Source organism: Candidatus Macondimonas diazotrophica, assembly GCF_004684205.1.
Lineage (GTDB): Bacteria > Pseudomonadota > Gammaproteobacteria > UBA5335 > UBA5335 > Macondimonas > Macondimonas diazotrophica.
Genome location: NZ_SRIO01000002.1, coordinates 56,549 through 244,701 on the forward strand (window position 1 = coordinate 56,549; position 188,153 = coordinate 244,701).

A 188,153-nucleotide genomic window follows, 5' to 3' on the forward strand; every position below is an offset into this window, starting at 1 on the left:
CGGAATATCGAGTCCTGGATGGCATCCCGATCAACGGCCGCGTATGACATTCTTCCGAACGCACGTATGTGGATTCTCATTGCCGAGATGGATTTCATCCTCAGCCGACGTGACATGGCACGAAGTGCTCATCAGGCCGGAACACGCATCCAGGTACTGGAGATTCCCGCCACTTCACACATGCTGGCGCAAGACGCACCGGGTGAGATTCCGCTTGTTCAGTTCGACGCGATCAATTCGCAGAACATGAGTGCCTGATCTATCGTCATCTGAGTGAGTAAAACTTTTTCGATGCGGATTCTGACCTGATCGGGCAGAATCTGCTTTTTTTTGTCATTTTCGAGAGCGGGCGAAAATCATTTTCTTCTGTCCAAACTCTGGTTTTTCATGGCTTGTCACAATTGGCCCATGAATTGCTCTGTTGTTTCACGGTGACAGCAAACAAGCTTTTCAGAAAGCTGTCATGGCTTATGAGCATATCAAATCCTGGAGGACGGATTCATGAAAAAGGTTGTGTTGTTGGGTTCGCTCGCCGCACTGGCTATCACTTCTCTTCCCGTCAGTGCGCAAATGTCTAATCTGACGGATGTTCAGATGCGCGATGTGACCGGGCAGTCGATTCCAGGCTACACGGTAACGGTCGCCGGTTCAGTAACGGATACCTACACGGTGCCGTTTGCGTATCAAGTCTTCTCCAGCAAGGCACCTGTGACCGCGTCAAGTATTTCTGATCTGGTTGCAATTTGGGCGCCGAACTACCCTTCGAATGTGGCAGCAACCCGCAGTGGCTTTCTGACGGATGTGAACGGGGGGTTGGCGGCCGCTTCAGGCATTCTGCAGTCCAAGCCGTTGATTGGCCCGTTCGTACCGAATGTGAGCATCACCGCGCCTTGATTTCATCGGCCTGGAAGGCCGGATTTTCCGGCCTTTTTCGAGTCGTCTATCTTTTCGCAATTGTTCATGAAAATTCACTTTTTGATTTTGTTTTCATGTTGGGTATGTTTTCTTTCGATTGATTTCTGATCTGTTTGCCCGGTGGCATCCAATCGGATTCCGCCTTTCGATTAAAATGTTCATATTTTTCACTAGGGGACCATATAATGAAAAAGTACATCAAAATGGCGTTTGCCGGCGTTGCTCTTGCAGGTTTCTCGATGACCGTTTCTGCGGGCATGAGTGATCTTTCCGATCAAGATCTTCGTGACGTGTCGGGGCAAGCCTATTTTCTGAATGTTGGACTGAGTCAATATACAGCGCCATTTGCCTATGAAGTGTTTTCGAGCAAGGCTCCGAGTTTTGTGGTCGACTACGGTCGCGACTTGGTGAGCACCTACGCGTCGGGATATCCCGCAAAGGTGAGTTCGGCGCGCTCAGCCGGCTTGGATCGGGCCAATATGGGCTTGTCGGCTGCGACCATGGCACTGCAGGCCATTCCTTTTGTCGGTCCCTTGGTTCCGCCGGTTTCCATTTCCACAGCGCCCTGATCTGGGGCGACCCGACGCGAAGTGGCCGACCGTGGCCGCTTCGCGTTGATCTCGGCGTCTTCGACGTGAGCGCACGGCAGCCCATCTTGTGGATTGCCGTGCGCTCTCTATTGTCCTTGACCGGGCGCGTCAGCATGCCCACCCACCTAAGTAAGATGCTGATCCGCAACTCGACGTCCGCGGTTGTTCGAGGCGCCTCTGCCGATTCCGAAGCGGATCTGCCGCCTTCGTGTCATGAAAGATCAAAAGTTTGTGCCTTGTCGTGGGGCTGGCAACGTCGGCGAGACTGAATCGTAGCCGCGCACTGGCCGGATTTCGTTGTCCGCATTGGGGTGATGTGCTAGGCTAAAGCCCCATCTTTGGGGGGCCTGAACCATCATCCGCCTCCATCTCAATCTTATTAAAGCAATGGAAGCGGCATGACGCGATTCATCTTCGTGACCGGTGGGGTTGTTTCTTCTCTGGGTAAAGGCATTGCCTCGGCTTCCCTGGGAGCTATCCTGGAAGCCCGTGGGCTCAAAGTGGCCATGATCAAGCTCGATCCCTACATCAACGTGGATCCGGGCACCATGAGCCCATTCCAGCATGGAGAAGTTTTCGTCACCGAGGACGGTACCGAAACCGACCTTGACCTCGGCCATTACGAACGCTTCGTGCACACCACCACGGGCCGGCACAGCAACTACACGACCGGTCGCATCTACGAGACGGTGATCCAGAAGGAACGCCGCGGCGATTATCTGGGTGGCACGGTGCAGGTCATTCCGCATATCACCGACGAGATCAAGCGCTCCATCCATGCCGGCGCGGGCGATGCCGATATCTGTCTGGTGGAAATCGGGGGGACCGTCGGGGACATCGAGTCGCTGCCTTTCCTGGAAGCGATCCGGCAGATGGGAACGGAACTGGGGTCGGGCCACGCCTTGTTCATCCATCTCACGCTGGTGCCTTTCATTTCCGCATCCGGAGAGATCAAGACCAAGCCGACTCAGCATTCGGTCAAGGAATTGCGTTCCATCGGCATTCAGCCTGACATTCTCATCTGCCGTGGAGATCGGCCGCTCCCCCCGGAAGAGCGCCGCAAAATTGCCCTATTTACCAATGTATCCGAGCGTGCCGTGATATCGGCAGTGGATGTCGAGGATATCTACCAGATTCCGGAACTGCTTCATCGGCAGGCACTCGATCAAATCGTCAGTGAACGTTTCGGGTTGGAGCTGCCGCCTGCCGATCTGTCCGACTGGCGGGTTGTCGTCGAGGCTCGCCACCGGCAGGATGGCGAGGTGACCGTCGGGCTTGTGGGCAAGTATGTTGATCTGTCGGATGCGTATCTGTCGCTGAACGAGGCGCTCAAGCATGCCGGTATTCATACGCTGACCCGAGTCGTGGTGCGGTATATCGATTCAGAACGCTTGGAAACCGATGGGGTATCTCTGCTCGAAGGATTGGATGCCATTCTGGTTCCGGGCGGGTTCGGGCGGCGTGGTATCGAGGGCAAGATTGCTGCCGTTCAGTATGCACGCGAGCAGGGTGTTCCCTATCTGGGGATATGTCTGGGGATGCAGCTGGCCGTGGTGGAACTGGCTCGCCATCTGGCGAAGCTGGGCGAGGCGCACAGCACCGAGTTCGATCCGGCGACACCAGATCCCATCATTGCGCTGATCACCGAATGGCAGCAGGCTGACGGCAGCGTCCATCAGCGCAGCGGTCGGGAAGACCTTGGCGGAACCATGCGCCTCGGCGGGCAGCCTTGTCGGTTGATGTCCGATTCGCTCGCACATGCCCTGTACGGGCGCGAGCTGATCATCGAGCGTCATCGCCATCGATACGAGTTCAACAATCGCTATCGCGCTGCGCTGGAATCCCAGGGCATGCGGATCTCGGGTTGGTCAGCCGATGGGCGATTGGTCGAGATCATCGAGTTGCCGGACCACCCCTGGTTTCTCGGCTGCCAGTTCCATCCCGAATTCACTTCTACGCCGCGCGACGGCCACCCGCTCTTTTCCGGTTTTATCCGAGCTGCGCGCCTAGTTCGTGAACGACGTGACCAGCAGGCTGCTCCCGCATGAAGCTGTATGATTTCGAGGTCGGGATCGACCGACCTTTGTTTCTTATCGCCGGTCCGTGTGTGGTCGAATCCCTGCAACTGCAGCTCGATGTGGCCGGGCAGCTCAAGGAAATCACCACCCGGTTCGGCATCCCATTCCTGTTCAAGTCCAGTTTCGACAAAGCCAACCGATCCTCTGCAGGCAGTTTTCGCGGGCCGGGGATCGAGGAAGGGCTGCGGGTGCTGGAAGCCGTCAGGCGGCAAATTGGGGTGCCGGTGCTCACTGACGTGCACGAATACACACCCTTGGATGAAGTCGCGGCTGTTGTCGATGTGCTGCAGACGCCAGCTTTCCTGTGCCGCCAGACCGACTTCATTCAGAATGTGGCGCGCCAGGGCTTGCCGGTCAATCTCAAGAAAGGCCAGTTTCTGGCGCCTTGGGACATGCACCATGTGGTCGAGAAAGCGCGCGCGGTGGGCAATGATCGGATCATGGTCTGCGAACGCGGCGTGAGCTTCGGCTATAACAATCTCGTCTCGGATATGCGTGCGCTGGCGGTCATGCGCAGAACCGCCTGTCCGGTCGTCTTCGATGCCACCCACTCCGTTCAGTTGCCGGGCGGGCAAGGTGATCGGTCCGGTGGTCAGCGCGAGTTCGTGCCGGTTCTGGCCCGTGCAGCCGTTGCGGCAGGGGTGGCGGGTGTGTTCATGGAGACCCATCCGGATCCGGAACGGGCGTTGTCCGACGGCCCCAACGCCTGGCCGCTAGATCAGATGGCCGAGTTGCTTGAAACGCTGGTCGCGCTCGATGCAGTGGTGAAAGCTCGCCCGCTGCAGGAAGTTCGCGCATTCGAGGCGTAATCTTTTCATATTCCAGTCGGTCCTCATTTCATCGGAGTACGAAACATGGCAAAGATCACGGCGATTGAAGCTCTCGAAATCCTCGATTCGCGCGGAAATCCCACGGTCGAGGCCAGTGTCCATCTCGATGATGGCAGCGTTGGCCGGGCCGGCGTCCCATCGGGAGCATCCACCGGCTCGCGTGAGGCCGTGGAGCTGCGCGATGGCGATAAAGGCCGCTATCTGGGCAAAGGTGTCCGCAAGGCGGTGGCCAACGTCAACGGCGAGATCCGCAAGGCTCTGCTGGGCAAGGACGCGCAGGACCATGACGCCCTCGACCAGCTGATGATTGCGCTGGACGGCACCGAGAACAAATCCCGCCTCGGCGCCAATGCCATCCTCGCCGTATCGCTCGCCACCGCCAAGGCGGCTGCGATTCATGCCGGCAAGCCGTTGTATGCCTATCTCGGCGGTGCGCAGGCCACCGGTATGCCGGTTCCGATGATGAATATCATCAACGGCGGCGCGCATGCCGATAACAATGTCGATCTGCAGGAATTCATGATCCTGCCGGTGGGTGCGCCCAGCTTTGCCGAAGCTCTGCGCTACGGCACAGAAGTGTTCCACCACCTCAAGCAGGTTTTGCATGGCCGCGGGCTGGCCACAGCGGTGGGCGATGAGGGTGGTTTCGCCCCCAACCTCGGCTCCAATGAGGAGGCGCTTCAGACCATCCTGGAAGCCATTGAGCGCGCAGGTTACACGCCCGGCAAGGACATCTACCTCGGGCTTGACGTGGCCAGCAGCGAGTTCTTCCGGGACGGCCGCTATCAGCTGGAAGGCGAGGGAAAATCCTTTGACGCCGCCGGATTCTGCGACTATCTGGCCGGACTGGTCGAGCGTTACCCCATCCTGTCCATTGAGGACGGCATGGCCGAGGGCGACTGGGACGGCTGGGCACTGCTGACCCAGCGGCTGGGCGACAAGGTGCAGCTGGTCGGTGACGACCTGTTCGTCACCAACACGGCGATTCTGGCTGAAGGGATCGAGAAGAACATCGCCAACGCCATCCTGATCAAGCCGAACCAGATTGGGACGCTCGGTGAAACGCTCGCGGCCATCCGCATGGCGACCGACGCGGGCTACACAGCGGTGGTCTCTCACCGGTCCGGAGAGACCGAGGACGATACCATTGCTGATCTGGCGGTGGCGACCACGGCCACCCAGATCAAGACCGGCTCGCTGTGCCGCAGCGATCGGGTCGCCAAATACAACCGTTTGCTTCGTATCGAGGCCGAGCTTGGTGCCCGCGCCCAGTATCCCGGCATGGGTGCTTTCCCACGGCGTTTGAAACACTGAGGTCGTAGACGGCTGTTGCCCCGTTCGGAACGACACGGTCTTGGAAGGAGGGCGGGTGGCGCGTCGCCTGGGCTTGTTTTTGATCGGCCTGTTGGTGGTCCTCCACTACCAGATCTGGATCGCGCCCGACGGATTGCGCCAGTGGGTCAGGCTGGGGCGCATGGTGTCAAGCCAGGCGGCCGACAATGAGGCACTTGCCGAACGCAATGATGTCCTCGCCGCTGAGGTCCGTGATCTCAAGCAGGGACTGGAAGCCGTAGAGGAGCGCGCGCGGCGGGAATTGGGTATGGTCGGCGAAGGTGAAACGTTCTACCAATTCGTGCATAAACCCGATGATAAGCGCCCGTCCCGCCGTTGATCCCACCGACGTATGGGCCATCGTTCCGGCTGCGGGACTTGGCTCGCGCATGGGAATCGATCGCCCCAAACAATATATTCAGCTGCTGAACAAGCCGATACTCGGATGGGTATTGCAGGCACTGCTGGCCGAGCCGCGAATCCGCGGCATCGCGCTGGTGGTGAGCGCGCAGGATGAGCAGGTTGACAGCCTGCCGGAGTTGGCGCATCCGGCCATCGAGCGGGTCATCGGCGGTTCGGAGCGGCAGGATTCGGTGCTCTGTGGACTGGATGCGCTGGCCAAGCGGGCACAAAGCAATGATTGGGTACTGGTGCACGACGCTGCGCGTCCTTGCCTGCATCCCGAAGATTTGAGCCGGCTGATCGAATGCACGCACAATCCGGCCTTTTCAGGCGGCATCCTTGCAACGCCGGTGGCGGATACCCTCAAACGGGCGGACAGCCGGAGACAGGTGGTTCAAACCGTATCCCGCAGTGGCCTGTGGCGGGCATTGACGCCCCAGATCTTTCGTCTGGACCATTTGCGCGCAGCGCTGACCAGCGCTGCGCGTGAGCGGGTTCCGGTCACCGACGAAGCGCAGGCCATGGAGCGTGCCGGTCATGCCGTTCGGCTAGTGCCCGGCCGGGCCGACAACCTCAAGATCACCTATCCTGAGGACCTTGCTCTGGCCGAGGCCGTTCTGAGCGTTCGCCATGATCCACATGCCGGGGATCCGGCCGAGAGGAAATGATGCGAATCGGTCACGGTTTCGACGTTCATGCATTCGGCCCCGGCACGTTTGTCACATTGGGCGGTGTGCGCATTACCCACGAACGCGGTCTGATCGCCCATTCGGACGGCGATGTGGCCTTGCATGCCTTGTGCGATGCGCTCCTTGGCGCCGCTGGCCTGGGCGATATCGGCCAGCATTTTCCCGACACCGATCCACAGTGGCGCGATGCCGATAGCCGTGAGCTGCTGCGCAAGGTGCGCTTGTTGATCACAGCGCGCGCCTTGCGGCCCGCCAATGTTGACATCACCATCGTGGCCCAGGCACCGCGGATGGCGCCACACATTCCGGCGATGCGAGCATCGATTGCGGAAGATCTCGGTCTGCGCGAGGATCGGGTCAATATCAAGGCAACCACTACCGAGGGACTCGGCTTTATCGGGCGACGCGAAGGCATCGCCGTGCACGCTGTGGCCTTGCTCCAGGAGATCGTCAATGACTGAGCCTGCGTCGTGCGCTGAGGCCACGGAGATCGCCTGCGAGGCATGGACACCCATTGCATCGGCGCTTCTGGGCAACGTCGATTGGTTGCCCGGCGCATACGGTTTGCCGCCTTTGCGCGGACAACTGCGAGTGGCGCCCGAAGATTTCCTCGTCGAAGAGGTACTCGGTTTCGAACCCGATGGCGAGGGTCAGCACCGCCTCATTCACATTGAGAAACGCTTGCTCAACACCAGTGAGGTGGCTGACGCCTTGGCGCAGGTGGCGGGTGTCGCACGTCATGCGGTGGGATACGGCGGGCGAAAGGATCGTCGGGCCGTCGCCCGTCAATGGTTTTCGGTCGATCTGGCGGGACGGGAAGAGCCCAACTGGCATGCGGGGCTCGCTGCGCTGCTCGCGGATCGGCTCCGGATCCTGGCGGTGGTGCCGCATCGGCGCAAGCTGCGAATCGGAACGCTCGCCGGAAATCGATTTCAGTTGCATATCCGCAATGTGCAGGGAGATCGGGAGGCTGCAGAGGCGCGCTGGCAGCAAATCATGGCCGGTGGAGTACCGAATTATTTCGGCCCCCAGCGGTTTGGAGAAGGTGGCAGCAATGTGTCGCGAGCGCTGGCCTGGTTTGCCGGCGGGCGTCCGCCGCGCCGTTCGCAGCGCGATCTGCTGCTTTCAGCGGCGCGGAGCGCCTTGTTCAACCAGCTTCTCGCACATCGTGTGAAGGATCAGTCGTGGGATGTCGCCCGGATCGGCGATGTCCTGCAACTCGAGGGTCGTGGCAGTTGGTTCGTGTACGGGCCGGATGAATCGGCTGATGAGATCGCGGTGCGGATACGGGATGGAGAGCTGCACCCAACCGGCCCGCTGTGGGGCGCTGGGGAATCGGCAGCCGATGGCGCTGTTCGGGCGTTGGAGAATGGGTTGGTGGCGACCTATCCGGAGCTGGCTACCGGCTTGGCGCGTGTTGGGTTGCGCCAGGATCGTCGGGCTTTGCGCGTGTTCCCCCGTGAGGCCCGTTTCTGCTGGCAGGATTCCGGGCTCATGCTGTCGTTCACGCTGCCGCCGGGAGCGTTCGCCACAACGGTGGTCAAGGAGCTGTTGCACCCGGATGGTCCGGATGACGCCTCGCTCTCGAATCACGGCGTTGTGCTGGACTGACCGGGGTAAGATCTCGGTATTTCGTCATTGCGGGCAAGCATTCTGGGTCCTGCTCTGACAAGGGAGGATAGTCGCCATGCGTTCTCGTTCGTCGATGCATCGTGTCCGGTCTAACCATGGCGTCAAGGTGGCCGTGAGCGTCGGGCTGGTGGCGCTGCCGGTGCTGACCGCGGCGGCGCCCCACTGGGATTACGTTGAAAACGGACCCTACGGTCCATCGCAGTGGGGGGCGCTGTCGTCGGCGTATGAGACCTGTCGGAGCGGACACAGCCAGTCGCCGGTCGATGTGGAACGCCCTGTTTCGGCGGCATTGCATCCCCTCGATTGGCATTACGTACCCATGCCGGCACAAATCGTCAATACCGGACATGCGATGCAGATTTCGCCGGCGGGTGAGCAGGACGAAAGCTTCGTTCTGGACGGGCACCGGTATCACTTGCAGCAGATTCATTTCCATGCGCCGAGCGAGCACCACATCAAAGGCCATGCGTTTCCGTTGGAAGCCCATTTCGTTCACCAGGATGAGGCGGGTCATCTGGCAGTGGTCGCGGTCCTTTTCGATTCAGGTCCATCGCTCCCCATCCTCGAATCCCTGTGGCCGGCGATGCCTGAAGAGGCCGGCGCGACGCTGGATGCCGGTCGACTCATCGATCCCCGGGAACTGTTGCCGCAAAGCAGGGGCTATTTTCGCCTCAGTGGGTCGCTGACCACACCGCCCTGTTCGGAGGGCGTGCTGTGGCTCATTCTGAAGTCGCATCCCACCGTCGCGTCTACCCAGGTGGCGCGGTTGGCCCAGCTCGTTGGTGGACACAACAATCGTCCGATTCAGCCGCGCCATGGGCGCGATATCCTGGAATAACATCCGCTGGCGGGCGCTTGCCTGTGGGTGCCCGGGTCACTATCGTTAAGCGTCACCCCGGTGGCATTTCACCGAATGGTGGTCAATTTAAGAACTGACAAGGAGACAGGGAAATGTCCGATATGTTGCGTTATGACGGGCGGGTCGCAGTGGTGACCGGTGGGGGCAATGGTTTGGGACGCGCGCATGCCATGTTGCTGGCCTCGCGCGGCGCCAAGGTGGTGGTCAACGATCTCGGCGGTGCCGTCGACGGGTCAGGCTCGTCAGCCACGGCGGCCGAGCGGGTGGTAGCGGAGATCGTGGAAGCCGGCGGCGAGGCCGTGGCCGATCGCAACAGCGTCTCCACCGTTGAGGGCGGGCAGGCCATCATCAAGACCGCGCTGGACGCCTTCGGTCGCGTGGACATCGTGGTCAACAATGCGGGTATTCTTCGCGACAAGTCCTTCAAGAACATGTCGCCGGAATTCCTTGATCCGGTCCTGGACGTGCACCTGAAGGGCGCCTTTTGGGTGACACAAGCAGCCTGGGAGCTGATGCGCGAGCAGAAGTATGGTCGCATCGTCAACACCAGCTCGGCAGCCGGTATCTTCGGCAATTTCGGCCAGACCAATTATGGCGCGGCCAAGATGGGCATCGTCGGTTTCACCAATGTGCTCAAGCAGGAAGGCCAGAAATACAACATCAAGGCCAACGTCCTCGCGCCGGGCGCCAAGACTCGTATGACCGAGGAACTCATGGGGCCCATGGCCACCCAATTTCGTATGGAACCGGAGCTTGTTTCGCCGATCGTCGCCTATCTTTGCCATGAGTCGTGCAAGGTCAACGGCGAGATCTATTCGGCCGCTGCCGGGCGGGTGGGGCGTATCTTTATAGGCGCCACAAAAGGGGTTTTTAACCCGGATAGTATGACAATCGAGTATATTCGCGATCATTTTGATGAAATTCGTGATACCGAAGGTTACATTATCCCGGGCAGTGCCATGGAAGAGATGGGCCTGTTGATGAAGGCCAAGAAGTAAGCTGAATCGGTCCGCGCCGTCGCTCCGGAGGCGGCGCGGGAATCTCCCGGGGCTGCCTGTTTCTCTTTGGAGATAAAGTGATGTTCATCGCCATGAATCGCTTCAAGATCGCCCGCGGCGAAGAGGAAGCGTTCGAGACGCTGTGGCGCGAGCGTGACAGTCATTTGCAGGGCGTGCCCGGCTTTCAGGGATTCCATCTGCTGCGCGGCTCGTCCGAAGATGACCATACGCTGTTCGCGTCGCATTCAATCTGGGCGTCGCGCGCCGCATTCGAGGCATGGACCCATTCGGAGGCATTCCGAAAGGCTCATGCCAACGCCGGGGGATCGAACCGTTCGATGTACCTGGGGCCGCCGAAATTCGAGGGATTCGAGGTCGTCCTGTAGCGCTGTTACGGTGTCTTCTTCGAGCCCTGCCGGATTCAGGATGACTTGCTGATCAGCGGAACGAAGCGATACGGCAGGATTTTGGGCGAAAACCGGTAGAGACGATCGAAGTCGCGCTGATTCGCGTTATAAACGCCGAATCCGTGGTGTGACAGAATGATTTCGTTCTCTGGGGTGAGGACTTCGTAGTCCGCTTCGAGTGGCGCCAAGGTATCCTGAAACAAGGCAATCACGGCTCCCTGCCCCGGCTTGACCAGTGGGTTGAGTACCCCCAGGCGTTGTGCGTTCGGGTCTTTCAGATTCGCATAGTGCACGTAGCTGGGGCCGTCCGGGTAGAAAAAACCCACCCCCCCAAAAGTTTCTACCTTGAGCTGTCGTAGGGTGTCATCCAGCTTGCGGGGGCGGGGGTGACGAGCCGCCCAGCGCATCTTGGTCCGAACAAGCGCCACGGAAACGACACTAGCGCCACCGCTGCCTCCCCGCACCAGCAGGTCACTACCGGTTTCGAGCGCTTGCAGCATCAGCGATTCAAGGGTCTTGACTGCGGATACACCCTTGATGGTGGGTGGGGAGCTGAGGTTCTCGTCGGTCTGGGTATTCAGCACGCCAACGGTCGGGATGTCGCGTGCTTCGGCCAGCAGTTTCAGAAAGTAGGGCTCGCGGCCAGCCTTGGGATTCGCGCCATTGACGAAGATGAGCCGCTCGTCCCGCATGCCGGAAGCACCGACGGCGGGCGGAACCGTCATGACATCGATACTGTGCGGATCATAGAAACACCCGTCTCCCCCGACGTAGTAGCCCGAGTAGCTGGAAAGCTCGGCACTTTCAGGTAGGCTGATTCCACGCGCGTCCGAACAATCCGCAAGGGCTGCCGTGGCGGTCGTCAGTCCCAAGCCGGCCATGGCGGTTGCTCGCATGATCCGGCTCCGTCCAAGCCACCGAATCTTGTTTCTTCTCATCCCAAACTCCTCACGCGGGGTTCAATGCAAAGATGGAAAAGAGACTTGGGTTTGTCGGACAGGCTCCGATCGACACTCAGGGGGCAGGCGTCGTGCAAGCTTCGATGATGTCGCCATACCGTGTCCATGCGGGCTTCGGTGTCCGGTCGGGCTCCACCAATCCGAATACTTCTTCCCGCGGGATGAGTTCATCGGGATTATCCAGATACTGGTAGAAATAAACACCCTTGGCGCCGCCGTCGATGGCTGACCGAACCATGGTTTCGATATAGGTCGCCTGCTGCTCGCGCAGCTGCGTGCCTTCATCCTCCGGCGTCTGAGGATCGTCCGGCGGCGTTTGGTAGCCGGTCTCAAAGATCATGACGTCCTTTCCACCACTGGCTGCGTGCGCCTCCTTGATTTGGTTCGTGACCAGGTTTTCGAAACCGACCGGTGGGGCACCGGCATTGAACGATGGGTAAGAGTAGAGCCCAACGGCATCGAAGCGGAAACGCTCGGCCGATTCCCGGATATGTCTTTGCCAGCCCGGGAAGCCGGGGCTGATGGTCAGCACGATTTCCGAATCGGGGTCGTGGCGTTCCACAGCCTGGGAGAGCGTACGCAGGATTTCCCGGTTGATGATCGGCGGGAACAGACCCTCTCGCCATTGCAGCAGGACATGGATGAACGCGATGTGCAACTCGTTTTCCAGTCCCCAGACATCGACATCGTCTGCGTAGCGTTCCACGACTGCATCGGCATAGCGGGTCAAGGCTGCCACATAGTGGGGCCCAATCATTTTCCGGGTCCACAGCGGCGAGACTGGGCGAACACGGGTGTTGTAGCCGTTCCCGAGCGTCCCTGCGATGCGGATTCCGTTCGCATGGGCGGCTTCCACCAACATATCGAAGTAGCTGAAATCGAACAGCGCACCCTGCTCGGGTTCGATGCGGCCCCAGGCGAAATCGATGCGGATCCACTGGATGCCATTTTGTGCCATGCGCTCGAGATCCTCGGGTTGCAGTTCATAACCCGGGAAGTTGACGTGATAGGCGACCAGTCCCCATTGGAAGTCCGGCGGAACAGTTCCGGCCGCGGGGCAGGACGTTGCGGCGTAGCCCGGAGAGACGATGCACCAGCAAAGCAGACCGGCCATGAGCGATGACAGGGACAGGCGTTTCAGGCACGTCGTATGGCTGTTTCGATTCACTTGGAACCCCCTAATCGTAGATTCGCTATTGGCGTTATTCAGGTTTGTATTGTCGATGATAGCGTCATCGCACCGATGGGCTGTTGCGCTGATAAGACCATTCCCAACTGTGATTCCGGATTTTTGACCATATCGCGCGTCTTCCGGTTGGTTCAGGTGACTGGTAGATTTTTTCTAGCAAAATAGATGCCTCTGTCGCGTTCAAAGGCGCTCCGGCAACGTTTGCCATCGCACAGCCGCGCCGGTATGGTCAGCAATTCGTGGGTTTCGCGTGCGCAGACTGAACGGAAAGTTTCATGTATAAACAATTGATTGTAATCCTGATGGCGTCTCTTCTTGCCTGCATGTCCGGAGTCGGGAGCGCGTCCGACTCCTTCGCAGTTTGCTTGAGTGATCTGCGCAATCAGGCGCGTCAGGCGGGCGTTCGGTCGGAGACACTGGCAACCGCTTTTGCGACCATCAAAGAGCGCCCCGATGTTGTGCGCACTGATCGAGGGGGGCAAAGCGAGTTTGTCTCGACGTTCTGGAACTACCTCGAACGCAGCATCAGTCCGACGCGCCTGCAAAACGGGCAGGCACTTCTGGAGCAGCACCGTCCCCTGTTGATGCGCCTCCATGCAGAGTACGGGGTACCCCCGGAGTACCTGGTAGCGTTATGGGGCTTGGAAACCAATTTCGGGAATTACTTCGGCGACATTCCGACCTTGGACGCGCTCGCAACATTGGCTTGCGATGCCCGACGTAGCCGCATGTTCAGCCGGCAATTCGTCGATGCGGTGGCGATGGTCGACGAGGGTCGCCTGAATCTGGCCGATCTGCGAGGTTCCTGGGCCGGCGCCATGGGACATGCGCAGTTCATGCCGACCACCATGCGCCATTATGCGGTGGACTATGATCGCGATGGCCGCATCGACCTGTGGCGCAGCCTGCCCGATGCTCTGGGATCGGCAGCGAACTACCTGAGCCGCATGGGTTGGCGTCCAGGCGATCGCTGGGGCGAGGAGGTGATGGTGCGCGATCCTGCCGTCTTGGCTTATGGTGGCTATCGTCAACGCAAGCCGGTTGAGCAGTGGAACCAACTTGGTGTTCGCCGTCTGGATGGGTCCCGCCTGCCTGAACGTGCCGATTCGGTCTCGCTGCTGGCGCCCGCGGGCAAACGCGGGCCCATCTTCATCACGTATCCCAATTTCCGAGTCATCATGCGGTGGAATGCATCGACCAGCTATGTCTTGGCGGTCGGACTGTTGGCTGATCGGCTGGCGGGTGGGGAGCCCCTACATGCAAAGGCGCCGCGCGTTACCCGCTATCGCCGCGCCGATGGCCGGGAAATTCAGCGCCATCTCCAATTGCTCGGCTACAACATCACGAGCATCGACGGCGTGGTTGGCGGGGAAACCCGTGCGGCCATCCATGCCTTCTTGCGTGACGCGCAGCTGCCGTTGGATGGTGAACCGGATGACGAACTCCTGGGTGCCTTGAGGAGCGCGAGCAAGCGGGCAGGCTTTTCGGTCCCCTTGGATGAGACTGACATGACGGCATCGCCCTGAACCGGTCGGTTCCGTGATGAGCCATGTGTTGGGCATCCGTCGGGGCATTGGAATAAGCCGAGTAATCGACCTCTTGCGACGGAACGCTGTCACGCGCCGCATGCCGACGATCGCAAGCAAAAGAAAGCCCCCTTGGTTGTGGGGGCAAAGCATGTGGTTGGGAGAACAGGGATGCTTGTTGTTCTGTTGTCTCAAAGGCCGGTTGTGTGTTGTGCGTCCATGCGCTTTCTATCCAGCAATGCTTATGCCAATTATTAGGATTGCAGATCGGAAGCGCGGTGTGAGACGTTCCGCCCGCCGTTTCGCTTCCCCGAGGTGACCTAGAGCGACAGGGTTTGACGTTACTTCGGGCCTAATTCGACCTCTCTAGGGTCGAGGGTGGCCCGGCTGATCCACGCCCAGCGTGGCGCGGGTCGGCGTTTGGATGGTGGACAGGTCCACCAGACGCGCCAGTCTCGCTCAGGCAGACATTCGCTCCATCGAGCCACCGCATGGGCCTCAAGGTCCCCGCCGGGATGACCGGGGTAAGCCATGATGCTTATCGCGCCATTGTCGCTGAGCCATTGGGTGCATGCTTGCAACGCCATCAAGGTGGTGGTGGGTCGCGTGATGATGCAATGGTTCGATCCAGGCCGGTATCCCAAGTTGAATACGGCGATTTGCAGCTGACCACGTAATTCCGGGGGCAAAAGGTCAGGCAGACAGGCGTGGTTGCCCTGATGGAGTCGAACGCGGGCTGCGAGATTGCTGGATAAGAGGCGAGCCCGGGTTTCCGCAATGGCCTCCGGCTGGATGTCGATGGCATGAACTTGGCCATGCGCACTGACCAGTCGTGCCAAATGAACCGTGTCGTGACCGTTGCCGCAGGTCGCGTCAAGCGCCACATCGCCGGGTTGAACCCATGTAGCCAACCGGCGATGAACGGCACGAATCAACGCTTCAGGGCGCGGCGAGTCGGGTGGCATAACGGTGCACATCCACTGCAGCGGGAAGGGGGGCGCCGCCCGTCAGGTGTCGGGTCAGCTGCTGCGCGCTATCAGGCGCACGGAGGATGCCGCGGCTGCCCAGTCCGTTGAAGATGGCGAGCCAAGACCACCTCGGGTGGCGGCCCAGGACCGGCTCACGATCGGGTGTTGCCATGCGGGTTCCGGCGTGATGGGCGAGCACATCGATCGTTAGCGGAACAGTGACATGATCCTGTAGTCGCTGGAGCAGCTGATGCCGTCCAGCGTTCGTCGGCCCGGCGGCGGAATGTCCGGGTTGATGGGTTGCGCCGAGCCAATAGCGGCGCTCTCCAAGAGGAAGCAGCGTGATCCCGGCGCTGACGGCAGTGGACCACTCCGCCGAGAGCCGAACAATCAGGCTTTCGCCGCCATTAGGTTGAAGTGGCAATCCGTCCCAGTAGGGATTACGGGTGATGCCGGCGCCTTCGCACGACAGCACGCAGCCGACCGGACGGCCGCGCCACATGATGCAGCCATTTCGCGGATCGATGCGGCACCAATCGAATGGATCCGGAAGTTGATGGCCATAGGCGTCGACTCGTCCGGCTGCCGATGCCAACATGGTTGGAAGATCCAATCGCCAGGCGTTGTGGATTTCCAAGCCGCCGAATGGTGCCCTGAATTCGGCAATGGGCGGTGTTTCGAACCATGGCCCCAGCCACGGATGGCGAGTCGATTGCGCGCGAGCGCGTTCGGAAGCGCTTTGGCACAGACGGTGCACGCTCGTCGGCGTAATCAAGGAGTGGCCCAGTTCGTGGCCTAATCGTTCATAATACTGGCGGGCGGCCGTGGATCGTGCAATGAGATCGCGCATGGGCGCCAGGCGCGGTGCGGTGAACGGGTTCATGAGTCCCCCGGCCGCGTGCGAGGCACTGGGCCGGCCGGCTGCGGTAACCATGGTGATCCGGTGTCCAGCGCGGCTGAGTTCCAATGCCATCAGCGCGCCGGATAGTCCGCTCCCGACGATTAGGGTATCGATGGGCGCCGCAGTGGGTCGGACGTTTTTCTGCATGTACTGAGCCTGGCTCTGATGCGCGATGTGAGGCCGTGATTGGTTACCATGGGCCGTATACGAAGAACGGGCTCGATGGTGCCCCGATTCCCGCCAACCGCACGGATGCCGTCACGATAGGGCGGTCGTAGGCGATCGGCGGGCCAATTTTAACTGGACTGAGTGGGACGGACACACCGTATGACCGAATGGCTGATGTGGGTGAACAATCCGGAAGCCTGGGTGGCCTTGGTAACCCTGATTCTTCTGGAAATCGTGTTGGGAATCGACAACATCGTCTTCATTTCCATCCTGTCCGATCGGCTGCCTGCCAACCAGCGGCCCCGTGCGCGTCAGCTGGGTCTGTTGGTTGCACTGGTCACACGTATCCTGCTGCTGTTGTCGTTAGCGTGGATGGTGCGGCTGACCAAGCCACTTTTCTCGATCGCCGGTTTCGAGCTGGCTGGGCGTGATCTGATTCTATTGGGTGGTGGGTTGTTCTTGCTCGTCAAGGCGACTTTGGAGATCTACGACAAACTCGAAGGCGCTGAAGGCGACCGCGATGCCAAAGCCATGGGCGGGTTTGCTGCCGTGATTCTCCAGATCGGGATCATGGATATCGTGTTCTCGCTGGACTCCGTGATCACGGCGGTCGGCATGGTCAATGATATCCCCGTCATGGTGATCGCAGTCATGGTGGCTGTCTTGTTCATGCTGGTGGCGGTCAATCCGATAAGTAATTTCATTGACCAACATCCATCGGTAAAGATTCTGGCGCTGAGTTTCCTGATCATGATCGGCATGGTGCTCGTGGCTGAAGGACTCTCGTTCCATGTACCCAAGGGTTACATCTATTTCGCCATGGCGTTCTCGATATTCGTCGAGATGATCAACATTCGCATTAAAAGCGCGCGAGCCGTGGAGCCTGTGGAGTTGCGGCAACCCTACAGCGACCATCCACGGGATTCGTCCCGATAGGACTGGACTGGAACGGCCGTGGAACGGCATTTGCCTGCAGTTCGAGGATGTGTACTGGACCTGAGTGGTGTGCTGCACGTCGGCAGCACACCACTGCCCGGGGCCCGCGAAGCATTGGCACAACTGCGGCGTTTGCCATTGGCGTTGCGGTTTTTGACCAACACCAGTCGAACGCCCCATGCGGTTTTGCTGGATCACCTCGCGCGGATGGGTTTCGATATTCCGGCGGCCGAATTGCTCACCGCGCCATTGGCGACACGGGCCGTTCTGGAAAGACGGTGTCTGCGCCCCTATTTTCTGATTCATCCACACCTTCGGCCCGATTTCGTTGGCTTGAACACGCGGATGCCGAATGCCGTCGTTGTGGGTGATGCCGGCCGATATTTTACCTACCGCCGGCTGAACACGGCGCTGCGCTTGCTGGTGGATGGGGCGCCTCTGATTGCCATTGCGAACAACCGCTACTTCATGAGTGACGATGGATTGAACTTGGATGCCGGGGCTTTCGTCGCCGGCCTCGAGTATGCCGCGGGTTGTAGAGCCGAGACATTGGGCAAACCTGCCCCCGGTATTTTTCTCGAAGCGTGCGCTCAAATGGGTCTTCCGCCTGCATCGGTCATGATGGTCGGAGATGATGTCCAGGCCGATGTGCTGGGCGCACTCGATGCCGGCTTGCAAGCGGTCTTGGTGCGAACTGGCAAGTTTCGCGAGACGGATTTACAGCAACTGGGGGGACGTGCCCCGGTGCATGATGATCTGAAGCGCCTCGTCAACGCCCTATCGGCTGCGATGGGGTAAGTGATTCTCGGCCGCTTCTTTCCCAGTCCGACACGATACGCCCTGCAGGGTGGCGCTAGTGCTGACCCATGGCGGCTCCAAGTGTCTCCAAAAGCAGACGCGTGGCGTGCGAGTGGCGGTCCTTGCTAGGGTCCCCCTTCATGTCTAGCGACGACTGCCGATGCAGTGAAAAGGCGCGGTATGAATAACGGTGCCGCAGGCTCGATTCCTTCGGTCATGAAACCGTGTCCCAGAATCGAGAATTACGAGAAGTAGAGTAGATGCGATGAGCACAGCCGTTCTTTTCAATCTGCCCGGTGCGGCCGGACATATCAACCCCACCGTTGGGTTGGTGTCTGAACTGATCGCTCGCGGCGAGCGGGTCATCTATTACGCGGGAGAAGACAGTCGCCTGCAATTCGAGGCGCTGGGCGCGACGTTTCGCACCTATCATCCATTTTTCGAGTATCAGCATAGTGCAGAGGTGGCCACTTCCTTGGGCGCAGCGACCTTCATGATGCTGGATCATGCCGAACGTGCCCTGACCGGCCTGGTCGAAGTGATGGAGAAAGACAAGCCAGATTATATTCTCTACGACTCCTGCTGCATGTTTGGAAAATATTTGGCCAAGCGGCTGGGTGTCCCGGGAATTTGTCTGGTCACCACGATCGTCAGTTCACCACTGTTGCTCATGAGCGATCCAGCGCTGCTGATGAAGGTCGCCCGGGATATCACCATGATGACGCCGCAGGTTTTGCGCACTCGGCGCCGTGTGATAAATCTGTTGAAATCCGTCGGCGTGAAATATCGCAATTTGATTCATCATGGCTTCGATATCTTTATCAATGAAGGCGATCTGAATCTCGTTTTTCTGGGGCCGGCATCCCAGCCCATGCCGAAAATGCTGAAGAAGCACTATGTCCTAGTGGGTGCATCCATCCCGGAAGGGCGCGATCCAGCCATGGACCTGCCCGCCAACTGGGGGGGCAGGACACCCTTGGTGTATGTCTCCTTGGGAACGGTCCATAACGCCAAGCAGGATTTTTACCTCAAATGTTTCAAGGCGTTGGCCGATCTGCCGTGCAAAGTCGTCATGTCGGTCGGCAAAAACACGGATATCGCTGCGCTGGGTCCAATTCCCGCCAATTTCCTGGTTCGCAATCGCGTACCGCAACTGGACATCCTCAAGCGCGCGCAGGTGTTCGTGAGCCACGGTGGCATGAACAGCATCAATGAAAGCACCTATTTCGGCGTGCCGCTGGTCATGGTGCCGCAACAGTTCGAGCAGGCCTTCAATGCACGCCGTATTCGCAAGCAAGGTGCGGGGCTCATGATCAAGCCCGAGCATCTCACGGTGGAGAATCTTCGTGCTGCGGTGAATGACATCCTCACCCACGAGCATTACCAGCGTAACGCCTCCCGATTGAGCCGGCAGATTCGGGCGCTGGGCGGGCATGTCGGTGCAGCGGACGAAATTCTGCGGTTCACGCATGGTGATGCGCGGCCGAGCCTCCGCAAAACTGCCTGAGCAGGTCAAAGGCCAACGCGCTAGCGCTGTGGGCCGTGAGACCGTGCATTTCAGCGAACGCCTGTGGGCTTTCGCGGTCACGCTGGGATTGGTCGTGACCCTGCTGGCCGCGCAGCTTTTCACGACCATGATGCAGATTGGTCTGTTTCACGTATTCCGTCTGCGGATCGACGCCATCGTGTTCGGGGCGACAATTGCAGGACCTGAAATATCGCTTCTCCCCTGGCTGATTGGTGCCGGAGCCTACATGCTGGTGGCCTTCCGGCATTGGAAGCGCTTGCTGTGGTGCGCAGCGCCCGTCGCACTCATGCTGTTGGGTGACGGGTTGAGTGGCTTGCGGGGTCTACGGGCTGAATCAGCTGGCGCAGCAGCCGGCATCGGCTGGGTGCTGGAGTTCGCGGGCGGGATCCAGTTTGCAGTTGGCGGTAATCTCCCGGCAACAGCTGGATTCATCATCGGATTTATCGTGATGATGAAGAAGCTTCTCTTCGATCTGCTGGTTGCGCAGCCGATCCCGCATCCCGTTCAACTTCGCGAGCGATGAGGCTTCGATAGCGCTGCCATGCGGCTTTGGGCGTTCGATCGGATGTGACCAAGCCGAAATATCGTTCGCGTCCCGCCTCATTGCGGTTATCCAAATACTGGTAGAAGAAGATGCCGATCGCACCGGCTTGACGGCTGGCCTGACTCACGGCCTCGAGGTAGTCCGCCTGCAGGGTTTCGGTCCAGGGCGGCTTTTCGGTGTGCATGCCGGTTTCCAGAATGAGGATGGGCCGTCCGCCGCTGGCTTGACGCGCGCGTGCGATTTGGCCCTTGATGCTGTCGACCAGTGCCAGATCGGGAACAAAACCCGCCGGATAGGTGTGGATTCCGACCACATCGTAGTCGATCAGGCGGTTCATGCGTTCGATGCCGGATTCGAAAAAGGCCAACGGTGTGACGCTGATGATCAGCTCAGCCCCAGGGGCCTGGGTGTGTACGGCATGAGCGAGTGTCTGCATCACCCGATTCATGAAATCCGGCGTCCAAACGCCGACACGCCAGCCGATGAGACTGTGGACGTTGGGGATGTTGAACTCGTTTTCCACCGCGAAGCTGTGGATCCGATCCGCGAAGTGGCGGGTGGTTGCTTCGGCATAGTCTTCCAAGGCAGCAAGATAGTCCGCTTCGTCCAGATTCCGCGTCCAAGCTGGCGCGATCGGGCGGTTGCCATTGTAACCGGCGCCAATTTTCCCGACGACCGCGAGACCGCGTTGGCGCGCGGCATCCACGAGGAGGTCGAAGAAAGCGAAATCAAAGGGCGATTGCGGATCGGGCTGAATGCGGGACCACGCCAGATCGATGCTTAGCCACCGAATGCCCGCATCGGCCATTCGGTCAATGTCGGAAAGCGTCAGTTCGTAACCGGGCAGATCGACATGATAGGCCACCAATCCCCACCGAAAAGGCGGTTCCGCAGCATCGCCAGCAGGCGTGAGTCGCTGCGAGTCGACGCCCAGGCTTGCATGCGAGAATCCCAGCAGGATCGCGACCGCCAGGTGGCGGAGTCGTTGCTGGATTTGGAGCCCCCTTTCCTGCCGTAGCGGACGGAGCGAACGGAAGAGTCGCGGCAAGCCGGAAAGCGGGATGCGACCCGGGAGCCGCATCCCGCCAAGACTCACGCCGCAGCAGCCATCAAGTCGGCATACCGCTTGAGGTGGAAGTCAGTGGTTCCGAACTGCGAGCAGAACATGGTCAGCCGGCGGAAGTAATGACCGATATCCAGTTCTTCGGTCATGCCGATGCCGCCATGCATCTGAACTGCCTGCTGGGCGATAAGACGCGCTTTTTCGCCCACGAACTGCTTGGCAGCTGATACCGCCATGCGTCGCGCGACCGGATCGGAATCCGTCACTTTCAGGCTGGCCATCAGCACCATGGAGCGGCATGCTTCCACAGCGGTGAACAGATCCACCGCGCGATGCTGCAGCGCCTGGAAGGAGCCGATGGGGACGCCGAACTGCTTGCGGGTCTTGAGGTAGTCGACCGTTTTGCGCATTGCGGCGTGCATGGCACCCAGGGCATCGGCGCAGGCCGCCACAGTGGCATGATCGACTGCTTCGTCGAGCGCATCGAAGCCGGCACCTTCGCTGCCGACCAGTGCATCGGCGTTGACCTGAACGTTGTTCAGCCGCACGTTGCCAGCGTGGCTGCCGTCCATTGTGCGAAAGCCTTTGATCTCGACACCTGCCGCTTTGGTATCGACCAGGAACAGCGAGATCCCGTTCGTGTCCAGGCGCTCTCCACTGGTCCGGGCAGAGACGATCAGCACATCCGCGGAAGCGGCGCCCAGCACGACGGCCTTTTCACCGTTGAGTACATAGCCTGCGCCGTTCTTTTCGGCGCGGGTCTGGACATCGGCGGTGTTGAAACGGCTTTCCTGCTCGGTGTAGGCCACGGCGAGCAGCTTTTCCCCGCCAATCAACGCGGGAATCAGGCTTTCTTTCTGCGCATCACTGCCGTTGCGCGCAATCAGGCCGCCGGCGAGCACGATGGCGCTGAGGTAGGGTTCGAGCACCATGCCGGTGCCGAATGCTTCCATGACCTGAACGATGTCGACGATGCCGCCGCCCAAGCCGCCTTGCTCTTCGGCGAAGGGAATGCCCAGCCAGCCCATATCCGCGAACTGTTGCCAATGAGCTCGGCTGAATCCATTTTCTTCGGCCAGAACCTTCTTGCGTGCATCGAAGCTGTAATCATTGCGGATGAACTTGTCGACCGCGTTGCGAATGAGCTTTTGTTCTTCAGACAGATTGAAATCCATATCAGCGTATCCTTACTTGAAGTTCAGACCGAGAATCATCTTGGCGATGACATTTTTCTGTACCTCGTCGCTGCCGCCATAGATCGTGGCGGCGCGGGTGAAGGCGTAGCGCATCATGGTGCTGGCGTACTCGGCCGGTCCCACCTCGCCTTCTGCCTTCCAGGGCCAGGCGTACTGGCCGGCAAGTTCCACGCCGAGTTCGGACAGTTCCTGCTGGACAGCGGTGCCGTCAAGTTTCAGGAGGGAAGATTCCGGCCCCGGCGCCTTGCCCGCGGCGGTGGCCGCCAAGGTCCGCAGGTTGGTGTATTCGAGCGCAGTCAGGTTGATCTCGGCCTTGGCCAGTTTCTGGCGCAGATTGGGGTCGTTCATCAGCGGTTCGCCATTGGCGCCGTTTTCACGTGCCATGCGCTTCAAATTGGTCATGTGGACCTTGCTGTCCGCTACGCCTGCGATGGTGGTGCGCTCGTGGGTCAGCAGATACTTGGCCACGGTCCAGCCCTGGCCTTCCTTGCCGACCAGATTTTTCTTCGGCACCCGAACGTCGGTGAAGAAGGTTTCGTTGAGATGGTGTTCGCCATCGATGGAGATGATCGGACGGACCTCGATTCCAGGGGTGTCCATATCGATCAGCAGGAAGGAGATCCCTTCTTGCTTCTTGCCTTCGGTGCTGGTGCGCACCAGGCAGAAAATGCGATTGGCCCAGTGGCCGTAGGTGGTCCAGATCTTGGAGCCATTGACGATATAGTCGTCACCGTCGGAAACCGCCATGGTCTTGAGACTGGCAAGGTCCGAGCCGGCGCCGGGTTCGGAATAGCCTTGGCACCACCAGTCATCGCAGTTGCGGATGCGGGGGAGGTAGTAGTCCTTCTGCTCCTGCGTGCCGAAGGCCATGAGCACCGGCCCCAGCATGATGATGCCCATGGACAGGCCAATAGGGGCATTTGCGCGGGCGCGCTCCATGTCGAAGATATAGCGCTGGGTGGCTGTCCAATCGGGGCCGCCGTACTCCTTGGGCCAACCGGTGACCAACCATCCCCGGCCGTTCAGGATACGCTGCCACGCTACCAGCTCGTCCTTCGACAGCATGATCCCGAGCTCGGTCTTGCGCTTCAGGTCCGCCGGTAGATTCTGCGCGAACCATTCCCGCACTTCCTGCTGGAAGGCCAGCTCCTCGGGGGAAAAATCGATATTCATTCGTGCTCCTTGCTTGTGAAAGGATGAACTGCCCCGTGGATGTCGATTCGGGGTTCCATCGGCTTTTCCATGCGACCGCCGGACGGTCGCTGAAAGCGACCATTTTAGCGGAACGGCGAGTTCGAGCGAAGCATTCTGGTGCGGGCAGTCTGGCAGCCCGTCGTGCAGAAAGCGGCACGAATCGATTCTGGAGCGCGATTTCACGGCGTACGTCTTGACCTGAGTCAAGTGAGAGGACTCTAATTGAACGGGATCCGAGTCTGTTTTTCTGGGCGCCTGCCGCCGCACGCTGCCTCTTTGGCCCCCTCATCAGCATCGAACGTCGACTGGAAAACGCCAATGACCGAAATCGTGCAATTCCGGGAACTGAAACGTGCGTGCGGAAATTGCAGCTTGCGAGAGCTGTGCCTGCCGTATGGAATCGATCAGGCGGATCTGCGTCTGCTTGAGGATCTGGTACAGCGCCTTCCCCCCAAGACTCGCGGCAAAGCGCTGTTCGTCCAGGGCGATCCCTTGAAATCCATTTTCGCCATCCGCACGGGTTCGGTGAAAAGCGTCACGCTGGGGGCAGATGGCGCCGAGCAGATCACGGGTTTTCATTTTCCTGGGGAGCTGGTCGGTTTCGATGCCATCGCCGGGGAGTTTCACGACTGCTCTGCTGTCGCACTGGAAGATACCAGCTTGTGTGAGATTCCTTTCGAGCGGCTCGATGAACTCAGTGGGCAGGTGCCGGGCCTGCGGCGGCAGTTGATGCGATTGTTGTCCCGGGAGATTCAGCAGGAGCAGCATCTGCTGTTGCTCCTCGGCAAGAAGGGCGCCGAAGCGCGCCTGGCGGCGTTCCTGTTGAGCCTGTCCAGCCGCTTCGCCGGGCGGGGCCTGTCGCCGACTCGGCTTCACTTCAGCATGGCGCGGGGTGAAATCGCCAACTACCTCGGGTTGGCCGTGGAGACCGTAAGCCGCCTGTTCGCCCGATTCCAGCAAGACGATCTAATCGCTGCGGATGGTCGGGACGTGACACTCCTCGATCTGCCCCGACTCCACGCAGTGGCTGAGGTCGCTCCCGATGCCACCACCTCCATGTCCACCCGGAGCAAGTGCTGACGCCGTACTGTGCGGATGACCGTCCATGTGACGGGCCATCATCAGCGGCCCCGTTGCCGTCCACACGCCGAAGCCGATGACCGTGAGGCCGAACAGCCGGCGCACCTCCACGGCCGCCAGAGCGCGCTGCAATCGTTGCCCGAGCAGCCCCAGGCTCAGCATGGCGGGAAGGGTGCCGAAGCCGAACGCCAGCATGATGCTCGCGCCCGCCGTTGCGCTACCGCTGACCAGTGCAGTCAGCAAGGCGCTGTAGACGAGGCCGCAGGGGATCCAGCCCCACAGCGCGCCGAAAGCCAGAGCCTGCGCGGCGCTGCGGCGTGGATCGAAACGCCGGGCCAGCGGACCGATGCGGCGCCATAGCGGAATGCCGAGCCGTTCCAGACGCCGCAGTCCCGTCCAGCCGATGGCCACATGCAGACCGACGGCGATCATCATCAGCCCCATCATGAGACGGAGCGCTCCGCCCCAGGCCAGTGCCTCGCCGGTCAAGGCGCCAAGCTGCCAACCCAGGCTGCCGACTAGGGCGCCAGCCAGCGAGTAGCTGCCCAGGCGTCCTGCATTGAATGCCAGGATACGGCCAGGCCGCGCGCGCGCGGCGCTGCTTCCCGCCAACGAGGCGATGCCGCCGCACATGCCCAGGCAGTGCGCGCTGCCCAGTGTGCCGGCGACCCATGCGGACAGGAGACCGAGCTGGATGACGGTGCTCACGGCGCTTTCTCATCGGCATCGGTGTCGGGCGGGGGCGGATCATCCATCAGCATGCGCCAGGCCGGACTGTCGAGGTCATCGAACTGGCCTGTGTGAACGGCCCAGAAAAACGCAGCCACCGCCAGGCCGACCAGGACCAGACTCAACGGAATCAACAGGAACATCGCGTTCATGAGGGCTGCGTCGCCATGTCGGACGTTGCGGATACCGATCGCCGGGTCGGGCGATAGAGGCGCTGCGCATTCAGAACGACCAGCACCGAACTGATCGACATCCCGAGGGATGCCAGCCAAGGCGTCACCAGGCCGGCCGCCGCCAGCGGGACCGCCACGGCATTGTAGGCCAGTGCCCAGGCCAGATTCTGGCGGATGATCCGTTTGCTGCGCCGAGCGGTGCGAATCAGATCCGGCAGGACGCTCAAACGGTCCTGGAGGAGGATCAGGTCAGCGCTGGTTTGAGCCAGCGCTGTGCCGCTGGACATGGCGATGGAGACATCGGCCTGAGCCAGCAAGGGCGCATCATTTACGCCGTCGCCCACGGCGAGCACACGCGTCCCCCCGGTCTGCAGGGTTTCAAGCAGGGCGAGCTTTTCCTCGGGACGCAAGCGTGCATGCGCCCGATCGCATCCCACGGCATCGGCGATCGCGTCAACGGCGCGGATCGCATCGCCGCTGGCGATTTGACTTTCAACGCCCAACCGGCGCAGTTCGGCCAGTGTATCTCGCGCATCGTGGCGAACCGGATCGCTGACCGCGAACCACGCCAGAGGGCCCGCATCATCACCGAGCAGCAGCCAGCTCGATCCGGCGTCCTCGGGCGTCGCGGGCGGTGTGGATTGCCACAACGCGGCTGTGAAGTCGGCGCGTCCCAGCCGCACTCGCCGGTGACCCATGCGTCCTTGGACGCCCTCGCCGGCGATCAGGCGGACATCGTCGGCGGTCTCGGCCGCCGGCGCGGCAGCGGTGAATGCGAGGGCCAAAGGATGACGGATCGTGCGTTCCAGCGCGGCGGCTTCAGCCAAGGCCTGTTCGCGGGTGATGTGTTCGCGCAGGAGCCGGACATGCGTGATCTGAGGTTTCCCGCGAGTGAGTGTCCCCGTCTTGTCGAAGATGGCGTGTCGCGTATCGCTCAGGGTTTCGAGCGCTGCCGTGCGCAGCACGACAACCCCGCGGGTGAGCAGATGCGCGGTTGCGGCGACCAGGGCCGTCGGCGTGGCAATCGACAGCGCGCAAGGGCAGGTGACCACCAATACGGCCAGGGCGACGTTCATGGCCTGCTCGGGGTCGGCGCGCCACCACCAGGCGCAGAGGGCCGCCAGCAGCAGAACCGTCGGCGCGAAGAGAGCCGCCAGCCGATCCGCCTGGGCGGCATCCGGCGGCCGTTCGGCCTGGGCTTTGCGCAGCAGACGGCCGATGTGCGAAATCGTGGTGTCGGCGTTGCAGGCCGTCACGTCCATTCGCAAGGCTGCAGTACCGTTCATGCTGCCCGCGATGACCTGCTCGCCACATGCCCGATAAACCGGCTTGGATTCACCGGTCAGCAGGGATTCGTCGATCCAGGCGCCTTCATCCAGTACCCGCCCATCTGCCGGCAGTGCGCTGCCGGGCGCGACCCGGACCCGGTTGCCGGGCATGAGCTCTTGCAGGGTAATGGTTTCGACACCGTCGGCGGTTTCTCGCAGGCAAGTATCCGGCAACAGCCGCGCCAGCGCATCGCTGCTCTCGCCGGCTCGGGCACGCGCCGCCGCTTGCAGGAAGCGCGCGAGTGTCAGGAAGAAGATGAACATGCAGACCGTATCGAAGTAGACCGGCCCGGTCCCGATCAGCGTATTGCGAGCGCTGGCGATGAAGGCGATGCCGATGGCGATGGAAACCGGCATGTCCATGCCGATGCGATAGACGCGCAACCCGCGATAGGCCTTCTGAAAAAACGGCGCGCCGGCGTAGAACACCACCGGCGTCGTGATCAGCAGGCTGATCAGTTTCAGGAAATCGGCATAAGTCGGATCCATGCCATGAAAATCACCGCTGTAGAGTGACAGCGCGTAGGTCATCGCCTGCATCATGCCCAGCCCGGAGACCGCCAGCCGCTTGAGCGCCTGACGTCGTTCGCGCACATGCAGGGCGCTGGCCTGACCGGCTTTCTGGGGATGCGGCGGATAGCCCAGAGCTGCGAGCCGCTCCAACATACGGCTCAGGCGAGTTTGGGCGGGGTCTAAATGCAGCAGAACACGGGCATTGGCGGCATTGACCTGGACACCGCGCACGCCCGGCTCATTGCCGAGTGCGCCTTCGATCAGCCAGGCACATGCCGCACAATTGAGGTTTTCCACCAGCAGCTCTGCCTCCAGGCTGCCATCGGGTCGCGTGACGACGAAGCTGCGTTGGGCCTGCGGGCGATCGTAGGCGATAAAACGGGCCTGTTCGGTCGGTTCGACCGGCGCCACGGCGGGTGTGGTGCGCCAGCGGTAATATGCGCCAAGACCTGCCGAATCGATCCATTGCGCGGCCATTTCGCAGCCCACGCAACACACGGGTTGCACCTTGCCATGGATGACGACCTGATGTCTGGGGTCGCTGTCGGGGACCGGCTGGCCGCAGTGGAAGCAGTCGGATGCCGGCATGATCTAGCCTTCCCGCGACACCAGCGGAACCAATCGCGTGGCGTCGGTGCCCGGCCGCCAGCGTCCTTCCAGAACCCAGCCAGCCTGACTTTCCAGGCGCAGCACGCGCGGTTCGCGCAAGCCATTGGGCAGGCGCGCTTCATATTCGCCCGGTGCGAACGGTTGCAGAATGCTGATCTGATCCCGGTCCGGCAGGGTCGGATGTAACCAGCGCAGGGTCAGGGGTGTATTTGCCGTCTCGCCGCTCACGCGCAGGTAGAGACGCTCGCTGTCGAGCCGAAAGCTCAGCGTTGCGCTCGTGGGCCCTGGAATGGCGTCCGGTTGGAGCGCAATTCCGACGCGACTGAACCGGTCCGGAAGCAGGGTGTCCGCGTGCTCCACGGCAATCCACAGGGTGATGAATCCGCCGATCACAGCCGCTGCCGGGGGCAGCATCAGAAACCAGGGCCAGAATTGGCGGTACCAGGGCGGTGAGATATTCATGGTGTTTGCGTCGACCTCGGGCCCAGGAAACGGGCGGTTTCACGAATGACGGGGGCATCGGGATCATCCACGGTATGCAGAATGAGCTCGACATCCACCGAGCCGCTGACGGCGCTTGCGGGCACCTGAACCCGGGCCGGAATCGGTTGAATGGCGCCGGGTGGGAGGGTGATGGTGGCCGGATCGCTTTGCGCCTGGATTCCCGTGATGCCTCTGGCTTCGAGCCGATAGCTGTGCGGGGTTTCACTGCGGTTGTTGATCTTCAAGGTGTAGCTGTTCTCGATCCGACCGTCGTCCAGGGTCCGGTAGAGCGCATTGCGATCGCGCAGCACATCCATCGACAGCACCGGCCGGGTGAGAATTGCATACACCGTCAGACCGCCGGCGATGAGGAGAATGGTCGCGTAGATCACAATTCGCGGCCGAATGACGTGGGTGGCTTTGCCGTCCAGCGCATTCTGGGTCGTGTAGCGGACCAGGCCTCGCGGATAGCCCATGCGATCCATGACCTGGTCACACACGTCGATACACGCGGCGCAGCCGATGCATTCATATTGCAGCCCCCTGCGGATGTCGATCCCGGTCGGGCAGACCTGAACGCACATCGTGCAGTCGATGCAATCGCCCAGGCCAACCTGTTTGGGATCGCTGCCGCGGCGGCGGCTGCCGCGCGGCTCACCGCGCTGTTCATCATAGGAAATGATCAGGCTGTCGCGGTCGAACATGGCGCTCTGGAATCGCGCATAGGGACACATGTACATGCAGACCTGCTCCCGCAGGAAGCCTGCGTTGCCGTAGGTGGCAAAGCCGTAGAAGAACACCCAGAACGATTCCCATGGTCCCAGCTGGAATCGGACCAACTCTGCCAGCAGCTGACGAATCGGCGTGAAATAGCCGACGAAGGTCAGACCGGTCCAGAAACCGATTGCAATCCAGATGGCATGTTTTCCCCCGCGGCGCAGGAGTTTATCGCGCGTCCATGGGGATTGATCCATTTTGATGCGCTGCACGCGATCGCCTTCGATCTTGCGCTCGATCCAGAGGAACATTTCGGTCCACAAGGTCTGCGGGCAGGTGTAACCGCACCATAGCCGGCCGGCCAGGGCGGTGAAGAAGAGGAGGGTCACCGCGGCCAGGACCAGCAGGATGGCGGCATAGATGAAATCCTGCGGGTAGAACGTCATCCACAGGATATGGAACCGGCGTGCCGGCAAATCCCAGAGGATGATCTGGCGATCGCCCCACGGTACCCAGCACAGGGTGTAGAACGCGCCGAGGATCAGGACGAGGGCAATGCGTCGCAATCGCTGATAGGTGCCGGTCACCTCACGGGGATGGATCTTCCGGCGCGCAGCGTAAAGCGAGCCGTTGTCATCTGTCTCGGGCGGCGGTGCGGAATGTCGGGAGGAGGCGGTATTCATGGCATCTCGCGGTTCGAATCATCCGCTGCAGTTCCCTCTGCGCTTGGACCTGCCGGCGTCCTGAGCAGGATGTAGGTAAAGAGGCTGGACAAGGTCGTCACGCCCCAGAACATGAAAAAACCCAAGGTATAGCCGAGTTCCCGGCTGATCTCCCATTCCGGGCAAGTGGCCAGATGCAGCACGTGGGGATCAACCTGGGAGAAAAACGCGGCCGTGGCGACGACCGCGCTGACAAAGGAAGGCCAGAGCACCACCGCAATCGCCCGCGACAGGGCGCCAAGGCGGTATTCCATGTTCTCTGGTGCATCGATCATGGTCGTACCTCAGGGTTTGGGTGGACTGCCCCGATGCGACAGGTGGTACACATACGCGGCCAGCAGGTGGGCACGGTCGGGACCCAGGATCGGCTCATGGGCCGGCATATGACCTTGGCGGCCGCCTCGGATGGTCTGCGCGATGGTGTCCGCCGAGCCCCCGTAAAGCCAGATGCGGTCGGTCAGATCCGGCGCGCCCAGCGCTGTATTTCCCTTGCCGTCCGCACCATGGCAGGCGGCGCAGACTGTGGTGAACTTCTGCTGGCCGGCCGCCGCCAGAACGGGATCGCTCGGGCGTCCGCTCAGGCTGAGGACATGTTGGGTGACTGCGCGCACGCCTTCCTCACCCAGCATGGGTCCGAAGGGCGGCATGACCCCGTTGCGCCCTTTGAGGATGGTCTCCAGTACGGTCTCGGGCGCCGCGCCGTAGAGCCAATCGCCATCGGTCAGGTTGGGAAAACCTGGCCCGCCTTGGGCGTCGGAACCATGACAACCGGCACAGGTGTTAGCGAATAGCCGGGCGGCGGTTTCCATTGCTTCCGGGTTGCGACTCAGTTCCGCAAGCTCGGTGGCGGCGTAGGCCTGGAACAACGGACCGTAGCTTTTTTCGGCTTCGGCGATCTGCGTTTCATAGGCCCCCACCTGGCTCCAGCCCAGGAGTCCCCGGAAGTTGCCAAGGCCGGGGTAGAGAGCCAGATAGATCACCGAAAATATGATGCTCAGGTAGAACAGGTAGAGCCACCAGCGCGGCATCGGCTTGTTGTATTCGGTCAGATCGCCGTCCCAGACATGGCCGGTGGTATCGGTGCTGGCGGGTTCATCTTTGCGTGGCTTGGCTGTCCAGCGGATCAGCCAGACTGCAGCTGCAATGTTCACAACCGTGAGCAGGACGACATACAGGCTCCAGAAACTGCTCATGAACGGCTCCTTTGGTCGGCGCTTTCGAGCGGCTCGTCCTCTTGCAGCGGGAGGCGGGCAACACGGTCAAAGTCTGCAGGCTTGTGCCACAGGTAGGTCCAGGCCACGATGCCGATGAACACCAGCATCAGGATCAACGTGATGAGGCCCATCAGGGTTCCGCTTTGCATGGTTCACCTCTGTCCTGAAAGGGCGACGCCCAAGCCTTGCAGGTAGGCAATCAGAGCGTCTTGCTCGGTCTTGCCGGCCAGTGTTGCGCCAGCGCCGTCGATGTCGGCGTCGCTGTAGGGAACGCCCAGTGTCTTGAGCGTGCGCATGTGGGCAGCGATGGTTTGGCCGTCGACCAGCTTGTCTGCCAGCCAGGGATAGCCCGGCATGTTGGATTCCGGTACGACATCGCGTGGGTTGTTCAGATGCACACGATGCCAGTCGTCCGAATAGCGTCCCCCGACCCGTGCCAGATCAGGTCCGGTGCGCTTGGAACCCCATTGGAACGGGCGGTCATAGACGAATTCGCCGGCGACCGAGTAATGCCCGTAGCGCTCCGTCTCGGCACGGAACGGTCGCACCATCTGGGAATGGCAGTTGTAGCAGCCTTCCCGCACGTAGATGTCGCGTCCCGCCAAGGTCAGGGCGGAATAGGGGGTGACGCCGGGCGCAGGCGTCGTGGTCTGGGCGCTGAAGATCAGCGGGACGATCTGGACCAGCCCGCCGATGCTGATGACCACCGCAATCAGCACGGCCATCAGGGCAATGTTCTTTTCGACGAACTCATGTTGCTGAGACATCCGGGAAACTCCTGCAGCGACTTCAAAGATGGGCGGGGTCAGGCAACAGCACCGGAGCGGGTGTCGTCTTTTCGGCCATCTGGACGGTCTTGAACACATTCCACGCCATCATCACCATGCCGGTCAGGTAGAGGAGTCCGCCGCTCAGGCGGATGGCGTAGTAGGGATAGGTCGCCTTCAGGCTTTCGATGAAGGTGTAGGTCAGCGTGCCGTCCGTATTTACCGCGCGCCACATGAGTCCCTGCATCACCCCCGAGATCCACATCGATCCGGCGTAAGCCGCGATCCCGATGGTGGCGATCCAGAAATGCCATTCGACCAGTCGCATGCTCCACATCTCCCGGCGGCCATACAGCCGCGGGATGAGGGCATACAGCGAGCCCATGGTGATGAAGCCGACCCAGCCGAGTGCGCCGGAATGCACGTGACCGATCGTCCAGTCGGTGTAATGCGACAGGGCGTTGACGGTCTTGATCGACATCATCGGTCCCTCGAAGGTGCTCATGCCGTAGAACGATAGCGACACGATGAGGAACTTCAGAATGGGATCGGTGCGCAGTTTGTGCCAGGCACCCGAGAGGGTCATGATGCCGTTGATCATGCCGCCCCAGGACGGCGCCAGCAGCATCAGCGAGAACACCATGCCCAGCGACTGCGCCCAGTCGGGCAGCGCGGTGTAGTGCAGATGATGGGGGCCGGCCCACATGTAGATGGAAATCAGCGCCCAGAAGTGCACGATGGACAGGCGGTAGGAATAGATCGGTCGTTCCGCCTGCTTGGGCACGAAGTAGTACATCATGCCGAGAAAGCCGGCGGTGAGGAAAAAACCCACGGCATTATGCCCGTACCACCACTGCACCATGGCGTCAACGGCGCCGGCGTAGGCCGAGTAGGACTTCGTCGGTCCGGCGGGCAAGGCGGCGCTGTTGACGATGTGGAGCACCGCCACAGTGAGGATGAAGGCGCCATAGAACCAGTTGGCGACGAAGATGTGGGGAACTCGCCGCTTGATGATGGTGCCGAAGAACACGACGGCGTAGGCGACCCAGACCACGGCGATCAGCAGATCGATGGGCCATTCCAGTTCCGCGTACTCCTTCCCCTGGGTCCAGCCCATCGGCAACGAAATGGCCGCCAACAGGATGACCAACTGCCACCCCCAGAAAACAAAGGCGGCGAGCCCGTCGCTGAACAGGCGGGTATGGCAGGTTCGCTGGACCACATAGAACGAGGTGCCCATCAGCGCGCTGCCGCCGAAGGCGAAGATGACGGCATTGGTGTGCAGCGGGCGCAACCGGCCGTAGCTGAGCCACGGCAGATCGAAGTTGAGCGCGGGCCAGAGCAGTTGAGCGGCGATGAACACGCCCGCCACCATTCCCACCAAGCCCCAAATGACGGTTGCGATGGAGAACTGGCGAACGACGCGATCATTGTAGGTTTCGCTCGCATGAGTTGCCTGCATGGCGGGTTCCTTTTCTTGATGCGTTGAAAATCTGTAAATGGCGGAGAGGTCAGGACGAATTTTGCGCTGCTCGTGGTCGAGGGGCTTTGATCTATATCAAGGCGTGGTTCAATGGTTTTCTGCAGATATATTGAAGTTTCCAATAGTTAGTATGTGGCATTGGCGCCCTGCGCGCGTGACCGGTCTGGTTCTAATTGACATGTAATTGTGGTAAAGACAGAGATTGGATTCGTGCAAATTCCTTCAAAGAGACTTCATGGAAGAAGTTGCTGTCCGCCTCCCGCGGTTGATCCCCGGGACAGTCTGGTCTTATCCCATCAGTCGCGACATGGAACTCCGTGGCCGCGAGTTTCTGCGCGGACGATCCACCCTGCTCCATTTCGTTCATGGCAATGGCCTGTGTGGTTTGGCGTATTGGCCGATGCTCAAGCCGCTGACCGATCGATACGATCTATGCCTGCACGATGCCCAGGGACATGGCGACAGCGATGACGGGCATCGATTTCCGGGTTGGAACCTGAGCGCGGAACGCATGGCACAGGTGGTGTTTCACCGGCGGCGTATCTGGGGACAGCGCGAGGTGATCGGGTGCGGACATAGTTTTGGGGGCGTGTTGACGTTGCTTGCGGCGGCGCGATACCCGAGCCTGTTCGATGCGGTCATATTGCTCGATCCGATCATCTATCCGCGTTGGCTCGCCGGCGTGGCGGCTACGTCGTATTACACCGGCCTCAGTCGCTACAATCCCATGGCCTTGCGAGCTCGTCGTCGGCGGCGGGAATGGCCGAACCGTGCGGCGGCGCTCGAATATTTTCGCGATCGCGGCATGTTCGCCGGGTGGCGTGAGGATGCCTTGCATAGTTATGTCGACCATGCTTTGGCGAAACTGGCCTGTGGCAGCGTCGCGCTCAAGTGTCCGCCATGGGTTGAATCCCAAGTCTTTTCAGGTTTTCCCCGCGGCATATGGTTGGCGTTGCAGCGTATCTCCTGTCCGACATTGATTCTTTACGGACAGCATACCTATCGATTCATCCCACCGGCGGTGCGCCGTGCGCACGAGATCAACCCGCGTATCCAGACTCGGATGATGCCGGGCAATCATTTCTTCATGCAGCAGATGCCTGAGCGCACCAGCACCGCGATCGAGGCGTGGTTGGTTTCCCAGGGCTATTGAGAACGCATTCCGGCAGGCGGGCCGACGGCGCTGAGTGCGCAGGGAATGGCGAGCAGGACCAGACTGCCGGCGATCAGGAAAATCCCGGGCAGGCCCACCCGAACCACGGCCAGGCCCAGGCCAAACTGGGCCAGGATGGTACCGATGTTGAAGGCTGCGACGAACAGGGACATGCCGCGTCCATGTTCGTGAGACGGGAGATGATTGATCAGCATCACGTTCAAGGTCGGGTAGGCGAGGGAATGACCGATACCCACCAGAATCCCGCACAGGACATAGACTGACTGGCTGTCGATGCGCGCCAGCAAACTGGTTCCGGCGGCCATGGCGATGAGCGAGAGGGTGAGCACAAAGCGTTTGCTGTTCCCGTCGACCAGGTGGGAGAAGCCCAGGCGGATCATGATGGAGGTCAGGGCAAAGGCCAGTGTCAGCAGGGTGACCGGCTCAATCCCTCTCGCCAGCGCCTGGGGCTGGGAGAATACCAGCACGGTTCCGAACGCGAGGCCCATGAGGAGAGCGCTGGTGGCGATCTTGCCGATCACCGGCTCGAAGGCAAGTCTGCGCCATGAGCGGGACGTGGCAGGACGCCGGCTTTCGCGTTGCGAGGTCGGCTCGGGGAGCCGCGAACCCACCAGCAAGGCCAGCAGGCTCCAGCCCGAGGCCAGCACGAAGACCGGGATGAAGCCATGCATGTGGGCGACCCACTCCGCCAATGCGGGTGCCAAGCCGTAGGTGACGAGTGTCGAGACACCGAACAGGCCCAGCGCGCCACCGCGGCGCGCCGGATCGACCAGGTCCACGGCCAGCGTCGAGGAGTTGACGAACCAGCAGGCGAAAGCAAGGCCCTGTAGTCCCCGCAGGAGATAGGGGGTCGACCCCATATCGCCCACGCCGATGAATGCCAGCGCGGTCAGGCCGAGCAGCCCTGCCCCCGCAATCAGGAACGGACGCCGACCGTGCCGATCCGAGCCACTGCCGATGAAGGGAAGACACGCCACCATGCAAAGCCCATAGGCGGCCATGATGGTGCCGACCTGGCGATCGCTCGCCCCCAATTCCGTTATGAGATACTTCGGGAGCAGGAAAAACGTGGCGAAGCCCATGAAAAAACAAAAATTCGCAACCATCAGGCTCGCGAAGGGATGTTGATTCAGGCGGCGTTTCCAAGGGTGGCGGGTTGACTGATCCGGCATGAATATCCCCTGGGAGCGACAGCGCTGATTATAAACCGGCCATGACCGGGTCACAGGAGGACCGACATGCAATTCGACGAAGCGATCAGGCGGCGCTATAGCGCGCGCGCATTTCAGGATCGCGAAGTGCCTCGAGCGCACCTTGAGGCCATCCTGGAGTCGGCGCGTCACACGCCCTCGTGGTGCAATACGCAACCGTGGGAGCCGGTAGTCACCGTTTCGCGGACGGCAACGGATCGCTTCCGTGAAGCCCTGTGGGCACACGTGCAGTCGGGTCGTACGCCGCAACCCGATCATCCGTTTCCGGTTCGCTACGAAGAGCCCCATGCCACGCGGCGCAAGCGCTGCGGCGGCGCGCTCTATACGGCCTTGGGCATCGCGCGGGAGAACAAGCGGGGCGCATTCGAACAGACACTGAAGAATTTCCGCCTGTTCGAGGCGCCGCATGTCCTGCTCGTGTTCTGCCACGAAAGCCTGGGGTTTTACGGGGGCGTGGATTGCGGGTTGTATCTGCAATCCTTCCTGCTGGCCGCTCAGGCCCGGGACGTCCAGACCTGCGCCCAAGCAGCACTCGCGACCTATCCCGCCTTTGTCCGGGAATACTTTGACATGCCGGCGGATCGCAAGCTGCTGTTCGGCTGTTCCTTCGGCTATGCCGATCCCGATCATCCGGCCAATGGTTTTCGGACTGAGCGCGAAACCGTCGAGGCTCAGGTCCGTTTCGTGGATCGCTGAACAGGCCGCGCGCCATCGTCCCGTGCCGGCTCAGGGAGGGCGCCGCGCCGACCGGCGCGGATGTTTCGCGCAATGGCATCGTTTATGACGATGCCTTCCCGAAATAAATCGGGCGCCATCCCTGGGTTCAGAGGTGGCGCCCGGTGATGAGCGAATCGGCGATCAGGCCGTCGCCAATCGATCGGCAGGATGCGGCCTGGCAGATTCCGGCGCGGCTGGTCCGTTTTCCGCGAAATACCGCTTGGCGGCTTCCACCAGATCCGGGATTCCGCTCTGCAGATTTTCCGTCATGGCCAGACGGCGCTCTTCCGGCGTTGCCATGTTGAGGTCCCAATACAAGAGCTTCTGGGCCATCAGCTCGTTCCACAGCGGGGGGATCAGCGCAATGAGAAAGCTGATGCCGTAGCCGTAGATGGTCGTGGGCGCTTGATCACGAAAGGCTTTCAGGTCCCAGAACTCCACGCTGGCATCGGCGTGGTGGTGCGAGTGCCGCGAGATGGCCACGGTGACGTAATAGCTGGCCGTCACATTGCTGTTCCAGGCATGGCGCACCTGCATGGGCTCGGTGGGCACCCGGACCAGCCCGTAATGCTCGATGTAGTTGGCCAGCTCCAGCGCTAGGTGGGTGACAAAGGTCACGCCCAGGATGCCGAGCAATCCGTACAGACCCGCCGCCCAGATGAAGAACACCACCACCAGAAGCTCCATGCCCCAGCCGCGCAGCGCCTTGTTGCGCCAATTCCAGGGTGACTGCCCCATGCGCTGAAGGCGTTCGGCCTCCAGATCCCAGGTCATTTTCTTCTGACCGACGATGGAGCGAATCATGAAGTGATAGAAGTTCTCGCCCCGGCGTGCCGTGGCGGGGTCAGCCGGGGTGCAGACCAGGTTGTGATGACCATAGGGATGGCGGATCGAGAAGTGCGTGAACAGGCTGAACGCCTCGCCCAGCCGGCCGATGAACACGGCCAGTGGATTTTCGGTGCGATGCGTCAACTCATGGCCTACGGCGATGGAGGCGAGCGCCCCTGCCAGACCGCCCAGTCCGACGACACCCACTGTGGTCCAGACGGTGCTGAGTTCGGCTTGGCGGCTCAGGATATCGACGCCTGTGATGGAACCGACGGCGGCACCGAGACCGAACAGATCGTTGGGCAGCCCCATATACCAGGCCACCAGCACGATCATGGCGATGCTGGCCAGTTGGCTGAAATACTGAATGGGGTAGAAGATCCATGCCTGTTCATAGGCCGGCTCTTCCTCGTAGCGTCCGGACAGAAGCTCGCCGATCAGCAAGGCGCCAATGGCGCTGGCGAAAAACGTGAACGGCCAGACTCCGCCAGTCAAGGTGATCGGGATGCCCGCCAGGACGATCCAGGTGCCGATGAAAAATCGGCTGTACTTCCAGATTGCGCTCATTGGTGTCTCCTCCACGCGCGAAATCAAACAGGCCCCTCAGCCTGTGCGACCGCCTCGTGATACAGGTCATTGACCTAGGCGGCTTTTTTGTATGAGTTTATTGTCCCACAGACTGAACGGTCGTTCAATGACGGCGCCAAAAAACCGTAGGCTTCTAAGCTGGCGGTTACTTGACGGCGGTGACGATGCCGTAGATCCAGGCGCGGCCAATCAGGCAGGGATACTGGAGTTTGGCCGCGATGATGTTTCGAGTCTGGACCGGTGTGCGGATATGGAGCTTTTCCAGCAGCTTGCCACCCCACAGGGTGTATTTCGCGGCCAGATGCATGCGCCGTGACGACGGCAACACACGAGCACACGCATCGTCGAAGCGGATGTCGCGAAAGCCCAGATCGGTGAGATCGTGCTGGAATTGCTGGACGCCGGCGAGGTTGTCGACTGCCCAGCCATCGAGCCAGCGCTGGTAGTCTTCGCGTAGGTGCTCCGGAAAGGTGCTGTCGTTCATGAAGCCGTCGGTGATCACCAGGCGGCCGCCGGGTTTCAGTAGCCGGTAGGCTTCGCGGAGAAAGTCGCGCTTGTCGATGGCGTAGCTTACGCTTTCCATGCCGTAGATGCCGTCGAAAGATGCATCCGGCAACCCGGTATCGGTGTAGCTTCGGCGAACGAAATTCACTTGTCCTTGGAGGTTCCGCCGGCGGACCAGCTTCTCGGCCCGCGCCAGTTGGTCCGGCGAGATGTTCACCCCCGTAACCTGCGCACCGCGGTTCTCGGCCATCCAGATGCTGGTGCCGCCGATCCCGCAGCCGGCGTCCATCAGTCGATGTCCCGGCTCGAGCTTGAGGCGTTCGGCAACCTGCCGGTTCATGTTGACTACCGCGGCATGAAGGCCGCGATGCTCGGCATCATGGTAGCCGTAGTGCAGTCCGAGATGCCGGAAGGTCCCCCAGATCATGAGGTAGTCGATGTGGCTTTCCCGGTAGTAGTCCAGGATTGATTGCTGCTGGGTGTCCATACCATATCGCGGAGGTGGAAAAGGCCCGGCAAGTATAGCAGTCGATCCGCACGGCGCTTGCATTATGATAAATATGAGGAGGGGCATGTGCGGTGTGGCGAATGAGCCCGCCCCCATGGAGAACACAAGGATGTGGCACGCGGAGGGAAAGCGAGTGCGCCGCTGGTGGTCCGCAAAAAACCAAATACTGATCGAGCATCGGAGCCGGTTTCTGGTTCTGGGATTCGGCCTGTGCCTGATCGCAACCTACTATTCGGCCAGCGTTCCCCGGGGTGGGCGCATGCTCGCTTACTTCTGGAGCCCGCAGGCTGACGTGGAGTTGCGGTTGGCTTTTATCCTCGGCGGGCTGTTCCTGTTCCTGGGGTTATGGGGCTACAAGCTGCGTCACGACGAGCGCTGATTTGCCCGACTGCGCTCCGAAATATTCGCACAGCGGCTGTTCAGCCGACCCATGCGCGGGCGTTCTGGAACATCCGCAGCCAAGGACTGTCCTCGGGCCAGTCATCCGGGTGCCAGGACAGGTGGATGCTGCGAATCACGCGCTCCGGGTGTGGCATCAGGATGGTCGCGCGGCCATCCTCGGAGGTCAGGCCAGTGATACCGCCCGGTGACCCATTTGGGTTGGCGGGATAGCGTTCGGCCGGATCGCCTTGGGCGTCGATGTAGCGCAGTGCAACGCGCGCTTGCGCCGCATCCGCCGGATGGTCGAAAGCGACCCGGCCTTCGCCATGGGCCACCGCAATCGGCAGGCGTGCGCCGGAAAGCCCGTTCAGAAACAGCGACGGAGAATCCAGCACCTCGACCAGACTTAGCCGCGCCTCGAACTGTTCCGAGCGGTTGCGCAGGAAACGCGGCCAGTGTCCAGCGCCGGGGATCAGCGTCTTAAGCTGGGAGAGCATCTGACAGCCGTTGCAGACGCCCAGCGAAAAGCTGTCCGGGCGTTCGAAAAACGCCTGGAACATCTCCCGAAGTTGGGCATTGAAGAGGATCCGCTTGGCCCATCCGCCGCCGGCCCCGAGCACATCGCCGAACGAAAAGCCGCCGCAGGCGACCAGGCCCTGAAAATCGGCGAGTGAGGCGGCACCGGTCAGCAGGTCGCTCATGTGCACATCGACAGCCGCGAAGCCGGCGCGATCGAAGGCCGCCGCCATCTCGACATGGCCATTGACGCCCTGTTCGCGCAGGATGGCGACCCGAGGCCGTCGAGCCGGGGATGGCGCGGGCAGCGGCGTGAGTACGGGCAGACAGGCCGCGCCAAGCCCGGGATCATCGCCGGCCTCGAGCGCGGCGTAGGCTTCGTCGGCACAGTCCGGATCGTCGCGCAGTCGCTGCAGCGCATGGCTGGTTTCGGACCAAATGCGGTGCCAGGCGAGGCGATCACCGGTCAGTACGGACTCGTTGCCGGCGCGAAAGCGGAGTGTGGCGCCGGGCTCCGGTTGGCCGATGCTGTGCACACAGAACCCGAGTCCGGCCTGCTCGAATGCAGTCCGTACCGCGGCGTGGTCCGATTCGCGAATCTGAATCACCGCGCCGAGTTCTTCGGCGAACAGCGCGCCAGCCGGGCTGCCGCCGAGCACGCCCAGATCGACATCGAGACCGCAGCCGCCAGCAAAGGCCATTTCCGCCAGGGTGACGAACAGCCCGCCGTCGGATCGGTCGTGATAGGCCAGCAGCCGGCCTTGCCTGGACAGTTCATGGACGGTGCGGATGAAGGCGCGCAGTCGCGCCGGTTCATCGACATCGGGCACCTCGCCGCCCAGACGACCGAACACCTGGGCCAGGCAAGAGCCACCCAGACGCTGACGGCCCGCGCCCAGATCAATCAGCAGCAGGGTGCTGGGGCCGGCATTCAGGCGCAGCTGGGGCGTCAGGTGATGCCGCACATCCTCGACCGTGGCGAAGGCCGAAACGATGAGCGACACTGGCGCGGTCACGCTCGCGGTGCGCATCCCGTCCTGCCAGACGGTCTTCATCGACAGGGAATCCTTGCCGACCGGAATGGTGATGTCGAGTGCGGGGCACAGTTCCATGCCTACGGCGCGCACCGCGTCGAACAGCGCCGCATCCTCGCCGGGATGCCCTGCGGCCGCCATCCAGTTGGCGGAAAGAACCACATCTGCTGTATCGCGGATCGCCGCGGCGGCGAGATTCGTCAGGGCCTCGCCCACGGCCAGCCGAGCCGCCGCCGCGGCGTCCACGAGTGCGGCGGGGGTGCGTTCGCCCAGCGCCATGGCTTCTCCGGTCCAGCCGCTGTAGGTCGTGGCGGTCATGGCGCAATCGGCGACCGGCACCTGCCATGGGCCCACCATCTGGTCGCGCACGGTGAGTCCCCCGACGCTGCGATCGCCGATGGTGATGAGGAAGGTCTTGTCCGCGATGGTGGGCAGGCGGAGCAGGCGCTCCGCGGCCTCCTGCAGATCGACGGCGCGCAGCGCGTCATCCTCTCGTGCCCCGGCCGGGGCATTGTGGGCGAGCCGATGGGTCTCTCGATGCATGCGCGGCGGCTTGCCGAGCAGAACGGACAGCGGCAGATCGATGGGCTCATTCCCGAAGTGCGCATCGGTCAGGGCCAGATCGGCATTCTCGGTGGCCTCGCCGACGATGGCGTAGGGGCAGGATTCGCGTTCACACAAAGCGATGAACGCAGGCAGCCGCGCAGGGTCGATGGCGAGCACATAACGTTCCTGCGCCTCATTGCACCAGATTTCCATCGGCGACATGCCCGGGTCGTCACTCGGGATGGCGCGCAGGTCGAATCGGCCGCCGCGCGCGCTGTCGTGCACCAGCTCGGGCAGTGCATTGGACAGTCCGCCGGCGCCGACGTCGTGAATCGCCAGGATCGGGTTGTCCGCCCCGCGCTGCCAGCATTGGTCGATGACTTCCTGGCAACGTCGCTCCATTTCGGGATTCTCGCGTTGCACCGAGGCGAAATCGAGCTCGGCGTTGCTCTGGCCGCTGCTCATGCTGGATGCCGCGCTGCCCCCGAGGCCGAGCAGCAGTGCCGGCCCACCCAGCACCACCAGTGGGGCCTGCGGGGGGATGGGCTGTTTCTCGACATGGTCGCGACGGATGTTGCCCATGCCGCCGGCCAGCATGATGGGTTTGTGGTAGCCGCGCACCTCCACGGTCCCGGATCGCTCGATGGACTGTTCGTAGCTGCGGAAGAAGCCGGCGAGGTTGGGGCGCCCGAACTCGTTGTTGTAGCCGGCGCCACCCAAGGGACCGGCCAGCATGATGTCCAGTGCCGAGGCAATGGCGGGTGGACGGCCATGATCGATCTCCCACGGTCGTGCCTTGCCGGGCAGATTCAGGTTGGAGACCGCGAAGCCGGTCAGCCCCGCTTTCGGATGGGCGCCGCGGCCCGTTGCGCCTTCGTCGCGAATCTCACCGCCCGCGCCGGTTGCCGCGCCGGGAAAGGGCGCAATCGCCGTGGGGTGGTTGTGGGTTTCCACCTTCATCAGCAGATCGATGGCTTCGGTCGCGGCGCCATACTCACGGGTGGCGGGATCCGGGAAAAAACGCTCGCCCGAATGGCCTTCGATGACGGCCGAGTTGTCCTTGTAGGCCGAGAGGATGCCGCGGCTGCGATGCGCGTAAGTGTTGCGGATCATGCCGAACAGCGATTGATCCTGGGCCTGTCCGTCGATCACCCAGCTGGCGTTGAAGATCTTGTGCCGGCAGTGCTCGGAATTGGCCTGGGCGAACATCATCAGCTCGACGTCCGTGGGGTCCCGACCGAGCTGGCCGAAGCTGTCCAGCAGGTAGTCGATTTCATCGGGGGCGAGCGCCAGCCCCCAGTCCCGGTTGGCCGTTTCCAGCGCAGCGCGTCCGCCGGTAAGAACGGGGACGGTACGCAGCGGGGCGGGCTCCGGATGGCGAAACAGCAGCAGCTCGGCATCGGTGATGCGTTCGATCAGGGTCTGGGTCAGCCGGTCATGCAGCAGATCGCCCAGATCCGCTCCAGGCGAGCGTTCCGGTGGAAAGCCGGTCAGCTCCAGCCGCACGGCACGCTCGATGCGCCGAACCTCGGTGAGGCCACAGCCACGCGCGATGTCGGTGGCCTTGCTGCACCAGGGCGAAACCGTACCGGCGCGCGGGATGACCCACAGCTGCCGGCTCGCCGCCGCCGGCTCGGCTGCGGGCATCGCGTCGAGCAGTCGTTCGAGTCGGGCTTCGGCCGCCGGGTCCAGCGGCCCGGACAGGTCCACCAGGTAGTCGTGATGCGCCGTGACCGCCGAGACGGTGGGCATGCGCGTCTGGATCGTCTGGAGCAGCTGGGCCAGCCGAAAGGGCGACAAGGCGGGGGATCCGTGGATGAGACGCATGCATAGTCCTCAAAAAAACGGCGATTCGCTTAGCGGTGCCGGACCATCTCGTGCCAGTCCAGGCCCTGATCCTGCGGCGCCAGTGTCAGCTCTGCCGCCTCGGCCGGCAGGCGATCCGCCAAGGCCTGGCGGACATGATGGGGCGAGTTGTTCTTTTCGCTGATGTGCCCGGCGATCAGGTGCTGCAGGGCCTGCCGGTCGACGCCTGCCAGCAATTCTACCGCCTGATGGTTATTCAGGTGGCCGAGCTGTCCGCCGACGCGCGCCTGCAGTTCCGGTGGATAGGGCCCGGCGGCGAGCAGGCCGGGGTCATGGTTGAACTCCAGGATCAGCGCGTCGAGCCCATCGAGGCAGCGCCGCATATGCGGTGTGACATGGCCGGCGTCGCTGAGAACGCCCAGGCGCTGGTCGCCATCCGAGAACACGAACTGGCAGGGTTCGCGCGCATCGTGTGGGACCGGATAGGGCTGGATGGCCAGATCGCCGATGACAAAGGCTTCATGCGGGTTGAAGAGTCGCACCTCGGGCAGTTTGGGCGTGCCCGCACCGCGATAGGTGCCGGCGGTCAACCACACCGGCAGCTTGAAGCGCCGTGCCAGCCGCGCCACCCCGCCCATGTGGTCGCCATGTTCATGGGTCACCACGATGGCACACAGATCCTCGCCAGTCAGGCCCAGAACGGCCAGGCGGCGCAGGGTTTCATTGACGGCGAAACCGCAATCCATCAACACCGTTGTCCGGCCGCAGCGGACCACCGTGGCATTGCCACGGCTGCCGCTGCCAAGGGTGGCGAAACGCAGCCCGGCCATCGGCTGGATTGATCAGCGCGTGCCCGGGCCGTTGCCCGGATTGTTGTAGAACGGTCCGGGAAACGGGGTTACATTGCCGTCGAGCGGTGTGATGCGGGCTACGCCTTCGCGCTCGACCTCGTCGATGCGAATCAGGGCATGCAGAGGAACGTGACTGCGTTCGACGCCGGCAAACTCGCTTTTGAGGCGTTCTTCGGACGGATCCACCAGAACATCCGACCGGGTTCCGAAGATCAGGTTTTCCAGGGTCACAAAACCGTAGAGTGCGTCTTGGGTGACGGTGCGGGCATAGACTTCATAGACCTTGCCCTGGTTGAGGAAACTCACCCGAAAAAGCTTGTTTGCCATGTACACTCCATCACGAATCCGCAAAGGCACTGCTGGCCTTTTTCAATGGGACGGTAGTGTAACGTAAGCAGTCTCCGTCCGCCCCTGGATTTCTGGAGCGAACCGATGAACGAGGCCCTGCGCATCGAGTCCCTGACCGGCCCGGCGATTCGGCCGTATCTCGATGCCGTGGCGCGCTTGCGCATCGCGGTGTTTCGCGACTTCCCGTACTTGTATGATGGTTCGCTCGACTACGAGACGGACTATCTGGCGGCCTACAGCGCCTGCGCGGAGAGTTTGTTCGTCTTGGTCTACGCGGGGAGCGAGATCGTGGGCGCGTCGACGGGCATGCCGCTCGCCGCCGAAACCGCCGCGCTCCGGCAGCCGTTTCAGGCCCGTGGTCTGGCGGTTGAATCGGTATTCTACTTCGGAGAGTCGGTCCTGCTGCGATCCTATCGCGGGCGTGGCCTGGGCCGCCGCTTCTTCGATGCGCGCGAGGGCTATGCCCGGCAATTGGGTCGATTCACCCATACGGCATTTTGCGCGGTGGAACGCCCGATGGATCATCCGCTGCGTCCGGCGGATCATCGCCCGCTCGATGCGTTCTGGGCGCAGCGGGGTTATCACCGCGATCGGCAATTGCAGGCCCGGATGAGATGGAAGGACGTCGATCAGGCAGTCGCTACGGACAAGACGATGATTTTCTGGTTGCGAACGCTCGACGCCTAGGCCAAGGGGCCACGGGCAGATCAACCCTGGGTGCTGCGGTGTGATGTGAAAGGCGGATCGTTCAAAGGAGTTGGAAGAATGAGCAGCCGTTGGGCTCACAGAATCGGGATGGCCGTCCTGGGTGCGGGGTGGTGCACGCTGGTTGCGGCGCAAGAGGCCGAGGTATTTACCCTGCCCGAGGAGCCGCCGGTGGAATCGGAGCAGATCGACCTGGACCGTGATGCGGATGAGGTGAACATCCCCGCCCTGCCCGGGACCGGGGTTGCGACACCGTCCACGGTTTCGGCGCCTACCTCAGCGCGCCGGGCGATCGCCGCGCCGCTGCCCGGTCTTCCCAGCGGAAGCGGGCGCATGGGAAATCCCGGTACCAGGCAAATCGAGCAGTTCGCACGCATCTATCGTGAGCTGGAAGCCATACATGCCCGCTACCAGCGTCTGGTACCGGCGGCAGATGAACTGGAGCGACAGAGTCTGGCGCTGAGCGGAAATGCCGAAATGCGTGCGGCCATCGAGCAAGGCGGGATGAGCGTAGCGGACTACAATGCGATCTCACTTCGCCGCTGGGAAGATGCCGACGTTGCCCGTCGGGTGGACGAAGCGCTGGCGGCTACGGCGGGCAAGCCGGGCGGCCGTTGACTCAGCGCTGCTGGCGGCCGGCATTGTCGTAGGCGATGACGCGGCCTTCGCGGAACCTCACGATCCGGCGGCCGTCGCCCCGATCGGGGTAGTGCCAGCGCTCCTCCCTGCCCTGTGCACTGGCCGATTTGCCGATCCGATCCGGCGTGCCAAGCAGTTGCCGGATTTGCGCGGTGGTCATGCCGGCCATGATTTCCCGCCGCTGATAAGCATCCTCGATGCGTTTTTCGCGGGCATGGTTTTCCAGCCATTGCCGATCGGCCTGCCGCTGCGTGGCCTCGGCAATGGCCGATTCCCGTTCCCAGCGCCGAATGCGGTCGGCCTGTGCCTGCTGCGCGGCGGGATTCAACCGTCCGGAGGGGTGTGGATCGGGCCGTTCGATGCGGCCTCCGGTGCAGGATCGATCGGTATAGACGATTCGCCCGTGCTGTTCGCAGCGATACACCTCGGCCTCGGCCAGCCCGGTTGCACCGCACAGCACCAGCAAAGCTGCCCCACCCAATGGTATGCGAGCGTGCGTCATGGACCCTCCCCGGATCATCCGATGGCGAGGGTATCGGCGGCAGACGGCTGTGAAACTTGAGCGGCATCAGACACGGATTCCGGATGTGCCGATGATCCCGCACGACGCGCCGCAATTCTGATCCCGGACGAAGCCGTGCCGCGCGGTCCAGCGACCACGCGGCGCCCCAGCCGGTGGGGATACGCCGGCTTAAGCGACTCGGCGCAGCATCACCGGGCTGCGTTCGGTGCGCGCATCGGCCCAGCGGACCAGCGAAATCTGGCCCTGGCGGTCTTCTGCCAGCGCGGTACAGCTCTCCACCCAGTCGCCGCAGTTGCAGTACTGCAGGTTGTGAATGCGCGAGATTTCAGCATGGTGGATGTGGCCGCAGATGACGCCGTCGATACCATAACGCGCTGCTTCACGGGCCACGGCCTGCTCATAGTTGCCGATGTATTTCACGGCTTCCTTGACGCGGCCCTTGACGAAGGCGGACAGGGACCAGTAGGGCTGTCCCATGATCTGGCGGACCATGTTGACGGGCCGATTCAGTTGCAGCAGGGCATCGTAGACCTTGCTGCCGAACAGTGCAGCGAGTTGCGAGTACTGCACCACACTGTCGAATTCATCTCCGTGCAGCACCAGAAAGCGCTTGCCGTCCACCGTGGTGTGCATGGCATGACGATGAATGGCGATGCCCCCGAATGTGGTTCCGGCATGGTCGCGAAACAGGGCATCGTGATTGCCGGGAATGTAGATGACTTCGGTGCCCTGACGCGACACGCCGAGCAGATAGCGCAGCACGTTGTTGTGCGCCTGCGGCCAATAGATGCCGCGCCGCAGCGCCCATACGTCAATGATGTCGCCGACCAGGTAGAGCCGCTCGCAGGGGTGTTCATGGAGGAACTCGAGCAGCATGTCGGCCTGGCAGCCACGGCTGCCCAGATGAACATCGGAAATCCAGATCGTGCGGTATTTCGACTCGGCGGGACTGGATGTCGTGTTCATGGCGAAACCTCCAGGTGTTGGGAAATCGACTTCATGCCACGGCTGCGGTGGGCGTTTCCCCGTCGTCGCGGCGCCAGCGGGACGTGCATGGAATCTTGCGAAGATCGCAGCGATTGGCGTAGCGCCGTGCAATGTCGTGGACTTCCTGCATCAAGCCTTCACTCAGCGTGGTGGGCTTGAGACCGAGATCAAGCAGACAGCGGTGATCCACCTGAAGCTCGTTTTCCGGCGCCTCGCGACGGGGATTGGGCAGGAAGCGCATGGCAGCACCGGTTTGCTCGGCCACCAGGGCGGCCAGATCGCGTACCCGGTGCACCTCGGTGAGCTGATTCATGATGTGCACGCGCTCGCCGATGCGGGGCGGATGGCGCAGTGCCAGTTCGATGCAGCGCACCGTATCCTGGATGTGGATGAAAGCGCGGGTCTGGCCCCCGGTGCCATGGATGGTCAGCGGGTGACCGACGGCGGCCTGCATCAGGAAGCGGTTGAGGACGGTGCCATAATCGCCGTCATAATCGAAGCGATTGATCAGCCGTTCATCAAGCTGGGTTTCAGCGGTCTGGGTGCCCCAGACGATGCCCTGGTGCAGGTCGGTCACGCGGATCTGGTCGTTCTTGTTGTAGAACGCGAAGAGCAGTTGATCCTGGGTCTTGGTCATGTGGTAGACGCTGCCCGGATCGGTCGGGTGCAGGATTTCCCGGTCACGCCAACGCCCCTTCGCATCGCGGATGCGCACCGGCAGATAGCCCTCCGGAATCGGCGCATCGTTCCCGCCGTAGCCATACACACCCATGGTGCCCAGGTGGACCAGATGGGCATCCAGTCCAGTTTCGACCAGGGCGCACAACAGATTGTGCGTCGCCGCGAGGTTGTTCTGCACGGTGTAGCGCTTGGTGGCCGGTGAGCGCATCGAATAGGGCGCCGAGCGTTGCTCGGCGAAATGCACGATGGCATCCGGGCACGACCGGCGCAGCAGTTCGCACAGCGCGTCATAATCATGTGCCAGATCGAGCGCGCTGAATTCAATGACGCGCCCGGTCCGTTCGTGCCAGGTGCCCAGGCGCGTTTCCATCGACGCGATGGGCGTGAGCGAGGCGGTCCCCAGCTGGTGATCGATCCGGCGCCGCGAGAGGTTATCGACGATCGATACCTTCATGCCGCGCGCGCTCAGATGCAGCGCTGTCGGCCAGCCGCAGAATCCGTCTCCACCGAGCACCAGTACGTTCATGGGCGATCTCCCTTGAGGGGCAGGCTGTCGAACAGGGAAAAGGGCAGCGGAATCCGTGCCGGAACCAGATAGTTCAGGAATTCCTCTGTGCTGTTGCCGAGTGACCAGCCCATCGCCGCAGCGCGGCAGACGGCAGGATCCAGTTCGAGGCATTTCAACGCGGCCTGCCGCAGGTCCTCATCCAGGTAGCCGGTTTCACCTTTTTGAATCAGGCTTGAAGGCCCCGTGACGGGGTAGGCCGCGACGGGGACGCCGCAGGCCAGCGCTTCCATCATCACCAGACCGAGGGTGTCGGTGCGGCTGGGAAACACGAAGCAGTCGGCATTGGACAGGTGCCGAACCAGCGCCTCTCCGGTCTGCATGCCGGTGAAGCGAATCTCGGGATAACGCGCTTCGAGTTCCTGTCGCGCGGGTCCATCGCCGACGACGTATTTGGTTCCGGGTAGATCCAGGCGCAGGAAATCTTCAATGTTCTTTTCAGGCGCGACACGACCCATGTACATGAATATCGGCCGTGGGCCGTCCAGAAAATCCTTGGCCATGGGGCGGAACAGATCGGAATCCACGCCGCGTCGCCATAACACCAGATTACTGAAGCCCCGGTTGCGCAATTCCTCGATCAGATCCTGATTGCTCACCAAGGTGCGCGTCGCTGCGCCATGAAACCAGCGCATTAGGGCATAGCCGGGGCCAATCGGCAGGATGGGGACGCGGGTGTTGACGTATTCGGGAAAGCGGGTATGGAACGAGGTGGTGAACTGCAGGTTGTGCGCCGTGCAGTAGCGGCGTGCTGCGAGTCCAAGCGGCCCCTCGGTGGCGATGTGAATATGCTCGGGCTCGAAGGCATCGAGCAGCCGGCGCACCTTTCCATCCGGCCACACCGCTAGACGGATTTCCGCGTAGCCCGGCATGGGAACCGTGTTGAACAGGCCCGGTTGAATGACTTTGACCAGATGGCCGAGGGCGCGAAGGCGGTTATCGAGCGTGCTGAGGGTTCGGACCACCCCATTGATCTGAGGCTTCCAAGCGTCGGTTATCAAGGCAATTCGCATTCATCATCTCGCTGCAACTGGCAATTTTCCAGCCGGGAACGGCCCGGGATGCGCGTTGCAGCGGATTATGGAAAGTGCCCATGACGAAACGATAACGCTCGGGTAACACTTTAATGACGTTCATCCGCCGGAGTGCGAAAGCCGTGGAGGGCTTCCGGCGAAACCGAACGCAAATGCACATCCCGCTGGGGAAAGGGAATTTCGATGCCGGCTTCACGCAACCGGCGCTCCAGCTCCATATGCAGCTGGTGGCGCACCAGAATGGAGTCGGCCAGGGTCTTGACGAAGACGCGCAGCTCAAAGTTCAGCGAACTATCTCCAAAGCCCAGGAACAGCACGGCCGGAACCGGTTCCTTCAGGATCAGCGCATTGTCGTGAATGACGGTCTCCATCACGCTCAGCGCCTTCTGGGTATCCGAGCCGTAGGCGATTCCAACCGGAATGATCGTGCGGGTGACCAGATCGCTCAGCGTCCAGTTGATGATGGAATCGGTCACGAAGCTCTTGTTGGGAACGATGAGTTCCTTGCGGTCCCAATCCAGAATGGTGGTGGCCCGGATGCGAATGCGGGACACGGTTCCTGAAACGCCTCCGACGGTGACCGTATCGCCGATGCGGATGGGACGTTCAAACAGGATGATAATGCCGGCCACGAAATTGGCGACGATTTCCTGCAAACCGAAGCCCAGTCCCACTGAGAGCGCAGCCACCAGCCATTGCGCCTTGCTCCAGTCGATTCCCAACTGGTTGACCACCACAACCAGACCGACCAAAAAGATCGCGTACCGGCTGAGCAGGGTTGCTGCATAACGGGTGCCGGCATCGACACTTTGGCGCTGCAGCACCAGCACCTCGAGCAGGCCCGGGATATTGCGCGCTGCGCTAACGGTCAGCGCCAGCGCAACCAGTGCCAGTCCGATGCTGCCGAGGGTGATTGCCTGCACGGTCGGCGGGGCGTCTCCGCCGCTGGGCGCGGTGATTGACCAGAGCGTGATCCGGTCCAGTACCTTGAGCGCGCCGAAGATATCGCTCCAGATCACGTACAGACCACCCAGCACCATCACGCTCAGCGCCAGCTTGAGCAGCGCTCTGACCTGCTCGTTCATGGTCTCCAGGTCCATCATGGGTTCCCGTGATGGCAAGGTCGCACCTTCGCCGCCGGTGGCGTGCGCGGGCGGTTCCTCCGGAGCCGGGCGCAGATGGTCTATCAGCTCCTGACCCGCACGGGCCACTTCGATGTGACGCAGGCTGACCGACAGACCACGGATCAGCAGGCTGATCACCAAGGCGCTTGCCGCCAGCAGCCAGCCGGTAAAGAAGGCCCGGGACTGCAGATGCACAGCGGTGTAGGTGTAGCCGAAAATCGGCATTACAGCCAGCACTGAAGCGCTGGCGAGCAGCAGCACGTAGCTGAGGTTGCGTCCCCGCCACGCCCATCCCTCGTGATGACTTTGCAGCCAGGCTCCCAAGACCCCGCGCGCCGGATGAAAGATCCGCGCGATGAAAACCACCAGGGCCACCGAAAAAACGATGTAGACGGCTCGCCCGAGCACCGGCATGCTCAGGCCGCGTGGATCGGCGGCGGCCAGACGCATCAGAACGGTGGCCAATGCGGTCAGGATTACCAGCCAACGCAGATTGCGGTAGAGCAGTTCGCGCGTTTGGGGTTGCCAGCGGAAGTGGGCTTCCAGGACGCCGCCGCGGCTGGCCAGACGCCGGAAAGACTCGATGACCCAACTGATCCACGCGGCGTGAATCAGGCCATCGCTGAGTCCCCACACGAAGCGGTCATTGCTCCCCTGTTGCTGCAGCATCCATCCCAGCAATCCGGCCAGGATGGGTAGTGGCAAGGCCAAAACGAAACTCGCCAGTGCGGCCCCGACGGTCAGGCTGAAGCGATCGTGTGCCGGATTGCCGACTTCGGTGCCGGTCCATTGCAGATAGCGCCGCAGCTTGGGCCGACTCCATACCGTCGCCAGAAGCGTGAGCAACGCCAGGGCGACGATCAGGGGCCGACTCTGTGCTTCGATCAGCGTGGCGTGGCGAACCCGCTGCCAGCGGGCGGGATCAGTCAGGGCGGTCAGTTCATTGAACAGTTCGACAAACCAGGCGCTTCGGATCGGCAGATCGCTGGCAATCCACAACAGATTTTCATCGAGCAGCCGCGTGTAGTCCGCCCCGATCTGAGTGAGCCGTTTCTGGCTCAGGTCCAGTTGGCTCAAGCGATCGATGAGCGTCAGATAGCTCCGGCTCAGTTGCTCGAGCAGATCCTTCTGGCTGTCCAGCAGTAATTCGGCTTCTGCGAGCAGCCGATCGGTTTGGCGGGTATCCAGCTGGAGCTGCGGATCCTCGTCCTGCAGGCGTGCGCGGGCGGCCTGTGCCGTGTCGGCGAGTTGGCGCCGCTTCTCGTCGATTTGGAACTGCCGCAGGCGCGTTTGGGCGATCTGTTCGCTGCGGGTGCGGGCTTGCTGGCGATAGGCTTGTAGATCCGGTAGCCGTTTACGCTGCTCGTGCAGAACCCGGTTCAGCGTCTGGCCTACACCGGCGATTTCGATCTGGGTCTGGGCGCTGCGGTAGAGCGTTTCGACATCTTCCAACTGACGCAGGGTGTTTTCGTTGTCGCGGCTGACTTCGTCGAGCGCACGGGCCAGTGCGGTGAGTTCATCGGCCAGAGCGGCGTTCTCGGCCGCCAGATTGCGGATCATCGGGTGGCGGGAATCGGCTTGTTCAATCGCACGCAGGGTTTCCGCGGTGGCCTGGTCGGCGCTCAGCAGCCGACTGCGGCCCAGCCGCTGAATGAGGACATCCACTCGGGCCTGCAGGGTACGCTGCAGGCCGCGCAGCTGATCCCGTTCCGCCGCCAGCAGCGCCAAGCGCATCGGATGGGTCTGCAGTTTGGTCTGGCGCAGACTGATCTCGGTATCGAGCAGCCGGTAGCGGGCTGCCTGGGTGAGCAGCGACGGGCTGAGGGCTTGGTCGTTCGCCTGTGCGGGAAACGAGGCGACCAGATTATCCAGTTCACCCTCCAGGCGCGCGATATCGTCGCGCAACTGGGTGGGCTGCATCGTCAGCTTCGTCAGCTCGGTTTCCAACTGGCTCAGCCGCGATTGCGTTTCGCTCAGGCGCCGTTGCGCGCTGTCCAGGGCCTTTTCCATGGCCGGAATCCCTGCGTTGGGCAGGGGAAGCGGTTCGACCGCGGGCGCGGAGCGCCGGAGTTTGTTGATGCGACTGTCTGCCTGCCGGGCTGTTTCCCGCAGGGTGGAAATCTGCTGTTTCAGGTCGGCGATGCGTTCGAGGCTATCCCGAACCGGCTGGAGCGTTTCGTCCTCCGCGCGCTGGCCGACCGCTTGCATGATGGTCGCCATCGTCGGGATGCGCTGGTCGAACGTCGGGGGATCCTCGGCTCCGGCCACCGGCATGCCGGCAAGTGTGAGCATGAGGAGAGCGAGACAGAGAGCCAGGAGTGATCGCACAGGGCGGCGCATTGCATAGCCATCGGATTGAATTTGGCAACTTTTAACCCAGCTGTGCGACCCGCTGCAAGCAGGGCGGGCGAGAACCCGCCCTGGAGGGGAACTCAGGTGCTTTCAATGGTCAACTTTTGCTTGCGGGCCACTTCCCGCTTGGGCACGGTGATTTCCAGCAGGCCGTCCTTGCAGCTTGCCTTGGCCTTCTCGGCGTCTACGGCTGCGGGCAGTTCGATGGTCCGGATGAATTCCCGAGAGCTGATCTCGCGGCGATGGAATTCTCCGTTTTCCTCGGTTTCGCTTCGCTTGTGGCCTCGCACCGTCAGGCTTTGATCGGTGAGGGTCACGTCCAGATCCTCGGCCGTCATGCCGGGAACCTGGGCCCGAACCACGACTTCGGCATCCCGGTCGATGACGTCCATGGCCGGCAGTTCCAGCTCAGCGGTCCGGAACCATTCATCAAGGCGAGGCCATTCGCGCGGCGTCATGGAAAGCGGGCGGTTGAAGAACCGTTCGAATTCCCGTTCCATTTCCCGCCACGGATGCAGCCACCGTGTCGAAGGCGCCGGCGGGATGGCGGGCTGGGCTTGGGGTGTTGCGGGACTGCTGGATTCGGGGTTTTTTTCGACTTCGGTCATGTCATGCCTCCAATGGTGTCAAGGATGCAAGCGCTTGCCGGAAGCTCCGGCAGCTTTTCGAAGGGCCGGAAACGGGTTTGTTCAATCTGAAACGATCAGATTCAAGAGGCCTTGATCTGCATCAAGAATCCGCGTCCGCGCGTGGGGACCCCCGTCGACTTCACGGGCCGGGCTGATCGGCTATGCTTGGACCTTTCGAGCGTACATTTGCCAGGGAGGCAACACATGGGACCATTGGAAGGAATCAAGGTGCTGGAAATCGCGGGCATCGGACCCGGTCCGTTCTGCGGCATGATGCTGGCAGACATGGGCGCGGAGATCCTGCGTGTCGACAAGAAAAACATTCCGGGCCTTTCCGGCAAGTTCGACGTGCTCGGCCGCGGCCGGCGTTCGGTCACGGTGGACCTCAAGAAACCCGAAGGGGTCGAGGCGGTCCTGCGTCTGACCGAGCAAGCCGATGTGCTGATGGAAGGTTACCGTCCGGGTGTCATGGAGCGGCTGGGATTGGGCCCCGAGGTGTGTCTGGCGCGCAATCCGCGTCTGGTCTATGCGCGCATGACGGGCTGGGGGCAGTACGGACCCCTGGCCCATGCGGCCGGGCACGACATGAACTACATCGCCATTAGCGGCGCGCTGCACGCCATCGGCCGGGCGGGCGAACGCCCTGTGCCGCCGATCAACCTCGTCGGCGATTTCGGCGGCGGCGGCCTGTTGCAGGCCTACGGCATCGTCTGCGCCCTTCTGGAGCGCGGCCGCTCCGGCAAGGGCCAAGTGATCGACACCGCCATGACCGACGGCGCTGCGCTGCTGATGACCATGATGTACGGCTTCAAGGCCGCCGGCATGTGGAAGGACAGCCCCGAAAGCAACCTGCTCGACGGAGCCGCTCATTTCTATGATACCTACACCTGCAAGGACGGCCGTCACGTGGCCATCGGTTCCATCGAGCCGCAGTTCTATACCTTGCTGCTGGAAAAGACAGGGCTCAAGGACGATCCGGAGTTCCGCAACCAGATGAACCAGCGCCAGTGGCCGGCGCTCAAGGCCAAGTTGCAGGCGGTATTCCTGACCAAGACCCGCGATGAATGGACCGAGATCATGGAAGGCACTGATGTCTGTTTCGGGCCGGTGCTGAGCATGGAAGAGGCACCGAATCACCCGCACAACACCGCCCGCCAGACCTTCATCACCCGCGATGGGGTGGTGCAACCGGCGCCGGCGCCGCGTTTCAGCCGCACGGTGCCCGAGTTGCCGTCCGAGCCGCCCAAGGCTGGACAGCACAATGACGAGGCGCTGGTCGACTGGGGATTCTCGACGGCTGACGTGGCCCGCCTGAAGGAACTGAAAGTGATATAGCCGAGGGCAGATACGATAGGCGTGCTGCGTTGCAGCGCCACCTTGGCAGGTTTTAGAGATCGGGGACGGTAGGGGACGGATGCCGCCGATCGGCCACTACGCCGCTTCAGCGGGTAATGAGTGGAGGCGCGGTTTTTCCGTTGGCGTTGGCTGCATTGAGCCTGCCCAGTTGATGGACAGCGGCTCACCGACAGCCTGATTGGTATCGGCCCCGCAGAGATCCCAGCGGTCAAGTGTTGCGAAGTGAGTGGATAACACTCGCTGCCCTCACGAGGGCGTCAGGGGGACGCATTGGACCTACGGAGGCGAGGAAGCCGCAAGCACACTCGTTCGCCGGGCCTCGATGGCGACATGGTTCAGGACAAGACGCGACGCATCGGGTCCTGGTGTGGGGACGAGGAGAAGGAACGCGGTCGGCCCCGTGGGATACCCCCTGCGGTATGCAAGGATGTTCAATCGGCGCCAGCCGGGCAGCTCAAGACGTCCATCAGCGGGGCGCAGATCGCGAGGTCGCCTTGGCAGCAATCTGCCAGCAGATAAGTCAGCAGGGCCTGCATGGCGGCATGATCTGCCGTGTAGCGGATACTGCGGCCCATCCGCGTACCCTTGATCAGACGCGCTTGCTCGAGGATGCGCAGATGAGCCGAAAGCGTATTCTGCAATACGTTCAGGCGTTCTGCGATCATGCCGGCGGGCAACCCGTCCGGGCTTTCCTGAATCAGCAGGCGGAAAATACCAAGGCGTGTGCCATGAGCTAAGGCGCCAAGCGCGTGCAGGGCATCGGTCTCGTTCATATTTCTATAATTCCAGATCTTAGGATGTATTTTCAAGGCGCCTCTTGGAAGGGACCGCGAGGAACGCTGCGGACGGTGATATCGACGTCCGGTATCAGGGGACGATGCTGTGAAATGTGCTAGTGGGCTTTGATCGCAAGCGCTCGTTCCTCGGCGGTCCATCCAGACGAGCGATCTGACTCTCCGGAAGGAATTCGATGCACATTCGCTTTGGTTGTCTCTCATGTGCCTGAAGTGGAGACAGCCGGCAATGCAAGCGTTCATGGAAGCCGCCGACGCACGACAATGCGAACGCTGGCCGCTGTGAACCGGATGGGGGACGCTGACGTCTGTCCGCGGCCCCTTTCACGGTGTGAGCGCTCGGGCAGTGACATGTTCTCGACGATCGAATCCATTAACCGTGGATCATTGCTCGAACCGAGCCTGCGCAAACGAGAGTCGTGCATCCAGAACGGGCAAGCACGCTTCGCTGGTTGTGGTGAGCCCATCAATGCCTGGCCGAGGCCCGTTCTCATGTTCCCGAGATCACCTAAAAGGCCCTTCCGCCCGTGACGGGAATAACGGCGCCGGATATGTAGGAAGCCTCCGCCCCCGCGAGGAACACATAGGCGCTAGCCAGTTCGGCCGGCTGGCCTGCGCGGCCCATTGGCGTGCTCTGACCGAAGGTCTGCAGCTTTGTGTCCCACTCGGTCCCGGGAATGAGCGGCGTCCAGATCGGGCCGGGTGCAACGGCGTTGACCCGTATGCCACGCGGCGTCAACTCCTGAGCCAAGGCTTGGGTAAATGCGACCTGTGCGGCCTTGGTCATCGCGTAATCGAGCAGGTCTGGTGTGGGGGATGACGCTTGAATGGATGCGGTGGTGATGATGCTGGCGCCGGCTTTCAGATGAGGGAGGACAGTACGCGCTACCCACAGCATTCCATACAGATTGGTCTTGAATGTCCGGTCCATTTCTGATGTCTCGAGATTCTCCAGGCCGTCCCGATTTTTCTGGTAGCCGGCATTCAAGACCAGGATATCCAGGCCACCTAGAACATCGAGAGCTTTTTGTACGGCTTCTGTGCAATAGCGTTCTTCACGAACATCGCCGGGCAGGAGCAGGCAACGGCGGCTTTCTCGCGTTACCCAGTCTTGAGTATTCTCGGCATCTTTCTGTTCTTCGGGCATATAGGAAATCGCGATATCTGCTCCTTCACGCGCAAAAGCGATTGCAACCGCGCGTCCAATACCTGAATCACCACCCGTAATGAGGGCGCGTCGACCGGTCAGCTTTCCGGACCCGACATAACTTTCCTCGCCATGATCCGGTCTAGGTATGGTCTCGTCGGTCTTTGCCGGTTGCGCCTGGGCTTGCTCCGGAAATTCGCCTTGGTGTCCACGCTTGGTGGGATCCATGGAAGATGTCATGTCGGTTCTCCTTATACGGATAAGAAACTCGTGACTTGACCGCTTAAGTTTGCTCACCTGAACTCTCATCGTCCGTGGACCGTCGATCCACGTCCAGGCGGGCTGTTTCGAACAGACAACGGCATCCTGCCGATAGTTCCGAAACTTGAATCGAGACTCGCCGAAACGGTATGGACTCACCGAAGAATCGGGTACGGACGGCGAGGGGGGTGTAATAAAAGAATCATGTTCTCTGGCGTGCATCTCAGGTTCTATTTGAGAGTTAGTTTCCAAGCCAATGAAAAAAGATAAGAAATGTCCTTATTGGCTTTGCCAGGCGCGAGCCGGAGCGCCCGTTTGAATGCCTGATCCGCAGCGCCTCTGGGTAATCTCATGACGCCCTTCGTGCAAGGCAGAACGGAACTTCATCCTACAGGGGATGGTCCTTATGGAGCGTGAAGTGGAGAGCCGTTATCGACGCATAGCATGCATTAGTCGTCATCTCTTTGGAGGTTTTCATGACGAAATATATAAGCAAGTATCTTTTGCTACTGATCGTTGGATTTGGAATTGCCCTTACAGTGCAAGCGTCTGAAAATGGCGACGCCCAAGACGCCTCGGAACGCTTCATCAAGAATGTGTCCATGTCAAGTCTCTTTGAGATCGAGGCGGCTGAAGTTGTATTCGATAGATCGAAGAATCCGGAAGTAATACGTATCGCAGAACGAATGATTCGGGATCACAAAGCATCGTCGGAGGAGCTGAAGAACATTCTGATTAAAGAAAAGCTTCGATTTCGATTTAGCATGACCCTGGATGAGGAGCATGCGGATAAGATCCGGGAACTAAAGAAGGCTTCTGAGGATAAATTCGACAAGACATATTTGACGATGCAAGAAGACGCTCATGAGGACACCATAGACGAGTTCGAGCGCTTCCTGGACGCCAAGGACACCCATCCTGAACTCAGGAAGTTTGCAGAGCGGAATTTGCCGATCATCAAGCAGCATCATCAAAAAATCGATAATGCTGAAAGGATGAGAGCGAACTGATCGGATAATTTATTTGGGAGGCGCCGCAGGATCGCCTGTGAAACATCGGTGATTGGATCCGCGCTTAAAGAAGCGACTTCGGATGGCTGGAAGCGGAGGAATGCTATGGCTCGGAGCGCAACCAACACCGGAGTAGCTTTTGGCGCTGGAATCGATCCACGTTCAGGATTCACGGGTGTGGTGGCGGATTCCGTTGGCTGAATTCGCGTACACGGAAGCTGAGGCGTGCCGTTTTGGATTGATGCGTCTTGTCATCGGCTGCGCGACTGAGGCCAGCCTTAAGAACCAAGGAGGTACGGGCAATGACAATCGATCGCAAATGCTCTGACGAAGAAGCTCACAACTCGGTATGTGCCGGGATGGATATGGGCCGTCGATGCCAAATCGTGAGCAAGGGCGGGCAACGGCGCGCCGGCAATTCCTGAGCCCAGTGACGAAGCCGTACTCGCTCATGCGCGTGTCGTTATCGCTTTTTTAGATGGTCGAATCGACATCAGGAGAGGTCATTCTATGCAAGCTACCACTTTTGGCCTGAATCGTACCGGGGCTGACATGTCGCCCCGCGATACCCATACGATGGCATCAGCCGCAGACAAGGCGAGCCCGGAGCGTTTGATACTTACGCCTGAAATGGACATGCAACGGCTGGCCGATGCAAGGGACGCGGAGTCCATCGGCTCGGTTCCGCCACCGCTCTCGCTGAAGGGCGTGGTGAAGGCTGGCATGGCTGTACTGGAAGGCGGCGCTCCGGCCGTCTTCATCGATAAGCTGGGCGAGCGGTTAGCCTTCGAACGGTCCGGGACGCGGCTCTATGATGCGTTGATCATCAAGTACCAAGCGGCGCGGGAAACCGGAAATGAGGTGCTGCCGACGGCCGCAGAGGCGCTCAAAAGCTCGCCGGGTGCGGCCGTACTCGTCGATGTGCTCCAAGAGGATCCTCTGGAGAGTTTGGTGCGGATCCGGAACGAGGAACTCGCCCATTTCCAAATGCTCTGCGACTGCATGAAGCGCATGGGCGGTGATCCGACGGCCATGACACCCTGTGCCGACGTGGCAGGTACAGCGACCGGCGGCATCCTGCAGGTCGTTACCGATCCGCGGACGACACTCGCCCAGGCGTTGACGGCCATCCTGAGCGCTGAGCTTACCGATCAGGCCGGCTGGGACCTTCTTGAACTGTTGGCGCGGGACGTGGGTCAGCCGGATCTGGCGACCTTGTTTCATGGCGCGCTCGAAGAGGAGCAAGCGCATGTCGACATCATCCGTAGCTGGTTGGCCCATTTGCTTTCCGGCGAGGCCGGAACAGTCGCGGTCTGAGCATCGATCACGGAGGGTTAAATCGTATGACCATCAATCTGTTGCAAGATAAAGGCGCCACGCTTGATCGGCAGCGATTCACGTGGAGGGACATGGTCGGCAAACCGATCAGTAAACTCGATGACGACGCGTTCACCCGCGTTCGCGTCGTGCTGATGAACGGCATCGAATCAGATTCGATCCGCACCAAGCAGACCGCACTGCGGATGAATCTTCCCCTGCGCGAGAAACTGGCGCAGTTGATGCGCGCCGAGCAGCATCAGGAAACCTGCATCAACTGGTTGCTGGGCCCGGACCATTCGCCGCTCGAGACCACCATCGCCTACGAACAGGTCGCCATCGAGGTGACCGCCTCCATTGCCCAGCTCGAGCAGGACGATTATCAGTCGCAAAGCTATCGGTATGCACTGCTCGAGGATTTCGACCATCTGTATCGCTACGCCGCTTTGCTGGATCGGCTGGAGGGCAAGGACGCGAACAACATCACGCAGGGCTACACGGACATCATCCCGGGGCGGCCCACGCTGGTGCATCATCGCGCGCCCGAGCACGAGCTGACGGAGCCCTATGCCCGCGATGCGGCGCTCGCCACCAAGCTTCACGCCCTGACCTTGGTGTCCGGTGAATACCAGACGCACGACTACTACATGCACTTCGGCCCCACCTTCGCCGATCCGGTGGCGCGGCAGCTCTATGCGGAGATCGCCTCGGTCGAGTCCCAGCACATCACGCATTACGGCTGCATGCTCAATCCCGAGGAATCGCTGCTGGAAAAGCTGCTGATCTGCGAGGCCAATGAGGTGTGGAACTACGCGGCCTGCGCTCAGCAGGAGTCCAATCCCCGGCTGAAGGCACTGTGGGAGCGGTTCCTCGATTACGAACTGGGTCACCTGCAACTGGCGCGGCAGCTGTTCCAGGATGTCGAGCGGCGTGATCCGGCCGAGGTGCTGGGCGACGGCATCCTGCCGCCGGGGATCCGTTACGAAAGCCAGCGCGAGTATGTGCGCCGTGTCCTGGCCGATGAAGTGTCGCTGCGCAAGAACGGTACGCGCTTCGTGCCGGAATCTGAGGAAGGGGCTTCCTCGCTCGAGTACCGCGAAGCCATCAATGCCGAGGGCTCGCCGTCTGGGATGGTCTCGGCAACCTATCATTGGGAGGCGGGCACCGAGCTGGTTCGTCAGGACCCGCACCAACGGTTGGCCGGCTGATCGGCTCTGAGACGCGCCCATGGTACCAGCCATGGGCGCTGAGACGGAGATCTCTGGGGGTTGCGGTGTGTTAACAGCCCCGTCAGACGATGGGAAAGGATCGCGGGGGCATAGTTGGACACCCCTGGTCTGCTGTCAGCTTGATTTGTGCTCGGGCTTGTCTTGGCGCGGGGTGGACGCCAGCTCTTCAAGTTGGCGCTCGCTCATCGACTCGTACATCTGGCGCGCTGGCCCTTGGAGCTGCGTCTTGGATGTCTCGCCGCGCTTTGCGGCCAAAGCGGCGCCGGCTGCCTTTTGCTGTGCCTTTGATTTCGCGGGCATAGCGACACTCCTCTGGACAAAGTGACGCACTTTGTGACCGAGGGTTCGTGGCAAGGTTCCGTATTGCGGGGACGATCGGTCGGCTTCCGCCGGTTTGTTGGCACGGCGCGAGCGGGGCGTAGGTTACCAAGGCGGTCATATTGAGCGATGCCTCGATGACTCAATCGGGACCAGGCTTAAGTCAAGAACAGGCCGGCATTCTGACGAGCCAGATCACCATACAGGCATCCGGTGGGCTCCGAAGTGCTTCGGGCTTCATCGCGTGGGATAAAGATCACCAGCCTGAACGAGAGCAGACGGGGGGTATCTGTGTCGCGCGATGCGTTATGACGCGCGGTGCCAAGGAGCAGAGGCGAGACATGCAACGCCTTTTCAGGCGCAGGGGGCCGCGGGGAATAACGGCGGAGCGGTGCCGCCGCGATTCATTTGAAATTGGCTCCCCGGGACGGGCTCGAACCGCCGACCCGGTGATTAACAGTCACCTGCTCTACCGACTGAGCTACCGGGGAACAACAAGCCGTAAATCCTAGCCGACGCCCCGGTCCGCGTCAAGGCAGATCGGGGCCGGTTAGACTTAGCCGAGCGCTTGTGCGAGCCGGTCCAGCGCCTTGTCCAGCAACGTCTGGCTGGTCGCGTAGGACAGGCGCATATGACCGGGGCTGCCGAAGGCTGAGCCGGGGACCAGGGCGACCAGGGCTTCGTTGAGCAGGAATTCGCCGAGTGCGATGTCGTCGGCCAGATCGTCGCGCCGTTGCAACACCTCGGAGAAGTCCGGGAAGGCATAGAACGTTCCGTCGGACGGCAGACAGCGCACGCCGGGCAACGCATTGAGGCGAGCCACCACCGCGTCGTGACGCTGGCGGAAGGCCTTGACCATCTCGGTCACGCAGGACTGATCGCCCTGCAGCGCTGCTTCCGCCGCAACCTGCGAAATGGACGTGGGATTGGATGTGCTCTGGGATTGAACCTTGGTCATGGCCTGGATCAGCGCCTGCGGCCCGGCCGCGTAGCCGATGCGCCAACCCGTCATGGCATGGCTCTTGGACACCCCGTTGATGACCACGGTCCGCTCCACCAGATCCGGGCAAGCCATGGCGATGTTGACGAACGGCTCACCGGTCCACAGGATGACTTCATAGATGTCGTCGCTGGCGATGAGGACATCGGGGTGGCGACGCAGCACGTCCCCCAGGGCCTCGAGTTCAGCGCGGCTGTAGGCCTTGCCGGTCGGGTTGGACGGGCTGTTGAGGACCAGGAGCCGGGTACGCGGGGTGATCGCTGCTTCGAGTTGCGCCGCGGTGATCTTGAAGCCGGCATCCATCGTGGTTGGGACGATGACTGGCGTAGCATCGGCGATCAGCACCATGTCCGGATACGAGACCCAATAGGGTGCGGGGATGATGACTTCGTCGCCGGCATCGAGCAGGGCGAGGCACAGGTTGAAAAAGCTCTGCTTGGCGCCGCAGGAGACCAGAAGCTGCTTGGGCGTGTAGCGCAAGTGATTGTCGCGCTCGAATTTCTCGATGATTGCCTGCTTCAGCCCGGTCGTGCCGTCGACCGCCGTATACTTGGTAAAACCGCGCGCGATTGCCTCGGCCGCTGCGGTCTTGATGTGTTCGGGCGTATCAAAATCCGGCTCCCCGGCGCCGAGGCCGATCACGTCCTTGCCGCTGGCTTTGAGCGCCGCCGCGCGAGCGGTGACCGCAAGGGTGGGGGAGGGCTTGATGCGTTGAACGCGCTGAGACAAACGAATGCCCAAGATAATGTCCTCTCGATGCGGCTGCCAAATAACCGCTCATCATAACCACCGCTCTGGACCATCGCAATGACCAACCGATTCGAAGTACATGCCGATTACGCCCCCGCCGGCGACCAGCCGGACGCCATCGCGCGTCTGGTGGAAGGGCTCGAGGATGGCTTGGCCCGACAGATCCTGCTGGGGGTGACCGGTTCGGGCAAGACCTTCAGCATCGCGCATGTCATCGCCAAACTGCAGCGTCCCGCCCTGATCCTGGCGCCGAACAAGACGCTCGCCGCCCAGCTCTATGGCGAGATGAAAGGCTTTTTCCCGCGTAACGCGGTGGAGTACTTCGTTTCCTACTACGACTACTACCAGCCCGAGGCCTATGTCGCCTCGACCGACACCTATATCGAAAAGGATGCCTCGATCAACGAACACATCGAGCAGATGCGTCTGTCGGCCACCAAGGCCATGTTGGAGCGACGCGACGCCATCGTCGTCGCCAGTGTTTCGGCGATTTATGGCTTGGGTGATCCCGAAGCGTACTTCAGCATGGTGCTGCATCTGCTGCCGGGCGATCGCATCGATCAGCGCGTGTTGCTGCGCCGTCTCGCGGAACTGCAGTACACCCGCAACGAAATCGAACTGGGGCGGGGCACTTACCGCGTGCGCGGGGATGTCATCGACATCTTCCCCGCCGAATCGGAGCAGGAAGCGGTGCGCGTCGAGCTGTTCGACGATGAAATCGAATCGATCCGCAGCTTCGATCCGCTCACCGGCGAGCTGGGCCGTCCGTTGTCGCGCTATACCATCTATCCCAAGACCCACTACGTCACGCCACGCGAAACGCTGCTCGCCGCCGTCGAACAGATTCGCATCGATCTCAAGCAGCGGCTCGAAAGCCTGCGCGCGCAAAATCGCCTGCTCGAAGCCCAACGGCTGGAGCAGCGCACTCAGTTCGACCTGGAGATGATCGCCGAGCTCGGCTATTGCTCGGGGATCGAGAACTACTCGCGCTATCTGTCCGGCCGCCAGCCAGGCGAACCGCCACCGACCCTGTTCGATTACCTGCCGCCCGACGCATTGCTGGTGATCGATGAAAGTCATGTCACCATTCCCCAGCTGGGTGCCATGTACAAGGGTGACCGATCGCGCAAGGAAAACCTGGTCGAGTATGGCTTTCGGCTGCCTTCGGCGCTGGATAACCGGCCGCTCCGCTTCGAAGAGTTCGAACGCCTCGCGCCGCAGACGATCTTCGTCTCCGCCACGCCCGGACCCTATGAGCTCTCGCACAATGACGCCGTGATCGAACAGGTGGTCCGCCCGACCGGGCTCGTCGATCCGCAGGTGGAAGTGCGCCCCGCGCGCACCCAGGTCGACGATGTTCTGGGGGAAATCCGCATCCGCGCCGAGGCCGGTGAACGCGTGCTCATCACCACGCTCACCAAACGCATGGCCGAGGACCTCACCGACTTTCTGGCTGAGCACAACGTCCGCGTGCGCTACATGCATTCGGACATCGACGCTGTCGAGCGCGTCGAGCTGGTGCGTGGCCTGCGGCTGGGCGAGTTTGACGTGCTGGTCGGCATCAACCTGTTGCGCGAAGGCCTGGACATGCCCGAGGTGTCGCTGGTGGCCGTGCTCGACGCCGACAAGGAAGGCTTTCTGCGCTCCGAGCGCTCGCTGATCCAGACCATCGGTCGCGCCGCTCGCAATCTCAACGGCCGCGCGATTCTCTACGCCGACTATGTGACCGACTCCATGCGTCGGGCCATCGACGAGACCGATCGGCGCCGCCAAAAGCAGGAAACCTTCAACGCCGAACACGGCATCACCCCGCAGGGCATCCGCAAGCGCGTCGAGGACATTCTCGAGACCGGCCGCGCCATTCCCGGCCGCAAGCTGCAGGACAAGAGCCGGCGCCTGCGGCCCGAGGATCGACGCCTGCTCACCGATCCCGCGGCCATGGACAAGAAGGTCCGCGAACTCGAAGCCCGCATGCAGCGCCATGCGCGTGATCTGGAATTCGAGCAGGCCGCCAAGGTTCGCGACGAAATCCGTCGCCTGCGCGACGCCCAGATCGCGGAGTGAGTCGCAACCCGACGCGCTTTCATCACGCGGTTGCCCGAAAAAGCGGCGCGTCTTTATCCCCGCGGGTGCGGGGAATACGGTATGAGAATAGGCGAACCGCTGTGGCTTGAGCGGGCCCGTGCGCGCCCGCTCAGCGTGCCGGCAATCCGGCGGCGGCATGGGGCATCAGCGTCGATTGCAGCCCGAGGTGAATCATCAGGCCCAGACCCAGCAGCGCGACGGCCAGCGCGAGCAGAGAGCCGAAATGAACGGCGTAACCGGGTGGAATCTCGACCGGTCGCAGGGTTTTCAGCGCGCGATGGTATTGGAATACCGAGCCGAGGGCCGCGAAGACGCCCAGAGCGATGAAGGCGAGGCCGACCCAGAACGAACCGCCGCGAGGGATAGGTGCGCCGGGCGGGGAGAACAGCATGTGAGCGAACAGCCCGAAGCGCTCCACGGCGAAGCCGAAGGCCATGAGCGTCAGACTGGTTCGGTTCCAGGCCAGCAGCGTGCGCTCGGCGGCCATGAAAACCCGGGGGTCGTTCAGCTCGGACATGCGGTGCTCGGCGCGGCGGGCGCCTGCTGTTCGGGCGAGTGGGCGAGGGCCCGCTTCAGGGCGTCTTCGACGGTAAGGGTCACGCCGCGCTGGGCGCCTGTGAGGGCCAGCGCCTCGGCCATCGCGGCGCCGGTCAGATTTGCCGCCGCAGTCTGATCACGCCCTTCCAGCCAATCGGCGCACCAGGCGGCTGCGGCGAGTGTGGCGGGACAGCCCCAGGCGCTGAAGCGGGCCTGTTCGATGCGACGCCCATCGATGGCCAGATTCCAGCGCACCCAAGCACCGTGCTGTGGCGTGCCGGCTTCTCCTTGAACGACCCCTGGTGCCGGCCTCAGGTGGCCGGTTCGAGGCAATCGCGCGAACCAGTCACATACGGCTGGGCTGTAGGCGGGGGGCAGGGTGGTGGGGCCGGGCAACTGGTCGACCGGTTCTCCGGCGGCGACCCGTTGCAGGCGAATGATCGCCCGGCGCAGGGCCGCAGCGGCCCGATCGATATCGGCTTCGCGGGTCCAACGGCCAGGGGAGAGGCGCAGTGCACCCTGTGCGGTCACCGGGTCCAGTCCAAGGGACTGCAGCACGGCGGACGGTTCGCCCTCGGCGGCGCTGCAGGCCGAGCCGGCGGACGCTGAAACCGTGTCCCACAGGCTGGCAAGCAGGCTTGCGCGCGCCGCGCCCCGGATGACGACATTGCGAATGCCCGGTACGCGGGGCGTGTCCGAGCCGATCCAGACCAGATCCGGCACATCGGCGAGAGCTGTTTCGAGCCGGGCAACGAGATCGGTAAGACGGGCCTGTTCGGTCTCGCGCTCCTGCATGACGATGTCGGCGGCTGCGCCCATGCCGACGATCTGGTGGACCGCCAGCGTTCCGGCACGGCGTTCGCGCTCCTGACCACCGCCGTGCATCTGTGCGACAAGTCCGGCGCGCGGTCGATCGCGTACGAACAGCGCACCGATACCCTGTGGGCCGTAGAACTTGTGTGCAGACAGCGACAGATAATCCACCGCCAGCGTCTCCACGTCGATGGCCAGTCGGCCGGCGCTCTGCGCGGCATCGACATGGAACCGGACGTTGCGTTCACGGCACATGGCGCCCAGCGCCGCGATATCGTGGATGATGCCGGTTTCGTTGTTGACCTGCATGAGGGACACCAGCACGGTATCCGGCCGCAGCGCGGCGGCCAGCTGGTCCGGATGGATGCGCCCGTCAGCAGCAGGCTGCAAGCGGGTGACGTGCCAGCCCTGTGCTTCCAGCGACCCGACCGGCTCCAGTACCGCGGGGTGCTCGGTCAGGGCGGTGACGAGATGTCGGCCGCGGGCCGCATAGAACGCGCAGGCGCCTTTGATGGCGAGGTTGTTCGCCTCGGTGGCCCCGCTGGTGAACACGATCTCGCGCGGGGTGGCGCCGATCAGCCGGGCGACCTGGGCACGAGCCGCCTCCACAGCGGCGGCGGCGTGCTGGCCGTAGGGATGCTGGATGGCGGAAGGATTGCCATGACCGTGCGTGGGACCGAGTACGGCGGTCATCGCGGCGATCACCCGGGGATCGGTGGGCGTGGTTGCGGCGTGGTCCAGATAGACCGGTTCGCTCATGGTCCCGACCTGGAATGTGCTGCGTTCCCGGGAGGTTCAGGGCGCGCTTGGGCGGATTCTTCCATGGGAATGACGTCGCACGGTGGCGGCGCCGGGAGCGGTTCGCCGGTTTCACCTTCGAGGCGGTGCAGCCGCTCGCCCAGGGTCTGTAGGCATTCGTCCATGGCATGGATGTGATCGAGCATGCCGTTGATGGCATGAGCCACCGGGTCAGGCATCTCGCGGGTGAGCCCGTAGGCATCGAAGCCCATGCGCTCCGCAATGGCCTGGCGTTTGGCATCCGGGGCGGGACGGGTAGTCTCGCGCACGACCCGTGCCGGAATGCCGACTACGGTCGCATCCGGCGGCACGTCGCGAACGACCACGGCATTGGAGCCCACGCGGGCGTTCGCACCGATCCGGATCGGCCCCAGGATCTTGGCGCCGGCACCCACGACGACGCCCTGTTCCAGGCTGGGGTGTCGCTTCCCGCCCGCCCAGCTGGTGCCGCCCAGGGTCACCCCGTGATAGAGCGTGCAGTCATCGGCGACTTCGGCGGTTTCGCCGATCACGACGCCCATGCCGTGATCGATGAAAAAGCGTCGCCCCAATCGGGCGCCCGGATGGATCTCGATGCCGGTCAGCCAGCGCCCCACGTGCGACAACAGTCGTGCCGGCCAGAGCAGGCCGCGCCGCCACAGGGCATGGCTCGCTCGATGCAGCCAGATGGCGTGGAGTCCGGGGTAGGCGGTCAGCACCTCGCGGATACTGCGCGCTGCCGGATCGCGCTCGAAGACGCATTGAATGTCTTCCCGCAGGCGTTCCCACATGATTCGGTTCCGATTACTGGCGGAGGCGCAACGCCTCCTGTGCGGATCATTATACGTTGCGGTCCGATGCGCCACCGGGGCGGCGGGTGCGGCCGCCCTGGATAGCGCTCAGAATCCCGCGCAGGATATTGATTTCCTCGACTTCCGGTTGCGCCCGGTTGGACAGCCGCCGAAGTCGCCGCATCAACTGGCGGGGATTGCCCCGGTCGAGAAAACCGATCTCGGCCAGTACCTCTTCCAGATGCGCGTGGAAGTTTTCCAAGGCTGCGCTGCTGGCCGGTGTGCCTGGTGTATCGGGTGCTTCGACCGGGCTGGCCGGGCCGTCAAGCATCGCCATGCGCCATTCATAGGCCACGACCTGAACTGCTGCGGCAAGGTTGAGCGAGCCGTATTCCGGATTGGATGGGATGTTCACCCGCACATGGCACAGGTCCAATTCTTCATTGGTCAACCCGGTCCGTTCGCGTCCGAACACCAGTGCCGCGTTGGTCTGTTCGCCGAGATGCGTCAGATGCTGCGCCGCTTGGCGCGCTGTCAGAGACGGACCCGAGAGCGAGCGGGGTCGCGCACTGAGTCCGGCCACCCAGTGACAGCCGGCGAGCGCCGCTGGCAGTGTCGGGTGGATGCAGGCCTGTTCGAGCAGGTCTTCGGCCCCGGCGGCCATGGCGACCGCCTGGGGGTCGGGAAAACGCTCCGGAGCCACCAGATGCAGTTCGCTGAGCCCCATGGTTTTCATGGCTCGAGCCGTGGCGCCGATGTTGCCCGGATGGGAGGTGCCCACCAGCACGATGCGTGGTGCACGACTCATGGACTCAGTGCCGGATCGCCCGCCAGTGACAGCTCGGATTCCTGGGCCTGGGCCATGCTGGCGAAACGGGTATCCGGCATGCGCTCCAGGGCATATGCCCGCAGCCCGCTAAAAATCGCCGATGCGATGCGCCGCTGATGGGAAGGATCTTTCAGGCGGCGCTCTTCATGTGGATTGGTGATGAACGCGGTTTCCACGAGGATCGACGGAATGTCCGGCGACTTGAGTACCAGAAACCCCGCCTGCTGGACAGCTTCCTTGTGCAGTGGGCCGAGACGACCGAGTTCGCCCAGAACCCGGTCGGCGAGCAGGAAACTGGCGTCGATGGTGGCCGTCTGGGACAGATCCAAAAGCACTTGAGCGAGCACATCGTCCTTGTCATGCAGCTTGACCCCGCCGACCAGATCTGCAGCGTTTTCCCGTTCGGCCAGCCAGCGTGCGGCTTCGCTCGTGGCGCCGCGTTGGGACAGGACATACACCGACGAACCCCGGCTGGAGGTGTTCTTGAACGCGTCGGCATGCACCGAGACGAATAAATCAGCCTGGTGCTTGCGAGCTTTCTGAATGCGTTGTCGCAAGGTGAGAAAATAATCCCCATCCCGGATGAGCACCGCTTTCATGCCCGGTTCCCGATCGATGCGCCGCGCCAGCTCTCGGGCGATTCCAAGCGTGACGTCCTTTTCGCGTGTACCGCTGCCGCCTACCGCACCCGGATCCTTGCCCCCGTGTCCGGCATCGACGGCAATGATGATCGGTCCTGGCTTGACGGTGCGTTTCAGTACCGTCGCCGGGGCTGGGTTCGCTGGAACGGGGGGCTGGGTCGTGACCGGCTCGGCGCGCGCTGTGGGCGTGGCGGGCTTGACGGTCGGGGTTGCGCCTGGTGGGCGCTCGGCTTCTGCTTTCGCGACAGTGATGGGGGGATCGGTCTTGACCGTAACGGGCGGTTTGGATGGGACCGCGATCTTCTCGGGTGAACGGCTCTGGGTTTCCTGCGTCACGACGGGCGTTGGCGACGCAGCCGTGTTGACTGCGCGGACCGGTGCGGTGGCGATCATGCGCGGTGCATGACGCAGCTCCACGGCCAAGCGGTATTCGCCACGCTGGTTTTTCTCCAGTTGGGCACGCGAATCCCGTGGCTTTTCGGTCAGATCGAGCACGACCCGGAGCGCGCCGCGTTCGCGTGAACCACTGCGGACCAGCGTAACGATACTCCCCGGTGCCTGCAGACCGAGCATGCGCGAAGGGACGCCGGACCCATTCAGATCGATCACCAGGCGCGGGGGGTTGTCCAAGGTCAGCAGCGTGTGCTGAGCGGGGCCGCTCAAGGGCAGGAAAACACGTGTGACTGCGCGTTCGGTCTCGATCTGGGCGATCTGAGTCGTTCCGGAGGCGGCCCATAGCGGGAGGGCGGTGCAGCACAGCAGCATCAGCGCGATCCAGCGTTTCATGATGATCCCCCTAGCGAGTCGAAACAAAATGTTAGAGCCGACGCCTGGAAGAATCAAGAAGATTCATTTGGATAGGTCGCTTTCCTAAACCTCTTGCGAGATTCATGGTGCAGTATGTTGTTGAATAAAGGTGACCCACGCATCGAGTAGCGCCGCTCCGGCGCTGCTGAGGGCACTGATGCGAACCTGGCGACCGGGTGGGCAGTGTTTCCACTCCAGCCGAATATCGGCCGGTGGTAAGTGTCCTTTACCGTTGCTCGGCCATTCGATGAACCAGACGGCGGGGATGGACCAGAGGTCTGCCAGTCCGAGTTCGTCCAGTTCGTCTGGAGCCCCGAGCCGGTACAGGTCCAGATGGTGCACCGGCCAGCCGGTGGGAGTGTCGTAGGTCTCGTGCAGGGTATAGGTCGGGCTGCGTACGGTACCGCTCCATCCCCAGGAGCGCAGAACGGAACGAACCCAACTGGTCTTGCCCGCGCCAAGATCCCCATCGAGCAGCACGACGAGCGGTGGACTGGCACAGCGGGCAAAGGCGTGCGCCAGGGCATCGGTGGCCTCGGGCGTGGGGAGATTGGTCCGATAGTGGTCGGCCAGCTTCACGGCCGGATCTCCGGAAGCGCCAGAAGCGGCGCGATGCGATCCAGCACATCGCTGGCGAGCATGCCAGCATGACCCAGTGTCTGCGCCGCATGGGCGCCGGCGTGCAGCTGCAGGCGGACGGCGCCCCGCGCGGCTGCTACCGGCGCAAGGCCCTGGGCGAGCAGGCCGGCAGCGAGTCCGGTCAGCACATCGCCCATCCCGCCGCTGGCAAGTCCCGGATTCGCGCCGGCACACAGAGCGATTTGCTGCCCGTCGTCGATGAGCGTCCCGGCGCCCTTGAGCAGTGCGACGCCGCCATAGCGATCGGTCAGTGCCCGCACGGCGGCCAGGCGGTCGGCCTGGATTTCGGCCGTCGTTACGCCCAGCAGCCGCGCGGCCTCGGCCGGGTGCGGGGTGAGAATCCAGTTCTCGCGCCAGCAAGGGCACTCGGCCAGTAGGTTCAGCCCATCAGCATCCACCACCAGCGGGCCGGGCGCTGCGAGAGTGGCTGAAAACAGCTGCTCGGACCACGAACTTCGGCCCAGTCCGGGTCCCAGCGCACGCACCGTACTGCGCGCTAGCAGCGGCGCGAGGTCCTCGGCGGTCTGGATCCCGGCTACCATCAGCTCCGGCCGTCCGATGCCGGCCGCGGCTGCGTGCTCGGGGGCCGTTGCGACGCTGACCAGACCCGCACCCACCCGCAATGCCGCTTCGGCCGCCATTCTGGCCGCGCCGGCCATGCCCACGCCGCCTCCGACGACGAGCACGTGACCGAACTGGCCTTTGTGCGCGGTCGGTGAGCGGGGCGGTAGCAGCATCTCCGGTGGCGTGTCAGCGGGCCACAGCCGACAGGCGCCGGGTAGTCCGGCGCCGAGATCGTCTGGCGCACCGAGCCGGTCGAGAATGAGCGTGCCGCAGCAGTCCGGGCCGGCGCCGGTGTAAAGCCCTGGTTTGGGCGCAATGAAGCTCACGGTCATGGCTGCCTGCACGGCGATGCCCCGCATCACTCCGGTGTCGGTGCACAGCCCCGACGGTGTGTCGATGGCCAGTACCGGGGCCGGGTGCGCATTCAGGGTTGAGATCACGTCATGCGCCACGCCGCTTGCGGGGCGTGCCAACCCGGTTCCGAAAAGCGCATCCACCCAGGCGTCCACATCTGCCGTGCGCAGGCTGCCAGCGTCCAGCGGCTCGATCTGTCCGTCTGAGGCGAGAAAATCCTGCGCCGCGCGCCGCGCCGCGCCGCGCAGGGATTCCACCGGCGCCATGGCCCAGAGCCGAACGGAGAGACCCCATGCCCGGGCGAGGGCGGCGATCACATATCCGTCGCCGCCGTTGTTCCCCGGTCCGCAAATCACGCCCAGCCGCCGCCGTTGGGGCCAATGCCGGCGCAACCGGAAAAACGCGGCGCGGCCGGCCCGGCGCATCAAGGTGTAATCGTCGATATGCTCGCGGGCCATGAGGCGCGCATCCAGCTGACGCATTTCGCTGGCCCGGTAGGCCCACAGCGGAGCCGCGTCGCTTGGCTCGCCGACAGAAGGCATAAGGTGGTGTCCTCTTGGGAATGACCGCGGTGAGGAAGCTAGAATACGAGCCATGACCGTGCTCGCCAATGCGTCCAGCTCTTCATCCGGGATGCGCGATCCTGTTGCACTCGCGCGGGAGATCAAGCGCTGGGGGGTTGAGCTGGGCTTTCAGCAGGTCGGCATCAGCGCGTTCGATCTCGACGACGATGCCGATCGGCTCGACGCGTGGCTTGCCGATGGTTTTCATGGCGAAATGGGCTACATGGCGCGCAACACCGGGCTGCGGCGCCATCCCGAGGGTCTGGTGCCGGGCAGCGTGCGCGCCATTTGCGTGCGCATGGATTATCGCCCCGTGGCCGAATATCCCGATCACGTTCTGAACGTGCCAGCGCTCGGCTACGTGGCGCGCTACGCCTTGGGCCGGGATTATCACAAGGTGCTGCGCAAGCGCCTCGAACAGCTGGCCCGGCGCATCGCCGATGCAATCGGCCCGCATGGCTATCGCGTGTTTACCGACAGCGCGCCGATTCTGGAGAAGGCGCTGGCGCGCCAGGCGGGGCTTGGCTGGATCGGCAAGCACACCAATCTGCTCGACCGGCAGGCCGGCTCATGGTTTTTCCTGGGCGAGATCCTGACCGACTTGCCACTGCCGGTCGATCAGCCGCTTGACGCGCATTGCGGCAGTTGCCGGGCCTGCATCGATATCTGCCCGACCGGCGCCATCGTCGGTCCCTACCGGCTCGATGCGCGGCGTTGCATCAGCTATCTCACCATCGAGCATCACGGGCCGATTCCGGAGTCTTTGCGGCCGTTCATGGGCAACCGCATCTATGGCTGCGATGACTGCCAGCTGGTCTGCCCGTGGAACCGCTATGCCGCGCTCAGCGGCGAGGAAGCCTTCGCGCCGCGCCACGCACTGGACGCGCCGCGTCTGGTGGACCTGTTCGGCTGGGACGAGGCCACGTTCGAAAGCCGGCTGGCCGGTTCCCCCGTGCGCCGCATCGGCCATATCCGCTGGCTGCGCAACCTGGCTGTGGCGATGGGCAACGCGCCGCCGGATCCGGCTATCGCCGCGGCTTTGGCCGCGCGTCTGGACCATCCTGCCGAACTGGTGCGCGAGCATGTCCATTGGGCGTTGGCGCGACAGCAGACCACGCGACAAGGGGCGCAGTGAACGATGTGGGTCGTGCGGATCAGGTCTTGCGGGGCGTGAATTCCCCGGGCATCGCCAGTGTCGGCGGGTGGGGCAGAATCCGAGGGGGGAAGTGGTGGGCGGTACAAGATTCGAACTTGTGACCCCTGCCGTGTGAAGGCAGTGCTCTACCGCTGAGCTAACCGCCCACGCAAGCCGCTGACAGTAGCCGATAAGCTGTACTGTCGTCAATATTCGACGCGTCACGTCGGTGATCAAGACTTCACCATCAGCTCCCGCTAAACTCCGCGGTGGCTGTTGCTCGAGAGAAGCATGAATCATGCGTACGGCGATGTGGGTTTCAGGTCTCTGCGTGATGGGGCTCCATGTGGCATCGGCGGCCGATACGCCGGTGATTCCGGCGTCACTGGGCAGTTGCCGGGTATTGACCGACGATGCGGCGCGGCTCCAGTGCTATGACACGGTCACGGGCCGCACGCCAACCCAGCGCATCGAGGCTAATCCGGCACCCGCCGCGAAGACGAACGCGCCGCAGGCCGCCCCTGAATCGAGCTTGGATGCGGTGGTAAAAGCCGTGACGCCGCCCCCGGCCGAGGAGCCACCGTCTCCTCTGGCCAAACGCTGGCAGCTGGTGGCCCAAACCGATCGGGGGCCGTTCGTGATCACGCCCTATCGGCCCACCTACATCCTGCCGCTCTCCTACGCGGGCCGGCGCAACGTGGAGCCGTTTCAGGCAACCTTCGGCGAGGATGAACCGTACGATGCGATCGAAGCGAAGTTTCAGCTGAGCTTCATGAGCAAGCTGTGGCCGGAGTTTCTGCATCCGCGCGGTGATCTGTGGTTCGCCTATACCCAGCAGTCGTTCTGGCAGTCCTACAACGGTGAGGCTTCGGCGCCGTTTCGCGAAACCAACTATGAGCCGGAACTGATTTATTCATGGAAGACCAACTTCAAGACGCTGGGACTGAACAGCCGCCTGTTGAATGTCAGCCTGGATCATCAGTCCAATGGCCGCGATGATCCGGTCTCACGCAGCTGGAATCGCATCATTGCCAGTGCACTGTTCGATCACGGGGACGATTTCGCGCTGGGCCTGAAGGGCTGGTGGCGCCTGCCCGAGGATGAATCGGAGGACGACAATCCGGATATCGAGGATTACGTGGGCCGGGCGGAACTGTGGACGTTCTGGACCGCAGGGCGCAACCACTATGCCGTGATGCTGCGCAACAACCTCGATCTGGGCGATCCGCGCGGCGCGTTGCAGTTGGACTGGAGCATTCCGCTCGGCCACTCTCCGGTCCGGGGCTATGTGCAGTATTTCTACGGCTACGGCGACGGATTGATTGACTACGACTTCATCGCCAATCGGCTGAGTGTAGGGTTCCTGCTCACCGACTGGATGTGAGGCGCGACCGGGGAGTTTGGTAGAATCGCCGGCCTTGCGCCCGGCTTCTGCCCGCCCGTCCTGGAGTCAGCTCTAGTCATGACCGTCGTTACCCGTTTCGCTCCCAGTCCCACTGGCCATCTGCATATCGGCGGCGCCCGCACGGCGCTGTTTTCCTGGCTCTACGCGCGCCGCCAAGGCGGGCGATTCATCCTGCGGGTGGAGGATACCGACCGGGAGCGCTCGACCGACGAATACGTCCAGGCCATCCTCGAGGGCATGGCGTGGCTCGGCCTCGAGCACGATGACGGTCCTTATTATCAGACCCAGCGTTTTGATCGTTACAGGCAGATCATTGAACGTATGCTTGCGGAGGGGACGGCCTATCGGTGCTATTGCAGCCGGGAACGGCTCGATGCGCTGCGGGCCGAGCAGATGGTGGCCAAGGAAAAGCCGCGATATGACGGCTTGTGCCGCGACCGTCAGGATCCACCGCCCGAGGGCGTTAGCCCGGTGGTGCGCTTCCGCAACCCGACGGACGGGCAGGTGGTGTTCGAGGATCTGGTGCGCGGGCCCATCGCTTTCGACAACGCCGAGCTCGACGATCTCATCATCGCCCGTTCCGACGGAACGCCCACCTATAACTTCACGGTGGTGGTCGACGATGCGGACATGGGCGTCACCCATGTCATTCGCGGCGACGATCACATCAATAATACTCCCAGGCAGATCAATCTGTTGCGGGCGATCAGTGTAACCCCGCCAGCCTATGCCCATGTCCCGATGATCCTGGGCGCCGACGGTCAGCGCCTGTCCAAGCGCCATGGCGCCGTCAGCGTGCTGCAGTATCGCGATGACGGCTACCTGCCCGAGGCGCTGCTGAACTATCTGGTGCGCCTGGGCTGGTCGCATGGGGACCAGGAAATTTTCAGCCGCCAGGAAATGATCGACTTGTTCGATCTCGCGGCGGTGCACCGGGCGCCGTCCACTTTCAATCCCGACAAGCTGTTGTGGCTCAATCAGCACTATCTGAAAACCGAGGATCCCGGGTATGTGGCCGGACATCTGCAGCCTCATCTGGCGGCGCTGGGTGTGGATCCTGACGCGGGGCCGGATTTGGCCGAAGTCGTGCGGGCGCTGCGCGAGCGCAGCAAGACACTGGTCGAGATGGCCGAAGGCGCGCGATTTTTCTTTGCCGAGCATGTCGCCTACGATGAGAAGGCGGTGGCCAAGCATCTGGGCGAGGAGGGGCGTCGCGCGCTGGGTGCAGCGCAGGCGGCCCTTACCGATCTTACCGAATGGACGATCGAGGCGATTCACGGCGTGATCGAAACCGTTGCCGCCTCGGGAGGCTGGAAGATGGGTCAGGTGGCGCAGCCCTTGCGGGTCGCAGTGAGCGGCACGGCGGTGTCGCCACCCATCGACCAGACGCTTCAGTTGCTGGGGCGAACGGTGAGTCTGGCGCGGATCGAGGCCGCGCTGCGGCACGGCCAATCCTAGCGCGGCGGCTGGCCGCGTTTTCTGCGAGGGAGGACGTGTGCGGGCATCAATACGGCGGATATTGCTCCTCGGCTTGCTGGTTCTGTTGGCGACAACGGGCTGGGCGGCCGAGCAACCATCCCTGTCCGGTCGGGTAGTCGAGCTGGCCCTGACCGGTCCGGTCGGACCCGCGAGCAGCGATTACCTTCTGCGGGCGCTGGAGCAGGCCGACCACGGCGATGCGGCGCTGGTGGTGCTTCGCATCGATACGCCCGGCGGGCTCGACAGTTCGATGCGCGACATCGTCCAGGCGATCCTGGCCTCGCGCGTTCCCGTGGTCGGTTTCGTGTCCCCATCGGGCGCCCGTGCCGCCAGCGCCGGAACCTATATTCTCTATGCCTGTCATCTGGCTGCCATGGCGCCGGGGACGAATCTCGGCGCGGCGACGCCAGTCGCGATCGGGCCGGGCGGCACGCCACCTGGGGAACCGGCGAAGCCCGAGCCGTCCGACGGCGCGACGGCGGATGGCTCGCGGCCGCCGGCGCCGGCCGATACCCTGGCGCGCAAGTCGCAGAATGACGCCGTGGCCTACCTGCGCGCCTTGGCCGAACTGCGGGGGCGCAACGCCGACTGGGCAGAGCGGGCGGTGCGCGAAGCCGCCAGTCTGTCCGCCCAGGCGGCCATGACGGCCGGGGTCATCGAGGTGGTGGCTTCCGATCTGCCGGATCTATTGCGACAGATCGACGGACGGCGCGTGGCAGTGGGCGGTGGTCTCGCGACGGTGGACGTTCAGGGTCGCGAGGTGGTGCCGCTGCTGCCGGATTGGCGGACCCGTCTGCTGGCGGTGATCACCAATCCCAACGTGGCCTATCTGCTGATGCTCGTGGGCGTTTACGGTCTGATCCTGGAGTTCTACAACCCGGGCATCGGCGTGGCGGGTGTGGCCGGTGGCATTTGTCTGTTGCTGGCCTTGTTCGCGTTTCAGGCGCTGCCGGTGAACTACGCCGGCATGGCTTTGCTGGTGCTCGGCGTGGTGCTGCTGGTTGGCGAAGCGGTCATGCCCAGCTTCGGCGCGCTCGGCATCGGCGGGGTGATTGCCTTTGTGTTGGGTTCCATTTTGCTGCTCGATCGCGACATCCCGGAATTCCGGATTGCCTGGGGGTTGATCCTTGGGGTCGGGCTGGGCTCGGCCGTTGGCGTTGCGCTGTTGGCCGCGTTTGCCGTGCGCGCGACGCACCGTGCGGTGACGACGGGTGCCGAAGCGATTCTGACGGATTGCGGCGAGGCGATCGCGGATTTCGTCAACGGCCGAGGGCCGATCCGGCTGCAGGGCGAAATCTGGCAAGCGCAGTGCGACCGCCCGGTGAGTGCCGGGGATGCGGTGCGTGTAGTGGAGCGCCGGGGTTTGATCGTGAAGGTCGAGCCCATGGCAAAGGATCTTGGATGGAACCAGGGAGTAAAACCATGAATATCACGGCGTTGGGAGTAATGATCGGGATCCTGTTGGCGATCGTGCTGTCGGGATTGAAGGTACTGCGCGAGTATGAGCGTGCAGTGGTGTTCACGCTGGGCCGCTTCTGGCGAGTCAAGGGTCCGGGACTGGTCATCATCGTGCCGATCGTGCAGCAGATGGTGCGTGTTGATGTGCGTACGGTGGTGATGGACGTGCCATCCCAGGATGTGATCTCGCGGGACAATGTCTCCGTGAAGGTCAACGCCGTTCTGTACTTCCGGGTGGTGGATCCGGAGCGTGCCATCAACCAGGTCGAGAACTATCTGGAGGCCACCAGTCAACTGGCCCAGACCACGCTGCGCTCGGTTCTGGGGCAGCACGAGCTGGATGAGATGCTCGCTGAGCGCGACAAGATGAATGCCGATGTGCAGCGGATTCTCGACGTACAGACCGATACCTGGGGGGTGAAGGTGGCCAATGTCGAGATCAAGCATATCGATCTCGACGAGAGCATGATCCGCGCGATTGCGCAGCAGGCCGAGGCCGAACGCAGCCGACGTGCCAAGGTCATCCATGCTGCCGGCGAGCTGCAGGCCTCGCGCAAGCTGCAGGAAGCTGCCCAGGTGCTGGCCGAGTCCCCGATGGCCATGCAGCTGCGCTATCTGCAGACGCTCACCCAGATTGCCGGCGACAAGAGCTCAACCCTGGTGTTTCCCTTGCCGATAGACCTTCTGAAACCGCTGCTGGAATCCCGTCCCCTTGGAGACGGAGGTAGTCGCCGGCCATCCGGAGATGCCCCCGACTGAGGGACTGCTAGGCCCCGCCATGAAATGCGTGGGGCTGTGTGATTCCTGCAGCGATCTGGATGCGGGACATCAAGGCAGCTCGGAAACATCATGCATTCCTTCAGGGACTGGCTGGCGGGGCAATGGATATGGCAGATCGCTGCCGTGCTGGGCACCGTGGTCGCGGTATTGCTGCAGGTGCCTGCGCTGCAGCAGCTGGAGCGGACGCTCTATGACCACGGGCTGCGCTGGGCGCCCGCCACCGGCGATGAGATCAGTCTGGCGCTGGTCGAGATCGATGCCCGGAGTTTGGGCGGGCAGCGGGAAGATCTGCAGACCCAGCTGGCGCGACTGATTCACTTGCTCCATGCCGACGGCGCGCAAGGTGTCGCGGTGCTGCTTCCACTGGAGCATGATCCTGGCCTGCCGGCATGGTTCACGGCGCTGGGGAGCGTCATCGAGGACAGCGCGCTGAGCGCGGCCGATCGGGCCAGCGTCAATCGCATGCAACGTCTGCTGGCCGATGGCCAACGGGATCTGGATCGCGTCAGCCTGTTGGCCCAGGTGATGCGTGATAGCCGGATGACGTATTTGTCGTTCCAGTTCGGCAGCCAGTTGGTTGCCTTACCGAAATCACCGGCTCTGCCCGACCCGCTGTTGCGTCATGCCATTCCCACGCGACCCGGGACGTCCGTGCCGAACACGATGCTGTCGTCCTGGGCGGTCGATCCGGAATCGATCAGACGTCCGGTGTTCCCGGCAGCCCGGGTCGCGAGCGCTGCCATGGGCATCGGTTATCTGGACGCGCCCGCGGACGCCGACGGCGTGATTCGGGCGCTGCCGCTGGTGATCGGTTACCAGGGGCATTATCACGCTGCTTTGCCGCTTCTTTTGGCCAGCCGCTGGCTGGAAGGATCGGCGCGGACCTTGCGCGTCGAGCCCGGCAGAGGGATTTATCTGGGCTCACGTTTCATCGCGACCACCCCGGGGATGCGGATCTATCCCGGCCGGATGAAGCGATCCATGGCGAATTGGAAGCGGGTCCGCCTGGCCGACGTATCGCCGACGCCCGCCGGCATCTTTCGAGGGCGTCTGGTGCTGGTCGGGCTGGCGCCGGAACTGGAAGTGCGTCCGCGTCCGGCCATTGAAGGCAAGTTGACGGAGCCGGAATGGCTGGGCGGCCTGACGCAACGGCTGGTCAGTTTCGATTTCTATACCCGCCCCCCCTGGGCGAATCACGGGCGCTGGGCGGCATTGGTCGGCGCAGCGCTGCTGGTGCTGCTGCTACCGCTGTTCCCCGCCTGGCTGGGCCTGTTGCTGGCTGTGGGATCCGGCATCGGGCTGCTCGCAGCCTTCGAGTATCTGCTGGTCTTTCAGCGCTGGTGGGTGGCGCTGGGGACTCCTGCCGTGTTGCTCTTCCTGGGGGCGGGTGTGACCGGCGTGCACGGTCTTTTGCATCACCTTCGGGACCTGGCCTATCTGGCGGATGACGGTGGGGATCTTCCATGGTGGGCCGAACCGCGCCGTCGCATGGCGCGGTGGATGCGGCGAACCTACAGGCGCACGCGGCAACAGCCCGCGGGGTTCGATCCCGCGATGGTTCTGGCCGGCGGGGCCGAAGTGTCGATCCCCCCACCGATCGCACGTCCGGACGCGCGAGGTCGCACCCGGACCCCGCATCTGCCAGACAAGCCGCCCGATGGGATCGCGGCGCGGCAGTCGTCGCGGGCGGCGTCCAAGGTAATCGACGTGATGGCGCGCGGGCCCAAGACGGGCGCGCGGGCGGGTACGCTTGAATCGGTCAGGACCTTGGGGCGCTACACCGTTGAAAATCAGCTCGGCAAGGGCGCGATGGGGGCGGTTTACCGCGGTGTCGATCCGCGTATCAATCGGGTCGTGGCGATCAAAACCCTCAATCTGCAGCAGGAATTCGAGGCTGAAGAGCTCACCCAAGTCAAAGAGCGCTTCTTCCATGAAGCGGAAGTGGCTGGAAGACTCAATCATCCCCATATTGTGACCATCTACGATGTTGGGGAAGATCACGGCCTGGGCTTCATCGCCATGGAGCTCATCGATGGCCATGACATGCGTCGATACACCCGCAAGGGCCATCTACTGCCTATCAACCGGATCATGGAGATGGGCGCACAAGTGGCCGAGGCGTTGGACTTCGCGCATCGAAACGGGGTGGTGCATCGTGATATCAAGCCCAGCAACATCATGCTGGATAAGGCCGGCCGTCAGGTCAAAGTGGCGGATTTCGGGATCGCTCGCATCGGAACAAGCGGCAAGACGCGAACCGGGACCGTTCTGGGGACGCCGCCCTACATGTCGCCGGAGCAGCTTTCCGGGCGTCCCGTGGATGGTCGTTCGGATGTGTTTTCGCTGGGGGTGGTCCTGTTTGAACTGATCGGCGGACGGCGCCCATTCGACGGGGATACGGTGGCCGCACTGATGAGTCGAATCGCCAATGAGCCACATCCCGATCTGATGGCATTGCGTGGCGGTGTACCCGCATGCTTGCGCAATATCGTCGATAAGGCACTGGAAAAAGACCCCGATAAGCGTTACCCCAATGCAGGTGCCATGCGCCTGGCCTTGTTGCGCTGTATTGAGAACAATTACACCGGGACCGGATTTGGTGGTCGGGGGGCTTGACGGGTACCGCGCCGGACAGTAAAGTTTGCGGCTTCCCGAGTGCGGGGCCATAGCTCAGCTGGGAGAGCGCTTGCATGGCATGCAAGAGGTCGGCGGTTCGATCCCGCCTGGCTCCACCAAGTTTTATGCTTGCTCACGGGATCGTAGTTGATATGTGTCACGTCCCCATCGTCTAGAGGCCAAGGACACCGCCCTTTCACGGCGGCGACCGGGGTTCGAATCCCCGTGGGGACGCCACTCATCTGAAGCGCTCGACAGACGGGCAGCAGCACTGAAAAGCACGGGCTGCCATGCCGGTGGCTACAGCCCCTTCTTCCGCTGCAAACCAATCCGCATTCCGTTTCGGTTCGGCACGTCCGGCGAGCTTGGCCATTGCCCGCATCGCCCGGTACAGGGCTGCCAGGCAACGGCCGGATGGATGCCCCGCGAGCTTCCGCATTTTCGTTCGATCACGATCGTTTCGCGGTCGCGCCCCATGGCTTACAATCCACGCCATGACATACCCCACCATCGAAGCCTTCGTTGGCAACACACCGCTGGTGCGCCTGCAACGGCTGGGACAGGCGACCGATAACACTTTGCTGGTCAAGCTGGAAGGCAACAATCCAGCGGGATCGGTCAAGGATCGTCCGGCCCTGTCCATGATCCGTCACGCCGAGGAGCGCCAGCAGATCCGGCCGGGCGACACGCTGATCGAGGCCACCAGCGGAAATACCGGCATTGCCTTGGCCATGGCGGCTGCGATTCGCGGTTATCGTATGGTGCTCATCATGCCCGAAACCGCCAGCAGCGAACGGGTGGCGACGATGAAGGCGTTCGGGGCCGAGGTGGTTCTGGTGTCGGCCGAGGCAGGCATGGAGGGCGCGCGCGACCTGGCCGAGCGCATGGTTGCCGAGGGGCGCGGCAAGATCCTCGATCAGTTCGCCAATCCGGACAATCCCCTGGCGCACTATGAAACAACCGGTCCCGAGATCTGGCGTGACACCCAGGGGCGAGTAACCCATTTCGTCAGCTCCATGGGCACGACGGGGACCATCATGGGTGTGTCGCGCTATCTGAAAGAACAGAATCCGCGCATTCGTGTGGTCGGCGTCCAGCCCGCGGCGGGCGCCCAGATTCCTGGCATTCGGCGTTGGCCGACCGAGTATCTCCCGCGAATCTTCGATCCCGACGCGGTTGATCGCATCCTCGATGTGGACCAGCACAAGGCGGAAATCACCACCCGCGCGCTGGCCGCCCAGGAAGGCATATTCGCCGGCATTTCCTCCGGGGGATGCGTCGCCGCCATGCTGACCCTGGCGCAGGAGCTGCGCGGTTCGACGATCGTCGGCATCGTTTGCGACCGCGGCGACCGCTATCTATCCACCGGCGTATTTCCCGCCTGAGTTTCATTCGGCAAGGACTGGCTTTGAATCTGCTCGTTTTCGACATCGAGACCGTTCCGGATACCGACGGCGGACGGCGGCTGTATGACACCGAAGGCCTGTCCGACGAGGATGTGGCCCGGATCATGTTCCATCAGCGCCGCCAGAAGACCGGCGGCGATGAGTTCCTGCCGCATTATTTGCACCGCATCGTGGCCATCTCGGTGTGCCTGCGCCGGGGGGATCAGCTCAAATTGTGGTCGCTGGGGGATCCGGAATCCTCCGAGGCCGAGCTCATCGAGCGGTTCTTCGAAGGCCTGGAGCGCTTCGCGCCCACGCTGGTGAGCTGGAACGGCGGGGGCTTCGATCTGCCGGTGCTGCACTATCGCGCGCTGATCCACGGGATCGCCGCCCCGCGTTACTGGGATGTCGGCGAGCAGGACAACAGCTTTCGCTGGAACAACTACCTGTCCCGCTTTCACTGGCGTCACATCGACCTGATGGATGTCCTTTCGGGCTTTCAGGGCCGGGCCGTCGCACCGCTGCAGGATATTGCCCTGCTGCTCGGTCAGCCGGGCAAGATGGGCATGGCCGGCAGCCTGGTGTGGGACGCCTATCTTGCCGGCGAGCGGGGACGCATCCGCGACTATTGCGAGACCGACGTACTCAATACCTATCTCGTCTATCTGCGCTTCCAGCTCATGCGCGGCCAGCTCGATCGCGCGGACTACGACGCGGAGCAGGCGCGTGTCCGTACCCTGCTCGAAGACGACAGCCGCGCGCATCTGCAGTCCTTCCGCGCGGCCTGGGCGGGCTGATCGTCATGGGTGGACGTCGCGCCGTACGGCGGGTTGCGCCGGTCGTTTCCGATCCCATCGAGGTCACCGCCATGGCCCATGACGGCCGCGGGATCGCCAGCCTGGACGGCAAGCGGGTGTTCATCCAGGGCGCCTTGCCGGGCGAGACGGTGAGTTTCCAGGTCAACCGCCGCACCCGTGACTACGATGAGGCCGAAGTGGTCGACGTGTTGACGCCCGCACCGGAACGGGTGGTGCCACGCTGCGCCGCCTACGCCCGTTGTGGCGGCTGCAGTCTGCAACACATGGACCCGGCCGCACAGATCCTCGCCAAGCAACAGGTCCTGCTCGACAACCTGCGGCATATCGGTCAGGTCAGCCCGGAGCGGGTGCTGCCGCCACTGACCGGACCGGTGTGGGGCTATCGCCGCAAGGCCCGGCTGGGTGTGCGCTGGGTGCGCGCCAAGGACCGCGTGTTGGTCGGCTTTCGTGAGCGGCGCTCGTCCTTCATTGCCGAAGCCGCGCGCTGCGAAGTCCTGGACGAAACGGTGGGTGGGCAACTGGAACCGCTGGCGGCGCTCATCGGCGGACTCAGCATCGCCGACCGGTTGCCTCAGATCGAGGTCGCGGTCACCGATACCCTGACCGTGCTCGTGCTGCGCGTGCTGGATGCGCCCAACGCGGCGGATCTCGAGGCATTGCGTGCATTCGGTATCGCGCATCAAGTCCAGTTCTGGCTGCAGCCCAAAGGTCCGGACAGCGCGGCGCCCATTCCCGGCGCGTGGGCGCCGGAGCACGTGCTGGGCTACCGTTTGCCCCAGGACGTGCTGGAAATGCGCTTCCGGCCCCATGACTTCACGCAGGTCAACGAGGCCATGAACCGGGCCATGGTGGCGCAGGCCATGGCGTTGCTCGATCCGGCGCCAAATCACCGACTACTGGATCTGTTCTGCGGCTTGGGCAATTTCACGTTGCCGATGGCGCGCCGTACGCGTGAGGTCGTGGGGGTGGAAGGCGATGCCGACCTGGTGGCTCAGGCGCGGAGCAATGCCGAACGCCATGGGCTCACACATGCCCGCTTCCTGATGGCCAATCTGTACGATACCGCGGCGCTCGATCCGGCGCCCTGGGGCGCTGATGCCTTCGATGGCGTGCTGCTCGATCCGCCGCGCTCGGGCGCGCGCGAGGTGCTGGCCGCCGTGGCGGCCACCGGGGCGCGGCGGGTGGTCTATGTGTCCTGTCATCCGGCCACTCTGGCACGTGATGCCGGCGATCTGGTCCGTCTGCACGGGTTTCAGCTCGAGGCGGCGGGGGTGATGGACATGTTCCCGCACACTGGCCATGTCGAGTCGGTGGCGCTGTTCGTGCGGGAGGGCGGCCGTGGCACTTGAGATCGAACGCAAGTTCCGGGTGACCGGCGATGCCTGGCGTGCGGCGGCCGAGCACGTGGAAGAACTGATCCAGGGCTATCTCAACCTCGAAGGCGGCGCGATCACCCGGGTGCGCATCGCCGGCGATCGCGCCTGGCTCAACCTGAAGGGGGCAACGCTGGACATCGTGCGCCACGAGTTCGAGTATCCCATCCCGCTGACCGATGCCCGCGAGATGCTTGCACATCTGTGCGTTGGACCGCCGGTGGAGAAGCGCCGACATCATGTGCGTCATGCCGGCCGACTCTGGGAGGTGGATGAGTTTTCCGGCGCCAATGCGGGCCTGGTAGTGGCCGAAATCGAACTCGAGCATCCCGATGCCCCGATCGAGCTGCCGCCCTGGGTGGGGCGGGAAGTGAGCCATGAACCGCGCTTTCTGAACATTTCCCTGGTGCACCATCCCTATCGCGACTGGACCGTGGTGGAACGGCAATGAGTGAGCGGCCCACGTCGGCCTGGCTGCATATCGCGCTGGCGAACCAGAGCCTGACCCTCATGACCGGCGATGCGGCCGTGCGGCGGTGGTCGGTATCGACGGCGGCCCGAGGCGCTGGCGAGCAGATGGGCAGTTACCAGACGCCGCGCGGCTGGCACCGAATTCGCGCGCTGATCGGCGGGATGGCTCCGGTGGGGGCCGTCTTTGTCGGCCGGCGCTGGACCGGGGAGCGCTATACGGCCGCACTGGGCCAACGCCATCCGGAGCGGGACTGGATCCTGAGCCGCATCCTGTGGCTGTGCGGCAGCGAGGTCGGCACCAACCGACTGGGCGCAGTCGATACGCAGCGCCGCTACATCTACATCCACGGGACGCCCGATGAGGTGCCGCTGGGGATTCCCGGTTCCAAGGGTTGCGTGCGCATGCATAACGCGGATGTCATCGAATTGTTCGATCATTGCCATCCCGGCATGCCGGTATGGATTACAGAGGAAGCGGGATGAACACACCGCCCGGTCCGTTGGTGGTGGGCCTGTCAGGACCGGTACTCACCCCGGAAGAACGAGAGATGCTGATTCACCCGCTGATCGGCGGGGTGATTCTGTTCGATCGCAACCATGAGACGCCCGAGCAGCTTCGGATGTTGATCGCGGCCGTGCGCACCGTGCGCTCGCCGCTCGTGGTGAGCGTGGATCAGGAAGGCGGGCGGGTGCAGCGGCTGCGCGCGGGCTTTACCCGCCTGCCGCCCCTGGGTTGGCTGGGCGGTCTGTACGAACGCATGCCGGCCGAGGCGCTCGCGGCGGCGCGCGAACTGGGCTGGCTGATGGCGGCCGAACTGCGGGGTGTGGACATCGACGCCAGCTTCGCGCCGGTGCTGGATGTGGCGGGCAATACCGAAATCATCGGCTCGCGGGCATTTCATGAAGATCCGGGGGTGGTCGCTGCGCTGGCCAAGACCTATGTTGCGGGCATGCACGAGGCGGGCATGGGTGCCACCGGCAAGCATTTCCCGGGTCATGGTTCGGTGCGGGGGGATTCCCATCTGGAGCTGCCCTGCGACGCGCGTCCGCTCGAGGCGATCGTGGCCCATGATCTGCAGCCGTTCGTCGCGCTCGCGCCGGATCTGGCGGCGGTCATGACCGCCCATGTCGTCTATCCGGAGGCCTGCACCCTGCCGGCGAGTTTCTCCATTTACTGGATCGAGACCGTGCTGCGCCGTCAGCTGGGCTTTGACGGCGCGGTGGTAAGTGACGATCTGGAAATGGCCGGCGCGCTGGTCATGGGCGATGTGCTCGCGCGCGCGGAACAGGCGCTCGCCGCGGGCTGTGACCTGCTGCCGGTCTGCAACGACCCCGCGGCGGTCGTCCGGCTGCTGGACCAGCTGCGCTGGACCCGGTCCGCCGGATTTGACCAGCGGTATGCTCGGCTGCTGGGAGAGGCGAGCGTTCAGGCCGATCCGGAACGGCTGCGCCGGGCACGGGCCCTGGCCGGGCAGGCGATGGATCATGTGGAAGGAGCAAACGATGGGTGAGTCGCGACTCGAGGAAGTCCGGCAGGTCAGAACCGAGGCGGATTGCCTGTGCCCGGCGGAGGCTGTTTCGGCTGCAATTGCACAGATGGCCGAGGCGATTACCGATGATCTGGCCGACCGCAATCCCTTGGTACTGTGCGTGATGACCGGTGCAGTGGTTCCCACCGCGTGGTTGCTCGAGCTTCTCGCGTTTCCGCTGGAGCTCGATTACCTGCACGCCACGCGCTACGACGGCGCGATTCAGGGCGCCGAGTTGCGCTGGATCCATCAGCCGCGCATGGCGCTGGCCGATCGCACCGTCTTGCTCGTCGACGATATTCTCGATGAGGGGGTGACGCTCGATGCCCTGCAATCCTGGTGTCGTGCCCAAGGCGCTGCCGAGGTGCGTACTGCAGTCCTGGCCCGGAAGCTCCATGATCGCAACCATCTGGGCACGAGCGCCGATTACATCGGCCTGGACGTGCCGGACCGCTACGTCTTTGGCGCCGGGATGGACTACAAGGGCTATTGGCGCAACCTGCCTGCGATCTACGCAGTGCGCGGGACATGAGCGAGGCAACGATGCAGAACCAGACTGTCACCGCTGTCATCGGCGGCACCGGGCTCACCCGATTGGAAGGCCTGGTCCTCGATGAAGACCGGGTCATCGAGACACCCTATGGGGCGCCGTCCTCGCCGCTCCATCTGGGCCATTATGCCGGCCATCCGGTGGTCTTCCTGGCCCGCCATGGGCAGGATCATCGCTTCGCGCCGCATCAGGTGAACTATCGCGCCAACATCTGGGCACTGCATCACCTGGGCATCCGGCGGGTCGTCGCCGTTGCCGCGGTCGGCGGGATCCACCCCGCGTTGGGACCGGCGCAGTTGGCGGTTCCGGACCAGATCATCGACTACACCTGGGGGCGTGCGCACACCTTTTCCGAGGAAGGCCGCGTGCTGCATGCCGATTGCACGGAACCCTACGACGGCGCCCTGCGTGCAGCGCTCATCCGCGCCACAGCCGCAGCCGGGGTGGAGGCGTTGTCACAGGGGGTCTATGCAGTGACTCAGGGGCCGCGCCTGGAAACCGCTGCCGAGGTGCGCAAGCTGCGCGCGGAGGGTTGCGACATGGTCGGGATGACGGCCATGCCGGAGGCGGCGCTGGCCCGCGAACTGGATCTGGCCTATGCCACCTTGGCGGTTTCGGTCAATTGGGCGGCCGGGCTCGGACCCGAGGGCAGCGACATCCATGGCGATATCGTGGCCAGCCTGGAGCGCGGCATGGACAAGGTGCGCCGTGTGCTGCGGGTAGTGCTCGGCGAGGCCTGATCCGGTCGGCATCGGAACCGAAAGCAGCTTGATCAAAAAAGCCCCGGGGGTTGCCCGGGGCTCTGATCGAACGGATGAGGATCCGTCGCTGATTACATGATCATGTAGTTGGGACCGCCGCCGCCTTCGGGTGTGACCCAGTTGATGTTCTGGGCGGGATCCTTGATGTCGCAGGTCTTGCAATGAACGCAGTTCTGCGCGTTGATCTGGAAGCGCGGCTTGCCATCGTCGTCCTTGACCACCTCATAAACACCGGCCGGGCAATAGCGCTGCGCGGGTTCGTCGTAGACCGGCAGGTTCTGCCCAATGGGCACTTCCGGGTCCTTCAACGTCAGATGGACGGGCTGGTCTTCCTCGTGGTTGGTTCCGGAGAGGTAGACCGATGACGGCAGGTCGAAACTGATCACGCCGTCGGGCTTGGGATAGTCGATGGGTTTGCTGTCGCTCGCCATCTTGAGCTCGGCATAATCGGCGGTATTGGCGTGCAGGGTAAACGGCAGCTTGCCGCCGGCGATGTTCTGGTCGATGAACTGGAACGGTGCGCCCATGAGAACGCCGAACTTGTGCAGTGCCGGGGTCCAGTTGCGGGATTTGTACAGTTCCTCCCACACCCAGGAATTCTTGACCTTCTCTTCGTAGCTCACCAGATCCTGGCCGCCGGTGTCGCCGGCGGTGAGCGCTTCCACGATGGCTTCGCCGGCCAGCATGCCGGTCTTCATGGCGGTATGGTTGCCCTTGATCTTGGCAGGATTGAGGAAGCCGGCCTCGCATCCGACCATCATGCCGCCGGGGAAGGTCAGCTTGGGCAGGGAGTTCAGCCCCCCCTTGTTCACCGCCCGGGCGCCATAGGAAATGCGCTTGCCGCCTTCCAGGGTTTCGCGGATCGCGGGATGGGTCTTCCAGCGCTGGAATTCCTTGAACGGAAAGAGGTAGGGATTCTTGTAGTCGAGCGCAATGATGTAGCCGCACAGAACCTTGTTGTCTTCCCAGTGATAGAGAAAGCCGCCGCCTTCGGTCCGGGTGTCCATGGGCCAGCCCGCGGTATGAACCACCAGTCCGGGTTTGTGCTTGGCGGGATCGATTTCCCAGATTTCCTTGAGCCCGATGCCGTAATGCTGGACATCGCAGTCGCTGCGCAGGTCGAACTGTTGCATCAGGCGCTTGCCCAGATGCCCGCGGCAGCCTTCGGCGAACACCGTGTACTTGGCGCGCAGTTCCACGCCCGGGGTATAGCTGTCCTTGGGTTCGCCTTTCTTGGACACGCCCATGTCGCCCGTGACGACACCGCAGACCGTCCCCTTGTCGTCGTAGATCACATCGGCGGCGGCGTAGCCGGGGAAGATGTTGGCACCCATGGCTTCGGCCTGATCGCCCAGCCAGCGCACCAGCTGGCCCAGGCTGATGACGTAGTTGCCTTCGTTGTGCATGGGCTTGGGCAGGAGTGCATTGGGGGTCAGTACCGAGCGCTGTTCGCTCAGCAGGAAGTACATCTCGTCATGGCTGACCGGCACATTCAGGGGCGCGCCGCGCTCCTTCCAATCGGGGAACAGCTCGTTGAGTGCGGTCGGCTCGAAGATCGCTCCGGACAGGCTGTGCGCGCCGAGTTCCGAGCCTTTCTCGACCACGCAGACCTCGATCTCTTGGCCAGCTTGTTCAGCCATCTGGAGAATACGGCAGGCGCAGGACAATCCGGCCGGGCCCGCGCCGACGATGACGACATCGAACTCCATTACTTCCCGTTCCACCATTACACTCCTTACTTTGATCAACTTGGGGACGCTTGTCCTTGTCGAATCGGGCATATTACCCAATGGGATGGGTGAAAAAAAGTTTTGGCGCCACGGGCCGGGACCCCTGCGGAGCGTTCGGGTATGCGCGATTCCACCATCACACGGGCCGAACGTGACGGCCGCAGGCGATTGTTTTTCGGCTTGAGGCCGTCGGCCGACTGTGCCTCATCGTGGCTTCAAGGTGCACGTCTGGCATTGGGCGAGCCGGACTGGCTGCGCTGGCAGGCCCCTGCGGATGTGCATCTGACAATCCACTTTCTGGGCATGGTGGAAACGGCTGCGCAGGCGAGGCTGATTGGGACGGTCACTGCGGAAATCGCCGGGCAGCGGCCTTTCGCCATCCACGCTGAGCGGGGCCTGTGGTTCCCGGATGCGCTTCGGCCGGTCGTGCTGGCGATGTCGGTAACGCGGGGCGTGTCCTTGACCCATCTCGCTGCGCGGGTGGCGAATGCGGTCCGCGACGCGAGTCTGTCGAGCGATCCCCGTCCGTTCCAGCCCCACATCACGCTGGCGCGGTTGCGTCGGCGTCATCCTGCGCTGCCGGTCGCGCCGTCCTTATCGGCGGGGCGATTTTCCGCCTCCGAGTTGATTCTTTTCGAAAGTGCTGGGGCAGGCGGCCCGGTTCGCTATCATCCATGCCACGTCTTTCGATTCACAGGATCGGTCAGCGCCTAAAAACAATGGGCATGAGGAGGCGAGTGCCCTGTAGGCCGCGGACTTCTGTTGATGTGGGACAATTCCCGATTGCCGCCGGGGAGGCCGATCAGCGACAATGAAAGGCTTTTCAGCCAGGGTGAATGCCGCCGGGTGTCGTCGGCCGGTCCTTTTACTCGATGAAACACTGGAGCGAGGAACTGATGCCGTCACGTCGAAAGCTCGCCAACGCCATCCGGGCGCTGGCCATGGACGCAGTGCAGGAAGCCAAATCCGGGCATCCGGGCGCGCCGATGGGGATGGCGGACATCGCCGAAGTGCTGTGGAATGATTTCTTGCGCCATGATCCTGCCGATCCGCGCTGGCCGGACCGGGACCGCTTCGTGCTGTCGAATGGCCATGGCTCCATGCTGCTCTATGCCCTGCTGCATCTGTCCGGTTACGCGCTGAGCCGCGATGATCTGCAGCAGTTCCGGCAGTTGCACAGCAAGACGCCGGGACACCCCGAGTATGGCATGACGCCCGGCGTGGAAACCACGACCGGACCGCTTGGGCAGGGTCTGGCCAACGCGGTGGGCATGGCGCTGGCGGAGCGCCTCCTTGCAGCACGGTTCAATCGCCGCGAGTTTTCGATCGTCGATCACTTTACCTATGCTTTTGCCGGTGATGGCTGCCTGATGGAGGGGATTTCCCATGAGGTCTGTTCTCTGGCCGGTACTTGGCAGCTTGGCAAGCTGATCGTCTTTTACGATGACAACGGCATCTCGATTGACGGACCGGTACAGGGCTGGTTCACCGATGATACGCCGGCGCGCTTCGAGGCCTACGGCTGGCAGGTCATCCGCAATGTGGACGGGCACGATGCCGACGCGGTCCGCGAGGCGATCCAGCTGGCTCGAGGTGACGCCAACCGCCCGAGCCTGATTTGTTGCAAGACCGTGATCGGCTTCGGTGCCCCCAACAAGCAGGGCTCCGAGTCGACGCACGGGGCGCCACTGGGACCCGAGGAAATCGCGGCCGCGCGCGAGCGGCTCGGCTGGCCGTATGCTCCGTTTGAAATTCCCGAGGAGATCGCGGCAGCCTGGGATGGTCGCGAGCGGGGCGGCCGGTTGTCGGGCCGCTGGCGCGCCTTGTTCGCGCGCTACCGCGAGGCTCATCCTGAGTTGGCCGCCGAATTCGAGCGCCGCTTGGCCGGTGATTTGCCGGCGGATTGGTCACAGACCTGCGCAGGATGGGTCGCGGACGTGGCAGCCCAGGGCGCGAATCTGGCGACCCGTCAGGCTTCACAGAAAGCGCTGGAACGACTTGGGCCCGTCTTGCCCGAGCTGGTCGGGGGTTCTGCGGACCTCACACATTCCAATCTCACCCACTGGTCAGGTTCGGTGAGTTTCTCGACCGAACGGCCCGATGCCAACAGCATCGCCTATGGGGTGCGTGAATTCGGCATGGCGGCGATCAACAATGGCCTGGCACTGCACGGCGGCTTCGTTCCCTTCGGCGCCACCTTCCTCGTGTTCTCCGATTATGCGCGCAACGCCATCCGCATGGCGGCCCTGATGCGCCAGCGCAGCATCTTCGTGCTGACGCATGATTCCATTGGTCTGGGCGAGGATGGCCCTACGCATCAGCCGGTCGAGCATTTGGCCAGTCTGCGCCTGATTCCGAACCTGCACCTCTGGCGGCCGTGCGACGCGGTCGAGTCCCAGGTCGCCTGGCAGCAGGCGGTGGCCTATCGTGAGGGGCCTTCGGCGCTGGTGTTTTCGCGCCAGAGCTGTCCCCATCAGGGGCGCGATGCGGCGCAGCTCGAAGCGATTCACCGGGGTGGCTATATCCTGCGCGACACGCCGGGCACGCCGGATGCGCTGATCCTGGCGACCGGATCGGAAGTGGCGCTGGCCATGGCGGCTGCCGAGCGTTTGGCGGACGAGGGCGTGACGGCGCGCGTGATCTCGATGCCGTGCGCGGAGGCTTTTGCGGAGCAGGATGCAGATTATCGGGAACGGGTTCTGCCTTCTGCGGTGACACGCCGCGTCGCCGTGGAAGCGGCTCACCCCTTGTATTGGCGAGCCTTCGTGGGTCTCCAGGGGCGGGTGATCGGGCTTGATCGCTTCGGCGAGTCCGCTCCGGCGGCAGCATTGATGACTCATTTCGGGTTTACGGTGGACAACGTGGTTGCGACCGTTCGAGACCTACTCTGACCGGCAGTAGGCCGGCTTAACCATCATCAGGAGTGATGCGCATGGCAATCAAAGTGGCAATCAATGGATATGGCCGCATCGGCCGCAATGTCTTGCGGGCGCTGTATGAATCCGGGCGCACCGGGGAAATCCAGATCGTCGCGATCAACGATCTCGGCGATGCCAAGACCAACGCGCACCTGACGCGCCATGACACGACCCATGGCAAGTTTCCCGGCACGGTGGCCGTGGAAGGCGACTACATGATCGTCAACGGCGACAAGATCCGCGTGCTGGCCAACCGCAACCCAGCCGAGCTGCCCTGGGGCGAGCTGGGCGTCGATGTCGTCATGGAATGCACGGGCTTTTTCACCAGCAAGGAAAAGGCTTCCGCACATCTGAAGGGCGGTGCCAAGAAAGTCATCATCTCCGCACCCGGTGGCAAGGATGTGGATGCCACCATCGTCTACGGCGTCAACCACGGTGTCCTCAAGGCGACCGATACGGTCATCAGCAACGCCAGCTGCACCACCAACTGTCTGGCGCCGCTGGTCAAGCCGCTGCATGAGAAGCTGGGACTGGTTGAAGGCTTGATGAACACCATCCACGCCTACACCAACGATCAGGTGCTGACCGACGTCTATCATGAAGATCTGCGCCGGGCTCGCAGTGCCACCCATTCCATGATCCCGACCAAGACCGGGGCGGCGGCGGCGGTGGGCCTCGTGTTGCCCGAGCTGAACGGCAAGCTGGACGGCTTCGCCATTCGCGTGCCGACCATCAACGTGTCGATGGTCGACCTCACCTTCACCGCTGGGCGCGCAACGACGGTCGATGAAGTCAACCAGATTCTCAAGGACGCCGCGGCCGGCGAGCTCAAGGGTATCCTGAATGTGAATGAGGATCCGCTGGTGTCGGTGGACTTCAACCATAATCCGGCCTCTTCCACGGCCGATCTGACCCTCACCAAGGTGATCGACGGCCGTCTGGTGAAGGTCTGCTCGTGGTATGACAACGAATGGGGCTTCTCCAACCGTATGCTGGATACCGCTCTGGCGCTAACCAAGGCGCAGTGACGATCAGCCGTGCCGGGGTGTCTCGATAGCCCCGGCACGGGTGTTCTTTCCGAACTCGCACTGCGGAGGCTGTGATGGCAATCCTCAAGATGACCGATCTCGAACTGCGCGGAAAGCGCGTGCTGATCCGTGAAGACCTGAATGTGCCGGTCAAGGACGGGAAGGTCACCAGCGACGCTCGCATTCGAGCCAGCTTGCCGACCATCCAGGCCGCGCTGGATGCGGGCGCTGCGGTCATGGTGATGTCCCATCTCGGACGCCCCAAGGAGGGCGAATTCGATCCGGCCTTGTCGTTGGCGCCCGTCGCCGCCGCCCTGAGCGAAGCCCTGGAGCGGGACGTCCCGTTGCAGCGCGACTGGCTCGATGAGGTGGTAGTGGCGCCGGGTGAATTGGTGCTGCTCGAAAACGTGCGGTTCAACGTGGGCGAGAAGAAGGACGATGAGGCGCTGGCGCGTCGTATGGCGGCCTTGTGCGATGTGTATGTGATGGATGCCTTCGGGACGGCGCATCGCGCCGAAGCCTCGACTCACGGCGTCGCCCGTTTCGCAGCGGTGGCTTGCGCGGGGCCTTTGCTGACCGGGGAACTCGACGCGCTCGGACGGGCGCTGACCGAGCCGGCACGTCCGTTGGTTGCCGTAGTGGCCGGTTCCAAGGTATCGACCAAACTCACCATTCTCGAGGCCCTGATCGAAAAGGTCGACCGGCTGATCCCCGGGGGCGGCATTGCCAACACCTTCTTGGCCGCAGCCGGTCAGCCCATTGGCAAGTCGCTCCATGAGCCGGAGCTGATCGATGAAGCGCGTCGCCTGATGACTGCTGCCGAAGCGAAGGGGGTGGCGATCCCGTTGCCCGTCGACGTGGTGGTGGCGACCGAGTTTTCAGAGCAGGCTAAAGGTGCCGTCAAGGCGGTACAGGCAGTCGGAGCCGATGACATGATTCTGGATATCGGGCCGGAAACGGCGCGCCAGTACGCGGCGCTGGCCGAGCAGGCCGGCACGATCGTCTGGAACGGCCCGGTGGGGGTATTCGAGTTTCCTGAATTTCGAGACGGAACACGGGCCTTGGCCGAAGCCATCGCGGACAGCGGGGCATTCTCCATTGCCGGCGGCGGCGACACCCTTGCGGCCATCGATCTGTTCGGCGTCGCGGATCGCATTTCCTACGTATCGACCGGTGGCGGTGCATTCCTGGAATTCCTGGAAGGCAAGACCTTGCCGGCCGTGGCGGCGTTGCAGGCACGGGCCATTGCCTGATTTTGTCCCGCGCCGCCTCCGAGTGGCGCGCGTGACCTCACTGGAAGGATAGTATTCGCATGCGTTTTGAAGGTACCGATTCCTACGTTGCGACCCGCGAACTCACCTTGGCCGTAAACGCCGCGATCACGCTGGAGCGGCCGCTTCTGGTCAAGGGTGAGCCGGGTACCGGCAAGACTCTATTGGCCGAGGAAGTGGCCCGGGCACTGGGCCGGCCCTTGTTCCAGTGGCACGTCAAGTCCACCAGCAAGGCTCAACAGGGGCTGTATGAGTACGACGCGGTCTCCCGTTTGCGGGATTCACAGCTCGGCGACCCCCGCGTGCATGATATTGCGCACTACATCAAGAAGGGCCCGGTCTGGGAATCTTTTCAGAGCACCGAGCGGCCTGTGCTCCTGATCGATGAGATCGACAAGGCCGATATCGAATTTCCCAACGATCTGCTGCGTGAACTGGATCGCATGGAATTCTATGTCTACGAGACGCAGACGCTGGTTCGCGCGGCGCATCGCCCTGTCATCATCATCACCAGCAACAACGAGAAGGAATTGCCCGACGCCTTCCTGCGCCGCTGTTTCTTTCACTACATCCGTTTTCCGGACCGGGAGAACATGGGGCGGATCGTGGATGTCCATTTTCCGGGTATCAAGCAAGAGCTGGTTCGCGAGGCGATGGAGGTGTTCTTCGACCTGCGCGAGGTGCCCGGCTTGAAGAAAAAGCCGTCCACCTCCGAGCTGCTGGACTGGCTGAAGCTTCTACTGGCCGAGGACATCCCGGCCGAGTCGATCCGCAGCACCGATCCGAACAACCTCATTCCGCCGCTCTACGGCGCGTTGCTCAAGAACGAGCAGGATATCCATCTGTTCGAACGGCTCGCGTTCATTGCCCGTCGCCAGGGCAATCTCTGAGCGCATCGCCGGTTGGGGAGGAGCCCATCATGCTGGTCGATTTCTTCTTTGCACTGCGCCAGGGCGGGGTTCCGGTCACGATCACGGAATTTCTCAGTCTTCTGGCCGCGCTCGACAAGCGCGTAGTGGTGGCCAGTCTGGACGACTTCTACTTCCTGGCGCGTACCTGTCTGGTGAAGGATGAACGTCACTACGACCGCTTCGATCAGGTATTCGGCGCCTACTTCAAGGGTGCCGAGGACCGTATGGAACAGCTCGCTCAGGCGGTGGCGGACGGACGGATTCCACCCGAGTGGCTGGCGCGGCGCAACGAGCTCAATCTTTCGCCCGAGGAGCAGGCGCTGATCGAGTCGCTGGGCGGTTGGGAAAAGCTGATGGAGGCCTTGCGCGAGCGTCTGGAAAACCAGAAGGAGCGCCATGAGGGGGGCAATCGAAACATCGGCACAGCGGGGCGTTCCCCGTTCGGCGCTTACGGCTACAACCCTGAGGGCGTTCGCATCGGCCAGGGGGGTCCCCGCCATCGCAGCGCGGTAAAGGTCTGGGATCAGCGTGAGTTCCGCAATTACGACGATCAAGTCGAATTGGGCACCCGCAATATCAAGGTCGCGCTCAAGCGCCTGCGCCAATTCGTGCGCGAGGGCAACGAGCTCGAACTTGATCTCGACGACACCATCCGGGCAACCGCCCGCAATGCCGGCTACCTGGACCTCAAACTCGTGCCCGAGCGGCGCAATCAGGTCAAGGTGCTGCTGTTCATGGATGTAGGCGGTTCGATGGACGACCATGTTCGGATCGCTCAGGAGCTGTTTTCGGCAGCGCGCGCCGAGTTCAAGCACCTGGAATATTTCTATTTCCACAACTTCCTCTATGAATGGCTATGGAAAGACAACCGGCGCCGGCGCACTGAGCGCATGCCGACGGCGGACGTGCTCGCGACCTTCGGTCCGGACTACAAGGTGATCTTCGTCGGTGATGCCACCATGAGTCCTTATGAAATCCTGCATGAGGGCGGCAGCGTGGAGCACCACAATCCGGAAGCGGGCGCGGTCTGGATGCGCCGGATGCAGGCGCATTTCCGACGCATCATCTGGCTCAATCCCGAGCCCGAGAACCGCTGGGAAGGTACGCCCTCGATCAATATCATCCGCCAGCTCATGGACGGGCAGATGTATCCCCTGACCCTGGATGGCCTGACGCAGGGCTTGCGCGCGCTCAATACCGGTCGCTCGACGACTGCGAACGTGCGGCCCCACGAGCCGATTCTCTAGCATGAGCAAATGGAGCGGGATGGTGCCCCGATGGACGGCGCCTTTACGGAACTGGTTTGGTGTGCGGCGGGTTCATACCGCCCGATTCGGGAATGACGCACGCCAGTGTCTGGACGTTTACCGGCCGGCAGGCTCCTCACCGATGCCGGTCATCGTGTTTTTCTATGGCGGGCGCTGGAAGCAGGGTCACCGGCGTTTGTACAGTCTGCTGGCGCGCCGTCTGGCCGCCCTCGGCGCAGTGGTGATCGTTCCGGACTATCGGCTCTATCCGGCTGTACGTTTCCCGGTCTTCGTGGAAGACGGGGCGGCAGCGGTCGATTGGGTGTTGCGTCATGTCGCGCAGTGGGGCGGGGATCCGGAGCGCGTTCATCTCATGGGTCATTCGGCGGGCGCCCATATCGGTGCGCTGCTCAGCCTTGATCCGCGTTATCTCGGTGTGCATGGGCATTCGCCGGCGACATTGGCGGGATTCGTGGGCTTGGCCGGACCCTATGACTTCATGCCCTTTCAGACCGATGAGTTGGTCGACACATTCGGTCCAGCCGAACGGCATGAGGAATCCCAGCCGATCCGCTTCGTCGATGGCCGAAACCCGCCTTTTCTATTGTTGCACGGCTCCAAGGATCGGGTCGTCGGACCTGGGAACAGCAAGCGGTTGTGGCGCCGAATCGAAGGATGCGGCGGGCGTGCGCGTATGGTGTTTCTGGAACAGGCCAACCATGTCAACATCCTCTGGGGCTTGGTGGTGCCCTTTTCTGCGGCATTGACCGGCGTTCGACGCGAGGTCGCTGGATTCATCACGGGCGGTGCCGAAGAACTGCCAAATCCTCCCAGCGACGTTGTTTCATTGAAGTGATCCATCGGCCGGCGCCCGACGTGAAGGAGCAGCCTGATTTTGCGCATCATGACCCTCAACCTCAATGGCATTCGTTCGGCCGCCCGCAAGGGTTTTTTCGACTGGCTGCCGGCTCAGCAGGCCGATTTGGTGTGTCTCCAGGAGCTCAAGGCCCAGGATGGCGATCTCACGAGTGCGATGCGCGATCCGCCCGGCTATCAGGGTTATTTCCATTTTGCGGAAAAAAAAGGCTACAGCGGTGTTGGGTTGTATACCCGCACCCCGCCCGAGGATTGTATCGAAGGTCTGGGGATTGCCGAGATCGATGCAGAGGGCCGCTATCTGGAGCTGCGCTTTCCGGGCCTATCGGTGATTTCCGTGTATCTGCCCTCCGGATCGAGCGGCGAACATCGCCAAGCGGCCAAGTTCCACTTCATGGCCCGGTTTTTCGATCATCTCGCGGCGCTCGCCCAAGCCGGCACACAAGTCTTGTTATGCGGCGATTGGAACATCGCGCATCAGGCCATCGATCTCAAGAATTGGCGCGGCAACCAGAAGAATTCGGGCTTTCTTCCCGAAGAGCGCGCCTGGCTGAGTCGGGTCTTCGACGAACTGGGTTGGGTGGACGTCTACCGCCGGCTTCATCCCGAGACTACCGGCGAAGGATACACCTGGTGGAGCAACCGGGGTCAGGCCTGGGCGCGGAACGTCGGATGGCGGATCGACTATCAGATTGCCACCCCGGGGCTTGCGGCCAGTGCCCGGACCGCCGAGATCTACAAGGATCAGCGCTTCAGTGACCATGCCGCACTCACGATCGATTACGATTGGCCATTGCCATGGGATGTGGGCGTGCCGGATCGGCTGATCGAGGTGACATGAAACCGGGCGACGCGGATTCCATGCCCCAATCGGCGTGGCAGGCGCTGGGACGCTACCCCGAGTTATGGCGTGTGACGCTGCTGGCCTTCGCCTCCGGTCTGCCGCTGGCCCTCTCCGGCGGTACGCTCCAGGCCTGGCTGGCCGATGTGCGCATCGACATCCGCACCATCGGGATCTTCAGCCTAGTTGGCTTGCCTTACACGCTGAAGTTTCTTTGGGCGCCGCTGTTCGACCGCTACACACCCTTGGGGATGGGCCGCCGCCGCGGTGGCCTTGTGCTGACGCAGGTCAGTCTGGTGACGGCGCTCCTGGCGATGTCGTCGATCGACCCGCATTCGGATATCGCTCTGCTGGGCCTGCTGGCCCTGGGCATCGCATTCGCTTCGGCCTCCCAGGACATTGTGTTCGACGCCTACCGCACCGAGGTACTGCACCCGCCGATGCGGGGGCTCGGTGCCGGCCTGACCAACACGGGCTACCGTCTGGCCATGCTGACTTCCGGCGCACTGGCGCTGGTTCTGGCTGGGTCGGTGGGGTGGGTTGCCACCTATCGGGTTATGGCCGTGCTGATGGCGCTAGGCATTCTGGTCACGCTGCTGAGCCCGGAGCCTGAGGCACCGGCGGCGACTCCCCACCGCCTGGTGGAAGCCCTGCGCGAACCGATGCGTGCATTTCTGCAGCGCCCGGCAGCGCTGGTGTTTCTATTGTTGATCGTGCTCTACAAGTTCGGTGACGCGTTTGCCGCGACGCTCAGCACGGCATTCCTGGTCCAGGGGGTGGGCTTCAGCGTCGCCGAAGTCGGCGTCGTCAACAAGGGCGTCGGCATTGCAGCGGCCTTGGCCGGCGCTCTGGCTGGCGGCGCGTTGATGGTGCGTTGGGGCCTGCTGCGGGCACTGTTGGTCTTCGGCGTCCTGCAAGCAGTGACCAACCTGCTCTTCGCCGCGCTCGCGGTGGTCGGCAAGAGCCATGGCATGCTGGTCGTCGCCGTGGTGGGTGAGCAGCTGTTCGGCGGGATGGGGTCTGCCGCGTTCGTAGCCTTGCTGATGGCCTTGTGCGATACCCGCTACACGGCCACGCAGTACGCGCTTTTTTCGGCGCTGGCCGCGCTGGCGCGTGTGTTCATCGGCCCGCCGGCAGGGTATCTGGTGGCGGATCTGGGCTGGCCGGTCTTTTTCGTTCTGACGTTCTTGGCGTCGCTGCCGGCGCTGGCGTTGGTGCTGTGGCTGGGCGAGCCGATTCGGCGTCTCGATCAGTCGCCCGTTGTGTCCACGGGAGCGGGGTGAATGGCCGTTCGGGTCTGTCGGTGGGACGAATTGCCGGATCCGGGCAGCCGCGGGTTTGAACACGAGCGGAATGGGCAACGGCGCTCCTGTGTGGTGGTTCGGCGCGGCGCGCAGGTCTGGGCATATGAGAATCGCTGCCCGCACACCGGCGCACCGCTCGATTGGCGGCCGGGGCAGGTGCTCAATCCGGAAGGCACCCATATTCAATGCGCCCTCCATCTGGCGCAGTTTCAGATGGACGATGGCTTGTGTATCCACGGCCCATGCCTTGGGCAATCGCTGCAGGCCGTGCCGGTCGAGCGCCGGGGGGCATGGGTCGTACTGGTCGGTAGCGGGGCCGGCGGGGAAGAAGAGATGTCGGGAGCGAACAGATGACCACGAGTGTAATTGTGCTGGCCGCCGGAAAGGGCACCCGCATGAACAGCGCACTTCCCAAGGTGCTGCAGCCGCTCGGCGGCGAGCCCTTGCTGGCGCACGTGCTTTCGGCAGCACGGGCTTTGTCGCCGGCAGCGATCCATGTGGTCGTCGGCCATGGCATGGATGCGGTGCGACGCGCCTGTGACGGCGACGACCTGCGTTGGGTCGAGCAGGCCGAGCAGCTGGGGACGGGACATGCTGTCACCCAGGCGCTGCCTTATCTCGAGGCGGGCACGGCCTTGGTGCTTTACGGTGATGTGCCGCTGGTGCCGGCCGAGACCTTGGCTGCGCTGTGCACGGCCGCCTCCGGGGGGGTGGCGCTGTTGGTAATGACGGCGCCGGATCCGACCGGTTACGGCCGCATTCTGCGGCAGGACGGCGGTGCAGTTCTCGGCATCGTCGAGGAACGCGACGCGACGCCTGCGCAGCGACGCATTGGCGAGGTCAATACCGGGCTGATGGCTATCTCAGTCGCGATGTTGCGGCGCTATCTCCCGGCTATCCAGCCATCCAACGCCCAAGGGGAATACTATCTGACCGATGTGATAGGTCTGGCGGTTGCCGAGGGTGTGCCGGTTCAGACGGTGTCGGTACAACATGCTGAAGACGCTTTGGGGGTCAACGACAAGGCTCAGTTGGCCATTGTCGAACGAGTCCTGCAGCGCCGCCGTGCGGAGGCCTTGATGCGCGGCGGGGTGACGGTGGTGGATCCGGCACGGCTGGATGTGCGGGGCGAGCTGATTTGTGGACGCGATGTGTTCATCGATGTGAACTGCGTGTTCGAAGGGCGCGTCATCCTGGGCGACGGCGTTCGGATCGGCGCACAGTCGGTTGTGCGGGATTGTGAGCTGGCAGCGGGCGTGGACGTGCGACCATTCTCTCACCTGGAGGGCTCGCGGGTTGGTGCGGCTGCCCGCATCGGTCCTTACGCTCGCTTGCGTCCCGGTGCCGATCTCGCGCCGGACACGCATGTCGGCAATTTCGTGGAAATCAAGCAGGCAAGGGTCGGCAGGGGATCGAAGATCAATCACTTGAGCTACATCGGGGATGCCGAGGTGGGGTGCAACGTGAACGTGGGGGCGGGCACCATCACCTGCAATTACGATGGTGTGAACAAGCACCGGACCGTGATCGGCGATGGGGCTTTCATCGGCTCGGGCAGCCAACTGGTGGCACCGGTGACGGTGGGCGAGGGCGCGACGGTCGGGGCAGGGACGACCTTGCGCAAGGATGCCCCGCCCCGTCAACTGACGGTGGGAGGCGGACGCCAGGTGACGTTGTCCCATTGGCGTCGTCCGCAGTCCAAAGATCGTACTGACGGCTGACTCGAGCCGTTTACTCGTTGCGAGCGTGAATCATCGACCAATAACCAAAGAGGTTGACCGGTTCGAGATCGAAATGAGAGATCTTCGCATCGCTCAGAAAGCGATCGAGCGGAAAATCCGAGGTGAAGCCGATCAGGGGCGTGATGACCGCGACGACCTTTTCGAGCCAACGAATCATCGAATGGGAATGACTGAAATGGTTGACGATGAACAGGTCTCCACCGGGACGGCAAACGCGCTTCATTTCGGCCACCATCTGTCGCGGATCGGGAACCACCGAGGCGACATACATGGCGGTCACCTTGTCGAAGCTGGCGTCGGCGAATTCGAGCTGCTGGGCATCCATGATCCGCAGATCAACATGATTCAGCTGTTGCTTTCTGACTCTGCGTTGGGCGCGCTCGAGCATTTTCGGTGAGACGTCGATACCGGTGATACGGGTGGTTACGGGATAACAGCTCAGCGACACCCCGGTTCCCACACCCACTTCGAGAATGCGGTCGCCGGGTTTGCAATTCATCTTGTCGATGATGCGCTGGCGACCGGGCTGGAAAATGGGACTGAAGACCAGATCATAGGCAGCGGCCATGCGATCATAGGTCTTGATGACAGCGGTTTGTTCCACAACACGGTCCTTGGTTGGGGGTGGCGGGAGATTGCACCCAGTCGATGCTGGCCATTCTAGCCAAAAAAGTGGGCAAGCGGGGCACCGCGAATGGCGATCCGGTAGGATGTCCGCCGCATGCGTTTTCGATCAAAAATCAGAAGGATTCTTGAACAGTGCCTACGATCGATTCATTGAACAGTGCGCTGGTTGTCGACAAGCCTCAGGTGGTCGATGCGCTGATCGCGCCGGAGGGGAGTCTGGAAGTCCTGTCGCAACATGAAGTCGTGCGTCTGCGGGATACCAGCCTCGGCGGATTGCACGAACTGCTCAGGCGATGTGCCTTGGCGGTACTCAACAGCGGCAGTGTCGAAGACGACAGCCGCCAGGTCATGGAACGTTACCGCAACTTCGATATCCAGGTGGTGCAGCAGGAACGAGGGATCAAGCTGGAATTGCGCAATGCGCCGGCAGCCGCTTTCGTCGACGGACAGATGATTCGGGGAATTCGAGAACATTTGTTCGCCGTGTTGCGAGATCTCGTCTACGTTCACAACGAAATTCGCTTGCATCCGCGATTCGATTTGATGGCCCCTGGCGGGATTACCGATGCAGTATTTCATACTTTGCGCAACGCACGTGCATTGTTCCCGGGTCAACCACCCAACTTGGTCGTATGTTGGGGTGGGCATTCGATCAGCCGTCTGGAATACGAATACGCCAAGCGCGTCGGCTATGAACTCGGATTGCGCGGGATGGATATCTGCACTGGGTGTGGCCCTGGTGCCATGAAAGGGCCCATGAAAGGGGCCGCGGTCGGGCACGCCAAGCAGCATCGCAGCAGCGGGCGGTACGTCGGCATTTCCGAACCCGGCATCATTGCGGCCGAGCCACCCAACCCGATCGTCAACCATCTGGTCATCATGCCGGACATGGAAAAGCGGCTCGAAGCGTTTGTCCGCATCGGCCACGGGTTCGTGGTATTTCCGGGCGGTGTCGGGACCATGGAGGAACTGCTTTACCTGTTTGCGATCTTGCTTCATGAAGAAAATGCCGAGATTCCTTTTCCGCTGATTTTGACCGGCCCGGTGGAATCGGCGGATTATTTCCGCCGTCTGGAGGATTTTCTGACCAATACCCTGGGGTCCGCAGTGAGTAGACGTTACCAGGTGATTCTGGATGATCCCGTTGCCGTTGCGCGCGCCATGCGCCGAGGCATGGAGGAGGTTCGCCGATTCCGGATTGCACGCAGCGATGCGTTCTATTTCAACTGGGTGTTGCGCATTGCGCCAACGTTGCAAACGCCTTTCGTTCCCACCCACGCCAACATGGCCGGGTTGTCCTTGCATCGCGACCAACCCCTGCATGATCTGGCAGCCAATCTGCGTGCGGCTTTCTCCGGAATCGTTTCGGGAAATGTGAAGGAGTCCGGAATTCAGGCCATCGAAGCCCACGGCCCGTTTCAAATGCGGGGCGCTGCAGATGTCATGCGCAGTCTGGATAATTTGCTGGACAGCTTTGTGCGCGAGCAGCGGATGCGGTTGCCGGGACGCAGTTACACGCCGTGCTATGAAATCGTGGTGTGATTGGGCGTTGGTGTGCCCCGATTGCGGTGAGGCGGTCGAGGCAGGCGCAGGATGAACAGGGCGACGAGCAGGGCAGCATGGATGATCGGTTCGCGCAGGTCGGATTTGACCTGGAAGGCGAAATGCAGCACGGCAAGAATGGCTGCGGGATAGATCAGTCGATGCAGCCGTTTCCAATGGGCGCCAAGCCGGGTTATCCAGCCCTGGGTCGAGGTGATCGCCAAGGGCAGCATCAGCATCAGCGCCAACATGCCGAGCCATACCGCCGGATGTTCGATGACTTCACGCCAGGCGGCCTTCAACTCGAGATTCTGATCGAAGATGACAAAGACGAGCAGATGGGCGAGTCCATAAGCAAAGGCGCCCAGCCCCAGATCGCGGCGAATCACGATTGGCCAGCGCCAGTGGGTCCAGCGCTGCAAGGGGGTCATGGCCAGGGTGAGCAGCAGTAACCTCAAGGTCCAGATGCCGCTTGCCAGCATCAGCGCTTCGACGGGATCCGGGCCAACCGAGCCGCGAGTCAGACCGAAACCGATCTGCAGGGCCGGAAAAGTCATCAATCCGATGACGGCGAGGTGCAGCATCCATCGGGCAGGCATATCAGAAGTTCCGTTTCAGATCGAGGTCGCTATATAGATCCGCGACCCATTCGCCATAGCCGTTGAAAAGCAGCGTCTCGCGGCGAAACAGGTCACCGATGCGCCGCTCCCGGCGCTGACTCCAGCGTGGGTGATCCACGTTGGGATTCACATTGGCGTAAAACCCGTATTCCCGGGGCGCGGACTGATTCCATGTGGTGGCAGGCTGCTTTTCGACGAAATCGATGCGCACGATGGATTTGATGCTTTTGAATCCGTATTTCCACGGCACAACCAAGCGGAGCGGTGCGCCGTTCTGATTGGGCAGAACGTGTCCATACAGGCCCACGGCCAGGATCGTCAGCGGGTGCATGGCTTCGTCCATGCGCAACCCTTCCACATAGGGCCAGGGCAATACATTGCGGCGTTGACCGGGCATCTGCTTCGGATCGTAGAGTGTGGTCAGCATCACGAACTTGGCATTCCCCGTCGGCTCAAACCGACGCAGGAGATCGCTCAAGGGAAATCCGATCCAAGGAATGACCATGGACCAGCCTTCGACACAGCGGAGCCGATAGACGCGTTCCTCGAGCGTCCGACCTTTCAAGAGATCGTCAAGTTCGTAAGTGCCTGGTTTTGCGCAGGCGCCTGCAACCGTCACGGACCAGGGGCGGGGTTCCAAGGTATGGGCATTTCGGGCGGGATCGGCCTTTCCGGTTCCGAACTCATAGAAGTTGTTGTAATGGGTGACCGCTTCCCGATCGGTCATGGGTTCATCGGTCTTGAACGGGCCGGGCACGGCAGACAGCCGCGCCAGATCCTGTGTCGCCGCATTTGCATTCCCAAGCGGGAGCATGGGGGCGAGCAGCGCCGCGGTTCCAAGGCGCATGAAGTGCCGCCTTTGCTGGTAAATGGACTCCGGCGTGATTTGTTCACTGGGAATCGTGGGCAGACGGAACTTGGCCATGGGCAACCTCTTCACGAACGTGGCCGTTTTGACCACCGTATTCGGAAAAAGGTCATCGGGGTGTGTTCGGGGCTCCGCCAGCGGTTTCCAGTAGCAAGTGTCCCAGTGCCTGCTCGGAGAGCGGACGGCTCAGCCAGAATCCCTGCAACTCCTGGCAACCTCGTTCGGTGAGGAAGGCCCATTGTGCCTCGGTTTCCACGCCCTCGGCGATGACATCAAGCTGCAGGCGTCGGCTCATGCTCAGCATGGCTTCGACAATGGCCGCATCCTGCTCCGAGCCGGGGAGTGCGGAAACAAAAGAACGGTCGATCTTGAGGGCGTCGAACGGATATTGCTTGAGGTAACTGAATGACGAATAGCCCATCCCGAAATCGTCTATTGCAATCTGAACGCCGATTTCGCGCAGGGCGCGCAGGCTTTCCAATGCTCTGTCCGGATGTGCGATGAGTGCATTCTCAGTGATTTCCAGCATCAGGGCATCCGGTGTCAGGCGGTTGCGCTGCAGGGCTTCGGCGATCTGACCGGGGAGTTGGGGATTGGCAAACTGGGCTGGCGCCACGTTCACCGCCATGCGGAGATTGGGGGAACCGAAACGCTGCCATAAAGCGAGCTGACGCAGTGCCATATCCAGCACTTGCTGACCCAGAACGGGAAGCAGACCAATGCGTTCGGCCAAGGGAAGAAAGCTATTCGGGCTGAGTATCCCGCGTGTGGGATGTGCCCAGCGAACCAGTGCCTCCACGCTGGAAACTTGACCGGGCACTTTTCCGAAGATGGGTTGATAGACCAAGAACAGTTCATTCTGGCGCAGAGCTTGTCGCAGCTCATGCGCACCCATGGGTGAGGCATCAATCGGTTTGCGCGCCCGGCTTGCCAGCCGGTAGCAGTGCCGATGGCGTTTGGCCTGGTACATGGCCGTTTCAGCCTGGCGGATCAGATCGGCGGTATCGTCTTCCTCATCGCTGGCACCCAATACTGCAATTCCGATGCTGGCCGAAAGACCCAGCATCGTCCCGGCAACCAGTAGTGGACGGTTGAGGGCTTCGAGCAGGGATTGAGCGAGCGAGGTGGCCAGGGAGGTTGCCGAGGCGCCTTGGACGACAACGGCAAAGGCATCACCACCGACGTGAAAGACTTTCGATCTGGGCTGGTCTTCCAAGTCTCTAAAACGTTGCGCGACATCTCTCAGGATCTCGTCACCGACGGCCGGATCCAATGATTCATTGATGGATCGGAAATGGTCCAGATCGATCCAGAGCAACGCCAGCTGGTCAGTTTGACGCGTGGTTACAGTGGCATGATGCACGAGCTCATGCATCAGCGCCTGACGATTGGGCAGCGCGGTTACGGCGTCGATGTGAAGAGTTCGTGGGTGTTCCAACTGGAACTGCTCGGCGCTGTTCGAGGTATCGCGGCACACACCCACATAATGGGTGATGCGTCCAATCGAGCCGCGTACTGCGCTCAGGCTCAGATGAAACGCCAGAGGAGTCCCATCCAGGCGGCGGCCCTGTACGGGGCCTTGCCAAGTGCCGACCGTTTTCAGGTGCTGCCAGAGACTGTCGAGTTCCGTCATGGGCTGGCCAATCGCAAGGAGAAACTCGGGCGCGAGATCCTGGATGGCGCTACGCGAGCAGCGCATCAAATGGCAGAATGCACCATTCGCCGACAAGACGCGGTGCTTGTCGTCGAGAATGAAGAGGGATTCGCCGATCTGTGACATTGCGTCGCGCATCATATTGAGCTCCTGCTCGACCTTCCGGTATTTCGACAGGTTTTGCAGCGTGCCTTCGATGCGCAGGGGGCGGCCACTCGAATCCCGGATGACTTCGCCCCGCTCCCGCACCCAATGCACTTTTCCTTCGGGGGTCACGATTCTAAATTCAACATCAAAAGGGCAAGCGCTTCGCAGCGCATCCCGGTGGTGACAGGTGACTCGCTGCAGATCATCGGAGTGGATCAGTTTCCGGAAACCAATGTAGTCGTTGGAAAAATCCTTCGGATTGATGCCCAGAAGGGTGAACAGCTCACGTGACCAGTGGGATTTGCGAGTTTTGAAGTCATAGCGCCAACAGCCCAACTCGGCAATATGACGGGTCTCTTCGAGGCGCGCCTGAGAATCCGCCAATGCCTTCGACCAGGTCCGCTCCGCCGTCACATCGCTGGCAACGCCAACGACTCCGATGATCTGATCTTTGGACCATAGGGGGCCGTTGGTAATGGTCAGGTGGTGTTGGTGGCCATTTTTGGTGAAGACTCGGATTTCCCCCCGCTGACCGGTGCCGCCCAAGGCCATGAGAAACATTGAGCGTGCGAACAGCCGATCTTCGGGATGGACCAATTGATTGAAGTCACGCGTTTCCAGTTCCCGACGGGTATATCCAGTAATGTGTGAGAGCGAGGAATTGAGATTGATGAAATGGCCGAGTGGATCGCACATGAACACCACGTGGTTGGCGCGATCCAGGACATCGGCTAAGGCCATCGGGAGATCATGGGGCGCATGCTTCGGCAGCGCTGTACTGATAACGCACCAGGTTTGATTATTGCCTGCAGGCGTCAAGACCCATTGTGTGCTGCACGGATCGCCGCTTGCCCGCGTCAGTCGGAACTGGTTCACCCGCGGTCGATCGGATGTGGTGTTCAACAGGCAGCGCAATGCGGACTGACTGCCGGGCGTGACCAGCTTCAGACATTCGGTCTGCAGTAAATCCTGTGGCGTCCTGCCAAGCAGTGCTTGGGTGTCGCCGCACGCGGCCTGAATCACGCCATCGGCGCTGAGCCGTAATTGGACAGATTCTCCCCGTGGCGTCAGCTCGCTACTCATGATATTTGCTTCCCCTTGTGCTGATGCTGGTTATTATCGTCATGAAAGTGACAGCTATAGGCTCAAATGACGTAAATCGGAGGACGCCCTCATGGGTATTCTTATCAACAAGATGGCGGCATCAATTCAAGAATCTTTAGAGCTAGAACCGCCTTGTGTCAAGGAAAGCTATCATTTCGGTGTTTCGGATCCGGCTGAATGACCGGCCGTATGCAAGATGACGATTCAGCGGGGGATGGGAGCTGCAGTCTGGCTATATGCCCTTGGCAGTGCAGCGAGAAGACCATCCGCCGGGGCTGGGCCATGGGGCGACGCCGATAACCTGATCTTTACCGGTGTCGGAGTCCACGGACCGTTGATTTTCATCGGCAGGTTGATACGCAGAACTGTCGGGAAGTGGCCGTCAGAGCGCCCGCAAGTCGAGCGGATCACCGACTTGCGACCGTTTGAGGGGGAGCGTATAACGCTAGCTTTTGAGTTCTAATTCAGGCTTTGAGCTGAACAGGGATTGTGTATATGCGACGCCCCCACAGGAAGATGGCCGCGCTGCTCTGCGCGACTGTCTTCACGCCTATCACCGTAGGTGCAGAGACACTCGATCAAGCATGGGAAACGGCACGGGCCAACGATTTCGGCCTGAGAGCGGCCCAATTTGAGGTTCAGGCAGCCGAGGCCGGCCGCAGCGCGGCTTCGCGCCAACGCTTCCCTTCGGTATCCGCCAGCGGTTTCACTTTGAAGCTGGATGAAGCGCCGACGGTCCAGTCGCCAATCGACGATACGCTGACGATTCCATCTCCCATTCGGTTCCCGTTGGTTCCGTCGAGCTTTTCCTTCCCTGTGCCGCCCGATCTCCAGCGACTTGAACTCGGTGAAGATCAGTTCACTCAGGTCGCATTGCAAGCAACGCTACCCTTGTATACGGGGGGTCGGCTGACGAATCTGACGAAGGCGGCTGAGTCTCAGGTCGGGGCGTCGAACTGGCATCTGCGGCGCACTGAGGATGAGCTGAAGATCAATGTGGCCGAAGCTTATGTGAACGTCCTGCGCGCTCAGGGCGGGGCGAAGATTTCGGACCGTGAAGTCGAGGCGGTTTCCGGATACGTTCGCGATGTTCAGAACCTGTATGACCAACAGATGGTTGCCAAGAGCGATCTGTTATCTGTTCAGGTGTATCTGGCCGATTCGAAACAACGCAACCTGCAGATCAAGAATGCCGTCGAGCTCGCTCAATCGTTCTATAACCGCATGCTGGGGCGACCGCTTGATGCGCCGGTGGACTTGGAGGCGCTTGAACCAACGTCCACCGTCGAGCCAGGGTCGTTGGGCGAGCTGACCAAGCAAGCACTCGAAAATCGCCCGGAACTCAATAACCTGGCCGAGCAGGCTGAAAGCCTGCGCTATGCCGCGAAAGCCATCAAGGGTGGGCTGTTGCCTCAGGTTGCCTTACTGGGGGGCTTGGTCTATCTGGACCTCGATGCCCTAGAAGACAATACGATCGGATATGCGGGTGTGGGCGCTTCCTGGACCCTATTCGATGCGGGGGTGACCCGCAAGCAGGCAGAGGCCTTGTCCAAGCGGCGCATTTCCAGTGAGGAATTGCTTGCCCAGGCGCGCGACTTCATTGCCCTGCAGGTGCGGCAAACCTGGCTTGCCCGCGAAGAGGCACGGAATCGTCTCGAAGTCGCCAAGACCGCGTTGGAAAGCGCTGAAGAGAATCAACGTGTGACTCGTGACCGCTATCGGGAAGGCATGGGCACGAATACGGAGGTCCTTGAAGCCGAGACTCGCCGGACTGCTGCCTTTACGAGCTACAACAATGCCAAGTACGATGCGGTTTACGCCGATCTGCGGCTCAAATATGTGGTGGGCGGAATCTAAGCCCATGCGGATCGCCACCTGTCCTTAGCGCTTTCAGGGAAGAACACTATGGCTGCGGAGAAAACGCGTCGACCGTTTGCATGGTTGCTTATGGGATTGGGGGCCGCCGCGCTGATTGCGTTAGTCGTCGTTTATCGATTGATGAGTGCGCCCTTGCCCGAGGGGCTGCTCCAGGTAAACGGGCGTATTGAAGGCGACACGACAACGGTTGCAGCCAAGTATCCGGGCAAGGTCCGCGAAATTCTGGCCAAGGAAGGTGATCTGGTGGAGCAGGGGCAAGTGCTCAGCCAGCTGGAGGATGAGGAACTTCAGGCTCGCATTCGACAGGCGGATGCAGGCATCACCAGCTTGGAGGCGCGCCGCAACGCAGCCAACGAAAGCCTCGCTGTGGCCAAGAAAGAATTGCCCTTGGGGATTGCGGCGGCAAAGTCTCAAGTGACCTATATGCGGGCGACCCTGGACAAGGCCAGAGCTGCCGAGGCGCAGCTTGCTCGAGACCTGCAACGCATCGAATCGTTGGCAGAAGCGGGCACGGTCAACAAGCAACGTCTGGAGCAAGCACAGCTCCAGTACACCGCGATCCGTAGCGATGTGCGCTCGGCCGAAGCGGGCGTGATCAGCGCGGAGAAGCAGCTGGAGCGAGCCTATCTCGGCAAGGATCAGATCAGTGCCAAGGAGACGGAACTCGGCGCTCTCGATGCGGAGCTGGAGCGGGTTCGAGCCATGCGCCAGGAAGCGATGATTGCCCTCGACAACATGACCGTTCGGGCACCGAGCAAGGGTATCGTGACCGCGCGGCTCGTGGAAGCGGGCGAGGTCGGGGCGGCAGGTCGTCCCATGTATGAGCTCGTCGATCCGGAGCGGCTTTATCTCAAGGTTTATGTACCGGGTGATGAAATCGGCAAGGTTCGTCGGGGGCTCGAAGCGCAGGTCTACGTGGATGCCTATCCCGACCGACCCTTCTCCGCAACGGTAGACTACATTGCTTCGCGCGCCGAATTCACGCCGAAGGAAGTCCAGACGCCTGACGAGCGCGTGAAGCAAGTTTATGCGGTCAAGCTTTATTTCAAGGAAAATCCCGATTATCTGTTGACCCCTGGCATGCCAGCCGACGCGGTGATCCGCTGGGATGAGAGCGTCGCATGGGAAAAACCCAGATGGTAATGTGCTGAAAGCCAAGGGGTTGGCGGGAGTATGGACATGGATGAAGCGCCAGTCGTCCGCATACGCGGGCTGGTAAAGAATTATAAGGAAGTCCATGCGGTACGGGGTATCGATCTTGATGTTCCCAGAGGCAGCCTGTTTGGGTTGATCGGTTCGGATGGTGCGGGCAAAAGCAGTACCATGAAAACCGTCGCGGGCGTGATGAGTTATGAAGCTGGCGCGGTTGAGGTGTTCGGCGAGCACCTTGATTCTGAGGCGGCTGCCGAACGCATCAAGCTTCGGTTGGGCTTCATGCCCCAAGGGTTGGGGCAAAATCTCTATCCTGATCTGTCGATCGAAGAAAACATCGATTTTTTCGCCCGGTTGCGGTTGGTGAAGCCGGGCGATCTGGCGGAGCGTAAGGAAAAGCTGCTCCGCATGACGCGACTGGACAAGTTCCGTGACCGTGCCATGAAGAATCTTTCCGGCGGCATGAAGCAAAAACTCGGTCTGGTCTGCACGCTGATTCACGAACCCGAGCTCATCATTCTCGATGAGCCGACGACCGGGGTCGATCCGGTCTCTCGCCGGGACTTTTGGGCGATTCTGGCTGAACTGCTGGCGGAGAAGGGGATCTCCGCATTGGTCTCAACGGCCTACATGGACGAAGCCTCTCGTTTTCATCACGCGGCGCTCATGCATCATGGGCGAATCCTGGCTCATGGGGAAATCGAAGAACTGATCCACTTGCGGCCGGGAGCCGTTGTTTCCGTGGCCGTGCAACCGCAATTGGAAGCCCTGAACCGACTGCGCACGCAGTTCGACCAGGTGATGGCGCTGGGCAGCTTTCTGCGGATATTCGTACCAAAGGATGCCGGCGATGGTCAGCAAGTCGTTGAGAATGTGCTGTCCGGGCTGGATGTCGGGGAGATTCAGACCGATACCCCGGAGCTCGAAGATATTTACGTGAGTCTCCTTGAGCTCAACGGCGAAGGACAGGCTGTCCGGGAACTGCCCGCACCTCCGGAAGGGACTGTCATTCATCTCGATCCGGACAAGCCGGTCATCGAAGCCACGAATCTGGTTCGAGATTTCGGCGCTTTTCGGGCGGTCGACCATGTCAGCTTTGACGTGCGTCCGGGTGAGATATTCGGTCTGTTGGGTGCCAACGGCGCCGGAAAGACCACGGTGATCAAGATGCTGACCGGGATCTTGAGGCCGTCGGAGGGCGCAGGCTCCGTGGCCGGTGCCGACATGCGCCACTCCGGCGCGGTGATCAAGAAACGCATCGGTTACATGTCCCAGGCATTCTCCCTCTATCAGGATCTGACGGTCGTCGAAAACATCCGGCTTTATGCCGGTATCTATGCCGTGCCGCCACGCGAGATCGAACCGCGTTTGCGTTGGATCGTCGATTTGGCTGGCCTTGAGGGAATGGAAGATGTACTGACCGGATCGCTTCCGATGGGGTTGCGACAGCGTTTGGCGCTGGGTTGCGCCTTGGTGCATCGTCCGCCGATTCTGTTTCTGGACGAGCCGACCTCAGGCGTCGATCCCATGGGGCGCCGAGAATTCTGGGACGTGCTGTTCCGGCTCTCGCGGCAGGAGGAGGTTGGGCTTCTCGTGACCACCCATTACATGGTCGAGGCCGAGTATTGCGATCGGATCGCACTCATGCACGCCGGCAAGGTGGTGGCCTATGATTCGCCGGCCGGCTTGAAAACGGACGTGGAACGTCGATTCGGGCAATTGCTCGAGATTCGATGCGAACGACCCTATCACGCACAGAATGTGCTGCGCGAAGGCGGGTTCGAGGACGCAACGTTGCACGGACGCCGGCTTCAGGTGCTCGCAACGGATCCGGATGCCGTCAAGCGTCAGGTCCGGACTCTGCTCGAAGAGGCGGGGATTGCGGTGCAGGATACTCGCCGATTGCCGCTCACCATGGAAAATGTGTTCGTGCAGAACGTGCTGGATCTTGAGCACAAGGCAGGAAAAGCAGCATGAACTGGGCGCGGCTTGCGGCAGTGATCGCCAAGGAATGGGCCGAAATTACCCGTGACCGCCTGTTTCTCGCATTGGCATTCATCGTGCCACCGATATTGATGGTGGTATTCGGTCTCGGGATGAATCTCGATGTGGAGAATATCCCGCTGGCCATCATCGACTACGACCATAGCCACCAGAGTCGAGACTATGCCTACCGGATGATCGATTCACGGTATTTTGACTTCAAGGGCTATCTGAGCGATGAGAAGGATGTTGCGAAACTGATTGCGCGGGGCGATGTGCGCGCCGTCGTCGTGATCCCGCCGAAATTCGGTGAGGAATTGCTGGCTGGGCGCGCCGTGGCCGTTCAAACGTTGCTCGATGGCCAGTTTCCGCTGCGGGCCAATATTGCACGCGGCTATATCGGTGCAATCAATGCCAACTATTCGCAGGAACTGATTGCAGATTTTCTCAGCCAGGCTGTGGGCCTGACACCCGATCAGGCGCGCCAACAGATGGGCAATCTGCGTTTGGAAATGCGCATGCTGTACAACCAGAGCGGGAAAAGTATCTGGTCGATGGCGCCCAAGCTCATCATGATGGTTCTGATGATGACACCGCCCTTGCTAACCGCCGTCAGTGTCGTACGCGAGAAGGAAAGAGGCTCCATTCTGAACATTTACGCCTCGACGGTGAGTCGCGGTGAGTTTCTCCTGGGCAAGCTGATGCCCTATGCCGGTATCTCGATGGTCAATGGCATCTTTCTGTGGGCCTTGGCGGTTTTCTATTTCCAGGCGCCGTTCAAGGGATCGTTCGGTTTCTATTTGCTGGCCACGGCGATCTACTCCTTTACGACGACGGGAATCGGCCTGTTGGTGTCCAGCTTCGTGAAGACCCAGATAGCGGCCGTGGTGATCACTATGGTCGTGACATTGGTTCCAGCCATCCTGTTTTCTGGCATGCTCTTCCCTTTGAGTTCCATGGGCCCCGAAGCGCAGGCCATTGCCCATCTTGCTCCGGCGATGCACTACGGCATGATCATTGACGGGACCTTCATGAAGGGCATTGGTCTCGACAAGCTGTGGTCGTCGGTGGTGTCGCTTGTGGTCTATGCCTTGGTGCTGTTCGTTTTGGCCTATCGCTTTTTCACAAAGCGTCCGCAGGAGTAAATCTCCATGTTTGGCAACTTTGGAGAAGTCCTGCAGCACATGCGGGTCATGACCTGGAAAGAGCTACTGCAGTTTCGGCGGGATGTCTTTCTGCTCATCATCGTGGTTTATGCGTTTTCGGCGGATATCTATATCGCGGGCTCGGGAATCGAGATGGAACTCAAGCGTGCAGCCTTGACCGTGGCCGACTACGACCAGTCTCCGGCATCGCGTGAGCTGATCTACAGTTTTCGCGAGCCTCAGTTCAAATATCAGGGCATGGAAATGAGCGGCGATCGCGCCATGGATCTCCTTGATGCCGGCGAGACCATGCTCTATCTCGAAATTCCTGCGGATTTCAATGAGTCATTGCTGACTGGTCGACCGACTCAGGTGCAATTGTTCGTCGATACCAGCAACTCGGTCCTGGGGTCGCTGGCCACCAGCTATGCCGCACAGATCGTGGCCGGATTCGGCATTGAAAAGGCACGCGAGCGCCTGTCCGTGGCGGGAGCCATGGGCGGATCCATGCCGGTAGTGAACAGTGCGCATCGCGTCTGGTTCAACCCCAATGGCAAGGACAGCTGGTTTGTCCCGATCAACGAGATGCTCACCATGATCACCATGCTGTCGATCATGCTTCCGGCTGCCGCCATGGTCCGGGAGAAAGAGCGGGGAACCGTTGAGCAGCTTCTGGTTTCTCCGTTGACGCCGCTCGAGATCATGTTGCCCAAGGTATTGGCGATGACGATGGTCATCCTGGTCGGCGTTACGCTCGCGGTTTTCGGTGTGCTCGGTCCTGTGTTCAATATTCCCTTCCGGGGCAGCATGACGCTCTTTTACGTGCTGACGGCGATTTACGTGTTCAGTACGGCCGGCTTTGGGCTGGCGATTTCCACCGTGGTCAACAATCTCGCCCAAGTTGGGCTGATGGTGATCATGCTGCTGTCCCCAATGCTGTTGCTGTCCGGCGCCTTCGTCCCGCCAGAGGCGATGCCAACCGCTTTGAGTTATCTAATTCTGCTCTCTCCGATGCATCACTACATCGAAATCGTCATGGGCATTTTTCTCAAGGGTGTCGGCCTCGATGTACTGTGGCCTTCGGTTGCCGGTTTGGTGATCGTGGGAACGGCCGTCTTCGCATTCGGAACGTGGCGATTCCGCCGGCAGTTCGGATGAGGAGGGACAGCACTGGATCGGAGAAGCCAGTGATCGCTCACGTTGGGCTCATATCTGACTTATCCACTCATGGATCGCGGGCCTGAGACCATATGGTTCGATGGCTGCTGATCGTCAATGTGTTGATCTACGTGTTTCAGGGCATGTCGCCTGGATACTGGATCATCAACTATGCCCTGTGGCCCGCTGGCGACCCGGGTCTGCTTCAGACGCCGGAGGGTTTGGCGCGTGCGCCTGCGTTTCACATTTGGCAATTGGTCAGCTACGGCTTCTTGCATGGCGGATTGTCGCACCTGTTTCTGAACCTGTTCGCTTTGTGGATGTTCGGGTCGGCGATTGAGCGATTCTGGGGGCCGCTCCGATTTTCGCTGTACTACTTCGTCTGCCTGATTGGTGCCGGTCTGGTCCAGTTGATTGCCATGGATCTGCATCTGCGCGCCGGCGGAATGCCCTATCCGACGCTGGGCGCTTCCGGGGCGGTATTCGGCCTGCTGCTCGCGTTCGGCATGATGTTTCCCAATGAGCGGATTTTGCTGCTGTTCCCGCCTGTGCCGATTAAGGCGAAATGGTTTGTCCTCGGGTATGGCGGGCTTGAACTGTTTTTCGGTGTGGCGGGCATTGCGAGCAACATTGCGCATTTCGCGCATCTGGGCGGCATGTTGTTTGGTTTACTGCTGATCCAGTTCTGGCGCCGCCGGTTCCCGTTCAGCTTCTAGGGTGGCGATCAAGGCGGGTCAGTCCGCAGCGCGCTGCGTCGTTCTCGACGGTCATGGTTGCTGCCGGCGCTTCATTCGATGGCGCCGCACTGCCCAGTTTTGGGTCGCCGGCGAGCGTTCCCCTCCCGTATCATGCGCCGTATCCGCACAATATATGGTCATCATGCTCGATTTGAGGGCAATGAACCCCCGTTTTCCCTCTGGAAGCCTCTTTTGCTCAAATGGTGGGTTTTCATATCCGGTTGAAGTTGAAGTGTTTCACCGGGGCTTGCTTGCCGTGGCGCATCGTTGTGGGGCGCCCAGTAGCGCCGGCGAACTAATATGGTGCCGCTCGTGGCCGAGGAGACGGCATCACGGCGCATGATCAGGCCAGAACACTGATTAACAGAAGATTTTTTTTTGGCATCTATGTTGCTTCCCGGGTAGGTCAAAGCTCGGGAGGCAATTGAGATGAGCAAGCGCAAACTGGTGGTTGTGGGCAATGGGATGGCAGGGATCCGGACGGTTGAGGAGCTCCTCAAACTGGCGCCGGACTTGTACGAGATCACCGTGTTCGGCGCAGAGCCCCACGTCAATTACAACCGCATCTTGCTCTCGCCCGTGTTGTGCGGGGAGAAAACACCGGAGGAAATCGTCCTCAATGATGCTGCGTGGTACGCGGATAACGGAATAACACTGCTCACCGGAAAGCGGGTGGTCGAAGTGGATCGGCGCAATCGGCGCGTGTGCGCCGAAGATGGCACCGAAGTCGCTTATGATCGACTGCTGCTCGCCACCGGATCAGATCCATTCATCATTCCCGTCCCTGGAAAAGACTTGCCGGGCGTGGCGACGTTCCGTGATTTCAAGGATGTCGACACGATGCTGGCGGCTGCTCGATCCGGGAAGCGCCATGCCGTGGTCATCGGCGGTGGACTGCTCGGGCTGGAAGCAGCCAACGGTCTGCTCAAGCAGGGCATGGATGTCACGGTTGTGCACATCGTCCAATCCCTCATGGAGCGCCAGCTCGATGGGCCCGCAAGCCGGCTGTTGCAGGAATCGCTGGAGTCGCGCGGTCTCAAGTTCCGGATGGGGGCGCAGACCGAAGCAATTCTCGGGGATGATCATGTGACAGGCGTGCGGTTCAAGGATGGAACCGAAATCCCTGCGGATCTGGTGGTGATGGCGGTCGGCATCCGTCCGAATGTCACATTGGCCAAGCACACGGGGTTGCATTGTGAACGCGGCGTGGTGGTCAGCGATACGCTGCAAACCTATGATCCCGCGATCTATGCCGTCGGGGAGTGCGCCCAGCACCGCGGTATGGCTTATGGTCTGGTTGCCCCGCTGTACGAACAGGCCAAGGTCTGTGCCAACCACTTGGCTGGGCTGGGTTATGCACGGTATACGGGATCAGTGACCGCAACCAAGCTCAAAGTGACCGGGATCGACCTGTTTTCGGCAGGAGATTTTTCCGGCGGCGAGGGGACGCACGACATCGTCTTCCAGGATCCTGGCCGGGGCGTCTACAAACGGCTGGTTCTCGATGAGCACAATTGCATCAAAGGCAGCGTGCTCTATGGCGACACCGGCGACGGTGCGTGGTATTTCCAATTGCTGCGCGAACGCACGGATGTGTCGGAAATGCGCGACATGCTCCTGTTCGGTCAGGCGCATCTTGGCGATTCGGGGCACAGCGGCGGATCCAATGCAGCCAATCTGCCCGATACGGCCGAGATCTGCGGCTGTAACGGCGTCTGCAAGGGCACTATCGTCAACGCGATTGTCGAAAAGAAACTCTTTACGCTCGAGGATGTCCGCGCCCATACCAAGGCATCGTCTTCCTGTGGTTCCTGTACCGGCCTCGTGGAACAGATTCTGGCCTCCACGCTGGGGGGTGACTACAGCACGGCGCCGAGCAAGAAGGCCATGTGCCGCTGCACCGACCATAGCCATGACGAAGTGCGAACCGCGATCCGCGAGCATCACCTGACCACGGCCGATCAGGTGCGCTCGTTCATGGAATGGCGCAACCCGGACGGGTGTTCCAGCTGCCGTCCCGCGCTCAACTATTACCTGATCGCCACTTGGCCCGCCGAAGTTGGCGACGATCCGCAGTCGCGCTTCATCAACGAACGGGCGCACGCCAATATCCAGAAGGACGGAACTTACTCGGTGGTCCCCCGCATCTGGGGCGGCGTCACGACGGCTGCCGAGCTGCATGCGATTGCCGATGTGGCGGAAAAATATGCCGTCCCGACCGTCAAGATCACCGGCGGCCAACGCATCGATCTTTTGGGTGTGAAGAAGGAGGATCTCCCCGGTATGTGGGCGGACCTCAATCAGGCCGGTTTCGTGTCAGGTCATGCCTACGGCAAGGCGCTGCGTACGGTCAAGACCTGTGTGGGCAAGGAGTGGTGCCGCTTCGGTACGCAGGACTCGACGAAGCTCGGGATCGATCTCGAAAAGATGACCTGGGGAACCTGGACCCCGCACAAGGTCAAGCTCGCGGTATCCGGGTGCCCGCGCAATTGTGCCGAGGCAACCATCAAGGATTTCGGCGTGGTATGCGTCGATTCGGGCTATGAGCTGCATGTGGGTGGCAACGGCGGTGTCAAGGTGCGCGCGACCGATCTGCTTTGCAACGTCAAGACCGAAGCGGAAGTGGCCGAGTACTGCGCCGCCTTCCTGCAGCTTTACCGCGAGGAGGCGCATTACCTCGAGCGCACCGCGCCTTGGATCGAACGAGTCGGCCTTGCCCATGTGAAACGGCATGTCGTCGATGACGCCGAGGGGCGTCGGAATCTCGCGGCACGGTTTTATGAATCCCAGCGCTATGCCCAGATCGATCCCTGGGCGCAGATGGTTGAACAGGAGCGCGAAGTGCATCGCTTCGAACCGCTGGGTGAACTGGCTTGAACCCGAACATTGCTGGAGCATGAGCTGATGAGTACGACGCAAACCCCCGCGGCCGATTCGCTCGAATGGGTGCAGATCGGCGCGCTGGATGCTATCCCTCAGCTGGGGTCCCGTGTGGTCCGCCATCCCGATGGCGATATTGCGGTGTTCCGGAATCGCCAGGACGAGGTCTTTGCATTGCGTGATCGGTGTCCGCATCGCGGCGGGCCGTTGTCTCAGGGCATCGTCTGTGACCGTAAGGTTTATTGCCCGCTGCACAACATGGGAATTGCGCTGGATACCGGACAGGCGATTGCCCCCGATGAAGGCGAAACGACAGCCTTCCCGACTCGCGTGGATGAGGGAATGGTGTTCATCGGACTTCCGGTTTCGGAGGAAACAATTTGACCCGCTCGCTGCCATCCGCCCGGGCTGTGCGTACGACCTGCCCCTATTGCGGGGTGGGTTGCGGCGTGCTGGCCGCGGTTCAACCGGATGGAACGGTTCAGGTCACCGGGGATCCGGCACATCCGGCCAATCAGGGGCGGTTGTGCTCAAAAGGGTTGGCGCTCGGGGAAACCATCGGCCATGAGGGGCGGCTGACCCGCCCCAGCATTGGTGGCGAACCGGTCGAATGGAACACCGCCTTGACTCATGTCGCGACGGGACTGCGCCAGACCATCGATGAGCATGGTCCGGACTCGGTCGCCTTTTATGTGTCCGGCCAGTTGATGACGGAGGACTACTATGTCGCCAATAAGCTGATGAAGGGCTACATCGGCTCGGCCAACATCGACACCAACTCGCGGCTGTGCATGTCCTCGGCGGTGGCCGGCCACAAGCGCGCTTTCGGCAGTGATACCGTGCCGACCTGTTATGAGGATCTGGAACAGGCCGATGTGCTGGTGCTGGTCGGATCCAATCTGGCGTGGTGTCATCCGGTTCTTTACCGCCGTATCGAAGCCGCCAAGGCGAGCCGGCCTGAAATGACGATCATTGTGATCGATCCGCGGCGCACGCCCAGCTGCGATCTTGCGGCCCTGCATCTGCCACTTCACCCCGGCAGTGACGTCCGATTGTTCAATGGGTTGCTCGCCCATCTGGCGCGCGAGGGCCGGGCGGATTTTGGATTTCTGGAGCGTCATGCCAGCGGGTATGCCGCAGCGCTGGAGGCGGCGCGCGCCGACGCACCCTCGATCCCGACAGTCGCTGCGGCCTGCGGCGTTTCCGAGGAGGACCTCGCGCGGTTCTATCACCTGTTCGCGCGCACCGAGCGCGTGGTCACCCTCTTTTCTCAAGGGGTCAATCAGTCGTCTGCTGGAACCGACAAGGTCAACGCCATCATCAACTGCCACCTGTTCACCGGGCGCATCGGGCGGGCCGGGATGGGGCCTTTTTCCATCACCGGACAGCCGAACGCCATGGGCGGTCGCGAGGTGGGCGGCCTGGCGAACATGCTTGCCGCCCATCTGGAGCTCGAATCGCCAGCGCACCGTGATCTGGTCCAAGGGTTCTGGCGCAGCCCGGTGATCGCTCAACATCCGGGCTTGAAGGCCGTCGATCTGTTCAAGGCGGTCGGTTCCGGTCAAATCAAGGCTATCTGGATCATGGCCACCAATCCTGCAGTGAGCCTGCCCGACGGTGACCGGGTGCGTGAAGCCTTGCGCAACTGTCCGCTCGTGATCGTCTCGGACATGTGTCACACCGATACGACGGCATTGGGGCATGTGATTTTTCCTGCCGCAAGCTGGGGGGAGCGCGAAGGCACGGTGACCAATTCCGAGCGCTGCATTTCCCGCCAGCGGGCATTTTTGCCCCCGCCGGGAGAGGCGCGGCCGGACTGGTGGATCATGGGCGAAGTGGCGCGTCGCATGGGTTATGAGCACGGGTTCTCCTATACCAATCCGGCCGAGATTTTTCAGGAACACGCGCAGTTATCCGCATATAGAAATGAGGGCCAGCGCGACTTCGATCTGACCGGGCTTTCCCAGCTGAAGCCCGGTGAGTATGAGCGTCTGGAGCCGATTCGTTGGCCGGTTCAAGCCGAATCACGGCAGGGTACTGATCGGATGTTCGTCGATGGCCGCTTCTATACCCCGGATGGACGGGCGCGCTTGGTCCCCGTTCGTCATCGACTGCCGGAGAACAGTCCGGATGAGCGCTACCCGCTGGTGCTGAATACCGGTCGTATCCGGGATCAATGGCATACCATGACGCGTACCGGCCGCTCACCTCGGCTGTCGACCCATATCACAGAGCCATTCGCGGAGATCCATCCGCTCGATGCCACCCAGCTCGGTGTGCAGGACAATGGTCTGGCCCGGCTGGAAACGCCTTGGGGGCAGATGTTGGCGCGGGTGCGGATCACGCGGGATCAGCGCCAAGGCAGCATATTCGTTCCGATGCACTGGAATGATCACTTCGCTGCCAGCGGCCGCGTCGATGCCTTGGTCAATCCGGTCGTCGATCCGGTGTCCGGCGAGCCAGAGTTCAAGCATACCCCGGTGCGGGTATTACCACAGCCTTGTGCCTGGGAGGGATTCGCGCTGGTTCGAGAGGATCTCGACACGCAGGCGGTTGACTACTGGGTGCGCTCATTGGGGCAGCATGGATGCTGGCGTTACCGCTTGGCGGGCGCGGCAGAGCATACCGGGGCATGGTCATCCTGGGCCCGCACCTGTCTGGGCGCGTGCCCGGACGACGAATGGCTGGAGTACCAGGATGGCGGTACCGGCCGCTACCGGGCCGCACTCATTCGGCAGGGGCGGCTGGTTTCCTGCCTGTTCATTGACCCAACAGGCAAACTGCCACCCTGGCAATGGCTGGAGGGCCTGTTCGCGGCTCCCGTGCTCGACGGTGCTTCGCGCATGAGTCTGCTGGCTGGACGTCCGCCGGGCGTGGTCGAAGACCAAGGTGAGATCGTCTGTTCCTGTTTCCAGGTCGGGCGGAAACGGATCCTGCGGGCCATTCGGGAGGGTGACGCGCTTACCGTCGAAGCCATTGGGGGAAAGCTCAATGCCGGCACCGGCTGTGGGTCCTGCGTGCCGGAGCTCAAGCGTCTGTTGGCTTCCGTCTGATGGATCGAACCCCGCCGGCTCGATATCGGGCCCGGCTTAGCCTTCGGTGACCGGGATTTTGCCGATCTTCGCTTGCCACACTTTGGGGGCGGCGGCGTGGATGGATTCCCCGCCGGTATCCACTGCGACCGTGACCGGCATGTCCACGACCTCGAATGCGTAGATGGCCTCCATGCCGAGTTCGGGGAAGGCCATGACCTCGGCTTTGCGGATGGCCTTGGAGACGAGATAGGCGGCGCCGCCCACGGCCATGAGGTAGACCGAGCGGTTGTCCCGGATTGCCTCGACAGCAGCCGGGCCGCGTTCGGATTTCCCGATCATGCCAAGCAGGCCGGTCTGTTCCAGGATCGTGCGCGTGAACTTGTCCATGCGCGTGGCCGTCGTCGGGCCGGCAGGACCCACCACCTCGTCCCGTACTGGGTCGACGGGTCCGACGTAGTAGATGAACTTGCCCGTGAGATCGACCGGCAGCGGCTCGCCGCGCGCCAGCATATCGATCATCTTCTTGTGCGCCGCGTCGCGACCGGTGAACATCCGGCCCGACAGCAGCAGGGTTTCGCCGGTGCGCCAAGTCGCGACATCCTCCCGGGTCACCGTGTCGAGATTGACACGTCGAGCACTGCCGACGTTCCAGGTGATCTGTGGCCAATCCGTTACCCGCGGGGGGGTCAGCTCGGCAGGGCCCGTGCCATCGAGCACGAAGTGCGCATGGCGGGTCGCGGCGCAATTGGGGATCATTGCAACCGGCAGATTGGCAGCGTGGGTGGGGTAATCCCTGACCTTGACGTCCACGACTGTGGTCAGCCCGCCCAGACCCTGTGCGCCGATGCCGAGTGCATTGACCTTGTCGTAGATCTCCAGTCGCAGCTCCTCGGCCCGGTTCTGGGGGCCGCGTGCGATCAGGTCCTGGATGTCCACGGGCTCCATCAGGGATTCCTTGGCTAGCAACATGGCTTTTTCAGCCGTTCCGCCGATTCCGATGCCCAGCATACCGGGTGGACACCAGCCGGCGCCCATGCTGGGCACCGTCTTGACGACCCAGTCGACGATGGAATCGGACGGATTGAGCATCACGAACTTGGACTTGGCTTCCGAACCGCCACCCTTGGCTGCCACCTGCACATCGATGGTAGTGCCGGGAACCAGCTCCATGTGAATCACGGCCGGCGTGTTGTCGCGGGTGTTCTGTCGCTTTCCTGCTGGGTCGGCGAGCACCGAGGCACGCAGCACATTGTCCGGATGACCGTAGGCGCAGCGCACGCCCTCGTTGACCATCTCAGCCACGCCCATCGTGGCGCCATCCCAGCGCACGTCCATGCCGATCTTCAGGAACACCGTAACGATGCCGGTATCCTGACAGATCGGGCGATGACCCTCCGCGCACATGCGCGAGTTGATGAGGATCTGCGCCATGGCATCCTTCGCGGCCGGATTCTCCTCCCGTTCGTAGGCGGCGTGCACGGCCTGGATGAAGTCGAGCGGATGATAGTAGGAGATGAATTGAAGGGCGTCGGCGACGCTCTGGATCAGGTCGTCCTGCTTGATCGCGGTCATGGGCAACATCCGGCTGGCGAACGAAACGGGCCCATAGTGTAGCCGATCGCCCCGGTTCTTTGGCTCGACCGGGCCAGATGGCGCCGGTCAGTTCCTCGCCCGTCTGCCACAGACGGCGGGTCAGGATCGGATCGCGACGGGCGGGCGAACTCACTCTTGGCTTACCGGCGCTGAAATGGCGGCCGGTCACCTGATCCACCTCTGCTGAGCTGGCGAGATACACGACTGTCCGTGCGCTCTTCTCGGGCGTCGCGAGCAGGGGTGCTATTCAGCGGGGGATCCCTTGATGTTTGAGCCGATGATGCCGGGATGCAGGCAGTTGGCCGGAATTCCCGTACCTGCGAGCCGGTGCGCCAATTGATAGGTAAAGAGGATCGTCGCCAGCTTGGAGGTGCCGTATTGACGCCAGATGCCATAGTGGTGCTGAGCCTGCAGATCCTCGAAATCCAAGCGGCCTAGACGATGGGCGATCGAGGCCACGGCAATCATGCGCGCGTCTCCCGCGGCTGCGAGCGACTCCAACAGACGATGGGTGAGCAGAAAGGACGCCAGAACATGCATTGCAAACCGCAACTCGTGGCCGTCAGCGGAAACGGCGCGGTGTTTCTTCATCACGCCGGCATGGTGAATCGGGATGTCCAGCTGCGGGTAACGCGCGGCGTATTCCTGTGCGACGGGGTGCACCTGCGCGAAATCGGCCAAGTCCGCCTGGAGCAGGTCGATCCGGGGATTGCCGCTATTTCCACGGCCCCGAGCCTGGGCGGCGTGGCGCCGTTCCGGGTCGCGGCACAGCATCACCACCCGGGCCTGCCGATGGGCCAGTTGCGTGGCAGCGGCCAGGCCAATCCCGGGGTTGGCACCGGTGATGAGGCAAATCTTGCCGGTCATGTCCATGGGATGCAGTCCGTGCTGTGGAGAAAATGAACTCCAACATAGTTCAATGCGCGGGGGGACGCCCGCATGTCTCAATCTGGCGCTTTCGTGGCCGATTCATTGAAAGAAATGGGATAGCTCCTGTAAGCGGATATGAAACTGAATACGTCGACCCAACCCACGGCGCAACATGCGGCTGGCAGCATGCTGGACACCTTCCGTCGCATGCCGTTCTTTGAGGATGCCTATTTCCATATGCGCGCCAGTCACCTGACCTTGGCCGATGGCTATCTCCGGGCCCTGGAGGAGGGATATCGTCTGGCCACGGCAATGCCCGAGGACGAGATGCTTCTGGGGCATCTGTCTGAGATGTGGATGATGGGTGTCTTTGATCTGCTGCATGCCTGGCGCGAACAGGCGCGGGTGGTGTTGACCCATCCCGGACTCAGCGATCAGGTCAGCACGGCATCGGTTTCGGTCGAAATCAGTGAGCAGATCGCCGGTTCGGCCAATCTGCGCAAGGTGATTTCCCGGTTGCGGCGAGATGTTCGGTACGCCCGGAAGCTGCGTCGTTACGCAGTTGCCGTCGAACAGATCTATAAGGACCTGCGCGAAGTTCGCGAACTGTTGGCCCGCTATGAAGTGCTCCGGGTCCATCAATCCGCTGCTGCGGCACACGTCCGTCTCGATCCCGAGAACGGTTCGCTGCTCTACGCGTTGCGCACGCGTCATGGCACCGTGCGTCCGATCTCCCGTGTCGAGATCGCTGATCGCCTGATGGGCCTGCGTCCTTGACGAACGCCGGTCAACTTGATGACGACACGGCGAAGAATCCCAGCGTGATGCCCGCCAATTCGATCACATCGTTGTCCTGAAGCAGGTAGGGACCGGGCGCCATGGGTTTGCCATTGACCTTGGGCGGCTCGCCCCGGTCGCCGATCGTGGGAACGTAGTGCAGGGTGTAACCGTCATTGGATCGACGGATGGCCGCGACTTGAACACCGGGACGACCGAGGGTGGTGAGGGGCTTGACCAATTCCACCGTGCGGCCCACCTGGCGGCCGCTGAGTAACTGCAGCCGTGCACGAGGCCCCGGTTTGAACACCGGCATGGGCCCGGTAGCCATGTCCCGTCGTTCCCGTGCGGCTCGGCGATCAGCGTCGGATGCGGGTCGGGCGGTCGTCGGCTCCCGCTTGAGCACCACGGTCTTGTCGAGTCCCTCATCGGCCAGATTCTCTTCATAGCGCAGATGGAAGGGGGCGATGGTGACTTCGTCGTGGGTGTGCAGCAGGGCGCGTTGAATTGGGTCGCCGTTGAGCAGGGTGCCGTTGGTGCTGCCCAGATCCTCGACGAAGGCGGCCCCACCGATCCAGCCGATCACCGCGTGGTGACTGCTGACCGCGGGATCGTCGAGGTGGATGTCATTACCGCGTGCACGGCCGACCGTCACGCGCTCGCTTTCCAACATCCATTCTCGAATTGCAACCTGATTGGCCAGAAGGATGATTTTGGCCATGGCGGGTTCCTCTTTATGGTTTCTTATTGTTCTGAGAGGTCTTGCGCCGCAACAGTCGGCGCCACCACGATGGTTCGGCGGATGCGACCGAGGCTGCGCGGACGTGACCGAGAATGACCGAAATATTGTCCTTTCCGCCACGGGCATTGGCCGCCTGGATCAGGGCGCGCGTCAGCCGGGGTAACTCTGGCATGAAGCGCCGGAGATTGGCGAGGATATCGGCCTCGCTCAAGCTGTCGTGAAGCCCGTCGGAGCACAGCAGGAACAGATCATCTGCTTGCATGTCATGTTGGCCCAAGGTCACATCCACGTTCGGTTCCACGCCCAGGGCGCGGGTCACGACGTTGCTCTTGCCCAGGCGTTTGACTTCGTCGGCGCTGAACATCCCGCGTGCGATAAGTTCTTCCTGCAGGGAATGGTCGATCGTCAGTCGTTCCAACCGGTCACAGCGGAAGCGATAGAGTCGGGAGTCGCCCACGTGGGCCACATACACTCGATCCGTGACGAACAGCGCCGCGATCATGGTGGTTCCCATGCCCCGATACTCGGCCCGGGTGCTGGCTGTCTTGAGGATGCGTTGATTCGCCAGCTGCACGGCTTGCTGGAGCAGGATGCCTGCGGGGGCCGGTGTGGCAGAGTCCGGGGAAACCGATGGATCGAGGCGGGCGAGGCGTTGGCGCACCAGGAAACCAACGCTGCGCACAGCCAATTTACTGGCGACCTCGCCCGCGTTATAGCCGCCCATGCCGTCGGCCAGCACCGCCAGCCCGGATCCGGGATCGATCTCGATGCTGTCTTCATTGTGGCTGCGAACGCGACCCGTGTCGCTCTGCCCACAGAATTCGATATTGAAACGTTGGCCCATGGTGGATTCCATCGGGAGGCGGAGTTACCGAGTCAGCGGGTCCGCGGTCATCCGGTTTACTCATGTTAAGATCGGCGATCATTGTGCAACATTGAATGTTTCATGAGCAGAACAAAGCCGGCGTATGTCTGCAGCGCCTGTGGGGCCGTTGCATCGAAGTGGGCCGGGCAGTGTGCCGACTGCGGCGCCTGGAATACGCTGGTGGAGTCGGTTCGGGCTGCTGCGGGGTCCAGCCGCGGGGGCTACACGGGTCAGCTCTCTGAGGTCCGGCTGCTGTCGGAAGTCGAAGAGGCGCAGGATCCCCGCATGCCCACCGGGGTGAGCGAGATGGATCGCGTGCTGGGTGGCGGATTGGTGCCCGGTGCGGTGATCCTCATCGGTGGCGATCCAGGTATCGGCAAGTCCACGCTGCTGCTGCAGCTCGCGGTCGGTTTGCAGGCGCAGCTGCCGGCCTTGTATGTGGCTGGCGAAGAATCGTTGCAGCAGATTGCCCTGCGTGCCCGGCGGCTGGGTTTGCCGCCGGCACCGTTGGCGCTGGTGTCCGAAACCGCGGTGGAGCGCATCATCGCCTGCGCTCAGGCGCGCCGGCCCGGGCTGATGGTGATCGATTCCATCCAGACCATGTACACCGAGCAGCTGCCCGGTGCACCGGGATCGGTCGGGCAGGTGCGGGAGTCAACGGCGCAGCTGGTGCGTTTCGCCAAGCAAAGCGGGGTGATCGTGGTGCTCATCGGCCACGTCACCAAAGACGGTGCCTTGGCCGGGCCACGGGTGCTGGAGCACATGGTCGATACCGTGTTGTCGTTCGAGAGTGATCCGGGCGGGCGCTATCGCATGTTGCGGGCTACGAAGAACCGCTTTGGCGCCGTGAATGAACTGGGCGTTTTCGCCATGACCGATGCGGGCCTGAAAGAGGTGGCGCATCCTTCGGCGATCTTTCTCTCGCGCCAGGACCAGAGCGCTGCCGGCAGCGTGGTCACCTGCGTGCGCGAGGGCAGTCGTCCGCTGTTGCTGGAGGTGCAGGCACTCGTGGACGACAGTCCGCTGGCCAATCCGCGGCGCCTCACTGTCGGGTTGGAGCACAATCGGTTGGCGCTGCTTCTGGCCGTTCTGCATCGCCATGGTGATGTACCCCTGTTCAACCAAGATGTGTTTCTGAACGTGGTGGGCGGCATCCGGGTGAATGAAACCGCCGCGGATCTGCCGGTGGCAGCAGTCGTGGTCTCCAGTCTGCGCAATCGCCCCATTCCGTCCGAGACAGTAATCTTCGGCGAACTGGGTCTTTCCGGGGAGGTGCGGCCGGTGCCCTATGGCGAGGAGCGCTTGCGCGAAGCCGCCAAGCACGGATTTACCCGGGCGCTGGTGCCATTGGCGAACCGTCCCCGGCGAGGTGCGGGGATCGGCACGATGGACGTGCAAGGCGTCCGGCATCTGGCAGATCTGCTCGAGGCGCTGGCATGAATCCCAAGCCGGCCTCGATGGGAACCGGTGTTCAGTACGTCGAGGTGAGCGCCGAGCGAGCTGGGCAGCGTCTGGACAACTTTCTGATGGGTCAGCTCAAGGAGATTCCGCGGCCGCAGATCTATCGCATCCTGCGCAAGGGCGAAGTGCGGGTCAATGGCCGGCGTGCCAAGCCCGACCTGCGCATCCAGGCGGGCGACCGGGTGCGCTTGCCACCGCTGCAGCGCGCTCCCGCCGCCGAAGTCGCCATACCGCCAGCGAGCCTCATCGGGGAGATCGCCGGGCGCATCCTCTACGAAGACGACGGCCTGCTGGTCGTCAACAAGCCAGCGGGTTTGGCGGTGCATGCCGGGACCGGGGTCGCCTACGGGCTCATCGATGTACTGCGCGCCCTGCGTCCCCATTGCCCCGAGCTGAATCTGGTGCATCGTCTGGACCGTGGGACCAGTGGTTGCCTGGTGGCGACCAAGACCCGAAGCGATTTGCTCACCCTCAACCGCGCTTTTGCCGATCGCCGGTGCGAGAAAGTATATCTGGCCCTTACCCAGGGACGCTGGGGCAGGGGGGAGGTCGTGCGGCGTCAGGCGCTCGACATCGATCATCGCCAAGGGGGTGAGCGGACGGTCCGGGTCGATACGGCACATGGGCAAACGGCGGTGAGCCGGTTTCGCCAGGTCGAGCGTTTCGACGGAGCGAGCCTGGTGCGGGTGGCCATCGAGACTGGCCGAACGCATCAGATTCGTGTCCACGCGGCCGATGCGGGCCATCCCTTGGCGGGAGACGATCGCTATGGCGATCGTGTGTTCAACCGCCAGATGGCGCGTCTCGGGCTCAGGCGGTTGTTTCTTCATGCGGCGGCGCTCTCACTACCGCTCGACGGACGCGAACCGCTGCAGGTGGAGGCGCCGCTGCCTGCGGATCTGTCCGGTGTCCTGAAGGCGCTGCGCGGCTGATTCAGCCTCATGAGTCAACAATCAGGGTAAGGTAAATCCCGCGCGGCGCAGCATCGTCGCCAGGCGGATCAGTGGAAGTCCCATCAGCGCCGTGGGGTCGTCGCTGTCGATCGCCTCGCACAGGGTGATGCCCAACGCTTCGCTGCGTAGGGCGCCGGCGCAGTCGAGCGGCTGGTCCCGTTCCACATAGCGGCGAATCTCGCCCGCCTCCAGCGCCCGAAACCGGACGGTGGTGACGACAATGTCCACCTGGCTTCTCCCGCTGGTGGCATCGAGCAGACACAAGCCACTCAGAAAGCGCACTGCCTGTCCCGACAGTTGGGCCAGCTGTGCGCAGGCCTGGTCGGCCGTGCCCGGTTTTCCCAGGATGGTTTCCTTCGGACCCACGGCAATCTGGTCCCCGCCGATGATCACGGCGTCCGGATGCCGCCTGGCCACCGCCTCGGCCTTGGCCAGGGACAGCCGGCGGACCAGCGCATCCGGCGATTCGGCGCCCTGCGGCGATTCGTCGGTATTTGGGGAGACGTACTGGAAGGGAATCTGCAGCCGTTCCAGCAAGGCGCGGCGATAGATCGATGAAGAGGCGAGGATCAGTGGGGCGGCTTGGGCCATGAAACAACAACCTGTCTGCGCGAGAACTGGACGTCCATGTTCCCATGACCACCCGCGGGCGGGTCAAGCCGTCCGGTGATGGGGCGTTGCTTCGGATGACCGCCGTGCATCCGCCCGGAAGATTTACAAACCGCTTCTATACTTCAGAGAGATCCGACTCGGGTTGTTGTGCGATCCCGATCGGAAAATCTCAAGGAAGGAGAGGTGCATGGCAGGCAACTTCATGGAGGAAGCCCTGCGGCGTTGTGTCCGTCACAACCCCGAGGGGATATTTCTGATCTACGGTGATCAGCGTGTCACCTGGCGCGAGCTGGATCAGCGCGCCAGCCGGCTGGCCAGCGCTCTAGCCGGCCTGGGGGTGGGGCCGGGAGACCGGGTGATCCTGATGTTCCATAACTGCCCGGCGTTTTTCGAGTCTAATTACGCGGTGCAGAAACTCGGCGCCATTCCGGTCCCGATGAACTACCGCTTTACGGCGCGTGAAATCGCCTATCAGACCAATCACTGTCAGGCCAAGGCATTCGTGTTCGAGCGACTGTGGCAAGACGCCGTGGCCGGCGCCCGTGCGCAGATGCCGACCGTGCAGCACTATGTCGGCCGGGATACGCCCGAGTTTGCCGGTGCCCACGAATATGAAACGCTCATCACCCGTAGCGCCCCGGCGTTTCCGGTGGGTCCGGCGAACCTCGAGGACACCTGCGTGCTGTGCTACACCGGTGGCACCACCGGATTGCCGAAAGGCGTCATGTTGACCTACGGGAATCACGTGCGCATGGTGCAATCCATCGTGCGGACCGTCGTCGGCGCCCTGGGAGGCTTTCAGGTCACGCCGGATCTGGAGGCGATGTTGCGACAGCATCTGCCGGGCCCGGCCGTCGGCGCAGCGAAATCCGCACCGGTGCGCTATCTGCTCGGGCGGCGCTGGCTGCAGCGGGGGATCATCAGCCTGGCCGATCGCATGATCGGCAGTGCGTTGGCGGTGCGCCTGGGATCGCGTCGGCCGATCAAGGCCATGATGCCCTCGTTTCCGATGTTCCACGATGCGGCCTATCAGCTGGCGGTGCTGGCACCGCTGCTTGGCAACATGACCTTGGTGATGCCCCGCAGTGTCAGCTTTGAGCCCGAGGCGGTGTTGAAGCTGGTGGAACAGGAACGCCCGATGTTGCTGGGGAACGTGCCGACCGCGTGGCGTATGCTGGTGGACTATCCCGATGTGGCGCGGTTCGATCGCAGCTCGGTGGTGGCATGTGCCACCGGGGCCGGAGTCTGTCCAGCCGCCCTCAAGCGCAAGATCTTCGAGGCTTTTCCGGGCGTGGTGATCGCCGATGGGTTTGGTCAGACCGAGATGACGCCGGTGACGTCCTTCCGCTTTGATTTCAGCCCGGCCTCGCTCAAGGACCATTGTGTCGGCAAGCCGGTGGTGGAAACCCGTATCGTTGATGAGCAGGGTCGCGATGTGCCATCCGGCGAGATCGGGGAGATCATCTACCGCAGCGGCTCGGTCATGAAAGGCTACTTCAACGAACCGGACAAGACCGCCGAGGCCGTGCGCGCCGGCTGGCTCTACAGCGGCGATCTGGGCTACTTTGACGCCGATGGCGATCTGCGCGTCGTCGAGCGCAAGAAGGAATGCATTTCGAGCGGTGGCGAAAAGATCTTTCCGCACGAGGTGGAGGAAATCCTGCTCGAGCACCCGGGCATCGCGCAGGTCTGCGTGATCGGGGTGCCGGATGAGAAGTGGGGTCAATCGGTGCGAGCGGTCGTGGTGCCGAAAGCCGGAGTCGCGCTCACGGCCGAGGCAGTGAGCGAGCATTGCGAGGGCCGCATTGCGGGCTACAAGAAACCGCGTTCGGTCGTCATCGCCAAGGAATTGCCCATCTCACCGGTGGGCAAGATCCAGCGGCGCGAGGTGAAGGAAACCTACGGCGCGGCGGTTCCACCCGCGGCGGCGAGTGGTTGACGGCCTTTACCAGGCGTGGGCTTGGATTTGCCGAATCAGCCGGTGGGAGTGCCGACGCGCAGGCGCAACAGGCCTTCCTGCGCACTGGAAGCAATGCGTCGGCCCTGCCGGTCATAGAATCCGCCTTGGTTGAACCCGCGTGCGCCTGAGGCGCTTGGACTTTCCATGTGATAGAGAATCCAGTCGTCGATGCGGAACGGACGATGGAACCACAGGGCATGGTCCAGGCTGGCGCCCTGCAGGTTGCCTTGGAAGAACGTGATGCCGTGCGGCAACAGGCTGGTGCCGAGCAGATTGAAGTCCGAAGCGTATGCCAGCAGCGCTCGGTGCAGGGCCGGCTCATCGGGCAGTGGGTGCTTCGCCCGTAGCCAGACTTGCTGGACCGGCTCGCGCCGTTCGGGCGTGAAGAAATCCACCGGGGCGACCGGGCGCATCTCAATGCCGACTTCCCGTTTCAGGAATCGGCGCAAGGGTTCGGGAACCTTTTCCGCCAGCTGTTCGCGCAGTTCCTGTTCCGTGGGCAGGGATTCGGGTGGCGGTGCTTCAGGCGCCTGGGCCTGATGGTCAAGTCCTTGCTCCTCGTGCTGGAACGAGCCGGAAAGCGTGAAGATCGGTTTGCCGTGCTGCAGTGCAAGAACACGCCGGGTGCTGAAGCTTTTGCCGTCACGCAGTCGCTCCACCTGATAGATGATCGATGCCTTCATGTCGCCGGGGCGCAGAAAATAGGCATGCAGCGAATGCGCTGGGCGCTCGGGCGCCACCGTGCGTTGAGCCGCCACCAGGGCCTGCCCCACGACCTGGCCGCCAAACACGCTGAATCCGCCCAGGTCGGCGCTGGTGCCGCGGTACAGATTCTCGTCCAGAATCTCGAGGTCCAGTTGCGCGAGGAGGTTTTGCAGGGCGGGTGACATACAGGCTACTCCCGAAAAGCGGTTCAATCCGGAAGGGGATTGTAGATCGGTGGAGCCCGTTTCGGCAGGGCGGGGGAGTGCGAGCCTGATGCAATGGCGCCACGAACGAGGCTTCAGGCTCACCCGGCGTGAGCTGCAATCGGTCACCCGCGCATCGATCCGATGGTGCCGGGAGCGAGAGTCGAACTCGCACTCCCTCACGGGAACCGGATTTTGAGTCCGGCGCGTCTACCAGTTCCGCCATCCCGGCACAGGATCGAAGCGCGCAAGTATAGCCCAGGTGCTTAGGAAACCCAATGGGCCAATACAGACCGCGGGTCATTCATCCCAGGGGCCGCCTTCACCAATCACAAACGATCGTCCGGTCAAGCCCCGGCCGCCCGGCCCGAGGAGGAATAGGTAAGGCCGGCATACGGCCTCAGGCAGCGGCAGGTCGGCGTGGGCGGGTTCAGGATAGATGCGCTGATACAGGGCCGTATCGACGAGGCCTGGGTCCAGGCTGTTGACCCGGATGGGCGTGTTGGCTTCGGTTTCTTCCGCCATGATCTGCATCAGGCCCTCTAGGGCAAACTTACTGGCTCCATAGGCTCCATAGTAAGCCTTGCCACGGCGGCCGGTTGCGTCACTGCTGAACAGGACCGAAGCATCGCTCGAGGCCATCAGCAACGGCCAGCAGCAGCGGGTCAGCAGGAAGGGCGCATTCAAATTGACCTGAAGGGTGCGATACCACTCCTCGATGGGATAGTGGTTGAGCGGCGTCAGCCCGTGCAGGTGAGCGGCGTTGTGTAGCAGGCCGTCCAGTCGCCCGAATGTGCCTTGGATCTGATCGATGAGTCCTTGGCATTCGTCCCAGTGCAGGGATTCCAGATTCAGGGGCGCGATTGCCGGTTCGGGTCCCCCTGCAGCCTTGATGGTGTCGTAGACCTGCTCGAGTTCGGCCACCCGTCGGCCGCTCAGGATGACCGTCGCGCCATGCCGTGCCAGCGCCAGGCTGACAGCGCGGCCGATTCCTCGGCTTGCGCCGGTCACCAGAATGATGCGGTCCTGTAGATTGAAAGAGTCGGATAGAAAGGCGTTCATGGGCTGAACCTTGAGATCAGGGTTGAAAATGGCTGGGTTGCCGCAATGCCCTGCGATGCCGGCGGGCCGCCTGCCAGAGAATGCCGAGTCGGCGGATGGGCGGCACGGCCTGTTGCGCCGCACTGGCTTCAAACTGGCGGTGACGCCAGCGGGCGAGACGCTGCATGGCCAAAGCCAGTTCCAGTCGATGCGGCAGCAAGGCTGGTCGGCTCGGCTGGGTGGTTTGCAGATGTTCCAAGCGTTGCTCGACCTGCTGGATCAGTCTGCCATAAAACGTCTGGACCGGCGTTTCGGGCGGCGTGGCAGCCAGCTGCATGGGGGTCAGGCCAGCGTCATGCAACCAAGCGACTGGTAGTTCGACATGACCTTGGGCGGCCTGGCGGGGCAGACGCAGGAGATGCCGAGGCCACGCCGCCAAGACGCCCCAGTGCTGACCGGCAAGTGCAGCGTTGCGATCGAGCGCATCCGCCACCAAGGCCCCGAAATGGCCGCCGCGGCGCATCAGGAGATCGTCCAGATCGCGTTCATCCTCGATTTCTCGGTACTGTAACTCGCTTCCCCATCCATCACACCAGGTCAACAAACGGCTGCGATCGAGCGGCTTGCCGCCCGCTTGTGCCAACGCCACGAGGATCGGATGATCGTGGGTCTCGGGGTAGGCGCTCAGCCCGTCGCGCCACCATTGCAATTTGGTGGCGGCAACGCCCGGCTCGACTGCATGAATGGCCAGATCCTCGATTTCCACCCGCAGGGCGTAGAGCGCTTCGAGCATCGAGCGGGTGCCGGCTGGAGTGAAGCTCAGCATGACGCGCCATTCCGGCGCGCGTCGGTCAAGCACGTCTTGGCAATAGGCCTGGGGTGTCATGACGTCCGATCCAACCAGTTCAACAGGTCGGTGGGTTGGTGGACGAGGCCATGCGCCGGCCATGCGCCGGGTGGGTCGGTCTGTTCGACATAGCCATACGTCGCGGCCAGTGACCATGCGCCGGCGGCGCGGGCCGCGAGGATGTCGCGCCGGTCGTCGCCCACCATGACGGCCATCGACGGCGGAACCCTCAATTGCGCGCAGGCCAGATGGATCGGCGCCGGATCGGGCTTGCGTACCGGCAGCGTGTCGCCGCAGACGAGACAACCGGCACGCTGGCTGAGGCCCAGGCCGTCCATAAGGGGGTGGGTGAAGCGGCGCGGCTTGTTGGTGACGATCCCCCAGCACAGGCCGCGCGATTCGATCTGGTCGAGCACGCGGTCCATGCCGGGAAAGAGTCGGGTCCGGACGCAGACAGCGCCGGCATAGTGATCCAGCAAGGCGTCCACCAGTGCTGCGGCTTCCGGTGCCCCGCTGTCCAGACCGAAGCCGCACTGGATCAGGCCGCGGGCGCCTTTGGAGACCCAGGGGCGAATCGTGTTCAGCGGCAGTTCGTCGAGGTCGGCCTGACGGCGCAGGGTATTCAGTGCGGCGCCCAGATCGGGGGCGGTGTCGGCCAGTGTTCCGTCGAGATCGAACAGCACGGCCCGAATGAGTCGTTCGCCGTCGGAGTCTCGCCCGCCCGTCGGGATTGCCGCCTGCACCCGTTCAACCATCGCGGCTGCAGTGCACCAAGTAGTTTACGTCCACCCCGGGCGCCAGCCAGTAGTAGCGCAGCAGCGGGTTGTAGTGCATGCCGGTCAGGTCGCGCAGGGTCAGGCCATTGCCGCGGATCCATCCCTCCATTTCCGAGGGGCGAATGAACTTGGCGTACTCGTGCGTCCCGCGTGGCAGCAGCCGCAGCACGTATTCGGCACCGACAATGGCGAACAGGAAGGATTTGGGTGTCCGGTTGATGGTCGAAAAATACAGCTGTCCACCGGGCTTGACCAGCCGCGCGCACGCCGCCACCACGGCGCCGGGATCAGGGACATGTTCCAGCATTTCCAGGCAGGTAACGATGTCGTAGCTTTCCGGCTCCGCCGCGCTCATGGCCTCGGCGGTCTGCTGCAGGTAGCGCACCTGCGCGCCGGATTGTTCGGCATGGATGCGGGCAACGGCGAGGGGGGCTTCGCCCATGTCGATCCCGGTCACATCGGCGCCGCGCAGGGCCATGGCTTCACTCAGCAGTCCACCGCCGCAGCCGACATCCAGCACCCGGCGGTCCTTGAGCGGGCTGCGCTGGTCAATGTAGTTGAGCCGCAGCGGATTGATGTCGTGCAGCGGCTTGAACTCACTGTGCGGATCCCACCAGCGGCTGGCCAGCGCTTCGAACTTCTGGATTTCCTGTCGATCGACGTTGTCGCCGGCATGTTCAATCATCGGAATTCTCCTGGGAGGCCGTGGCAATGCGAATGCCCCATTCGCGCGCCTCCTGAATCAGCGCTGCTTCATCCATGTGGGTCAGGACGCCGTTTCGCAGCAGGGGTCTGCCCGCCACCCAGACATCGGTGACGTGATCGCGGTGAGCGGTATACACCAGTTGAGAGAGCGGATGGTAGAGCGGTTGCCGATCGAGTCCGCCCAGATCGACTGCCACCACATCGGCCCACTTGCCGGGACGCAGGCTGCCGGTCTCTTGGTCGATGCCCAGTGCTCGTGCACCATTCAGCGTGGCCATCTGCAGGGCCTGAAATGCCGGCACGGCAGCGGCGTCTTGGCTGACGCCCTTGGCCAGGAGCGCGGCGGTTCGCATTTCGGCCAGCAGATCGAGATCGTTGTTGCTGGCGGCGCCATCGGTTCCGAGGGCGACATTCACCCCGGCAGCCAGCAATGCCGAGACCGGGCAGAAGCCGCTGGCCAGCTTCAGATTGGATTCGGGACAGTGAATGACATGTGTGCCGGTCCGGGCGAGGAGGGCGATTTCGTCCACCAGCAACTGGGTCATGTGGACGGCCAGGAAGCCCGGACCCAGAAGGCCAAGCGCCTCGAGTCTCGCCAGCGGGCGGCGCCCATCGCGCTCGGTCGCCTCGGCAACCTCGCCTGCGGTCTCATGGACATGCATGTGGATCGGCACATCGAGCTCGTCCGCCAGCACCTTGAGTCTTTGCAGCGGCGCATCGGAGACCGTGTAGGGGGCATGCGGGGCGAAAGCTGTCCGGATCAGCGGGTGTTCGCGCCACGCGTCGTGCAGGGCGAGTCCCTTGGTGAAATAGTCGTCCGCGTTACGGGCATAGCGGGTGGGAAAATCGAGCACGATCATGCCTAAGCAGGCCCGCAGGCCGCATTCGGCTGCGATCCGGGCAGTCTGCTCCGGGAAGAAGTACATGTCATTGAAACAGGTGGTGCCACCCTTGATCATTTCGGCCATGGCCAGCCGGCTGCCGGCTTCCACGAAGTCGGCGTTCACCCAGCGCTGCTCAGCCGGCCAGATATGTTCGCCGAGCCAGCTCATCAGCGGCAGATCGTCTGCCAGGCCGCGCAGCAGATTCATCGCGCTGTGTGTATGCGCGTTGATCAGGCCGGGAATCAGGGCCTGCTGCGGCAGATTGATTTCGGTGACGGCCCGGAAGCGCTCGCGCGCTTCGCGTTGCGGAAGCACCGCTACAATACGCCCATCCAGGATCGCCAGGCTGTGCGCGGGCCAGACCGCGCCTTCGGGTTCGACCGGAATGATCCAAGCAGCATGCAGCAGAGTATCGACAGCGTCCACGGGCAAGTCTCGCGGGCCAGGAATGTGGACGAAGTGTAGCATCGGCCGCCGCGCTGCCGCAGGGGTGGCGCCGTGCTAGAGTGCGCTTCCGCGGGCGCTCCGAAGGAGAGGTGATGATGGCGAACGATCAGGTGCGCGCCTTGCGCTGGGATGGCGAGATTCTGCACGTGCTGGATCAGCGCCGGTTGCCGACCGAGGAACATTGGCTGGTCGCAACCGATGCCGCCGAGACCGCTCGCGTGATCCATGACATGGCCGTACGCGGCGCGCCAGCGATTGGCTTGGCCGGTGCCTACGGTCTGGTCATGGCCGCCCGCGAACTCGCTGGGCGTGATGCGCCCGGCTGGATTGCCGGCATAGCCGAAACCGTCGCCCTGCTGGCGGCCGCCCGGCCCACGGCCGTCAATCTGGCTGCAGCCTTGGGCCGGCTCGAGCACATCGCCCGTCAGGGCATCCCCGGCGACTGGCGCGCTCTTGAGCAGGCGGCTGGGGCGCTCTGGGCGGAAGATTTGGCGGCCAACGTCCGCATGGGCGAGTTGGGTGCCGCTTTCCTGAAGCCGGGTACGCGGGTGTTGACCCACTGCAACACCGGATCACTGGCGACGGCGGGGCTGGGAACGGCGCTGGGTGTGATCCGGACCGCCTGGATGCAGCAGCGGCTGGCGGGGGTCTATGCCACCGAATCGCGTCCGTGGTTGCAGGGGGGGCGGTTGACCAGCTGGGAGCTCAACCGTGACGGGATCCCCGTCAACCTGATCGTGGACAGTGCCGCGGCGTTCTTCATGGCGCGCGGAGAGATCGATTGGGTGATCGTGGGGGCGGATCGCATCACCGCCAATGGCGATGTGGCCAACAAGATCGGAACCTACGCGCTTGCCGTGGCCGCGCGCCATCATGGCATCCGTGTCATGGTGGTGGCGCCCGCTGCCACGATCGATCTCGGGATGACGCGCGGAGAGGACATTCCGATCGAGTTTCGCGGACCGGAGGAAATCCTGCGTGTTTCGGGCCGCAGCGCCGTCGAACCGCTGCTTACGGCACTCAATCCCGTATTCGATGTAACGCCGGCCGGTTTGATTGATGTATTGGTCACGGAGAAGGGCATCATCGAGCGGCCGGATGCGGCTGGCCTGGCGGCCTTGATGGGCGGGCCGTGCTAAAATTGCCCGCTTGAATATTCGAACGGAAAGCGGGGCGCATCCCGCGTGAGGCAGCATGGCTGAGGTCGCTAAAGAAATCCTGGACGTCAATCTCGAAGACGAGATGCGCCAGTCCTATCTGGACTATGCCATGAGCGTCATCGTCGGCCGGGCGTTGCCCGATGTCCGCGATGGGCTCAAGCCGGTGCATCGGCGCGTGCTCTTCGCCATGCACGAGCTCGGCAACGACTGGAACAAGCCCTATAAGAAGTCGGCCCGCGTGGTCGGCGACGTGATCGGTAAGTACCATCCTCACGGCGACACTGCGGTCTACGACACCATCGTGCGGATGGCGCAGCCGTTTTCGATGCGCAACGTCCTTATCGACGGCCAGGGCAACTTCGGCTCGATCGACGGCGATGCGCCGGCAGCCATGCGTTACACCGAAATCCGCATGGCCAAGCTGGCGCACGAGCTGCTGGCCGATCTGGACAAGGAAACCGTCGATTTCTCGGCGAACTACGACGGCTCCGAGCATGAGCCGGTCGTCCTGCCGACGCGCGTGCCCAATCTCCTGGTCAACGGTTCCACCGGCATCGCAGTGGGCATGGCGACCAATATCCCGCCGCACAATCTCGGCGAGGTAGTGGACGCCTGCCTGGCCCTGATCGACGATCCCGCGCTGGAGATCGAAGCACTGCTGGAGCGGGTGCCGGGACCGGACTTCCCCACGCGCGCGATCATCAACGGCGTGCATGGTATCCGCGAGGCGTACCGGACCGGCCGCGGCCGTATCTATCTGCGTGCGCGCTGTCATTTCGAGGACTTCGACCGCGGTCGTCAGGCGATCGTGGTGACCGAGTTGCCCTATCAGGTCAACAAGGCCCGGCTGTTGGAGAAGATCGCCGAGCTGGTCAAAGAAAAACGCATCGAGGGCATTACCGAGCTACGCGATGAGTCCGACAAGGACGGGCTGCGCATGGTGATCGAGTTGCGCCGCGGCGAAGTCGCCGAGGTGGTACTGAACAACCTCTACCAGCACACTGCCTTGCAGACCGTGTTCGGAATCAACATGGTGGGCTTGCTCGACGGCCAGCCGCGCCTGCTCAATCTCAAGGAGCTTTTGGAGGCTTTCCTGCGTCATCGCCGCGAGGTCGTGACGCGGCGAACGCTGTTCGAACTGCGCAAGGCCCGCGAGCGTGCGCATCTGGTTGAAGGGTTGGCCATTGCGCTGGCGAACATCGACGAGATGATTGCCCTGATCAAGGCCTCCCCCACCCCGGCGGATGCCAAGGCAGCGCTGGTGGAACGGGTCTGGGTTTCGGCGTTGATCGAACAGATGCTGGCACGTGCCGGCGAGGTTTCCGCGCGGCCCGACGGGCTCGACCCGGCATTCGGACCCAGCCCGGCCGGCTATCGACTCTCGCCGGCCCAGGCTCAGGCCATTCTGGATCTGCGCCTGCACCGCCTGACGGCGCTGGAGCAGGACAAGCTGCTCGAGGAATACCGCGGGCTGCTCGACAGCATTCGTGAGCTGGGGCTGATCCTGGCCGATCCGATGCGTCTGATGCAGGTGATTCGCGACGAGCTCGAGCAGATTCGCAAGGATTTTGCCGATCCGCGTCGCACCGAAATCCTGGTTGATCATCTCGACCTGAGCATGGAAGACCTGATCACGCCTCAGGAAGTCGTGGTCACGCTGACTCATCAAGGTTATGCCAAAAGTCAGCCGGTCGATCAGTATCAGGCGCAGCGGCGTGGCGGCCGCGGAAAGTTGGCCACGAACCAGAAGGAAGAAGACTTCATCGACAAGATGTTCGTGGCCAATACCCACGATACACTGTTGTGCTTTTCGTCGCTGGGCAAGGTCTACTGGCTCAAGGTCTACGAGCTGCCGCAGGGCAGTCGCGGTGCCCGAGGCAAGCCCATCGTCAATTTGCTGCCGCTGGGGATGGGTGAACGGATTAATGCCATTCTGCCGATCAAGGAGTTTACCGAGGACAGCTACGTTCTCATGGCGACCCGCGGTGGAACGGTCAAGAAAACCCCGTTGTCAGAATTCTCCCGTCCGCGCAGCTCCGGCATCATCGCCATCCTGCTCCGGGATGATGATCGGCTTGTGGACGTAGCGTTGACCGATGGCGAGACCGAGGTGATGTTGTTTACCGATGCCGGCAAGGCGATTCGCTTCCATGAGTCGGAAGTCCGTGCCATGGGCCGAGCAGCCGGCGGGATTCGCGGCATCAAGGTCGCCCGATCAGCTCAGGTGATCGGCCTGTTGACCGTCGGCGAGGGAACGGTATTGACCGTCGCTGAAAATGGCTTTGGCAAGCGCTCTCAGTTCGAGGACTTTCCGCAGCATGGTCGCGGCGGACAAGGGGTGATCGCGTTGCAGACCAGCGAACGTAACGGGCGTATGGTGGCGGCGGTGCGGGTAAGCGAGGATGATCAGATCATGTTGCTCAGCAGCAGTGGCGCTCTGGTGCGAACGGCGGTTTCGGAGATTTCGGTCTTGGGACGCAATACTCAGGGTGTACGGGTCATCAAGCTGGAAGCCGGTGAGCGTCTGTGTGCCGTGGACCGGGTGATCTGTCTGGATGACGAGGATGATGAGGGCTGCGATCCGCAGTGATCGACGGCGGAGCCACAGACCCATGTCGTGGCAATGAATGGTGGATAGAGGACACTATGGCGCGGGTATACAACTTCAATGCGGGTCCGGCGGCGCTGCCGCAAGTGGTGCTGGAACAGGTGCGGGACGAATTGCTGGATTGGCATGGCAGCGGCATGTCCGTGATGGAGATGAGCCATCGCGGCAAGGAATTCATGGCGATTGCCGCCCAGGCCGAGCAAGACCTGCGTGAGCTGCTCGCCATTCCGGAAAATTACAAGGTGTTGTTCCTACAGGGTGGCGCGACCACTCAGTTTGCGATGGTTCCCTTGAATCTCATGGGGGAAGGTCGGCGCGCCGACTACATCCACACCGGCGCATGGTCGAAGAAAGCCATCTCCGAGGCCAAGAAGTTCGGCGCGGTGAACATCGCTGCCTCCGGAGAGGAAAGCGGTTTTGCGGCGATTCCGCCCCAGTCCGCCTGGCGCCTCGATTCCGAGGCCGCCTATGTGCATTACACGCCCAACGAAACCATTGGCGGCGTTGAATTCCACTGGATTCCGGAAACCGGCGGCGTGCCGCTGGTTGGAGACTTTTCTTCGACCTTGCTGTCGCGTCCGGTGGATGTGTCCCGATTTGGCCTCATTTACGCGGGCGCCCAAAAGAACGTCGGTCCTGCCGGGGTGACGCTGGTCATCGTGCGAGAGGATCTGGTGGGGCACGCCTTGCCCGGTACGCCGACCATCCTGGACTACGCGCCGCAGGTCGAGAACGACTCGATGTACAACACGCCGGCCACGTTCTCCTGGTATGTCGCGGGCCTGGTGTTCGCTCATCTCAAGGCCCAAGGGGGCCTCGCCGCCATGGCCGAGATCAATCAGCGCAAAGCGAAACTCCTTTACCGGACGATCGACGAGTCCGGGTTCTACCGCAATCCGGTGGCGATCGCCGATCGGTCCTGGATGAACGTGCCGTTCATCCTGCCTGACGCGGCGCTGGACGCGACCTTCCTGAGCGAAGCCAAGGCGGCAGGCTTGCTTGGCCTGAAGGGGCATCGTTCCGTTGGGGGCATGCGCGCCAGCATCTACAATGCGGTGTCCTATGAGGCGGTTGAGACGCTGGTGGCGTTCATGAAAGATTTTCAGCAACGCCACGGCTGAACGCTTTGCGACACACGCTTCCCTGACGCTGATCTGTAGGCGGTTTCATGTTCAAAATCCTGACGTTGAATAATATTTCCCCTCGTGGCCTGAGCCAGTTCGAGGCAGACCAGTACCAGGTCGGCAGCGATCTGACTGAACCGGATGCCATTCTGGTGCGATCCCAGGTCATGCATGACATGGCATTTCCCGAATCGGTCAAGGCCGTTGGACGGGCCGGCGCCGGGGTCAACAACATTCCCATCACCCGACTGTCGGCGTTGGGTGTGCCGGTGTTCAACACGCCCGGCGCGAATGCCAATGCGGTCAAGGAGCTCGTGCTGGTCGGACTGCTCATGGCATCACGCAACATTCCGCAGGCGCTGCACTTTGTGGAAGGACTGGATGGCGACGACGCAGCCATGCACAAGACGGTCGAAGCGGGCAAGAAGCAGTTTGTCGGGACCGAATTGCCGGGCCGGACGCTGGGCGTGGTCGGGCTGGGCGCGATCGGGGTCAAAGTGGCGAATGCCGCGCATGCGCTGGGCATGCGGGTGATCGGCTTCGACCCGAAGGTGACGGTCGAGAATGCTTGGCAGCTTTCCGCGGGCGTGGAGCAGGCACGCAGTGTGGAAGAAGTGATCGCCCGGGCGGATTACCTGAGCTTTCATGTGCCGCTGAATGATCATACCCGCGACATGCTCAATGCCGAACGCCTGAAACTGGCCAAGCCCAGTCTGGTCGTGCTCAATTTCTCGCGTGAGGGTGTGGTTGGTGCCGCACTCGTTCGTGAAGCGCTAGACAGCGGGCGCATCTCAGGCTATGTGTGTGATTTTCCAAGTGTTTCACTGAAAGGTCATTCCCGTGTGATTGCGTTGCCGCATCTCGGGGCGTCGACTCAGGAAGCTGAGGAAAATTGTGCGGTCATGGTGGTACAGCAGGTCCGGGACTACCTCGAGAACGGGAACATTCGCAACTCGGTCAATTTCCCTGAAGCGATCCTTCCGCGCACCGAAGGGTTCCGTGTCTGTATCGTGAATGCCAACGTTCCCAATATGCTGGGACAGATTTCCTCCACGCTGGCGGGGTCCGGCCTCAATATTCTCGATATGTTGAACAAATCCAAAGGCGATCTGGCCTATACGGTCGTGGATGTGGATCGGGCGATCCCGGAAACAGCCACGGCGGGATTGCGAGCAATCGAGGGTGTATTGGCTGTTCGGGCCCTATGACGGAGCAGTCTCCTATACCGGAGGGCAGGGTGTCGGAAGCCGAGCAGCTCGCCGATTTTCGTGCCCGCATCGACTCGCTGGACCTGAAGCTGCGCGACCTACTCAATGAGCGCGCGCGGATGGCTCAGGAGGTGGGCCGAATCAAGGCCGCTTCCGGTGAGGCCAGCTGCTTTTACCGTCCGGCGCGTGAAGCTCAGGTGCTGCGGGCCGTGTTGGCCGGGAATCCCGGTCCCTTGGGCGATGAGGCATTGCTGCGCATCTATCGTGAAGTCATTGCCTCTTGCCTGGCTCTGGAAAAATCACTCCGGGTCGCCTATTTGGGACCAGAGGGAACGTATACCCAGGCTGCGGTCTTCAAGCACTTTGGTCAAGGCATCATGACAACGCCGCTGGGCGCGGTGGACGAGGTGTTTCGCGAGGTCGAAGCGGGTGGGGCCGACTGCGGTGTGGTCCCTGTGGAGAACTCCACCGAAGGGGTGGTAACCCATACCCTCGACATGTTCGCACGCTCCGGCCTGCAGATTTGTGCTGAGATCATCCTGCCGGTTCATCATTGCCTGCTGGGTCGTGTCAGTGGACTGGAAGCGATTACCGAAGTGTTGGGGCATGGCCAGGCGCTGGCACAGTGCCGGGAATGGCTGGATCGGCATCTTCCGGGCGTGCTCCGGCGAGCGGTTGCCAGCAATGCCGAGGGGGCACGTCAGGCTGCCGCAACCCCGGGAATTGGTGCCGTAGCCAGCCATCAGTCGGCGGGGTTGTATGGTCTCGATATCCTTGCCGAGAATATCGAGGATGAGCCGGACAACACGACACGTTTTTTGGTGATCGCTCGCGAACATGCCGAGGTTTCCGGGCGCGACAAGACCTCGCTCATGGTCGCGGTCGACAACCGCCCCGGTGCGCTGTTTCGGCTGTTGGAGCCGTTCCATCAGCATGGCGTGAGCCTGACCCGTATCGAGTCGCGTCCGTCCCGCCGCGGTCCTTGGGATTACAATTTCTTTCTGGATATGGAAGGGCACGTGCAGGATCCGCCCGTGGCAGCCGCGCTGGCTGCGATGGCCGGGCGGGCGGCCTGGCTCAAAAACCTGGGATCCTATCCAATGGCGGTCGGCTGAGCGCCGGTCCGATTTGGCACGACGGAAACATTCAATGCAGTCCATCCCCGAATTCATCAATGCCGCCCTGCCCGCGGTTCGCGGGCTGATGCCGTACGAACCGGGAAAGCCGATCGATGCGCTGCAGCGCGAGCTGGGCATCTCGGACATCATCAAGCTCGCTTCCAACGAGAGTCCCGTGGGCCCGGCACCAGGTGTGCAGCGGGTTCTGGAATCTGGGTTCGACGATCTCTCGCTCTATCCCGATGGCAGCGGCCATGTGTTGAAGGACGCCCTGAGCACCCATCTGGATGTGACCCCTGCGCACATCACGCTCGGCAATGGGTCGAATGATTTGCTGAATCTGGTGGCTCAGGCCTTTCTGGGACCCGGGCGCAACGCGGTGATGTCGGCGCATGCGTTTGCCATCTACACCCTGGCAACCCGGGCCGTTGGCGCCGAAGCGCGGGTCGTCCCAGCACTTCCGGCCGATTCGGAGCAGCCTTACGGTCACGATCTGCCCGCCATGGCAAAACATATCGATCGCGATACGGCGGTGGTCTTCATCGCGAACCCGAACAATCCCACGGGCACATGGATCGACGCGGATGGACTGGCGAGCTTCCTGGAAGCGGTTCCACCTCACGTCATCGTGGTGCTGGACGAAGCGTACTTCGAGTATGTGACAGAGTCGGGATACCCGGATGGATGCCGTCTGCTCGCACAGCATGAAAATCTGCTCGTAACGCGAACGTTTTCAAAGGCCTACGGATTGGCCGCGCTCCGGGTTGGTTATGGTATCAGTCATCCCGCATTGGCGGACTTGCTGAATCGTCTGCGTCAGCCGTTCAATGTCAATAGTCTGGCTCTGGCGGCGGCGCACGTGGCTTTGTCCGATGATGCTCATCTGGCAAAGGCCGTGGCGGTGAATCGATCGGGGCTGAGACAGCTTGCCGAAGGGCTCGCGGCGCTTGGGTTGGATCAGATTCCATCGGTGGGCAATTTCATCACCTTTCGCGTTCCCGATGCGCAATGGATGTATCGGAATCTATTGGCGGCCGGAATCATTGTGCGGCCGGTTGGCGGTTACGGTCTTCCGGAATCACTGCGGGTCAGTGTCGGATTGCCAGAGCACAATGACCGTTTCCTCGACACGATGGGGCGTTTGTTGACCTCATGATCCGTCGCTTGTGTGTGATTGGTGTCGGCCTGATCGGCGGTTCTCTCGCCCTGGCCTTGCGCCGAGCCGGTTACTGCGGCCAGATCGTGGGTGCGGGGCGTCATGCCGAAACCCTGGAACGTGCCCGCGACCTGGGGGTGATCGACGGCTATGATCTCGATTTTGCGCAAGCGGTGGGCGGTGCGGACATGGTGGTCTTGGCCGTGCCGATGCGGGCCATGGCGACGGTGCTGGCCTCGATTCATGATCATCTCGCGCCTGAGACCATTCTGACTGATGTGGGCAGTGCCAAGGGCGCCGTCATCGAGGCTGCCGGCGCGGTGTTCGGAGATCTTCCATCGGCCTTCGTTCCTGGTCATCCCGTCGCCGGCACAGAGAACAGCGGGGTTGAAGCAGCGTTTCCCGAGTTGTTTCAGGGGCGCCGAGTAATTCTAACCCCCACGCCAGCTTCGAGTCCGGTCGCGATTGCGGCGGTGCGCAAGATGTGGATGGCGGCCGGCGCAACGGTCGAGGAAATGGACGCCGTCAGCCATGACCGCATCCTGGCGGCGACCAGCCATTTGCCGCATGTCGTGGCGTTTGCGCTGGTCCACGCTCTGAGCCAGATGGAAGCCGAATCAGAAGTGCTGCGCTACGCCGCAGGGGGGTTTCGCGATTTTACCCGCATCGCCAGCAGTGATCCGGTCATGTGGCGGGACATCTGTCTGACCAATGCGCCAGCCATTCTGGATGCGCTGGACCAGTTTCAGGCGGGTCTGGATGAGCTCATTCAGGCCATTTCGGCAGGAGACGGCGCGCGCATCGAAACCATGTTCCGGGAAGCCAAGCACACCCGTGATGCATTCCGATACTGAGGCAATCATGTCGATCGACTATGTCGTTTCCAAGGCCGGTCCTTTGTCCGGTGAGTTCCGAGTCCCGGGAGACAAGTCAATTTCCCATCGATCCGTCATCTTCGGCGCGCTTGCCGATGGGGTGACCGAAATCCGCGGTTTTCTCGATGGCCTGGATTGCCTGGCAACGCGTGACGCCTTCCGTGCCATGGGCGTTCGCATCGATGGGCCGGACGCGGGATGCTTGCGCATCCATGGCGTGGGGATGGCGGGGCTCACGGCTCCGGATCAGCCCCTGGATTTGGGCAACTCGGGCACCTCCATGCGACTCCTTGCCGGCTTGTTGTGCGCGCAACCCTTTGATAGCGCACTGACCGGTGATGCGTCGCTGAGTCGGCGTCCCATGCGCCGGGTCATTGATCCGTTGAGCCGGATGGGAGCCATGATTCACGGTAGCGACAATGGGACTCCGCCGCTTGAGATCAGCGGAGGTCGGCTGCTGCATGGGATACACCATATCTCCCCCGTCGCCAGCGCCCAAGTGAAATCGGCGCTGTTGCTGGCCGGCCTGTACGCCACCGGTGAAACCCGCATCGACGAGCCGGCGCCGTCGCGGGACCATACCGAGCGCATGCTGGAAGCCTTCGGTTATCCCATCCACCGCGAATCGCTGAGCGTGCGTCTGAGCGGGGGGCATCGCTTACGTGCCGCGTCCGTTGAGGTGCCGGCTGATCTGTCCTCGGCGGCCTTTTTCCTGGTTGGCGCCAGTATTACCCCGGGATCGGAGATCCTGCTACGGGATGTGGGAATCAATCCGACCCGTACCGGGGTTATCCAGATCCTGCGCGCCATGGGGGCCGATATCCGCCTGGAACGAGAACGTATGTTCGGTGCTGAGCCGGTTGCCGATTTGCGGGTACGTGCGGCGCCGTTGCACGGTATCGAGATTCCTGAAGCGCTGGTGCCGCTGGCGATCGACGAGTTTCCCGCTCTGTTCGTGGCGGCGGCTTATGCGGAGGGCGAAACGGTGCTGACCGGTGCTGCCGAGTTGAGGGTCAAAGAGAGCGATCGCATTCAGGTAATGGCCGATGGGCTCGCACGCTTGGGGGCGCTCGTCGATCCACGGCCGGACGGGATACGCATCCAAGGTGGCACGCTGAAAAGCGGCCGCATCGAAAGTCATGGCGATCATCGCATCGCGATGGCCTTTGCCATGGCGGCGTTGCGCGCCGAGGGAACAATCGAGATTGGCGATTGCAACAATGTCGAAACGTCCTTCCCTGGTTTTGCCAACATGGCTGTCGAGGCGGGATTGACTGTTTCAACGGTATTTCGCGATGCATGATCAATCACCGGCACCCGTCATCTGTCTCGACGGCCCGAGCGGTGCCGGAAAAGGGACGGTCGGTCGCATGTTGGCTCAACGTCTGGGGTGGCATTTTCTTGATAGCGGTGCGCTGTACCGCTTGGTCGCCGTAGCGGCGAAAAAACAGGGGGTTGATCTGGATGCGGCTGAGACGCTTGCCGGACTTGCCCATCGGTTGGATTGCGTGTTCGGCTGGGATAGTCGAGGACGCGAGCAGATTTTTCTCGAGGGGCGCGAGGTAACGGCCGAGGTGCGAGCCGAAACCACGGGCGCCGCAGCATCGAGGGTAGCGCGACAGCCGGCCGTTCGGGATGCGCTGCTGGCGCGTCAGCGAGCCGATCGCCGGTCGCCCGGTCTGGTCGCCGATGGCCGGGACATGGGGACTGTGGTTTTTCCAGATGCGCCCCTGAAGATTTTCCTGACTGCATCGGCCGAAGAGCGCGCCTGTCGTCGTCATAAACAGTTGATGGAGCATGGTATCAGTGCTAGCATCACCAGCTTGATTCAGGAGATTGAGGATCGGGATCGCCAAGATCGCGACCGACCTGTTTCGCCGCTGGTGCCCGATGCCGAAGCTCAAGTGGTCGATTCGACGGGCCGGTCTCCGGAGCAGCTGTGTGAGCATATCATCGGCTTGGCGCGGATCCGCCATCTGGTTTGAACCAGTCAATGAATTCCCGTTGCGGCGGGGCGCGGTGGCGAGCCGGAGTAGGCCCGCCTGTTGTCATTCAGTTCCGGGATGTCTCGGGACCCTAACCGGCCGAAAGGCCGCCATTGTGGCGAGTTTGCATGTCTGAAAGTTTTGCCGAACTGTTCGAAGAAAGCCTGCGTGGTCAAACCATGCAGCCCGGCGCCATCATCACGGGTCGGGTTGTTGGAATCCGTGGCGACAGCGTGATCGTCAATGCCGGGTTCAAGTCCGAAGGTGTGATCGACATCCGCCAGTTCTACAACGACAAGGGAGAATTGGAAGTCGCCGTCGGCGATGAAGTCGAGGTCGCACTGGACGCCGTAGAGGACGGTTTCGGGGCAACTCAGCTGTCGCGTGAGAAGGCCAAGCGAGCCAAGTCTTGGACCGTTCTGGAAAAGGCATTCGAGCAGGGCGAGATCATCAAGGGCCTGTTGACCGGGAAAGTCAAGGGAGGCTATACGGTCGACATTGACGAGGTGCGCGCCTTCCTCCCGGGTTCCCTGGTCGATGTGCGTCCCGTCCGCGACACCGCATACCTTGAAGGTAAGGAACTTGAGTTCAAGGTTATCAAACTGGACCGTCGCCGCAACAATGTGGTGGTCTCCCGCCGCGCCGTGGTCGAGCAGGAATACAGCGCGGAACGTGAAGCGCTTTTGGACAATCTGCAGGAAGGCAGCGTGGCGCGTGGCGTAGTCAAGAATCTGACGGATTACGGCGCGTTCATCGATTTGGGCGGCATCGACGGCTTGCTGCACATCACCGACATGGCGTGGAAGCGTGTCAAGCATCCTTCCGAGGTTGTGAACGTCGGGGACGAGCTGGAAGTCAAGGTGCTGAAGTTCGATCGGGAGCGTCGTCGCGTATCCCTGGGTCTGAAACAGCTTGGTGCCGATCCGTGGGAAATGATTGCACGTCGCTATCCTTCCGGAACCCGCTTGTTCGGGAAGGTGACGAATATCACGGATTACGGCTGCTTCGTCGAGATCGAAGAAGGCGTGGAAGGTCTGGTCCATGTATCCGAGATGGATTGGACCAACAAGAACGTGAATCCGAACAAAATGGTATCCATCGGCGATGAAGTCGAGGTGATGGTGCTCGACATCGATGAGCAGCGCCGCCGAATTTCCTTGGGCATGAAACAGTGCCAGGCAAATCCGTGGAAGGAATTTGCTGAAACCCATAATAAGGGCGACCGGATCTCCGGTACCATCAAGTCCATCACCGATTTCGGCGTCTTCATCGGGCTCGAAGGTGGGATCGACGGCTTGGTCCATCTGTCCGACATCACTTGGGCCGAAAGCAGTGATGACATCGTTCAGCGCTACAAGAAGGGCGACGAGATCGAAGCGGTGGTGTTGCAGGTCGACCCGGAACGTGAGCGGATCTCGCTGGGAATCAAGCAGCTCGAACAGGATCCCTTTGCTGCCTATCTGGCTAATCATCCCAAGGGCAGCATTGTCACCGGACGGGTGATCGAAGTGGATCAGAAGTCTGCCGTGGTGGAACTCGCGGAGGGTGTCGAAGCGCAGCTGTGGGCTTCGGAACTGGGTCGTGACCGGATCGAAGACGCGCGCAACGTGCTCCATGTCGATGATACGGTCGAGGCGAAGATCGTTAACGTGGATCGCAAGAACCGCATGCTGACGCTGTCGGTCAAGGCCAAGGAAACCCATGAGGAGAAGGAAGCGATGGAAGATTATGGTCGCATGACCACCTCTCCTGCCGGTTCTGCCACCCTGGGTGACCTGTTGCGCCAGCAGATTTCGGCTCAGAAAGACGAAAACTGATTTCGGCCGGACTTTCAATTCCTTCGGTCTGCACGGATTACCAGGGCATTTCGATGCCTTGGTAATTCCGGCAGTCGTCTCTCGGTTTTCATCGATTTGTGGACTCGAACGTCATGACCAAGTCGGATCTTATTGAACAAATGGCGAAAAATTCCGCCTTGCCGCATAGCGATGTGGAACTGGTTGTCAAAGGGATTCTTGACATGATGGGAGCTGCCTTGGCAGAGGGCGATCGTATCGAAATCCGCGGGTTCGGCAGTTTTTCGCTGCACCATCGTCCCCCACGGATCGGTCGCAATCCCAAAACCGGGGCTTCAGTGACCCTTCAGGAAAAGTTCGTGCCGCACTTCAAGCCCGGCAAAGAGCTCCGGGAGCGGGTGAACGCTCTCAATGGGCAGCATTCCTGACGACGTTCGGCATGGCAGGTGAGCGATGCCAGATCAATCCTGAATTGACCGGCGTCCTGCTCAAATGATTATCATGGGTTAGCCGACTTGCCATGACTCTTTGAGTTTTGGTGGTCGTGCGAGAACGAAGCGGACGGCAGCGCACGCTCGCTCTAGAGCAGGCTCGCGAGGATCAATGTGATGCGGTTATTGGCTTTGCTGATCTCACTTGCGCTATTGGCCGCATTCGCTGTCTTGGCATGGCAGAATGCGGCACCGGTCGAGATCACGTATCCGGGCGGAACCCTGACGGTTCCATTAGCCGTCTTTGCAGCGTCGGTGCTGATACTGGGCTGGCTGTTTGGGGTCGTGAGCATGATGCTCCCATGGCTGCGTGAGCGACTGCGCGCCCGGAAAATCGAACGGCGTTGTCGTATTGCCGAACAGGAAATTGCCAATCTCCGGGAAATTCCGTTGAAAGATGGCCCTTGATCAGGGGCTCCTGTTTTTTCTTCTGCCGATCGCTGCGCTGTCCGGCTGGTTGATCGGGAGACGCACGCGCGCGCTCCCAAACGATCACGACTTCAATGTTCTGAACCGGGATTACCTGCGCGGTATGAACTACCTGCTGAGCGAGCAGCAGGACAAGGCCATTGAAGTTTTCATTCATTTGGCCGCGGTTGACAACGATACCTTTGAGACTCATCTGGCGTTAGGTGCCCTGTTTCGGCGGCGGGGTGAAGTCGATCGTGCCATCCGCATTCACCAGAATCTGATCGCGCGTCCCACATTGACAGGCACGCAAAAAGATCAAGCCCTGTTTGAACTGGCCCATGATTATCTGAAACTCGGCGTCTTGGATCGTGCTGAAGCGATTCTCTCTGAGCTGAAGGGCCGTGTGCCCGGCGCCCATCCGGTCTTGGATCTGCTGTTGCAAATCTATGAACGTGAACGCGATTGGCGTAGTGCGTTGGCAACGGCATCCCTCATTTTGAGCCGATCAGGGACAACGCCATCGATCTCAACACGGATTGCACACTACCATTGCGAACTTGCGCAGCAAGCATTGGATGCCGGCAATCTGACCGAAGCCCAGCGAATGATTCAAAATGCATTCAAGGCAGATCAGCGATGCGTGCGAGCCAGCCTCTTGGCGATGCGATTGGCGCTGATCGAAACCGATTTTCCGCTTGCTCTGCGCAGCGCCTTGCGAATTCTCGATCAGGATGCCCATTTCTTGCCGTTGGTGATCGACGCCATCCTTGAGCTGTATGGTCGGTTGGGCGATTTCTCGGGTCGGGATGCATTTCTCGCACGATTGGCCGGCTATCGGGGTAGTGAGGATGCTGCCAAGATTCTGGATGTCATTCGCCTGCGACTTAAGATGAAGGGCGATTCGGCCGATGCTCTACGGCAGTATGCCAAAGGTTACCCGACGCTCGAGGGTTTGCAGGAGTGGTTGCAACTCCGGTTACAGAACAAAAGCGCCTTGGAATTGTCGGAAGTGATGTTGTTCCATGAACTCATGGGAAAGATCCTCGAAGGTCATCCGCATTATCGGTGTGGCCATTGTGGTTTTTCCGGGCAGATTCTGCATTGGCAATGCCCGGGATGCCAGCAATGGGGAACGATTACGCCGTTGGCATGCCCGCCGAATTCGCTGTCACATCCTCTGCATGAAACGGGGTGGGACGGCGAGACTCGGCGTTGACCCTGATCAGTCGCGGACTGATTCAGACATGCCAATTACGAGGAGACCTTCAAGATGTTCAAGTTATTGCGTTCGAAATGGATGGTGTTGATCGCCGGGGCACTCATGGCCCAGGGCATCCAGGCGGCACCGGTCAACATCAATACTGCCGATGCGGAGGCGATTGCTGACGCGTTACCCGGAATCGGTCCTGCAAAAGCCAAGGCCATAGTCGATTACCGCACAAAGAATGGCCCGTTCAAAGTTAAGGAGGACCTGACGCACGTCCCCGGAATCGGGGATGCAACGCTGGAAAAGATTGCAGCAGACGTGCTATTACAGGAAGGCAAAACGAAGTCGGCCTCTAGTTCGAAACGCTGATGTGACGACAAAAAGAGGCTCCTTTTTCAGGAGCCTCTTTTTGTTTAATATGGCTTTCATTTTTGCCGGGGCGGATGCCTCCAGCGTTCTCGATTGAGAGATTGTGTTTGCAAGATCAGTCGACACCACCCTGATGAATAAGGAGCGTCTTGATGAACGTCCCCAACTCCGGCGTTCGCCGGATTCGTAAGGCGGTCTTTCCGGTTGCCGGTTTGGGCACGCGTTTTCTGCCGGCAACGAAGGCCAGTCCCAAAGAAATGCTCCCCGTTGTGGACAAGCCTTTGGTCCAATATGCGGTTGAAGAAGCGGTTGCTGCTGGCGTTGAGGTCATGGTCTTCGTCAACGGGCGTAACAAGCGGGCAATTCCGGATCATTTCGACAAGGCTTACGAATTGGAGCGCGAGCTTGAGGCCCGTGGAAAGCAAAAGCTGCTGGATATCGTGCGCGGAATTGTTCCGGAGAATGTAACGTGTGTTTACATTCGCCAGCCGGCAGCCTTGGGGCTTGGACATGCGGTCCTGTGTGCCCAGCCGGTTATCGGCAATGACCCGTTTGCCGTGCTGCTTGCAGACGATTTGCTGGATGGGCGCGACAAGCCGGTTCTTGCGCAGATGTGCGATACCTACGCCGAGTACGGCGCCAGCATTCTGGCTGTGGAACAGGTCCCCACGAGTCATACCGATCAGTACGGGATTGTTCAGCTTGGCAAGAAGCCGGGAAAAGTCGCAGAAATCGAGGGGATGGTTGAAAAACCCAAACCTGAGGTTGCGCCTTCGAACCTTGCGGTCGTTGGGCGCTATGTGCTGACTCCACGCATCTTTGAGCTGATTCGAGAGCTTCCCCGCGGTGCCGGTGGCGAGTATCAGCTGACCGACGCGATTGCAGGGCTCCTGCCCTATGAGAAGGTTTTTGCCTATCAGTTCGATGGCAAGCGCTACGACTGCGGGAGCAAGCTCGGCTACTTGCAGGCGAACGTGGAATACGCGTTGCGGCATCCCGATGTGGCTGATGACTTCCGGGCTTATCTGCAACAGGCTGTGGAAGAAGGGTTACTCGAAACGCCTGCCTGAGTGTCGATGTGGCGGATTGCTCCAATCCGCCACAAATTGCGTCATCAGTGGCGTGTCGGCTGTTGGTCAGGCTTGGCGGGCCTGGTTGGCCGCATTGCCGATATAAGTGGCTGGGGTCAGTGCAAGAAGACGGGCGCGGACTTCCTCCGGCAACGCCAGTTCGGCGATGAAGGCGTGGAGTTGCTCCGGCGTGATCCGTTGCCCCCGCGTCAGCTTTTTGAGCTGTTCATAGGGCTGCGGGATACCGTAGCGGCGCATCACCGTCTGGATGGCTTCCCCGACCACTTCCAAGTTCGCGTCCAGATCCCGCTGCAAAGCAACAGGATCGGCTTCCAGCTTGCCAATGCCGCGCAAAATGGATTGATAAGCGATCAAGCTGTGCGCAATGCCGACACCGAGGTTTCGCAGGACCGTTGAATCGCTCAAATCACGCTGCCAGCGCGATATGGGCAGCTTTTCGGCGAGATGGCCAAGCAAGGCATTGGCGATACCGAGATTGCCCTCGGCATTTTCAAAATCGATGGGATTCACTTTATGGGGCATGGTGGAAGAACCCACTTCATTTTCCACCGGCCGTTGACGAAAGTAGCCCAGGCTGATGTATCCCCAGATATCCCGGCACATGTCCAGCAGAATGGTATTGATTCGAATCAATGCCGCGAAATACTCGCTCATGTAGTCATGGGGTTCGATCTGGGTTGTGAATGGATTCCAGGTCAGCCCAAGCTCATTGACGAAGCTCTGGCTCAGCCGCGGCCAATCGGTCTCCGGGTAAGCGATCAGATGGGCGTTGAAATTACCAACGGCACCGTTCAGCTTTCCCCAGAGGGTGACTTCGGCATACTGACGGCGCTGGCGGTCCAGCCGATGCACGAAATTGGCCATTTCCTTACCCATGGATGTGGGTGAGGCAGGTTGCCCATGGGTGCGTGCGAGCATCGGGAGATCCGCATAGCGGTGGGCCAGCGTGCGCAGTGCTTCGATCAACTGATCCAGAATCGGCAACACGATCTGTTCGCGCGCATCCTTGAGCATCAAGGCGTGACACAGATTGTTGATGTCTTCAGAGGTGCAGGCGAAGTGGATGAACTCGCTCACGGCCTCCAGTTCGCTTTGTCCGGCAATCTGCTCCTTAAGGAAGTACTCCATGGCTTTGACATCATGGTTGGTGATCTCCTCGATCGCCTTTACCCGTTGCGCCTGTTCCAAACCGAAGCGGGAGATGATCTCGTCCAGCCGCCCTCGAGCCCCGTCGCTGAGCGGGGGAACTTCTGCGATCGAGGGTTCATTGGAGAGCGTTTGCAACCAACACACTTCCACGAGGGCGCGATAACGGATCAAGCCAAACTCGCTGAGAATCGATCTCAGCTCAAAGGTCTTGTCCGCATAGCGGCCATCAATGGGGGAAAGGGCGGTTAGCGCGGTCAGTTCCATGGGGTCTCCGGTCCAGATAAGGCAAGTACCACGGGCGCGTCGGGAAAGCCGGCAGCCGGGTGATAAACTCGATCAGGGCGCCATCATACTGCAATCAGTGCGACTTGGCGGCGAAAGGGCTGTTTCTTGAGACCTCAATCGCCATTTTCTGGAGGAACACCATGAGTCAACAGTCTGCGGCAACGCGTATCGAACGCGACAGCATGGGCGAGATCGAAGTGCCCAATCGCGCCTTGTGGGGCGCCCAGACCCAGCGGGCTATCCAGAACTTTGCGTTCAGCGGACGCCCCATGCCGCCCGCCTTCATCCGGGCCGTTGCGTTGATCAAGGCTTGCGGAGCCGAAGCCAATGGCGCTTTGGGACTGCTGACCCCGGAGGTGGCGTTGGCCATCGTGAATGCGGCCGAGACGATCATGCACGGCCAACACGGCGATCAGTTTCCGGTCGACGTCTATCAAACCGGTTCCGGAACCAGCACCAATATGAACGTGAACGAGGTCATCGCGCATCTCGCCACGGCGTCGTTGGGACAGGTGGTGCATCCCAACGATCAGGTCAATCTGGCGCAGAGCAGCAACGACGTCATCCCCACCGCGATCCATGTGAGTACCGTCCTTATGCTGGAGCGGGACCTGTTGCCCGCACTGAATGATCTGGAACTCCGTATCGCCCGCCGAGCGGGGCCGCTTCATGATGTCGTCAAGACCGGGCGCACCCATTTGATGGATGCGACACCCATCCGGATGTCACAGGAATTAGGCGCCTGGGAGAGCCAGCTGGCGCAGGCCCGTCAGCGCCTTGAGCAGACACGCATGCGCTTGCTGGCTGTTGCTCAGGGCGCGACGGCGGTTGGGAGCGGCCTGAATGCTCCTGCGGACTTCCTGCCCCTTTTCCTGGCTGGATTGCAGCGCCGAACCGGCCTGCCGTTTCGCGCGGCCGATAACCCGTTCGCGGCCCTTGCGGGTCAGGAAACAGCGCTCGAGCTCTCGGGGCACTTGAAAGTTCTGGCCGTTGTCCTGATGAAGATCGCCAATGATCTGCGCTGGATGAACAGTGGCCCGCTGGCCGGGTTGGGTGAGATCACTCTGCCGGCGCTGCAGCCGGGAAGTAGTATCATGCCGGGTAAAGTTAATCCGGTGATTCCCGAGGCGGTGGCACAAATTGCCGCACAGGTGATCGGCCATGACGCCGCAATTACCGTTGCCGCCCAATCAGGCAACTTTCAGCTCAATGTCATGCTGCCATTGCTTGCTGACAATCTGCTGAACGCATTGACCTTGTTGACTCGGGCATGCGGGGCATTGGGCCACCAGGCCATCGACGGATTCGTGGTGCATACCGAACATATGCGCGCCCTCGTGGCCCGCAACCCCGTTCTGGTCACCGCGCTCAATCCGTTGATTGGCTATGAAGCTGGTGCGCAAATCGCGAAGTTGGCTCTGGAACGCGGCGTGGCGGTGCGCGAAGTGGCTCGGGAGATGACTGATCTGCCGGACTCGGAGATCGATCGGTTGCTCGATCCGCAAGTGCTCGCCGATGGTGGTCTGGCCCAAGACCGAGCCAAGCCAGAGGATCTGGGACCGGAAAGTTGACTCCCGATCCCGCAAAGGCCCGAAAATTGCCGTCGCAGGCCACGCGGTCAAGGCCTTCGCCGCCACGCCGGGGTCTGTTGCATCTGGGCCAATAGGCGCTGGTAATGCTGATAGCGCCGTGCCGGGATCCCACCGTTGTCCAAGGCCTGCCGCACGGCACAGTCTGGCTCGTGTTGGTGGAGGCAATCGGCGAAGCGGCAAGGCTTGAGCGCCGAAAATTCAGGGAAACCCTGCATCAGCTCCCTAGGCGTCAAGGCCCACAGCTTGAAGTCTCGCACGCCTGGCGCATCCAGCAGTGCGCTATCACCAGGCAGCGGATGCCAGCGGGTATGGGTGGTGGTGTGTCGTCCAGTCCCCAGGGCATCGGAGAGCGCACCTACCCGGTTGGCAGCTCCCGGGATCAGGGCGTTGGTCAGCGCTGATTTCCCAACGCCGGATTGTCCCACCAGCAGGCTAGCCGCACCATTGAGTCGGCGACGCAAGGCGTCAAATCCCTGTCCGGTGGTGGCGCTGATACGCAGCCCCGGATAACCCAAGGCGAGGTATTCCCTCAGCAAGGCTTCGGCTGCTTCGCATTCCACATCGCCGAGATCCGCCTTGTTCATCAACAGCAGCGGACGCAGTCCCAGTAGTTGCGCTGCGATCAGGTAGCGATCCATCAAGTCGGATTCGGGTTGCGGCGAGGCGGCGAACACGAGCAGGATCTGATCGATATTCGCCGCGACCACGCGGCGCTGATGGCGGCCTTCCAGGCGGCAGAAGACAGAAAGGCGGGGCAGGACACGTTCAATCCGCGCTTGACCACCGCCCAGATCAACAAACTGGACTTGATCTCCCGTGACAGGCGGCGGGGTTACGCGCCGAGATTGAGCGAAGTATCGGTCACCCTGTGACGTTTCCAGCATGAGCGTAGGGCCGTGATTGATCACCACACGGGCCAGATCATGAGGGCCGGCACGCTCCGTCATGGGCCGAGCAGGGCATCCACTTTGGCCGCACAAATGAAGTCATTCTCGGACAGACCACCGATGGCATGCGTGGTGTATGCGATATGCGCTTCGTTGTAGCCGAAGGAGATATCCGGATGGTGGTCCTCCTGATGTGCGATCCAGATCACGGCGTTGATGAAGGCGCTGGTCTGATAGTAGTTGCGAAATCGCATCTGTCGTTCGATTCGCCGGCCGTCTTCACTCAAATGCCAACCGGGTTGTAATTGCGGCAGCAAGGCCAGCACCCGTTCGGTAGCGAGCGGTGGTAGGTCGCCCTCACAGGGGCGACAGCGTTTCGAGGCAAGCGTGACGATTTCGTCATTCATACGGGACGGTGACTCATGACGGCGGTCGGGCTGCCATCCTATCCCATTTGCAGGGCCATGCGGGATGGATTCGAACCGGCCCTGATAGAATGCCGAGGATACCCAAGCGATTTGCAAGGAACACTCATGACGGTCAGTGCCGATCACCTCATCTGGATCGATTTGGAAATGACGGGTCTGGATACCCAGCGTGATCAGATCATCGAGATCGCGACACTCATCACCGACAACGAGCTGCGCGTGCTCGCCGAGGGCCCGGTTGTCGCGATCCACCAACCCCCCGAAATTCTCGAGGGCATGGACGACTGGAATAAACGCCAGCATCATGCGTCGGGTTTGCTCGAGCGGGTCCGGGCCAGCCGGGTCGATGCAATCGAGGCCGAGCGTCGAACCTTGGAATTCCTGCGGCGGTGGGTACCTGCCGGCGCTTCGCCGATGTGCGGCAACAGCATTTGCCAGGATCGGCGTTTTCTGCATCGGCTCATGCCGACCCTCGAAGCCTATTTCCATTACCGGCACATCGATGTCAGTACACTCAAGGAACTGGCCCGTCGCTGGATGCCGGAAGTCATGCGTGGGGTGAAAAAATCCGGGGCGCATCTGGCCCTCGAGGACATCCGCGAATCCGTGGCGGAACTGGTGTTTTATCGCCAGCAGCTGTTCGTCAGCGCGGCTCAGGCTGTTGTGAAGGAGGCGCGTTGATACGGCGTATGCGGCTGGTCCAGAGCGCCGCACTGACCACGATGACCATGCCCAGCAAGCTCCAACGATCCGGCCGGTCATTCCATAAGACCCAGCCGTATAGTCCGCCAAACAGCACGGCGAGGTAAGTGTAGAGCCCGGTTTGTGCTGCGGGCGCCCGATGATAGGCCAGCGTGATCAATATCTGCGCGCCGGCCGCCAGGGTGCCGATGCCGATCAGCGCCAGCCAGTGCCATCGGGCTGGCGTCTGCCAGCTCCACGGCAGCGCCAGCGCAGAAGCCAGCGTACTGAAGAGCGCAAAATAGAGCACCGTACGAAAGACGGGCTCCACGCCAGCCATGCGCCGAATACCCACCATTGCCACAGCCACGAGCACGCCGGACAGCAAACCGATCAACGCGGGAACCGTCAATGCAACCGACGGTTTGAGAATCATCAGCAAGCCGATGAAACCGGCCAGAATCGCAGCAGCCACCGCGGGCACAATGGGCTCTTTCAGCCAAACCCGGGCTATGAGCGGGATGAACAGCGGGGCACTGTAGTTGAGCAACATGGCGCTGGCCAGATCGAGACGGGGGATGGCATAGAAATAACAGACCATGGCGGAGAACCCGGCGCCATCCCGAATCAGATGAAGGCGCAGATTCGACGTTCGCCAGCCGGCGTGCCTGAGTTGGCCGAGCCAGGGGAGAAGTGCCAGCAACCCGAAGGCGTTGCGGAAGAACACCACCATGGGGTTGCCAAGATCGGGCGCAACGGTCTTGATGAGGGCTGCCATGCTGGCAAACAGAAAGCTGGCAGCGAGAATCAGCGCAGCTGAGGATCGAGCATGGGTACTCATGCAGGGAACCCCGCCGGATCGATCGGGCGATCAATCCGGCCGAGGATACGAATGGCGGAATCAGGTTGTGGCTTTGGCGTCGGCAAGATACAGCCAGGTGGGAATCACGGTATCCGGATTCAGGGACATGCTCTGGATGCCCTGTTCGACCAGCCACTTGGCCAGATCGGGATGATCCGAGGGGCCTTGTCCGCAGATGCCGACATACTTGTTCTGTGCCCGACAGGCCGTGATGGCCATGGACAGCAGCTTTTTGACAGCCGCGTTGCGCTCGTCGAACATGCCGGCCACGACGGCCGAGTCGCGGTCCAGTCCTAAGGTCAGCTGGGTCAAGTCATTGGAGCCGATCGAGAAACCGTCGAAATACTGAAGGAACTCATCGGCCAGTAGTGCGTTGGACGGCAACTCGCACATCATGATCACCTTGAGATCGTTCTCTCCGCGTTTGAGGCCGTTTTCAGCCAGTAACGCGGTCACCTTGCGGGCACCCTCCGGCGTCCGCACGAAGGGGATCATCACCTGAACGTTGGTGAGGCCCATATCGTTGCGGACCCGCTTCAGGGCACGACACTCGAGTTCGAAGCAGGGTTTGAAGTCGTCGGCGATATAGCGTGAGGCGCCGCGGAAGCCCAGCATCGGGTTTTCCTCATGCGGCTCGTATTGCGCGCCGCCGATCAGATTGGCGTATTCGTTGGACTTGAAGTCCGAGGTGCGCACGATGACCGGATGGGGCCAGAAGGCTGCGGCGAGCGTGGCAATGCCTTCGGTCAGTCGGGTGACGTAGAACTCCACCGGATCGTCATATCCAGCCATTTGACGGCGGATCTGGGCTTTCAGTTCCGCTGGCTGTTCGCTCAGATGAAGCAGTGCCTTGGGGTGCACGCCGATCATTCGGTTGATGATGAATTCGAGTCGGGCCAGACCGATGCCGCTGTGGGGCAACATGGCGAAATCGAACGCCCGATCCGGATTGCCGACGTTCATCATGATCTTGACCGGGATATCGGGCATGGCGTCGAGCTCTGCGCTGCGCACCTCGAATTCCATCAGCCCGGGATAGACCATGCCGGTATCCCCTTCGGCGCAGGACACCGTGACCGGTTCGCCGTCCTTCACTCGATCGGTGGCATCGCCGCATCCCACCACCGCCGGAATACCGAGTTCGCGCGCGATGATGGCGGCGTGGCAGGTGCGTCCGCCGCGATTGGTGACGATTGCCGCGGCCCGTTTCATGATCGGTTCCCAGTCTGGATCGGTCATGTCCGTGACGAGCACATCGCCCGGCTGAACGCGGTCCATCTGCGAAATGTCCTGGATCACTCGGACCGGCCCGGCACCGATTTTCTGACCGATGGCGCGCCCTTGGGCCAGCGGCTTATCCGGGTGGGTCTTCAGAATATAGCGTTCCAGCGTGCGGTGCCCGATATTGCTCTTGACCGTTTCCGGGCGCGCCTGGAGGATGTAGATCTTGCCGTCGCGGCCGTCCTTGCCCCATTCGATATCCATGGGCCGGCCGTAGTGCTTCTCGATGATCAGGGCCTGCTGTCCCAGCTCCTCGATTTCCGCATCGGTCAGGCAGAAACGCTGGCGGTCTTCTTCCGGAACCGGGACGGTTTCGACGCGCTTGCCGTTCGCAGCTGGGTCGGCGTAGATCATCTTGATCAGCTTGGTGCCGAGCACCCGCCGCAAAACCGCCGGATGACCGGATTCGAGGGCGGCCTTGCGGACATAGAATTCATCGGGGTTGACCGCGCCCTGGACTACCATTTCGCCAAGCCCGTAAGACGCGGTGATGAAGACCACACCGTTGAAGCCCGACTCGGTATCGAGCGTGAACATGACACCCGATGCCCCGACGTCGCTGCGCACCATGCGCTGAATACCAGCGGACAGGGCAACATGGCTGTGGTCGAAGCCCTTGTGGACACGATAGGAAATTGCGCGGTCATTGTAGAGCGAGGCGAACACTTCCTTGATGGCATGCAGGACGGCGTCCAACCCATCGACGTTGAGGAAGGTTTCCTGCTGTCCCGCGAAGGATGCGTCGGGAAGGTCTTCGGCGGTGGCCGAGGAGCGCACGGCGACCGTGATGTCGCCACCGGCCTGGGCCATCATCTTCTCGTAGGCCGCAGTGATTTCCTCGTTCAGGCGTGCAGGCAGCGGTGCATCCATGATCCAGCGGCGAATCTGGGCGCCGGTTTGCGCCAGGGCGTTGACATCGTCGACATCCAGGGCCGTCAAGGTCGTATTGATCCGATCCTGCAGCCCGGTCTCGCGAAGAAAGTCGCGATAGGCCTGGGCCGTGGTGGCAAAGCCATCGGGCACATGGACACCGGCTGATCGCAAATTGCTGATCATCTCGCCGAGGGAGGCATTCTTGCCGCCGACGCGATCCACGTCGCCCATCCCAAGACCGTCGAACCAAATGACATAGCTTTCCAAGACCAAACCCCCAGATGTCGAGAGAATTGCCAGCATGGGGCGCCGGCGAGCCCGTTCCGGTTCCGGTTGAAGCGCTTGTGAAAGTCGCCTAACCTGCCGGGAAGGTTCCGTTCAGTGGCCGTCCTGTATAAGGTCGGTGCACTGAAATGGCGCGGGTTTTTCGCCGACGAAGGTTACCATAGATGGCCAAGAAGCGTACTGTTTTCTACCTCTCTGACCGCACCGGGATCACAGCAGAAACACTGGGTGGAAGCCTGCTCACCCAGTTCGACGGGGTGGAATTTCGTCAGATCAGCGTGCCATTCATCCAGAGTGAGGAGAAAGCGCGGCGTACAGTGGCCATGATCGACCGAACGGCGCAGGAGGAGGGCGTGCGGCCGCTGCTGTTTTGTACGCTGGTCGACGACCGGGTGATCGCGCTTCTGCAGGAAAGCCAGGGCTACTTGCTCGATCTGTTTGGGACGTTCATCGATCCGCTGGAAATGGAGTTGGGGCAGGAGTCGACTCATAGCGCAGGTCGGGCCCATGGCATTGCCAATCAGCGGGCCTACCAGTCGCGGATCGAAGCCATGCATTTTGCACTGGAGAATGACGACGGCAATTCGCCGCACAACTACCGTCAGGCGGATATCATTCTGGTCGGCGTATCGCGATGCGGGAAGACGCCGACCTGCCTCTATCTCGCGCTGCAGTTTGGTTTGCGCGCCGCGAACTATCCACTGATCGAGGATGATTTGCATGCCATGGTGTTGCCCGACCGTTTGGTGCCGCACCGCAAGAAACTCTACGGGCTCAGCATCGATCCCGACCGGTTGGTGCAGATTCGCGCCGAACGTCGCCCCAATAGCCCCTATTCATCGCGTCGGCAGTGCGATTGGGAGATCCATGAGGCACAACGCCTGTTTGAGGTGGAATCGATCCCGTGGATCGATTCCACCTACAAGTCCATCGAGGAAATTGCCAGCACCATCGTCGATCAAACGGGTGTGCAACGCCGGTTTTTCTGAACACGGGCGGCCGGCGAAGGCGTGCGGGTGCGCGCGCGTCTCAGGGCAATGGTGAATACGATGAATCAGCACCTGTCCCGGATGTACTCCCAGGGGCGGTTGGCTGGGGCGCCGCAATCGGCGTCGATTGTGGGGCGCGGTTCAGGCGCGGATTGAAAAACAGGGTCAGCAGGCCCAGCAGTGCCGTCAGCGATTCGTAGATCAGCGCGGAGCCGGTGTAAAAGCTGTCCCAGCCATGAGCAGCCACGCCGGCGCCGCGCGCCAACGCCAAACCACCGACCATGGCGACCAGAACCCAAGTTCCCAGACGGGACCATTTGGGAACGATTCCGCAGATCAGGAGCAAGACCCCCAGTCCGAGTTGCAGGCCGCCATACACTGCCTGCAGTTCGATCTGGCTGGTCAGAGTGGGTGCCAGTATCCCTGTCATCCGGGTCAACAGGTCGGGATACAGCAGACAAAGTAGGCTGAACCCAGCGAATACGGCGCCGGTAATCAGCAGGATCAGGCGCTGCAGATCGAATGAATTGGCCATCTCCTCACCTCATCGAAAACATGTGGGTTATTCTAAAGCCGGGATGGTTCCCGGATTAGGAGCGCATTGCCGCGACGATTCCGCCTACCCGTCCCCGTTGTGCGCTGCTTCGAGGACCGCCAAGGGCTTGTCGGTAAACAGATAGTCCCGCAACTCCTTGTCAAATCGATCGTCTCTGCGCCGGAGCCACTCGATCAGCATGGCGGCATGCTCTTTTTCTTCATCGCGATTGTGCGCCAGAATCGCGCGGAGTTCCGGGTCTTGGCAAGCGTCCATGCGCTGCTGATACCAATCAACGGCTTCGAGTTCTTCCATCAGAGACGTGATGGCCCGGTGCAAGTCCCGGGTTTCGGGCCGCAGTTCAGCGGCAGATTCGTGATAGCCTTCATTCGCCATTGGCTGATCCTTGTGACGAGTTGATGGTGTTGAAACCTTAACACACCTGCCTTGACGGGCAGCTCGGGAGATCTCTGGATCGGGTCAATTCATCATGAATGTCGCTACTGTTCCGCTCATGGTGCATCGCTATGCGCAACCGAATCTGGCCAGCCTGCTCGCGCTTTATGAGCAGAACTACGCGGCACTCTTCCACCTACTGGGTATGGCGGGGCCCTATCCATCCGGCGCTGTAGCGCGGCCGTCCCGACTGCCGGCGCTGTATCTGTCGGTACTCGAGCGCGAGCGGTTCACGACAACCTACCACCTGACCCATCACTTCGGGCAAGCCGATGAGTCGCAGATGGTTCCGGACCTGCAATTGCGCGTATACCACGATGCGCGTCAATGCGAAGCCATCCCCAGTCCAGCGCCGGCTTCACGGCGTGGGAATCCGATGATTCCGATGTCCGAGCGATGGTCGGTCAATATCATGCTCAACAAATGGTTGCGTTACTGTCTGGATCACGGGTATTGCTTCGGGGGGATCCATCCTTCTGTCACCGATCGTTCCCCGGCGGCGCGCGCGCCCGATCCCGAGTGACGCCAGCGCTTCTCGCAGCCCCGGGTGCTGCGCTAAAGTCGGCCGATTGCGGCAGGACGCCTTTGAAGGATCGGCATGCACGACGTCCGAACGCCGCCTGAATCGTCAAGCAAGGAGATCAGACAGAAATGGCCAAGCGGGTGATCGACGGCGTTGTCGAAATGAAGGAACTGGTGGGCCAGGAGGTCGGTGTCAGCGATTGGGTCGAAGTGACACAGGAGCGGATCAATCAGTTCGCCTTGGCGACCGGCGACAACCAGTGGATCCACACGGATCCCGAGCGGTGCCGACGCGAGTCGCCGCACGGGATGCCTATTGCACATGGGTATCTGACCATTGCCTTGACGCCTGCATTGGTCGACGAGGTCATCCAGATCCGGGGGATGCGCATGGGCGTGAACTATGGCTTGAACAAGCTGCGCTTTACCGCTCCAGTACCCGTTGGAAGCCGGATCCGCGTGCGCGTGACCCTCAAGGGTGTGCGTGAGATTGCCGGCGCCATCCAGACGGTGACCCAGCTGAGTGTAGAGCGGGAAGGGCAGGAAAAGCCGTGTTGTATCGCGGAGACCCTGAGTCTTTACTATCCCTGAACGTACCCAGGAGCCACCATGAGCGATGACCTCCCGCTTGCAGGGCGAACCTTCGCGCTTCCCGAAACCCGTTTACTGGACGTACTGGCCGGATTGGTGGAGCGGCGCGGTGCAGCCATCTGGCGCTGCCCCATGGTGGCGATCCTCGATCATCCGGATGAGGATGCGGTGTTGGCATGGCTGCGCCACTTCATTCAGGACCCGCCGGCATTGACCATTCTGCTGACCGGTGAAGGTTTGCGGCGGTTGTTGGCATGCGCGGAACGGCATGCGTTGGACGAAGCGTTCCGTCAGGCGTTGGCGCGCCAGCCGACCTTGGTTCGGGGACCGAAACCGGCACGGGTTCTCAAGGAAATGGGCCTGGAGCCCCGCTGGAGTGCCGTATCGCCGACCACGGCGGGAGTGATCGAGACCCTGCGGACCCTGCCTGTCGCAGGCCGGGATGTGGGCGTGCAGCTCTATGGCGAAGACCCCAATTTACCGCTCATGACGGCATTGCAGGAATTGGGCGCACGTCCCCGTCCGGTGGCGCCCTATGTGTATGCGCCGAAATCCGATGATGAACGCGTCGTTGCTCTGATTCACGCCTTGGGTGAGGGCCGTATCGACGCGATTCTGTTTACGAGTCAGCCTCAATATCGCCGGTTGCGGCAGGTGGCGCAGGAGCATGGTCTCATGGATGTGCTCGAACGCGGGATCAACCGGACGCAGGTCGCTGCGATCGGCCCGGTCGCCGCCGATGACCTGGCGCGGCACGGCGTACGGGTCGATATCATGCCGAGTGACAGCTTTTTCATGAAGCCGCTGGTCAGCGAACTGGTCCGAGTGTTCTCCCGGCCCGCGCCTCCATCGGGCCACTGAGTCGGTCGACCCCATCCGTCATGGAACTGTGGTACGGCCTACCCGCGTTGTTCGTCACCCTCCTGGCACTGGCGCTGACCTGCCATGTCGCTTTGGTGAAACGGGACGCTCGGGCTGCAACCATGTGGATTGTCGTGATCTGGTTCACGCCGATCCTCGGAGCATTGTTCTATCTGCTCTTTGGTGTCAATCGTGTTCGCCGTCACGCGAGTAGTCTGAAGCGCCCCATCCGGCCCCCATCTCAAGGTGCCCTGCGTGTCGGGGAGAGCGAGCTGCGCGGCGCCGTAGGCACGCACAATGCGCATCTCACCGAATTGGCCGAACTGGTGACGCGGGTGACCCGGTTGCCGTTGTTGGCCGGCAACCAGTTGCATACCCTCGTGGATGGGGATGAGGCGTTTCCCGCAATGCTCCATGCCATCGAGCAGGCGCGCACGAGCATTACGCTGTCGACATATATCTTCGGCAACGATCGCGTGGGGCAGGCCTTTCGCGATGCCCTGGTGCGGGCCCGGGTCCGTGGCGTCCAGGTCCGGATTCTGGTGGATGCGGCGGGAGAACGGTATTCCTGGCCGCCGATGGTGCCGGTCCTGCAGGCGGCGGGATTGACCGTGGCACGCTTCCTGCCGGGCAAACGTGTGGCCTGGTTGGTCGGTCTCAATTTGCGCAATCATCGCAAGCTCCTGATTTGCGATGGCCGGGTGGGTTTTACCGGTGGTATGAATCTGCGTATACATCACTGCCGGGACAGTGGCCGACGCTTTACGCAGGACCTGCATTTTCGCGTCGAAGGCCCGGTGGTCCGCCAGTTGCAGGACATCTTTGCGCAGGACTGGGCTTTTGCGGCGGGTGAACGTCTGGCGGGAGAGGACTGGTTTCCCGCCCTGCATCCAGTGGGCAGCATGATCAGCCGGGCGGTATCCGATGGACCCGACGAGGATCTGGATCAGCTGTCCTGGGTCTTGATGGGTGCGCTCAGCACCGCCAAGCACCAAGTACAGGTCCTGACGCCCTATTTCCTGCCGGATCGCAGCCTGATCAACGCGCTGAATCTGGCGGCATTGCGCGGGGTTCAGGTCGATATCCTATTGCCGGCGCACAATAATCTTCCGTTCGTGCACTGGGCAATGATGGGGCAGCTCTGGCAGGTACTGGGTCACGGTTGCCGGGTCTGGTTCAGCACCGGCGCTTTCGACCATAGCAAGTTGATGGTGGTCGACGAATCCTGGGTGTTCATGGGATCAGCCAATTGGGATCCACGCAGCTTGCGGCTCAATTTCGAAAGCAATCTCGAATGCTATGATCAAACGTTGGCCAGCCAATTGGCTGCTTTGGTCACCACACGGATTGGCGCCGCACGCGCCTGCACACTGGCGGATGTGGATTCCCGCAAGCTCCCGATCAAGCTGCGCGATGGATTCGCCCGCCTGCTTTCGCCGTTTCTGTGATAGACGAAACGCATTCGGGTTTGCCGGCGCCCGGCTTGCACACGGCGCTGCGGCAGGAGGACTCCATGGTTCGAGTGATGCAATTGACGCGCTTCGGTTTGGATGGGTTGGAGCGAGCCGAGCGTCCGCTATCCAGTCCGGGGCCTGGTCAGGTGCAGGTCCGCATGGCCGCGGTATCTTTGAATTACCGCGACTGGATGATGGTTCAGGGACGCTATAACCCGCGTCAGCGTCTGCCGCTGATTCCCTGTTCGGATGGTGCCGGAACCGTGGTCGCGGTGGGAGAGGGCGTCACGACCTGGCGTGCCGGTGATCGCGTCATGGGGGTATTCGCACAGGATTGGGCGGACGGCTGTATGCAGGCGCGCTATGGTCGGCTGACCCTGGGCGGGCCGCTCGACGGGATGCTCGCTGAAATGGCGACCCTGCCGGAAAATGGTCTGGTGCGCACCCCGGACTCACTCAATGATGCACAGGCAGCTTGCCTGCCGTGCGTCGGGGTGACGGCTTGGCATGCTTTGGTCGAGCAGGGAGCACTCAAGGCGGGCGATACCGTGTTGGTGATCGGGACCGGTGGGGTTTCCTTGATGGCGATGCAGCTGGCTCTGGCCCATGGGGCTCAGGTGATCGTGGTCTCGCGAAGCCGGGAAAAGCTCAATCGCGTCGAAGCCATGGGTGCAATGGCCGGTATACACAGTCAGACCACGCCGGCGTGGGGCAAGGCGGTCCGTGAGCTGACCGGTGGTCAGGGCGTCGATCATGTCATCGAAATCGGCGGTGCTGAAACCCTCGTCCAGTCCATCGAAGCCGTGCGGCCTGGTGGATGCATTGCCGTGATCGGTGTCGTGTCGGGTGTGTCTTCACAGATCGACTTGCGTCGCGTGTTGATGCGCGGCGTGCGCCTGCAAGGCGTGTTTGTCGGCAGCCGGCGCATGCATGAGGCGCTGAGCGATGCGGTGGAGGCGGTGGCGCTGAAGCCAGTCATCGATCGCATGTGGTCATGGACTGAAGCGCATGCGGCGTTTGAATATCTCGCCAGTGGGGAATCGTTCGGAAAAGTGGTACTGACGTGGTGAATGCGGATCCTCGGCACACGCATGGTCACCTGGATTTCTTTCGGTGTGTCTGTGGGCCGCGCGCTGTCCTCACCGACCCTCAGGCGCAGGCACCTTATCTGGAAGAACGCCGCGGCCGCTTTTCCGGTACGGCAATGGCGGTGGTGCTCCCGGGCAGCACGGCTGAAGTCGCTGCTGTGGTGCAGTACGCCCACGCCCAAGGCATTGCGATGGTGCCGCAAGGCGGGCATACCGGCTTGTGCGGTGGCGCAGTGCCGGATGCCAGCGGCCGGCAGATCATCCTTAATCTGCGGCGGATGCGAGACATCCTGTCGATCGACACGCTCGAAGGAACCGTCACCGTGCAGGCCGGCTGCCGCCTGGCCGACCTGCAGCAGGCAGTCGAGGCCAAGGGTTGGTATTTCCCATTGAGTCTCGCATCGGCCGGGGAGTGCCAGATTGGCGGCAACCTGGCGACCAACGCGGGCGGGCACAACGTGCTGCGCTATGGCAATGTGCGCGAGCTGTGCCGTGGCCTCGAAGTCGTACTCGCGGACGGACGGGTCTGGTCGGATCTCTCGGGTTTGCCCAAGAACAACAGTGGCTATGATCTGAAGCAACTGTTCATCGGGTCGGAAGGCACGCTGGGTGTCATCACCACGGCGGTCCTGCGGCTGGTGCGGCAACCAAGGCAGCAACTGGTGGCCTTGGTCCCGGTCCCGGACATTGCAACCGCGCTCCGGTTGTTCGGTGCAATCAACGACGAAATGGGGGAGGCGTTGACGGCGTTCGAGCTCATGTCGGATTTTTCCATGATGCTCGTCGCCCGGCATTTTCCTGAAGTGGTTGCATCGTTACCCTTGAACAGCGCCTGGTCTGTTCTGGTCGAATTGTCGCGCCCGGGCACGGCGGAGGACTTGCTGTCTTCTTTCTCTGGTGCACTGGACAGATCAATCGGCCGCACGGAGATGAATGATGCGGTGGTCGCCCGTGATCTCGTACAAGGCAGCCGGTTATGGGCGATTCGCAACGCCATCCCCGATGCCCAGCGGCGCGAAGGGCCCAGCATCAAGCACGACATCAGCCTGCCTCGGGGACAGATCGCGGGTTTTATCAGCGAGCTGTATCCGCTGCTTCAGGATCGTTGCTCTGGCGTCCGGCCGTGTGTGTTTGGTCACCTGGGGGATGGCAATCTGCATTTCAACCTGTCGGCGCCTTCGGCTGGTGAGGCGCAGGATTTCGTTCTTCAGCGCGAGCGGCTCGAGCGCCTCGTTCACGACCGGGTGGTGGCGCATGGGGGCAGCTTTTCCGCTGAGCACGGGATCGGCCAACTCAAGCGTAACGAGATGGCGCGTTACAAAGATGAGGTCACGCTGGATCTGATGCAGCGCATCAAGTACGCACTCGATCCGGACAATGTGATGAACCCGGGCAAGGTGCTGCCGGATCGGTAAGTGCCTGCACGGCCTGATGGGTGTGCAGAAAGACACGGCCCGGCGAGAGCCGGTCCGGCAGGCCAATCCGTTCCAGGCGATCCATCACCGGACCCTTGACCTCGGTGAGGTGGAGGGTGATGCCCTGCGTGCGCAGATTCTTGATCAATCCCTGCAGCATTTCCAGGGCGCTGACGTCGATGGCGTTCACAGCGCTGGCAATCAGGATTACGTGCCGCGTATCGGGCGCGTCGGTCAGCGCTTCGAGGATGAAATCCTCGACCGGTCCGGCATTGGCGAAGCACAGGTTTTCGTCGACACGCACCAGCAACAGACCGGGCCAGGTATCCACCGTATGGCGCTCGATGTTGCGGAAATGCTCGGTTCCGGGGACCCGGCCAACGCGCGCGATGTGCGGGTGACCGGTGCGCCAGATGAACAGCAGCAGCGACAGTGTAAGGCCCAGCAGCAGCCCTTGCTCGACCCCCAGCATCACCACGCCGAACAGCGTGGCGAGCAGTGCGGCTGCATCCGTGCGGTCGTATTGCCAGGCTTGCCGCAGCGTCTTGACGTCGACCAGATTCAGCACGGCTACGACGATGATCGCGGCCAGAATGGCCTGAGGCATGTGGATGAAAAGCCCATGCAGATAGAGCGCCGCCAATCCCACCAGGAAGGCCGTGATGATGCCGGCCAGTGGCGTGCGTGCACCGGCGGTGTCGTTGACCACGGTGCGACTGAAGCCGCCGGCGACCGGCATGGCGCCGGTGAAGGCCGCGCCGAGATTGGCGGCACCCAGGGCGATCAATTCCTGATCCGGATCGATGCGCTGACGCCGGCGACTGGCCAGGACTTTCGCGACGGAGACACTCTCGACATAGCCGATCAGCGCGATCAGCGCCGCGGACGGGAGAAGGTCCAGCCAGGGCTGCGATGCGGTGAGAAACCCGATGTTGGGTTTGGGCAGGCCCAGGTCCAGGGCGCCGACTACGGCGACCCGATGGTCAGCGTCCCAATGGCCCAACGCCACCGCGGCAGTTCCGGCCAGCACGACCACCAGTGGCGCAGATTTCCCGGCGACGAGTACGAGGCGATCCGGCAGCCGCCAGTGTCGCAGCAGCCGGCTCAGGGGCGCACCAGCGAGCCACAGCGACGCCATCGCTGCGCTACCCAGCACCACCGTCAGTGGTTGAATCTGCGGCCATCCCGCGGCCAGGCCGGCGAGCGTGCTCGGGACCGTGTGTCCACTGGCCGGAATCCCGGTCAGATGCTTGATCTGACTGACGACGATGACCAGGGCCGCGCCGGTGGTGAAACCGGACAGGACCGGATGGCTGAGAAAGTTCATCAGCTTTCCGGCGCGGAACGTGCCCAGCAAGAGCAGCAGCACGCCGACTTCGAATGCGAGGATCAAGGCATAGATCAGGGCGACCGCGGGATCGCTGATGCCGTGTCCGCTCAGTGTGCTGGCCACCAGCAGGGCTGCCACCGCAACCGGGCCGACGGCTAGTGTACGGCTGGTTCCCAGGAAGGCATAGAGGATCGGTGGCAGCATGCTGGCATACAAGCCGGCTTGAGGGGGCAGGTTGGCCAGCATGGCGTAGGCCAGACTTTGGGGGATGAGCAGAATCGCTGTGATGACACCGGCGAGGCCGTCATCGATCAGGTCCCGGCGGCTGTATCCCTCCAGCCATCGGCGCATGGGAAGCGCGGGGCGGCGTATCCGCCACCCTGACTGCCGCGGCGCATCACCCACCGGAAAAACTCCTCAGGCCGGCTGGCCACAGGCCAGGTTGGCCGGGACAGCCACGTCCATGTACTTGGGATTGGGCAGATTCAGGTTGTTCATGATGTTCATGTATTCTTCGACGGATCTGACCTGCAACCGCGGGTTGTAGTGTTTTTCCTCGCCAATGGTGCTGACGGTCCAGCCTTTGTAGTCGTGTCCCGGATAGACCAGCGTGTCCTCGGGCAGCTTCAGCAGTTTGTTGAACAGGCTGTCGTACTGGGCACGCGCGTCGCCGTTCTGAAAATCGGTCCGGCCCGTGCCGCGAATCAGCAGCGTGTCGCCCGTGAACACCCGGTCGTCCATGACAAAGCTGTAGGATTCATCGGTATGGCCCGGGGTATACAGCGCGCGCAGCTTCAATCCGTCGAGCTCGATGAGTTCCCCGTCGGTGACACGCTGGGAGACACATTCGGCGCGGGTCTGTTCGCCCATAATGGTGATGCAGCCGGTAGTCTCGCGCAGCTGGCCCATGGCGGTCACATGGTCGGCATGCGTGTGCGTATCAATGGCCTTGACCAGCCGGACATCGAGCTCGCGCAGCAGTTGCACGTAGGTATTCATCTGCTCGAGCACCGGATCGATGATCACCGCCTCGCGGCCGGGCTGGCTGGCCAGCAGATAGGTGTAGGTGCCGGTATCCAGGTCATAGAGTTGGCGGAACAACATGATCACTTTCCTCCTGCAGGCTGAGATGACCTATATCCATTATATGGAATAAATATATTCATAAAAGTTTTATCGTAGAGTTCCCGGATTGACAGGGCAGTCATCCGGTCGCAACGGAGTCGATCTCGATGGTCCATCAGAACGTCCTGACATTCTGGTTCGATGAGCTGACGCCACGTCAGTGGTGGAGGGTCGACCCTGATCTGGATGCGCAAATCGCGTGCCGCTTCGGCGCTCTCTGGGATCAGGCCCGGCGGGGAGAGCTTCATGACTGGCGTCGAGTCGCTTACGGCCGCCTGGCCGAAGTCATCGTCCTGGACCAGTTCTCCCGCAACGTGCATCGCAACACGCCACATGCGTTCTCTCAAGATGCCATCGCGCTGGTGCTCGCACAGGAAGCTGTTGCGGCAGGTGCCCTGGAGGTCCTGTCGCCCGTCGAGTGCAGTTTTCTGCTCATGCCCTATATGCATAGCGAATCCCTGCGGATTCATCAGGCAGCGCAGCCGTTGTTCGCAGCCTATACGCCTCCTGAAACCCAGGATTACGAACGGCGCCACAAAGCCATCGTGGAGCGGTTTGGTCGTTACCCTCACCGCAACGCCATCCTGGATCGCCCCTCGACAGACGCCGAACGCGCGTTTCTGGAACAGCCGGGTTCGCGCTTCTGAGATACGCCGGGTCATCGCCCCCTGACGATGGCGTCATCCTCGGTGAGTTTCCCCAGCCGGCGGGCAGACTGCCGGTAACAACCCCCGTTCGGCCAATGAAACACAGATGCCGTCGCCGACAATCAGGTGGTCGAGTACCCGCACGCTGATCAGTGCGAGCGCCTGGACCAGCTGGCACGTAATGACTTCATCCGCGGCGCTGGGCTCCGCGATGCCCGATGGATGGTTGTGGCAGAAAATCACCGCAGCAGCGTTGCATGCGATGGCGTTGCGGACCACCTCGCGTGGATGCACGGCGGCCTGGTCGATCGTGCCACGGAACAGCTCGCGAAATTCGATCACACGGTGCCGGTTGTCCAAGTACAGGCAGGCGAAGATTTCGAATGGCTGGTCGCGCAGCTGGCTTTGCAGAAAGCGGCGCACCGTCTCGGGCTGGCTCATGACATCGCCGCGTTTGAGGTTCTCGCCGAGATGCCGGCGCGCCATTTCGAGAACCGCCTGGAGCTGGGCGTATTTTGCCGTGCCGAGTCCTGGGGAACGACAGAATTCCTGTCGCGACAAACCGAGCAGCTTGCGCAGGCCGCCGTGTTGAGCCAACAAGTCCCTGGCGAGATCGACCGCATTGCGGCCGGGGATACCGGTGCGCAGGAAGATCGCCAGCAGTTCGGCGTCGGACAACGATCCCGGGCCTTGGCTCAAGAGTTTTTCACGGGGGCGTTCGGAGTCGGGCCAGTCGGTGATTCGCATGGTGTTGTTGTCTGGGGTGAATCGGGCGGAGTCGTGTGAGCGTCGAGGAGGCGGCATGGGTTGTGGCAAGCCAGCGGTCTGCAGCGGACATGCGCCTCAGCCCTATCGGCGAACGGGCTGGAGACTTGACGGGCGCTATGGCGCGGATTCGTGTTGGGGTAGGATGTGCCGATGGATTCGAAGCCCAAGGACTGCGCGTCTTGATCCCTGCGCCCGCCACGCCACAAGCACCATTTCCCCAGCGCATTCTGCTCGGCGTGACCGGCGGCATTGCGGCGTACAAGAGCGCCGAACTGGTGCGGCGGCTGCGCGAGGCCGGCGCCGAGGTTCAGGTGGTCATGACCGACGCGGCGACGGCATTCATCACGCCCCTGACTTTGCAGGCGCTGAGCGGGCGTGCGGTGCGTACCCATTTGATGGATCCCCAGGCCGAAGCCGCCATGAGCCATATCGAACTGGCGCGGTGGACTGATCACATTCTGATTGCGCCAGCGAGTGCCGATTTCCTGGCCCGTCTGGCGCATGGCCTGGCGAATGATCTGCTGAGCACGGTCTGTCTTGCCAGCGAAGCCCCATTATCGATCGCGCCAGCCATGAACCGGGTGATGTGGCAGCATCCGGCAACGCAGGCCAATTGCGCGCTGCTGAGTGCCCGTGGCGCAAGATTCCTGGGGCCCGCCGAAGGAGAGCAGGCCTGCGGTGAGACGGGTGCGGGGCGGATGCTCGAGCCCACTGAGCTCGTGCGGGCACTGGCCGCGCCGCGCCAGCGGGTCGATCTGCATGGTCTGACCGTGATGGTTACCGCGGGCCCCACGCGGGAACCGCTCGATCCCGTGCGGTTTCTGACCAACCGCAGCTCGGGAAAGATGGGCTACGCCGTCGCGCGGGCGGCCCGGGAGGCCGGCGCCGAGGTGATTCTGGTCAGCGGTCCGGTGAATTTAGCCCCACCCGCCGGCGTCACCTATGTGCGGGTGGAGCAAGCCGAGGCGATGCGCGAGGCCGTGATGCGACAGGTCGATGCGGTCGACCTGTTCATTGCCACGGCGGCGGTGGCGGATTATCGCCCGGTGGTTCGTGCCGGCGAGAAGATCAAGAAGCATGACAGGGTGTTGACTCTGGATCTGGAACCCACGCCGGACATCCTGGCAGAGGTGGCTGCCCGGGCGCGGCGGCCGTTCACGGTCGGCTTCGCGGCCGAGACCGAGCGGGTAGCCGAATACGCTCAGGACAAGCGGCGCCGTAAACAGGTGGATCTGATCGCCGCCAATCAGGTCGATGATCAGGGGCTGGGTTTCGACAGCGACGACAACGCGCTGACTGTGTTCTGGGACGGAGGCTCCTGCGCATTGCCGCGCCAGCCCAAGCAATCGCTCGCGGTGGCCTTGCTGGACGTGATTGCCGAGCGGATGGGGCGCGGCGTCGCCGATTGACCGGATCCCCGACAATCCGGGCGCTGCGTGGTCGCTCGGATCCGGTCACCTCGCCGATCCTTGATTCACCCGAGGCCGTATCCCCGGGCCATCAGTGCGGCAAGGATGGGGATCAGCACCAGCAGGTGGGCCGCCAGCATCAGCAGGATGCGCAGCCTGCGCAGCGCTGGTTGCGCGGGGATCCAGTCCGGATCGGATCGACGGGCCCGTTGCCAGGCCCGCAACTGCCTGGACACCGGTAGGGCCAGCAGGATCATCACGACGAACAGGCTGATCTTGACGTGAAACAAGGGGTTGGCGAGATAGAATGTGGCTCCTTTGGCGCCTGCAAATAGCCGCAGAATCCCTGTGATCAGAACCAACGCGAGCGTCAATTGATAGAGTCGATCATAACGCGGCAGCCGCTCTACAGCCGCCGGCATCCAGGCCGGTCTTGCCAGCGCGGTTTCGATCGACAGAAACGTCACCATTACCAAGATTGCGATGAAATGGCTTGCGGCGAGCAGGGCGTCGGTCATGCAGGCTCCATTAGTTTTCAGCGATATGCCGAGGAATTCCATGATGCTCGAAGTTCAGATTCGTGTGCTTGACCCCCGTCTGGGCGCGCAACATCCCTTGCCGGATTACGCCACTTCGGGTTCGGCCGGGTTGGATCTGCGTGCCTGTCTGGACGACGCGTTGATTCTGGAGCCCGGGCAAACTGCGCTGATTCACACCGGACTGGCGATCCATATCGGCGATCCGGGGTACGCTGCCATGATCCTGCCGCGCTCGGGCCTGGGACACAAGCACGGCATCGTGCTGGGCAATCTCGTCGGCCTGATCGATTCGGATTATCAGGGTGAGTTGAAGATTTCCTGCTGGAACCGGGGTGTGGAGTCGTTCACTCTCCAGCCCTTCGATCGCTTGGCGCAGCTGGTCTTCGTTCCCGTGGTCCAGGCGCGCCTGACGCCAGTCGATGCCTTTGCATCCAGTGATCGCGGCACCGGCGGATTCGGACATACCGGGCGCTGAGCCGGTCTGGACAGTGCCTATCCAGATCCGCTGCAAAGGCCAGGTACCCGAACGATTCATCTTGCGCGCTTGCATCCGTCCGTCCCGATTTCACGTCAATCGGTGCGATTTTCACGGACAGAGTGCAGTGTGCCGATGCTGCGCCGTCGCCTTCCCTCGTCGGGGTGATGGGGCGTCTGGACGGTCCCGCAGCAGTTCCGCTTTGCCCCGCTGGAATGCGGCGTAACCGGTCACCTTGATCGGGACGCGGGAAGCCGTTCCAGTGGGCGCGGTGCCCGCGCGCTGACCCATAGGGGGGCGTCTTCGTGACCGCTGGGGCGGGACCGTTGGATTCCCCGTATCGCCCGGTGTGGGCAGGTGCAATGCCTGATCCATATCAATTGCGTTTGATTCTCATTAGGAGAATAATTAGCAAAAAACTTTTGGGGGTTGATATGCATCAGATATCCAAACGCGGTGGTCATGCCCGCAGAGCCAGTCTACCGGTGCTGGGAACGTTGTTGGCCGTTGGTCTGCATGCCGCGCCAACCTCTGCAGACGAAAATCTGTTCGGCTACGTGACGGGGGTCGATACCTTGCCCAAAGGTGCAGGGGAAATCTACCTATGGGCAACCGATCGCCGGGACAAAGGGCAGGGAGATTATGCGGCACAAGATTATCGGATCGAATTCGAGCGCGGGCTAACCGATCGGCTCACTGGCTCGCTGTACCTCAACTGGCGGCACCACGAGATCGAGGGCGCGGCCCCAATCGATGAAACGGGCATGCCGGAATATCCGGACATCGACCGGTTTGGATTCCAGGGTGTACAGGCCTCCCTCAAGTACAATCTGGTCAGTCCCTATACCCATCCGGTCGGATTATCGCTCTATGTCGAGCCCGGCTACTCCGAAATCTTCAAGATCACGGGCCAGGAACAGCAGGAACTGTCGCTGGAAACCAAGCTCATCGTCCAAAAGAATTTTCTCGACGATCAGCTGGTCTGGGCAACCAACCTCACGCCCGAATTCGAGGTGCGCAAGTTCGATGGCGAGGAAGATTGGGAAACCGAGTTGGCGTTCGAGGTGACATCGGGTGTGTCCTATCGGTTTGCACCCAAGTGGTTCGGGGCCCTGGAGGCGCGTTATCACTCAGAGTATCCCGATTGGCCGGACAGTGATGTGCGTGAACACTATGCGCTGTTCGCAGGCCCGAGCCTGCACTATGGCGCTGAGCGTTGGTGGTGGACCTTGACCTATCTGCCGCAGTTGACGGGGCGGCCCGCGGATGCAAGTCGCGATGAGGATCTGCATCTGCATGAGCACGAAAAGCGCGAGATTCGCCTGAAGGTCGGTTACAACTTCTGACGACGGAGGCTCGGCATGAGCGAGCGTTCTCCCTTCCTGATGATCCCTTTCGCCGCGCTCGCGGTGTCGCCGGTATGCTACGCCGTGCAGTATCTCTCGGTAGAGCAGGCTCAGGTGCTGATGTTTCCCGATACGGTACTGACGCCGCTGCCGATAACGTTGAGCGCCGATCAGAAGAAAGCCATCGAGCGGCGGGCCAGGACCAAGGTACGCCAATCTTCGCTCAAGCTCTGGCGCGCGGCCAGCGGCGGGTACTTTCTGGTCGATCAGGTGCTCGGCAAGCATGAGTTCATCACCTATGCGGTTGCCTTGGACGATGCGGGAGCAGTGCGGCAAATCGAGATCATGGATTACCGAGAAACCCATGGCGACGAAGTTCGCCGCGTGGGGTGGCGAGCCCAGTTCACGGGCAAGACCAGTGCCGATACGCTGCAAGTAACCGAAGACATCCAGAATATCTCTGGGGCCACCTTGTCCTGTGTGCACATTACCGATGGCGTTCGCCGACTGCTGGCTACCTACGATGTCGCTATCCGTCCGCACTGAGTTCCGCTCGTGGCGACGCGCTCAGCCGCTCTTGGGGACCTTCGTGGAAGTGACCCTGGAGGGGCCGGAAGATGTCTATCCGGCCCAGACGTTCGATGCCGTGTTTGCGGAAGTCGCACGTGTTCACCGCTTGATGAGCTGGTATGAAACCGAGAGCGATGTCAGCCGCATCAACCGAATGCCGGCAGGCCGGTGGGCTCGCATCGACCCCCGCACCGTATGCGTGCTGCATGCTGCATCAAGGATGTACGAGCGTAGTGGGGGCCTGTTCGATGTTACCTGTGAGCGCCATTTACGGCGTGCCGGCGTGTTGCCCGAGGGGCCGATCGAGGGTGGAGCGCAGCGTCAGGGGACCATGAGTGACCTGCTGTTGGATGAGGAAGGCGGTGTTTTCCTGAAGCAGCCGCTGACCATTAACCTGGACGGGATCGCCAAAGGCTACGCCGTCGATCAGGCAATCGCGCTGCTCAACATTCACGGTGTGAGATCCGGATGTGTCAATGCGGGCGGCGATCTGCGCCTGTTTGGGCCGGTGGCGCAGGAAATCGGGCTGCGCAATCCACGACGGCCAACAGAGATCTGGCAATTGGGCCGGTATCGCGCCTGTGCCGTCGCCACCACGGGCGGCTACTTCCTGAATACGCAGGCCGACGTGCCAAGTGCCGTCGTGGATCCAGTTACCGGCCAGCCCGTGGCAGTTTCCGGTAGCGTGACCGTCACGGCTCCCCTGTGCATGTACGCCGATGCCTTGACCAAGATCGCGACCCTGATGCGTCCGGACGACGCTGTCGTGGCGCAGCTATTTAAAGAACTCGATGCCCACGTTTATCACTTTCCGAGATGCGCTTAAGGAGGTGGATCATGCTTGAGGTGCAACGTACGAACAGTGCTCCTCTCTGGCAACGTCTGTTTCTCTACCTGACCTTGTCCGGATTGGCAGTGACGGGGAGCGCGTGGATGATCATCCACTACGCCACTGGCGGTTTTTCGGGAGAGCATAGACCGTACGCCATGCTTCACCAACTCATGATCTATCACGGGATCCTGGGCTATGTCATGGCCATCGCCACCGGAATCTTTCTGGGGCAGCACGTCGCAGCCGGTTGGCGCGCTGGCCGCAGTCGTGCCACCGGCGTGAGCGTGATGATCTTGCTCGGTGTGTTGATGAGTACCGCTCTGGTGCTCTACTACAGCGGCAACGATGCTTTGCGGTCACTGGCCAGTCTGGTTCACCAGATTCTGGGTGTGGGTGTGGTCTTGGCGATTCCACTGCATGTCGCCCAACGCATCGCTCAACCGACACGCGCAGTGCGGGCGATGGCCGCCGATTCGGCTCGGGAAACGAATTCGTCAGCAGTTTGAGCGGGCGTTGTCGGAAACGGTCACCGGTGGGTGACCGGCCCGTATACGGATCGCTTCCCGGTCGATGATGGTATTAACGTTTTATCTCTTCTGTCTCGACCATCTCCAACCATCTTCAGTGAATGTTTGGCTGCTGCGCGTGCCCTGCCTCTCAGGATAGGGGCATTTTTCTTGCAAGACCGAATGCGCGCTTTGGATTCTCCGGGTCGTGGTTCAGTTCTCGGGTGAGTCGCCTGACGGCCATTCTCATGGCATTCGTTTTTGCTCTCGCGCAAGCGATTCTGCCCATCAAATGAACTTCCACAAGTTCAGTCTGTCCGAGCTTTTAACCTTGACATCGATTTGGTCGCGTTGCCGTTTTCTTGGCGCTGCAGGGTCATCCATGTTGTCATTCGGAGACAGTTTTTTGTTTCCCGGTTATCTGTTGAATCTTTTTTTGCAAAATTATCAACAAGGGGAACTTTCGATATTCATCATCATCCAACGAGTCCGGACACTACAGGAGGAAGCATATCATGTTGAGTTATGCCCTGATGTTTTTGATCATCGCCATCCTGGCGGGCGCGCTGGGATTCAGTGGTGTTGCCGGAACGGCTAGCTGGATTGCCCAGGTTCTGTTCGTTCTCTTTCTGGTTTTATTTGTCTTGTCCTTTTTCAGAAACAGAAATCGGGTTTGAACATTCGGATTCAGAGCGTCATTGAATGAAGATTTTGTGCCATTTGAACGTCAAGTTCGGAGAAAGTGAAATGCAAAAACAAAGCAAAGCGAGATCCTTTATGCAGGCCACCACGCTGATGGTTGGTTTGGCAGCCTGTTCCTCGTTCGTCATGGTTCCTGCGGCGATGGCAGCCGAGCGTAGCGCAACCGAGCGCGTTGACGATGCCGCCATTACGGCCCAGGTCAAGACGCGGCTGCTGGCAAACGAGGTAACGCGGAGCATCAACATCAATGTCGATACCAAGGCGGGTGTCGTGACGTTGCGGGGCACCGCGCCGAACGAAACGGCCAAGGAAAAGGCCGAGGAGGTTGCTCACGGGGTTGAAGGCGTTCAGGCCGTGGCCAACGCGCTGATCATCGGTGATTCGTCCATGAATCCTCAAACCGCGACCGCCAAGGCCAAGGATGCCGCAGTCGAAGGGGAACAGATGGCGGGTGATGCCTGGATTACCACCAAGGTGAAGGCGCAGCTTCTGGCGGATGACGAGGTGAAAGGTTTCGACATCAATGTTTCGACAAAGAGTGGCGTCGTGACGCTGGCTGGACTGCTTCCCAGTGAGGCGATGCGTGACAAGGCCGTGCGTATCACCAAGGGCGTAAAAGGGGTGAAAAAAGTCAACAGTGATGCGTTGAAGGTGGGTTCGTAATCGGAACCGGTGGGCGATTGGTTCGGTCTTTTGCCGAGTTAGGTCAACCTTACGGAGGATGCAATGAACGAAGATCAGATCAAAGGGAAGTGGAAGCAATTGAGCGGACGGATCAAGGCGCAGTGGGGAAAACTCACGGATGATGATCTCGCTCAGTTGGAGGGTGATCGAGACTATCTTCTGGGGAAGATCCAGGAGCGCTACGGCATTACCCGGGAGCGCGCCGAAGAACAGCTTCGCGCCTTTGAGAATCAACTCCACTAACTGAGCGCCGAGACGCATTGTTCGCCCTCGCAAGTGGCTTTAGCCACCTGACGAGGGCGACGCATTTCTGGAACACGATAAGCACACCGTGTGGCGGCCTTTCCGGGAGGCCGTGAGCCGGAGCCGTGAACGGTCATCGTTTTCCTCATCCCGCTGGATGATCAGTTGATTCGCTTCGATGCGATAGCCGTTTGGAAATTGGCGTTCCGGAACGAAAATTTCAGTCGGTGCCGGTACGGTGGGATCGGCATCGAAAATCAACTCGAAAGTCCGTCGCCGTGAGTCGAATCGCATCCGAACGAGTCGACCTTGAACGCAGCGGACATACGGCCGCACGAAGCCGTCCAGGGCGCGTCCACCACTATCGAGATTATCCGGATCGAGTCGCTGATCTTCGCTGAAGACGCTGAGATCCTCCTGGTTCCAGCCATCGCCGATCGCGAGATGGTTGCGGTTGCTCGCCGTGTAGTTCCACAGCATGGCGCTCAGTCCGAGAGCATCCAACGCGTTGTACATCCGTTGCAGGGCGCGCACATGGGAACGCCACGGCCGGGCACCGTGGTTTCCGGCGGCAAAGGCACGGTAGGCATGTCCCTCGCGGAGGTCGAAGGGGATGCCGAATTCGCCGATCAGCGTCGGGCAGCCCCCGTTTACCCGATCGGAGCAACGGCGGACCTGCGACAGTTCACGGCGATAATCCGCCTCGATTCGGCGCGGGCCCAGCAGGACACGCCCGTGCATCAGATTGATGCCAATCGGTTCGAGCACGCGCTTGAGCACCAGCGTCGAGACCTCGTAGCAATGCCCGGCATTGACGGTGTTGACCGGAAGTCGGGTGGGGAAGCTGTGCGCGGGATCCGCCAACAGATCTGGTTCGGCGAAGATCAGCCAGTCCGGACGAATGGCACGGAGATTGGCGGCAGCGCGTTCATAAAAAGGTGCGAGATGATCGTTCGAGAAGTCGACCGCTTCCCCTTTGTGGTGCTGAAAGAAGTTCTCACGCAGCGCGATCACGTCGTCACCGGCCTGTTCATAGGCCCCCGCGGCCTCGAATGGATCATGTCGGCCCGCCTGCCAGACCCGAATTCCGTTGGGATTGGCCACTCGGGTGCCTTTTTGAACCACACCGAGGCGGAGCAGTGAAATAACCATGTTGGGGAGTTGGCGCGGTTTGCCTTGAAGAACCGCCAGTGCGTCGAGCGGCGTCCAGGCTGCACCCGGGAGGACCATTCGTGGGTCTTCAGGGGTTTTCTTCAGATGAGGTCGGCTCAGGGAAATGCCGATCCATCCCCCATGCGGTTCGTTCAGGATATCGAAGCCGATGACATGCGGGAGATGAGCGAGCCGTTCGGCGAGCGCCCGCTGGGCGCCGAAAAAATGGCCTTGAAGATAATCCTGGACGTTTTGTCCCTCGATGCGGAAGGTCGGAGTGAAGCGGGCACCGCCGAAGAAGAGGGTCCACATCACCCCATTGGCGGGCATGTTGTAATTATTTGCCCAGCTCATCTGGGCATAGCGTTCCGGCTGGCGCGGTCGCGGATCGCCATAGTCATAGACTGCCTGCATGACATGGGCCGCGTCAGCCGCTGCGAAACGGGTGAAATCGAGTCCCACGGCGTCGAAGACCCATCCGGGTGCGCCGTCGCCGCCGGTCATCCGGCTGAACACATCCTGGTGGAAATCGACCAGCACGTAGAAACCGAAGTGGCCGGCTTGCTCGCAGATATGGGTGTAGTAGTCGAGATAGGCTTCGTCGTACTGTCCAGGGCCAGCATGCTCAATGGCCTCCCAGGTGGTCAGGAGCCGCAGGCTATTGAATCCCCAGTGGCGCAGGCGACGAAAGTGTGTGTCCGCTTCGGCCAGTGGGAATGGACGACCGATGAAGGACACTGTCCGGTGATTCGAGAAATCCGAGGGAAGGTGGGTGCCGCCATGCGGGAAGGGGACTTTGCTGTCCCCACCCAGGTTGATGCCGCGCAGCGTGACTTCGCGGCCAAATTCATCGACGAACCGATCTCCCCGCAAGTGGAGGCGCCCGAGGGCATGGATATCCATTTCCACCTTCCCTGGTCTGGATGAATGTCGCGTCGGATGTCCGGCTGAGCGCGATTTGGGACCGAATTCAGTTCAACAGCATGGCCATTCGACCGCGCGCTTTTCGAACGAGCGGGTGACTCGCGCCCAGATAATCGAAGACAAGCAGCAAGGCTTTGCGCGCGCCGTCATCGCGGAACTGGCGATCTTTCTGCATGATCGCCAGCAGATCGGCGACGGATGCTTCTGCATCGCCGGCCAGAAGACGCCAGATGGCCAGCCGGAAACCAGCTTCGAGATCATCTGGCCACTTTTGCAGCATGTCCTGCAGGGCTTGGGGAGGCGGTCCGTCGGCAATGAATGCGTTGAGTTCCAGCCACGCGCTGACGGCCCCAGCTTCTGGGCTCTGCCGTTGCACCTCGGTGAGCGCTTCAAGTTGGTCCCGGGCAGCTTTGACATCACCTCGTGCGGCAGCCAGCCGTGCAAGCCCAACAGTGGCCTGCGTGTTTCCCGGTTCCTCGGCGAGTGCCGTTTCCAGCAGACGCTGGGCGGCATCCAAGCGGCCGGATTCAAGCGCCTGAAGGCCCTCGTCCAATGCCGAGATCGGGGGCGGCTCAATGCCATGATGCGCCAGCAGCGCTCGAATCGCACCTTCCGGCTGGGCGCCCGTAAAGCCGTCGACAGGTTGCCCGCCCTTGTAAAGCAATACGGTCGGAACACTGCGAACGCCGTGGTGGTTGGCCAGCGCGGCTTCCTTGTCGATGTCCACCTTGGCCAGCAGGAAGGCGCCGCCATAGTCTTCAGCCAACTGTTCGAGAATGGGTGTCAAGGTCTTGCATGGGCCGCACCAAGTGGCCCAGAAATCCACCAGGACCGGCTGCGTGTGGGAGCTTTGGATGACACGATCGGGGAAATCCTGAATGGTCACGTCGAAGGAATGGGCGTTCGCGTTCATCTCGCTGGGTTCCATCGTATTCTGGGAAGTTGGTTCGATCGGATGATTCAACCTGAATCGCCGGAGCTTGGCAACAAGCCCGGCCCATAAAAAACGCCGGGGATTTCCCGGCGTCAATGCTCATCTGTTGCAGGAATTCCTGCCCCAAGCCCCTTGCGGAGGCTTGAACACGGCGACTAGAAGCGCATCCCTACACCCAGCATGAACACCAGCGGGTCAATATCGACATCGGTCTTGAGGGTGCCTGCACCCGCCGTTTTCAGGGTGGCGTCGGTGGAGATGTCGACATACCAGAGGCTGGTGTTGATGAAGCAGTTGTCGGAAACCGCCCAGTCCGCGCCCAATTCCACAGCGTAGCCCCAGGAATCGTCGAGGGAGATCTTGGTCTTCCCGACGATGGCTTCCAGGTCGCCGTCGGCTTGTTCATCAAAAAAAGTGGTGTAGTTCACACCCGCCCCGATGTAAGGCTGCACCCAGTCCACGCCCAGTTGCGGATACCACTGCAGGGTCAGTGTGGGCGGCAGATGCTTGATGCGGCCGATGTCCACGCCATTCAGGCTGCCTTCGCCCTTGATGTCGTGCTTGAAGGGGAGTGCGGCCAGCAGTTCCACGCCGATCTGAGGGGTCACCATGTAGGTGACGGAAAAACCGAGGCTGATGCCGTCCTGGACTTCCACGCCGCTGCCGGGAATGGGATGTACGGCACTGCTGTCGTCGTTCGGGAAGACCCAGGTGGGGCCTGCGCGCACGAGCATGTCGCCGCCTTCATAGGCGCCTGCGGTCCCGCAAATGCCCATCATCGACACTGCAGCCAGCGCCCCCAACCGACGCCCCGTGATCTGCTTCATGGTTCACCTACCTTTGTCTTGTTCGGTTATGACTGCGAAGTGGTCAGTCTGGGTGTGACCTTAAAGCGCTGCTTCGAGGCAGGCATTGATGCAGATCATGATCGCGTGAGGCGATCAGGATACGGGTCGGGCGGACTCTGGCCGACCGGCGCTATCCCCCGGGCAAGGATTCATCGGATAATGGCGGTTTCGGCCTGTCATTCTCGGATGTGTCTGGCGTGAGGCCCATCCACCGGCGAATGGTGCAAGCAGCATGATATTGATGATCGATAACTACGATTGACGTCCACTGAGGACTGCTGACTTCCAAGGAAGAAGTGTAAGTCGTTGATTATCAATGGTTGATTGTATGCTGTCGTCTACTGCCAGCTAGACCGATCCACTGCAAAAGTGTATAATGGTGTGTATAACGACTCGAACGGAGGGCGTTATACACATGGCACTCAACCTCCTTACAGTCCGCAAGATCGAGGCGGCGCAACCTGGTCCTCGTCCCTACCTGCTCAGGGACGGCGGTAGCCTGTACGTGCGTATCCAGGTCAACGGAAGCAAGCTCTGGTGGTATCGATACCGCCTTGGGAAGACTCCCCACAACTACTCAATCGGCACCTTCCCCAAGGTGTCCTTGGAGGCTGCACGCAAGGAGCGCGATTGGGCGCGTGCGCTGGTCCGTGAAGGTCGTGATCCGATCCTGGAGAAGCGGGTAAAGATCGCCAATCAGGTCGAGCAGAACGAGTACACATTCGAAGAAGTTGCCCGCAAGTGGATGGCGAGCAATGTGCAGTGGGGCGAAGGGTACGAGGATCAGGTCAAGACCGTTCTTGAAAAGGACGTGTTTCCCCACATTGGCAAGCTGCCGTTCGGTGCCATCAGGGCTTCTCACCTGCGTCCCATCATTCAACGTGTGGTTGAGCGTGGTGCCCCGACCGTTGCGATCCTGATCCGACAGTGGTTCGGTCAGATCTTCGGATATGCGTCGGGCGAAGGGCTCTGTGACAACGACCCATCTGCCTTGCTGAAGCGATCGGTCAAGCGCCCGAGAGTTCGACATCATCCACCGCTGACGTGGCAGGAGATTCCGACCTTCTTGAACGGCGTGGATGACGCGGGCTACCGGGCCACCGTTATTGCATTGCGGTTGATGGCTTTGACCTACGTCCGCACGGCCGAACTGCGCAAGGCGCACTGGTCCGAGTTCGATCTGGACAGTGCGTTGTGGACGGTGCCTGCGGGGCGCATGAAGATGCGCGATCCTCACATCGTTCCGCTCTCGAAACAGGCGATTGCGCTCTTGAAGGAGCTGCACACGCTGACGGGTGGCGGCAAGGTGCTGTTCCCCAGCTATCGGAAGCCGGGGGAGACGATCTCAGCCACAACGCTCAACAAGGTGTTGGAGCGCATGGGTTATGGCGGACGGTTTTCCTCGCACGGCTTCCGCTCAACTGCCACTACGCTGCTTGGCCTGTTGAGCTATCCCGAGAACCGGGTCGATCTGCAACTGGCGCACTCGAAGCGGAAGAAGGATTCGTCGCGCGCACCCTATGACCACACCAAGTACATTTCATCGCGGAAGATCATCATGCAGGATTGGGCGGACATCCTTGATGCGCTGGCCCGTGGCGATTCGATGAGCGAGGTCATGGAAACCTTTGGGCCGCTGTCGAAGCGACGCAGGGCCTTGCTGAAAGTCACTGAACGGGAATGAGGCGCGTGCGGGGCTGAGGCTGCTCAGGACATTGAGCGAGCGCGTCGAAGAAAACTCTCTTGAGGCGCCGTCAGGGAAACATCGGGTCGAATCAGGTAGGCGGTCACGATCATCGGTGTGCTTGCCAACGGCCGCAGAGCGATGCCTTGGCATTGATATCCGGCAAGCCTCTTGGATGGGGCCACAGCAATTCCGTACCCCGCTGCGACCATTGTCATCGCGACCTCGAATGTACTGACGGCTTCTTCTCGGTTCCACAGTTCGTTCTCGAATGCGCTCTGTGCGGCCGTGCGCCAAGATGCTTCGGCCGTTGATCGTGCATAGATCAGCGGCTGCTTGAGCGCTTCCTGGCAGGGTACTTCGTGGTAGGCCAGCAAGTGAGATCGCTTTGCCACGGCGACGGCCAGGGTGTCGTGCCACAGCGGTTCGCAAACCCAACCTGGCCACTCCTGATGTGCGGCGGACAACGCGAAGTCGAAGCTGTCGTCAGGTCGTTCCTGTTGTTGTCCGGTGGCCGCTGTGCCGATCAGAACGGCTATGGTTTCCGGTTCTTCGGCGCGCTGTATGGCGAGCACGTCGGCGAGTTGGGGAGGAACCCAATCGCCGAGGACTGCCAGACGGATTTCAGTGGAGACGTCGATCGATCTCAC

175 protein-coding genes and 5 tRNA genes (1 of these 180 cut by a window edge) are annotated in these 188,153 nt (G+C 61.8%); 106 read left to right on the plus strand and 74 right to left on the minus strand.

Annotated features, from left to right (window positions below):
- From E4680_RS01820 to hmuQ, 13 genes are all read left to right on the plus strand, one after another.
- Positions 1 to 258, plus strand: partial view of an alpha/beta fold hydrolase gene (locus E4680_RS01820; protein WP_135280671.1) — the final stretch only. It extends 738 nt beyond the left edge of the window; 258 of the gene's 996 nt are visible here — the last part of the coding sequence; its start codon lies beyond the left edge, outside the window; it ends in the stop codon at positions 256 to 258.
- Between the two features lie 243 nt (positions 259 to 501).
- Complete coding sequence (locus E4680_RS01825; protein ID WP_135280672.1) at positions 502 to 894, plus strand: hypothetical protein; 393 nt, start codon at positions 502 to 504, stop codon at positions 892 to 894.
- Between the two features lie 206 nt (positions 895 to 1,100).
- Positions 1,101 to 1,484, plus strand: a complete 384-nt coding sequence (locus tag E4680_RS01830; protein ID WP_135280673.1) for a hypothetical protein — start codon at positions 1,101 to 1,103, stop codon at positions 1,482 to 1,484.
- Between the two features lie 419 nt (positions 1,485 to 1,903).
- Positions 1,904 to 3,553: a CTP synthase gene (locus E4680_RS01835; RefSeq protein ID WP_135280674.1), complete on the plus strand. Its 1,650-nt coding sequence runs from the start codon at positions 1,904 to 1,906 to the stop codon at positions 3,551 to 3,553.
- A complete protein-coding gene (gene kdsA / locus E4680_RS01840) occupies positions 3,550 to 4,392 on the plus strand; it encodes a 3-deoxy-8-phosphooctulonate synthase (RefSeq protein ID WP_135280675.1) in 843 nt (280 codons plus the stop codon). Before E4680_RS01835 ends, kdsA begins: the two co-directional genes overlap by 4 nt.
- 45 nt (positions 4,393 to 4,437) lie before the next feature.
- A complete protein-coding gene (eno, locus tag E4680_RS01845) occupies positions 4,438 to 5,727 on the plus strand; it encodes a phosphopyruvate hydratase (protein WP_135280676.1) in 1,290 nt (429 codons plus the stop codon).
- 55 nt (positions 5,728 to 5,782) lie between these two features.
- Entirely contained in the window at positions 5,783 to 6,085 is a 303-nt protein-coding gene (gene ftsB, locus E4680_RS01850; RefSeq protein ID WP_135280677.1) for a cell division protein FtsB, read from the plus strand.
- Positions 6,060 to 6,815 (plus strand): 2-C-methyl-D-erythritol 4-phosphate cytidylyltransferase, encoded by a 756-nt coding sequence (gene ispD, locus E4680_RS01855; protein WP_135280678.1) that lies wholly within the window; start codon positions 6,060 to 6,062, stop codon positions 6,813 to 6,815. Before ftsB ends, ispD begins: the two co-directional genes overlap by 26 nt.
- On the plus strand, positions 6,815 to 7,297 hold the full coding sequence (gene ispF / locus E4680_RS01860; protein WP_135280839.1) for a 2-C-methyl-D-erythritol 2,4-cyclodiphosphate synthase: 483 nt from the start codon (positions 6,815 to 6,817) through the stop codon (positions 7,295 to 7,297). The genes ispD and ispF overlap by 1 nt, the downstream gene beginning before the upstream one ends.
- The gene (gene truD / locus E4680_RS01865) at positions 7,290 to 8,447 is read left to right on the plus strand and encodes a tRNA pseudouridine(13) synthase TruD (protein ID WP_135280679.1); all 1,158 of its coding nucleotides are present in this window, start codon (positions 7,290 to 7,292) and stop codon (positions 8,445 to 8,447) included. Before ispF ends, truD begins: the two co-directional genes overlap by 8 nt.
- 76 nt (positions 8,448 to 8,523) lie before the next feature.
- Entirely contained in the window at positions 8,524 to 9,306 is a 783-nt protein-coding gene (locus E4680_RS01870; RefSeq protein WP_135280680.1) for a carbonic anhydrase, read from the plus strand.
- A gap of 122 nt (positions 9,307 to 9,428) precedes the next feature.
- On the plus strand, positions 9,429 to 10,325 hold the full coding sequence (locus E4680_RS01875; protein ID WP_276605605.1) for an SDR family oxidoreductase: 897 nt from the start codon (positions 9,429 to 9,431) through the stop codon (positions 10,323 to 10,325).
- An 80-nt stretch (positions 10,326 to 10,405) separates the two neighbouring features.
- The gene (gene hmuQ / locus E4680_RS01880) at positions 10,406 to 10,711 is read left to right on the plus strand and encodes a heme-degrading protein HmuQ (protein WP_135280682.1); all 306 of its coding nucleotides are present in this window, start codon (positions 10,406 to 10,408) and stop codon (positions 10,709 to 10,711) included.
- A 35-nt stretch (positions 10,712 to 10,746) separates the two neighbouring features.
- Here hmuQ and E4680_RS01885 read toward each other — a convergent pair whose 3' ends face one another.
- Both E4680_RS01885 and E4680_RS01890 read right to left on the minus strand, forming a co-directional pair.
- Positions 10,747 to 11,628 (minus strand): hypothetical protein, encoded by an 882-nt coding sequence (locus E4680_RS01885; protein WP_135280683.1) that lies wholly within the window; start codon positions 11,626 to 11,628, stop codon positions 10,747 to 10,749.
- A gap of 118 nt (positions 11,629 to 11,746) precedes the next feature.
- Positions 11,747 to 12,859 carry a family 1 glycosylhydrolase gene (locus E4680_RS01890; RefSeq protein WP_135280684.1) on the minus strand — a complete coding sequence of 371 codons (1,113 nt, stop codon included), beginning with the start codon at positions 12,857 to 12,859 and terminating at the stop codon, positions 11,747 to 11,749.
- Positions 12,860 to 13,245: 386 nt separating this feature from the next.
- Here E4680_RS01890 and E4680_RS01895 point away from each other — a divergent pair, with 386 nt between their 5' ends.
- On the plus strand, positions 13,246 to 14,406 hold the full coding sequence (locus E4680_RS01895) for a lytic murein transglycosylase (RefSeq protein WP_167792330.1): 1,161 nt from the start codon (positions 13,246 to 13,248) through the stop codon (positions 14,404 to 14,406).
- A gap of 341 nt (positions 14,407 to 14,747) precedes the next feature.
- Here E4680_RS01895 and mnmM read toward each other — a convergent pair whose 3' ends face one another.
- Both mnmM and E4680_RS01905 read right to left on the minus strand, forming a co-directional pair.
- Complete coding sequence (gene mnmM, locus E4680_RS01900) at positions 14,748 to 15,371, minus strand: tRNA 5-(aminomethyl)-2-thiouridylate-methyltransferase MnmM (protein WP_167792331.1); 624 nt, start codon at positions 15,369 to 15,371, stop codon at positions 14,748 to 14,750.
- Positions 15,346 to 16,422, minus strand: a complete 1,077-nt coding sequence (locus tag E4680_RS01905; RefSeq protein ID WP_135280687.1) for an NAD(P)/FAD-dependent oxidoreductase — start codon at positions 16,420 to 16,422, stop codon at positions 15,346 to 15,348. Before E4680_RS01905 ends, mnmM begins: the two co-directional genes overlap by 26 nt.
- Positions 16,423 to 16,602: 180 nt before the next feature.
- Here E4680_RS01905 and E4680_RS01910 point away from each other — a divergent pair, with 180 nt between their 5' ends.
- The 4 genes from E4680_RS01910 to E4680_RS01925 all read left to right on the plus strand — a co-directional run bounded on the left by E4680_RS01910 (position 16,603) and on the right by E4680_RS01925 (position 20,228).
- On the plus strand, positions 16,603 to 17,379 hold the full coding sequence (locus E4680_RS01910) for a TerC family protein (protein ID WP_135280688.1): 777 nt from the start codon (positions 16,603 to 16,605) through the stop codon (positions 17,377 to 17,379).
- A 30-nt stretch (positions 17,380 to 17,409) separates the two neighbouring features.
- Positions 17,410 to 18,177 carry a TIGR01458 family HAD-type hydrolase gene (locus tag E4680_RS01915; RefSeq protein WP_135280689.1) on the plus strand — a complete coding sequence of 256 codons (768 nt, stop codon included), beginning with the start codon at positions 17,410 to 17,412 and terminating at the stop codon, positions 18,175 to 18,177.
- Between the two features lie 265 nt (positions 18,178 to 18,442).
- The gene (locus E4680_RS01920) at positions 18,443 to 19,684 is read left to right on the plus strand and encodes a macrolide family glycosyltransferase (RefSeq protein ID WP_135280690.1); all 1,242 of its coding nucleotides are present in this window, start codon (positions 18,443 to 18,445) and stop codon (positions 19,682 to 19,684) included.
- Between the two features lie 94 nt (positions 19,685 to 19,778).
- Positions 19,779 to 20,228 carry a hypothetical protein gene (locus tag E4680_RS01925; protein ID WP_135280691.1) on the plus strand — a complete coding sequence of 150 codons (450 nt, stop codon included), beginning with the start codon at positions 19,779 to 19,781 and terminating at the stop codon, positions 20,226 to 20,228.
- On the opposite strand, the gene E4680_RS01930 is transcribed toward E4680_RS01925, so the two are convergent.
- From E4680_RS01930 to E4680_RS01940, 3 genes are read right to left on the minus strand one after another with little or no spacing between them, the layout of a single operon-like run.
- Positions 20,146 to 21,345, minus strand: coding sequence for a beta-galactosidase (locus tag E4680_RS01930; protein ID WP_135280692.1), 1,200 nt, complete (start codon positions 21,343 to 21,345; stop codon positions 20,146 to 20,148). The two genes, E4680_RS01925 and E4680_RS01930, sit on opposite strands and share 83 nt — an antisense overlap.
- Positions 21,342 to 22,487 (minus strand): acyl-CoA dehydrogenase family protein, encoded by a 1,146-nt coding sequence (locus tag E4680_RS01935; RefSeq protein ID WP_135280693.1) that lies wholly within the window; start codon positions 22,485 to 22,487, stop codon positions 21,342 to 21,344. The genes E4680_RS01930 and E4680_RS01935 overlap by 4 nt, the downstream gene beginning before the upstream one ends.
- A gap of 12 nt (positions 22,488 to 22,499) precedes the next feature.
- Positions 22,500 to 23,969 (minus strand): acyl-CoA dehydrogenase family protein, encoded by a 1,470-nt coding sequence (locus E4680_RS01940; protein ID WP_205688708.1) that lies wholly within the window; start codon positions 23,967 to 23,969, stop codon positions 22,500 to 22,502.
- Between the two features lie 51 nt (positions 23,970 to 24,020).
- On the opposite strand from E4680_RS01940, the gene fnr reads away from it, so the two are divergent.
- Complete coding sequence (fnr, locus tag E4680_RS01945; RefSeq protein WP_135280694.1) at positions 24,021 to 24,782, plus strand: fumarate/nitrate reduction transcriptional regulator Fnr; 762 nt, start codon at positions 24,021 to 24,023, stop codon at positions 24,780 to 24,782.
- Here fnr and E4680_RS01950 read toward each other — a convergent pair.
- From E4680_RS01950 to ccoN, 10 genes are read right to left on the minus strand one after another with little or no spacing between them, the layout of a single operon-like run.
- The gene (locus tag E4680_RS01950; protein WP_135280695.1) at positions 24,669 to 25,490 is read right to left on the minus strand and encodes a sulfite exporter TauE/SafE family protein; all 822 of its coding nucleotides are present in this window, start codon (positions 25,488 to 25,490) and stop codon (positions 24,669 to 24,671) included. The two genes, fnr and E4680_RS01950, sit on opposite strands and share 114 nt — an antisense overlap.
- A complete protein-coding gene (gene ccoS / locus E4680_RS01955) occupies positions 25,487 to 25,663 on the minus strand; it encodes a cbb3-type cytochrome oxidase assembly protein CcoS (protein ID WP_135280696.1) in 177 nt (58 codons plus the stop codon). Before ccoS ends, E4680_RS01950 begins: the two co-directional genes overlap by 4 nt.
- Complete coding sequence (locus E4680_RS01960; protein ID WP_135280697.1) at positions 25,660 to 28,113, minus strand: heavy metal translocating P-type ATPase; 2,454 nt, start codon at positions 28,111 to 28,113, stop codon at positions 25,660 to 25,662. Before E4680_RS01960 ends, ccoS begins: the two co-directional genes overlap by 4 nt.
- Positions 28,114 to 28,116: 3 nt before the next feature.
- On the minus strand, positions 28,117 to 28,596 hold the full coding sequence (locus tag E4680_RS01965) for a FixH family protein (protein ID WP_135280698.1): 480 nt from the start codon (positions 28,594 to 28,596) through the stop codon (positions 28,117 to 28,119).
- Positions 28,593 to 30,017 (minus strand): cytochrome c oxidase accessory protein CcoG, encoded by a 1,425-nt coding sequence (gene ccoG / locus E4680_RS01970; protein WP_135280699.1) that lies wholly within the window; start codon positions 30,015 to 30,017, stop codon positions 28,593 to 28,595. The genes E4680_RS01965 and ccoG overlap by 4 nt, the downstream gene beginning before the upstream one ends.
- Positions 30,014 to 30,331 carry a hypothetical protein gene (locus E4680_RS01975; RefSeq protein ID WP_240696080.1) on the minus strand — a complete coding sequence of 106 codons (318 nt, stop codon included), beginning with the start codon at positions 30,329 to 30,331 and terminating at the stop codon, positions 30,014 to 30,016. The genes ccoG and E4680_RS01975 overlap by 4 nt, the downstream gene beginning before the upstream one ends.
- Before the next feature lie 9 nt (positions 30,332 to 30,340).
- Entirely contained in the window at positions 30,341 to 31,249 is a 909-nt protein-coding gene (ccoP, locus tag E4680_RS01980; RefSeq protein WP_135280700.1) for a cytochrome-c oxidase, cbb3-type subunit III, read from the minus strand.
- Positions 31,246 to 31,419 carry a cbb3-type cytochrome oxidase subunit 3 gene (locus tag E4680_RS01985; RefSeq protein WP_135280701.1) on the minus strand — a complete coding sequence of 58 codons (174 nt, stop codon included), beginning with the start codon at positions 31,417 to 31,419 and terminating at the stop codon, positions 31,246 to 31,248. The genes ccoP and E4680_RS01985 overlap by 4 nt, the downstream gene beginning before the upstream one ends.
- A 3-nt stretch (positions 31,420 to 31,422) precedes the next feature.
- Positions 31,423 to 32,037, minus strand: a complete 615-nt coding sequence (gene ccoO / locus E4680_RS01990; RefSeq protein WP_135280702.1) for a cytochrome-c oxidase, cbb3-type subunit II — start codon at positions 32,035 to 32,037, stop codon at positions 31,423 to 31,425.
- Positions 32,038 to 32,059: 22 nt separating this feature from the next.
- Positions 32,060 to 33,499: a cytochrome-c oxidase, cbb3-type subunit I gene (gene ccoN, locus E4680_RS01995; protein ID WP_135280703.1), complete on the minus strand. Its 1,440-nt coding sequence runs from the start codon at positions 33,497 to 33,499 to the stop codon at positions 32,060 to 32,062.
- 256 nt (positions 33,500 to 33,755) lie between these two features.
- Here ccoN and E4680_RS02000 point away from each other — a divergent pair, with 256 nt between their 5' ends.
- A complete protein-coding gene (locus E4680_RS02000; protein ID WP_135280704.1) occupies positions 33,756 to 34,673 on the plus strand; it encodes an alpha/beta fold hydrolase in 918 nt (305 codons plus the stop codon).
- On the opposite strand, the gene E4680_RS02005 is transcribed toward E4680_RS02000, so the two are convergent.
- Positions 34,667 to 35,866: an MFS transporter gene (locus E4680_RS02005; RefSeq protein WP_135280705.1), complete on the minus strand. Its 1,200-nt coding sequence runs from the start codon at positions 35,864 to 35,866 to the stop codon at positions 34,667 to 34,669. The two genes, E4680_RS02000 and E4680_RS02005, sit on opposite strands and share 7 nt — an antisense overlap.
- 66 nt (positions 35,867 to 35,932) lie before the next feature.
- On the opposite strand from E4680_RS02005, the gene E4680_RS02010 reads away from it, so the two are divergent.
- Positions 35,933 to 36,601, plus strand: coding sequence for a nitroreductase (locus E4680_RS02010; protein ID WP_135280706.1), 669 nt, complete (start codon positions 35,933 to 35,935; stop codon positions 36,599 to 36,601).
- A gap of 162 nt (positions 36,602 to 36,763) precedes the next feature.
- Here the strand turns inward: E4680_RS02010 and E4680_RS02015 are convergent, their stop codons facing one another.
- Together E4680_RS02015 and E4680_RS02020 are read right to left on the minus strand one after the other, a co-directional pair.
- Positions 36,764 to 38,017, minus strand: a complete 1,254-nt coding sequence (locus E4680_RS02015; protein ID WP_135280707.1) for an alkane 1-monooxygenase — start codon at positions 38,015 to 38,017, stop codon at positions 36,764 to 36,766.
- A 166-nt stretch (positions 38,018 to 38,183) separates the two neighbouring features.
- On the minus strand, positions 38,184 to 39,029 hold the full coding sequence (locus E4680_RS02020) for an SAM-dependent methyltransferase (protein WP_167792334.1): 846 nt from the start codon (positions 39,027 to 39,029) through the stop codon (positions 38,184 to 38,186).
- A 130-nt stretch (positions 39,030 to 39,159) separates the two neighbouring features.
- On the opposite strand from E4680_RS02020, the gene E4680_RS02025 reads away from it, so the two are divergent.
- Complete coding sequence (locus E4680_RS02025; RefSeq protein ID WP_135280709.1) at positions 39,160 to 39,429, plus strand: hypothetical protein; 270 nt, start codon at positions 39,160 to 39,162, stop codon at positions 39,427 to 39,429.
- A gap of 40 nt (positions 39,430 to 39,469) precedes the next feature.
- Here the strand turns inward: E4680_RS02025 and purL are convergent, their stop codons facing one another.
- The 3 genes from purL to E4680_RS02040 are packed head-to-tail and all read right to left on the minus strand — an operon-like array spanning position 39,470 to position 44,511.
- Positions 39,470 to 43,354, minus strand: coding sequence for a phosphoribosylformylglycinamidine synthase (gene purL, locus E4680_RS02030; protein WP_135280710.1), 3,885 nt, complete (start codon positions 43,352 to 43,354; stop codon positions 39,470 to 39,472).
- 29 nt (positions 43,355 to 43,383) lie between these two features.
- Complete coding sequence (locus tag E4680_RS02035) at positions 43,384 to 44,163, minus strand: MBL fold metallo-hydrolase (RefSeq protein ID WP_135280711.1); 780 nt, start codon at positions 44,161 to 44,163, stop codon at positions 43,384 to 43,386.
- 12 nt (positions 44,164 to 44,175) lie between these two features.
- Positions 44,176 to 44,511 (minus strand): DUF1820 family protein, encoded by a 336-nt coding sequence (locus tag E4680_RS02040; RefSeq protein ID WP_135280712.1) that lies wholly within the window; start codon positions 44,509 to 44,511, stop codon positions 44,176 to 44,178.
- 105 nt (positions 44,512 to 44,616) lie between these two features.
- Between E4680_RS02040 and E4680_RS02045 the strand changes: the two genes are divergently transcribed.
- Both E4680_RS02045 and E4680_RS02050 read left to right on the plus strand, forming a co-directional pair.
- Positions 44,617 to 45,219 carry a GNAT family N-acetyltransferase gene (locus tag E4680_RS02045; protein ID WP_135280713.1) on the plus strand — a complete coding sequence of 201 codons (603 nt, stop codon included), beginning with the start codon at positions 44,617 to 44,619 and terminating at the stop codon, positions 45,217 to 45,219.
- Positions 45,220 to 45,297: 78 nt separating this feature from the next.
- Positions 45,298 to 45,855 (plus strand): DUF4168 domain-containing protein, encoded by a 558-nt coding sequence (locus E4680_RS02050; RefSeq protein ID WP_135280714.1) that lies wholly within the window; start codon positions 45,298 to 45,300, stop codon positions 45,853 to 45,855.
- A 1-nt stretch (position 45,856) separates the two neighbouring features.
- Here E4680_RS02050 and E4680_RS02055 read toward each other — a convergent pair whose 3' ends face one another.
- The 6 genes from E4680_RS02055 to E4680_RS02080 form a co-directional block, all read right to left on the minus strand.
- The gene (locus tag E4680_RS02055) at positions 45,857 to 46,378 is read right to left on the minus strand and encodes a DUF4124 domain-containing protein (protein ID WP_167792335.1); all 522 of its coding nucleotides are present in this window, start codon (positions 46,376 to 46,378) and stop codon (positions 45,857 to 45,859) included.
- Between the two features lie 189 nt (positions 46,379 to 46,567).
- A complete protein-coding gene (locus E4680_RS02060; RefSeq protein WP_135280716.1) occupies positions 46,568 to 47,365 on the minus strand; it encodes a UDP-2,3-diacylglucosamine diphosphatase in 798 nt (265 codons plus the stop codon).
- Between the two features lie 31 nt (positions 47,366 to 47,396).
- Complete coding sequence (locus tag E4680_RS02065; RefSeq protein ID WP_135280717.1) at positions 47,397 to 48,593, minus strand: NAD-dependent epimerase/dehydratase family protein; 1,197 nt, start codon at positions 48,591 to 48,593, stop codon at positions 47,397 to 47,399.
- On the minus strand, positions 48,590 to 49,645 hold the full coding sequence (locus E4680_RS02070) for a glycosyltransferase family 4 protein (RefSeq protein ID WP_135280718.1): 1,056 nt from the start codon (positions 49,643 to 49,645) through the stop codon (positions 48,590 to 48,592). Before E4680_RS02070 ends, E4680_RS02065 begins: the two co-directional genes overlap by 4 nt.
- A 110-nt stretch (positions 49,646 to 49,755) precedes the next feature.
- Positions 49,756 to 53,082: a mechanosensitive ion channel domain-containing protein gene (locus E4680_RS02075; RefSeq protein WP_167792336.1), complete on the minus strand. Its 3,327-nt coding sequence runs from the start codon at positions 53,080 to 53,082 to the stop codon at positions 49,756 to 49,758.
- A 140-nt stretch (positions 53,083 to 53,222) separates the two neighbouring features.
- A complete protein-coding gene (locus E4680_RS02080) occupies positions 53,223 to 53,750 on the minus strand; it encodes an Hsp20/alpha crystallin family protein (RefSeq protein ID WP_135280720.1) in 528 nt (175 codons plus the stop codon).
- A gap of 225 nt (positions 53,751 to 53,975) precedes the next feature.
- Here E4680_RS02080 and E4680_RS02085 point away from each other — a divergent pair, with 225 nt between their 5' ends.
- Positions 53,976 to 55,106, plus strand: coding sequence for a CaiB/BaiF CoA transferase family protein (locus E4680_RS02085; RefSeq protein WP_135280721.1), 1,131 nt, complete (start codon positions 53,976 to 53,978; stop codon positions 55,104 to 55,106).
- Positions 55,107 to 55,558: 452 nt separating this feature from the next.
- Here the strand turns inward: E4680_RS02085 and E4680_RS02090 are convergent, their stop codons facing one another.
- Both E4680_RS02090 and E4680_RS02095 read right to left on the minus strand, forming a co-directional pair.
- The gene (locus tag E4680_RS02090; RefSeq protein ID WP_135280722.1) at positions 55,559 to 55,900 is read right to left on the minus strand and encodes an ArsR/SmtB family transcription factor; all 342 of its coding nucleotides are present in this window, start codon (positions 55,898 to 55,900) and stop codon (positions 55,559 to 55,561) included.
- 529 nt (positions 55,901 to 56,429) lie between these two features.
- Complete coding sequence (locus E4680_RS02095; protein WP_240696081.1) at positions 56,430 to 57,296, minus strand: SDR family oxidoreductase; 867 nt, start codon at positions 57,294 to 57,296, stop codon at positions 56,430 to 56,432.
- Positions 57,297 to 57,805: 509 nt separating this feature from the next.
- Between E4680_RS02095 and E4680_RS02100 the strand changes: the two genes are divergently transcribed.
- The 4 genes from E4680_RS02100 (at position 57,806) to E4680_RS02115 (ending at position 60,864) form a co-directional block, all read left to right on the plus strand.
- Positions 57,806 to 58,339 carry a DUF4142 domain-containing protein gene (locus E4680_RS02100; RefSeq protein WP_135280723.1) on the plus strand — a complete coding sequence of 178 codons (534 nt, stop codon included), beginning with the start codon at positions 57,806 to 57,808 and terminating at the stop codon, positions 58,337 to 58,339.
- Positions 58,340 to 58,478: 139 nt separating this feature from the next.
- Positions 58,479 to 58,667: a hypothetical protein gene (locus E4680_RS02105; RefSeq protein WP_135280724.1), complete on the plus strand. Its 189-nt coding sequence runs from the start codon at positions 58,479 to 58,481 to the stop codon at positions 58,665 to 58,667.
- A gap of 182 nt (positions 58,668 to 58,849) precedes the next feature.
- Positions 58,850 to 59,656 (plus strand): ferritin-like domain-containing protein, encoded by an 807-nt coding sequence (locus E4680_RS02110; RefSeq protein ID WP_135280725.1) that lies wholly within the window; start codon positions 58,850 to 58,852, stop codon positions 59,654 to 59,656.
- Positions 59,657 to 59,682: 26 nt separating this feature from the next.
- On the plus strand, positions 59,683 to 60,864 hold the full coding sequence (locus E4680_RS02115) for a hypothetical protein (RefSeq protein ID WP_135280726.1): 1,182 nt from the start codon (positions 59,683 to 59,685) through the stop codon (positions 60,862 to 60,864).
- A 135-nt stretch (positions 60,865 to 60,999) separates the two neighbouring features.
- On the opposite strand, the gene E4680_RS02120 is transcribed toward E4680_RS02115, so the two are convergent.
- From E4680_RS02120 to E4680_RS02130, 3 genes are all read right to left on the minus strand, one after another.
- Positions 61,000 to 61,185 (minus strand): DUF3008 family protein, encoded by a 186-nt coding sequence (locus E4680_RS02120; protein ID WP_135280727.1) that lies wholly within the window; start codon positions 61,183 to 61,185, stop codon positions 61,000 to 61,002.
- Between the two features lie 433 nt (positions 61,186 to 61,618).
- Positions 61,619 to 61,694: transfer RNA gene (locus E4680_RS02125), tRNA-Asn, on the minus strand.
- 65 nt (positions 61,695 to 61,759) lie between these two features.
- On the minus strand, positions 61,760 to 62,944 hold the full coding sequence (locus E4680_RS02130; protein ID WP_135280728.1) for a pyridoxal phosphate-dependent aminotransferase: 1,185 nt from the start codon (positions 62,942 to 62,944) through the stop codon (positions 61,760 to 61,762).
- Positions 62,945 to 63,010: 66 nt separating this feature from the next.
- Here E4680_RS02130 and uvrB point away from each other — a divergent pair, with 66 nt between their 5' ends.
- Complete coding sequence (uvrB, locus tag E4680_RS02135; RefSeq protein WP_135280729.1) at positions 63,011 to 65,017, plus strand: excinuclease ABC subunit UvrB; 2,007 nt, start codon at positions 63,011 to 63,013, stop codon at positions 65,015 to 65,017.
- A 130-nt stretch (positions 65,018 to 65,147) separates the two neighbouring features.
- Here the strand turns inward: uvrB and E4680_RS02140 are convergent, their stop codons facing one another.
- The 7 genes from E4680_RS02140 to E4680_RS02170 all read right to left on the minus strand — a co-directional run bounded on the left by E4680_RS02140 (position 65,148) and on the right by E4680_RS02170 (position 72,332).
- Entirely contained in the window at positions 65,148 to 65,555 is a 408-nt protein-coding gene (locus tag E4680_RS02140; RefSeq protein ID WP_135280730.1) for a YidH family protein, read from the minus strand.
- Positions 65,543 to 67,147, minus strand: a complete 1,605-nt coding sequence (locus tag E4680_RS02145) for an aminotransferase class V-fold PLP-dependent enzyme (protein ID WP_135280731.1) — start codon at positions 67,145 to 67,147, stop codon at positions 65,543 to 65,545. Before E4680_RS02145 ends, E4680_RS02140 begins: the two co-directional genes overlap by 13 nt.
- On the minus strand, positions 67,144 to 67,956 hold the full coding sequence (gene cysE, locus E4680_RS02150) for a serine O-acetyltransferase (protein WP_135280732.1): 813 nt from the start codon (positions 67,954 to 67,956) through the stop codon (positions 67,144 to 67,146). The genes E4680_RS02145 and cysE overlap by 4 nt, the downstream gene beginning before the upstream one ends.
- 49 nt (positions 67,957 to 68,005) lie before the next feature.
- Complete coding sequence (locus E4680_RS02155; RefSeq protein WP_135280733.1) at positions 68,006 to 68,764, minus strand: RNA methyltransferase; 759 nt, start codon at positions 68,762 to 68,764, stop codon at positions 68,006 to 68,008.
- Positions 68,761 to 70,212: an N-acetylmuramoyl-L-alanine amidase gene (locus E4680_RS02160; RefSeq protein WP_135280734.1), complete on the minus strand. Its 1,452-nt coding sequence runs from the start codon at positions 70,210 to 70,212 to the stop codon at positions 68,761 to 68,763. Before E4680_RS02160 ends, E4680_RS02155 begins: the two co-directional genes overlap by 4 nt.
- A 102-nt stretch (positions 70,213 to 70,314) precedes the next feature.
- On the minus strand, positions 70,315 to 70,812 hold the full coding sequence (tsaE, locus tag E4680_RS02165; protein ID WP_240696082.1) for a tRNA (adenosine(37)-N6)-threonylcarbamoyltransferase complex ATPase subunit type 1 TsaE: 498 nt from the start codon (positions 70,810 to 70,812) through the stop codon (positions 70,315 to 70,317).
- The gene (locus E4680_RS02170; protein WP_135280735.1) at positions 70,809 to 72,332 is read right to left on the minus strand and encodes an NAD(P)H-hydrate dehydratase; all 1,524 of its coding nucleotides are present in this window, start codon (positions 72,330 to 72,332) and stop codon (positions 70,809 to 70,811) included. The genes tsaE and E4680_RS02170 overlap by 4 nt, the downstream gene beginning before the upstream one ends.
- A 52-nt stretch (positions 72,333 to 72,384) precedes the next feature.
- Between E4680_RS02170 and queG the strand changes: the two genes are divergently transcribed.
- Positions 72,385 to 73,488, plus strand: coding sequence for a tRNA epoxyqueuosine(34) reductase QueG (gene queG, locus E4680_RS02175; RefSeq protein WP_135280736.1), 1,104 nt, complete (start codon positions 72,385 to 72,387; stop codon positions 73,486 to 73,488).
- Positions 73,489 to 73,580: 92 nt separating this feature from the next.
- On the opposite strand, the gene E4680_RS02180 is transcribed toward queG, so the two are convergent.
- Positions 73,581 to 73,655: transfer RNA gene (locus tag E4680_RS02180), tRNA-Val, on the minus strand.
- A gap of 131 nt (positions 73,656 to 73,786) precedes the next feature.
- On the opposite strand from E4680_RS02180, the gene E4680_RS02185 reads away from it, so the two are divergent.
- The 15 genes from E4680_RS02185 (at position 73,787) to E4680_RS02255 (ending at position 88,092) form a co-directional block, all read left to right on the plus strand.
- Positions 73,787 to 74,872 (plus strand): phospholipase A, encoded by a 1,086-nt coding sequence (locus tag E4680_RS02185; protein WP_135280737.1) that lies wholly within the window; start codon positions 73,787 to 73,789, stop codon positions 74,870 to 74,872.
- Between the two features lie 78 nt (positions 74,873 to 74,950).
- Entirely contained in the window at positions 74,951 to 76,351 is a 1,401-nt protein-coding gene (gltX, locus tag E4680_RS02190) for a glutamate--tRNA ligase (protein WP_135280738.1), read from the plus strand.
- 37 nt (positions 76,352 to 76,388) lie between these two features.
- Positions 76,389 to 77,798, plus strand: coding sequence for an NfeD family protein (locus E4680_RS02195; protein ID WP_240696083.1), 1,410 nt, complete (start codon positions 76,389 to 76,391; stop codon positions 77,796 to 77,798).
- Positions 77,799 to 77,818: 20 nt separating this feature from the next.
- Positions 77,819 to 78,589 (plus strand): slipin family protein, encoded by a 771-nt coding sequence (locus E4680_RS02200; protein ID WP_422666659.1) that lies wholly within the window; start codon positions 77,819 to 77,821, stop codon positions 78,587 to 78,589.
- 90 nt (positions 78,590 to 78,679) lie between these two features.
- Entirely contained in the window at positions 78,680 to 81,226 is a 2,547-nt protein-coding gene (locus E4680_RS02205) for a protein kinase domain-containing protein (RefSeq protein WP_135280740.1), read from the plus strand.
- 43 nt (positions 81,227 to 81,269) lie between these two features.
- Positions 81,270 to 81,345 (plus strand) — tRNA-Ala (locus tag E4680_RS02210).
- Positions 81,346 to 81,387: 42 nt separating this feature from the next.
- Positions 81,388 to 81,463, plus strand: a tRNA-Glu gene (locus tag E4680_RS02215).
- A 257-nt stretch (positions 81,464 to 81,720) separates the two neighbouring features.
- A complete protein-coding gene (cysM, locus tag E4680_RS02220; RefSeq protein WP_135280741.1) occupies positions 81,721 to 82,611 on the plus strand; it encodes a cysteine synthase CysM in 891 nt (296 codons plus the stop codon).
- A 23-nt stretch (positions 82,612 to 82,634) separates the two neighbouring features.
- Positions 82,635 to 83,408, plus strand: coding sequence for a 3'-5' exonuclease (locus E4680_RS02225; protein ID WP_135280742.1), 774 nt, complete (start codon positions 82,635 to 82,637; stop codon positions 83,406 to 83,408).
- Between the two features lie 5 nt (positions 83,409 to 83,413).
- Positions 83,414 to 84,778, plus strand: a complete 1,365-nt coding sequence (gene rlmD / locus E4680_RS02230; protein ID WP_135280743.1) for a 23S rRNA (uracil(1939)-C(5))-methyltransferase RlmD — start codon at positions 83,414 to 83,416, stop codon at positions 84,776 to 84,778.
- Complete coding sequence (locus E4680_RS02235; protein WP_167792337.1) at positions 84,768 to 85,253, plus strand: CYTH domain-containing protein; 486 nt, start codon at positions 84,768 to 84,770, stop codon at positions 85,251 to 85,253. The genes rlmD and E4680_RS02235 overlap by 11 nt, the downstream gene beginning before the upstream one ends.
- Positions 85,250 to 85,756 (plus strand): L,D-transpeptidase, encoded by a 507-nt coding sequence (locus tag E4680_RS02240; RefSeq protein WP_135280745.1) that lies wholly within the window; start codon positions 85,250 to 85,252, stop codon positions 85,754 to 85,756. Before E4680_RS02235 ends, E4680_RS02240 begins: the two co-directional genes overlap by 4 nt.
- Positions 85,753 to 86,784: a beta-N-acetylhexosaminidase gene (gene nagZ, locus E4680_RS02245; RefSeq protein ID WP_205688709.1), complete on the plus strand. Its 1,032-nt coding sequence runs from the start codon at positions 85,753 to 85,755 to the stop codon at positions 86,782 to 86,784. Before E4680_RS02240 ends, nagZ begins: the two co-directional genes overlap by 4 nt.
- Positions 86,777 to 87,334: a hypoxanthine-guanine phosphoribosyltransferase gene (locus E4680_RS02250; RefSeq protein WP_135280746.1), complete on the plus strand. Its 558-nt coding sequence runs from the start codon at positions 86,777 to 86,779 to the stop codon at positions 87,332 to 87,334. Before nagZ ends, E4680_RS02250 begins: the two co-directional genes overlap by 8 nt.
- Positions 87,331 to 88,092 (plus strand): S-methyl-5'-thioinosine phosphorylase, encoded by a 762-nt coding sequence (locus E4680_RS02255; RefSeq protein WP_135280747.1) that lies wholly within the window; start codon positions 87,331 to 87,333, stop codon positions 88,090 to 88,092. Before E4680_RS02250 ends, E4680_RS02255 begins: the two co-directional genes overlap by 4 nt.
- A 92-nt stretch (positions 88,093 to 88,184) precedes the next feature.
- Here the strand turns inward: E4680_RS02255 and E4680_RS02260 are convergent, their stop codons facing one another.
- Positions 88,185 to 89,840: an electron transfer flavoprotein-ubiquinone oxidoreductase gene (locus E4680_RS02260; RefSeq protein WP_205688710.1), complete on the minus strand. Its 1,656-nt coding sequence runs from the start codon at positions 89,838 to 89,840 to the stop codon at positions 88,185 to 88,187.
- A 123-nt stretch (positions 89,841 to 89,963) separates the two neighbouring features.
- Here E4680_RS02260 and thpR point away from each other — a divergent pair, with 123 nt between their 5' ends.
- From thpR to glmU, 11 genes are all read left to right on the plus strand, one after another.
- Complete coding sequence (thpR, locus tag E4680_RS02265) at positions 89,964 to 90,557, plus strand: RNA 2',3'-cyclic phosphodiesterase (RefSeq protein WP_135280749.1); 594 nt, start codon at positions 89,964 to 89,966, stop codon at positions 90,555 to 90,557.
- A gap of 182 nt (positions 90,558 to 90,739) precedes the next feature.
- On the plus strand, positions 90,740 to 92,734 hold the full coding sequence (gene tkt, locus E4680_RS02270; protein WP_205688711.1) for a transketolase: 1,995 nt from the start codon (positions 90,740 to 90,742) through the stop codon (positions 92,732 to 92,734).
- 41 nt (positions 92,735 to 92,775) lie between these two features.
- Positions 92,776 to 93,789, plus strand: a complete 1,014-nt coding sequence (gap, locus tag E4680_RS02275) for a type I glyceraldehyde-3-phosphate dehydrogenase (protein WP_135280750.1) — start codon at positions 92,776 to 92,778, stop codon at positions 93,787 to 93,789.
- Between the two features lie 74 nt (positions 93,790 to 93,863).
- Complete coding sequence (locus tag E4680_RS02280; RefSeq protein WP_135280751.1) at positions 93,864 to 95,042, plus strand: phosphoglycerate kinase; 1,179 nt, start codon at positions 93,864 to 93,866, stop codon at positions 95,040 to 95,042.
- A gap of 59 nt (positions 95,043 to 95,101) precedes the next feature.
- On the plus strand, positions 95,102 to 95,950 hold the full coding sequence (locus tag E4680_RS02285) for an AAA family ATPase (RefSeq protein ID WP_135280752.1): 849 nt from the start codon (positions 95,102 to 95,104) through the stop codon (positions 95,948 to 95,950).
- A 29-nt stretch (positions 95,951 to 95,979) separates the two neighbouring features.
- Positions 95,980 to 97,218 (plus strand): vWA domain-containing protein, encoded by a 1,239-nt coding sequence (locus E4680_RS02290; RefSeq protein WP_135280753.1) that lies wholly within the window; start codon positions 95,980 to 95,982, stop codon positions 97,216 to 97,218.
- A 1-nt stretch (position 97,219) separates the two neighbouring features.
- Positions 97,220 to 98,074, plus strand: a complete 855-nt coding sequence (locus E4680_RS02295; protein WP_135280754.1) for an alpha/beta hydrolase — start codon at positions 97,220 to 97,222, stop codon at positions 98,072 to 98,074.
- Positions 98,075 to 98,122: 48 nt separating this feature from the next.
- A complete protein-coding gene (locus E4680_RS02300; RefSeq protein WP_205688723.1) occupies positions 98,123 to 98,935 on the plus strand; it encodes an exodeoxyribonuclease III in 813 nt (270 codons plus the stop codon).
- Positions 98,932 to 100,218: an AmpG family muropeptide MFS transporter gene (locus tag E4680_RS02305; protein ID WP_240696084.1), complete on the plus strand. Its 1,287-nt coding sequence runs from the start codon at positions 98,932 to 98,934 to the stop codon at positions 100,216 to 100,218. The genes E4680_RS02300 and E4680_RS02305 overlap by 4 nt, the downstream gene beginning before the upstream one ends.
- The gene (locus tag E4680_RS02310) at positions 100,219 to 100,593 is read left to right on the plus strand and encodes a Rieske (2Fe-2S) protein (protein WP_135280756.1); all 375 of its coding nucleotides are present in this window, start codon (positions 100,219 to 100,221) and stop codon (positions 100,591 to 100,593) included.
- Complete coding sequence (gene glmU, locus E4680_RS02315; RefSeq protein ID WP_135280757.1) at positions 100,590 to 101,960, plus strand: bifunctional UDP-N-acetylglucosamine diphosphorylase/glucosamine-1-phosphate N-acetyltransferase GlmU; 1,371 nt, start codon at positions 100,590 to 100,592, stop codon at positions 101,958 to 101,960. The genes E4680_RS02310 and glmU overlap by 4 nt, the downstream gene beginning before the upstream one ends.
- Positions 101,961 to 101,970: 10 nt before the next feature.
- On the opposite strand, the gene E4680_RS02320 is transcribed toward glmU, so the two are convergent.
- The gene (locus E4680_RS02320; protein WP_135280758.1) at positions 101,971 to 102,585 is read right to left on the minus strand and encodes a class I SAM-dependent methyltransferase; all 615 of its coding nucleotides are present in this window, start codon (positions 102,583 to 102,585) and stop codon (positions 101,971 to 101,973) included.
- A 155-nt stretch (positions 102,586 to 102,740) separates the two neighbouring features.
- On the opposite strand from E4680_RS02320, the gene ppnN reads away from it, so the two are divergent.
- Positions 102,741 to 104,150, plus strand: a complete 1,410-nt coding sequence (gene ppnN / locus E4680_RS02325; protein ID WP_276605602.1) for a nucleotide 5'-monophosphate nucleosidase PpnN — start codon at positions 102,741 to 102,743, stop codon at positions 104,148 to 104,150.
- On the opposite strand, the gene E4680_RS02330 is transcribed toward ppnN, so the two are convergent.
- Genes E4680_RS02330 through E4680_RS02340 form a run of 3 tightly spaced genes read right to left on the minus strand, consistent with a single transcriptional unit; the run spans position 104,132 to position 108,522 of the window.
- On the minus strand, positions 104,132 to 104,749 hold the full coding sequence (locus tag E4680_RS02330; RefSeq protein ID WP_240696085.1) for a protein-methionine-sulfoxide reductase heme-binding subunit MsrQ: 618 nt from the start codon (positions 104,747 to 104,749) through the stop codon (positions 104,132 to 104,134). The two genes, ppnN and E4680_RS02330, sit on opposite strands and share 19 nt — an antisense overlap.
- Position 104,750: 1 nt before the next feature.
- Positions 104,751 to 105,695 carry a protein-methionine-sulfoxide reductase catalytic subunit MsrP gene (msrP, locus tag E4680_RS02335; RefSeq protein ID WP_135280759.1) on the minus strand — a complete coding sequence of 315 codons (945 nt, stop codon included), beginning with the start codon at positions 105,693 to 105,695 and terminating at the stop codon, positions 104,751 to 104,753.
- 52 nt (positions 105,696 to 105,747) lie between these two features.
- Positions 105,748 to 108,522 (minus strand): sensor domain-containing protein, encoded by a 2,775-nt coding sequence (locus E4680_RS02340; protein ID WP_135280760.1) that lies wholly within the window; start codon positions 108,520 to 108,522, stop codon positions 105,748 to 105,750.
- Positions 108,523 to 109,038: 516 nt separating this feature from the next.
- Between E4680_RS02340 and E4680_RS02345 the strand changes: the two genes are divergently transcribed.
- The 9 genes from E4680_RS02345 (at position 109,039) to E4680_RS02385 (ending at position 122,529) form a co-directional block, all read left to right on the plus strand.
- Positions 109,039 to 110,400, plus strand: a complete 1,362-nt coding sequence (locus E4680_RS02345) for a TolC family protein (RefSeq protein WP_135280761.1) — start codon at positions 109,039 to 109,041, stop codon at positions 110,398 to 110,400.
- Positions 110,401 to 110,448: 48 nt separating this feature from the next.
- A complete protein-coding gene (locus E4680_RS02350; RefSeq protein WP_205688712.1) occupies positions 110,449 to 111,564 on the plus strand; it encodes an HlyD family secretion protein in 1,116 nt (371 codons plus the stop codon).
- A 36-nt stretch (positions 111,565 to 111,600) separates the two neighbouring features.
- Complete coding sequence (locus tag E4680_RS02355; RefSeq protein WP_205688713.1) at positions 111,601 to 113,550, plus strand: ATP-binding cassette domain-containing protein; 1,950 nt, start codon at positions 111,601 to 111,603, stop codon at positions 113,548 to 113,550.
- Positions 113,547 to 114,701: an ABC transporter permease gene (locus tag E4680_RS02360; RefSeq protein WP_135280763.1), complete on the plus strand. Its 1,155-nt coding sequence runs from the start codon at positions 113,547 to 113,549 to the stop codon at positions 114,699 to 114,701. Before E4680_RS02355 ends, E4680_RS02360 begins: the two co-directional genes overlap by 4 nt.
- Positions 114,702 to 114,707: 6 nt before the next feature.
- Entirely contained in the window at positions 114,708 to 115,859 is a 1,152-nt protein-coding gene (locus E4680_RS02365; protein WP_135280764.1) for an ABC transporter permease, read from the plus strand.
- 92 nt (positions 115,860 to 115,951) lie between these two features.
- Positions 115,952 to 116,575, plus strand: coding sequence for a rhomboid family intramembrane serine protease (locus E4680_RS02370; RefSeq protein WP_135280765.1), 624 nt, complete (start codon positions 115,952 to 115,954; stop codon positions 116,573 to 116,575).
- 450 nt (positions 116,576 to 117,025) lie between these two features.
- Positions 117,026 to 119,473 carry a nitrite reductase large subunit NirB gene (gene nirB / locus E4680_RS02375; RefSeq protein WP_135280766.1) on the plus strand — a complete coding sequence of 816 codons (2,448 nt, stop codon included), beginning with the start codon at positions 117,026 to 117,028 and terminating at the stop codon, positions 119,471 to 119,473.
- 27 nt (positions 119,474 to 119,500) lie between these two features.
- A complete protein-coding gene (nirD, locus tag E4680_RS02380) occupies positions 119,501 to 119,860 on the plus strand; it encodes a nitrite reductase small subunit NirD (RefSeq protein ID WP_135280767.1) in 360 nt (119 codons plus the stop codon).
- A complete protein-coding gene (locus E4680_RS02385) occupies positions 119,857 to 122,529 on the plus strand; it encodes a nitrate reductase (RefSeq protein WP_240696086.1) in 2,673 nt (890 codons plus the stop codon). Before nirD ends, E4680_RS02385 begins: the two co-directional genes overlap by 4 nt.
- A gap of 36 nt (positions 122,530 to 122,565) precedes the next feature.
- Here the strand turns inward: E4680_RS02385 and E4680_RS02390 are convergent, their stop codons facing one another.
- Together E4680_RS02390 and E4680_RS02395 are read right to left on the minus strand one after the other, a co-directional pair.
- Positions 122,566 to 124,083, minus strand: a complete 1,518-nt coding sequence (locus tag E4680_RS02390; protein WP_135280768.1) for a fumarate hydratase — start codon at positions 124,081 to 124,083, stop codon at positions 122,566 to 122,568.
- A 264-nt stretch (positions 124,084 to 124,347) separates the two neighbouring features.
- Positions 124,348 to 124,977 (minus strand): SDR family NAD(P)-dependent oxidoreductase, encoded by a 630-nt coding sequence (locus E4680_RS02395; protein ID WP_135280769.1) that lies wholly within the window; start codon positions 124,975 to 124,977, stop codon positions 124,348 to 124,350.
- Between the two features lie 132 nt (positions 124,978 to 125,109).
- Between E4680_RS02395 and E4680_RS02400 the strand changes: the two genes are divergently transcribed.
- The gene (locus E4680_RS02400; RefSeq protein WP_135280770.1) at positions 125,110 to 125,751 is read left to right on the plus strand and encodes a hypothetical protein; all 642 of its coding nucleotides are present in this window, start codon (positions 125,110 to 125,112) and stop codon (positions 125,749 to 125,751) included.
- Between the two features lie 10 nt (positions 125,752 to 125,761).
- Here E4680_RS02400 and E4680_RS02405 read toward each other — a convergent pair whose 3' ends face one another.
- Positions 125,762 to 126,472: an FHA domain-containing protein gene (locus E4680_RS02405; RefSeq protein ID WP_167792338.1), complete on the minus strand. Its 711-nt coding sequence runs from the start codon at positions 126,470 to 126,472 to the stop codon at positions 125,762 to 125,764.
- 13 nt (positions 126,473 to 126,485) lie between these two features.
- Positions 126,486 to 127,337 carry a PP2C family protein-serine/threonine phosphatase gene (locus tag E4680_RS02410; RefSeq protein WP_167792339.1) on the minus strand — a complete coding sequence of 284 codons (852 nt, stop codon included), beginning with the start codon at positions 127,335 to 127,337 and terminating at the stop codon, positions 126,486 to 126,488.
- Between the two features lie 102 nt (positions 127,338 to 127,439).
- Between E4680_RS02410 and radA the strand changes: the two genes are divergently transcribed.
- Positions 127,440 to 128,798: a DNA repair protein RadA gene (gene radA / locus E4680_RS02415; RefSeq protein ID WP_135280773.1), complete on the plus strand. Its 1,359-nt coding sequence runs from the start codon at positions 127,440 to 127,442 to the stop codon at positions 128,796 to 128,798.
- Complete coding sequence (locus E4680_RS02420) at positions 128,795 to 129,751, plus strand: RluA family pseudouridine synthase (protein WP_205688714.1); 957 nt, start codon at positions 128,795 to 128,797, stop codon at positions 129,749 to 129,751. Before radA ends, E4680_RS02420 begins: the two co-directional genes overlap by 4 nt.
- A gap of 21 nt (positions 129,752 to 129,772) precedes the next feature.
- On the opposite strand, the gene E4680_RS02425 is transcribed toward E4680_RS02420, so the two are convergent.
- The gene (locus E4680_RS02425) at positions 129,773 to 130,363 is read right to left on the minus strand and encodes a Maf family protein (RefSeq protein ID WP_135280774.1); all 591 of its coding nucleotides are present in this window, start codon (positions 130,361 to 130,363) and stop codon (positions 129,773 to 129,775) included.
- A 208-nt stretch (positions 130,364 to 130,571) separates the two neighbouring features.
- On the opposite strand from E4680_RS02425, the gene E4680_RS02430 reads away from it, so the two are divergent.
- On the plus strand, positions 130,572 to 132,323 hold the full coding sequence (locus E4680_RS02430) for a class I adenylate-forming enzyme family protein (RefSeq protein ID WP_135280775.1): 1,752 nt from the start codon (positions 130,572 to 130,574) through the stop codon (positions 132,321 to 132,323).
- A gap of 35 nt (positions 132,324 to 132,358) precedes the next feature.
- Here E4680_RS02430 and tesB read toward each other — a convergent pair whose 3' ends face one another.
- The 7 genes from tesB to E4680_RS02465 form a co-directional block, all read right to left on the minus strand.
- Entirely contained in the window at positions 132,359 to 133,234 is an 876-nt protein-coding gene (tesB, locus tag E4680_RS02435; protein WP_135280776.1) for an acyl-CoA thioesterase II, read from the minus strand.
- Positions 133,235 to 133,397: 163 nt separating this feature from the next.
- Positions 133,398 to 133,484, minus strand: a tRNA-Leu gene (locus tag E4680_RS02440).
- A gap of 68 nt (positions 133,485 to 133,552) precedes the next feature.
- On the minus strand, positions 133,553 to 134,314 hold the full coding sequence (locus E4680_RS02445) for an SDR family NAD(P)-dependent oxidoreductase (RefSeq protein ID WP_135280777.1): 762 nt from the start codon (positions 134,312 to 134,314) through the stop codon (positions 133,553 to 133,555).
- Between the two features lie 16 nt (positions 134,315 to 134,330).
- Positions 134,331 to 135,179, minus strand: a complete 849-nt coding sequence (locus E4680_RS02450) for a squalene/phytoene synthase family protein (protein WP_167792340.1) — start codon at positions 135,177 to 135,179, stop codon at positions 134,331 to 134,333.
- Positions 135,176 to 135,895 carry an HAD-IA family hydrolase gene (locus E4680_RS02455; protein WP_135280779.1) on the minus strand — a complete coding sequence of 240 codons (720 nt, stop codon included), beginning with the start codon at positions 135,893 to 135,895 and terminating at the stop codon, positions 135,176 to 135,178. The genes E4680_RS02450 and E4680_RS02455 overlap by 4 nt, the downstream gene beginning before the upstream one ends.
- Positions 135,888 to 136,601 carry a bifunctional 2-polyprenyl-6-hydroxyphenol methylase/3-demethylubiquinol 3-O-methyltransferase UbiG gene (gene ubiG / locus E4680_RS02460; protein ID WP_135280780.1) on the minus strand — a complete coding sequence of 238 codons (714 nt, stop codon included), beginning with the start codon at positions 136,599 to 136,601 and terminating at the stop codon, positions 135,888 to 135,890. Before ubiG ends, E4680_RS02455 begins: the two co-directional genes overlap by 8 nt.
- Positions 136,594 to 137,931 carry a TRZ/ATZ family hydrolase gene (locus E4680_RS02465; RefSeq protein WP_135280781.1) on the minus strand — a complete coding sequence of 446 codons (1,338 nt, stop codon included), beginning with the start codon at positions 137,929 to 137,931 and terminating at the stop codon, positions 136,594 to 136,596. Before E4680_RS02465 ends, ubiG begins: the two co-directional genes overlap by 8 nt.
- Before the next feature lie 110 nt (positions 137,932 to 138,041).
- Here E4680_RS02465 and mtnA point away from each other — a divergent pair, with 110 nt between their 5' ends.
- The 15 genes from mtnA (at position 138,042) to galU (ending at position 154,530) form a co-directional block, all read left to right on the plus strand.
- The gene (mtnA, locus tag E4680_RS02470; protein WP_135280782.1) at positions 138,042 to 139,091 is read left to right on the plus strand and encodes an S-methyl-5-thioribose-1-phosphate isomerase; all 1,050 of its coding nucleotides are present in this window, start codon (positions 138,042 to 138,044) and stop codon (positions 139,089 to 139,091) included.
- 55 nt (positions 139,092 to 139,146) lie between these two features.
- Complete coding sequence (gene gyrA / locus E4680_RS02475) at positions 139,147 to 141,702, plus strand: DNA gyrase subunit A (protein ID WP_135280783.1); 2,556 nt, start codon at positions 139,147 to 139,149, stop codon at positions 141,700 to 141,702.
- A 56-nt stretch (positions 141,703 to 141,758) separates the two neighbouring features.
- The gene (serC, locus tag E4680_RS02480; RefSeq protein WP_135280784.1) at positions 141,759 to 142,841 is read left to right on the plus strand and encodes a 3-phosphoserine/phosphohydroxythreonine transaminase; all 1,083 of its coding nucleotides are present in this window, start codon (positions 141,759 to 141,761) and stop codon (positions 142,839 to 142,841) included.
- 47 nt (positions 142,842 to 142,888) lie between these two features.
- Entirely contained in the window at positions 142,889 to 144,052 is a 1,164-nt protein-coding gene (locus E4680_RS02485) for a phosphoglycerate dehydrogenase (protein WP_135280785.1), read from the plus strand.
- 29 nt (positions 144,053 to 144,081) lie between these two features.
- Positions 144,082 to 145,167 carry a prephenate dehydratase gene (gene pheA / locus E4680_RS02490; RefSeq protein ID WP_135280786.1) on the plus strand — a complete coding sequence of 362 codons (1,086 nt, stop codon included), beginning with the start codon at positions 144,082 to 144,084 and terminating at the stop codon, positions 145,165 to 145,167.
- A gap of 13 nt (positions 145,168 to 145,180) precedes the next feature.
- A complete protein-coding gene (gene hisC, locus E4680_RS02495) occupies positions 145,181 to 146,326 on the plus strand; it encodes a histidinol-phosphate transaminase (RefSeq protein ID WP_422666658.1) in 1,146 nt (381 codons plus the stop codon).
- The gene (locus E4680_RS02500) at positions 146,323 to 147,180 is read left to right on the plus strand and encodes a prephenate dehydrogenase (protein WP_135280788.1); all 858 of its coding nucleotides are present in this window, start codon (positions 146,323 to 146,325) and stop codon (positions 147,178 to 147,180) included. The genes hisC and E4680_RS02500 overlap by 4 nt, the downstream gene beginning before the upstream one ends.
- A 7-nt stretch (positions 147,181 to 147,187) precedes the next feature.
- On the plus strand, positions 147,188 to 148,504 hold the full coding sequence (gene aroA, locus E4680_RS02505; protein WP_135280789.1) for a 3-phosphoshikimate 1-carboxyvinyltransferase: 1,317 nt from the start codon (positions 147,188 to 147,190) through the stop codon (positions 148,502 to 148,504).
- Positions 148,497 to 149,186, plus strand: coding sequence for a (d)CMP kinase (gene cmk, locus E4680_RS02510; RefSeq protein ID WP_135280790.1), 690 nt, complete (start codon positions 148,497 to 148,499; stop codon positions 149,184 to 149,186). The genes aroA and cmk overlap by 8 nt, the downstream gene beginning before the upstream one ends.
- 128 nt (positions 149,187 to 149,314) lie before the next feature.
- Positions 149,315 to 151,003: a 30S ribosomal protein S1 gene (gene rpsA, locus E4680_RS02515; protein WP_135280791.1), complete on the plus strand. Its 1,689-nt coding sequence runs from the start codon at positions 149,315 to 149,317 to the stop codon at positions 151,001 to 151,003.
- A gap of 98 nt (positions 151,004 to 151,101) precedes the next feature.
- Positions 151,102 to 151,410: an integration host factor subunit beta gene (locus tag E4680_RS02520; protein WP_276605604.1), complete on the plus strand. Its 309-nt coding sequence runs from the start codon at positions 151,102 to 151,104 to the stop codon at positions 151,408 to 151,410.
- A gap of 180 nt (positions 151,411 to 151,590) precedes the next feature.
- Positions 151,591 to 151,881, plus strand: a complete 291-nt coding sequence (locus E4680_RS02525) for a LapA family protein (RefSeq protein WP_135280793.1) — start codon at positions 151,591 to 151,593, stop codon at positions 151,879 to 151,881.
- Positions 151,871 to 153,100 (plus strand): lipopolysaccharide assembly protein LapB, encoded by a 1,230-nt coding sequence (gene lapB, locus E4680_RS02530; RefSeq protein WP_135280794.1) that lies wholly within the window; start codon positions 151,871 to 151,873, stop codon positions 153,098 to 153,100. Before E4680_RS02525 ends, lapB begins: the two co-directional genes overlap by 11 nt.
- A gap of 54 nt (positions 153,101 to 153,154) precedes the next feature.
- The gene (locus E4680_RS02535) at positions 153,155 to 153,460 is read left to right on the plus strand and encodes a ComEA family DNA-binding protein (protein WP_135280795.1); all 306 of its coding nucleotides are present in this window, start codon (positions 153,155 to 153,157) and stop codon (positions 153,458 to 153,460) included.
- Between the two features lie 152 nt (positions 153,461 to 153,612).
- The gene (gene galU / locus E4680_RS02540) at positions 153,613 to 154,530 is read left to right on the plus strand and encodes a UTP--glucose-1-phosphate uridylyltransferase GalU (protein WP_135280796.1); all 918 of its coding nucleotides are present in this window, start codon (positions 153,613 to 153,615) and stop codon (positions 154,528 to 154,530) included.
- A gap of 66 nt (positions 154,531 to 154,596) precedes the next feature.
- Here the strand turns inward: galU and purB are convergent, their stop codons facing one another.
- The gene (gene purB, locus E4680_RS02545; RefSeq protein WP_135280797.1) at positions 154,597 to 155,964 is read right to left on the minus strand and encodes an adenylosuccinate lyase; all 1,368 of its coding nucleotides are present in this window, start codon (positions 155,962 to 155,964) and stop codon (positions 154,597 to 154,599) included.
- Positions 155,965 to 156,125: 161 nt separating this feature from the next.
- Here purB and E4680_RS02550 point away from each other — a divergent pair, with 161 nt between their 5' ends.
- Complete coding sequence (locus E4680_RS02550) at positions 156,126 to 157,556, plus strand: class II fumarate hydratase (RefSeq protein ID WP_135280798.1); 1,431 nt, start codon at positions 156,126 to 156,128, stop codon at positions 157,554 to 157,556.
- Between the two features lie 47 nt (positions 157,557 to 157,603).
- On the opposite strand, the gene rsgA is transcribed toward E4680_RS02550, so the two are convergent.
- The gene (gene rsgA, locus E4680_RS02555) at positions 157,604 to 158,524 is read right to left on the minus strand and encodes a ribosome small subunit-dependent GTPase A (RefSeq protein WP_135280799.1); all 921 of its coding nucleotides are present in this window, start codon (positions 158,522 to 158,524) and stop codon (positions 157,604 to 157,606) included.
- On the minus strand, positions 158,521 to 158,871 hold the full coding sequence (locus E4680_RS02560) for a 4a-hydroxytetrahydrobiopterin dehydratase (RefSeq protein ID WP_135280800.1): 351 nt from the start codon (positions 158,869 to 158,871) through the stop codon (positions 158,521 to 158,523). The genes rsgA and E4680_RS02560 overlap by 4 nt, the downstream gene beginning before the upstream one ends.
- Before the next feature lie 126 nt (positions 158,872 to 158,997).
- Here E4680_RS02560 and orn point away from each other — a divergent pair, with 126 nt between their 5' ends.
- Positions 158,998 to 159,573 (plus strand): oligoribonuclease, encoded by a 576-nt coding sequence (gene orn, locus E4680_RS02565; RefSeq protein WP_135280801.1) that lies wholly within the window; start codon positions 158,998 to 159,000, stop codon positions 159,571 to 159,573.
- On the opposite strand, the gene E4680_RS02570 is transcribed toward orn, so the two are convergent.
- Positions 159,536 to 160,414 carry a DMT family transporter gene (locus E4680_RS02570; RefSeq protein ID WP_135280802.1) on the minus strand — a complete coding sequence of 293 codons (879 nt, stop codon included), beginning with the start codon at positions 160,412 to 160,414 and terminating at the stop codon, positions 159,536 to 159,538. The two genes, orn and E4680_RS02570, sit on opposite strands and share 38 nt — an antisense overlap.
- A 60-nt stretch (positions 160,415 to 160,474) precedes the next feature.
- Positions 160,475 to 162,856: a phosphoenolpyruvate synthase gene (ppsA, locus tag E4680_RS02575; RefSeq protein ID WP_135280803.1), complete on the minus strand. Its 2,382-nt coding sequence runs from the start codon at positions 162,854 to 162,856 to the stop codon at positions 160,475 to 160,477.
- A gap of 182 nt (positions 162,857 to 163,038) precedes the next feature.
- On the opposite strand from ppsA, the gene ppsR reads away from it, so the two are divergent.
- Positions 163,039 to 163,863 carry a posphoenolpyruvate synthetase regulatory kinase/phosphorylase PpsR gene (gene ppsR / locus E4680_RS02580; protein WP_135280804.1) on the plus strand — a complete coding sequence of 275 codons (825 nt, stop codon included), beginning with the start codon at positions 163,039 to 163,041 and terminating at the stop codon, positions 163,861 to 163,863.
- Between the two features lie 40 nt (positions 163,864 to 163,903).
- Here ppsR and E4680_RS02585 read toward each other — a convergent pair whose 3' ends face one another.
- On the minus strand, positions 163,904 to 164,398 hold the full coding sequence (locus E4680_RS02585; protein ID WP_135280805.1) for a DUF4345 family protein: 495 nt from the start codon (positions 164,396 to 164,398) through the stop codon (positions 163,904 to 163,906).
- 84 nt (positions 164,399 to 164,482) lie between these two features.
- On the minus strand, positions 164,483 to 164,794 hold the full coding sequence (locus E4680_RS02590) for an encapsulin-associated ferritin-like protein (RefSeq protein WP_135280806.1): 312 nt from the start codon (positions 164,792 to 164,794) through the stop codon (positions 164,483 to 164,485).
- 94 nt (positions 164,795 to 164,888) lie between these two features.
- On the opposite strand from E4680_RS02590, the gene E4680_RS02595 reads away from it, so the two are divergent.
- The 6 genes from E4680_RS02595 to E4680_RS02620 all read left to right on the plus strand — a co-directional run bounded on the left by E4680_RS02595 (position 164,889) and on the right by E4680_RS02620 (position 170,785).
- On the plus strand, positions 164,889 to 165,377 hold the full coding sequence (locus E4680_RS02595; protein ID WP_135280807.1) for a DUF1249 domain-containing protein: 489 nt from the start codon (positions 164,889 to 164,891) through the stop codon (positions 165,375 to 165,377).
- Between the two features lie 128 nt (positions 165,378 to 165,505).
- Entirely contained in the window at positions 165,506 to 165,967 is a 462-nt protein-coding gene (locus E4680_RS02600; protein WP_135280808.1) for a MaoC family dehydratase, read from the plus strand.
- An 18-nt stretch (positions 165,968 to 165,985) separates the two neighbouring features.
- Positions 165,986 to 166,828, plus strand: a complete 843-nt coding sequence (locus tag E4680_RS02605) for a uroporphyrinogen-III synthase (RefSeq protein ID WP_135280809.1) — start codon at positions 165,986 to 165,988, stop codon at positions 166,826 to 166,828.
- A 20-nt stretch (positions 166,829 to 166,848) separates the two neighbouring features.
- Positions 166,849 to 168,276: a cardiolipin synthase gene (gene cls / locus E4680_RS02610; RefSeq protein ID WP_135280810.1), complete on the plus strand. Its 1,428-nt coding sequence runs from the start codon at positions 166,849 to 166,851 to the stop codon at positions 168,274 to 168,276.
- A gap of 65 nt (positions 168,277 to 168,341) precedes the next feature.
- Entirely contained in the window at positions 168,342 to 169,352 is a 1,011-nt protein-coding gene (locus E4680_RS02615) for a zinc-dependent alcohol dehydrogenase family protein (protein ID WP_135280811.1), read from the plus strand.
- Complete coding sequence (locus E4680_RS02620; protein ID WP_205688716.1) at positions 169,349 to 170,785, plus strand: FAD-binding oxidoreductase; 1,437 nt, start codon at positions 169,349 to 169,351, stop codon at positions 170,783 to 170,785. Before E4680_RS02615 ends, E4680_RS02620 begins: the two co-directional genes overlap by 4 nt.
- On the opposite strand, the gene E4680_RS02625 is transcribed toward E4680_RS02620, so the two are convergent.
- Positions 170,724 to 172,466: a SulP family inorganic anion transporter gene (locus tag E4680_RS02625; RefSeq protein ID WP_135280812.1), complete on the minus strand. Its 1,743-nt coding sequence runs from the start codon at positions 172,464 to 172,466 to the stop codon at positions 170,724 to 170,726. The two genes, E4680_RS02620 and E4680_RS02625, sit on opposite strands and share 62 nt — an antisense overlap.
- Before the next feature lie 66 nt (positions 172,467 to 172,532).
- Positions 172,533 to 173,219, minus strand: coding sequence for an MBL fold metallo-hydrolase (locus tag E4680_RS02630; protein WP_135280813.1), 687 nt, complete (start codon positions 173,217 to 173,219; stop codon positions 172,533 to 172,535).
- A gap of 128 nt (positions 173,220 to 173,347) precedes the next feature.
- Here E4680_RS02630 and E4680_RS02635 point away from each other — a divergent pair, with 128 nt between their 5' ends.
- Positions 173,348 to 173,887, plus strand: a complete 540-nt coding sequence (locus E4680_RS02635) for a DUF924 family protein (RefSeq protein ID WP_135280814.1) — start codon at positions 173,348 to 173,350, stop codon at positions 173,885 to 173,887.
- Between the two features lie 33 nt (positions 173,888 to 173,920).
- Here E4680_RS02635 and radC read toward each other — a convergent pair whose 3' ends face one another.
- Positions 173,921 to 174,634, minus strand: coding sequence for a RadC family protein (gene radC, locus E4680_RS02640; protein ID WP_135280815.1), 714 nt, complete (start codon positions 174,632 to 174,634; stop codon positions 173,921 to 173,923).
- 137 nt (positions 174,635 to 174,771) lie between these two features.
- Here radC and coaBC point away from each other — a divergent pair, with 137 nt between their 5' ends.
- Positions 174,772 to 176,064 (plus strand): bifunctional phosphopantothenoylcysteine decarboxylase/phosphopantothenate--cysteine ligase CoaBC, encoded by a 1,293-nt coding sequence (gene coaBC, locus E4680_RS02645; protein WP_135280854.1) that lies wholly within the window; start codon positions 174,772 to 174,774, stop codon positions 176,062 to 176,064.
- Between the two features lie 65 nt (positions 176,065 to 176,129).
- On the opposite strand, the gene E4680_RS02650 is transcribed toward coaBC, so the two are convergent.
- Positions 176,130 to 176,624: a DUF2214 family protein gene (locus tag E4680_RS02650; RefSeq protein WP_205688717.1), complete on the minus strand. Its 495-nt coding sequence runs from the start codon at positions 176,622 to 176,624 to the stop codon at positions 176,130 to 176,132.
- A 1-nt stretch (position 176,625) separates the two neighbouring features.
- Between E4680_RS02650 and dut the strand changes: the two genes are divergently transcribed.
- From dut to E4680_RS02690, 8 genes are all read left to right on the plus strand, one after another.
- Positions 176,626 to 177,078: a dUTP diphosphatase gene (gene dut / locus E4680_RS02655; protein WP_135280856.1), complete on the plus strand. Its 453-nt coding sequence runs from the start codon at positions 176,626 to 176,628 to the stop codon at positions 177,076 to 177,078.
- Between the two features lie 434 nt (positions 177,079 to 177,512).
- The gene (locus tag E4680_RS02660; RefSeq protein WP_135280816.1) at positions 177,513 to 178,424 is read left to right on the plus strand and encodes a DUF6662 family protein; all 912 of its coding nucleotides are present in this window, start codon (positions 177,513 to 177,515) and stop codon (positions 178,422 to 178,424) included.
- A 15-nt stretch (positions 178,425 to 178,439) separates the two neighbouring features.
- The gene (locus E4680_RS02665; RefSeq protein ID WP_135280817.1) at positions 178,440 to 178,970 is read left to right on the plus strand and encodes an FMN-binding protein; all 531 of its coding nucleotides are present in this window, start codon (positions 178,440 to 178,442) and stop codon (positions 178,968 to 178,970) included.
- Entirely contained in the window at positions 178,948 to 179,820 is an 873-nt protein-coding gene (locus E4680_RS02670; protein WP_167792343.1) for an FAD:protein FMN transferase, read from the plus strand. Before E4680_RS02665 ends, E4680_RS02670 begins: the two co-directional genes overlap by 23 nt.
- Positions 179,821 to 179,831: 11 nt before the next feature.
- Positions 179,832 to 180,332: a hypothetical protein gene (locus E4680_RS02675; protein WP_135280819.1), complete on the plus strand. Its 501-nt coding sequence runs from the start codon at positions 179,832 to 179,834 to the stop codon at positions 180,330 to 180,332.
- 515 nt (positions 180,333 to 180,847) lie between these two features.
- Positions 180,848 to 181,009, plus strand: a complete 162-nt coding sequence (locus E4680_RS02680) for a DUF1328 domain-containing protein (protein ID WP_135280820.1) — start codon at positions 180,848 to 180,850, stop codon at positions 181,007 to 181,009.
- Positions 181,010 to 181,079: 70 nt separating this feature from the next.
- The gene (locus tag E4680_RS02685) at positions 181,080 to 181,697 is read left to right on the plus strand and encodes a BON domain-containing protein (RefSeq protein ID WP_167792344.1); all 618 of its coding nucleotides are present in this window, start codon (positions 181,080 to 181,082) and stop codon (positions 181,695 to 181,697) included.
- A gap of 63 nt (positions 181,698 to 181,760) precedes the next feature.
- Positions 181,761 to 181,961 carry a CsbD family protein gene (locus E4680_RS02690; protein ID WP_135280822.1) on the plus strand — a complete coding sequence of 67 codons (201 nt, stop codon included), beginning with the start codon at positions 181,761 to 181,763 and terminating at the stop codon, positions 181,959 to 181,961.
- Positions 181,962 to 182,000: 39 nt separating this feature from the next.
- Here the strand turns inward: E4680_RS02690 and E4680_RS02695 are convergent, their stop codons facing one another.
- The 3 genes from E4680_RS02695 to E4680_RS02705 all read right to left on the minus strand — a co-directional run bounded on the left by E4680_RS02695 (position 182,001) and on the right by E4680_RS02705 (position 185,798).
- The gene (locus E4680_RS02695; RefSeq protein ID WP_135280823.1) at positions 182,001 to 184,016 is read right to left on the minus strand and encodes a glycoside hydrolase family 5 protein; all 2,016 of its coding nucleotides are present in this window, start codon (positions 184,014 to 184,016) and stop codon (positions 182,001 to 182,003) included.
- A 67-nt stretch (positions 184,017 to 184,083) separates the two neighbouring features.
- Positions 184,084 to 184,950, minus strand: coding sequence for a thioredoxin (trxA, locus tag E4680_RS02700; protein WP_167792345.1), 867 nt, complete (start codon positions 184,948 to 184,950; stop codon positions 184,084 to 184,086).
- 176 nt (positions 184,951 to 185,126) lie between these two features.
- A complete protein-coding gene (locus E4680_RS02705) occupies positions 185,127 to 185,798 on the minus strand; it encodes an OmpW/AlkL family protein (protein WP_240696087.1) in 672 nt (223 codons plus the stop codon).
- Between the two features lie 436 nt (positions 185,799 to 186,234).
- Here E4680_RS02705 and E4680_RS02710 point away from each other — a divergent pair, with 436 nt between their 5' ends.
- Positions 186,235 to 187,503: a tyrosine-type recombinase/integrase gene (locus tag E4680_RS02710; protein ID WP_135280825.1), complete on the plus strand. Its 1,269-nt coding sequence runs from the start codon at positions 186,235 to 186,237 to the stop codon at positions 187,501 to 187,503.
- A gap of 23 nt (positions 187,504 to 187,526) precedes the next feature.
- Here E4680_RS02710 and E4680_RS02715 read toward each other — a convergent pair.
- Positions 187,527 to 188,153: substrate-binding domain-containing protein (locus E4680_RS02715; protein ID WP_240696088.1), on the minus strand; the 627-nt coding region annotated here is incomplete at its 5' end.

What these genes read in the sequence shown, in the direction of transcription:
- E4680_RS01975 (WP_240696080.1), bottom strand. Translation starts at nt 30,331, where the DNA reads ATGATCGATGCACCAGAGAACATGGAATACCGCCTTGGCGCCCTGTCG.
- E4680_RS02550 (WP_135280798.1), top strand. Translation starts at nt 156,126, where the DNA reads ATGAGTCAACAGTCTGCGGCAACGCGTATCGAACGCGACAGCATGGGC.
- thpR (WP_135280749.1), top strand. Translation starts at nt 89,964, where the DNA reads ATGCGCGATTCCACCATCACACGGGCCGAACGTGACGGCCGCAGGCGA.
- E4680_RS02500 (WP_135280788.1), top strand. Translation starts at nt 146,323, where the DNA reads ATGATCCGTCGCTTGTGTGTGATTGGTGTCGGCCTGATCGGCGGTTCT.
- E4680_RS02600 (WP_135280808.1), top strand. Translation starts at nt 165,506, where the DNA reads ATGGCCAAGCGGGTGATCGACGGCGTTGTCGAAATGAAGGAACTGGTG.
- E4680_RS02665 (WP_135280817.1), top strand. Translation starts at nt 178,440, where the DNA reads ATGAGCGAGCGTTCTCCCTTCCTGATGATCCCTTTCGCCGCGCTCGCG.
- E4680_RS02370 (WP_135280765.1), top strand. Translation starts at nt 115,952, where the DNA reads ATGGTTCGATGGCTGCTGATCGTCAATGTGTTGATCTACGTGTTTCAG.
- hmuQ (WP_135280682.1), top strand. Translation starts at nt 10,406, where the DNA reads ATGTTCATCGCCATGAATCGCTTCAAGATCGCCCGCGGCGAAGAGGAA.
- truD (WP_135280679.1), top strand. Translation starts at nt 7,290, where the DNA reads ATGACTGAGCCTGCGTCGTGCGCTGAGGCCACGGAGATCGCCTGCGAG.
- queG (WP_135280736.1), top strand. Translation starts at nt 72,385, where the DNA reads ATGACCGTGCTCGCCAATGCGTCCAGCTCTTCATCCGGGATGCGCGAT.
- E4680_RS02020 (WP_167792334.1), bottom strand. Translation starts at nt 39,029, where the DNA reads ATGGACACCCAGCAGCAATCAATCCTGGACTACTACCGGGAAAGCCAC.
- E4680_RS02590 (WP_135280806.1), bottom strand. Translation starts at nt 164,794, where the DNA reads ATGGCGAATGAAGGCTATCACGAATCTGCCGCTGAACTGCGGCCCGAA.
- E4680_RS02025 (WP_135280709.1), top strand. Translation starts at nt 39,160, where the DNA reads ATGTGGCACGCGGAGGGAAAGCGAGTGCGCCGCTGGTGGTCCGCAAAA.
- E4680_RS02050 (WP_135280714.1), top strand. Translation starts at nt 45,298, where the DNA reads ATGAGCAGCCGTTGGGCTCACAGAATCGGGATGGCCGTCCTGGGTGCG.
- E4680_RS02560 (WP_135280800.1), bottom strand. Translation starts at nt 158,871, where the DNA reads ATGAATGACGAAATCGTCACGCTTGCCTCGAAACGCTGTCGCCCCTGT.
- E4680_RS02045 (WP_135280713.1), top strand. Translation starts at nt 44,617, where the DNA reads ATGAACGAGGCCCTGCGCATCGAGTCCCTGACCGGCCCGGCGATTCGG.
- radA (WP_135280773.1), top strand. Translation starts at nt 127,440, where the DNA reads ATGAGCAGAACAAAGCCGGCGTATGTCTGCAGCGCCTGTGGGGCCGTT.
- E4680_RS02060 (WP_135280716.1), bottom strand. Translation starts at nt 47,365, where the DNA reads ATGAACACGACATCCAGTCCCGCCGAGTCGAAATACCGCACGATCTGG.
- E4680_RS01825 (WP_135280672.1), top strand. Translation starts at nt 502, where the DNA reads ATGAAAAAGGTTGTGTTGTTGGGTTCGCTCGCCGCACTGGCTATCACT.
- E4680_RS02300 (WP_205688723.1), top strand. Translation starts at nt 98,123, where the DNA reads ATGACCCTCAACCTCAATGGCATTCGTTCGGCCGCCCGCAAGGGTTTT.
- E4680_RS01830 (WP_135280673.1), top strand. Translation starts at nt 1,101, where the DNA reads ATGAAAAAGTACATCAAAATGGCGTTTGCCGGCGTTGCTCTTGCAGGT.
- E4680_RS02425 (WP_135280774.1), bottom strand. Translation starts at nt 130,363, where the DNA reads ATGGCCCAAGCCGCCCCACTGATCCTCGCCTCTTCATCGATCTATCGC.
- E4680_RS02390 (WP_135280768.1), bottom strand. Translation starts at nt 124,083, where the DNA reads ATGACCGCGATCAAGCAGGACGACCTGATCCAGAGCGTCGCCGACGCC.
- E4680_RS02660 (WP_135280816.1), top strand. Translation starts at nt 177,513, where the DNA reads ATGCATCAGATATCCAAACGCGGTGGTCATGCCCGCAGAGCCAGTCTA.
- E4680_RS02360 (WP_135280763.1), top strand. Translation starts at nt 113,547, where the DNA reads ATGAACTGGGCGCGGCTTGCGGCAGTGATCGCCAAGGAATGGGCCGAA.
- purL (WP_135280710.1), bottom strand. Translation starts at nt 43,354, where the DNA reads ATGCGTCTCATCCACGGATCCCCCGCCTTGTCGCCCTTTCGGCTGGCC.
- E4680_RS02000 (WP_135280704.1), top strand. Translation starts at nt 33,756, where the DNA reads ATGGAAGAAGTTGCTGTCCGCCTCCCGCGGTTGATCCCCGGGACAGTC.
- E4680_RS01985 (WP_135280701.1), bottom strand. Translation starts at nt 31,419, where the DNA reads ATGCAAAGCGGAACCCTGATGGGCCTCATCACGTTGATCCTGATGCTG.
- E4680_RS02160 (WP_135280734.1), bottom strand. Translation starts at nt 70,212, where the DNA reads ATGAAACGCTGGATCGCGCTGATGCTGCTGTGCTGCACCGCCCTCCCG.
- E4680_RS02340 (WP_135280760.1), bottom strand. Translation starts at nt 108,522, where the DNA reads ATGAGTAGCGAGCTGACGCCACGGGGAGAATCTGTCCAATTACGGCTC.
- gap (WP_135280750.1), top strand. Translation starts at nt 92,776, where the DNA reads ATGGCAATCAAAGTGGCAATCAATGGATATGGCCGCATCGGCCGCAAT.
- E4680_RS02605 (WP_135280809.1), top strand. Translation starts at nt 165,986, where the DNA reads ATGAGCGATGACCTCCCGCTTGCAGGGCGAACCTTCGCGCTTCCCGAA.
- E4680_RS02145 (WP_135280731.1), bottom strand. Translation starts at nt 67,147, where the DNA reads ATGAGCGAACCGGTCTATCTGGACCACGCCGCAACCACGCCCACCGAT.
- E4680_RS02485 (WP_135280785.1), top strand. Translation starts at nt 142,889, where the DNA reads ATGTTCAAAATCCTGACGTTGAATAATATTTCCCCTCGTGGCCTGAGC.
- dut (WP_135280856.1), top strand. Translation starts at nt 176,626, where the DNA reads ATGCTCGAAGTTCAGATTCGTGTGCTTGACCCCCGTCTGGGCGCGCAA.
- E4680_RS02455 (WP_135280779.1), bottom strand. Translation starts at nt 135,895, where the DNA reads ATGGTTGAACGGGTGCAGGCGGCAATCCCGACGGGCGGGCGAGACTCC.
- galU (WP_135280796.1), top strand. Translation starts at nt 153,613, where the DNA reads ATGAACGTCCCCAACTCCGGCGTTCGCCGGATTCGTAAGGCGGTCTTT.
- E4680_RS02525 (WP_135280793.1), top strand. Translation starts at nt 151,591, where the DNA reads ATGCGGTTATTGGCTTTGCTGATCTCACTTGCGCTATTGGCCGCATTC.
- E4680_RS01885 (WP_135280683.1), bottom strand. Translation starts at nt 11,628, where the DNA reads ATGCGAGCAACCGCCATGGCCGGCTTGGGACTGACGACCGCCACGGCA.
- E4680_RS02200 (WP_422666659.1), top strand. Translation starts at nt 77,819, where the DNA reads ATGATCGGGATCCTGTTGGCGATCGTGCTGTCGGGATTGAAGGTACTG.
- ccoN (WP_135280703.1), bottom strand. Translation starts at nt 33,499, where the DNA reads ATGCAGGCAACTCATGCGAGCGAAACCTACAATGATCGCGTCGTTCGC.
- E4680_RS02690 (WP_135280822.1), top strand. Translation starts at nt 181,761, where the DNA reads ATGAACGAAGATCAGATCAAAGGGAAGTGGAAGCAATTGAGCGGACGG.
- E4680_RS02120 (WP_135280727.1), bottom strand. Translation starts at nt 61,185, where the DNA reads ATGCCCGCGAAATCAAAGGCACAGCAAAAGGCAGCCGGCGCCGCTTTG.
- ubiG (WP_135280780.1), bottom strand. Translation starts at nt 136,601, where the DNA reads ATGATTGAACATGCCGGCGACAACGTCGATCGACAGGAAATCCAGAAG.
- cysE (WP_135280732.1), bottom strand. Translation starts at nt 67,956, where the DNA reads ATGTGGGAACGCCTGCGGGAAGACATTCAATGCGTCTTCGAGCGCGAT.
- E4680_RS02670 (WP_167792343.1), top strand. Translation starts at nt 178,948, where the DNA reads ATGTCGCTATCCGTCCGCACTGAGTTCCGCTCGTGGCGACGCGCTCAG.
- E4680_RS02710 (WP_135280825.1), top strand. Translation starts at nt 186,235, where the DNA reads ATGGCACTCAACCTCCTTACAGTCCGCAAGATCGAGGCGGCGCAACCT.
- E4680_RS02100 (WP_135280723.1), top strand. Translation starts at nt 57,806, where the DNA reads ATGACGAAATATATAAGCAAGTATCTTTTGCTACTGATCGTTGGATTT.
- rsgA (WP_135280799.1), bottom strand. Translation starts at nt 158,524, where the DNA reads ATGACGGAGCGTGCCGGCCCTCATGATCTGGCCCGTGTGGTGATCAAT.
- E4680_RS02040 (WP_135280712.1), bottom strand. Translation starts at nt 44,511, where the DNA reads ATGGCAAACAAGCTTTTTCGGGTGAGTTTCCTCAACCAGGGCAAGGTC.
- E4680_RS02110 (WP_135280725.1), top strand. Translation starts at nt 58,850, where the DNA reads ATGCAAGCTACCACTTTTGGCCTGAATCGTACCGGGGCTGACATGTCG.
- gyrA (WP_135280783.1), top strand. Translation starts at nt 139,147, where the DNA reads ATGGCTGAGGTCGCTAAAGAAATCCTGGACGTCAATCTCGAAGACGAG.
- E4680_RS01870 (WP_135280680.1), top strand. Translation starts at nt 8,524, where the DNA reads ATGCGTTCTCGTTCGTCGATGCATCGTGTCCGGTCTAACCATGGCGTC.
- mnmM (WP_167792331.1), bottom strand. Translation starts at nt 15,371, where the DNA reads ATGCCACCCGACTCGCCGCGCCCTGAAGCGTTGATTCGTGCCGTTCAT.
- E4680_RS02255 (WP_135280747.1), top strand. Translation starts at nt 87,331, where the DNA reads ATGAGCGAGGCAACGATGCAGAACCAGACTGTCACCGCTGTCATCGGC.
- orn (WP_135280801.1), top strand. Translation starts at nt 158,998, where the DNA reads ATGACGGTCAGTGCCGATCACCTCATCTGGATCGATTTGGAAATGACG.
- E4680_RS02290 (WP_135280753.1), top strand. Translation starts at nt 95,980, where the DNA reads ATGCTGGTCGATTTCTTCTTTGCACTGCGCCAGGGCGGGGTTCCGGTC.
- E4680_RS02090 (WP_135280722.1), bottom strand. Translation starts at nt 55,900, where the DNA reads ATGAACGAGACCGATGCCCTGCACGCGCTTGGCGCCTTAGCTCATGGC.
- ispF (WP_135280839.1), top strand. Translation starts at nt 6,815, where the DNA reads ATGCGAATCGGTCACGGTTTCGACGTTCATGCATTCGGCCCCGGCACG.
- msrP (WP_135280759.1), bottom strand. Translation starts at nt 105,695, where the DNA reads ATGGCCAAGTTCCGTCTGCCCACGATTCCCAGTGAACAAATCACGCCG.
- E4680_RS02260 (WP_205688710.1), bottom strand. Translation starts at nt 89,840, where the DNA reads ATGGTGGAACGGGAAGTAATGGAGTTCGATGTCGTCATCGTCGGCGCG.
- E4680_RS01935 (WP_135280693.1), bottom strand. Translation starts at nt 22,487, where the DNA reads ATGGATTTCAATCTGTCTGAAGAACAAAAGCTCATTCGCAACGCGGTC.
- E4680_RS02570 (WP_135280802.1), bottom strand. Translation starts at nt 160,414, where the DNA reads ATGAGTACCCATGCTCGATCCTCAGCTGCGCTGATTCTCGCTGCCAGC.
- E4680_RS02420 (WP_205688714.1), top strand. Translation starts at nt 128,795, where the DNA reads ATGAATCCCAAGCCGGCCTCGATGGGAACCGGTGTTCAGTACGTCGAG.
- ccoG (WP_135280699.1), bottom strand. Translation starts at nt 30,017, where the DNA reads ATGAATACCGCCTCCTCCCGACATTCCGCACCGCCGCCCGAGACAGAT.
- E4680_RS02095 (WP_240696081.1), bottom strand. Translation starts at nt 57,296, where the DNA reads ATGGATCCCACCAAGCGTGGACACCAAGGCGAATTTCCGGAGCAAGCC.
- E4680_RS02675 (WP_135280819.1), top strand. Translation starts at nt 179,832, where the DNA reads ATGCTTGAGGTGCAACGTACGAACAGTGCTCCTCTCTGGCAACGTCTG.
- E4680_RS02345 (WP_135280761.1), top strand. Translation starts at nt 109,039, where the DNA reads ATGCGACGCCCCCACAGGAAGATGGCCGCGCTGCTCTGCGCGACTGTC.
- serC (WP_135280784.1), top strand. Translation starts at nt 141,759, where the DNA reads ATGGCGCGGGTATACAACTTCAATGCGGGTCCGGCGGCGCTGCCGCAA.
- ispD (WP_135280678.1), top strand. Translation starts at nt 6,060, where the DNA reads ATGATAAGCGCCCGTCCCGCCGTTGATCCCACCGACGTATGGGCCATC.
- nagZ (WP_205688709.1), top strand. Translation starts at nt 85,753, where the DNA reads ATGAACACACCGCCCGGTCCGTTGGTGGTGGGCCTGTCAGGACCGGTA.
- gltX (WP_135280738.1), top strand. Translation starts at nt 74,951, where the DNA reads ATGACCGTCGTTACCCGTTTCGCTCCCAGTCCCACTGGCCATCTGCAT.
- E4680_RS02450 (WP_167792340.1), bottom strand. Translation starts at nt 135,179, where the DNA reads ATGACACCCCAGGCCTATTGCCAAGACGTGCTTGACCGACGCGCGCCG.
- E4680_RS02365 (WP_135280764.1), top strand. Translation starts at nt 114,708, where the DNA reads ATGTTTGGCAACTTTGGAGAAGTCCTGCAGCACATGCGGGTCATGACC.
- E4680_RS02310 (WP_135280756.1), top strand. Translation starts at nt 100,219, where the DNA reads ATGGCCGTTCGGGTCTGTCGGTGGGACGAATTGCCGGATCCGGGCAGC.
- E4680_RS02355 (WP_205688713.1), top strand. Translation starts at nt 111,601, where the DNA reads ATGGATGAAGCGCCAGTCGTCCGCATACGCGGGCTGGTAAAGAATTAT.
- E4680_RS02005 (WP_135280705.1), bottom strand. Translation starts at nt 35,866, where the DNA reads ATGCCGGATCAGTCAACCCGCCACCCTTGGAAACGCCGCCTGAATCAA.
- E4680_RS02445 (WP_135280777.1), bottom strand. Translation starts at nt 134,314, where the DNA reads ATGAACGCCTTTCTATCCGACTCTTTCAATCTACAGGACCGCATCATT.
- E4680_RS02400 (WP_135280770.1), top strand. Translation starts at nt 125,110, where the DNA reads ATGAAACTGAATACGTCGACCCAACCCACGGCGCAACATGCGGCTGGC.
- E4680_RS02240 (WP_135280745.1), top strand. Translation starts at nt 85,250, where the DNA reads ATGAGTGAGCGGCCCACGTCGGCCTGGCTGCATATCGCGCTGGCGAAC.
- glmU (WP_135280757.1), top strand. Translation starts at nt 100,590, where the DNA reads ATGACCACGAGTGTAATTGTGCTGGCCGCCGGAAAGGGCACCCGCATG.
- E4680_RS02285 (WP_135280752.1), top strand. Translation starts at nt 95,102, where the DNA reads ATGCGTTTTGAAGGTACCGATTCCTACGTTGCGACCCGCGAACTCACC.
- E4680_RS02205 (WP_135280740.1), top strand. Translation starts at nt 78,680, where the DNA reads ATGCATTCCTTCAGGGACTGGCTGGCGGGGCAATGGATATGGCAGATC.
- E4680_RS02650 (WP_205688717.1), bottom strand. Translation starts at nt 176,624, where the DNA reads ATGGAATTCCTCGGCATATCGCTGAAAACTAATGGAGCCTGCATGACC.
- ccoP (WP_135280700.1), bottom strand. Translation starts at nt 31,249, where the DNA reads ATGAGCAGTTTCTGGAGCCTGTATGTCGTCCTGCTCACGGTTGTGAAC.
- E4680_RS02585 (WP_135280805.1), bottom strand. Translation starts at nt 164,398, where the DNA reads ATGGCCAATTCATTCGATCTGCAGCGCCTGATCCTGCTGATTACCGGC.
- E4680_RS02615 (WP_135280811.1), top strand. Translation starts at nt 168,342, where the DNA reads ATGGTTCGAGTGATGCAATTGACGCGCTTCGGTTTGGATGGGTTGGAG.
- aroA (WP_135280789.1), top strand. Translation starts at nt 147,188, where the DNA reads ATGTCGATCGACTATGTCGTTTCCAAGGCCGGTCCTTTGTCCGGTGAG.
- E4680_RS02395 (WP_135280769.1), bottom strand. Translation starts at nt 124,977, where the DNA reads ATGGACATGACCGGCAAGATTTGCCTCATCACCGGTGCCAACCCCGGG.
- purB (WP_135280797.1), bottom strand. Translation starts at nt 155,964, where the DNA reads ATGGAACTGACCGCGCTAACCGCCCTTTCCCCCATTGATGGCCGCTAT.
- E4680_RS02695 (WP_135280823.1), bottom strand. Translation starts at nt 184,016, where the DNA reads ATGGATATCCATGCCCTCGGGCGCCTCCACTTGCGGGGAGATCGGTTC.
- cysM (WP_135280741.1), top strand. Translation starts at nt 81,721, where the DNA reads ATGACATACCCCACCATCGAAGCCTTCGTTGGCAACACACCGCTGGTG.
- E4680_RS02080 (WP_135280720.1), bottom strand. Translation starts at nt 53,750, where the DNA reads ATGACCGAAGTCGAAAAAAACCCCGAATCCAGCAGTCCCGCAACACCC.
- E4680_RS02085 (WP_135280721.1), top strand. Translation starts at nt 53,976, where the DNA reads ATGGGACCATTGGAAGGAATCAAGGTGCTGGAAATCGCGGGCATCGGA.
- E4680_RS01910 (WP_135280688.1), top strand. Translation starts at nt 16,603, where the DNA reads ATGACCGAATGGCTGATGTGGGTGAACAATCCGGAAGCCTGGGTGGCC.
- E4680_RS02115 (WP_135280726.1), top strand. Translation starts at nt 59,683, where the DNA reads ATGACCATCAATCTGTTGCAAGATAAAGGCGCCACGCTTGATCGGCAG.
- E4680_RS02055 (WP_167792335.1), bottom strand. Translation starts at nt 46,378, where the DNA reads ATGACGCACGCTCGCATACCATTGGGTGGGGCAGCTTTGCTGGTGCTG.
- E4680_RS02430 (WP_135280775.1), top strand. Translation starts at nt 130,572, where the DNA reads ATGGCAGGCAACTTCATGGAGGAAGCCCTGCGGCGTTGTGTCCGTCAC.
- rlmD (WP_135280743.1), top strand. Translation starts at nt 83,414, where the DNA reads ATGGGTGGACGTCGCGCCGTACGGCGGGTTGCGCCGGTCGTTTCCGAT.
- E4680_RS01905 (WP_135280687.1), bottom strand. Translation starts at nt 16,422, where the DNA reads ATGCAGAAAAACGTCCGACCCACTGCGGCGCCCATCGATACCCTAATC.
- E4680_RS02625 (WP_135280812.1), bottom strand. Translation starts at nt 172,466, where the DNA reads ATGCGCCGATGGCTGGAGGGATACAGCCGCCGGGACCTGATCGATGAC.
- fnr (WP_135280694.1), top strand. Translation starts at nt 24,021, where the DNA reads ATGACCGAAATCGTGCAATTCCGGGAACTGAAACGTGCGTGCGGAAAT.
- E4680_RS02350 (WP_205688712.1), top strand. Translation starts at nt 110,449, where the DNA reads ATGGCTGCGGAGAAAACGCGTCGACCGTTTGCATGGTTGCTTATGGGA.
- E4680_RS02010 (WP_135280706.1), top strand. Translation starts at nt 35,933, where the DNA reads ATGCAATTCGACGAAGCGATCAGGCGGCGCTATAGCGCGCGCGCATTT.
- cmk (WP_135280790.1), top strand. Translation starts at nt 148,497, where the DNA reads ATGCATGATCAATCACCGGCACCCGTCATCTGTCTCGACGGCCCGAGC.
- E4680_RS02015 (WP_135280707.1), bottom strand. Translation starts at nt 38,017, where the DNA reads ATGAGCGCAATCTGGAAGTACAGCCGATTTTTCATCGGCACCTGGATC.
- E4680_RS02680 (WP_135280820.1), top strand. Translation starts at nt 180,848, where the DNA reads ATGTTGAGTTATGCCCTGATGTTTTTGATCATCGCCATCCTGGCGGGC.
- E4680_RS02405 (WP_167792338.1), bottom strand. Translation starts at nt 126,472, where the DNA reads ATGGCCAAAATCATCCTTCTGGCCAATCAGGTTGCAATTCGAGAATGG.
- E4680_RS01965 (WP_135280698.1), bottom strand. Translation starts at nt 28,596, where the DNA reads ATGAATATCTCACCGCCCTGGTACCGCCAATTCTGGCCCTGGTTTCTG.
- cls (WP_135280810.1), top strand. Translation starts at nt 166,849, where the DNA reads ATGGAACTGTGGTACGGCCTACCCGCGTTGTTCGTCACCCTCCTGGCA.
- E4680_RS01920 (WP_135280690.1), top strand. Translation starts at nt 18,443, where the DNA reads ATGAGCACAGCCGTTCTTTTCAATCTGCCCGGTGCGGCCGGACATATC.
- E4680_RS01960 (WP_135280697.1), bottom strand. Translation starts at nt 28,113, where the DNA reads ATGCCGGCATCCGACTGCTTCCACTGCGGCCAGCCGGTCCCCGACAGC.
- E4680_RS02330 (WP_240696085.1), bottom strand. Translation starts at nt 104,749, where the DNA reads ATGCCTGCCCGATGGATGCTGCACCTCGCCGTCATCGGATTGATGACT.
- eno (WP_135280676.1), top strand. Translation starts at nt 4,438, where the DNA reads ATGGCAAAGATCACGGCGATTGAAGCTCTCGAAATCCTCGATTCGCGC.
- uvrB (WP_135280729.1), top strand. Translation starts at nt 63,011, where the DNA reads ATGACCAACCGATTCGAAGTACATGCCGATTACGCCCCCGCCGGCGAC.
- E4680_RS02155 (WP_135280733.1), bottom strand. Translation starts at nt 68,764, where the DNA reads ATGAGTCGTGCACCACGCATCGTGCTGGTGGGCACCTCCCATCCGGGC.
- E4680_RS02070 (WP_135280718.1), bottom strand. Translation starts at nt 49,645, where the DNA reads ATGCGAATTGCCTTGATAACCGACGCTTGGAAGCCTCAGATCAATGGG.
- E4680_RS02075 (WP_167792336.1), bottom strand. Translation starts at nt 53,082, where the DNA reads ATGCTCACACTTGCCGGCATGCCGGTGGCCGGAGCCGAGGATCCCCCG.
- ccoS (WP_135280696.1), bottom strand. Translation starts at nt 25,663, where the DNA reads ATGAACGCGATGTTCCTGTTGATTCCGTTGAGTCTGGTCCTGGTCGGC.
- trxA (WP_167792345.1), bottom strand. Translation starts at nt 184,950, where the DNA reads ATGAACGCGAACGCCCATTCCTTCGACGTGACCATTCAGGATTTCCCC.
- radC (WP_135280815.1), bottom strand. Translation starts at nt 174,634, where the DNA reads ATGCGAATCACCGACTGGCCCGACTCCGAACGCCCCCGTGAAAAACTC.
- E4680_RS02630 (WP_135280813.1), bottom strand. Translation starts at nt 173,219, where the DNA reads ATGTTGTTCCGCCAACTCTATGACCTGGATACCGGCACCTACACCTAT.
- E4680_RS02635 (WP_135280814.1), top strand. Translation starts at nt 173,348, where the DNA reads ATGGTCCATCAGAACGTCCTGACATTCTGGTTCGATGAGCTGACGCCA.
- rpsA (WP_135280791.1), top strand. Translation starts at nt 149,315, where the DNA reads ATGTCTGAAAGTTTTGCCGAACTGTTCGAAGAAAGCCTGCGTGGTCAA.
- kdsA (WP_135280675.1), top strand. Translation starts at nt 3,550, where the DNA reads ATGAAGCTGTATGATTTCGAGGTCGGGATCGACCGACCTTTGTTTCTT.
- tkt (WP_205688711.1), top strand. Translation starts at nt 90,740, where the DNA reads ATGCCGTCACGTCGAAAGCTCGCCAACGCCATCCGGGCGCTGGCCATG.
- tesB (WP_135280776.1), bottom strand. Translation starts at nt 133,234, where the DNA reads ATGTCACCCGCCCTGCAAAACCTCCTCGCGCAACTGGACCTCGAGATT.
- E4680_RS02410 (WP_167792339.1), bottom strand. Translation starts at nt 127,337, where the DNA reads ATGGGCCAACGTTTCAATATCGAATTCTGTGGGCAGAGCGACACGGGT.
- E4680_RS02185 (WP_135280737.1), top strand. Translation starts at nt 73,787, where the DNA reads ATGCGTACGGCGATGTGGGTTTCAGGTCTCTGCGTGATGGGGCTCCAT.
- E4680_RS02685 (WP_167792344.1), top strand. Translation starts at nt 181,080, where the DNA reads ATGCAAAAACAAAGCAAAGCGAGATCCTTTATGCAGGCCACCACGCTG.
- ppsR (WP_135280804.1), top strand. Translation starts at nt 163,039, where the DNA reads ATGGCCAAGAAGCGTACTGTTTTCTACCTCTCTGACCGCACCGGGATC.
- E4680_RS02280 (WP_135280751.1), top strand. Translation starts at nt 93,864, where the DNA reads ATGGCAATCCTCAAGATGACCGATCTCGAACTGCGCGGAAAGCGCGTG.
- E4680_RS02065 (WP_135280717.1), bottom strand. Translation starts at nt 48,593, where the DNA reads ATGAACGTACTGGTGCTCGGTGGAGACGGATTCTGCGGCTGGCCGACA.
- nirB (WP_135280766.1), top strand. Translation starts at nt 117,026, where the DNA reads ATGAGCAAGCGCAAACTGGTGGTTGTGGGCAATGGGATGGCAGGGATC.
- coaBC (WP_135280854.1), top strand. Translation starts at nt 174,772, where the DNA reads ATGGCGCGGATTCGTGTTGGGGTAGGATGTGCCGATGGATTCGAAGCC.
- E4680_RS02140 (WP_135280730.1), bottom strand. Translation starts at nt 65,555, where the DNA reads ATGTCCGAGCTGAACGACCCCCGGGTTTTCATGGCCGCCGAGCGCACG.
- nirD (WP_135280767.1), top strand. Translation starts at nt 119,501, where the DNA reads ATGAGTACGACGCAAACCCCCGCGGCCGATTCGCTCGAATGGGTGCAG.
- E4680_RS02535 (WP_135280795.1), top strand. Translation starts at nt 153,155, where the DNA reads ATGTTCAAGTTATTGCGTTCGAAATGGATGGTGTTGATCGCCGGGGCA.
- E4680_RS02705 (WP_240696087.1), bottom strand. Translation starts at nt 185,798, where the DNA reads ATGAAGCAGATCACGGGGCGTCGGTTGGGGGCGCTGGCTGCAGTGTCG.
- ccoO (WP_135280702.1), bottom strand. Translation starts at nt 32,037, where the DNA reads ATGTCTCAGCAACATGAGTTCGTCGAAAAGAACATTGCCCTGATGGCC.
- E4680_RS02595 (WP_135280807.1), top strand. Translation starts at nt 164,889, where the DNA reads ATGAATGTCGCTACTGTTCCGCTCATGGTGCATCGCTATGCGCAACCG.
- E4680_RS02295 (WP_135280754.1), top strand. Translation starts at nt 97,220, where the DNA reads ATGAGCAAATGGAGCGGGATGGTGCCCCGATGGACGGCGCCTTTACGG.
- E4680_RS02035 (WP_135280711.1), bottom strand. Translation starts at nt 44,163, where the DNA reads ATGGCCGGGCTGCGTTTCGCCACCCTTGGCAGCGGCAGCCGTGGCAAT.
- E4680_RS02305 (WP_240696084.1), top strand. Translation starts at nt 98,932, where the DNA reads ATGAAACCGGGCGACGCGGATTCCATGCCCCAATCGGCGTGGCAGGCG.
- E4680_RS01875 (WP_276605605.1), top strand. Translation starts at nt 9,429, where the DNA reads ATGTTGCGTTATGACGGGCGGGTCGCAGTGGTGACCGGTGGGGGCAAT.
- E4680_RS02170 (WP_135280735.1), bottom strand. Translation starts at nt 72,332, where the DNA reads ATGCCTTCTGTCGGCGAGCCAAGCGACGCGGCTCCGCTGTGGGCCTAC.
- E4680_RS02250 (WP_135280746.1), top strand. Translation starts at nt 86,777, where the DNA reads ATGGGTGAGTCGCGACTCGAGGAAGTCCGGCAGGTCAGAACCGAGGCG.
- lapB (WP_135280794.1), top strand. Translation starts at nt 151,871, where the DNA reads ATGGCCCTTGATCAGGGGCTCCTGTTTTTTCTTCTGCCGATCGCTGCG.
- E4680_RS01835 (WP_135280674.1), top strand. Translation starts at nt 1,904, where the DNA reads ATGACGCGATTCATCTTCGTGACCGGTGGGGTTGTTTCTTCTCTGGGT.